The organism is Leifsonia williamsii (genome assembly GCF_030433685.1).
Classification (GTDB): Bacteria; Actinomycetota; Actinomycetes; order Actinomycetales; family Microbacteriaceae; genus Leifsonia; species Leifsonia williamsii.
Map to the genome: position 1 here is coordinate 1,521,337 of NZ_JAROCF010000001.1, position 230,686 is coordinate 1,752,022.

193 protein-coding genes, 3 tRNA genes, 3 rRNA genes, 1 other RNA gene, 2 pseudogenes and 1 riboswitch (2 of these 203 running past the window's edge) are annotated in these 230,686 nt (G+C 71.4%); of the genes and pseudogenes, 127 read left to right on the top strand and 75 right to left on the bottom strand.

Annotated elements, in window-relative coordinates:
* The 3 genes from P5G50_RS07195 to P5G50_RS07205 form a co-directional block, all read left to right on the top strand.
* On the top strand, nt 1-884 hold the 3' end of the coding sequence (locus P5G50_RS07195; protein WP_301212695.1) for an ABC transporter ATP-binding protein. 1,000 nt of this gene lie to the left of the window's left edge; only the last 884 of its 1,884 coding nucleotides appear in the window; its start codon lies off the left edge, out of view; it ends in the stop codon at nt 882-884.
* Between the two features lie 36 nt (nt 885-920).
* Complete coding sequence (locus P5G50_RS07200) at nt 921-1,283, top strand: nuclear transport factor 2 family protein (RefSeq protein WP_301212686.1); 363 nt, start codon at nt 921-923, stop codon at nt 1,281-1,283.
* 84 nt (nt 1,284-1,367) lie between these two features.
* Entirely contained in the window at nt 1,368-2,606 is a 1,239-nt protein-coding gene (locus P5G50_RS07205) for an Nramp family divalent metal transporter (RefSeq protein ID WP_301212687.1), read from the top strand.
* Here P5G50_RS07205 and P5G50_RS07210 read toward each other — a convergent pair.
* A complete protein-coding gene (locus P5G50_RS07210; protein WP_301212688.1) occupies nt 2,603-3,274 on the bottom strand; it encodes a metal-dependent transcriptional regulator in 672 nt (223 codons plus the stop codon). The genes P5G50_RS07205 and P5G50_RS07210 overlap by 4 nt on opposite strands.
* 66 nt (nt 3,275-3,340) lie before the next feature.
* Between P5G50_RS07210 and P5G50_RS07215 the strand changes: the two genes are divergently transcribed.
* The 5 genes from P5G50_RS07215 to rrf all read left to right on the top strand — a co-directional run bounded on the left by P5G50_RS07215 (nt 3,341) and on the right by rrf (nt 11,769).
* Entirely contained in the window at nt 3,341-4,705 is a 1,365-nt protein-coding gene (locus P5G50_RS07215) for a cystathionine beta-synthase (RefSeq protein ID WP_301212689.1), read from the top strand.
* Between the two features lie 42 nt (nt 4,706-4,747).
* Nucleotides 4,748-5,908 (top strand): cystathionine gamma-synthase, encoded by a 1,161-nt coding sequence (locus tag P5G50_RS07220; protein ID WP_301212690.1) that lies wholly within the window; start codon nt 4,748-4,750, stop codon nt 5,906-5,908.
* Nucleotides 5,909-6,464: 556 nt separating this feature from the next.
* Nucleotides 6,465-7,988 (top strand): 16S ribosomal RNA (locus P5G50_RS07225).
* Between the two features lie 418 nt (nt 7,989-8,406).
* Nucleotides 8,407-11,521, top strand: a 23S ribosomal RNA gene (locus P5G50_RS07230).
* Between the two features lie 131 nt (nt 11,522-11,652).
* Nucleotides 11,653-11,769, top strand: a 5S ribosomal RNA gene (rrf, locus tag P5G50_RS07235).
* Together the 16S, 23S and 5S rRNA genes form the textbook arrangement of a ribosomal RNA operon.
* Nucleotides 11,770-11,836: 67 nt before the next feature.
* Here the strand turns inward: rrf and P5G50_RS07240 are convergent.
* Both P5G50_RS07240 and P5G50_RS07245 read right to left on the bottom strand, forming a co-directional pair.
* Nucleotides 11,837-13,165, bottom strand: a complete 1,329-nt coding sequence (locus P5G50_RS07240) for an NAD(P)/FAD-dependent oxidoreductase (RefSeq protein WP_301212866.1) — start codon at nt 13,163-13,165, stop codon at nt 11,837-11,839.
* Complete coding sequence (locus tag P5G50_RS07245) at nt 13,162-14,979, bottom strand: glycoside hydrolase family 15 protein (RefSeq protein WP_301212867.1); 1,818 nt, start codon at nt 14,977-14,979, stop codon at nt 13,162-13,164. The genes P5G50_RS07240 and P5G50_RS07245 overlap by 4 nt, the downstream gene beginning before the upstream one ends.
* A 71-nt stretch (nt 14,980-15,050) precedes the next feature.
* Here P5G50_RS07245 and P5G50_RS07250 point away from each other — a divergent pair, with 71 nt between their 5' ends.
* Nucleotides 15,051-15,479, top strand: a complete 429-nt coding sequence (locus tag P5G50_RS07250; protein ID WP_301212868.1) for a VOC family protein — start codon at nt 15,051-15,053, stop codon at nt 15,477-15,479.
* Here P5G50_RS07250 and P5G50_RS07255 read toward each other — a convergent pair.
* On the bottom strand, nt 15,457-16,278 hold the full coding sequence (locus tag P5G50_RS07255) for a hypothetical protein (RefSeq protein WP_301212869.1): 822 nt from the start codon (nt 16,276-16,278) through the stop codon (nt 15,457-15,459). The genes P5G50_RS07250 and P5G50_RS07255 overlap by 23 nt on opposite strands.
* Nucleotides 16,279-16,382: 104 nt before the next feature.
* On the opposite strand from P5G50_RS07255, the gene P5G50_RS07260 reads away from it, so the two are divergent.
* Nucleotides 16,383-17,495 carry a glutamate--cysteine ligase gene (locus P5G50_RS07260; protein ID WP_301212870.1) on the top strand — a complete coding sequence of 371 codons (1,113 nt, stop codon included), beginning with the start codon at nt 16,383-16,385 and terminating at the stop codon, nt 17,493-17,495.
* 98 nt (nt 17,496-17,593) lie between these two features.
* Complete coding sequence (locus P5G50_RS07265; protein WP_301212871.1) at nt 17,594-17,863, top strand: hypothetical protein; 270 nt, start codon at nt 17,594-17,596, stop codon at nt 17,861-17,863.
* A gap of 30 nt (nt 17,864-17,893) precedes the next feature.
* On the opposite strand, the gene P5G50_RS07270 is transcribed toward P5G50_RS07265, so the two are convergent.
* On the bottom strand, nt 17,894-18,100 hold the full coding sequence (locus P5G50_RS07270) for a hypothetical protein (protein ID WP_301212872.1): 207 nt from the start codon (nt 18,098-18,100) through the stop codon (nt 17,894-17,896).
* Nucleotides 18,101-18,219: 119 nt separating this feature from the next.
* Nucleotides 18,220-18,408, bottom strand: a complete 189-nt coding sequence (locus tag P5G50_RS07275) for a hypothetical protein (RefSeq protein ID WP_301212873.1) — start codon at nt 18,406-18,408, stop codon at nt 18,220-18,222.
* Between the two features lie 147 nt (nt 18,409-18,555).
* Between P5G50_RS07275 and P5G50_RS07280 the strand changes: the two genes are divergently transcribed.
* Complete coding sequence (locus P5G50_RS07280; RefSeq protein WP_301212874.1) at nt 18,556-19,962, top strand: MFS transporter; 1,407 nt, start codon at nt 18,556-18,558, stop codon at nt 19,960-19,962.
* A gap of 61 nt (nt 19,963-20,023) precedes the next feature.
* Here P5G50_RS07280 and P5G50_RS07285 read toward each other — a convergent pair whose 3' ends face one another.
* The 6 genes from P5G50_RS07285 to P5G50_RS07310 form a co-directional block, all read right to left on the bottom strand.
* The gene (locus tag P5G50_RS07285) at nt 20,024-21,466 is read right to left on the bottom strand and encodes a xylulokinase (RefSeq protein ID WP_301212875.1); all 1,443 of its coding nucleotides are present in this window, start codon (nt 21,464-21,466) and stop codon (nt 20,024-20,026) included.
* Between the two features lie 98 nt (nt 21,467-21,564).
* Entirely contained in the window at nt 21,565-22,755 is a 1,191-nt protein-coding gene (gene xylA, locus P5G50_RS07290; RefSeq protein WP_301212876.1) for a xylose isomerase, read from the bottom strand.
* A gap of 49 nt (nt 22,756-22,804) precedes the next feature.
* Nucleotides 22,805-25,126, bottom strand: coding sequence for a beta-xylosidase/alpha-l-arabinosidase (locus P5G50_RS07295; RefSeq protein WP_301212877.1), 2,322 nt, complete (start codon nt 25,124-25,126; stop codon nt 22,805-22,807).
* A 68-nt stretch (nt 25,127-25,194) separates the two neighbouring features.
* On the bottom strand, nt 25,195-26,070 hold the full coding sequence (locus tag P5G50_RS07300; protein ID WP_301212878.1) for a carbohydrate ABC transporter permease: 876 nt from the start codon (nt 26,068-26,070) through the stop codon (nt 25,195-25,197).
* Nucleotides 26,067-27,092 (bottom strand): carbohydrate ABC transporter permease, encoded by a 1,026-nt coding sequence (locus tag P5G50_RS07305; RefSeq protein WP_301212879.1) that lies wholly within the window; start codon nt 27,090-27,092, stop codon nt 26,067-26,069. The genes P5G50_RS07300 and P5G50_RS07305 overlap by 4 nt, the downstream gene beginning before the upstream one ends.
* Nucleotides 27,093-27,099: 7 nt before the next feature.
* Nucleotides 27,100-28,386, bottom strand: a complete 1,287-nt coding sequence (locus tag P5G50_RS07310; RefSeq protein ID WP_301212880.1) for an ABC transporter substrate-binding protein — start codon at nt 28,384-28,386, stop codon at nt 27,100-27,102.
* 176 nt (nt 28,387-28,562) lie between these two features.
* Between P5G50_RS07310 and P5G50_RS07315 the strand changes: the two genes are divergently transcribed.
* Together P5G50_RS07315 and P5G50_RS07320 are read left to right on the top strand one after the other, a co-directional pair.
* Complete coding sequence (locus P5G50_RS07315; protein WP_301212881.1) at nt 28,563-29,576, top strand: LacI family DNA-binding transcriptional regulator; 1,014 nt, start codon at nt 28,563-28,565, stop codon at nt 29,574-29,576.
* A 125-nt stretch (nt 29,577-29,701) separates the two neighbouring features.
* Entirely contained in the window at nt 29,702-30,367 is a 666-nt protein-coding gene (locus P5G50_RS07320) for a class I SAM-dependent methyltransferase (RefSeq protein WP_301212882.1), read from the top strand.
* A gap of 120 nt (nt 30,368-30,487) precedes the next feature.
* Here the strand turns inward: P5G50_RS07320 and P5G50_RS07325 are convergent, their stop codons facing one another.
* Nucleotides 30,488-31,459 carry an acetylxylan esterase gene (locus P5G50_RS07325; RefSeq protein WP_301212883.1) on the bottom strand — a complete coding sequence of 324 codons (972 nt, stop codon included), beginning with the start codon at nt 31,457-31,459 and terminating at the stop codon, nt 30,488-30,490.
* Nucleotides 31,460-31,511: 52 nt separating this feature from the next.
* On the opposite strand from P5G50_RS07325, the gene P5G50_RS07330 reads away from it, so the two are divergent.
* The 10 genes and pseudogenes from P5G50_RS07330 (at nt 31,512) to P5G50_RS07375 (ending at nt 43,043) form a co-directional block, all read left to right on the top strand.
* Nucleotides 31,512-32,543 carry a LacI family DNA-binding transcriptional regulator gene (locus P5G50_RS07330; RefSeq protein ID WP_301212884.1) on the top strand — a complete coding sequence of 344 codons (1,032 nt, stop codon included), beginning with the start codon at nt 31,512-31,514 and terminating at the stop codon, nt 32,541-32,543.
* Nucleotides 32,544-32,654: 111 nt separating this feature from the next.
* Nucleotides 32,655-33,839 carry a Gfo/Idh/MocA family protein gene (locus P5G50_RS07335; protein WP_301212885.1) on the top strand — a complete coding sequence of 395 codons (1,185 nt, stop codon included), beginning with the start codon at nt 32,655-32,657 and terminating at the stop codon, nt 33,837-33,839.
* A 34-nt stretch (nt 33,840-33,873) separates the two neighbouring features.
* Entirely contained in the window at nt 33,874-34,566 is a 693-nt protein-coding gene (locus tag P5G50_RS07340) for a ThuA domain-containing protein (RefSeq protein ID WP_301212887.1), read from the top strand.
* Nucleotides 34,551-35,663, top strand: coding sequence for a Gfo/Idh/MocA family protein (locus P5G50_RS07345; protein WP_301212888.1), 1,113 nt, complete (start codon nt 34,551-34,553; stop codon nt 35,661-35,663). Before P5G50_RS07340 ends, P5G50_RS07345 begins: the two co-directional genes overlap by 16 nt.
* Nucleotides 35,664-35,705: 42 nt before the next feature.
* A complete protein-coding gene (locus tag P5G50_RS07350; RefSeq protein WP_301212890.1) occupies nt 35,706-36,884 on the top strand; it encodes an ROK family transcriptional regulator in 1,179 nt (392 codons plus the stop codon).
* A gap of 202 nt (nt 36,885-37,086) precedes the next feature.
* A complete protein-coding gene (locus P5G50_RS07355; RefSeq protein WP_301212891.1) occupies nt 37,087-38,316 on the top strand; it encodes a multidrug effflux MFS transporter in 1,230 nt (409 codons plus the stop codon).
* Nucleotides 38,317-38,425: 109 nt separating this feature from the next.
* Nucleotides 38,426-39,127 (top strand): phosphatase PAP2 family protein, encoded by a 702-nt coding sequence (locus P5G50_RS07360; protein ID WP_301212892.1) that lies wholly within the window; start codon nt 38,426-38,428, stop codon nt 39,125-39,127.
* 101 nt (nt 39,128-39,228) lie between these two features.
* Nucleotides 39,229-40,506 carry a saccharopine dehydrogenase family protein gene (locus tag P5G50_RS07365; protein WP_301212893.1) on the top strand — a complete coding sequence of 426 codons (1,278 nt, stop codon included), beginning with the start codon at nt 39,229-39,231 and terminating at the stop codon, nt 40,504-40,506.
* Between the two features lie 33 nt (nt 40,507-40,539).
* Nucleotides 40,540-42,406, top strand: a pseudogene (locus P5G50_RS07370) (helicase HerA-like domain-containing protein).
* 121 nt (nt 42,407-42,527) lie between these two features.
* Entirely contained in the window at nt 42,528-43,043 is a 516-nt protein-coding gene (locus P5G50_RS07375; protein WP_301211379.1) for a GNAT family N-acetyltransferase, read from the top strand.
* A gap of 11 nt (nt 43,044-43,054) precedes the next feature.
* Here P5G50_RS07375 and P5G50_RS07380 read toward each other — a convergent pair whose 3' ends face one another.
* The 8 genes from P5G50_RS07380 to P5G50_RS07415 form a co-directional block, all read right to left on the bottom strand.
* Nucleotides 43,055-43,891 (bottom strand): aminoglycoside phosphotransferase family protein, encoded by an 837-nt coding sequence (locus P5G50_RS07380; protein WP_301211377.1) that lies wholly within the window; start codon nt 43,889-43,891, stop codon nt 43,055-43,057.
* Nucleotides 43,888-44,775, bottom strand: coding sequence for an AraC family transcriptional regulator (locus P5G50_RS07385; protein WP_301211375.1), 888 nt, complete (start codon nt 44,773-44,775; stop codon nt 43,888-43,890). Before P5G50_RS07385 ends, P5G50_RS07380 begins: the two co-directional genes overlap by 4 nt.
* Before the next feature lie 26 nt (nt 44,776-44,801).
* Nucleotides 44,802-45,332: a hypothetical protein gene (locus P5G50_RS07390; RefSeq protein WP_301211373.1), complete on the bottom strand. Its 531-nt coding sequence runs from the start codon at nt 45,330-45,332 to the stop codon at nt 44,802-44,804.
* A 141-nt stretch (nt 45,333-45,473) separates the two neighbouring features.
* Nucleotides 45,474-46,979, bottom strand: a complete 1,506-nt coding sequence (gene arfA / locus P5G50_RS07395) for an arabinosylfuranosidase ArfA (RefSeq protein ID WP_301211371.1) — start codon at nt 46,977-46,979, stop codon at nt 45,474-45,476.
* Nucleotides 46,980-47,028: 49 nt separating this feature from the next.
* Complete coding sequence (locus P5G50_RS07400) at nt 47,029-47,982, bottom strand: carbohydrate ABC transporter permease (RefSeq protein ID WP_301211369.1); 954 nt, start codon at nt 47,980-47,982, stop codon at nt 47,029-47,031.
* A complete protein-coding gene (locus P5G50_RS07405) occupies nt 47,979-48,944 on the bottom strand; it encodes a carbohydrate ABC transporter permease (RefSeq protein WP_301211368.1) in 966 nt (321 codons plus the stop codon). Before P5G50_RS07405 ends, P5G50_RS07400 begins: the two co-directional genes overlap by 4 nt.
* A gap of 31 nt (nt 48,945-48,975) precedes the next feature.
* Nucleotides 48,976-50,304 (bottom strand): ABC transporter substrate-binding protein, encoded by a 1,329-nt coding sequence (locus P5G50_RS07410; RefSeq protein WP_301211367.1) that lies wholly within the window; start codon nt 50,302-50,304, stop codon nt 48,976-48,978.
* Nucleotides 50,305-50,424: 120 nt separating this feature from the next.
* Nucleotides 50,425-51,453 (bottom strand): LacI family DNA-binding transcriptional regulator, encoded by a 1,029-nt coding sequence (locus P5G50_RS07415; RefSeq protein ID WP_301211365.1) that lies wholly within the window; start codon nt 51,451-51,453, stop codon nt 50,425-50,427.
* Nucleotides 51,454-51,548: 95 nt separating this feature from the next.
* On the opposite strand from P5G50_RS07415, the gene P5G50_RS07420 reads away from it, so the two are divergent.
* The 4 genes from P5G50_RS07420 to P5G50_RS07435 all read left to right on the top strand — a co-directional run bounded on the left by P5G50_RS07420 (nt 51,549) and on the right by P5G50_RS07435 (nt 54,516).
* Complete coding sequence (locus P5G50_RS07420) at nt 51,549-52,091, top strand: RNA polymerase sigma factor (protein ID WP_301211363.1); 543 nt, start codon at nt 51,549-51,551, stop codon at nt 52,089-52,091.
* On the top strand, nt 52,081-52,884 hold the full coding sequence (locus P5G50_RS07425; RefSeq protein ID WP_301211361.1) for an anti-sigma factor: 804 nt from the start codon (nt 52,081-52,083) through the stop codon (nt 52,882-52,884). The genes P5G50_RS07420 and P5G50_RS07425 overlap by 11 nt, the downstream gene beginning before the upstream one ends.
* A gap of 82 nt (nt 52,885-52,966) precedes the next feature.
* Nucleotides 52,967-53,818, top strand: a complete 852-nt coding sequence (locus P5G50_RS07430; protein WP_301211360.1) for a DUF4397 domain-containing protein — start codon at nt 52,967-52,969, stop codon at nt 53,816-53,818.
* The gene (locus P5G50_RS07435; protein ID WP_301211358.1) at nt 53,815-54,516 is read left to right on the top strand and encodes a class F sortase; all 702 of its coding nucleotides are present in this window, start codon (nt 53,815-53,817) and stop codon (nt 54,514-54,516) included. Before P5G50_RS07430 ends, P5G50_RS07435 begins: the two co-directional genes overlap by 4 nt.
* Nucleotides 54,517-54,522: 6 nt before the next feature.
* Here P5G50_RS07435 and P5G50_RS07440 read toward each other — a convergent pair whose 3' ends face one another.
* Nucleotides 54,523-55,812, bottom strand: coding sequence for a MinD/ParA family ATP-binding protein (locus P5G50_RS07440; protein ID WP_301211356.1), 1,290 nt, complete (start codon nt 55,810-55,812; stop codon nt 54,523-54,525).
* A 98-nt stretch (nt 55,813-55,910) separates the two neighbouring features.
* The gene (locus P5G50_RS07445) at nt 55,911-56,513 is read right to left on the bottom strand and encodes a TetR/AcrR family transcriptional regulator (RefSeq protein ID WP_301211354.1); all 603 of its coding nucleotides are present in this window, start codon (nt 56,511-56,513) and stop codon (nt 55,911-55,913) included.
* Nucleotides 56,514-56,604: 91 nt separating this feature from the next.
* Here P5G50_RS07445 and P5G50_RS07450 point away from each other — a divergent pair, with 91 nt between their 5' ends.
* The gene (locus tag P5G50_RS07450; protein ID WP_301211352.1) at nt 56,605-57,627 is read left to right on the top strand and encodes an aldo/keto reductase; all 1,023 of its coding nucleotides are present in this window, start codon (nt 56,605-56,607) and stop codon (nt 57,625-57,627) included.
* A 47-nt stretch (nt 57,628-57,674) separates the two neighbouring features.
* Here P5G50_RS07450 and P5G50_RS07455 read toward each other — a convergent pair.
* Nucleotides 57,675-57,762, bottom strand: a tRNA-Ser gene (locus P5G50_RS07455).
* A gap of 99 nt (nt 57,763-57,861) precedes the next feature.
* On the opposite strand from P5G50_RS07455, the gene ffs reads away from it, so the two are divergent.
* The 23 genes from ffs (at nt 57,862) to msuE (ending at nt 86,084) form a co-directional block, all read left to right on the top strand.
* An RNA gene (ffs, locus tag P5G50_RS07460) (signal recognition particle sRNA small type) lies at nt 57,862-57,958 on the top strand.
* 103 nt (nt 57,959-58,061) lie between these two features.
* Entirely contained in the window at nt 58,062-59,420 is a 1,359-nt protein-coding gene (locus P5G50_RS07465) for a DUF1254 domain-containing protein (protein WP_301211350.1), read from the top strand.
* Nucleotides 59,421-59,422: 2 nt separating this feature from the next.
* Entirely contained in the window at nt 59,423-61,567 is a 2,145-nt protein-coding gene (pta, locus tag P5G50_RS07470) for a phosphate acetyltransferase (protein ID WP_301211348.1), read from the top strand.
* Complete coding sequence (locus P5G50_RS07475) at nt 61,564-62,760, top strand: acetate/propionate family kinase (RefSeq protein WP_301211346.1); 1,197 nt, start codon at nt 61,564-61,566, stop codon at nt 62,758-62,760. The genes pta and P5G50_RS07475 overlap by 4 nt, the downstream gene beginning before the upstream one ends.
* 43 nt (nt 62,761-62,803) lie before the next feature.
* Nucleotides 62,804-64,207 carry an acyl-CoA thioesterase/bile acid-CoA:amino acid N-acyltransferase family protein gene (locus P5G50_RS07480; RefSeq protein ID WP_301211344.1) on the top strand — a complete coding sequence of 468 codons (1,404 nt, stop codon included), beginning with the start codon at nt 62,804-62,806 and terminating at the stop codon, nt 64,205-64,207.
* The gene (locus tag P5G50_RS07485) at nt 64,204-65,502 is read left to right on the top strand and encodes an acyl-CoA thioesterase/bile acid-CoA:amino acid N-acyltransferase family protein (RefSeq protein WP_301211342.1); all 1,299 of its coding nucleotides are present in this window, start codon (nt 64,204-64,206) and stop codon (nt 65,500-65,502) included. Before P5G50_RS07480 ends, P5G50_RS07485 begins: the two co-directional genes overlap by 4 nt.
* Nucleotides 65,499-66,752, top strand: a complete 1,254-nt coding sequence (locus P5G50_RS07490) for an acyl-CoA thioesterase/BAAT N-terminal domain-containing protein (RefSeq protein ID WP_301211340.1) — start codon at nt 65,499-65,501, stop codon at nt 66,750-66,752. Before P5G50_RS07485 ends, P5G50_RS07490 begins: the two co-directional genes overlap by 4 nt.
* 58 nt (nt 66,753-66,810) lie before the next feature.
* A complete protein-coding gene (locus P5G50_RS07495; protein WP_301211338.1) occupies nt 66,811-69,447 on the top strand; it encodes a DNA polymerase III subunit gamma and tau in 2,637 nt (878 codons plus the stop codon).
* Between the two features lie 3 nt (nt 69,448-69,450).
* On the top strand, nt 69,451-70,047 hold the full coding sequence (gene recR, locus P5G50_RS07500; protein ID WP_301211336.1) for a recombination mediator RecR: 597 nt from the start codon (nt 69,451-69,453) through the stop codon (nt 70,045-70,047).
* A 108-nt stretch (nt 70,048-70,155) separates the two neighbouring features.
* Nucleotides 70,156-71,442: an aspartate kinase gene (locus P5G50_RS07505; RefSeq protein ID WP_301211334.1), complete on the top strand. Its 1,287-nt coding sequence runs from the start codon at nt 70,156-70,158 to the stop codon at nt 71,440-71,442.
* Nucleotides 71,443-71,539: 97 nt separating this feature from the next.
* Nucleotides 71,540-72,610: an aspartate-semialdehyde dehydrogenase gene (locus P5G50_RS07510; RefSeq protein WP_301211332.1), complete on the top strand. Its 1,071-nt coding sequence runs from the start codon at nt 71,540-71,542 to the stop codon at nt 72,608-72,610.
* Between the two features lie 40 nt (nt 72,611-72,650).
* Nucleotides 72,651-73,106, top strand: coding sequence for a DUF1801 domain-containing protein (locus tag P5G50_RS07515; RefSeq protein ID WP_301211330.1), 456 nt, complete (start codon nt 72,651-72,653; stop codon nt 73,104-73,106).
* A gap of 35 nt (nt 73,107-73,141) precedes the next feature.
* A complete protein-coding gene (locus tag P5G50_RS07520) occupies nt 73,142-74,632 on the top strand; it encodes a malate:quinone oxidoreductase (RefSeq protein WP_301211329.1) in 1,491 nt (496 codons plus the stop codon).
* A gap of 225 nt (nt 74,633-74,857) precedes the next feature.
* Nucleotides 74,858-76,489, top strand: a complete 1,632-nt coding sequence (locus P5G50_RS07525; RefSeq protein WP_301211327.1) for an ABC-F family ATP-binding cassette domain-containing protein — start codon at nt 74,858-74,860, stop codon at nt 76,487-76,489.
* A 31-nt stretch (nt 76,490-76,520) separates the two neighbouring features.
* A complete protein-coding gene (locus P5G50_RS07530; protein WP_301211324.1) occupies nt 76,521-77,708 on the top strand; it encodes an Rv2578c family radical SAM protein in 1,188 nt (395 codons plus the stop codon).
* Between the two features lie 151 nt (nt 77,709-77,859).
* Nucleotides 77,860-79,128, top strand: a complete 1,269-nt coding sequence (locus P5G50_RS07535) for a sensor histidine kinase (protein WP_301211323.1) — start codon at nt 77,860-77,862, stop codon at nt 79,126-79,128.
* Complete coding sequence (locus tag P5G50_RS07540) at nt 79,125-80,345, top strand: hypothetical protein (RefSeq protein ID WP_301211321.1); 1,221 nt, start codon at nt 79,125-79,127, stop codon at nt 80,343-80,345. The genes P5G50_RS07535 and P5G50_RS07540 overlap by 4 nt, the downstream gene beginning before the upstream one ends.
* Nucleotides 80,342-81,031, top strand: coding sequence for a response regulator transcription factor (locus tag P5G50_RS07545; protein ID WP_301211319.1), 690 nt, complete (start codon nt 80,342-80,344; stop codon nt 81,029-81,031). Before P5G50_RS07540 ends, P5G50_RS07545 begins: the two co-directional genes overlap by 4 nt.
* Nucleotides 81,032-81,066: 35 nt before the next feature.
* Nucleotides 81,067-81,741: a thymidine kinase gene (locus P5G50_RS07550; protein WP_301211317.1), complete on the top strand. Its 675-nt coding sequence runs from the start codon at nt 81,067-81,069 to the stop codon at nt 81,739-81,741.
* Nucleotides 81,742-81,899: 158 nt separating this feature from the next.
* Nucleotides 81,900-83,684 carry a DUF4012 domain-containing protein gene (locus P5G50_RS07555; protein ID WP_301211316.1) on the top strand — a complete coding sequence of 595 codons (1,785 nt, stop codon included), beginning with the start codon at nt 81,900-81,902 and terminating at the stop codon, nt 83,682-83,684.
* 57 nt (nt 83,685-83,741) lie between these two features.
* Nucleotides 83,742-84,290 carry a hypothetical protein gene (locus tag P5G50_RS07560; protein ID WP_301211314.1) on the top strand — a complete coding sequence of 183 codons (549 nt, stop codon included), beginning with the start codon at nt 83,742-83,744 and terminating at the stop codon, nt 84,288-84,290.
* Nucleotides 84,291-84,357: 67 nt separating this feature from the next.
* Nucleotides 84,358-85,413, top strand: a complete 1,056-nt coding sequence (locus tag P5G50_RS07565; RefSeq protein ID WP_301211313.1) for an LLM class flavin-dependent oxidoreductase — start codon at nt 84,358-84,360, stop codon at nt 85,411-85,413.
* Nucleotides 85,414-85,490: 77 nt separating this feature from the next.
* Complete coding sequence (gene msuE / locus P5G50_RS07570; RefSeq protein WP_301211311.1) at nt 85,491-86,084, top strand: FMN reductase; 594 nt, start codon at nt 85,491-85,493, stop codon at nt 86,082-86,084.
* 28 nt (nt 86,085-86,112) lie between these two features.
* On the opposite strand, the gene P5G50_RS07575 is transcribed toward msuE, so the two are convergent.
* Complete coding sequence (locus P5G50_RS07575; protein WP_301211308.1) at nt 86,113-86,997, bottom strand: EamA family transporter; 885 nt, start codon at nt 86,995-86,997, stop codon at nt 86,113-86,115.
* A gap of 89 nt (nt 86,998-87,086) precedes the next feature.
* Between P5G50_RS07575 and P5G50_RS07580 the strand changes: the two genes are divergently transcribed.
* Nucleotides 87,087-87,989 (top strand): LysR family transcriptional regulator, encoded by a 903-nt coding sequence (locus P5G50_RS07580; protein ID WP_301230646.1) that lies wholly within the window; start codon nt 87,087-87,089, stop codon nt 87,987-87,989.
* A 56-nt stretch (nt 87,990-88,045) separates the two neighbouring features.
* On the opposite strand, the gene P5G50_RS07585 is transcribed toward P5G50_RS07580, so the two are convergent.
* From P5G50_RS07585 to P5G50_RS07595, 3 genes are all read right to left on the bottom strand, one after another.
* Nucleotides 88,046-88,122 (bottom strand) — tRNA-Pro (locus P5G50_RS07585).
* Between the two features lie 61 nt (nt 88,123-88,183).
* A complete protein-coding gene (locus tag P5G50_RS07590) occupies nt 88,184-89,164 on the bottom strand; it encodes a metallophosphoesterase (RefSeq protein WP_301211304.1) in 981 nt (326 codons plus the stop codon).
* Nucleotides 89,161-91,701, bottom strand: coding sequence for a transglycosylase domain-containing protein (locus tag P5G50_RS07595; RefSeq protein WP_301211302.1), 2,541 nt, complete (start codon nt 91,699-91,701; stop codon nt 89,161-89,163). Before P5G50_RS07595 ends, P5G50_RS07590 begins: the two co-directional genes overlap by 4 nt.
* Before the next feature lie 83 nt (nt 91,702-91,784).
* Between P5G50_RS07595 and sp36 the strand changes: the two genes are divergently transcribed.
* Together sp36 and P5G50_RS07605 are read left to right on the top strand one after the other, a co-directional pair.
* A complete protein-coding gene (gene sp36 / locus P5G50_RS07600; protein ID WP_301211300.1) occupies nt 91,785-91,952 on the top strand; it encodes a Sp36 family protein in 168 nt (55 codons plus the stop codon).
* On the top strand, nt 91,952-92,422 hold the full coding sequence (locus P5G50_RS07605; protein WP_301211298.1) for a RidA family protein: 471 nt from the start codon (nt 91,952-91,954) through the stop codon (nt 92,420-92,422). The genes sp36 and P5G50_RS07605 overlap by 1 nt, the downstream gene beginning before the upstream one ends.
* Nucleotides 92,423-92,522: 100 nt before the next feature.
* Here P5G50_RS07605 and acs read toward each other — a convergent pair whose 3' ends face one another.
* Entirely contained in the window at nt 92,523-94,472 is a 1,950-nt protein-coding gene (acs, locus tag P5G50_RS07610) for an acetate--CoA ligase (RefSeq protein WP_301211296.1), read from the bottom strand.
* Between the two features lie 365 nt (nt 94,473-94,837).
* On the opposite strand from acs, the gene P5G50_RS07615 reads away from it, so the two are divergent.
* The 5 genes and pseudogenes from P5G50_RS07615 to P5G50_RS18585 form a co-directional block, all read left to right on the top strand.
* Nucleotides 94,838-95,944 (top strand): TadA family conjugal transfer-associated ATPase, encoded by a 1,107-nt coding sequence (locus P5G50_RS07615; protein WP_301211294.1) that lies wholly within the window; start codon nt 94,838-94,840, stop codon nt 95,942-95,944.
* A complete protein-coding gene (locus P5G50_RS07620; RefSeq protein WP_301211292.1) occupies nt 95,941-96,936 on the top strand; it encodes a type II secretion system F family protein in 996 nt (331 codons plus the stop codon). The genes P5G50_RS07615 and P5G50_RS07620 overlap by 4 nt, the downstream gene beginning before the upstream one ends.
* A gap of 94 nt (nt 96,937-97,030) precedes the next feature.
* On the top strand, nt 97,031-97,291 hold the full coding sequence (locus tag P5G50_RS07625) for a DUF4244 domain-containing protein (RefSeq protein ID WP_363319460.1): 261 nt from the start codon (nt 97,031-97,033) through the stop codon (nt 97,289-97,291).
* 16 nt (nt 97,292-97,307) lie between these two features.
* Complete coding sequence (locus P5G50_RS07630; RefSeq protein ID WP_301211290.1) at nt 97,308-97,640, top strand: hypothetical protein; 333 nt, start codon at nt 97,308-97,310, stop codon at nt 97,638-97,640.
* Nucleotides 97,637-97,972, top strand: a pseudogene (locus P5G50_RS18585) (Rv3654c family TadE-like protein); the annotation flags it as partial. The gene P5G50_RS07630 and the pseudogene P5G50_RS18585, both read left to right, overlap by 4 nt.
* Before the next feature lie 75 nt (nt 97,973-98,047).
* On the opposite strand, the gene P5G50_RS07635 reads toward P5G50_RS18585, so the two are convergent.
* Nucleotides 98,048-98,299 (bottom strand): hypothetical protein, encoded by a 252-nt coding sequence (locus tag P5G50_RS07635; RefSeq protein WP_301211288.1) that lies wholly within the window; start codon nt 98,297-98,299, stop codon nt 98,048-98,050.
* Nucleotides 98,300-98,551: 252 nt separating this feature from the next.
* Here P5G50_RS07635 and topA point away from each other — a divergent pair, with 252 nt between their 5' ends.
* The 6 genes from topA (at nt 98,552) to P5G50_RS07665 (ending at nt 105,736) form a co-directional block, all read left to right on the top strand.
* On the top strand, nt 98,552-101,392 hold the full coding sequence (gene topA, locus P5G50_RS07640; RefSeq protein WP_301211286.1) for a type I DNA topoisomerase: 2,841 nt from the start codon (nt 98,552-98,554) through the stop codon (nt 101,390-101,392).
* Nucleotides 101,393-101,394: 2 nt separating this feature from the next.
* Entirely contained in the window at nt 101,395-102,024 is a 630-nt protein-coding gene (gene tmk / locus P5G50_RS07645) for a dTMP kinase (protein WP_301211284.1), read from the top strand.
* 70 nt (nt 102,025-102,094) lie between these two features.
* Nucleotides 102,095-103,270 carry a DNA polymerase III subunit delta' gene (locus P5G50_RS07650; RefSeq protein ID WP_301211282.1) on the top strand — a complete coding sequence of 392 codons (1,176 nt, stop codon included), beginning with the start codon at nt 102,095-102,097 and terminating at the stop codon, nt 103,268-103,270.
* Entirely contained in the window at nt 103,267-104,826 is a 1,560-nt protein-coding gene (locus P5G50_RS07655) for an alpha/beta hydrolase (RefSeq protein ID WP_301211280.1), read from the top strand. Before P5G50_RS07650 ends, P5G50_RS07655 begins: the two co-directional genes overlap by 4 nt.
* A 59-nt stretch (nt 104,827-104,885) precedes the next feature.
* On the top strand, nt 104,886-105,560 hold the full coding sequence (locus P5G50_RS07660; protein ID WP_301211278.1) for a TetR family transcriptional regulator: 675 nt from the start codon (nt 104,886-104,888) through the stop codon (nt 105,558-105,560).
* Between the two features lie 100 nt (nt 105,561-105,660).
* Nucleotides 105,661-105,736 (top strand) — tRNA-Thr (locus P5G50_RS07665).
* A gap of 69 nt (nt 105,737-105,805) precedes the next feature.
* On the opposite strand, the gene P5G50_RS07670 is transcribed toward P5G50_RS07665, so the two are convergent.
* A complete protein-coding gene (locus tag P5G50_RS07670) occupies nt 105,806-107,449 on the bottom strand; it encodes an outer membrane protein assembly factor BamB family protein (RefSeq protein ID WP_301211277.1) in 1,644 nt (547 codons plus the stop codon).
* Nucleotides 107,446-108,054, bottom strand: coding sequence for an RNA polymerase sigma factor (locus tag P5G50_RS07675; protein WP_301211275.1), 609 nt, complete (start codon nt 108,052-108,054; stop codon nt 107,446-107,448). Before P5G50_RS07675 ends, P5G50_RS07670 begins: the two co-directional genes overlap by 4 nt.
* A 103-nt stretch (nt 108,055-108,157) precedes the next feature.
* Here P5G50_RS07675 and P5G50_RS07680 point away from each other — a divergent pair, with 103 nt between their 5' ends.
* The 14 genes from P5G50_RS07680 (at nt 108,158) to P5G50_RS07745 (ending at nt 131,983) form a co-directional block, all read left to right on the top strand.
* The gene (locus P5G50_RS07680; protein ID WP_301211273.1) at nt 108,158-109,705 is read left to right on the top strand and encodes a D-alanyl-D-alanine carboxypeptidase/D-alanyl-D-alanine-endopeptidase; all 1,548 of its coding nucleotides are present in this window, start codon (nt 108,158-108,160) and stop codon (nt 109,703-109,705) included.
* A gap of 52 nt (nt 109,706-109,757) precedes the next feature.
* Complete coding sequence (locus tag P5G50_RS07685; protein WP_301211270.1) at nt 109,758-110,351, top strand: isochorismatase family protein; 594 nt, start codon at nt 109,758-109,760, stop codon at nt 110,349-110,351.
* A gap of 25 nt (nt 110,352-110,376) precedes the next feature.
* Nucleotides 110,377-111,393, top strand: coding sequence for a hypothetical protein (locus P5G50_RS07690; protein WP_301211267.1), 1,017 nt, complete (start codon nt 110,377-110,379; stop codon nt 111,391-111,393).
* Between the two features lie 38 nt (nt 111,394-111,431).
* A complete protein-coding gene (locus P5G50_RS07695; RefSeq protein ID WP_301211265.1) occupies nt 111,432-113,690 on the top strand; it encodes an MMPL family transporter in 2,259 nt (752 codons plus the stop codon).
* A 33-nt stretch (nt 113,691-113,723) separates the two neighbouring features.
* Nucleotides 113,724-114,488 carry an alpha/beta fold hydrolase gene (locus P5G50_RS07700; RefSeq protein WP_301211263.1) on the top strand — a complete coding sequence of 255 codons (765 nt, stop codon included), beginning with the start codon at nt 113,724-113,726 and terminating at the stop codon, nt 114,486-114,488.
* Nucleotides 114,489-114,581: 93 nt separating this feature from the next.
* Nucleotides 114,582-116,060 (top strand): NAD-dependent succinate-semialdehyde dehydrogenase, encoded by a 1,479-nt coding sequence (locus P5G50_RS07705; protein WP_301211262.1) that lies wholly within the window; start codon nt 114,582-114,584, stop codon nt 116,058-116,060.
* A 1-nt stretch (nt 116,061) separates the two neighbouring features.
* Nucleotides 116,062-117,252, top strand: a complete 1,191-nt coding sequence (locus tag P5G50_RS07710; RefSeq protein ID WP_301211259.1) for a thiolase family protein — start codon at nt 116,062-116,064, stop codon at nt 117,250-117,252.
* A gap of 34 nt (nt 117,253-117,286) precedes the next feature.
* A complete protein-coding gene (locus tag P5G50_RS07715) occupies nt 117,287-118,060 on the top strand; it encodes a 3-hydroxyacyl-CoA dehydrogenase (RefSeq protein ID WP_301211257.1) in 774 nt (257 codons plus the stop codon).
* A 110-nt stretch (nt 118,061-118,170) separates the two neighbouring features.
* Nucleotides 118,171-119,679, top strand: a complete 1,509-nt coding sequence (locus tag P5G50_RS07720) for an FHA domain-containing protein (protein WP_301211255.1) — start codon at nt 118,171-118,173, stop codon at nt 119,677-119,679.
* A complete protein-coding gene (locus tag P5G50_RS07725; protein WP_301211254.1) occupies nt 119,676-121,466 on the top strand; it encodes a serine/threonine-protein kinase in 1,791 nt (596 codons plus the stop codon). The genes P5G50_RS07720 and P5G50_RS07725 overlap by 4 nt, the downstream gene beginning before the upstream one ends.
* A complete protein-coding gene (locus P5G50_RS07730; protein ID WP_301211251.1) occupies nt 121,463-127,246 on the top strand; it encodes an Ig-like domain-containing protein in 5,784 nt (1,927 codons plus the stop codon). The genes P5G50_RS07725 and P5G50_RS07730 overlap by 4 nt, the downstream gene beginning before the upstream one ends.
* Nucleotides 127,247-127,266: 20 nt before the next feature.
* A complete protein-coding gene (locus tag P5G50_RS07735; protein WP_301211250.1) occupies nt 127,267-128,304 on the top strand; it encodes an AAA family ATPase in 1,038 nt (345 codons plus the stop codon).
* Nucleotides 128,301-129,476 carry a DUF58 domain-containing protein gene (locus tag P5G50_RS07740; protein ID WP_301211248.1) on the top strand — a complete coding sequence of 392 codons (1,176 nt, stop codon included), beginning with the start codon at nt 128,301-128,303 and terminating at the stop codon, nt 129,474-129,476. The genes P5G50_RS07735 and P5G50_RS07740 overlap by 4 nt, the downstream gene beginning before the upstream one ends.
* Entirely contained in the window at nt 129,473-131,983 is a 2,511-nt protein-coding gene (locus P5G50_RS07745) for a transglutaminase domain-containing protein (protein ID WP_301211246.1), read from the top strand. The genes P5G50_RS07740 and P5G50_RS07745 overlap by 4 nt, the downstream gene beginning before the upstream one ends.
* On the opposite strand, the gene P5G50_RS07750 is transcribed toward P5G50_RS07745, so the two are convergent.
* On the bottom strand, nt 131,978-133,426 hold the full coding sequence (locus tag P5G50_RS07750; protein WP_301211244.1) for a helix-turn-helix domain-containing protein: 1,449 nt from the start codon (nt 133,424-133,426) through the stop codon (nt 131,978-131,980). The genes P5G50_RS07745 and P5G50_RS07750 overlap by 6 nt on opposite strands.
* 113 nt (nt 133,427-133,539) lie before the next feature.
* On the opposite strand from P5G50_RS07750, the gene P5G50_RS07755 reads away from it, so the two are divergent.
* Nucleotides 133,540-135,420 (top strand): phosphoenolpyruvate carboxykinase (GTP), encoded by a 1,881-nt coding sequence (locus P5G50_RS07755; RefSeq protein WP_301211243.1) that lies wholly within the window; start codon nt 133,540-133,542, stop codon nt 135,418-135,420.
* A 91-nt stretch (nt 135,421-135,511) separates the two neighbouring features.
* Here P5G50_RS07755 and P5G50_RS07760 read toward each other — a convergent pair whose 3' ends face one another.
* Nucleotides 135,512-137,497, bottom strand: a complete 1,986-nt coding sequence (locus P5G50_RS07760) for an ABC transporter ATP-binding protein (RefSeq protein ID WP_301211241.1) — start codon at nt 137,495-137,497, stop codon at nt 135,512-135,514.
* Nucleotides 137,498-137,583: 86 nt separating this feature from the next.
* Here P5G50_RS07760 and P5G50_RS07765 point away from each other — a divergent pair, with 86 nt between their 5' ends.
* The 3 genes from P5G50_RS07765 to P5G50_RS07775 are packed head-to-tail and all read left to right on the top strand — an operon-like array spanning nt 137,584 to nt 140,185.
* Complete coding sequence (locus tag P5G50_RS07765) at nt 137,584-138,510, top strand: ABC transporter ATP-binding protein (protein ID WP_301211239.1); 927 nt, start codon at nt 137,584-137,586, stop codon at nt 138,508-138,510.
* Complete coding sequence (locus P5G50_RS07770) at nt 138,507-139,358, top strand: ABC transporter permease (RefSeq protein WP_301211238.1); 852 nt, start codon at nt 138,507-138,509, stop codon at nt 139,356-139,358. The genes P5G50_RS07765 and P5G50_RS07770 overlap by 4 nt, the downstream gene beginning before the upstream one ends.
* Nucleotides 139,355-140,185: an ABC transporter permease gene (locus P5G50_RS07775; RefSeq protein WP_301211236.1), complete on the top strand. Its 831-nt coding sequence runs from the start codon at nt 139,355-139,357 to the stop codon at nt 140,183-140,185. The genes P5G50_RS07770 and P5G50_RS07775 overlap by 4 nt, the downstream gene beginning before the upstream one ends.
* Nucleotides 140,186-140,279: 94 nt before the next feature.
* Here the strand turns inward: P5G50_RS07775 and P5G50_RS07780 are convergent, their stop codons facing one another.
* Nucleotides 140,280-141,671, bottom strand: coding sequence for an MFS transporter (locus P5G50_RS07780; protein WP_301211234.1), 1,392 nt, complete (start codon nt 141,669-141,671; stop codon nt 140,280-140,282).
* A 145-nt stretch (nt 141,672-141,816) separates the two neighbouring features.
* On the opposite strand from P5G50_RS07780, the gene P5G50_RS07785 reads away from it, so the two are divergent.
* The 6 genes from P5G50_RS07785 (at nt 141,817) to P5G50_RS07810 (ending at nt 144,598) form a co-directional block, all read left to right on the top strand.
* Nucleotides 141,817-142,245 carry a DUF2269 family protein gene (locus P5G50_RS07785; RefSeq protein WP_301211232.1) on the top strand — a complete coding sequence of 143 codons (429 nt, stop codon included), beginning with the start codon at nt 141,817-141,819 and terminating at the stop codon, nt 142,243-142,245.
* Between the two features lie 80 nt (nt 142,246-142,325).
* Entirely contained in the window at nt 142,326-142,667 is a 342-nt protein-coding gene (locus tag P5G50_RS07790) for an ArsR/SmtB family transcription factor (RefSeq protein ID WP_301211230.1), read from the top strand.
* A gap of 2 nt (nt 142,668-142,669) precedes the next feature.
* Entirely contained in the window at nt 142,670-143,149 is a 480-nt protein-coding gene (locus tag P5G50_RS07795; RefSeq protein ID WP_301211227.1) for an SRPBCC family protein, read from the top strand.
* Nucleotides 143,146-143,763, top strand: coding sequence for a dihydrofolate reductase family protein (locus P5G50_RS07800; RefSeq protein WP_301211225.1), 618 nt, complete (start codon nt 143,146-143,148; stop codon nt 143,761-143,763). Before P5G50_RS07795 ends, P5G50_RS07800 begins: the two co-directional genes overlap by 4 nt.
* 62 nt (nt 143,764-143,825) lie before the next feature.
* On the top strand, nt 143,826-144,176 hold the full coding sequence (locus P5G50_RS07805; RefSeq protein WP_301211223.1) for a hypothetical protein: 351 nt from the start codon (nt 143,826-143,828) through the stop codon (nt 144,174-144,176).
* Nucleotides 144,173-144,598 (top strand): VOC family protein, encoded by a 426-nt coding sequence (locus P5G50_RS07810; RefSeq protein ID WP_301211221.1) that lies wholly within the window; start codon nt 144,173-144,175, stop codon nt 144,596-144,598. Before P5G50_RS07805 ends, P5G50_RS07810 begins: the two co-directional genes overlap by 4 nt.
* 41 nt (nt 144,599-144,639) lie before the next feature.
* Here P5G50_RS07810 and ribH read toward each other — a convergent pair whose 3' ends face one another.
* From ribH to ribD, 4 genes are read right to left on the bottom strand one after another with little or no spacing between them, the layout of a single operon-like run.
* Nucleotides 144,640-145,116 carry a 6,7-dimethyl-8-ribityllumazine synthase gene (gene ribH, locus P5G50_RS07815; protein WP_301211219.1) on the bottom strand — a complete coding sequence of 159 codons (477 nt, stop codon included), beginning with the start codon at nt 145,114-145,116 and terminating at the stop codon, nt 144,640-144,642.
* Nucleotides 145,113-146,423, bottom strand: a complete 1,311-nt coding sequence (ribA, locus tag P5G50_RS07820) for a GTP cyclohydrolase II (protein ID WP_301211217.1) — start codon at nt 146,421-146,423, stop codon at nt 145,113-145,115. Before ribA ends, ribH begins: the two co-directional genes overlap by 4 nt.
* Complete coding sequence (locus P5G50_RS07825) at nt 146,420-147,067, bottom strand: riboflavin synthase (RefSeq protein WP_301211215.1); 648 nt, start codon at nt 147,065-147,067, stop codon at nt 146,420-146,422. The genes ribA and P5G50_RS07825 overlap by 4 nt, the downstream gene beginning before the upstream one ends.
* 2 nt (nt 147,068-147,069) lie before the next feature.
* Entirely contained in the window at nt 147,070-148,152 is a 1,083-nt protein-coding gene (ribD, locus tag P5G50_RS07830; protein ID WP_301211213.1) for a bifunctional diaminohydroxyphosphoribosylaminopyrimidine deaminase/5-amino-6-(5-phosphoribosylamino)uracil reductase RibD, read from the bottom strand.
* An 86-nt stretch (nt 148,153-148,238) separates the two neighbouring features.
* Nucleotides 148,239-148,394, bottom strand: a riboswitch (FMN riboswitch).
* 132 nt (nt 148,395-148,526) lie between these two features.
* On the opposite strand from ribD, the gene P5G50_RS07835 reads away from it, so the two are divergent.
* The gene (locus P5G50_RS07835) at nt 148,527-150,260 is read left to right on the top strand and encodes a DUF7507 domain-containing protein (protein WP_301211211.1); all 1,734 of its coding nucleotides are present in this window, start codon (nt 148,527-148,529) and stop codon (nt 150,258-150,260) included.
* Here P5G50_RS07835 and P5G50_RS07840 read toward each other — a convergent pair.
* Nucleotides 150,257-151,333, bottom strand: coding sequence for a sugar-binding transcriptional regulator (locus P5G50_RS07840; protein ID WP_301211210.1), 1,077 nt, complete (start codon nt 151,331-151,333; stop codon nt 150,257-150,259). The genes P5G50_RS07835 and P5G50_RS07840 overlap by 4 nt on opposite strands.
* A 118-nt stretch (nt 151,334-151,451) precedes the next feature.
* Between P5G50_RS07840 and P5G50_RS07845 the strand changes: the two genes are divergently transcribed.
* The 3 genes from P5G50_RS07845 to glpK all read left to right on the top strand — a co-directional run bounded on the left by P5G50_RS07845 (nt 151,452) and on the right by glpK (nt 155,709).
* A complete protein-coding gene (locus P5G50_RS07845) occupies nt 151,452-153,191 on the top strand; it encodes a glycerol-3-phosphate dehydrogenase/oxidase (protein ID WP_301211208.1) in 1,740 nt (579 codons plus the stop codon).
* A gap of 133 nt (nt 153,192-153,324) precedes the next feature.
* On the top strand, nt 153,325-154,095 hold the full coding sequence (locus P5G50_RS07850) for an MIP/aquaporin family protein (RefSeq protein WP_301211206.1): 771 nt from the start codon (nt 153,325-153,327) through the stop codon (nt 154,093-154,095).
* Between the two features lie 93 nt (nt 154,096-154,188).
* Complete coding sequence (gene glpK / locus P5G50_RS07855; RefSeq protein ID WP_301211205.1) at nt 154,189-155,709, top strand: glycerol kinase GlpK; 1,521 nt, start codon at nt 154,189-154,191, stop codon at nt 155,707-155,709.
* Nucleotides 155,710-155,808: 99 nt separating this feature from the next.
* On the opposite strand, the gene P5G50_RS07860 is transcribed toward glpK, so the two are convergent.
* The 11 genes from P5G50_RS07860 to sdhC all read right to left on the bottom strand — a co-directional run bounded on the left by P5G50_RS07860 (nt 155,809) and on the right by sdhC (nt 164,784).
* The gene (locus P5G50_RS07860) at nt 155,809-156,558 is read right to left on the bottom strand and encodes an HAD family hydrolase (RefSeq protein ID WP_301211203.1); all 750 of its coding nucleotides are present in this window, start codon (nt 156,556-156,558) and stop codon (nt 155,809-155,811) included.
* Nucleotides 156,555-157,169, bottom strand: a complete 615-nt coding sequence (locus tag P5G50_RS07865; RefSeq protein ID WP_301211200.1) for a GNAT family N-acetyltransferase — start codon at nt 157,167-157,169, stop codon at nt 156,555-156,557. The genes P5G50_RS07860 and P5G50_RS07865 overlap by 4 nt, the downstream gene beginning before the upstream one ends.
* Complete coding sequence (gene trpS / locus P5G50_RS07870) at nt 157,169-158,179, bottom strand: tryptophan--tRNA ligase (RefSeq protein WP_301211198.1); 1,011 nt, start codon at nt 158,177-158,179, stop codon at nt 157,169-157,171. The genes P5G50_RS07865 and trpS overlap by 1 nt, the downstream gene beginning before the upstream one ends.
* Nucleotides 158,180-158,212: 33 nt before the next feature.
* Nucleotides 158,213-159,049, bottom strand: a complete 837-nt coding sequence (locus tag P5G50_RS07875) for an exodeoxyribonuclease III (protein ID WP_301211196.1) — start codon at nt 159,047-159,049, stop codon at nt 158,213-158,215.
* A gap of 9 nt (nt 159,050-159,058) precedes the next feature.
* Nucleotides 159,059-160,303, bottom strand: coding sequence for a YihY/virulence factor BrkB family protein (locus P5G50_RS07880; protein ID WP_301211194.1), 1,245 nt, complete (start codon nt 160,301-160,303; stop codon nt 159,059-159,061).
* A 94-nt stretch (nt 160,304-160,397) separates the two neighbouring features.
* Complete coding sequence (locus P5G50_RS07885; RefSeq protein WP_301211193.1) at nt 160,398-160,778, bottom strand: DUF4190 domain-containing protein; 381 nt, start codon at nt 160,776-160,778, stop codon at nt 160,398-160,400.
* A 43-nt stretch (nt 160,779-160,821) separates the two neighbouring features.
* Nucleotides 160,822-161,205, bottom strand: a complete 384-nt coding sequence (locus tag P5G50_RS07890; protein WP_301211191.1) for a hypothetical protein — start codon at nt 161,203-161,205, stop codon at nt 160,822-160,824.
* Nucleotides 161,206-161,354: 149 nt separating this feature from the next.
* Nucleotides 161,355-162,116, bottom strand: coding sequence for a succinate dehydrogenase iron-sulfur subunit (locus P5G50_RS07895; RefSeq protein WP_301211189.1), 762 nt, complete (start codon nt 162,114-162,116; stop codon nt 161,355-161,357).
* Complete coding sequence (gene sdhA / locus P5G50_RS07900) at nt 162,116-163,918, bottom strand: succinate dehydrogenase flavoprotein subunit (RefSeq protein ID WP_301211187.1); 1,803 nt, start codon at nt 163,916-163,918, stop codon at nt 162,116-162,118. The genes P5G50_RS07895 and sdhA overlap by 1 nt, the downstream gene beginning before the upstream one ends.
* 28 nt (nt 163,919-163,946) lie before the next feature.
* The gene (locus P5G50_RS07905; protein ID WP_301211185.1) at nt 163,947-164,390 is read right to left on the bottom strand and encodes a succinate dehydrogenase hydrophobic membrane anchor subunit; all 444 of its coding nucleotides are present in this window, start codon (nt 164,388-164,390) and stop codon (nt 163,947-163,949) included.
* 1 nt (nt 164,391) lies between these two features.
* Nucleotides 164,392-164,784, bottom strand: coding sequence for a succinate dehydrogenase, cytochrome b556 subunit (gene sdhC, locus P5G50_RS07910; protein ID WP_435870917.1), 393 nt, complete (start codon nt 164,782-164,784; stop codon nt 164,392-164,394).
* Nucleotides 164,785-164,971: 187 nt separating this feature from the next.
* Between sdhC and P5G50_RS07915 the strand changes: the two genes are divergently transcribed.
* Nucleotides 164,972-165,172 (top strand): hypothetical protein, encoded by a 201-nt coding sequence (locus P5G50_RS07915; RefSeq protein ID WP_301211181.1) that lies wholly within the window; start codon nt 164,972-164,974, stop codon nt 165,170-165,172.
* A 12-nt stretch (nt 165,173-165,184) separates the two neighbouring features.
* Here P5G50_RS07915 and P5G50_RS07920 read toward each other — a convergent pair whose 3' ends face one another.
* The gene (locus P5G50_RS07920; RefSeq protein WP_301211178.1) at nt 165,185-166,309 is read right to left on the bottom strand and encodes a mannose-1-phosphate guanylyltransferase; all 1,125 of its coding nucleotides are present in this window, start codon (nt 166,307-166,309) and stop codon (nt 165,185-165,187) included.
* An 85-nt stretch (nt 166,310-166,394) separates the two neighbouring features.
* On the opposite strand from P5G50_RS07920, the gene P5G50_RS07925 reads away from it, so the two are divergent.
* The 11 genes from P5G50_RS07925 (at nt 166,395) to P5G50_RS07975 (ending at nt 178,049) form a co-directional block, all read left to right on the top strand.
* Nucleotides 166,395-167,558 carry a glycosyltransferase family 4 protein gene (locus tag P5G50_RS07925; protein ID WP_301211175.1) on the top strand — a complete coding sequence of 388 codons (1,164 nt, stop codon included), beginning with the start codon at nt 166,395-166,397 and terminating at the stop codon, nt 167,556-167,558.
* A gap of 77 nt (nt 167,559-167,635) precedes the next feature.
* On the top strand, nt 167,636-168,781 hold the full coding sequence (locus tag P5G50_RS07930) for a magnesium and cobalt transport protein CorA (protein ID WP_301211172.1): 1,146 nt from the start codon (nt 167,636-167,638) through the stop codon (nt 168,779-168,781).
* 193 nt (nt 168,782-168,974) lie between these two features.
* Complete coding sequence (locus P5G50_RS07935; protein WP_301211169.1) at nt 168,975-170,054, top strand: BMP family lipoprotein; 1,080 nt, start codon at nt 168,975-168,977, stop codon at nt 170,052-170,054.
* Between the two features lie 215 nt (nt 170,055-170,269).
* Complete coding sequence (locus tag P5G50_RS07940; RefSeq protein ID WP_301211166.1) at nt 170,270-171,790, top strand: ABC transporter ATP-binding protein; 1,521 nt, start codon at nt 170,270-170,272, stop codon at nt 171,788-171,790.
* A complete protein-coding gene (locus P5G50_RS07945; RefSeq protein ID WP_301211163.1) occupies nt 171,787-173,067 on the top strand; it encodes an ABC transporter permease in 1,281 nt (426 codons plus the stop codon). The genes P5G50_RS07940 and P5G50_RS07945 overlap by 4 nt, the downstream gene beginning before the upstream one ends.
* Entirely contained in the window at nt 173,064-174,353 is a 1,290-nt protein-coding gene (locus P5G50_RS07950; protein ID WP_301211161.1) for an ABC transporter permease, read from the top strand. The genes P5G50_RS07945 and P5G50_RS07950 overlap by 4 nt, the downstream gene beginning before the upstream one ends.
* 10 nt (nt 174,354-174,363) lie before the next feature.
* Complete coding sequence (locus tag P5G50_RS07955; protein WP_301211157.1) at nt 174,364-174,801, top strand: cytidine deaminase; 438 nt, start codon at nt 174,364-174,366, stop codon at nt 174,799-174,801.
* Nucleotides 174,802-174,815: 14 nt separating this feature from the next.
* Nucleotides 174,816-176,120 (top strand): thymidine phosphorylase, encoded by a 1,305-nt coding sequence (locus P5G50_RS07960; RefSeq protein ID WP_301211154.1) that lies wholly within the window; start codon nt 174,816-174,818, stop codon nt 176,118-176,120.
* A gap of 64 nt (nt 176,121-176,184) precedes the next feature.
* The gene (locus P5G50_RS07965) at nt 176,185-177,303 is read left to right on the top strand and encodes an adenosine deaminase (RefSeq protein WP_301211152.1); all 1,119 of its coding nucleotides are present in this window, start codon (nt 176,185-176,187) and stop codon (nt 177,301-177,303) included.
* A 24-nt stretch (nt 177,304-177,327) separates the two neighbouring features.
* A complete protein-coding gene (locus P5G50_RS07970) occupies nt 177,328-177,780 on the top strand; it encodes a PTS sugar transporter subunit IIA (protein WP_301211150.1) in 453 nt (150 codons plus the stop codon).
* Nucleotides 177,777-178,049 (top strand): PTS sugar transporter subunit IIB, encoded by a 273-nt coding sequence (locus tag P5G50_RS07975; protein WP_301211148.1) that lies wholly within the window; start codon nt 177,777-177,779, stop codon nt 178,047-178,049. Before P5G50_RS07970 ends, P5G50_RS07975 begins: the two co-directional genes overlap by 4 nt.
* A 13-nt stretch (nt 178,050-178,062) precedes the next feature.
* Here P5G50_RS07975 and P5G50_RS07980 read toward each other — a convergent pair whose 3' ends face one another.
* Nucleotides 178,063-178,365: an ArsR/SmtB family transcription factor gene (locus tag P5G50_RS07980; RefSeq protein ID WP_301211146.1), complete on the bottom strand. Its 303-nt coding sequence runs from the start codon at nt 178,363-178,365 to the stop codon at nt 178,063-178,065.
* Nucleotides 178,366-178,418: 53 nt separating this feature from the next.
* On the opposite strand from P5G50_RS07980, the gene P5G50_RS07985 reads away from it, so the two are divergent.
* On the top strand, nt 178,419-179,606 hold the full coding sequence (locus P5G50_RS07985; protein WP_301211143.1) for an MFS transporter: 1,188 nt from the start codon (nt 178,419-178,421) through the stop codon (nt 179,604-179,606).
* A gap of 31 nt (nt 179,607-179,637) precedes the next feature.
* Here P5G50_RS07985 and P5G50_RS07990 read toward each other — a convergent pair whose 3' ends face one another.
* Both P5G50_RS07990 and P5G50_RS07995 read right to left on the bottom strand, forming a co-directional pair.
* Nucleotides 179,638-181,359: a phospho-sugar mutase gene (locus P5G50_RS07990; RefSeq protein WP_301211140.1), complete on the bottom strand. Its 1,722-nt coding sequence runs from the start codon at nt 181,357-181,359 to the stop codon at nt 179,638-179,640.
* Nucleotides 181,356-182,189, bottom strand: a complete 834-nt coding sequence (locus tag P5G50_RS07995; RefSeq protein WP_301211137.1) for a purine-nucleoside phosphorylase — start codon at nt 182,187-182,189, stop codon at nt 181,356-181,358. Before P5G50_RS07995 ends, P5G50_RS07990 begins: the two co-directional genes overlap by 4 nt.
* 110 nt (nt 182,190-182,299) lie before the next feature.
* Here P5G50_RS07995 and P5G50_RS08000 point away from each other — a divergent pair, with 110 nt between their 5' ends.
* From P5G50_RS08000 to P5G50_RS08010, 3 genes are all read left to right on the top strand, one after another.
* Nucleotides 182,300-183,736, top strand: a complete 1,437-nt coding sequence (locus P5G50_RS08000; RefSeq protein WP_301211136.1) for an NAD(P)H-quinone dehydrogenase — start codon at nt 182,300-182,302, stop codon at nt 183,734-183,736.
* 15 nt (nt 183,737-183,751) lie between these two features.
* On the top strand, nt 183,752-185,884 hold the full coding sequence (locus P5G50_RS08005) for a cation:proton antiporter domain-containing protein (protein WP_301211134.1): 2,133 nt from the start codon (nt 183,752-183,754) through the stop codon (nt 185,882-185,884).
* Between the two features lie 196 nt (nt 185,885-186,080).
* Nucleotides 186,081-186,911 (top strand): type IV toxin-antitoxin system AbiEi family antitoxin domain-containing protein, encoded by an 831-nt coding sequence (locus tag P5G50_RS08010; RefSeq protein WP_301211132.1) that lies wholly within the window; start codon nt 186,081-186,083, stop codon nt 186,909-186,911.
* An 80-nt stretch (nt 186,912-186,991) separates the two neighbouring features.
* Here P5G50_RS08010 and P5G50_RS08015 read toward each other — a convergent pair whose 3' ends face one another.
* Together P5G50_RS08015 and P5G50_RS08020 are read right to left on the bottom strand one after the other, a co-directional pair.
* Entirely contained in the window at nt 186,992-188,758 is a 1,767-nt protein-coding gene (locus tag P5G50_RS08015; RefSeq protein WP_301211130.1) for an acetyl/propionyl/methylcrotonyl-CoA carboxylase subunit alpha, read from the bottom strand.
* Between the two features lie 139 nt (nt 188,759-188,897).
* Nucleotides 188,898-189,536, bottom strand: coding sequence for a Maf family protein (locus P5G50_RS08020; RefSeq protein ID WP_301211410.1), 639 nt, complete (start codon nt 189,534-189,536; stop codon nt 188,898-188,900).
* 24 nt (nt 189,537-189,560) lie between these two features.
* On the opposite strand from P5G50_RS08020, the gene P5G50_RS08025 reads away from it, so the two are divergent.
* Genes P5G50_RS08025 through P5G50_RS08040 form a run of 4 tightly spaced genes read left to right on the top strand, consistent with a single transcriptional unit; the run spans nt 189,561 to nt 193,819 of the window.
* Nucleotides 189,561-190,853: a class I SAM-dependent RNA methyltransferase gene (locus P5G50_RS08025; protein ID WP_301211129.1), complete on the top strand. Its 1,293-nt coding sequence runs from the start codon at nt 189,561-189,563 to the stop codon at nt 190,851-190,853.
* A gap of 23 nt (nt 190,854-190,876) precedes the next feature.
* Entirely contained in the window at nt 190,877-191,536 is a 660-nt protein-coding gene (locus P5G50_RS08030) for a response regulator transcription factor (RefSeq protein ID WP_301211127.1), read from the top strand.
* Nucleotides 191,523-192,800: an ATP-binding protein gene (locus P5G50_RS08035; RefSeq protein WP_301211125.1), complete on the top strand. Its 1,278-nt coding sequence runs from the start codon at nt 191,523-191,525 to the stop codon at nt 192,798-192,800. Before P5G50_RS08030 ends, P5G50_RS08035 begins: the two co-directional genes overlap by 14 nt.
* Nucleotides 192,797-193,819: a hypothetical protein gene (locus P5G50_RS08040; RefSeq protein ID WP_301211123.1), complete on the top strand. Its 1,023-nt coding sequence runs from the start codon at nt 192,797-192,799 to the stop codon at nt 193,817-193,819. The genes P5G50_RS08035 and P5G50_RS08040 overlap by 4 nt, the downstream gene beginning before the upstream one ends.
* A 353-nt stretch (nt 193,820-194,172) precedes the next feature.
* Here the strand turns inward: P5G50_RS08040 and P5G50_RS08045 are convergent, their stop codons facing one another.
* The gene (locus P5G50_RS08045; protein ID WP_301211121.1) at nt 194,173-194,403 is read right to left on the bottom strand and encodes an acyl-CoA carboxylase subunit epsilon; all 231 of its coding nucleotides are present in this window, start codon (nt 194,401-194,403) and stop codon (nt 194,173-194,175) included.
* Complete coding sequence (locus tag P5G50_RS08050; RefSeq protein WP_301211118.1) at nt 194,400-196,037, bottom strand: acyl-CoA carboxylase subunit beta; 1,638 nt, start codon at nt 196,035-196,037, stop codon at nt 194,400-194,402. Before P5G50_RS08050 ends, P5G50_RS08045 begins: the two co-directional genes overlap by 4 nt.
* Before the next feature lie 53 nt (nt 196,038-196,090).
* Here P5G50_RS08050 and P5G50_RS08055 point away from each other — a divergent pair, with 53 nt between their 5' ends.
* Nucleotides 196,091-196,894: a biotin--[acetyl-CoA-carboxylase] ligase gene (locus P5G50_RS08055; RefSeq protein WP_301211116.1), complete on the top strand. Its 804-nt coding sequence runs from the start codon at nt 196,091-196,093 to the stop codon at nt 196,892-196,894.
* Between the two features lie 7 nt (nt 196,895-196,901).
* Nucleotides 196,902-197,450 (top strand): PH domain-containing protein, encoded by a 549-nt coding sequence (locus P5G50_RS08060; RefSeq protein WP_301211115.1) that lies wholly within the window; start codon nt 196,902-196,904, stop codon nt 197,448-197,450.
* Here the strand turns inward: P5G50_RS08060 and P5G50_RS08065 are convergent.
* A complete protein-coding gene (locus P5G50_RS08065; RefSeq protein WP_301211112.1) occupies nt 197,412-197,951 on the bottom strand; it encodes a GtrA family protein in 540 nt (179 codons plus the stop codon). The genes P5G50_RS08060 and P5G50_RS08065 overlap by 39 nt on opposite strands.
* Nucleotides 197,952-198,080: 129 nt before the next feature.
* Here P5G50_RS08065 and P5G50_RS08070 point away from each other — a divergent pair, with 129 nt between their 5' ends.
* Complete coding sequence (locus tag P5G50_RS08070) at nt 198,081-199,220, top strand: 5-(carboxyamino)imidazole ribonucleotide synthase (protein WP_301211110.1); 1,140 nt, start codon at nt 198,081-198,083, stop codon at nt 199,218-199,220.
* A gap of 6 nt (nt 199,221-199,226) precedes the next feature.
* Here P5G50_RS08070 and P5G50_RS08075 read toward each other — a convergent pair whose 3' ends face one another.
* A complete protein-coding gene (locus P5G50_RS08075) occupies nt 199,227-199,385 on the bottom strand; it encodes a hypothetical protein (protein WP_301211108.1) in 159 nt (52 codons plus the stop codon).
* A gap of 951 nt (nt 199,386-200,336) precedes the next feature.
* Between P5G50_RS08075 and purE the strand changes: the two genes are divergently transcribed.
* The 4 genes from purE (at nt 200,337) to P5G50_RS08095 (ending at nt 204,160) form a co-directional block, all read left to right on the top strand.
* The gene (gene purE / locus P5G50_RS08080) at nt 200,337-200,870 is read left to right on the top strand and encodes a 5-(carboxyamino)imidazole ribonucleotide mutase (RefSeq protein ID WP_301211105.1); all 534 of its coding nucleotides are present in this window, start codon (nt 200,337-200,339) and stop codon (nt 200,868-200,870) included.
* A 13-nt stretch (nt 200,871-200,883) separates the two neighbouring features.
* Complete coding sequence (locus P5G50_RS08085; protein WP_301211104.1) at nt 200,884-202,245, top strand: LCP family protein; 1,362 nt, start codon at nt 200,884-200,886, stop codon at nt 202,243-202,245.
* A gap of 95 nt (nt 202,246-202,340) precedes the next feature.
* Entirely contained in the window at nt 202,341-203,627 is a 1,287-nt protein-coding gene (locus tag P5G50_RS08090) for an acyltransferase family protein (protein ID WP_301211102.1), read from the top strand.
* Nucleotides 203,624-204,160, top strand: a complete 537-nt coding sequence (locus P5G50_RS08095) for a DUF488 domain-containing protein (protein WP_301211100.1) — start codon at nt 203,624-203,626, stop codon at nt 204,158-204,160. Before P5G50_RS08090 ends, P5G50_RS08095 begins: the two co-directional genes overlap by 4 nt.
* Nucleotides 204,161-204,166: 6 nt before the next feature.
* Here the strand turns inward: P5G50_RS08095 and P5G50_RS08100 are convergent, their stop codons facing one another.
* The 4 genes from P5G50_RS08100 to rfbB all read right to left on the bottom strand — a co-directional run bounded on the left by P5G50_RS08100 (nt 204,167) and on the right by rfbB (nt 208,434).
* Nucleotides 204,167-205,363 (bottom strand): acyltransferase family protein, encoded by a 1,197-nt coding sequence (locus P5G50_RS08100; RefSeq protein ID WP_301211098.1) that lies wholly within the window; start codon nt 205,361-205,363, stop codon nt 204,167-204,169.
* A 63-nt stretch (nt 205,364-205,426) separates the two neighbouring features.
* Complete coding sequence (locus tag P5G50_RS08105) at nt 205,427-206,578, bottom strand: glycosyltransferase family 4 protein (protein WP_301211096.1); 1,152 nt, start codon at nt 206,576-206,578, stop codon at nt 205,427-205,429.
* Nucleotides 206,550-207,428: a dTDP-4-dehydrorhamnose reductase gene (rfbD, locus tag P5G50_RS08110; protein ID WP_301211094.1), complete on the bottom strand. Its 879-nt coding sequence runs from the start codon at nt 207,426-207,428 to the stop codon at nt 206,550-206,552. Before rfbD ends, P5G50_RS08105 begins: the two co-directional genes overlap by 29 nt.
* Nucleotides 207,429-207,444: 16 nt before the next feature.
* Nucleotides 207,445-208,434 (bottom strand): dTDP-glucose 4,6-dehydratase, encoded by a 990-nt coding sequence (rfbB, locus tag P5G50_RS08115; protein ID WP_301211092.1) that lies wholly within the window; start codon nt 208,432-208,434, stop codon nt 207,445-207,447.
* A 73-nt stretch (nt 208,435-208,507) separates the two neighbouring features.
* On the opposite strand from rfbB, the gene P5G50_RS08120 reads away from it, so the two are divergent.
* Genes P5G50_RS08120 through P5G50_RS08130 form a run of 3 tightly spaced genes read left to right on the top strand, consistent with a single transcriptional unit; the run spans nt 208,508 to nt 212,118 of the window.
* Complete coding sequence (locus tag P5G50_RS08120; RefSeq protein WP_301211090.1) at nt 208,508-209,113, top strand: dTDP-4-dehydrorhamnose 3,5-epimerase family protein; 606 nt, start codon at nt 208,508-208,510, stop codon at nt 209,111-209,113.
* Between the two features lie 15 nt (nt 209,114-209,128).
* Nucleotides 209,129-209,995 carry a glucose-1-phosphate thymidylyltransferase RfbA gene (gene rfbA, locus P5G50_RS08125; protein WP_301211088.1) on the top strand — a complete coding sequence of 289 codons (867 nt, stop codon included), beginning with the start codon at nt 209,129-209,131 and terminating at the stop codon, nt 209,993-209,995.
* Nucleotides 209,996-210,054: 59 nt separating this feature from the next.
* Nucleotides 210,055-212,118, top strand: a complete 2,064-nt coding sequence (locus P5G50_RS08130) for a cell wall-binding repeat-containing protein (protein WP_301211087.1) — start codon at nt 210,055-210,057, stop codon at nt 212,116-212,118.
* Nucleotides 212,119-212,133: 15 nt separating this feature from the next.
* Here P5G50_RS08130 and P5G50_RS08135 read toward each other — a convergent pair whose 3' ends face one another.
* The 6 genes from P5G50_RS08135 to P5G50_RS08160 form a co-directional block, all read right to left on the bottom strand.
* The gene (locus P5G50_RS08135; RefSeq protein WP_301211085.1) at nt 212,134-212,943 is read right to left on the bottom strand and encodes a glycosyltransferase family 2 protein; all 810 of its coding nucleotides are present in this window, start codon (nt 212,941-212,943) and stop codon (nt 212,134-212,136) included.
* Nucleotides 212,940-213,779, bottom strand: coding sequence for a glycosyltransferase family 2 protein (locus P5G50_RS08140; protein WP_301211083.1), 840 nt, complete (start codon nt 213,777-213,779; stop codon nt 212,940-212,942). The genes P5G50_RS08135 and P5G50_RS08140 overlap by 4 nt, the downstream gene beginning before the upstream one ends.
* Before the next feature lie 17 nt (nt 213,780-213,796).
* On the bottom strand, nt 213,797-215,050 hold the full coding sequence (locus P5G50_RS08145; protein ID WP_301211081.1) for an ABC transporter ATP-binding protein: 1,254 nt from the start codon (nt 215,048-215,050) through the stop codon (nt 213,797-213,799).
* A 1-nt stretch (nt 215,051) separates the two neighbouring features.
* Nucleotides 215,052-215,951, bottom strand: a complete 900-nt coding sequence (locus tag P5G50_RS08150) for an ABC transporter permease (RefSeq protein ID WP_435870855.1) — start codon at nt 215,949-215,951, stop codon at nt 215,052-215,054.
* 32 nt (nt 215,952-215,983) lie between these two features.
* Entirely contained in the window at nt 215,984-217,375 is a 1,392-nt protein-coding gene (locus tag P5G50_RS08155; RefSeq protein ID WP_301211077.1) for a glycosyltransferase family 4 protein, read from the bottom strand.
* Nucleotides 217,376-217,563: 188 nt separating this feature from the next.
* Nucleotides 217,564-218,652, bottom strand: a complete 1,089-nt coding sequence (locus P5G50_RS08160) for a glycosyltransferase family 2 protein (protein WP_301211074.1) — start codon at nt 218,650-218,652, stop codon at nt 217,564-217,566.
* A gap of 65 nt (nt 218,653-218,717) precedes the next feature.
* Between P5G50_RS08160 and P5G50_RS08165 the strand changes: the two genes are divergently transcribed.
* Nucleotides 218,718-221,660 (top strand): rhamnosyltransferase WsaF family glycosyltransferase, encoded by a 2,943-nt coding sequence (locus tag P5G50_RS08165; RefSeq protein WP_301211072.1) that lies wholly within the window; start codon nt 218,718-218,720, stop codon nt 221,658-221,660.
* Here the strand turns inward: P5G50_RS08165 and P5G50_RS08170 are convergent.
* Both P5G50_RS08170 and P5G50_RS08175 read right to left on the bottom strand, forming a co-directional pair.
* A complete protein-coding gene (locus tag P5G50_RS08170; protein WP_301211070.1) occupies nt 221,591-223,180 on the bottom strand; it encodes a DUF2142 domain-containing protein in 1,590 nt (529 codons plus the stop codon). The genes P5G50_RS08165 and P5G50_RS08170 overlap by 70 nt on opposite strands.
* A 13-nt stretch (nt 223,181-223,193) precedes the next feature.
* Entirely contained in the window at nt 223,194-224,561 is a 1,368-nt protein-coding gene (locus tag P5G50_RS08175; RefSeq protein ID WP_301211067.1) for a hypothetical protein, read from the bottom strand.
* 149 nt (nt 224,562-224,710) lie between these two features.
* Between P5G50_RS08175 and P5G50_RS08180 the strand changes: the two genes are divergently transcribed.
* Nucleotides 224,711-227,188, top strand: coding sequence for a glycosyltransferase (locus P5G50_RS08180; protein ID WP_301211065.1), 2,478 nt, complete (start codon nt 224,711-224,713; stop codon nt 227,186-227,188).
* Nucleotides 227,185-228,171, top strand: a complete 987-nt coding sequence (locus P5G50_RS08185; protein ID WP_301211064.1) for a glycosyltransferase family 2 protein — start codon at nt 227,185-227,187, stop codon at nt 228,169-228,171. The genes P5G50_RS08180 and P5G50_RS08185 overlap by 4 nt, the downstream gene beginning before the upstream one ends.
* Here the strand turns inward: P5G50_RS08185 and P5G50_RS08190 are convergent.
* Entirely contained in the window at nt 228,122-229,648 is a 1,527-nt protein-coding gene (locus P5G50_RS08190; protein ID WP_301230581.1) for a DUF2142 domain-containing protein, read from the bottom strand. The two genes, P5G50_RS08185 and P5G50_RS08190, sit on opposite strands and share 50 nt — an antisense overlap.
* Before the next feature lie 308 nt (nt 229,649-229,956).
* Nucleotides 229,957-230,686 carry the 3' portion of a DUF2142 domain-containing protein gene (locus tag P5G50_RS08195; RefSeq protein ID WP_301211061.1) on the bottom strand. The gene runs 836 nt beyond the window's last position, so 730 of the gene's 1,566 nt are visible here — the last part of the coding sequence; the start codon falls outside the window, past its right edge — the gene reads right to left on this strand; the stop codon is at nt 229,957-229,959.

Below are 230,686 nucleotides of genomic sequence, written 5' to 3' on the forward strand. Positions count from 1 at the left end.
CCCTCATGCGCGTCTCGCTCGACCTGCAGACCTCGTCGGCGCTCTTCGCCCGCATCTTCGAGTACCTCGACCTGAAGCCCGCCATCGCCGACCGGCCGGACGCGGCGCCGGTCGACCCGTCGCGCGAGCTGGGCCGCATCGAGTTCGACCATGTCGTCTTCCGCTACCCGGATGCGAGGGAGGGGGAGCGCAACACCCTCGACGACGTCTCGTTCGTCATCGAGCCGGGCGAGTTCGCCGCCTTCGTCGGCCCGAGCGGCGCCGGCAAGACCACGGTCTCGTACCTGATCCCGCGGTTCTACGACGCGACCTCCGGCCGCATCCTGTTCGGCGACGCCGACCTCCGCGACCTGCAGCAGGACTCGCTGGTCTCGCACATCGGGGTGGTCAGCCAGGAGACCTACCTCTTCCACGCCTCCATCGCCGAGAACCTGCGGTACGCCCGTCCCGACGCGACCCAGGAGGAGCTGGAGGAGGCGGCCCGCCGCGCCAACATCCACGACACGATCGCGGGCTTCCCCGACGGCTACGACACCGTCGTGGGCGAGCGCGGCTATCGGCTCTCCGGCGGCGAGAAGCAGCGCATCGCGATCGCCCGCGTGCTGCTGAAGGACCCGGAGGTGCTCATCCTCGACGAGGCGACCAGCGCCCTCGACACCATCTCGGAGCGCGTCGTGCAGCAGGCCCTCGACACGGCCTCCCGCGGCCGCACCACCATCGCGATCGCCCACCGCCTCTCCACGATCGTGGCCGCCGACATCATCTTCGTCGTCGACCACGGCCAGGTCGTCGAGCGCGGGACGCACCGCGAACTGCTCGAGGTCGGCGGCGTCTACGCGCGGCTCTACCGCGAGCAGACCGAGGGCGCGCTGCTGGAGGAGTGACCCCGGGCGTTCGCCGGCGCGCGCTAGGCTCCGCCCATGACCACCATCCCCGAGCTCCTGCACGCGAACCTCCACGACGTGTTCGGCAACCGCGACGCGGCGACCCGGCGCGCGGCGATCGACCGCATCTACGCGGAGGACGTCGTCTTCACCGATCCCGAGGGGGAGGTGCGCGGGCGCGACGCGCTCGAGCAGAAGGCGGCGGGACTGCTGGCGAGCGTCCCGGAGGCCTTCGCGTTCGCCGAGGACGGGCCGCAGTACCTCTCCGAGACCGCCGGCGTGCTGGCCTGGACCTTCGGACCGGAGGGCGCCCCGGCCGTGCGCGGGGTCGACGTCATCCGGGTGGCAGACGGGCGCATCGTGTCGCTGCTGACGGTGCTGGCGCCCTCCGAGGGCTGACGCGCTGCACGCTCCGCGGGATCCGGTTCCCCCGCCGCATCCGCAGTGTTAGCCTGGCCTAACATCTGGATCAGGGGAGGCGGAATGGCCGTCGACGTGGGCGAGCGCACCACGCGCGCACCCCTGCGCCTGCTCCTTCTGCTCGGCCCCGCGTTCGTCGCCGCCATCGCCTACGTCGACCCCGGCAACGTGGCGGCGAACCTGACGGCCGGCGCCCGTTACGGCTACCTGCTCGTGTGGGTGCTCGTCGCGGCGAACGCCATCGCGGTCTTCATCCAGTACCAGTCGGCGAAGCTGGGGCTGGTCACCGGACGCAGCCTCCCCGAGCTCCTCGGCGCCCGGCTCGGCACCGGGACGCGCCGGGCGTTCTGGGTGCAGGCCGAGCTCGTCGCCGCCGCGACCGACATCGCCGAGGTGATCGGCGGCGCCATCGCGCTGAATCTGCTGTTCGGCCTCCCGCTCCCGCTCGGCGGGCTGATCGTCGGCGTCGCCGCCATCGCGATCCTGGCCGTGCAGTCGCGCCGGGGGCAGCGGCCCTTCGAGGCGATCATCCTCGGGCTGCTCGGCGTGATCGCCGTCGGCTTCCTCGCCGGGCTCGTCGTCAGCCCGGTCGACTGGGGCGCGGCCGCGGGCGGCCTGGTCCCGCGCTTCGACGGCGCGCCCACGGTCCTGCTCGCGGCGAGCATGCTGGGTGCGACCGTGATGCCGCATGCGATCTATCTGCACTCGGCCCTCGCGCGCGACCGGCACGGCATCGCGGCGGAGCGCGGGAGGCTGCGGGAGCTGCTCCGGGCGACCCGGGTGGACGTCGTGCTCGCGCTGATCCTCGCCGGTGCCGTCAACATCGCGATGCTCCTGCTCGCCGCGTCGTCGCTGCGCGGCGTCGACGGCACCGACACGATCCAGGGCGCGCACGCCGCCATCGCCTCCGCGCTCGGACCGGCGGTCGGCGTGATCTTCGCGGTCGGCCTGCTCGCCTCGGGCCTCGCCTCCACCTCGGTCGGCAGCTACGCGGGCGCGACGATCATGGGCGGCCTGCTGCACGTCCGGGTGCCCCTGCTCGCGCGCCGCGTCATCACGCTCGTGCCGGCGATCGTCATCCTGGCGCTCGGCGTGGAGCCGACCTGGGCCCTGGTGCTGTCGCAGGTCTTCCTCAGCCTCGGCATCCCGTTCGCGATGATCCCGCTGCTGCGCCTGACCGGCTCCCGCGCCGTCATGGGCGAGCACGTGAACCCGTTGTGGGTGCGGATCGCGGGAGGTGCGGTGGCGGCGCTCGTGGTCCTCCTGAACCTCGCGCTCGTCGTGCTCACCCTGGTGGGCTAGGACGCGGTCGCCACCCACACGGCGGCGGCCGCGGTCGCGCCGAGCACGATGGTCGCGCCGTCGATCAGCACCGTGACGTCCCCGGCGAAGGCGCGGTGCTCGTCCACCTGCAGGACCGCATCGAGCCGGAGGCCGCGCTCGCCGAGATAGCGGAGCACCGCAGGGTCCGCGTCCGAGATCCGCGCGACCGTGAGCGGCACGCCCGCGGGCGCCGAGAGCAGCGCCACCGCCGCGGGCCGCCGTGGCTCGCCATCGGCCGTCGGGATCGGGTCCCCGTGCGGGTCGCGAGCCGGGTGCCCGAGCCGCCTGTCGATCCGGGCGACCAGCTCGTCCGAGACGGCGTGCTCCAGCACCTCCGCCTCGTCGTGCACCTCGTCCCAGCCGTAGCCGAGCTCGGCCACGAGGAACGTCTCGATCAGCCGGTGCCGCCGCACCATCTGCACCGCGTGCCGCCGCCCGGCTTCGGTCAGCTCGATGCCGCCGTACGGCTCGTGCGCGACCAGACCCTGCTCGGCGAGCCGGCGGATCGCGTCGGAGACGGTCGCGGCGCGCACGCCCATCCGCGAGGAGAGCTGCTTCACCGTGACCGGGTCGCCCTCCCATTCAGTGGCCGACCAGATCAGCTTGAGGTAGTCCTGCGCGACGGACGAGAGGTCGGAGACAGGCATAGGCCGATTCTAAGTGGCGCAGTAACACGGGCCCGGGCTCCAGCGCGCGCTGTTAGCGTGGGTCGGGTGAAGTACGCAGAGACCATCGTCGACCTCGTCGGCGACACGCCCCTCGTCAAGCTCAACAGGCTCACCGAGGGCATCGCGGCAACAGTGCTCGTCAAGCTCGAGTATCTGAACCCCGGAGGATCGTCCAAGGACCGCATCGCGTCGCGCATCATCGACGCGGCCGAGAAGGAGGGGCTCCTCAAGCCCGGTGGCACCATCGTGGAGCCCACCAGCGGCAACACCGGCGTCGGCCTCGCGCTCGTCGCCCAGCAGCGCGGCTACCGCTGCGTCTTCGTGCTGCCGGACAAGGTCGGCGAGGACAAGCGCAACGTGCTGACCGCGTACGGCGCCGAGATCGTGGTGACCCCGACCTCCGTGCCGCCCGAGCACCCCGACTCCTATTATTCGGTGTCCGACCGGCTCGCCGCCGAGATCCCCGGCGCCTTCAAGCCCAACCAGTACTTCAACCCCAACGGCCCGCGCAGCCACTACGAGACCACCGGCCCCGAGATCTGGCGCGACACCGAGGGCCGCATCACGCATCTCGTCGCCGGCGTCGGCACCGGAGGCACCATCTCCGGCACCGGCCGCTACCTCAAGGAAGTGTCGGAGGGGCGGGTCCGCATCGTCGGCGCCGACCCCGAGGGCTCGGTCTACTCCGGCGGGACCGGCCGGCCGTACCTGGTCGAGGGCGTCGGTGAGGACTTCTGGCCCGGCGCGTACGACGCGTCCGTCGTCGACGAGGTGATCGCGGTCAGCGACGCCGACTCCTTCCACATGACGCGCAGGCTCGCGCGCGAGGAGGGGATCCTGGTCGGCGGGTCGAGCGGCATGGCCGTCGTCGCCGCCCTGCGCGCGGCGAAGGACCTCGGCCCCGACGACGTGGTGGTCGTGATCCTGCCCGACGGCGGCCGCGGCTACCTCGGCAAGATCTTCAACGACAAGTGGATGCGCTCCTACGGCTTCAGCGAGGTGCCGGACGAGTCGACGGTGCACGACCTGATCAAGACCAAGCGCGGCGATCTGCCCGACCTCGTGCACACGCACCCGGCCGAGACCGTCCGCGACGCCATCCACATCATGAACACCTACGGCGTCTCGCAGCTCCCGGTGCTGACCGCGGAGCCGCCCGTGGTGATGGGGGAGGTCGCGGGCGCCCTCGACGAGACCTCTCTCGTCGACGCCGTGTTCAGCGGTCGCGCGCAGATGAGCGACACCGTCGGCGCGCACCTCGGCGACCCGCTGCCGCTGATCGGTGTCAACGAGCCGGTCACCGCGGCGCGTGCCGCGCTGGCAACCGCGAACGCCCTGCTGGTCACCGACGGCGGCAAGCCCGTTGCGGTGCTCACCCGGCAGGACCTCCTCAACTTCCTCAGCGAGTAGCCCCGCGCTCCTCCCTTCCGCTCCCGACACCCAAGGACAGCAATGACTGACGCCCACAACGCCGACGGCTTCGCGACCCGCGCCATCCACGTCGGACAGGAGTTCGACCCGACGACCGGCGCGATCATCCCGCCGATCTACCAGACCTCGACCTTCGTCCAGGACGGGATCGGCGGGTTGCGCGGCGGCTACGAGTACGGCCGCGCCGGCAACCCGACGCGCACCGCTCTCGAGACCCTGCTCGCCTCGCTCGAAGGCGGCGTGCGGGCGCTGTCGTTCGCCTCCGGGCTCGCCGCGGAGGATGCGCTGATCCGCGCCGCACTGACCCCGGGCGATCACATCGTGCTCGGGAACGACGTGTACGGCGGGACGCACCGGCTGATCGAGCGGATCCACGGCGCGTGGGGCATCCGCAACACCACGGTCGATCTCGCCGACCTCGATGCGGTGCGCACGGCGCTCGCCACCGAGGGCACGCGGATGCTCTGGATCGAGACGCCGAGCAACCCGCTGATGAAGGTCAGCGATCTGGCGGCGCTCGTGACGCTCGGCCACGAGGCCGGCGCCGTGGTGGTCGTGGACAACACCTTCGCCTCGCCGGCTCTGCAGCAGCCGCTGTCGTTCGGAGCCGATGTCGTGGTGCACTCCACGACGAAGTACCTCGGCGGCCACTCCGACGTGATCGGCGGCGCCCTGGTCTTCGCGGGGGAGGAGCTGGCCGAGAAGGCGCAGTTCATCCAGTTCGCCGCGGGCGCGGTCTCCGCCCCGCTCGATGCGTGGCTCACCGTCCGCGGCATCAAGACGCTGGACGTGCGGATGAAGCGGCACAGCGAGAACGCCCAGGCGATCGCCGAGGCGCTGGTGGGTCACCCGGGAGTCGACGCCGTCTACTACCCGGGCCTGCCGACGCACCCCGGTCATGAGCTCGCCGCGGCACAGATGAGCGGCTTCGGCGGGATGCTCTCCGTCGCGCTCAGCGGGGGCGCGCCGGCAGCGCGCCGGTTCGCCGAGTCGACGCGCGTCTTCCAGCTGGCGGAATCGCTCGGCGGGGTGGAGTCGCTGATCGGCTACCCCTCCGAGATGACCCACGCCTCGGTGCGCGGGACTGCGCTCGAGGTGCCCGACAACATCGTGCGCCTCTCCGTCGGCATCGAGGATGTCGCGGACCTCCTCGCCGACGTCGAACAGGCCGTGGGAGCGTGACGCAGCGGCGGTTCTCCGCGGAAGTCAAGCGCGACACGCCCGGATTGCAGTGCAGATTTGCGAGCCTTCCGGGCCTTGCGTAAAGTACTTACTTGTCACCCCAAAGGTGCGGGAGAGCCGAAGAGCTCCCCGGCCTCAAGCGGGACCATCATTCTGAGCCTGACGGCGAAACTGAACTTGTGAGAGTCGGTTCGCTGCGTTTAGGATGAACACCTCCACTTCTTGATCGGATTCGATCGGCGCGGCGCGCTGAGTTGACATCCTGGTCCGGAGTGGTAAGGTAGGGAAGTTGCCTCACGGTGAAGCCTGGAAGGGTGGAGCGTGGGTGCGTCCGATCCTTGAGAACTCAACAGCGTGCACAATGTCAAATGCCAAATTATCCTCGGCATTCGTGTGATGGTTTCGACCTGATCGTGAGTGTTTGAGATTCCTTTGGATTAGAAACAGAATGTCAGTAGATATTCGAAACTAGTCAGAACAAACTCGCAGTGTGGAGCATATTTCCTGTTTCGCCTGCACTATGTTTCCTGGTTGCTTGCAGCTAGGGCATAAACATTTTACGGAGAGTTTGATCCTGGCTCAGGACGAACGCTGGCGGCGTGCTTAACACATGCAAGTCGAACGATGAACCCGGAGCTTGCTCTGGGGGATTAGTGGCGAACGGGTGAGTAACACGTGAGTAACCTGCCCTTGACTCTGGGATAACCTCCGGAAACGGAAGCTAATACCGGATATGACGTGCGGAGGCATCTCCTGTACGTGGAAAGAATTTCGGTCAAGGATGGACTCGCGGCCTATCAGGTAGTTGGTGAGGTAATGGCTCACCAAGCCTACGACGGGTAGCCGGCCTGAGAGGGTGACCGGCCACACTGGGACTGAGACACGGCCCAGACTCCTACGGGAGGCAGCAGTGGGGAATATTGCACAATGGGCGCAAGCCTGATGCAGCAACGCCGCGTGAGGGATGACGGCCTTCGGGTTGTAAACCTCTTTTAGTAGGGAAGAAGCGAAAGTGACGGTACCTGCAGAAAAAGCACCGGCTAACTACGTGCCAGCAGCCGCGGTAATACGTAGGGTGCGAGCGTTGTCCGGAATTATTGGGCGTAAAGAGCTCGTAGGCGGTCTGTCGCGTCTGCTGTGAAAACCCGAGGCTCAACCTCGGGCCTGCAGTGGGTACGGGCAGACTAGAGTGCGGTAGGGGAGAATGGAATTCCTGGTGTAGCGGTGGAATGCGCAGATATCAGGAGGAACACCGATGGCGAAGGCAGTTCTCTGGGCCGTAACTGACGCTGAGGAGCGAAAGCGTGGGGAGCGAACAGGATTAGATACCCTGGTAGTCCACGCCGTAAACGTTGGGCGCTAGATGTGGGGACCATTCCACGGTTTCCGTGTCGCAGCTAACGCATTAAGCGCCCCGCCTGGGGAGTACGGCCGCAAGGCTAAAACTCAAAGGAATTGACGGGGGCCCGCACAAGCGGCGGAGCATGCGGATTAATTCGATGCAACGCGAAGAACCTTACCAAGGCTTGACATACACGAGAACGCTCTAGAAATAGGGAACTCTTTGGACACTCGTGAACAGGTGGTGCATGGTTGTCGTCAGCTCGTGTCGTGAGATGTTGGGTTAAGTCCCGCAACGAGCGCAACCCTCGTTCTATGTTGCCAGCGCGTTATGGCGGGAACTCATAGGAGACTGCCGGGGTCAACTCGGAGGAAGGTGGGGATGACGTCAAATCATCATGCCCCTTATGTCTTGGGCTTCACGCATGCTACAATGGCCGGTACAAAGGGCTGCAATACCGTAAGGTGGAGCGAATCCCAAAAAGCCGGTCTCAGTTCGGATTGAGGTCTGCAACTCGACCTCATGAAGTCGGAGTCGCTAGTAATCGCAGATCAGCAACGCTGCGGTGAATACGTTCCCGGGCCTTGTACACACCGCCCGTCAAGTCATGAAAGTCGGTAACACCCGAAGCCGGTGGCCCAACCCTTGTGGAGGGAGCCGTCGAAGGTGGGATCGGTGATTAGGACTAAGTCGTAACAAGGTAGCCGTACCGGAAGGTGCGGCTGGATCACCTCCTTTCTAAGGAGCAGCTGGCACCCACTGGGTGTCCATGCGCCGGATCCGAGGCGAATGTTCTCGGCCGGTTAGCTCATGGGTGGAACATTGACATTGGTGTCGGGCTGAAGGGCCCGAGCTCAGTACGCTTCTTCGGAAGTTGGAACGGTTCGGATCTGGATGGCCGGCACATGCACGCTGTTGGGTCCTGAGGGACCGGACCTCGCTCGATACGAGTGGGAGACGAATCCTCTGGACCTTTTCTTGTTGGCCATCACTCGGCCGGCGGAGAAGGTACCGCCCGTACTTTGAGAACTACACAGTGGACGCGAGCATCTTAGATTGATCCTTTATGGATCAGTCACTAGATGATCTGATTTATTAGATCATTGGTCAATCTGCTCATCTTCGGATGAGTCGATCGATTCTAAAACTCATGTGATTTCAAGTTTCTAAGAGCAAACGGTGGATGCCTTGGCATCTGGAGCCGAAGAAGGACGTAGCAATCTGCGATAAGCCTCGGGGAGTTGATAAGCGAACTTTGATCCGAGGATGTCCGAATGGGGAAACCCCGCTGGGCCCGTGAGGTGACCCAGTGACTCCCGCCTGAATATATAGGGCGGGTAGAGGGAACGTGGGGAAGTGAAACATCTCAGTACCCACAGGAAGAGAAAGCAAAAGCGATTCCGTTAGTAGTGGCGAGCGAAACCGGAAGAGGCTAAACCGATCATGTGTGATAGCCGGCAGGCGTTGCATGGTCGGGGTTGTGGGACTTTTCTGCAGCTTCTGCCGAACTGCGAGCGTTACAGAGGATCATAGGTGAATGGCTTTGAAAGGTCAGCCGTAGAGGGTGCCAGCCCCGTAACTGAAATGGTCCGATGGCGCGAAGAGTATCCCAAGTAGCACGGGGCCCGAGAAATCCCGTGTGAATCTGTCAGGACCACCTGATAAGCCTAAATACTCCCAGATGACCGATAGCGGACAAGTACCGTGAGGGAAAGGTGAAAAGTACCCCGGGAGGGGAGTGAAATAGTACCTGAAACCGTTTGCTTACAAACCGTTGGAGCCTCCGTGTTGGGGTGACAGCGTGCCTTTTGAAGAATGAGCCTGCGAGTTAGCGATATGTGGCGAGGTTAACCCGTGTGGGGTAGCCGTAGCGAAAGCGAGTCTGAATAGGGCGATTCAGTCGCATGTCCTAGACCCGAAGCGAAGTGATCTATCCATGGCCAGGCTGAAGCGACGGTAAGACGTCGTGGAGGGCCGAACCCACTTAGGTTGAAAACTGAGGGGATGAGCTGTGGATAGGGGTGAAAGGCCAATCAAACTTCGTGATAGCTGGTTCTCTCCGAAATGCATTTAGGTGCAGCGTTGCGTGTTTCTTGCCGGAGGTAGAGCTACTGGATGGCCGATGGGCCCCAAAAGGTTACTGACGTCAGCCAAACTCCGAATGCCGGTAAGTGAGAGCGCAGCAGTGAGACGGTGGGGGATAAGCTTCATCGTCGAGAGGGAAACAACCCAGACCACCAACTAAGGTCCCTAAGCGCGTGCTAAGTGGGAAAGGATGTGGAGTTGCACAGACAACCAGGAGGTTGGCTTAGAAGCAGCCACCCTTGAAAGAGTGCGTAATAGCTCACTGGTCAAGTGATTCCGCGCCGACAATGTAACGGGGCTCAAGCACGCCACCGAAGTTGTGGCATTGACATTTTTGGTAGGCCTTCGTGGTCCAGCCGTGTTGATGGGTAGGAGAGCGTCGTGTGGCGAGTGAAGCGGCGGTGGAAACCAGCCGTGGACGCTACACGAGTGAGAATGCAGGCATGAGTAGCGAAAGACGGGTGAGAAACCCGTCCTCCGAAAGACCAAGGGTTCCAGGGCCAGGCTAATCCGCCCTGGGTAAGTCGGGACCTAAGGCGAGGCCGACAGGCGTAGTCGATGGACAACGGGTTGATATTCCCGTACCGGCGAAGAACCGCCCAAGCTAATCCAGTGGTGCTAAGAGTCCTAATCCCGGATTCGGATCCCTTCGGGGTGAAGGTCCGGGCCTAACGCTCGACCCCATGCTGGTGCGGCTAGCGTATTAACAGGTGTGACGCAGGAAGGTAGCTGTACCGGGCGATGGTTGTCCCGGGGCAAGGATGTAGGGCAAGAGATAGGCAAATCCGTCTCTTATAGAGCCTGAGACCTTACGCATAGCCGTCAAGGCGAATTCAGTGATCCTATGCTGCCGAGAAAAGCATCGACGCGAGGTTCCAGCCGCCCGTACCCCAAACCGACTCAGGTGGTCAGGTAGAGAATACCAAGGAGATCGAGAGAATCGTGGTTAAGGAACTCGGCAAAATGCCCCCGTAACTTCGGGAGAAGGGGGGCCTGAGGCGTGAAGGGATTTACTCCTGGAGCGTTTGAAGGCCGCAGAGACCAGTGGGAAGCGACTGTTTACTAAAAACACAGGTCCGTGCCAAGTCGCAAGACGATGTATACGGACTGACGCCTGCCCGGTGCTGGAAGGTTAAGAGGAAGGGTTAGCTTTACGCGAAGCTCAGAATTTAAGCCCCAGTAAACGGCGGTGGTAACTATAACCATCCTAAGGTAGCGAAATTCCTTGTCGGGTAAGTTCCGACCTGCACGAATGGCGTAACGACTTCCCAGCTGTCTCAACCGCGAACTCGGCGAAATTGCATTACGAGTAAAGATGCTCGTTACGCGCAGCAGGACGGAAAGACCCCGTGACCTTTACTATAGCTTGGTATTGGTGTTCGGTGTGGCTTGTGTAGGATAGGTGGGAGACTATGAAGCCGGCACGCCAGTGTCGGTGGAGTCATTGTTGAAATACCACTCTGGTCACTCTGGATATCTAACTTAGAACCGTAATCCGGTTCAGGGACAGTGCCTGGTGGGTAGTTTAACTGGGGCGGTTGCCTCCCAAAAAGTAACGGAGGCGCCCAAAGGTTCCCTCAACCTGGTTGGCAATCAGGTGTCGAGTGTAAGTGCACAAGGGAGCTTGACTGTGAGACTGACAAGTCGAGCAGGGACGAAAGTCGGGACTAGTGATCCGGCAGTGGCTTGTGGAAGCGCTGTCGCTCAACGGATAAAAGGTACCTCGGGGATAACAGGCTGATCTTGCCCAAGAGTCCATATCGACGGCATGGTTTGGCACCTCGATGTCGGCTCGTCGCATCCTGGGGCTGGAGTAGGTCCCAAGGGTTGGGCTGTTCGCCCATTAAAGCGGTACGCGAGCTGGGTTTAGAACGTCGTGAGACAGTTCGGTCCCTATCCGCTGCGCGCGTAGGAAATTTGAGAGGATCTGACCCTAGTACGAGAGGACCGGGTTGGACGAACCTCTGGTGTGCCAGTTGTTCTGCCAAGAGCACCGCTGGTTAGCTACGTTCGGGATGGATAACCGCTGAAAGCATCTAAGCGGGAAGCCGGCCTCAAGATGAGATTTCCATACCCTTTGGGTGAGAGGCTCCCAGCTAGACTACTGGGTTGATAGGCCGGATGTGGAAGTGGGGACTAAAGACCCATGGAGCTGACCGGTACTAATAAGCCGATAACTTGATAATCACTACTCTCATACTGTTGTAAGGCTGGTATGAGAGGCCAGATTGCCCGCGTCCACTATGTGGTTCTCGATGTACGGTCGAGAACCGATTCAAGCAAAGCTTGATCGTTCACTTTGATACATCAATAGTGTTTCGGCGGCCATAGCGAGAGGGAAACGCCCGGTCACATTCCGAACCCGGAAGCTAAGACTCTCTGCGCCGATGGTACTGCAGGGGGGACCCTGTGGGAGAGTAGGACACCGCCGGACTTCTTCGTGAAATGGCCACCCAGTGATGGGTGGCCATTTTTCGTTTAACGACCGTCTTAATCGACGGTCACTTCTGCTGCATCCGTGCCGCCTCCTCGAAGCGCTGCCGCGGGTGGCGCACGGCGCTCGTGGGAGCCGTGTCCCGCGGGGTGACGGCATTCGCGATCCAGCCGAGCGCGAGGCGCAGCCGCCGAGCGGTGCTGGGCAACGCGATCGCGTGATAGACCTTGTCCACCGCCCAGGCCGGCACCCCGCGAAGCGGTACGCCGCGCAGAACAGCGGCGCCCTGCAGGCCGCTGTAGCTGGCGAGCGTGCCGAGGTTCTTGTGCCGATACTCGACGGGGGCCTCACCGCGGGCGGCTCGGCGCAAGTTCTCGGCGAGGGTCTTCGCTTGGCGGATCGCATTCTGCGCGTTCGGGGGATAGTAGGCCGGCTGCTTCTGGGCCGTCAGGTCCGGGACCTGCGCCGCGTCGCCGAGCGCCCAGAGGCCGTCGATGCGGTGGCCATCGTCGTCCACGACGTGCAGCGTGGCGTCGCACTGAACATGCCCCTTCGGCCCCAGCGGCACACCCGCGTGCTGGAGGACGGGGTGGGGCGTGACACCCGCGACCCAGACCAGCGTGTCCGTCGGAACGGAACGGCCGTTGCTCAGCTGCACGACACCTCCCTCGCAGCTCTTCGTCTCCGTCTTCAGGAGCACCTCGATGCCACGCCGGCGAAGCAGGCGCAGCGTCCACTGGGAGAGCTGGGGCGTGAGCTCCGCCGCGATGCGATCGGCCACCTCCACCAGCAGCCACCGCATCTGCTCGCCGTCGAGTTCGGGAAGGCGGTCGATCTCCGCCGAGGCCAGACGCTGGAGCTCGGCGATCGCCTCCACGCCGGTGTACCCGCCGCCGATGAAGACGAAGGTGAGGGCGCGCTCGCGAGCCTGCGGGTCGGTGGTGGCCGCGGCGAAGCGGAGGCGTTCGAGCACGTGGTCCCGGAGGTAGATCGCCTCCTCGATGCTCGAGAAGCCGATCGCGTTCTCGACGAGACCCGGGATGGGCAGGATCTTGCTCACGGCACCGAGCGCGAACACGAGGTGGTCATAGGAGAGCTGCCGCGTCGAGCCGTCGATGCCCTCGACGACGGCGATCTGCGCCTCCGGGTCGACCGACTGCACGGAGCCCGCGACCACGTCGGCGTGCCGCAGCGGTCTGCGCAGCGGCACCGCGGTGTCGCGCGGCTGGGTCTCGCCGCCGGCGACCTCAGGCAGCAGCGGTTTGTAGGTGAGGTACGGCTGCGGGTCGACGACGGTCAGCCGCAGCCGATGGGCGCCCGCCTCCCGTCTCAGGTCGCGAGCGAGGGTGAAGCCGGCGAAACCGGCCCCGAGAATGAGGACGTGCGGCTCTGTCATGAGCGTGCTCCTTCCGCGGTCTCGATGGGGATCCGCCCCTCCGTGGTCGCCGTGCCGCCGGAGAGCAGCTGGAACGCGCTCCGGACGAGGGCGAAGTGGCTGAAGGCCTGGGGCGCGTTACCGAGCTGCCGCTCGCCGCGGACGTCCCACTCCTCGCTGAGCAGGCCGACGTCGTTGCGGAGGGCGAGCAGGCGCAGGAACAGCTCCTCCGCCTCGTCGCGACGGCCGGCGCCGATCAGCGCGTCGACCATCCAGAAGGAGCAGGCGAGGAAGACGCCCTCCTGGCCGGGGAGTCCGTCGTCGCTCGCCTCCGGGCGGTAGCGGAGGACGAAGCCGTCGACCGTCAGCTCGCGCTGGATCGCGTCGATCGTGCCGATGACGCGCGGGTCGTCGCCGGGCAGGAAACCGACGCGGGGGATGAGCAGCAGGGCGGCATCCAGCTCTTTCGAGCCGTAGGACTGCACGAACGTGTTCCGGTCGGCGTCGTAGCCGTTGGCCAGGATGTCGCGGCGGATCTGCGCCCGGAGCCGCTCCCAGCGGCGGACCGGACCGGGCAGGCCGAAGCGCCGGGCGCCCTCCACCATCCGGTCGGCGGCGACCCAGCTCATGAGCTTGGAGTGCGTGAAGTGCCGGGTGGGGCCGCGCACCTCCCACAGGCCGCTGTCCTTCTCCTGCCAGATGCGGCTGAGGTGGTCGATCAGCACCTGCTGCACGGACCAGGCGTCGTCGCCCGCTCCGATCGTCGTCCTGGTCAGCGCAAGGCCGTCGAGCACCTCGCCCCACACGTCGAGCTGCAGCTGCTCGGCGGCGGCGTTGCCGATGCGCACCGGGGTCGAGCCGTCGAAGCCGGTGAGCCAGTCGAGCGACTCCTCCGGCAACCGGCGACGGCCGTCGATGCCGTACATGATGCGGAGGTCGGGCGGGTCGCCGGCCACGGCGCGCAGCAGCCAGTCGCGCCAGGCCCGCGCCTCGTCCTCGTAGCCGGCGGTGAGCAGGGACTGCAGCGCGAGCGTCGCATCCCGGAGCCAGCAGAACCGGTAGTCCCAGTTGCGCGGGCCGTCCGGCTGCTCGGGGAGGGAGGTGGTGGGGGCGGCGACGATGCCGCCGGTCGGCTCGTAGGTGAGCGCTTTGAGCGTGATCAGCGAGCGCTGGATCGCGTCACGGTAGGGGCCGTAGGCCCGGCCCTGCGCGCTCCACCTCGTCCAATACAGCTCGGTCGCCGCCAGCGCCTCCTGCGGATCGGCCGGCTCAGGTGCGGGCAGGTGGCTCGGGAACCAGGTCAGCACGAAGCTCACCCGCTCGCCCGCCGAGACCGTGAAGTCGGCGACCGTACGCAGGTCGCGGCCCGTGAGCGGGACGTCGGAGGTCACCAGCACGGCGTCGGGGCCGGCGATCGCGCGGATGCCGCGCTCGACGCTCGTCACCCAGGGGACGACGTGTCCGTAGTCGAACCGGAGCAGCAGGTCGAGCTCCATCTCCACGGATCCGGACAGCCCCTCCACGGTCCGCACCAGATCGGCGGCGCGATCGCGAACGGGCATGAAGTCGGTGACACGGACGCCGCCGTCGGGCGTCTCCCACTCGGTCTCGAGGATCAACGTGTCGCCGCGGTACCGCCGCCGCGTGCACCGGTCCGCTCCGCGCGGGGCGATGCGCCAGCGGCCGGCGCGGTCCTGGTCGAGCATGGCCGCGAAGCAGGCGGCCGAGTCGAAGTGCGGCAGGCACAGCCAGTCCACCGACCCGTTCACCGAGACCATCGCCGCGGTGTGGAGGTCGCCGATGAGCGCGTAGTCCTCGATCCGTCGCTGCGTCACACGGCCCATTCAACGCCCGCCACCGCGATCCGCAACGCCCCGTTGTCACCGGCCGGCAGTAGCCTGCCCGCATGGATCAGCGGATCACCCTCGTGACGCTCGGCGTCGACGACCTGGCCCGGGCGCGGGCGTTCTACGAAGACGGTCTCGGCTGGCGCCCCGCCGATGCGCCGGACGGCGTCGCCTTCTACCAGCTCCCCGGCATGGCGTTCGCGCTGTGGAGCAGGGAGGAGCTGGCCGCCGACGCCAGGACTCCCGTCGACGGGCGGTTCAGCGGCATCGCCCTGGCGTGCAACCAGCGCAGCCCGGAGGAGGTCGACGCCGTGCTCGCGGCCGCCGCAACCGCGGGTGCGCGCATCCTCAAGCCCGCGGAGGCCACGCCGTGGGGCGGCTACTCGGGATACTTCGCCGACCCGGACGGCCATGTGTGGGAGGTCGCGCACAACCCGGGTTGGCCGCTCGCAGCGGACGGGACGGTCACCGTCGGCGCGGGCGGCTGACGGCGGCGTCGGCGGCCTGCTGCGCGACGGCGAGGCGCTCGGCGAGCGGGCGGAGACGGGCCTTCCCGAGGTTCTGCCGGGCGATCCAGTGGGCGTCGGCGTCTTCGGCGGTCGCCAGGCGCTCCAGCAGCGGCACGCCCTCGTCGGGTGCGGCGACGGTGACGACGCTCACGGCGTAGCCGAGCGCCTGACGGAGCACGCGGACGTCGTCGTCGCGGCGCCGGGTGGGCGGCTCGACCAGGAACAGATCGACCGCGTCCTCGACGACCTCGCAGGCCGCCACGGCGTGGCGGGGATCGTGCAGGAGGGGTGGCTCGGCCACGGCGGCGACCGCGGCGCGGACCAGGAGGGGCGAGTGCGACTCCAGCCAGGTGCGGGCGAGGGCCAATCCGTCGGTCCAGTCGGCCGCGAGCATCCGCTGCGCTCCGGTGGCCGCCAGCTCGCGCACCCGCCACCGGTCGTCGCGCGCGGCGCTGGTGAGCAGTTCGCGGGCGCCGAGCGCACCGGCAGCGAGGGCGGCGCAGGCGGCGAGGAACTCGACCTGCCCGGGCGGGACAGCTGCGCTCAGCTGCGGCGGGGAGGCGAGCCAGCGGGTGAGGAGGGCGAGGGCCGCATTGCGGTCGGGGGAGCCGGCGGCGAGGTCGGCCAGCCGCCCGGCCAACTCGAGGTTCGCCCGCGGGCCGGGGAGCCGGCTGCCGGAGGCGAGGGCCGCCTCCAACTCCGCCGGGCTGCCGGACAGCGCCTTCTGCCAGAGCGAGGCGAGGGAGGGTGCGGACGGATCGGGCGAGCCTTCGGTCATGGCGCGAGTCTAGGGTTCGCCCCGGCGGGTCGTCAGCCCGGGCGCACGGCGGATTCACGGCTGAGGGTATTGCCGGTCGATGCGTCGTCCCGGATAGTGGTGGTGTGCGCACGTTCGGTGTGGAGGAGGAGCTCCTCCTGGTGGACGAGCGGGGGGTCGCTGCGCCGGTCGCTCCGCTCGCGCTCGCGGATGCGCCCGCCGTGGTCGGCGGGCCGCAGGTCAGCGCCGAGATCCAGCAGGAGATGATCGAGACGCAGACCAGTCCGCTGCTGCGCACCTCCGACCTCTTCGCCGAGATCGTGGCGGGCCGCGCCCTGGCCGACGGCCTGGCCCGCCCGCACGGCGCCCGCGCGGCTGCGGTCGCGATGTCCCCGCTGCGGCTGCGCCCGCACGTCACGGACGACCCGCGCTACGCCATGATGCTGGAGCGCTACGGCGCCACCGCACGGCACACCCTGGTCTGCGGCCTGCACGTGCACGTCGGCATCAGTTCGCGCGAGGAGGGCGTCGGCATCCTCGACCGGATCCGCAACTGGCTTCCGGTCCTGCTCGCGCTGAGCGCCAACTCCCCGTTCGCGGGCGGCGCCGACAGCGGCCACGCCAGCTACCGCTTCGTCGCCTGGCACCAGTGGCAGTCGGCGGGCCCCACCGACGTCTTCGGTTCGGTGGAGGCCTACGACCGGTTCGAACGGCTGCTGGTCGACACCGGCGTCATCCTCGACAAGGGCATGCTGTACCTCGACGCGCGGCTGTCGCACCGGCAGCCGACGGTGGAGGTGCGGGTCGCCGACGTGTGCCTCGACGCCCGCGACACGGCGGTTCTGGCCGCGCTCGTCCGCGCCCTGGTGGAGACCGCCGACGCCGAGAACCGCGTCGGCATCCCGCCCGTCGCCGTCCCGTCGGCCGCGCTCCGGCTCGCCGAGTGGCAGGCGGCGCTGACGGGCGTGACCGGGCGGCTGCCGCATCCCGTCACCGGGCTCGAAGGCAGCGCCGTGGACGCCGTGGAGGCGCTGGTCGCGCACACCATGCCGGCGCTCCAGGCCAACGGCGACGACGTCATCGTGCGGCGTGGTGTCACGCGCATCCTCGCGGCCGGCGGAGGCGCCGGACGGCAGCGCGCGGCGTACGCGAAGCGCGGTCGCCTGCGCGACGTGGTGGCCGCCGCGGTGGCGATCACGCACGAGCAGGCCACCGAGGACGACGACCTCGTCGCGTAGCGTCACCGCACCTTCCGTGGCGGTGCGAACACGCCTATTCTCCCAGTCAGATGCAGGTGCGACCGACTGCAGGTGCGACCGACGCGGAGGGGACCGGGATGACGGGCAAGGAACTCGCGCACCAGCACGCCGTCTACACCTACGGCTCGCTCCCGCTGACCCTCATGTACAGCCCCACGGCGACGGCGGCGTGGGAGGTCTACTACGGCGGCGAGTACCTCGGCCTCATCGAGGAGGTGCGCACCCCCGGCGAGCTGTGGCCGTCGTTCGTCGCCCGCCCTCCCGGTGAGGAGGAGTCGGGCGAGGGCATCCCCGCGCGCGACTGGCGCGTCGCCGTCGAGGTGCTGGCCGGGCAGGCCGGGCTCTAGCGGGCGGAGCCGCTTCCTCCGGACGATGCTCTAGAAGGCGAACTGGGCCCACTCGTCGCGCGACAGGGCGGTGCGCTCGCCTGCGGATTCCACGATCCACTCGTGCGGCGTACCCCCCAGGTACGTGCACAGGACCGTCTCGCTGCTCCAGCCGTCCGCCGAGCGGATCCAGCGGACCAGGTGGATGTCCTGCCCCGGCTTCGGAGCGTTCCCGATCGGTGTGTCATAGGTCGTCACGCGGCACCCCTCCCCATTCGTGCTGCCTGCTTGAGGCAGACCCTATCGGGGTACAGGGCCGGGGGACAAGAGAGGGAGCCGGTCCGTGGCCGGTCGGGCGGTCGAACGCCCGTTGAACGTCAGTCGAACGGGCGCTCGCCGCCGTCGGTGAGATCGTCGAACTCGTCGTCGCCGGCGGGGTCCGCCCGGTCGGGCTCGACGACGCCGTCGGCGTCGTACGGCTCGGGGCTGTCGCCCTCGGCGATGGCGTCGGTGTCGATGGGCTCGCCGGAGGGCGTCTCCGGGAACTCCTGCTTGGCGTCGCTCATGGTCGTCTCCTCTCCGAGCGCGCACCGGTGGTGCGCGCCGTGTCGCGGTGCCCGCGATCGTAGGCGCGGGAAGGGACGGCGGGAAGGGGCCGAGCCAGGGCCGTGGGGCGCTCGCCGCGGTCGGGGGTGCGGCCTAGGCTGGATGCCATGCCCTCCGACGACGTGGATGCCCGCCGCGCGCCCGGCGCCCGCCTCCCGGGCGGTTCACCCGACGGCGGTGTGCTCGGCCCGCGGTTCCGCTGGGTCAGCATCGGCATGTGCGCGCTCATCATGCTGGCGGCGTTCGAGAACCTCGCGGTCACCACGATCATGCCGACGATCAGCCGCGAGCTCGACGGCGCCGGGCTGTACGCCTTCGCGTTCGCCGGCCCGCTCGCGGTGAGCGTGGTCGGGATGGTCGTGGCCGGCTCCTGGTCGGATCGGGGCAATCCGCGCACGGCGCTGTACGGCTCGGTGGCACTTTTCGCCGCCGGCCTGCTGATCGCCGGCCTGGCGCCGACGATGCCGCTGTTCGTGGGCGGCCGGCTGGTCCACGGGCTGGGTGGAGGCGCGCTGACCGTCGCCCTGTACGTGATCGTCGCCCGGGTCTACCCGCCGGTGCTGCATCCGCGCATCTTCGCCGGCTTCGCGGCGGCCTGGGTGATCCCGTCGCTGATCGGTCCCTTCGTGGCCGGGCTGGTCGCGGACCACGTCGGCTGGCGCTGGGTGTTCCTCGGGGTGCTCGCACTGATCGTGCCCGCGATGGGGATGGTCGTGCCGGCGATGCGCGGGATGCGCGGACCGGCGCAGGGGGAGGAGCGTCCCCCGCGCGACCTCCCGCGCATCGGTTGGGCCGTGCTGCTCGCCGTCGCTGTCCTGGTGCTGACGCTCACCGCGGAGGCCACTGGGGTGCTGCAGTGGGCGGGACCGGTGGTCGCCGGGGTGGTCGCGCTGCTCGCCCTGCGGCCGCTGCTGCCGGCAGGCACACTGCTCGCGCGTCGCGGCCTCCCGAGCGTGATCCTCATGCGCGGCCTGGTCGCCGGGGCGTTCTTCGCCGCCGAGGTGTACGTGCCGCGCCTGATGGTGACGCAGTACGAGGTCTCCGCGCCGGAGGCGGGGCTGGCGTTGACGGCGGCGGGACTCACCTGGGCGGTCGCGTCGTGGCTGCAGGGACGCTTCCCCGGGCTGTCGCACCGGACGACCGCGACGCTGGGAGCGGCCGGGCTGACGATCGCGATGGGGTCGCTCATCTCGACCGTGCTGTTCGGTCTGCCGCCCGCGGTGATCGTCGCCGGCTGGGCGGTGAGCGGTGCGGGCATGGGGGTCCTGTTCCCGCGGCTGGGCGTGCTCACGCTCGAGGACTCCACGCCGGCCGACCAGGGCTTCAACAGCGCGGCGCTCAGCATCACGGACGCGATCGGGTCGTCGATCGCGCTCGCCGCGACCGCGATCGTGTTCTCGGCGCTGGGACCGCTGGGCGGCGGATGGCCGTTCGTCGGGGCCTTCGCCGTCACCTCGGTCTTCGTGGTGGGGGTGTGGCTGAACGGGCCGCGGATGCTGCGCCAGCGGGCCTGAACGTTCCCCTGCCGAGACGCGACATGATGTCACGGCTCGGCGGGGGAGAGGAGCGTGCGGATCAGGCGCGCGCGGCGGCGTACTGGGCGCGGATCTCGGGGCGGGTGTCGACGGGGAGCGGAGGTGCGGCCTCCACCGTCCAGGAGGGGCGGGTGCCGGTGAGCGCCCACGCCGCCTGGACCGCGCCGCCGTCTGCGACGTACTCGCCAGGGGCGGGCACGACGACCGCGGCATCGAAGACCTGCGCGGCGACGGCGGCGACCGCGGGGTTCTGTGCGGCTCCGCCGATCAGCAGGATGCGCCGCTCGCGCACGCCGACGGCGCGCACGGCGTCGAGGCCGTCGGCGAGGCCGCACAGCATCCCCTCGATGGCCGCGCGCGCCAGGTTGGCGGGGACCGTCGAGGCGAGGGTGAGGCCGTGAATCGAGGCCTTCGCGTCGGGCAGGTTGGGGGTGCGCTCGCCCTCGAAGTACGGCACCAGCACGACGCCGCCGGCGCCGGGCTCGGCGGAGAGCGCCAGCGACGACAGGCCGTCGTGGTCGACGCCGAGCAGGCGGGCGATGGCGTCGAGCACGCGCGCCGCGTTGAGGGTGGCGATCAGCGGCAGGGAGACGCCGCTCGCGTCGGCGAACCCGGCGACCGTGCCGCTCGGGTCGGCGACCGGTGCGTCGGTGACCGCGAACACGGTGCCGCTGGTGCCGATGGAGACGACGACGTCGCCCTCCGCGGCGCCCAGCCCGAGCGCTGCGCCCGCGTTGTCGCCGGCGCCGGGGCCGACGAGGACGCCCTCCGGGGTGCGGCCCGCGGACTCACCGGGGCCGAGGACGCGCGGGAGGACCACCGCATCGGAGGTCGTGGCATCGCCGGATGCGCCCGCCTCCCGCCCGGGCCGGCCGAGGGCCCGCTCGAACAGGTCGAGGTCGTACGTGCCGGACGCGGCGCCCCAGTACGCGGTGCCGCTCGCGTCGGAGCGGTCGGTGGTCAGCGCCTCCAGGTCGGGCCCGAGCGGGCTCTCGTCCGCCGGGCCGTAGCCTCGTAGGCGCCAGGTCAGCCAGTCGTGGGGGAGGGCCACGGCGGCCACGCGGCCGGCATTCGCCGGCTCGGCGTCGCGCAGCCAGCGCAGCTTCGTCGCGGTGAAGGAGGCCACCGGCACCACTCCGACGCGGGCCGCGTACGCGTCGGCGCCGACCTCGGCGATCAGGTCGCGGGCGGCCGCCGCGGAGCGGGTGTCGTTCCAGAGCAGCGCGTCGCGGATGACGCGGCCCTCCGCATCCAGCACCACCATGCCGTGCTGCTGCCCGGCGATGGAGACCGCGGCGACGTCGGCGAGGCCGCCGGCCGCCTCCAGGGCCGTGCGCAGCGCCTCCCACCAGACGGCGGGGTCGACCTCGGTGCCCTCGGGGTGCGCGGCCCGGCCCGAGCGCACGAGCGCACCGGTCTCGAGGTCGCGCACGACCACCTTGCAGCTCTGCGTCGAGGAGTCGACGCCGGCGACGAGTGTCACGTCTTCGTGTCCTAACGTTCGGCGAAGGGCGCCGTCGTGCCGGAATCCGAGCGGAATTCCGGCACGACGACGCCCTTCGGCGGGGTGGAGAGCGGGGGTCAGCGGGCGTTGAGGAGGTGCTCCAGGGCCAGCTGCTGCAGGCGGACGAAGCCGAAGCCCTTGCCGCCGAAGTACGCGCCGGCGTCGAACTCCTCGTACGCGCTGCGGTCGGCGAGCAGGTCGTCGTACGACTCACCATCGCCGAGGGTCGGCTGCGCGAGCTCGGTCACGCGCGCGGCCTCCAGCGCCTCCTGCACCTCGGGGTCGGCGCGGAAGGCCGCGGCCCGCTCCTTGAGCAGCAGGTAGGTGCGCATGTTGGCGGCGGCGGAGTCCCAGACGCCTGTGATGTCCTCGGTGCGCGACGGCTTGTAGTCGAAGTGGCGCGGGCCCTCGTAGGCCGGTCCGCCGTTGAGGCCACCGTTCTCGAGCAGGTCGACGAGCGCGAAGGCGTTCTGCAGGTCGCCGTGGCCGAAGACGAGGTCCTGGTCGTACTTGATGCCGCGCTGGCCGTTGAGGTCGATGTGGTAGAGCTTGCCGTGGTACAGCGCCTGGGCGATGCCGGCGGCGAAGTTGAGGCCCGCCATCTGCTCGTGGCCGACCTCCGGGTTGACGCCCACCAGCTCCGGCCGCTCCAGCGACTCGATGAAGGCGAGCGCGTGGCCGACGGTCGGCAGCAGGATGTCGCCGCGCGGCTCGTTCGGCTTCGGCTCGATCGCGAAGCGGATGTCGTAGCCCTTGTCGGTGACGTACTGGCCGAGCAGGTTGACGGCCTCGCGGTAGCGCTCGAGCGCGTTGCGGATGTCCTTGGCGGCGTCGTACTCGGCGCCCTCGCGACCGCCCCACATGACGAACGTCTTCGCGCCCAGCTCTGCGGCGAGGTCGATGTTGCGGAGCACCTTGCGCAGCGCGAAGCGGCGCACGGCGCGGTCGTTGGAGGTGAAGCCGCCGTCCTTGAAGACGGGGGCGCTGAACAGGTTCGTCGTCACCATCGGCACGATGATGCCGGTGTCGGCGAGGGCCTGCTTGAGGCGGTCGATCTGCTTCTGGCGCTCGGCGTCGGTCGAGCCGAAGGCGAACAGGTCGTCGTCGTGGAAGGTGAGGCCGTAGGCGCCCAGCTCGTTGAGCTTGGTGACCGCCTCGACCACGTCGAGCTGCGGGCGGGTCGGGCCGCCGAACGGGTCGGTGCCGTTGTACCCGATGGTCCACAGACCGAAGGAGAACTTGTCGTCGCGGGTGGGGGTGAGGCTCATGGAGAATCCTTCAGCGTCGTCGGTGATTTGTTGTCTCAATAAACTTATATCAGGAGGCGGTCGCCGCCGCGACCCCGACCGTAGCCCGATCCACGGTGCTGTCCACCAGCAGCCGATCGGCGGCGGTGATCGCGTGGTCGGGTCCGGTGATCGTGAGGGAGGCCGTGGTCTCGCGCTCCGCGCAGGACGGGCCGACCCACAGCTCCACCTCTCCGGACTCGACGATGCGGCGCAGGTCGCGGCCGCTGAACGCGAGGCGGGTGGTCGGCACGGAGAACCGCACCACGACCTCCTCGCCCGGCTGCAGGTCGACCCGGTGATAGCCCAGCAGCTGGGCGACCGGACGGGTCACGCTGGCGTGCACGTCGTGCGCGTACAGCTGGACGACGTCGGTGCCGGCGCGGTCGCCGGTGTTGGCGACCCGGACGGAGGCCTCGAACGTGCCTCCCGCCGCCACCTCGGCGTCGGCGGTCAGCTCGGACCGCACGAACGACGTGTAGGTGAGGCCGTGACCGAACGGCAGCACGGGCGTGCTGTCGGCGCTCGTGATCTCGTTCGGGCCGCCCAGGAACGGGTGGAGGTACGAGTACGGCTGGGCGCCGGCCGAGCGCGGCAGCGACACCGGCAGGTGACCGGAGGGGGAGACGCGGCCGGAGAGGACCGCTGCGATGGCGCGGCCGCCCTCCTCGCCGGGGAAGAACGCCTGCAGCACGGCCGCGGGGGCGGCGGGACCCGAGACGGCCCAGTCGATCGCGTACGGCCGACCGGAGAGGACGACCATCACGACCGGCGTGCCGGTGGCGACCACGGCCTCCACCAGCCGCCGCTGCACGCCCGGGAGCTCGAGGCTCTCGACGTCGTTGCCCTCGCCGACCGTGCCGCGGCCGAACAGCCCGGCGCGGTCGCCGACGACGACCACGGCCATCTCGGCGCCGCGCGCGGCGGCAACGGCCTCCGCGATGCCCGACTCGTCGTCGCCCTCGACCTCGCAGCCGTGGACGTGCGTGAGGGAGGCGCCGGGCAGCTCCTCGCGCAGGGCGGCCAGCACCGAGGGCAGCTCGATGCCGAGCGGGATCTCCGGGTGGTGGGCCAGCACGTGGTTGGCGAACGAGTAGCAGCCCATGAGCGCCTCGGACGAGTCGGCGTTCGGCCCGATCACGGCGATCCGACCAGGCGCGGCACCGGCGCCGCCGAGGGGCAGCAGCCCGTCGTTGGTCAGCAGCACGAGCGACTCCTCGGCCAGGCGCAGCGCGACCTCCCGGTGCTCGGCGGTGTCGAGGTCGATGGCGGCCGGAGGGGCGTCGAAGGTCTCGTCGAGCAGGCCGAGCTCCTCCTTCTGCGCCAGCACCCGCAGCACCGCCCGGTCGACCAGGCCCTCATCGGCGAGGCCCGCGCGGATCCGCTCGGCGAGCGGGGACAGGAACGCGTCTCCGGTCGGAAGCTCCACGTCGACGCCCGCGGTCAGCGCGAGCTCCGCCGCCTCGCCGAGGTCGGCCGCGACGGCGTGCGTGGTGTGCAGGAAGGCGACCGCGAAGTAGTCGGCCACGACGACGCCGTCGAAGCCCCACTCGTCTCGCAGCACACCCGTCAGGTATTCGGGGGAGGCCGCCATCGGCACGCCGTCGAGCTCGGCGTACGAGTTCATCACCGATCGCACGCCGCCCTCCCGGACGGCCAGCTCGAACGGTTGCAGGAGCACGTCGCGGACCTCGCGGGGACCGGCGTGCACCGGTGCGTGGTTGCGTCCGGACTGCGACGCTGAGTACCCGACGAAGTGCTTGAGGGTGGCGTGGACGCCGGCGCCCTGCAGCCCCTTCACATAGGACGTGCCGATGGTACCGACGACGTACGGGTCCTCGGCGATGCACTCGTCGACCCGGCCCCAGCGGGGATCGCGGATCACGTCGAGCACGGGAGCGAGGCCCTGATGGATGCCGAGCTCGCGCATCGAGCCGCCGATCAGGCCGGCCATGCGCTCCACCAGCGCGGGGTCGAACGACGCGCCCCAGGCCAGCGGCGTCGGGAAGGTCGCGGCCTTCCAGGCGGCGAGCCCGGTCAGGCACTCCTCGTGCACGAGCGCGGGGATGCCGAGGCGGGTGTCGCGGACCAGGCGGCGCTGCTCCTCCCACAGCCACTCGGCGCGGGCGGCCGGGTCGACCGGACGGGTGCCGTAGACGCGGGTGAGCTGGCCGATGCCGTGCTCCGTCGCGTCCGCGTAGGCGCCGGGATTCCCCATCTCGCCGGCCATCGGCGCGACCAGCTCGTCGCCCTTGTCGACCCAGTAGCCGACCAGCTGCGCGAGCTTCTCGTCGAGGGTCATCCGCGCGTGCAGGGCGCGCACGCGTTCGGACACGGGAACAGGTTCGGTCATGGAGGTTCTCACTTCTTTTCTGCGGCGCACGGGAGCACCGCGAGACGGCGGGCGGGCGGCCCGCGGGGTCAGCCCTTGACGGCGCCGGTCAGGCCGCCGACGATGCGGCGTTCGAACAGGCTGAAGAAGATCAGCGCCGGGATCATCGAGAGCGACGTGAACGCCAGCACCTTCGCCGTGTCGACGGAGTACTGCGACGAGAACGCCTGCACGCCGAGCGGCAGGGTGAACGTCGCCTCGTTGTTGAGGATGAACAGCGGCAGCAGGTAGCTGTTCCAGCTGCCGATGAAGGCGAGGATGCCGGTCGTGATGACGCCCGGGAGCGACAGCCGCAGCACCATCCGGAAGAAGAAGCCCAGCCGGCTGCAGCCGTCGATGAAGGCCGCCTCCTGGATCTCGTCCGGGATCGCGCGCAGGAACGGCACCAGGATGATGATGGTCGTCGGCAGCGCGAACGCGATCTGCGGCAGGATGACGCCGCCGAGCGAGTTCATCAGGCCCAGGTTGCGCACCACGATGTACAGCGGGGTGATCGCGACGGTGATGGGGAACATCAGGCCGGCGGCGAACAGCGCGTACAGCACACCGCGACCGCGGAACTGGTACCGCGCCAACACGTAACTCGCCATCAGGCCGAGCCCGACCGCGCCGATCGTGGTCGCGAGCGCGACGATCGTGGAGTTGAGCACCTGGCGCCAGAAGACGCCGCCGGTGAGCACGTTGAGGTAGTTGGCGACGTTCCAGGGGTCGGGGAAGCCGGCCGGGTCAGTGGTGATCTGCGCGTTGGTGCGGAAGCCGCCGAGGACGATGTACACGATGGGCGCCAGCATCAGCGCGATCACGATGAGCGCGACGAAGTACACGGTGGGGGAGCCCCACGGCAGCTTCTTGGCCTCCGAGCCGCGCGTGCGGGGGCGGGGGCGGTTCGCGGTGACGGCGGTCATCGCTTCGTCCTTTCGGTGAGCGCCCCCGCGGTGTCGCGACGCAGCACGAACCGCTGGTAGACGAGCGCGACGACGAGGGAGAAGAGGAAGATCACGACCGCGACGGCGTTGCCGTAGCCGAAGTTGCCGGCGTTGCGGCCGTTGGCGACCATGTATGTCGCCATCGTGGAGGTGCCGGCGGTCGACGCGACGTATTGGCCCCAGATGATGTAGACGAGGTCGAACAGCTGGAGGGCGCCGATGATCGACAGGAACGCCCAGATGCGGAACGTCGGCCCGAGCAGCGGCAGGGCGATGCGGCGCTGGATCTGCCAGTACGACGCGCCGTCGAGCGCAGCAGCCTCGTACAGCTCCTCGGGGATGCCCTGCAGGCCGGCGAGGAAGAGGATGACCGCGAACCCGATGTACTTCCAGGTCAGGATGATCATCAGCGTCCAGATGGCGATGTCCGGGTCGGACAGCCAGTCCTGCTGCCAGGCGCCCAGGCCGATGTTCTCCAGCAGCCCGTTGACGGCGCCCTGGGTCTGGAGCATGAGGCTCCAGCCGGTGCCGACCACGACCTCCGCGATCACGTACGGCACGAAGATGAGGACGCGGATCAGCGACTGTCCGCGCATCCGCCGGTTCAGCAGCAGCGCCAGGAGGATCGCCGCGGGACCCTGCAGCACCAGCGACATCACCACGATGAACGCGTTGTGGGCGAGCGCCTGCTGGAAGGCAGGGTCGGTGAGGATGACGACGTAGTTCTGGAAGCCGACGAAGTCGGTCGGCGGGCCGTAGCCGCCCCAGCGGTAGAAGCCGTAGAAGGCGGCCATCGCGACCGGGAAGATCACGAAGCCGATGAAGACGATGACGGCAGGACCGACCAGGAGGGCGATCTCGAAGCGGCCGGGCCGGCCGGGCCCCCGTCGGGCCCGGCGCGGCCGGGACGGGAGCGACGCCGAGGCGCCGCTCCCGCCCTGCTGCGCGAGACCCGTCTGCGACGGGCGGCCGATGGCCGTGTTCTCGCGGGTGGTGCTCACGACCTGATCAGCCCTTCTTCGCTGCGTCGTTGGCCGCCTGGATCATCTGCTTCGGGTCGCTCTTGCCCGCGAGCATGTCGACCACGGCCACGTTCAGCGCGTTGCCGACGTTCTGACCCAGCACGGTGTCGAGCCACTGCGAGACGAACGGCGCCGCGTTGTACGCCTTGAGCACCTCCTTCAGGTAGGGCTCGGTGACCTTCGCCTGCGCCTCGGTGTTGACCGGCGGGGCGTTGAAGGCCTTGTAGTAGGCCTCCTGCTGCGGGGTGGTGGCGAGGAAGTTGAGGAAGTCCACGCACTCCTTCGGGGCCTGGGCCGAGCAGGAGTAGCCGTCGACGCCGCCCATGATGGAGCCGGGCTCACCCTTGCCGCCCGAGATCTCGGGGAAGGGGAAGAAGCCCAGGTCGGGCAGCGGCTTCTGGTCGGGGGTCAGCGAGCCGATCACGCCCGGGTCCCACGCGCCCATGAGCTCCATCGCCGCCTTGTGGTTGGCGACGAGGCCGGCCGAGCTGCCGGCGCCCTGCTGGGCGGAGGTGGTGAGGAAGCCGTCGTTGAACGGCTTGGTCGCGGCGAACTCCTGGAGGTCCTGCGCCGCCTTCAGCCAGCAGCCGTCCGAGAAGTCCTTGGAGTCGGCGGTCTTCTCCATCGTCGACGGCGAGCACTCGCGGAGCGCGAACCAGTAGAACCAGTGCGCGGCGGGCCAGGCGTCCTTGGCGCCGAGGGCGATCGGGGCGACCCCGGTGGCCTTCAGCTTCTCGGTCGCGGCCTTCAGCTCGTCGACCGTCGTCGGGTTCTCGGTGATGCCGGCCTGCTTGAACAGGTCCTGGCTGTAGAAGAACCCGCCGGGGAGCACTGCGATCGGCATCGCCCAGACCTTGTCCTGGTAGGTCTCGGCCTTGAACGAGCCCTCGGAGATGACCTTCTTGGTGTCGGCGCTCGCCTTGCCCGTGAGGTCCATGAGCTGGCCCGCGTTGACCATCGCCGCCATCTTGCCGCCGCCTCGCTGGAGGAAGATGTCGGGAGCGTCGCCGGAGTTCAGCGCCGTCTGCAGCTTGCCGTCCAGGTCTTCGTTCTGGATGGTCTGGATCTTGATGGTGACGTTCGAGTTCTCCTTCTCGAAGTCGGCCACGGCCTGCTTCCAGAAGTCCTGGCCGGGACCCGTTGTCGAGTTCTGCCAGAGCGTCATGGAGACCTTGCCGTCGCTCGAGCCGTCGCCCGAGCCGCTACACCCGCTCAGAGCGAGCGTGCCGATGGCCAGGGCAGCGACCCCGGTCAGGAGCTTGGTGGCTTTCATGTGATTTCCAACCGTTTCTCTTCGTTGAGGGTGCGCCGGTCAGCCGTGCGGCTGCGCTGGCGCCAGGGTTCAGGACGCAACAACTATCTCCGGGCGACCAGGGAGTGTCAAACGTTTTCGATATCGTTTTCGACAACGGTTTCGAAACGGCCGTTTCTGCACTAGGCTCGGCCGACATGGGACGGCGGCCGACGATCAACGATGTGGCGCTCGCAGCGGGTGTCTCGGTCGCGACCGTGTCCAAAGCGGTCAACGGACGGTACGGCGTCGCGGTCGAGACGGTCGAGCGCGTGCTGCAGGTGGTGCAGGAGCTCGGCTACGAGTCGAGCCTCGTGGCGAGCAGCATGCGCGCCAGGCAGACAGGCGTCATCGGCGTGCTCGTGGCGGACTTCGAGCCGTTCAGCGCCGAGATCCTGAAGGGCGTCGGCGCGGCCCTGCACGAGTCGCGCTACGACCTCCTCGCCTACAGCGGCTCGCGGCAGCTCTCGCCGGAGGGGTGGGAGCGGCGCTCGCTGAGCCGGCTGAGCGGCACCCTGATCGACGGCGTCATCATGGTCACCCCGACGGTCGTGAACGTGTCGGCCGAGGTGCCGATCGTCGCGATCGACCCGCACACCGGGCCGGCCGACCTGCCGACGGTGGAGTCGGACAGCTTCGGCGGCGCCAAGCTCGCCACCGAGCACCTCCTCTCGCTCGGGCACCGGCGGATCGCGTTCGTCGCCGGCCGGCCCGACCTCCGTTCGTCCAGCCTGCGCGACGCCGGGTACCGGCGGGCGCTCGCCGAGGCGGGCATCCCGTTCGACCCGTCGCTGGTGGCGGTGGGGCGCTATGAGCAGGACACGGTGCGGGAGGCGGCACACCGCCTCCTGATCCGGTCCGACCGGCCGACCGCGGTGTTCGCGGCCAACGACCTCTCGGCGATCGCCGTGATCGAGGTCGCGACGGAGCTGGGGCTGGACGTGCCTGGCGAGCTGTCGGTGGTCGGCTTCGACGACGTGCCGGAGGCGACCCAGTCGACGCCGCCGCTCACGACCGTGCGGCAGCCGATGCAACGGCTGGGATCGGCGGCCGCGGAGCTGGTGGTCTCGCTGCTGAACGGCGGGACGCCCGAGAAGACGCACCTGCGCCTCCCGACCCGGCTGGTCCGCCGCGGGACGACGGCGCCGCCGGCCGTGCCTCCTTCCGTCTGACGCCGCTCGTCGAGTTGGCACGACGCGCCGTCCCGGCGCGGCGCCCGACGGCGTGTTGCGACAACTCGATCAGGGGAAGAGGGACGGGGGTGTCATCGGAGCGACGGCGCGCCTAGGCTGCCGCTGTGTCAGAGAAGCCCACCGCCGACGAGGCCCGTGCCGAGATCCGTCGCCGCTTCGACGACCGGGCGCCGACGTACGACGAGAGCCCGATGCACCGCGGGCTCGCCGACGCCGTCGCCGACTTCATCGTGCGCGAGCTGCCGCGCGGCGACGACGGCCTCCCGCAGCCTCTGGAGGTGCTCGACGTCGCGACGGGAACAGGGCTCGTCCTGCGTGCCATGCACGCCCGCGGGGTCCGCGGTCGCATGATCGGCGTCGACCTCGCTCCGCGGATGGTGGAGGAGGCGCGCACGCACCTGCCCGACGCCGAGTTCTACACGGCAGACGCAGCGCGCCTCCCGGTCTCCGACGCGTCGGTCGACCTCGTCACGTGCGTGACGGGCCTCCAGCTGTTCCCCGACGCCGCCGCGGCGATCGCCGAGTTCCGGCGCGTGTTGCGGCCAGGCGGGCGGGTGGTCACGGGGTCGTTCGTGGCGTTCGAGGCCGGGCGGCACCGCGCCGCGCCTCCGCCCGCGATGCTGCACCACGAGCCGTTCCGGAGCGTGGAGGCGCTGAACGACACCTTCGCCGCGGTCGGGCTGCGGGTCGGGCGGCACGAGGAGTGGACGGACGGCGCGGAGGTGCTGCTGATCGCCGAGCTGTGGCCGGTGGCGACTCCGGAGCGTTGAGGCGACACGCCGGGAGCGGGCGTGCAACTCCGGAGGACGCGGGCGGGCCGGGCGCGCATTCCGGAGTTGCACGCGGCTGAGGCGTGGCGTCGGCGCGAACTCCGGAGTTGCTACGGCGGGTCAGGCGAAGCGCTCCGCGAGCCAGGCCGCCTGCTTGTGCCACTGCGCGGTCGAGCCGCCCTCGTGGTCGTTGAAGGGGTAGACCTCGATGGCGCGGTCCTCGGCGGCGAGGTGGTTGTATGCGGCGAACGTGGTCGACGGCGGCACGATCCGGTCCATCAGGGCGACGGAGAACAGCGACGGCGCGTGGATGCGGCGGGCGAAGTTCACGCCGTCGAAGTACGACAGCGTTTCGAACACGCGATCGATGCGGTCGCGGTGCACCGACAGGTAGGTCGCCAGCTCCACGAACGGACCACCCATCGCGACCTCGGCTCCGCGCCGGTACGCGCAGAGGAAGGCGACGTCGGGCAGCACAGCAGCCACGCCCGTCGCCAGCGCGCCGGCCGCGAGGGCGATGCCTCCGCCCTGGCTGCCCCCGGTCACCGCCACGCGGTCGGCGTCGACGAACGCGAGATCGCGGACGGCGTCGACCAGCCGCACGGCGTCGGTGAACACGCGGCGGTAGAAGTGCTCGCGCGGGTCGTCGATGCCGCGGGTCATGAAGCCGGAGGTCGCGGGGCCCGAGCCATGCGGGTCGGGGGTGTCGCCGCCGGAGCCCCAGCCTCCGCCCTGGCCCCGCGTGTCCATGAACACGTGCACGTACCCCGCCAGCGCCCAGTTGACGTACTCGCCCGCGAGGCCGCGGCTGCCGTTGTAGCCCTGGAACTGGACCACCGTCGGCAGCGGCCCCGTCGCGCCTTTCGGCCGGGAGACCCAGGCGCGCACGGGCTCCCCGCCGAAACCGGGGAAGGTGAGGTCCTCCACGACGAGCTGGTTCACGGGCGTGTCCGCCGGCGTGAGCACCGCCTCCCCGCCCGCCGCCTGCGCCTCGGCGATGGTGTCCGCCCAGAAGGCGTCGAAGTCCGCGGGTTCCGCCACCTCGGGGCGGAACGCCTCCAGCTCGGCGAGGGTGAGGTCGGTGAAGGGCATGGGTCGCTCCAGGATCGTCGTCGGTCGGGATCGGGCATGACATGGTTGCTGCATGTCCGAACGCACGCTACCGGTTCCCGGTCGCCCGACGCTGGAGGCGATCGCGCGCGCGGCGAACGTCTCGCTGTCGACGGTCTCCAAGGTGCTCAACGGCCGGCCCGGCGTGTCCGACGCGACGAGGCGGCGGGTGGAGGAGCTGCTCCTCGACTCCGGGTACGCCCGCCGCGGCGGCGACCTCGAGCGCGGCGGGATCGTCGAGCTGGTGGTCGCCGAGCTGAGCACCGAGTGGGCGGTCGAGCTGATCCGCGGGGTGGAGCGGGTGACGCGGGAGGCGGGGCTGGTACTGGCTCTCTCGGTCCTGGGTGACCACCTCCAGCCGACCGCCGAGTGGCTGCCGGGGGTGCTCTCGCGCAAGCCGGTCGCGGTGGTGCTCACCTTCTCCGACCTCTCGGCGGAGCAGCGGCGGCAGCTGCGGGCGCGCAACATCCCGTTCGTCGTGCTTGACCCGGCGGGGGACCCGCCGCCGGACGCACCGGCCATCGGCGCCACCAACTGGGCCGGGGGGAGGTCGGCTACGCGGCACCTGCTGGAACTGGGCCATCGCCGGATCGCCGTCATCTCAGGGCCTGCGGACCTACTGTGCTCGCGGGCGCGCTCGGCCGGCTTCCACTCGGCGATGGCGGAGGCGGGTGTGGAGGTCGACCCCGCCCTCGTGGGCTCCGGCGGGTTCAGCCGCTCGGCGGGCGAGCGCGAGGGGAGGCGGCTGCTGGCGCTCGACGAGCCGCCGACCGCGATCGTCGCCGGCAACGACCTCCAGGCGCTCGGGGTGCTCGATGCCGCCTACGGGCTCGGGCTGGAGGTGCCGGCCGACCTGTCGGTCGTCGGCTTCGACGACGTGGCGCCCGCCGGCTGGGCGCGTCCGGCCCTGACGACGGTGCGGCAGCCGTTGCGCGAGATGGCCGAGGAGGCGGCGCGGCTGGCCCTCCGGCTGCGGGCGGGGACGGCCGACACCACGCGCCTCGAACTCGCGACATCGCTGGTCGTGCGGGAGTCGACGGCGGCGCCGCGCGCGAAAGTTTTCTGACTGCCGCGAGAAACTTGCGAGCCTCCCCGGCGCCCGCATAGCGTCGCAACGCGGCCGTGGTGCCGCGCCGGGCGCCTGCGCCCGCACGACGTACGCGAAGGAGCGAGAAGCATGTCCGATTCGCCGCAGCTGCGGGTCGCGATGGTCGGCTACGGGTTCATGGGCGCCGCCCACTCGCAGGGCTGGCGCGTCGCTCCGCGGTTCTTCGACCTGGGCGCGGAGCCCGTCATGCAGACGATCGTCGGCCGCGACGGCTCCCGGGTGGAGGCCGCCCGCCAGAAGTTCGGCTGGCAGCACGCGGAGACCGACTGGCGCCGCGTGATCGACGACCCCGCCATCGACGTGATCGACATCTGCTCCCCGGGCTCCTCGCACGCCGAGATCGCGATCGCCGCCCTCGACGCGGGCAAGCACGTGCTGTGCGAGAAGCCCCTGGCCAACACGGTCGCGGGGGCGGAGGCGATGGTGGCCGCGGCCGAGCGCGCCGCCGCCCGCGGGGTGAAGGCGATGGTCGGCTTCAGCTACCGCCGCGTGCCCGCGATCGGCTTCGCGCGGCGGCTGGTGCAGGAGGGCAGGCTCGGCGCGATCCGCCAGGTGCGCGCGCTGTACCTCCAGGACTGGCTCGTCGACGAGAACGGCCCGATGACCTGGCGGCTCGACAAGGACGCCGCAGGGTCCGGCTCGCTGGGCGACATCGGCGCCCACGCGATCGACCTGGTCGAGCACCTCACCGGGTCGCGGCTGCAGAGCGTGTCGGGCACCCTGGCGACCTTCGTGGAGGAGCGGCCGCTGCTGGGCGAGTCGGTCGGGCTCTCCGGCACCGCCTCCGACCGCCGCGGCACGGTCACCGTGGACGACGCCGCCTGGTTCACCGCGCGGCTGGAGGGCGGAGAGGCGTCCGGCGCGATCGGCGCCTTCGAGGCCACCCGGTACGCGACGGGACGCAAGAACGCCCTGCGGATCGAGCTGAGCGGCTCCCGCGGCGCCATCGCCTTCGACCTGGAGGCGATGAACGAGCTGCAGTTCTACGACGCGACGGCGCCGGCGGGGGAGCAGGGCTTCACCCGGATCATCGTGACCGAGCCCGAGCATCCCTACATGGCCAACTGGTGGCCGACCGGGCACGCGATCGGCTACGAGCACGCGTTCAGCCACCAGATCAAGGACTTCGTCGACGCCATCACCGGCGGAGGCGACCCCGAGCCGTCGTTCGCCGACGGCCTGCACGTGCAGCGCGTGCTCGCAGCGGTCGAGCGCAGCGCCGCCGCCGGCAGCGCCTGGACCACGACCGACTGACGCGTCGACCCCTCTCACACCACCGGAAGGAAGCATGACCAAGCAGGCCCTCGTCGTCCGCGGCGGCTGGGACGGGCACATGCCCGTCGAGACCACGAATTTCTTCATCCCGTTCCTCGAGGAGAACGGATTCGACGTGCGGGTGGAGGAGGGGACGCCGGTGTACGCCGACACCGCCTTCATGGACACCGTCGACCTCATCGTGCAGATCAACACGATGAACACCATCGAGAACGACGAGTTCCAGGGCCTGCAGCGGGCCGTCCTCGGCGGGGCGGGACTGGCCGGCTGGCACGGCGGCATCGCCGACTCGTACCGGAACAACGCCGACTACCTGCACATGATCGGCGGCCAGTTCGCCCACCACGCCGGCAAGGACCCGGCCGAGCGCACCGGCGAGCAGTCGGACAACTACATCCCGTACACCGTGCACATCACCGAGTACGGGAAGACCCATCCCATCACCGCGGGCATCGACGACTTCGACCTCGTCACCGAGCAGTACTGGGTGCTGAGCGACGAGTACAACGACGTGCTGGCGACCACGACGCAGGAGGTGCGGCCGTGGGATGCGTGGCACCGCCCGGTCACCGCGCCCGCGATCTGGACCCGGCAGTGGGGCGAGGGCCGCATCTTCGTCTCCGCCCCCGGCCACCGGCTGGAGATCGTGGAGTCGCAGCCCGTCCGCACCATCATCGAGCGGGGGCTGCTGTGGGCCGCCCGCTGAACGTCGGCGTCGTCGGCGTCGGCGTCATCAGCACGCAGTACTTCGCCGAATTCCCGAAGCTGCCGAACCTGAACCTCGTCGCCGTGGCCGACCTCGACATCGAGCGTGCCGCCTCCGTCGCCGCCGAACAGAGCAGCGACGGCCGGAGCGTGGAGGCGCTCGGCGTCGACGCGCTGCTGGAGCACCCGGGCGTCGATGTCGTGCTGAACCTCACCATCCCGAAGGCGCACGCCGAGGTGGCCCTGCGGGCGCTCGACGCCGGCAAGCACGTGTACGGCGAGAAGCCGCTCGCGCTGACCACGGCCGAGGCCCGGCCGATCCTCGAGCGGGCCTCGGCGCTCGGCCTGCGCGTGGGCAGCGCGCCCGACACCGTGCTCGGCACGGGCATCCAGACCGCGCGGGCGCTGCTCGACGAGGGCCGCATCGGCACCCCGGTCGCCGCGGCGGCGTCGTGGAGCGCGCCGGGGCACGAGCTCTGGCACCCGGCCCCCGCGTTCTACTACCAGCCGGGCGCTGGTCCGCTCTTCGACATGGGGCCGTACTACCTGACGAGCCTCGTCACGTTCTTCGGGCCCGTCGTGCGGGTGTCGGGCGCGACCCGCCGCTCGGCGCGCGAGCGCACGGTCGGCACCGGCCCGCTCGCGGGCACGGCGGTGCCGGTGGGCGTGGAGACGCACGTCACCGCCCTGCTCGAGCACGCGTCCGGCGTGGTGTCGACCGTCACCATGTCGTTCGACGTCTGGGCCACGCGGGTGCCGCTCTTCGAGGTGTACGGGACCGACGGGACGATCGCGGTGCCCGACCCGAACCAGTTCTCGCTGCCGGTCTCGGTCGCGACCGCCGCCGACCGGGAGTTCCGGGAGGTGCCGGTCGCCGCGGGCTACGTCGACGCAGGGCGCGGGTACGGCCTGGCCGACATGGCGCGCGGCATCGAGACCGATCGACCGCATCGCGCCTCCGGCGAGCTGGCGTTCCACGTGCTGGAGATCATGGAGGCGGTGCTGCGGGCGGGCGCCGAGCACGAGGTCGTGACCCTGACCTCCACTCTCGAGCGGCCCGAGGTGGTGCCGCTGGGCGCGCGGCCCGAGAGCTGGTGAGAGCCGTCGGCCACCGCCGCGCGGGATAGGGTGGCGGGGACCATGAACGGCACGACGGCGGGCACCAACCTCGACACGGTGCGGCGGCACAACCTCGCTACCGTGCTCGGGATGGTGCACCGCGACGGGCCCCTCGCGCGGTCGGCGCTCACCCGCGCGACCGGGCTCAACCGCAGCACGGTCGGTGCGCTGGTCGCCGAGCTGGTGCAGCAGGGGCTCGTGCTGGAGCGGGAGCCGCGCGTCGGCAACCGGGTCGGCCGCCCCTCGCCGGAGGTCGTCGCCGACGGGCGGGTGGTGGCGTTCGCGGTGAACCCCGAGATCGACGCCGTCACCGTCGGCGTCGTCGGGCTCGACGGGACGGTGCACCGGAGGCTGCGACGACCGACCGGGCACGTTCCGTCGGCGCGTGAGGCGGTCGCCATGGCCGCCGGGATGATCGACGGGCTGCGGCAGGAGCCGGGGCGCACCTCCCGCGTGGCCGGCATCGGCGTCGCCGTGCCGGGCCTGGTGCGCGAGGCCGACGGCGTCGTGCGTCTCGCGCCGCACCTGGGCTGGACGGACGAGCCGTTCGCGGCCGAGCTGGCGACGGCGACCGGACTGCCCGCGCTGGCCGCCAACGACGCGCGCCTGGGCGCCGACGCCGAGCGGTTGTTCGGTGCCGGGCGCGGCGCCTCCGACCTCGTGTACCTCAACGGCGGCGCCTCTGGCATCGGCGCCGGTGTCGTCGTCGGGGGAGCGCCGCTCACCGGCGTCAACGGATACGCGGGCGAGCTGGGGCATACCCTCGTGAACTCCTCCGGCGTCCGCTGCCACTGCGGTGCTGTGGGATGTCTCGAGACGGAGGTCAGCCAGCAGGCGCTGCTCGACGTGCTGGGCCTCGCCTCGGCCGACGCGGAAGAGTTGGAGGCTGCGCTCACGGCCGCCGTCGCCTCCGGTGATCCCCGGGTGATCGCCGAGGTCGACCGGCAACGGGGCTGGCTGGCGACCGCGCTGCGCACCGCGGCGAACGTGTTCGACCCCGAGCTGATCGTGCTCGGCGGCTTCCTCGGTGTGCTGCACGGGCTGGCGCCGGAGCGGCTGCCCGAGCTCGTCGCCGGGCAGGCGCTCGCCGCGTCGGCCGAGACGCTGCGGATCGAGCGCTCGGCGCTCGGCGCCGACATCCTCATGATCGGGGCGGCGGAGATCGCCTTCCGTCCGCTGCTGGCCGCACCCGCGGGTTGACCTGTTCGCAGCGCGACAGCGGCCTGCGGCGTCCGTGGGAACGGTCACATCGTGGGGGCCGCGTGCGATAGGATCGATTCCAGCTTCCGAGTCGAATCGATTCGATGCTCTACCCGACAGCACCGCGCCCGCCGCGGTGCTGTTGTTTTGCGCTCGACGGTGTGCGCGACCACTATCCACCTCCACCAAGAAGGACTTCTCCGTGACCACCGTCGTGCACCCCGGCGACTCGCTCTCCGGCCGCCAGCGCCTGGCTTACATCCTGATCCTCGGGGCACTGACCGCACTCGGGCCGTTCACGATCGACACCTACCTCCCGGCTCTGCCGACGCTGCAGGGGGACTTCGACGTCTCCACCGCGGCGATCCAGCTGACGCTCACCGCCACCACCATCGGGTTCGGCGTCGGCCAGCTGCTGGTCGGCCCGTGGTCGGACAAGATCGGCCGCCGCACGCCGCTGATCGCGGCGACGGCCGTCCACATCCTGTCCTGCCTCGCGGCCGCTGTCGCCCCCAATGTCGAGCTGCTCGGCGTCGCCCGCGCGCTGCAGGGCATCGGCGCCGCGGCCGGCGGTGTCGTCGCCATGGCGATGGTCCGTGATCTGTTCGGCGGGCGTCCGCTCGTCCGGATGCTCAGCCGGCTGGCGCTCGTCAACGGCCTCGCCCCGGTGCTCGCGCCCGTGCTCGGCTCCTGGCTGCTGCTCGTGATGCCGTGGCGCGGCATCTTCGTCGTACTCGCCTGCTACGGCGCGTTCGTGATCATCTGCGTCTCGCTCTGGATCGTGGAGACGCTGCCCAAGGCGCGCCGCCACGACGCCGGCCACTCCACGGTGCGGCAGCGCTACAAGAACGTGCTGTCGGACCGCGTCTTCGTCGGCATCGCCATCGTCGGCGCCGCGAACTTCACCGGGCTGTTCTCGTACCTCTCGTCGAGCTCGTTCATCTTCCAGGAGATCTACAAGTTCAACGCCCAGGAGTACGGCCTCCTCTTCGCCGTCAACTCCATCGGCATCATCATCGGCGTGCAGTCCGCCTCCCGCCTGACCAAGTACGTCGGGCCGCAGTGGATCCTGGCGTGCACGACCATCGTCATGCTCGCCGCGTCCCTGACGATCGTGGTGCTCGACCAGGCGCACGTCGGGCTCTGGGGCGTCGCGATCCCGCTGTGGTTCTTCATCTGCGCCTGCGGCTTCGGCTTCCCGTGCGTGCAGGTGCTCGCGCTCAACGGGCACGGCCACGAGGCGGGCACGGCGGCGAGCCTCCTCGGCGCCCTGAACTTCGGCATCGCGGGCATCGTGTCGCCGATCGTCGGCATCCTCGGCGTCGGCAGCGCGGCCCCGATGGGCGCGGTCATGGCCATCTGCGCGCTCGTCTCGATCTGCTCGCTGTGGCTCGTGGTGCGTCCGCGCACAGTGCCGGCGCTCGCGCACTGACCCGCGCCCTCGGGGCGAGTGGTGACAAGATGTCACGACTCGGCGCGAGTGCCGACATGATGTCACGACTCGCAGAGAGGGTCGCCGGATGCGCGGGTACGGTGTGGGCATGAGCGACACCGGACACGACATCCCGAAGGCGGCGAAGGTCACCCACCGGTGGCCCGTGATCTCTGCGTCGGTGGCGGTCGTGCTCGTTGTCGGGCTGGGCGTGATCATCGCGTTCCGGCGCACCCGCGCGTTCGGGATCGACCAGGAGTGGATGGGCGAGATCGTCGAGCACCGCTCGCCGCTCTGGCTCGGGCCGGCGCTGTTCTTCAACTACGCCGGAGGGACGCTGCTCGGGTCGGTGTTCGTGCCGCTCGTGATCTTCCTCCTGCTGCTGGCGTTCCGGAGGCCGTGGGGCGCCGTGTACTTCGCGCTCGCGAGCCTCATCTCGCTGGGCGCGGTGCAGCTGCTCAAGCACACGGTGGGGCGCGCGCGGCCCACGGAGATCCTGGTGCACGTCGACACCGGTTCATTCCCCTCGGGGCATACCGCGAACGCGGCGACGATGGTGGTCGTGCTCGGCATCCTCTTCCCGCGGGTGTGGGTGTGGTGCGTCGGCGGCGCATGGGCGGTGCTGATGGCGGTCAGCCGCACCTACCTCGGTGCGCACTGGCTGAGCGACACGCTCGGCGGGCTGCTGCTGGGAGCCGCGATCGCGGTGATCGTCTGGGCACCGCTCGCGCACCGGATCGCGCTGGAGAGCGCGGCTCCGCATCCGTTCTTCCTGGCAAGAGGGAGGAATGCGGCCGCGACCCGCCGGTGACGCGCCGTGATCGGAGTGGGATCAGGCCAGTTGGCGCGCGGACTCCTCCGTTTCGGGCGAGCGCTTCGTTCGTGCGGCCCCGGACCGCTACGGTGTGGCCCATGAGGATTCTCCTGGTGGGTGCGGGCGGTGTCGGCGACGCCATCGCCAAGATCGCCGCGCGTCGCGCGTTCTACGAGACCATCGTCGTCAGCGACTACGACCCGGCGCGCGCCGAGCGCACGGTGGCGTGGATCCGCGAGCGGCACGGCGAGGAGGTCGCCGCGCGGTTCCGCACGGCGGCGATCGACGCCTCCGACCCCGACGTCGTCGCCGCGGTCGCGCGCGAGCACGGCGCGACCCACGTGATGAACGCCGTGGAGCCCTCCTTCGTCCCGACGGTGTTCGCCGGGGCGCTCGCGGCGGGCGCCGACTACCTCGACATGGCGATGAGCCTCTCGGAGCCGCATCCGACCGACCCGTACGCGCAGACCGGCGTCAAGCTCGGCGACGACCAGTTCGCGCAGCGCGGCGACTGGGAGGCGGCGGGCCGGCTGGCCCTCGTCGGCATGGGCGTCGAGCCCGGGCTGAGCGATGTCTTCGCCCGCTACGCCGCCGACCACCTGTTCTCATCGATCGACGAGCTCGGCACCCGCGACGGCGCGAACCTCGTGGTGCGCGACGAGGCCGGGAACGAGATCTTCGCTCCCTCGTTCAGCATCTGGACCACCATCGAGGAGTGCCTGAACCCGCCGGTGATCTTCGAGAAGGGCACCGGCTGGCGCACCACGGAGCCGTTCAGCGAGCCGGAGGTGTTCGACTTCCCCGAGGGCATCGGGCCGGTCGAGTGCGTCAACGTGGAGCATGAGGAGGTGCTGCTCATGCCCCGCTGGCTCGACGCCCGCCGGGTGACCTTCAAGTACGGCCTCGGCGCCGAGTTCATCGGGGTGCTGAAGACGCTGCACCTGCTCGGGCTCGACTCCACGACTCCCCTCCGCGTGCGCAGCAAGAACGGTCCCGTCGAGGTGGCCCCGCGCGACGTCGTCGCCGCCGCGCTGCCGGACCCTGCCACGATCGGCCCACGGATGACCGGCAAGACCTGCGCCGGTGTCAACGTCACCGGCCTCGGCACGGATGGGCGGCCGCGCGAGGTGTACCTGTACCACGTGAGCGACAACGAGTGGACGATGCGCGAGTACGACGCACAGTGCGTCGTGTGGCAGACCGCGCTCAACCCGGTCATCGCGCTCGAGCTGCTCGCGACGGCCGCATGGACGGGCACCGGCGTGCTCGGGCCCGAAGCGTTCGACGCGCAACCGTTCCTCGACCTGATGGCCCGGCCCGAGGCCGAGGGCGGCTACGGGCAGGCCTGGGGGATGCGGGAGGCCGCGCGAGCCTAGGCCGCCGCGTCTGCCGTCGGTACAGTGACCCGCATGAGCGACGCGGAGGCGCTGGAGAAGGCACAGGCGGAGGCGCTGGCCGCGGCGGCGGAGGCCGAGCGGCTCCAGGCGGAGGCGGCGGAGGCGGTGCGACGCGCGCAGGAGGCATCGGCGCGCGCCGAGGCGCAGGTGGCGGCGGCGAAGGAGGCGGCAGCGGCTGCCGCGGCGGCCCCGGCGGCCCCGGCTGCCCCAGCGCCCGACGCCGCCGCCAGCGCCCGACGCCCCGCTCACCCCCGACGAGGTCGCCGCCGTGCGGGCGGGGTACGCCTTCGACGGCGCCGCGCTCGAGCTGGGCGCCCTGGTCAACGGCGTACCCCTCGCCGACGTGCCGGTCCGCATCCCGCTCGCGATGACGAACCGGCACGGCCTGATCGCGGGCGCGACGGGTACGGGCAAGACGAAGACGCTCCAGGTGCTGGCCGAGCAGCTCTCCGCTGCCGGCGTGCCCGTGTTCGCGGCCGACATCAAGGGCGACCTGTCCGGGATCTCGGTGCCCGGAGACGGCGGTGACGCCCTGCTGGAGCGCACCCGTGCGATCGGTCAGGATTGGACCCCGCGCGCCGCGACCACCGAGTTCTACTCGCTCGGCGGCGTCGGGCGCGGCGTCCCGATCCGCGCCACGGTGGCCGGCTTCGGGCCGCTGCTGCTGTCGAAGGTGCTCGGGCTCAACGCGACGCAGGAGTCGAGCCTCGGCCTCGTGTTCCACTACGCCGACAGCGCCGGCCTGCCGCTGCTCGACCTGGCCGACCTCCGCGCGGTGCTCACGTACCTGACGAGCGACGAGGGCAAGGGCGAGCTCGCCGGCCTCGGCGGGCTGTCGAGCGCGACGGTGGGCGTCATCCTGCGCGAACTGATCGCGTTCGCCGACCAGGGCGCCGACGCGTTCTTCGGCGAGCCCGAGATCGACACGGCCGAGTTCCTGCGGGTCGCGCCCGACGGGACCGGGGTTGTCAGCCTCCTCGAAGTCCCCGGTGTGCAGGACAAGCCCGCGGTGTTCTCCACCTTCCTCATGTGGCTGCTCGCCGACCTGTTCAACGACCTGCCGGAGGTGGGCGACCTCGACAAGCCCAAGCTGGTGTTCTTCTTCGACGAGGCGCACCTGCTGTTCCGCGACGCGTCCAAGGACTTCCTCGCGTCCATCGCGCAGACCGTCCGGCTGATCCGGTCGAAGGGCGTCGGCATCTTCTTCGTCACGCAGACGCCGAAGGACGTGCCGGGCGACGTGCTCGCCCAGCTCGGCTCGCGGGTGCAGCACCAGCTCCGTGCCTTCACCCCCGACGACGCGAAGGCGCTGAAGGCGACGGTCTCGACGTACCCGACCTCCGGCTACGACCTCGCGGCGGTGCTCCAGTCCCTCGGCATCGGCGAGGCCGTTGTCACGGTGATGAACGAGAAGGGCGCGCCGAGCCCGGTGGCGTGGACGCGTCTCCGGGCGCCCCAGGGGGCGATGTCGCCGGCGCCGGAGGAGCGGGTGGAGGCCGCGGTCGCCGCATCGCCGCTGCAGGCGACGTACGGCACCGCCGTCGACCGCGACTCGGCGCGCGAGCAGCTGGCCAGGCGCCTCGATGCTGCGGCGGCCGAGGCGGCGGCCGCCGAGCAGCGCGAGCAGGCCGACAAGGCGGCGGCCCAGCAGCAGAAGGAGGCCGAGCGCGCCGCGAAGGAGGCGGCGAAGGAGGAAGCGCGCCGCCAGGACGCCGCGCAGCGCGAGTACGACCGCATCCTCAAGCAGACCTCGCCCCGCCGCCGCACCTCCACGAAACCGCAGGACAGCGTGCTGGAGCAGGTGCTCGGCTCGAAGGCGACCCGCGACATCCTCACCGGGGTGGTGGAGGGCATCTTCGGGACGCGCCGCCGCCGCTGAGCCGCCGCGCGGCCACCCCGCCGAGTCGTGACATGATGTCACTCCCGGCGCCGAGTGGTGACCACATGTCACGAGTCGGCGGAGGGCCGGGCCGGCACTCAGGGCAGCACCGAGGAGCAGCATGCGCATCACCGACGCGGACGACTCGCACGTCGCCGGCATCGCGGCCATCTACAACGACGCCGTCGAGCACACGACGGCGATCTGGAACGACAATCCGGTCGACCTCGCGAACCGCGTCGCGTGGCTCGCCGACCGGCGGCGGGCGGGCTATCCGGTGCTCGTGGCGCTCGACGACGCCGGCGAGGTCGTGGGGTACGCGTCGTTCGGCGACTGGCGTCCGTTCGACGGCTTCCGGCACACCGTCGAGCACTCCGTGTACGTACGCGGAGACCAGCGCGGCGCGGGGCTCGGCCGGAGGCTGATGGAGACGCTGATCGAGCGGGCCCGCGCGCTCGGCAAGCACGTGATGGTCGCCGCGGTCGAGGCCGGCAACACCGGGTCCATCCGCCTGCACGAGAAGCTCGGGTTCGAGCGCGTCGGACTGATGCCGCAGGTCGGTGCGAAGTTCGGCGGCTGGCTCGACCTGGCGTTCCTGCAGCTGATCCTCGACGAGGCGCCCGCACCGCGCGACTGAGGGACGGCCCGCTAAGCATCGAGCAGAGCGCGGGCTCGCCTCCCTACACCCACCGCCACCGTCGCATCCCCGCCGCTGCGCTCGGACCAGGCCGCGGACAAGCCGGCCCAGGCGAGCGCCCAGCGGAGCACGAGCCGCTCGTCCATCCCGGTCTCCGCCGCGATCACGCCTGCCGTCCGTTCCAGGCGCCCTGGCCGCAGCGCGACCTCCGGACCCGGGTTGCACAGGATGTTCGCGACGTCGAAGCCGGGATCGCCGTGCACCGGCTTGGGGTCGATGGCGAGCCAGCCGCGCTCGCCGAAGTCGAGCACGTTGCCGTGGTGCAGGTCGGCGTGCAGTACGACGTCGCCGGACGGATGCGCCAGCAGCGCCGCCGCCTCGGCCGCCGCGCGCGGGTACAGGCCGCCATGAGCCTCCGGCGCCTCCGCGGCGTGGAGGGGCAGCTCGCGGAACCAGCGCGGCAGGTCGGCCAGCCCCGCCGGCCGCGCGGGGCGGTCGCTCGCGTGCAGCCGCCGGCCGACCCGGCACAGGATCCGGGTGGCCTCGTCGTCGCCCTCAGGCCCCGAGGCCGCGAGGCGGGCGAGGTCGCGCTCGCCGGTGGCGCGTTCGAGCAGCAGCGCGTCGCCCTCCGCCGCGAGCACGGGTGCGGCGCCACGGCCCCGCCACCAGCGCAGCACCCGTCCGCCTGCGCGCTCCTCGTCCTCGGTCGCGAGCTTGAGGAACGCCTTACAGCCCTGCCATACCACCGGTTGCAGCACGCTGGTGGCCGTCGCGAAGGCGTCGCCGTCGGGTGCGAGGTGCCAGCGCTCGCGAGCGGGAGCGAGGAGGTCGTCGATGGCGGTGCTCACCGGCGCCCCGACGGGAGAGCCGCTGGCGGGTCCGCGCGGAGCGTCCGCGCTGAGGTCGCGGCCGCTTGCGCTGCGTAGCCGCCCGGCGTCGCCCCGATCACCGCTTTGAACTCGCGACTGAAATGCGCCTGGTCGGCGTAGCCGAGGTCGGCGGCGAGCAGGGCGAGCGGGGGAGGGGCGTCCGAGCGCAGCGCTGCCGCCGCCTCCTGCAGGCGGTACCGCTGGATCAGCCACTTCGGCCCGAACCCCAGGTGTCCGGCGATGAGGCGCTGGAGGCTGCGCACGCCGATCCCGAACCGCTCGGCCAGCTGCTCCACCCTCCGCAGCTCGCGGTCCTCCTCGACGGCGGCGACGATCGCGTCGACCAGGCGGGCCTCCTCGCCGGGAGAGGGCAGCGTCGCGAGCGCGGACTCGAAGGCGGTGATCGCCGCATCGCCGTCGCCGGCGGCCATCGCCGCGCGGACGGCGGGGACGCACGCCGCGAGCGCTGCCGCGGCCTCCCCGTTCCCCAGGGCGCCGAGCGGGACCACCAGCGGTTGGGACCGCAGCGAACCGCCGGTCCAGCCGAGTGCGACGCCGGGCCGCAGCAGCGCTCCGAACGCCCACCCGGTACCGGTGAGCGTGCGCGTGCTGAGTCCCCGGTTCGCCCGGTGGAGAGCGGCGAGCCGGGGCTCGATCGCGACGTTGGCCGACGGGTACTCGAGCACGGCCTCCCGGCGCACCCGGCCCTCGGGGAGGCTCCACCGGGGCAGCCAGTAGTGCCGCACGAAGACGGCGGCGGAGTCCGACGGGAACCGCCGCTCCATCGCCACGTCGGCGGACGGCGTCAGCTGCCCGTTGCTGCGGGGCATCGCGCTCTGCTGCGGTGCGGAGGACGCTCTCACGTCCGCCATCCTGGCACGGACCTCCGCTATCCCAGCCGCGGAAGCCGTTCGTACCAGGGCAGCATGCGCGGGCAGCGCCGCCGGAGCTGGGCGAAGGTCATCGACTCCTCCGGCCGGCTGATCGGCGCCTCCAGCTGCTCCGCGACCCGCTCCAGGTCGCGGGGCGCCCAGAACTGGCCGCGCATGCGCAGGAGCGTGCGTCCCTCCGCATCGGTCGCGAACAGCTGCGGGAGGGTGTCGAGCGTGCTGCCGTCGTAGAGCTGCACGATGTGGGTGGTGGCGACGTCGGAGCTGCGCACCTCGCGCGTGCGGCCGAGGCCGTCGCGCACCCGGACGCCGCTCTCGGTCAGCTCGACCGCGGTCGCCAGGAACGACTGCACGCCCAGGATGGTCGCGGCGAGGACGAGGAGCTGCCCGGCGAGCACCGACGGCCAGGGCCCGTTGGGGATTGTCAGCCAGTACAGCACCGCGAACACCGGGGTGGTGAGCGCCACGACCGCCAGGATGCCGCGCAGGAAGAGGTGCCGGTGCGGTCGCAGAGTCGTCTCCTGCGTCACGCCCGTATCCTGTCCGACCTGTTGCTGATGCCCACCCATCCCTCACAGCCTGACGCACGAGGGCCGGCGTCCGGTAGCGGCATTTTGGGGGACACGCCCCGCCGCTTCCGGGCCGCCGGCCCGTCGTTCCTCGCGGTCGGCTCAGCCGAGTGCGACCGCCGTCCACGACACGGGAGGCAGCTCCACCGTCAGCACGCCGCCGTCGAGCGCCGCGGTGGAGTTCGGGCGCAGGCCGACCCGATCCTGCTGCTGCAGCGTGTTCTTGGCGTAGACGTCCTCGTCCCAGAGCGAGACGGCCTCCCGCACGGACGAGACCCCCAGGTCGCGCACGTCGATGCGCACGGTCTCCGTCTCGGTCTGGCTGCGGTTCACCAGGAACACCGCCGCCGAGCCGTCCTCGGCGTCGTAGCTGGCGACCGCGTCGACCAGTCCGGCCTCGCCGTGCACGGCGGTCTCGTAGGTGCCGGTCGTGATCGTGGGCCGCAGGATCTCGCCGCGCGTCAGGCGCGACATCACCGAGAACGGGTAGAAGGTCGTCTGCCGCCAGGCCGCGCCGCCCGGCTCTGTCATGATCGGCGCGATCACGTTGACCAGTTGGGCGAGGGAGGCGGAGGTCACCCGGTCGCTGTTCTTCAGCAGGGTGATCAGGAGGTTGCCGAGCACGACCGCGTCGGCGACCGAGTAGACGTCCTCCAGCTGGCGCGGGGCGAAACGCCACTCGTCGTTGACCTCCTCTGACTCCTTGTGCTCGTCGAGGTACCAGATGTTCCACTCGTCGAAGGAGATGTTGATCTTCTTCGTGCTCTTGAGTTTGTAGCCGACGTGGTCGGCGGTCGCGACGACCGTGTCGATGAAGTACTGCATGTCGATCGAGGAGGCGAGGAACGAGCCGAGGTCGCCGCCCCGCTCCTGGTAGTAGGCGTGGGCCGAGATGAAGTCGACGTGCTCGTAGGAGTGCTCCAGCACGATCCGCTCCCACTCGCCGAAGGTCGGCATCCCGGAGCCGGACGACCCGCAGACGACGAGCTCGAGGTCCTTGTCGGCCATCTTCATCGCGGCGGCCGTGCGCGCGGCCAGCTTGCCGTAGTCGTCGGCCGTCATGTACCCGGTCTGCCAGGGGCCGTCCATCTCGTTGCCGAGACACCACATCCGGATGTCGTGCGGCTCCGGAGTGCCGTTCGCGATGCGCCAGTCGCTCAGCGCGGTGCCGGACGGGTGGTTGGCGTACTCGAGCAGGTCGAGCGCCGACTCGATGCCCCGCGTACCGAGGTTCACCGCGAGCATCAGCTCCGAGCCGGTCAGCTTCAGCCAGCGCGAGAACTCGTCGAGGCCGACCTGGTTCGACTCCAGCGAGTGCCAGGCGAGGTCGCGCCGGACGGGGCGCTTCTCGCGCGGGCCGACCGAGTCCTCCCAGCGGAAGCCCGAGACGAAGTTGCCGCCGGGGTAGCGGATGGTGGTCGAGCCGAGCTCGCGGACGAGGTCCACGACGTCGAGCCGGAAGCCGTCCTCGTTCGCGGTCGGGTGCCCCGGCTCGTAGATGCCGTCGTACACGCAGCGGCCGAGGTGCTCGACGAACGAGCCGAACAGCCGGCGGTTGGCGGGGGCGACGCGCGCGGAGCGGTCGAGGGCGATGCGGGTCTCTGGCATGGGGTTCCTAGTGTTCCTTCTGGATGGGTGGGTCGGGCGCACGCGCCCGCTACTTGACGCTGCCGATCGAGAGCCCGCCCTGCCAGTATCGCTGCAGGGTCAGGAACGAGACGATCAGCGGGATGATCGAGATGAGGGCGCCGGTGATGACCAGGTTCCACAGCGACTGGCCGCCGGTGTTCACCTGGGCCTGCGACTGCAGCGCGCCGAGGCCGACGGTGACGGGGAAGAGCTGCGGGTTCGAGAACATCACGAGCGGCAGGAAGAAGTTGTTCCACGTGCCGACGATCGACAGCAGCAGCACCGTGACGACCGCCGGCCGCATCAGCGGCAGGGCGACCCTGGCGAAGATGCGCACCTCGCCGGCGCCGTCGACGCGGGCGGCGTCGACCATCTCGGGCGGGATCGCCTCGTCGGTGTACACCTTCATCAGGTAGACCGCGAACGGGTTCAGCATCGACGGGAGGATGACCGCCCACACCGTGTTGGTCAGGTGCGCGTTGCTCATCATCACGAACAGCGGGATGACCAGCACCGTCGCGGGGACCATGACCGAGCCCAGCACGACGGCGAAGAACAGCCTCCTGCCGCGGAACCCGTACATCGAGAACCCGTACCCGGCGAGCACGGACAGCACGGTGGCGCCGACCCCGCCCGCGATCGCGTACAGGAACGAGTTGCCGAGCCAGTGCCCGTACAGCCCGCCCGAGTACGAGAACAGCGAGCCGATGTTGCTGAACAGGTCGAAGCCTCCGCCGAACCACAGCGGACTCGTCTTGCCGTCGAACAGCGTCTGCTGGCTCTTCGTGCTGGCCACGATCAGCCACCAGAACGGCAGCGCGAAGTAGACGATGAAGGCGGCGAGCACGATGTGCGGCACGACCACGCGGCCGCGGCCGCGGCGCTGCGGAGGACGCTGCGCCGCCAGGCGGGACCGGCGCGTGCCCGCGGCGTGCGCGCTCTGCTGGTCTGCGCTCTGCTGATCGGTGACGATGGCGGTCATTTCATCAGTCCACTTCTCTTGCGGGTCGCGAACATGAAGGCGTACGACCCGACGAAGACGACGAGGCCGAGGGCGAACGCGATCGCCGAGGCGTAGTTCACCTGGTGGTACGAGAACGCGACCGTGTACGCGTAGATGTTCGGCGTATAGTTGGAGGTGATGGAGCCCGACGCCATCCCGCGCAGCATCTGCGGCTCGTTGAAGAACTGCAGCGTGCCGATGAGGGCGAACACGAGCACGAGCAGGAGGGAGGAGGCGACCATCGGGATCTTGATCCGCAACGCGATCTGCCAGCCGGTGGCGCCGTCGACGCGCGCCGCCTCGTAGATCGACGGGTCGACGCCCTGCAGCGCCGCGTAGATGATGATCATGTAGTAGCCGGCCCACTGCCAGGTGACGATGTTCACCAGCGAGCCGAAGACGTTCTGGTCGGAGAAGAAGTTCGGCGCCTCGAGCCCGAGCCAGCCGAACACCTCCTGCGCCGGCCCGAAGCTGGGGCTGTACAGGAATCCCCACATCAGCGCGCCGATGACGACCGGCACCGCGTACGGCACGAAGATCAGCAGCCGCGAGATGCGCGCGAACCGCGTGGTCAGCGCGTCGATCAGCAGCGCGGCGATCAGGGCGACGATCATCTGCGCCGGGATCATCACCACGGCGAAGAGCAGGACGCGCCAGACGCCGTCGAGGAACAGCGGGTCGGTGAACGCGCGGGCGTAGTTGGCGAAGCCGACCCAGCTCGTTCCGCCCGCGAGCGTCGAGTTCTGCAGGCTGAGCACGAACGCGTACACGAGCGGGATGAGGAGGAACAGCAGGAGGAACACCGCGAACGGTGCGGTGAAGGCCCAGCCCCAGCGGGCGCGGCGGAGACTGACGATGTCACGGCGGGGCCGCCCCGCCCCGCGCCGGTCGGCGCGGGGACGGGACGGCCGCTGCGGCGCGGCGACGGCGGATTCGGTCATCGGAGGATCCTTCCGGGCAGGTGGGCGCCCGTTACTTCGTGACGGTGTAGCCCTGCTGCTTGGCGTAGCTGGTGACCGCGTCCTGGTAGGTCTTCAGCGCCTCCTCGGGGGTCGCCTTGCCCTTGTTGATCGCGTTGATCGCGACGGTCAGCTTGTCGTAGGCGAGGTTCTGGAAGGGGCTGAACTGGAAGCCCTTGTAGTCGGTCGCCGCGGTCAGGAAGACGTCCTTGTTGATCTGCTGGCCGCCGAAGAAGTCGTACTCCTTGTCGGTGAAGTAGCTCGACTCGAGGATCGGCTTCCAGAGCGGGAACAGGGCGGCCTTCTCGATGCCGAGCTTCCACGCCTCCTCGGTGCCGAAGATCTCCTGCGCGACCGTCGCCGCCGCCTTCTGGTCCTGCGCCTGCTTGCTCACGGCGAAGGCCGAGCCGCCGATGTTGATCTGCACCGGGTTCGCGGTGTCCCACTGGGGCACGGGGGCCACGGCCCACTTGGCGTTCTTGTCGGCGCCGGTGAAGCCCTGCAGGTAGCCGGGCAGCCAGGCGGCGGCGATCGCGGACGCGTAGGTGCCGTTCACGAGGTGGGTGTTGTAGTCGGTGGTGGAGGAGTCCTCGGTGCCGACGAGCTTCTTCTTCACCAGGTCGTCCCAGTAGCCGAGCACCTTGGTGCTGGCCTCGTCGTTCAGGTCGACCTTGATGCCCTGCTTGCCGGTGAGCTCGAACGGCTTGTTGCCCGCCTGGGCGAACAGCGCGGTCTGGAAGGCGCGGCCGTTGCCCGGGAAGTCGGTCAGCTTGGTCTTGCCGCCGGTGGCGTCGAAGATCTTTTGCGCGGCGGCTGCGTACTCGTCCCACGTTGTCGGGACCGCGATGCCGTACTTGTCGAACAGGTCCTTGCGGTACAGGAGGCCGACCGGGCCGCCGTCGACCGGGATCGCGTACGCGTCGCCGTCGAGCGACTCGTCGCTCCAGGCGCCCTCGGAGTAGTTGTCCTTGACCTTGTCGGCGCCGAGCTTGCTGAGGTTCACGATCGAGCCGTCGGCGATGTAGCTGGGCACGACCTCCGTCTCGAGCATGACGACGTCGGGCGCGCCGGAGCCCGCCTGGATCGCGGTGGAGAACTTCGTGTACTCGTCGTTGCCGGCGCCCGCGTTGGTCCAGCAGATCTGGACGTCTTTGTGGGTCTTGTTGAACAGGTCGACCACCGGCTCGAAGTTGGGGTACCAGGCCCACATGGTGACCTGCTTCGCGTCCGACTCGACGATCTTGTTCTGGCAGCTGGCCGCGGCGCTGCCGCCAGCGGAACACCCGGTGAGGGCCGCGACCGCCAGCGCGACGACGCCTCCCACGGCAAGGAGCTTCTTCATTGGATTCCCTTCGCGGTGATCTGACACCCTTGTCTACAACGTTGTACTACAACGTTGTAGACATGATGCCCTCCGCGATGTGACCGTGTCAAACACTTTCTGCCGTGACCTGTGCGAGGGTCAGGAGGCGGGCACGTTCACGGCCGTGGACTCGCGCTCGACCAGCCGGAACGGCACCGCGATCTCGCGCGGGGTGAAGGCGGTGGAGCCTCCCTCGATCCGCTCGATCAGGAGGTCGACGGCGGTCCGGGCGATCTGCTCCCGGCCCGGGTCGATGGTCGACAGCGCCGGCATGGAGTACTGCGTCTCGTCGATGTCGTCGTAGCCGATCACCGAGACGTCCTCCGGCACACGCAGCCCGGCCTCCTGCAGCACGCGCAACGCTCCGAGGGCCAGCGTGTCGTTGAAGGCGACCACGCCGTCGAACGGGAGGCCCAGCGCCAGGAACGCGCGCATCGCCTCCGCGCCGTCGCGCCGGTGCCAGGTGCCGACCGGGATCGCCAGCCGCTCGTCGTACGCGACGCCATGCGCCGCAAGAGCCTCCCGATACCCGGCCAGACGCAACCCTGCCGAGCCGATCACCTCGCCAGGATGCGCGCCGAGCGCGACGATGCGCCGCCGCCCTCCGGAGAGGAGGTGGTCCGTCGCGGCGCGGGCGCCCTCCGCGTTCTGCATGGTGACGTGATCCTTGGGCCCGTTGAAGATCCGGTCGCCGAGCAGCACCATCGGGGTCGGGATGCCGGCGATGGTGTCCCGGTCGGCCTCGTCGAGCGCCAGCACGCTGTAGAGCACGCCGTCGACCATCTGGCCCCGCGGCTTCTGCAGCACGCTCAACTCGCTCTCGCGCTCGTTGCCGAACTGCTCGATCAGCACCGACAGCCCGCGGGAGGCGGCGGCCTTCATCACGGCGTCGGCGAGCTCGGCGAAGTACGCGTTGCGCAACTCCGGGATGATGAGCGAGATGACATTGGTGCGCCCCGAGCGGAGGCTGCGCGCCGACAGATTCGGCGTATAGCCGAGCGCGGCGATGGCGTCGAGCACCCGCTGCCGCGTCTCGTCGCGCACGTACGGGTAGTCGTTGATGACGTTGGACACCGTCTTGATCGACACCCCGGCGAGCCGGCTGACATCGTGCATCGTCGCGGACATCCAAGCCTCCCCGCCCTCGTCCTGGGTATGACCCTACATCGTTGTAGAGGGGGCGTGGGCTCGTGGTTCGCGCCCGGGTGAGCGACAATGACCCCGTGGATGACACCGAGCGTTCACTGATCGCCGGGCTGCAGTCCGGCGAGGTGGATGCGGTCGAGCGGCTGTACCAGCGCTGGGGGCGGCTGGTCTTCACGCTCGCGCTGCGCTCGCTGGGCGACGTCGGTGACGCCGAGGACGTCACGCAGCAGGTGTTCGTCGCCGCGTGGCAGGGGCGGAACGGCTTCGACCCGGAGAGGGCGAAGCTCAGCACGTGGCTCATGGCCATCACGCGGCACAAGATCGTCGACGCGCACGAGGCGCGCGCGAAGCGGCAGCGGGAGCTGCAGGCGCTGATGGAGAGCGTGTACCTGCAGTCGCTCACCTGGACCGACCAGATCGCCGACAGCGTCACGATGACCCAGGAGCTGGAGCAGCTGGATCCGCTTCCGCAGCGGATCATGCGGCTCGCGTTCTACGATCGGCTGAGCCACACGCAGATCGCGGAACAGCTCGGCCTGCCGCTCGGCACGGTGAAGAGCCATATCCGGCGCAGCCTGCTGCGGCTGCGAGCACGGCTGGAGGACGCGGATGACGCATAGCGATCCCGACGCGCTCGCCATGCTGGCGCTCGGCGACCCCGAGGTCGACGAGGCCGATGTCGAGCACGTCATGGGCTGCCCCGAGTGCCGTGCCGAGCTCGACCGGCTGATGCGTGTCACCCGCGCCGCCCGCGAGAACGGGCCGGTCGACTTCGAGCTGCTGGAGCCGTCTCCCGCGGTGTGGGAGGGCATCCGCGCGCAGATCGCGGCGGAGGCGACGGCCGGCGCGGACGACCCGGCGCCGGCCGAGCCGGTCGCACCGGTGCAGACTCTGCCGCACACGCCCGGCCGTCGACCAGCGCCCGGGTCGGCCCCCTCCCGCCCCGCCGGTCGCCCCGCACGCTCCCGGCGCCGCTGGGTCGCCGCTCTCTCCGGCGCGGCCGTCCTGCTCGTCGCAGTCGTGGTCGCCGCCACCGTGTTCCTCCGGCCCGGCCAGCAGTCGACGGTGGAGGCGCAGGCGACGCTCGCGGGACTCCCCGCCTGGTCCACCTCCAGCGGCACGGCGACGATGGAGCGGGAGCCCGACGGGACCACGGTGCTGCAGGTGGCGCTGGAGTCGCCGGCGGTGGAGGCGGGAGGCTCGGACTATCGCGAGGTCTGGCTGATGAACAGCGACCTCACGAAGTCGATCAGCGTCGGCCTGCTCGACGGGGGCTCCGGGCGTTTCGTCATGCCGCCCAACATCGCGGCCGCCGACTATCCGGTGGTCGACATCTCGCAGCAGCCGCTCAACGGCGACCCCGGCCACTCGGGCGACAGCATCGTGCGGGGAACGCTCACCGCCTCCGGTTAGCCGAGAGTGCATCCGTTCGGCCCTCCTTCCGGAATGTATGGGCATGAGGCGCGATCAGCGCCCGACATCCCAAGGAGGATCGATGAAGATCAGAGCAGTCTCCGCAGCCGCCGTCGCGGTCGCGGCCCTCGCGCTCGTGGCCGGTGCCGCGCCCGCGACGGCCGCCGAATCCGACGCGCAGCTCTCCGTCATCCACGGCGTGCCGGGCACCCCGGTCGACGTGTGGGTGAACGGGACCGACACGGTGAAGAACTTCCAGCCGGGCACCATGGCCGGTCCGCTGGCGCTGCCCGCCGGCACCTACAGCGTCGCGATCACGAAGGTGGGCGCCGCCTCGGCGGACGACAGCCCGGTGATCGGCCCCGTCGATCTGAAACTCGACGCCGGCGGCAACTACTCGGCGGTCGCGCATCTGGACGCATCGGGCAAGCCGACGGCGACGCTGTTCACCAACGACACCTCCGCCACCGCCGCCGGTCAGGGCCGGCTGACGGTCCGCCATGTCGCGGCCGCACCCGCGGTCGACGTGGTGGTGGGTGGCAAGGCGGTCGTGAGCAACCTCACCAACCCGAACGAGCAGAAGCTGGACCTGCCCGCGGGGACGGTGTCGGCATCGGTGACCGCGACCGGCACCACCGAGCCTGCGCTGATCGGGCCGGCCGACGTGACGGTGAAGGACGGCACGAACACGATCGTCTACGCCTGGGGCAGTGCGAACGACAAGAACCTCGCGCTGATGATCCAGGACGTCGACGGTCTCGGGACGCCGCCGAACGGTGTGCAGGCCGGCACCACCGGTGCCGCCTACCGCGCCGAGCAGGCGGCGCAGACGCAGCAGCTCGCGGTCGGCGCGGGTGCGCTCGCCCTGCTGGTCGCGGCCGGGGCGATCGTCCTGGTGGCGGTCAGGAGGCGCGCGGCGTCCGTGCGCGGATGACCCGTCCTCCGCGGAGCGGCGCGGGGGCGGCGGCTGCGGTCGCCGCCTCCGTGCTGATCGCGCTGGCGGGGATGGCGGCCCTGGGCGGCTGCGCGGGCGGGGGAGGTGCGCCCACGCCGGCTGCATCGTCGCCGGTGGCAACGCCAGCGTCGCCCGCCACGACGGCACCCGCTCCCGTCATCACCGGTCCGTCCCTCCCGCCCATCCCGCGCACCGACATCGACAGCCGCGCGGACCCACAGGGCCCGGCGCCGGTCGCGCCCGAGCGGGTGCGGGTGCCGTCGCTCGACATCGACATGCCGGTCGTGCCGGTGGGCCTCGACGAGACCGGCGACGTGAGCATCCCCTCCGCCTCCCACACCGCAGGCTGGTACCGGTTCTCCTCGGGCCTGCGCACCGACAGCGGCACGATCGTCGTGGTCGCCCACATCGATGCGTGGGACGGCATCGGTCCGTTCAGCCGCTTGAAGGACGCGCCGGCCGGCACCGAGGTGACGCTGACCGGTGCGGACGCGAGCCGCTCGTTTCGCGTCGACGGGGTCGCCCAGCCCGCGAAGGCGCCCGGGTCGCTCGCGTCGTACTTCGTCAGCACAGGCCCCGTGAAGCTGGTGCTGATCACCTGCGGGGGAGTGTTCGACGACGCCACCGGCCACTACCGCGAGAACGTGATCGCGACCGCTGCGCCGGTGGGAGGGTGATCCCGGCTAGAGCCCTTCGGCCACCGCTGCTGCGGCGTGCAGCCAGGCGCGCCGGGTGCGCGGCGCGAGCGACTCGAACGACAGCCGGCCGCCGTGCATCTCCGGATCGAACGGGATGGTGACCGCGCGCCGGGCGAGCGGCTCGAAGCCGGCGGCCACCCGTCGCACCTCGGAGGCCGGTCCGGTGCGCTCGGACTGCGAGACGATCACGACGGCGTCGCGCGCCAGCCGGGCGGCGTTCGCATCGCGCTGCTGCAGCGCCTCCAGGAGCAGGGCGCCGGCCTCGGCGTGCTCGCCGAGCGCGGTGGTCGCGATGACGAGCTGGTCGGTGTGGTCGATCATCCGGAGCCAGCGCTCGGCTGACTCATCGTTGCCGCTGTCGATGATGACCAGCCGGTAGAACTTGGTCGCCATCGCGTGCAGCCGATCGAAGTCGGCGCTCGAGATGCGCTGCTCGGTGGCGAGCATGGTCGGGTTCGAGCGCAGCACGTCGTACTTGTCGGCGTTCTGGTGGTGCACGAAGTGGCCGATGTCGGCCGTCCGCGCCTCCGCCGACATGAGCTGGTCCGTCGCGGGGAGGAGGGACTGCACGGTGGCGTCGTGCTCGCCCTTCTCGGTCCGCCAGCCGAGGGTGCCGCGCGTCTCGTTGTTGTCCCACGCGAGCACGCCGGAGCCGCCGTTGCGGCCGAACACCGCCGAGAGCAGCGCCGTGGTCGGCGTCTTGTTGGCGCCGCCCTTGCCGTTGACGATCGCGATGGTGCGCGGACCGGCCCAGTGCCTGCTCACGGCGTCGAGCTCGGCGCGCTCCTGCTGCTCCGCCGCCGACGGCCCGATCGGGACGCCGACGCGGGCGAAGGCGCCGCGCACGCCCCGCCGCGCACGGTCGGGACGGGAGGGCCGCTCCGACTGCAGGAACGACTCGCGGGCGACGGTGGTCCGGGTGAGCGGCTCGCCCGGCGTCAGGAGGGGCGGGGCGGAGATACCCGCCGAGGGGAGGCCCGGTGCAGACAGGCTGGACACCGGCTGGTGGTCGGCCGATACCGCCTCCTCGCCCCCGATGGTGCCGTCGGGCTGGACGGCGAGCAGCCAGTCCCCCTCCTCGTCCGACACCGTGAGCTGCACAGCCCGGCCCGCCTGGGCCGCGATCTCGGTGACGCGGCCGAGGACCGCCTCCCGCACCCGCTCGGTGCTCTCCTCCACGAACTCCTCACGGGTGCCGTCGACGAGCAGCTCGCCGGTCGCGTCGGGGGAGAACCGCGCGCTGAGTTGCGGGGCTGGGGGCAGATCGAGGACCACTTTCATTCCTTCCGCGGTCGGCGCAGAGGACGCAGCGCAGACCGACGACGAACGGTAGACCCGTTCCGCCACCGGGGCGAGGCGCGCTCAGGGAGTTGTCAGGAGGACGCCGGCCGCTGCGTCGCGGCGTCCGCTTCCCGGGTGCGCAGCCCGTCCAGCAGCAGCCGCACCATCGCATTCGGCGACCCGTCGGCCGATGGAGCCCGGTGGCTGAGGTCGCCGACCGCCTGCAGGAGGTCGAGTGGGTCGACGCCGGGGCGCACGTCCCCGGACGCCTCGGCCGCATCGAGCAACGAGCGCATGGCCGGCCCGAGCTTCTCGGCGAAGTAGCCCGGGAGCGCGTCGAAGGCCGGGTCGCCGGAGCGCAGCGCCGCCGACAGCCCCTGCTTGGTCGCCACGAAGCGGGTGAAGCGCGCGATCCAGTGCTCGAGCGCGGCGCCGGGGGCCTCCGTCGCGAGGAATTCCGCCGCGGCAGCCGCGGTGGCGTCGATCTCGGTCGTGAAGACGGCGGCCACGAGGTCGGAGCGGGTCGGGAAGTTCCGGTACAGCGTCCCTACTCCCACGCCCCCCTCCGCGGCGATCTCGCGCGCGGGGGCGTCGACGCCGGAGCGCGCGAAGACGGTACGGGCGGCGGCCAGCAGCGCGTCCTGGTTCTTGCGGGCGTCGGCCCGGGCGGGGCGACCGGCGGCAGGGGAGGGCACGGCACTCCTTGCGTAAGCGGAACATTGTTCCGTATAGTGATCGACGTTAGCGGAACGTTGTTCCGTCTTTCCAGACTACAGGAGGAACCCCATGCAGTATCGCTCTCTCGGCCGCACCGGCATCCAGGTGACGCCCTACGCCCTCGGCGCCATGATGCTCGGCTCGTTCGGCAACCCCGACCGGCAGGAGGGCGTGCGGATCATCCACCGCGCGCTCGACGCCGGGATCAACTTCGTCGACACCGCTGACCGCTACGGAGACTCGGAGGAGGTCGTCGGCGAGGCCATCGCCGGCCGCCGCGACGAGGTCGTGCTCGCCACCAAGTTCTGGGGGCCGGTGGACGACGACATCAACCACCGCGGCGCCTCCCGCCGCTGGATCATGCAGGCCGTCGAGCGCTCGCTCCGCAACCTGCGCACCGACCACATCGACCTCTACCAGCTGCACCGCCCCGACCCGGACACCGACATCGAGGAGACGCTCTCGGCGCTCACCGACCTGGTCCGTCAGGGCAAGGTGCGGGCGATCGGGAGCTCGTCGATGCGCGGGTCGGAGATCGTGGAGGCGCAGTGGGCGTCCGAGCGCCGCGGCTTCGAGCGCTTCCGGACCGAGCAGCCGAACTACTCGATCCTCGACCGCGAGATCGAGCGCGAGATCCTCCCGGTGGCGCAGCGCTACGGCATGGGAACGCTCGTCTACAGCCCGCTGGCCGGCGGCGCGCTGACCGGCAAGTACCGCGCGGGAGCGGCGAACGACAACTTCCGTGCCGGCACCGGCATGCGCCACTTCCGGGACGAGCGCCGGCTCGCCGCGATCGAGCAGCTGCTCGCGCTCGCCGACGAGGTCGGCATCCCGCTCACCCACCTGGCGATGGCCTTCACGATCGCGCACCCGGGCGTCACCTCGGCCATCGCGGGCCCCCGAACGATGGAGCAGTTGGAGGACACCCTGGCCGGGATGGAGGTGTCGCTGACGGACGACATCCTCGACCGCATCGACGCGATCGTCCCGCCGGGCGAGAGCATCGGCGCGATGGACATGGTCTACCGGGGGCCGGAGGTCGCGGACGCGGGGCTGCGGCGGCGGCCGGTGGGGGAGCGGGCGGCGGCGTAGCGCCGGACGAAGAAAGGCGGGTGCTCGCGCACCCGCCTTACAGACTGTGGCGGAGAATGGGGGATTCGAACCCCCGAGGGCTTGCACCCAACACGCTTTCCAAGCGTGCGCCATAGGCCACTAGGCGAATTCTCCTGGGTCGCCATCCCCCTGCGGGAGACGGCTTGAAGTATCTTACCGGACGCCGGGAGCGCTCGCTGCACCACGCTCCCAGCGTCACCCGCTACACTTGTTCTCGGCTCCTCACGTGGCGCCATCCAGGCCAACTCCCCCAGGGCGGAGACGCAGCAAGGGTAACCGGGCTCTGGCGGGTGCGTGAGGGGTCTTTTCTTTTAAGCAGCGCGTCAGTCCCACCCCGTAGAGTGTGCCCCAGTGACACCGCTCTTCTACGTTCTGTAGAATGAGAGTCCCGCATCGTGGAGCGAGGTGGTGGAGTGACCGAGCACGGGTTGACCGAGCAGTGGGCCGAGCTGGCCTCCGAGGCGTACGTCGTCGGGTTCCCGCTGGTGTTCGACCTGGAGCAGGTCGATCGCTTCACGCGGCTGGGCATCGGCTCCGTCCCGCCCACGTCGCTCAACTCGTTCGGTCATGCGCGCACCCTGGCCGGCCCTGCTGACGCCTTCGTGTCGATCAACAACGACACCCTGTACTCGATCGCGCAGATCGACCTCGGCGTCGGGCCGGTGCTGCTGTCAGTGCCGGAGGCGGGGGAGCGGTACTACGTGCTGCAATTCGTCGACGCCTGGACGAACAACTTCGCCTACGTGGGCACCCGCGCGACCGGCGGGGGAGCGGGCGAGTTCCTGCTCGTCCCTCCGGGGTGGGAGGCCCCTGCCGACGTGCCCGAGACCGCCGAGAGCCCCACGGTCATCCGCTTCCCGACCAGGGTCGGCACGATCGTCGGCCGCTGGGCGGTCGCGGGGGAGGCCGACCTCTCCGCCGTCCACGCCCTCCAGGACGCCCTGAGCCTGGTGCCGCTGCGCCGCTCGCTGACCCCGCCGGACGGCATCCCTCCGGTTCCGCCCGCGGCCACCGAGGCGCTGACGTTCTTCGAGCGGATGCGGGTGTGGTCGCAGGCGTTCCCGCCGGCCCAGCGCGATCTCGCGGCGCTCGCCTCGTACGCCGAGCTCGGCCTGACCGGCGACGTGCCGGTGCCCGACCTCCCGGAGCAGCTCATGCAGGCGCTCGAGACGGGCTACGCCGTCGGCAAGGAGGCGCTGCAGGGCGGCCTGCGCTCGTCCGCCGGCGTCGTCGACCACTGGCAGCTCAACCTCCACGCGTTCGACTACAACCTCGACTTCTTCGAGGTGGGCGCGCTCGACGAGCCCGAGTGGAGGCTGGACGACCAGAAGACGCGCTACGCCACCCGCGCCGCGGCCGCGCTGGGCGGCCTCTGGGGCAACCACGCCTACGAGGCGGCATACGCCTCCACCTACGAGGACGCCGACGGCGCACCGCTCAGCGGTGAGCACGTGTACCGGCTGCGTCTGTCGCCGACCCCGCCGGTCGGCGCCTTCTGGTCCCTGACGATGTACGACCTGCCGGAGTACTTCCTGGTCGAGAACCCGATCGGGCGGTACTCCATCGGCGACCGGACGGAGGGGATCGTGTACGACGACGACGGAGGACTGACCATCACGATGAGCGCCACCCGACCCACCGACCCGACGGCCGCGGCCAACTGGCTGCCGGCGCCGGAGGGCGAGTTCCGACCGCTGCTGCGGATGTACGCGCCCGGCGACGACGTGCTCACCGGCGCGTACCGGCTGCCCGCGATCGAGCGGATCGGCTGACCGTGGCGCGTTCGCTGTACATCACCTCCGCGGAGGGGCACACCGGCAAGTCGACGGTCGCCCTCGGCGTGCTCGAGGCGCTGCGCCACTCGGTGGAGCGGGTCGGCGTCTTCCGGCCGATCGCCCGCTCCACCGTCGAGCGGGACTACGTGCTGGAGCTGCTGCTCGGCCGCGTCACCACCGACATCTCCTACGAGGAGGCGATCGGGGTCACCTACGAGGACGTGCACGCCGACGCCGACGCGGCGCTCGCCGAGATCGTGCACCGGTTCCGGGCCGTGGAGGCGCGCTGCGACGCGGTCGTCATCCTCGGCTCCGACTACACCGACGTCGGCAGCCCCACCGAGCTGGCCTACAACGCCCGCATCGCCGCCAACCTGGGCGCGCCCGTGCTGCTCGTGCTGGGCGGGCGCATCGGCCAGGGCTTCGGGGAGCGGCTGGGCCAGGCGGATCCCCGCTCGGCGGAGGAGCTGCGGCAGCTCGCCGAGCTGGCCGTCGCCGAGCTCCGCGAGGAGCACGCCGGCCTGCTCGCTGTGATCGCGAACCGCGCGGACGCCGAGCACCTCGACGAGATCGTGGCGGCGGTCGGCAGCGCGGTCGAGGCGGCCACCCCGGTCGGGAGGCGCGCCGCCTCCACCGATCCGACGCCGGTGTGGGCGATCCCGGAGGACCCCTTCCTCGTCGCCCCCAGCATCCGGTCGATCATGGAGGCCACGGGCGCGACCCTGCTCGCCGGCGACGAGGCGCTGCTGGCGCGTGAGGCGCTCGGCGTCGTCGTCGCGGGCATGTCGATGAACAACGTGCTGCCGCGGCTGGTGGAGGGCGCGGTCGTCGTCGTCCCTGGCGACCGGACGGAGGTGCTCCTCGCCGTGCTGATGGCGAACGCCTCCGGCACCTTCCCGTCGATCGCGGGCATCGTGCTGAACGGCGGCTTCGACCTCCCGGAGCCGATCGAGCGCCTCCTCGCCGGGCTCCGCTCGCCGCTGCCGATCGTGCGCAGCAGCCTCGACACGTACGAGACGGTGGTGCGGATCACGCACGCCCGCGGCCGCCTCGCCGCCGACTCGCAGCGCAAGTACGACACGGCGCTCGCGCTGTTCGAGCGGCACGTGGACGCCGGCGCGCTGCTCGCCCGGCTGGACGTCAGCCGTCACGAGGTCGTCACGCCGCTCATGTTCGAGTACGACCTGCTGGAGCGGGCGCGCGCGGCCGACAAGCACATCGTGCTCCCCGAGGGCGAGGACGACCGCGTGCTGCGCGCCGCCGCCACATTGCTGGCGCGCGGTGTCGCGCGGCTGACCATCCTGGGCGAGCCGTTCGAGGTGCGCTCCCGCGCGATCGAGCTGGGCCTCGACCTGTCGCAGGCGGAGGTGCTGAGCCCGTTCGACGACGTGCTGCGCCTCCGGTTCGCCGAGGAGTACGCGAAGCTGCGCGCCCACAAGGGGATCACCGTCGACCAGGCGTCGGACACGGTGACCGACTCCTCCTACTTCGGCACGATGATGGTGCACCTGGGGCTCGCCGACGGCATGGTCTCCGGTGCGGCGCACACGACGGCGCACACCATCCGCCCGGCCTTCGAGATCATCAAGACCCGGCCGGGCGTCTCCGTCGTGTCGAGCGTCTTCCTGATGGCGCTCGCCGACCGGGTCCTCGTCTATGGCGACTGCGCGGTCATCCCCGACCCGACCAGCGAGCAGCTCGCCGACATCGCGGTCTCGTCCGCGCGCACGGCCGAGCAGTTCGGCATCGAGCCGCGGGTCGCCATGCTGTCGTACTCCACCGGTGACTCGGGCACGGGGGAGGATGTGGACAAGGTCCGCAGCGCCACCGCGCTGGTGCGCGAGCGGGCCCCGCAGCTCGCCGTCGCCGGTCCGATCCAGTACGACGCCGCAGCGGATGCCGCCGTCGGCGCGGCCAAGATGCCGGGGTCGGAGGTGGCGGGCCGCGCGACGGTGTTCATCTTCCCGGACCTCAACACCGGCAACAACACGTATAAGGCGGTGCAGCGCAGCGCGGGCGCCGTCGCCATCGGGCCGGTGCTGCAGGGTCTGCGCAAGCCGATCAACGACCTCTCGCGGGGGGCGACCGTGGACGACATCGTCAACACCGTGGCCATCACGGCGATCCAGGCGGAGCTCGGATGAGCACCGTCCTCGTCGTCAACAGCGGCTCGTCGTCGCTCAAGTACCAGCTGATCGACGCGGAGAGCGAGGAGTCGCTCGCCACCGGTCTGGTGGAGCGGATCGGCGAGCCGAGCGGGCACATCCGGCACCGCGGGCCCGACGGCACGAGCGAGCGCTCGCTGCCGATCCCGGACCACACCGCCGCGTTCCGGGCCATGCTCGACGCCTTCGCCGAGAGCGGCCCGAGCCTCGAGGACGATCCGGTCGTCGCGGTCGGGCACCGGGTGGTGCACGGCGGCAAGCGGTTCTTCGAGCCGACGATCGTGACTCCGCTGGTCGAGATCAACATCGAGGACCTCGCTGACCTCGCGCCCCTCCACAACCCCGCGAACCTGCAGGGCATCCGGGCCGCGAAGACGGCGTTCCCCGACGTGCCGCACGTGGCGGTCTTCGATACGGCCTTCCATCAGACCCTGCCGCCCGAGGCGTACACGTACGCGATCGACGCGCAGCTGGCCGAGAGGCACCGCGTGCGGCGCTACGGCTTCCACGGCACGTCGCACAAGTACGTGTCGGAGGCGGCAGCAGCCTTCCTCGGCCGCCCGCTCGGCGAGCTGAAGCAGATCGTCCTGCACCTCGGCAACGGCGCGTCCGCCTGCGCGGTCGACGGCGGCCGCTCGGTGGACACCTCGATGGGGATGACGCCGCTGGAGGGCCTGGTCATGGGCACCCGCTCGGGCGACCTCGACCCGGCGGTGCTCCTCCACCTCGCCCGACGCGCGCAGCTGGGCACCGACGACCTCGACGAGCTGCTCAACCGCCGCAGCGGCCTGCTCGGCCTGACGGGGCACGGCGACATGCGCGACGTGCGGCGGGCCGCGCGCGAGGGCGACGAGAACGCGCGCAGGGCGCTCGACACCGTGGTCCACCGGCTCAAGCACTACATCGGCGCGTACACCGCGCAGCTCGGCGGGCTCGACGTGCTCGTCTTCACCGCCGGCGTGGGCGAGAACGACGCCGCGCTGCGGGCGGAGGCCGTGGCCGGGCTGGAGGTGCTCGGCATCCGGCTGGACGAGGAGCGCAACACCGCCTCCTCCGGCGACACCCGGGTGATCTCGACCGACGACTCGCCGGTCACCGTGCTCGTGGTGCCGACCAACGAGGAGCTGGAGATCGCGCGCCAGTCCCTGCAGGCGGTGGGCGCGGCGGGGTGAGCGGAGCGGCGCACCACCGGTGCGCCAGACGGAGACGGCGACGATGCGGCGAGGGAGCGGCGGAGGAGCGGAGCGGCGGAGGCCGCCCCGCGGGGGCCGGCCGCGGCGCGCGCGGCTCGTCCGCCTGGTCGTGGCGGTCGCCGTCGCCCTCGGCCTGACGGCGCTCGCGGGCTGCGCACCGACCGACTCCGGCGGCTTCGGGCCCCGCTTCGTCACTCCACCGCTCATCCGGTACAGCTCGGTGCTGTGGCCCGTCCCGCTGCAGCTCGTCGGCGCGGAGCCGGGGAGCAGACTCCGCCTCTCCGCGTCCGTGACGACCGACCGCGGGACGTGGGGCTCGTCCGCGACCTACACGGTCCCCGCCAACGGGACGCTCGACCTCGCCACGGCGCGGCCGCAGCTGGCGCCGTTCCGCGAGCCGGACTCCATCGGCCTGTACTGGTCGCTGCGCGGCCCCGAGCTCAGCGGCAGGGACCTCGCCCGGCAGTGGATGCGCGAGACGCTTCCCGTGCGCCTGACCGCCTCCGCCGGCGACCGGGTGGTGGCGGAGCGGACGTTCCGGCTGCAGGGGCTCGCGGCGGACCTCCGCCCCCGCACGGTCTACACGCGCGACCTCGTGGCGGCGGAGGTGCAGGCGGATGGGGGCGACGCGGCACCCGGATCGCCGGGCTCCACGCCGCCGGTCCTCCCGCGGCAGACGCACGAGGACCAGCCCATCGGCCGCTACTGGGGAGCGGCCACGCTGGAGCGCCCGGTCACCCCGGCGGTGCTGATGTTCGACGACACGTCGCCTGGCGCCTCCGGCTCCTTCGTGGCGCCCGTGCTCGCGCAGCTGGGGGCCTCGGTGTTCGTGCTGCCGGTCACCGGCGACGGCGACGGCGTGCTGCTCTCGAGCGTGGTGGACGCGGGCACGGTGGACGCCGTGCTCGACTGGCTCGGGCAGCGCGCCGACGTCGACCCGCGCAAGCTGTTCGTCTACGGCACCGGCGCCTCCGAGCAGCTCGCGCTGTGGGCGGCCAACCGGTTCGGGTCGCGGTTCGAGGGCGTCTTCGCAGCCGGAGGCGTTCCCGCGCTGGTGTGCACGCCCTCCGGCGCGTCGCCGGTGGTGGAGCAGGGGACCGACTGGCCGTGCCGCGTGGCGCCGGCGCCGGTGACGCCCGCGTCGATGTTCCGGCTCGATCACGTGCCTGGCGCGGTCGTGCTGGCGTGCGCCGAGCACGACGAGGTGCTGCCGGAGGCGTGCTCCTGGCAGCAGGCGCTGGCGACGGGCCGGGTGTCGGCGAACGGCTCTACCAGCCTGGTCGCCGACGCGGCGCACGCGATCACCGTCCCGCCCGGGCTGCCGATCGCCCTCCCGGAGGGCGCGCTCGCGCAGCCCACCGAGCAGGCGCGGATCGCCTTCTGGGACGCCGTCGGCCGGGTCGTGCTGAGGGCGGCGCGATCGTGAGCAGGAGGCCGGCTCGGCTCGCGGCGCTGGTCGCCACCGCGGTCTGCGCGGTGATGCTCGCCGGCTGCGGCGTTCCGACGGCGGGAGGGCCGCACCTCGTCGTGCGCGAGTTCGGCACGACCGTCACGAGCGAGGTCGGCATCACGCTCCAGGGCCTGCGACCGGGGGAGCCGGTCGTGCTCACCGCCACGGCGCGGACCTCCGCCGGCACCTGGCGTTCGCGGAGCGTCTTCCCGGTCCCGCCCGACGGCACGGTGTCGCTCGCGGCGCAGCAGCCCGCCCTCGGCGCCTACGCGGGCGCCGACCCCGGCGGGCCGCTCTGGAGCATGTCCGGTCCGCCCACCAGCCAGGACGAGCTGGAGCGGGCGTGGGCGTACGGCGGCGTCGATGTGGTCGTCGCGGCCGATCAGGGCGGCAGGAGGGTCGCCACCACGACGCTGCGCCGCCAGGGCCTCGCCGAGGTCACCGCGCAGCGCTTCGTCGAGCCGTCGGAGCTGGTGCCGGAGGGGGTGCCGCCCGACGCCACCGGCACGCCGTCGGCCGCGACCGCCGGCTGGGTGGTGGTGCCGTTCCCGCTGCCGAGCGGCAGCCCGCGGCCGGGTGTGCTGCTCATCGACGGCGACGAGGGCGGTGCGTCGGCGGTGTTCGCGGCGCGGGTGATCGCCGCCGCCGGGTTCCCCGTGTTCGTGCTGCCCGCCTTCGGCCCGCCCGGACAGCTGCCGGGCTCGGCAGCGCTGTCCGTCGAGGCGTTCGACGCGGCGCTGAGCTGGTTCGCCGGCCGCCGCCTGGTCGACCAGGACCGCGTCCTCGTCTACGGCACAGGGGCGGCCTCCGGCATGGCGCTCTGGTTCGCCTCCCACCGCCCCGACCGGGTGCGCGGCGCCATCGCGGCGGGCGGCCCGACGGCGCTGCTGTGCGCGGCGAGGGGAGGCTCGCCGACGCTGACCGACCACGGCGAGCCGGTCCCGTGCGAGGACGGCACGCGCGCCGTCGCCGACACCGCGCTCCCACCGGTCCGGCTCATCAGCGGCCCGGTGGTGCTGGCCTGCGGCCTCGCCGACGAGACGCTGCCGTCCACCTGCGAATGGGCGGACGCCGTGCACACCGCACGCGGCCGGCGCGTCGGCGACGTGGTCATGCGCACACACGGGGCCGCTCACGACGTGGTCACCGCGCCGCTCCTGCCGATCGGGCTCGACGACCTCCCTCCCGCCACCGCCCAGGCGACGGAGCAGGGGAGGCGCACCTTCTGGGCCGCCGTGATCGGCACGCTGGAGCAGGAGGCGCGGCGGTGACCGGGCGGGCGCTCGCGCGCGTGCTGCGGGTCGTCGCCGCGCTCGCCGTGGTGCTGCTCCTCCCGGTGCTGGCCGGGTGCGCACCCGCGCGCACGGGCACGGGCCCGCGCTTCCAGGTCGCGCAGAACCCGAGCCCGGCGTGGGAGGCGGTGCACCTGCGCCTGGTCGCCCTGCCGCCGGGCGAGCGCGTCACGATCACTGCTGCCGTCGGCCGGCTGTGGACCTCCCGCGCCGTCTACGCCGTCCCGGCCACCGGCGTCGTGGACCTCGACAAGGAGGCGCCGCTCGAGGCGCCGTTCACCGGGGTCGACGGGATGGGGCTGTTCTGGTCGCTGCGCAGCGCAGCCGGTGCCGCGGCCACGGCCGACGAGGGCTGGGGCATCAGCACCCAGTCCGTCGACCTCCGCGCGGCGATCGCGGGCAGGAGGGTGGCCGAGACCCGGGTGCAGCGGGTCGGGCTGGCCGCCGCCGCTCCGTCGCGCGCGGTGTTCGACGCCGGGATCAGCGGCGACTACTTCCGCCCCGTCGCGTCGGGGGAGGCGCTGCGGCCGGGCGTGCTCGTGCTCGACGGCACCGACCCTGGCGCGCAGACGGGCGTGCTCGCGGCCTCCACACTGTCGGCGATGGGCTATCCGGCCCTCGCGCTCTCGACGTTCGGGCCCGCCGGGCAGCTCGACCCGCGCCGGGTCTTCACGGCCGAGCGGCTGCTCTCGGCGGTCGCCTGGCTGCGCTCGCAGCCCGGCGTCGACGACCAGCGCATCTTCGTGTTCGGCACCTCGCGCGGGGCGCAGCTCGCGCTGTGGTCCGCCGTCGCCTTCCCCGGCACGGTCTACGGGGCCATCGCACCGGGAGGGACGACCGGGCTGGTCTGCCCGTCGCCCGTCCCGTCGCCCGCCGTCACCGTCGGCGGATCGTGGGTGCCTTGCGTGAGCGGAACGCGCGAGCCGTCGCCCGCGGCGGTGCTCGACCTCGGGCGCATCCCGGGGCCGGTCGTGCTCGGCTGCGCCGGGGCGGACGAGCAGCTGGAGACGGGCTGCGCCTGGCTCGACGCGGCCGCGAAGATCCGGCCGCCGGAGAGCTTCGACGTGTACCTGCGGGCGCCGGGCGCCACGCACTACTTCTACCTGCCCCCGTACTCGCCGCTGCTGCTGCCTCCCGCTCCGCACGCCCAGGCGACGGAGGACGCGCGGGTCGCCTTCTGGGGGGCCGTGGAGTCCGCGCTCTCCGCTCCGTCGAGCCTTTCGCGCTGAGAGCGATCGCCGCGCTCCCGCCCGGGCGGATGTCGGCGGCGGCAAGTAGCATGTGTGGGTGGTAACCGCTCTCTATCGCCGCTACCGGCCCGACACCTTCGCCGACATGATCGGACAGTCGCAGGTGACCGAGCCGCTGATGACGGCGCTCCGCTCCGACCGGGTGAACCACGCCTACCTGTTCTCGGGTCCGCGCGGCTGCGGCAAGACCACCTCCGCCCGCATCCTGGCCCGCTGCCTCAACTGCGCGGAGGGCCCCACGGACACTCCGTGCGGCAAATGCTCCTCATGCATCGAGCTCAGCCGCGACGGCGCCGGCTCGCTCGACGTGGTCGAGATCGATGCCGCGAGCCACAACGGCGTCGACGACGCCCGTGACATCCGCGAGCGGGCGATCTTCGCCCCGGCCCGCGACCGCTACAAGATCTTCATCCTCGACGAGGCGCACATGGTCACGCCGCAGGGCTTCAACGCCCTGCTGAAGATCGTGGAGGAGCCGCCGGAGCACGTGAAGTTCATCTTCGCGACCACCGAGCCCGAGAAGGTCATCGGCACCATCCGCTCGCGCACCCACCACTACCCGTTCCGGCTCGTGCCGCCTGCGCAGATGCTCGCCTACGTGCAGAGCCTCTGCGACAGCGAGGGCATGACCGTCGCGCCCGGCGTGCTGCCGCTGGTGGTGCGGGCCGGTGGAGGCTCGCCGCGCGACACCCTCTCGCTGCTCGACCAGCTCATGGCCGGCTCCGAGGGCGACGCGATCGAGTACGAGCGCGCGGTCGCGCTGCTCGGCTACACGCACGCGGCCCTGCTCGACGACGTGATCGACGCGATCTCGGCGCGGGATGCCGCCGGCGCCTTCGCCGCGGTCGACCGGGTCATCCAGACCGGCCAGGACCCGCGCCGCTTCGTCGAAGACCTGCTGGAGCGTCTCCGCGACCTCATCGTCGTCGCCGCGACCAGCGTCGAGGGCGCTGCGGCCGTGCTCCGCGGCGTGCCGCAGGACGAGCTCGACCGGATGGGCGTGCAGGCCATGAAGTTCGGCGCCGCCGAGTTGAGCCGCTCCGCCGACATCGTCAACGCCGCGCTCACCGAGATGACCGGGGCGACCTCCCCGCGCCTCCACCTGGAGCTCATGATCGCGCGCGTCCTCGTGCCGTCGGCCGACGAGAGCGAGCGCGGCGCGCTGGCCCGCGTCGAACGGCTGGAGCGCCGCGTCGGCGTGAGCGACGCTGCGGGCGCGCCCGCGCCCGCCGCTGCGCCGCGCGCTGCTGCTCCTGCTGCGCGACCGGAACCGGTCGTGGTGGAGTCGGTGGTCGCCGTCGAGGCGGCCGAGGCTCCGGCGGCGTCGGCGGCTGTGTCGGTGCCTGCTGCTGCTCCTGCTACGCCTGCCGCCTCTGCGCCCGCTCCTGCATCGCCTGCCGCGTCTGCGCCTGCCGCGTCTGCGCCTGCCGCGTCTGCGCCTGCTTCGGGTGCGCCCGCCTCGGCTGCGCCTGCTGCTGCGTCGCCCTCCGCGCCTGCGCCCGCGGTGTCGGCGCCCGCTGACGCCCCGGCTCCGGCCGCTGCCTCTGCACCCGCTGCGGATGCCGCCGCCGCGCCCGCCGCGGTCGGCCCGGTGACGACGCAGCAGGTGAAGGACGCCTGGCCGCAGATCCTCGAGGCGGTCCAGCGCGCGAAGCGCAGCGCCTGGATGGTCGTCTTCACCGCGCAGGTGCGCTCTCTCAACGGCGACGTGCTGACCCTGTCGTTCCCGAGCGACAACGACGTGCAGAGCTTCCGCCAGCCGCAGGCCCCCGGCACCCAGGGCGTCAGCGAGTTCCTGCGCCAGGCGATCGTCGACGTGCTCGGCATCCGGGTCAAGTTCATCGCCCGCGCCGACGGCTCCCCGGCCGGAGGCGGCGCCGCCCGCCCCGGCGGCGGCGCCCCGTCCGCTCCCGAGGCCGAGACCTGGCCGGGAGCGGCGGACGCCGCAGCTGAGGAGCCTTCCCCAGCGCGCTCCACGACCGCCGCAGCTCCCGCAGCCCCTGCTGCCGCGGCGCCCGCGGACGCAGCGCGCGCCACCACCTCCGCTCGTACGGCCACCACCTCCGCTCGCGCGGACGCAGTCTCCGCAGCGCCCGCCGCCGCTGGCTCCACGCCTCCCGCCGCCGCAGCCGCGGCTGTCTCGGCCCCGGCCACGCCCTCCGGCCCGGTGACCGAGTGGGCGGTCGTCGCGATCCCGAGCGCGGCGGAGGCCGCCCCCGCCCCGGCCGCCGTCGCCACCATCGAGCGCGACGGCTCCGCCTCCGTCGCCGCCGCAGTGGTCGCCCCTCCGGCTCCCGCGGCGCGAACAGCTCCGCCCGCCCCCGCCTCCACCCCGGCAGCCGACGACCCGCCCTACGACGACGTCCCACCGCCGGAGACGGAGCCGCCGTTCGAGCCCCCGGTCCCCGAGGAGCCCGCGGGCGACTGGCGCGTCGACAACGCTCCTGCGCCCGCCGACGCGACGGCCGCCCCTGCGAGCCGGACCACCGGGACTCCTGCCGCTGCGACCGCGCCCGCGTCGAGCGCCGCCCCGCAGCGCAGCGCCTCCGCCGCGGGCGCCCGCACGCCGACCTTCCAGCAGCCGCAGCGCTACGGCGAGGCGGTGGTGCGCGAGATCCTGGGCGCCACCTTCCTCGAGGAGCAGCCGGCTCCGCAGAACCCGGGGATGAGGTAGGCCGTGTACGAGGGCATCGTCCAGGAGCTGATCGACGAGCTCGGCCGCCTCCCCGGCATCGGGCCGAAGTCGGCACAGCGGATCGCGTTCCACATCCTCCAGACCGAGAGCTTCGACGTCACCCGGCTCGCCGAGGTGCTGCTCGAGGTGCGTGACAAGGTCCGCTTCTGCGAGATCTGCGGCAACGTCTCCGAGCAGGCGACCTGCTCCATCTGCCGCGACCCGCGCCGCAACCCCGCGCTGATCTGCGTCGTGGAGGAGGCGAAGGACGTCGTCGCGATCGAGCGCACCCGCGAGTTCCGCGGCCTCTACCACGTGCTCGGCGGCGCGATCAGCCCGATCGACGGCGTCGGCCCCGACGACCTCCGCATCCGCCAGCTGATGCAGCGCCTCGCCGACGGCACGGTGCAGGAGGTCATCATCGCGACCGATCCCAACCTCGAGGGGGAGGCGACCGCCACCTACCTGAGCCGTCTGCTCACGACGCTCGAGATCCGCGTCACCCGGCTCGCCTCCGGCCTGCCCGTCGGCGGCGACCTGGAGTACGCCGACGAGGTCACGCTCGGGCGCGCGTTCGAGGGACGCCGGCAGGTCTCCTAGCCTCCGCCTCCCGCCGTCCCGGCCCCGTCACCACGGCCCCGCCGTCACATGGAAGGGGCGGCATATGGGCGCCCGGTAGGATGGGGGTTCCGTGACCGAGGAGTGCGAGTGGCCCTGATCGTGCAGAAGTTCGGCGGTTCGTCCGTCGCCGACGCAGAGAGCATCAAGCGCGTCGCGAAGCGCATCGTCGAGACCCGCAAGGCCGGCAACGAGGTCGTCGTGGCCGTCTCGGCGATGGGCGACACGACCGACGAGCTGGTCGACCTGGCGCACGAGGTCACGCCCATCCCCGAGCCCCGCGAGCTCGACATGCTGCTCACCGCGGGCGAGCGCATCTCCATGGCGCTCCTCGCGATGGCCATCAAGAGCATGGGCTACGACGCCCGCTCCTTCACCGGCAGCCAGGCGGGCATGATCACCGACGCCCAGCACGGCGCCGCCCGCATCGTCGACGTGACGCCGGGCCGCATCCAGGACGCCCTCACCGGGGGCGCCATCGCCATCGTCGCCGGGTTCCAGGGCTTCAGCCGCGACACCCGCGACATCACCACGCTCGGCCGCGGCGGCTCCGACACCACCGCCGTCGCCCTCGCCGCCGCCCTCGGCGCCGAGGTGTGCGAGATCTACACCGACGTCGACGGCGTCTTCACCTCCGACCCGCGCCAGGTGCCCCTCGCTCGCAAGATCGACAGGATCACCAGCGAAGAGATGCTGGAGCTCGCCGCCGCGGGCGCGAAGGTGCTCCACATCCGCGCGGTGGAGTACGCCCGCCGCCACAACGTGACCCTGCACGTGCGCTCCTCGTTCTCGAACCGGGAGGGCACGTACGTCCTCAACGAAGCAGCTGCGGCCGAGGCCGCGAAGAAGGATGGAACCGTGGAAGAGCCGATCATCTCCGGAGTCGCCACCGACCTGAGCGAGGCCAAGATCACCGTCGTCGGCGTGCCCGACGTGCCGGGCAAGGCCGCGCAGATCTTCAAGATCGTCGCGAAGGCCAACGCCAACGTCGACATGATCGTGCAGAACGTGTCGGCCGCCGCCACCAGCCTCACCGACATCTCGTTCACCCTCCCGAAGTCCGAGGGGCAGCGCGTGCTGACCGCCCTGACCTCCGAGCGCGACGAGGTCGGCTACCAGTCCCTCCAGTACGACGACCAGATCGGCAAGCTCGCCCTGGTCGGCGCCGGGATGCGCACCAACACGGGCGTGTCGGCCAAGCTCTTCGAGGCGCTGTACGACGCGGGCATCAACATCGAGATGATCTCGACCAGCGAGATCCGCATCTCGGTCGTGACCCGCGCCGACACCGTGGCCGAGGCCGCGCGCGTCGTGCACACCGCGTTCGGGCTCGACGGCGACCAGAAAGCCGTCGTCTACGCCGGCACCGGACGCTAGCCGCCTCCACCCGCGGGCATCCGACCCGCCCGTCGGGAATTCCGGCCGCCCGGCCGCCGTTCGACCTCTCAACACTTTCGACCCGAAGGGGCCAGCCATGACCGAGAACACCGGACTGAACATCGCCGTCGTCGGCGCGACCGGCCAGGTCGGCGGCGTGATGCGCCGCCTCCTCGACGAGCGCGACTTCCCGGTGAAGAGCATCCGCTTCTTCGCCTCCTCCCGCTCGGCGGGCACGACCCTCCCGTTCCGCGGTGAGGAGATCACCGTCGAGGACGTCGCCACCGCCGACGTCTCCGGCATCGACATCGCGCTGTTCTCCGCCGGCGCGACCGGCTCGAAGGCGCACGCCCCGCGCTTCGCCGAGGCGGGCGCCGTCGTCATCGACAACTCCAGCGGCTGGCGGATGGACCCGGAGGTCCCGCTGGTCGTCTCCGAGGTGAACCCGGAGGCCATCGCGGAGGCCAAGAAGGGCATCATCGCGAACCCCAACTGCACCACCATGGCCGCGATGCCGGTGCTGAAGGTCCTGCACGAGGAGGCCGGCCTCCAGCGCCTCGTCGTCAGCACCTACCAGGCGGTGTCGGGCTCGGGCCTCGCGGGCGCCGAGGAGCTCGCCACGCAGGCGCGCGCCGCGGTCGCCGACGAGCACCTGCTCGACCTCGTGCACGACGGCTCGGCCGTCGCGCTGCCCGAGCCGGTGAAGTACGTGCGCCCGATCGCGTTCGACGTCATCCCGCTCGCCGGCTCGATCGTCGACGACGGCTTCAACGAGACCGACGAGGAGAAGAAGCTCCGCAACGAGAGCCGCAAGATCCTCGGCCTGCCGGAGCTGCTGGTCAGCGGCACCTGCGTGCGCGTCCCCGTCTTCACCGGCCACTCGCTGTCGATCAACGCCGAGTTCGCGAGCCCGATCACGCCGGAGCGCGCGCAGGAGCTGCTCGCGTCCGCGCCGGGCGTGCAGCTGACCGACGTCCCGACCCCGCTCGAGGCCGCAGGCAAGGACCCGAGCTTCGTCGGCCGCATCCGCCAGGACGAGGGCGCCCCCGAGGGCCGCGGCCTCGCCCTGTTCGTGAGCAACGACAACCTCCGCAAGGGCGCCGCCCTCAACGCCGTGCAGATCGCGGAGCTCGTCGCCGAGCGCCTGAGCGCCCGCGTCGACGCCTGACCCCGTCGCCCTGCCGGGCACGGCGCGCTAGCCTGACCGCATGACCGCCGCCGTGCCCTCGGAGGTCGCCGCCTACATCGAGGCGGTGCCGGAGCGCCACCGTGAGGTCTTCCTGCCCGTGTTCGACACCGTCGCCGCGGCCATGCCGGACGGCTATCGCCTCGGCCTGCACTGGCGCATGCCAGGCTGGGTCGTGCCCCTGGATACGTACCCCGACACGTACAACGGGCAGCCGCTCGCCTACGTGAGCATCGCCGCACAGAAGAATTACGTCTCCCTGTACCTGATGGCCCTCTACAGCGACTCGGCCGAGGAGCAGGAGTTCCGGCGCGCTTGGGAGGCCGGCGGCCGGCGTCTCGACATGGGCAAGAGTTGCCTGCGTCTGCGCCGCCCGGAGGACGCCGATCTGCCACTGATCGCGAGCACGATCGCCGCCTTCCCCGTCGACCGCTTCCTCGCGGTGCACGAGCGGATCCGGGCAGGAGGGACCGCCTGAGAACACCCCTCCCGCACCCCGATTAGGATTGACGGGTGAGCACTTCTCCCATCGACGTCGTCCTGATCGGCGGCGGCATCATGAGCGCGACGCTGGGGTCGCTGATCCAGCGCGTGCAGCCCGACTGGAGCATCCGGATCTACGAGCGTCTGGGCGCCGTCGCCCAGGAGAGCTCGAACCCCTGGAACAACGCCGGTACCGGGCACGCCGCCCTCTGCGAGCTGAACTACATGCCCGAGGCCTCCGACGGGTCCGTCGACCCGGCCAAGGCCATCAGCATCAACGAGCAGTTCCAGCTGAGCCGCCAGTATTGGGCGAGCCTCGTCGCCGCCGGTGACCTCCCGGAGCCGAACAGCTTCATCAACCCGACCCCACACATGACGTTCGTGCGCGGCCGCGACAACGTCCGCTACCTGCGCAAGCGCTTCGAGGCGCTCAAGGAGCAGCCGCTGTTCGAGGACATGGAGTACTCGGAGGACCCGGCCGTCATCGGCGAGTGGACCCCGCTGCTGACCAAGAAGCGCAACGCCAAGCAGCGCATCGCGGCCACCCGCTCCACGTCGGGCACCGACGTCGACTTCGGCGCGCTGACCCGCTCGCTCGTCGACAACCTCGTGGAGCGCGGCGCCGAGCTGGCGCTCAACCACCAGGTGCGCAGCATCAAGCGCACCAAGGACGGCCTGTGGCGGCTCAAGGTCATGCACGAGGTCGGCAAGAACCAGTCCGAGGTCACGGCCCGGTTCGTGTTCGTCGGAGCGGGTGGAGGCGCGCTGCACCTGCTGCAGAAGTCCGGTATCCCCGAGATCAACGGCTTCGGCGGCTTCCCGATCTCCGGCCAGTTCCTCCGCACCACGAACCCGAAGATCGTCGCGCAGCACCAGGCGAAGGTTTATGGCAAGGCCGCCGTCGGCGCGCCTCCGATGTCCGTCCCGCACCTCGACACCCGCGTCGTCGACGGCGAGACCTCGCTGCTGTTCGGCCCGTACGCCGGGTTCAGCCCGAAGTTCCTCAAGACCGGCTCGTGGTTCGACCTGCCGGGCTCCGTGCGCGCGGGCAACCTGGGTCCGATGCTCGCGGTCGCACGCGACAACTTCGACCTGATCAAGTACCTGGTGGGCGAGCTGCTCGCCAACCGCGCCAAGAAGCTCCGGGCGCTGCAGGAGTTCATGCCGACGGCGAAGAGCGAGGACTGGGAGCTCATCACCGCCGGCCAGCGCGTCCAGGTCATGAAGAAGGACGCCAAGAAGGGCGGCGTGCTGCAGTTCGGCACCGAGGTCGTCGCGGCGGAGGACGGCTCGATCGCGGGTCTGCTCGGCGCGTCACCAGGCGCCTCCACCGCCGTGCCGATCATGCTCGATCTGCTCAAGCGCTGCTTCCCCGACCGTTATGACGGCTGGGTGCCGACGCTCAAGGGGCTGATCCCGACCATGGGTACGACGCTGAACGACCGGCCGGAGGAGGCGCGGCGCGTGCTGGCCGAGACCGCCGACACGCTCGGCCTGGCGCAGAAGGCGCTGACCGAGTAATCGCACCGGATCGCAGGATCCGCTGGACAGGCCCGGCGACCGGCTGTTATGGTCGTCGGGCTATGAAGTGAGAACCTCCACTCGTCCCGCGCCTGAGGCGCCGTCGACCCGAGTGACGTGGTCGCTTCGAGCGATCATCGCGTTCACAGCGCTCCAGCGCAGCTCGGTGACGGCATGTGCCCGGCGGGAGTCGGCTCCATCCGGAGCGCCCGGAAGGCGGTTCTCATGCCCACGACCACTACTCTCTCCCCTCTGCGCGCCGACGGCGTCTCGCTGTCGTACGGCGACCGCCGCGTGCTCACCGACGTCTCGCTCACGGTCGGCCCCGGCACCCGGCTGGGTCTGATCGGCGAGAACGGCGTCGGCAAGTCCACCCTGCTGCGCGTGCTCGCCGGCGTCGAGACCCCGGACTCCGGCGTCGTCTCGCGGCCGCAGCGCCTCGGCTTCCTCTGGCAGGAGGTCCGGTTCGCGCCCGAGGAGACCCTCGGCGCGCTGATCGAGGACGCCCTCGCCGAGGTGCGCGCCATCGAGCGGGAGCTGGAGGAGGCCGCGGCGGCGCTCGCGGACGACGCGACAGTCTCCACCGGGGCCTCCACCCGTTATGACGACGCCCTGGCCGCTGCCGAGCGCGCGGAGGTGTGGAGCATCGACGCGCGCCGCGACGAGCTGCTCGCCGGCCTCGGCGTCGGCGCGATCCCATTCGACCGCCGCGTCGGCGAGGTGTCCGGCGGCCAGCGGTCGCGGTTCGCGCTCGCCGCGCTGCTGCTCGCCCGCCCCGACGCCCTGCTGCTCGACGAGCCGACGAACCACCTCGACGACCAGGCGGCCGCGTTCCTCGAGCGGCAGCTGCTCGGCTGGAGCGGGCCCGTCGTGTTCGCCAGCCACGACCGCGCCTTCCTCGACGCGGTCGCCAGCGGGCTGCTCGACCTCGACCCGGCGCGCTCCGGCACGACGGTTTTCGGGGGAGGCTACAGCGACTACCTGGCCGCGAAGGCGGCGGAGCGGGCGCGCTGGGAGAAGCAGTTCGCCGACGAGCAGGACGAGCTGAGGGCGCTCCAGCACGCCGTCGACGTCACTGCGCGCTCCATCGCCTGGTCGGGCAAGGTGCGCGACAACGACAAGTTCGTGAAGTCGGTGAAGGGCAACGCGCTCGACCGTCAGATCAGCAGGCGCATCAAGAACGCCTCCGGGCGGCGCGAGGAGCTGGAGCGCACCCAGGTGCGCAAGCCGCCTGCCGTGCTCAGCTTCGCGGGCATCCCGTCCGGCTTCCAGCCGCTCGGCGACGAGACGGGACTGCTGGTGCAGGCCCGCGACGTGCGGGTGCCAGGGCGGCTGGCGGTCGACGCGTTCTCCGTCGAGCCGCAGTCGCGTCTCCTCGTCACCGGTGCGAACGGCGCCGGCAAGTCGACGCTGCTCGCCGCGGTGGCGGGGAGGCTGGAGCCGGCCGCCGGCAGCATCCAGCGGCGGCGCGGGCTGCGGGTGGGGCTGCTGGAGCAGGACGTCCGCTTCCCGGACCCCGCGGCGTCCCCGCGGCGGATCTACGCAGAGACGCTCGGAGAGCGGAGGGCGGAGGCTGTGCCGCTGACCTCCCTCGGCCTGATCGCTCCCCGCGACCTGGACCGCCCGGTGGGAGCGCTGTCGGTCGGCCAGCAGCGCCGCCTCGCGCTCGCGCTGATCCTCGCCCGGCCGCCGCACCTGTTCCTGCTCGACGAGCCGACCAACCACCTGTCGCTGAACCTCGCCACCGAGCTCGAGGAGGCCCTGGGCGCCTACCCGGGAGCGGTCGTCGTCGCCAGCCACGACCGCTGGCTGCGCTCGAGGTGGAGCGGGGAGGAGGTGGCGCTGCGCGCCGCTTGACGGTTCTTCGAACATATGTTCGAATAGCTGCATGAGATGGAGCGGGCAGGAGCTGACGGCCGAGGCGCCGTCCACATTGCCCGGGCTCGCGCGGCTCAACAACCTCGTGCGCTCGGTGCGCACGCCCGACTTCGCGGGCATCACGTTCCACGAGGTGCTCGCGAAGTCGGCGCTCAACAAGATCCCCGGCGGGGGAGGGCCGATGCCGTTCGGCTGGACGATCAACCCGTACCGCGGCTGCTCGCACGCCTGCGTGTACTGCTTCGCCCGGCCGACCCACTCCTACCTCGAACTCGACCAGGGCAAGGACTTCGACAACGAGATCATCGTCAAGGTCAACGTCGCCGAGGTGCTCCGCAAGGAGCTTGCAAAGCCCAGCTGGGCGCGGCACCCGGTCGCGCTCGGCACCAACACCGACCCGTACCAGCGGGCGGAGGGGCGCTACGCGCTGATGCCGGGCATCATCGACGCGCTGGCCGACTCGGCCACGCCGTTCAGCATCCTCACCAAGGGGTCGCTGCTGCGGCGCGACCTCGATCATCTGGCGGAGGCGGCGAAGCGCGTGCCCGTCGACCTCGCCATGTCGATCGCGGTCTACGACGACGAGCTGCAGCAGTCGGTCGAGCCGGGTACGCCCACCACGAAGGCACGGCTCGCCACGGTCACGGCGGTGCGCGAGCACGGGCTCGACTGCTCGGTGTTCCTCATGCCGATCCTCCCGTACCTCACCGACACGCGCGCCCACCTCGACGAGGCGCTGCGCCAGGCGAAGGAGGCCGGGGCGACCTCGGTGCTGTACACCGCCCTCCACCTCAAGCCGGGGGTCAAGGAGTGGTACTACCTCTGGCTCGGCCGCGAGCACCCCGATCTGCTGCCGAAGTACCGGCAGATGTACGGGCGCGGCACCTACGCGCCCAAGGAGTACCGGCAGTGGCTGGCTGCGCGCATGAAGCCGCTGATCCGCGCGCACGGTCTGCAGCGCGGCGAGGAGGACCCGCTGACCGGCGGGGTGAAGTCCTCGGCGGGTGTGACGGCGTCGACGGATGCCGTGAAGGCGTTCCCGGAGGTGCGCGCCTCCGCCCTCGGGATGCTGCGCGACGGTGATGGGGAGCGCCGGGTCCTCGCCAACCGTGCGAACGGCGGCGACGAGGCGCCCGACGAGGCCGCGCTGATCGGCGCGTCGCTCGTGAACCTCGGCGTGCAGCCGACGCTGTTCTGACGGCACCCTCCCGGCCGGTCGTTCTCGCGGGGTACATCCCCCCATACCCGGGGTACACATCGACCGGAGCCGGTGCCATAATCCCCAGGGGCGCCCGGAGGCGGCGTCCCGCCGGCGCCGCCGGCCCGTCCACGCCCTCGAGGGAGGCCGCGTGTCGCTCGGCCTTCCGAGTCACCTGTCACGCAGTGCGAACGCGCGCGCCATCGCGACGGCAGCCCGCTGGGCCGGGCTGGTCTGCCTGGGCGCCGCGGTGTTCAACATCGCCGTGGCCGCTCTGCGCGGGGGAGGCGGCGCCTCCTCCTGGATCACGCTGCTCACGCTCGTGCCGATGGTCGCCCTGCTCGCCCTCCTCGCCCGCGGACGGACGACCGGGCTGACGGTCGCGTACCTCCTCGTCGGCGCGGTGTGCACCTACTTCTACACGGTCGCCTTGCTGGCCGCGAACCCGTCGTACCGGGATACCCAGTTGTTCGTGGTCGCGCTGCCTGTCGTCGCGATGACGCTCGTCGGCGGCACCGGCGCGGGGACGCTCGCCGGAATCCTGTGGGCCACGCTCGGCTTCGCACTCGCCGAAGCCGCCGTGGTGCTCGCGGCACAGACGAGCGGTCGCACCTTCGTGCCGGAGGCCGCGTCGCTGGGCGCCTACCTGCTGCTGGTGGGTGTGCTCGCGTACGACGGCCTCACACGCGGGGTGCGTGCACGGCCCCAGTCGGCCCTCCACCGCGCCGTCCGCGACGCGCGGCTGGTGGACCTGCGCAGGGAGGCGATCGCCGACCTCGCCGCCGACACCCATGACACCGTGCTCAGCGACCTTCTGGCCGTCGCGGCCACACAGGAGGGCCCCCTTCCCGACCGGCTCCGGCAGCGGATCGACACCGACCTGCACGGGCTCGGAGCCCTGGCGGCCGCGGAGGTGCTTCCGGAGGAGCGGGCGCCCGGCGCGGAGTCGACGAGCGGGCCCACCAGCCCGGCCGGTGCCGACGGGCCGCACACCGCTGACGGCCCCTGGTACGACAGCGAGCTCCACCGCGCCATCGAGGCCGCCCGCGACGAGGGCCTCGCGGTCGACGTCTCCGGTGACCGCCGCGTGATCGGCCGGCTGGATGCCGCGGCGCAGCGGGCGGTCGGGCTCGCCGTCCGGCAGTGCCTCGTCAACGTGCTGCGGCACTCCGGCAGCGCCACGGCCGAGGTCGCGCTCTCGGCCGACGGCGACGCGGTCTCGGTGATGGTCGTGGACGCCGGCCGCGGCTTCCCCTCCGGCGGCACGGGGGCGGACAGGCTCGGGCTGCGCCAGTCGGTGGACGACCGCATCGCGCGCGTGGGCGGCTCGGTGACCATCTACTCCAGCGAGGATGTCGGGACGACCGTCATCATGATCGTGCCCTGCCCGCCGCCCGAGCGTGCAGGAGGGGCCGCATGACGGCGGCACGGACGACAGGGCTGGCGCCGGAGACGCTGGTGCGCCTCCGCTCCGCCCCCGTCGAGCGCACACCGCAGCGGCTCGACCCGCTCGGCGCGCAGTCGGCGTGGCTGTTGCTGCCGCTCGTCGGCCTCCTGGCCGTCGGGTACGCCCTCTTCTCGACGCTGACCCACCGCGACCAGTTGCGCGACCCGGCGCTCGCCGGGGCGGCGGTCGTGCTGCTTGTCCTCGGGGTGACGGCGGCGGCCGTCCGCGCGCGCCCAGGCGCCCCACTGTTCGGCCGATGGACGCATGCCGCGGTGCTCGCCGTCGTCCTGGGTGGCGCCTGCCTTTTCGACGCAGCGGTGTGGGGGCGCAACGAGCGCATCCAGGACGACTGGGGCCAGGTCGCGGTCGCCCTCCTGCTCGCCATCATGCCGCTGTACCGGCCGGTGCTGGAGGTGCTGGGCGCGGCCGTGCTGAGCGCGGCGGTCCTCGGGACGCTCGCGGCCCTCCAAGCGCCGTCGCTGATCATCGCCACGGACCGGCTCGTCTACGCCTCCGTCGCCGCGACGCCGGTCATCGCGCTCGCCTGCGCCGGCGCCGGATACGCGTGGACGATGACGGGCGAGACCCTGCGCTGGCGCCAGCTCGCCCGCGCCGGCCAGGCCCGGCTGGAGGCCGAGCAGCGTCAGACCGCGCGCCGCATGATCGAGCAGGAGCGGATCACCGCGCTCAACGTCGCAGCCGTCCCCTTCCTCGCCGGGCTGCTCGCCGCCGGTGAGGTGACCGCCGCCGACCGGGCCACCGCCGGGCGCCTGGCGGAGGTCGTCCGCACGGTCTCCGTCGCCGCCGTCGAGCGCACCTGGCTGGACGACACGATCATGCTGGCGCTGGCCGCGCGCCGGGGAGCGCCGCCGACCGTCGGTTCGCGGGTCGACGACCCCGACCGGCTCGACCGGGCGCTGACCGAGGAGCAGCGGGCGATCGTCGGCGCGCTCGTGGCCACCGTCGCGGCGCTGCCGGGGCTCGACACCGGAAGCCTGCGCGTCGCGGTCTCGCGCCCCGAGCAGCCGCAGTTCGTGCTGACGGCGCGCGTCGAGCAGCCGTCGCGGGAGGTGCGTCGGGAGCTCGTCCCGTTCGTCGGTGCGCTGCGCTCGGTGTCGTTCGACGCACGCCTCGCCCAGCGCGGCGACGACCTGGTGGTCCGCTTCGCCTACGCTGGGAGCACACCATGAGCAGCACCAGCGACACGAGCCTCACGACGACAGAGCCTTCCGCGCCGGCCATCCGGCTGGCCATCCTCGACGATCACGAGATCCTGCTCGACAGCCTGGCGTCGTGGATCGAGCGGAACGCCCCCGAGTTCGACCTCGTGCTGCGAGCCGGCAGCTGGTTGGAGCTGGTGCACAGCGACGCGTTCCCGACCGATCTCGTGATCATGGATCTCCAGCTGCGCGAATCCGTCAGCATCGGCGCGCGCGTGCGCACCTGCCGCGCGGCCGGCGCGAAGGTGGTGGTGCTGAGCGCGGTCGACACGCAGGAGGACCGCGACGCGGCGATGGCCGCCGGCGCCGTCGCCTACGTCACCAAGGCCCAGCCGATGACCGAGCTGATCGCCGCCGCCCATGCGGCGATGGGACAGACCTCGGCCCGCACGCCGGCTCCAGCGCCCGTATGGCGCCCGCGTCCGGCCGTGCCGGAGACCACGCGGCCCCGGCTCAGCGACGGCGAGCGGCAGGCGCTGGTGCTCTACGCGGACGGACGCACGACCTCGGAGGTCGCGCAGGCGATGAACGTGCAGTACGAGACGGCCAAGACGTACCTGCGCCGGGTGCGCGAGAAGTACGGCAAGGCGGGGCGCCCGACGAGTTCGCGCGCCGACCTGATCCGCCGGGCCGCCGAAGACGGCTACCTGACCTGAGCCGCGCAGCGCCGCCGCCCGCATAGGATCGTTGCGTGGCAAAACTGTATTTCCGCTATGGGGCGATGAACAGCGGCAAGAGCACGGCCATGCTGCAGGCGGCCTACAACTACGAGGAGCGCGGCCACCGGGTGCTGCTCGCGAAGCCGTCGATCGACACCAAGGGCGACCTCGGCATCCTCTCCCGGCTGGGCGTGCAGCGGCAGGTCGACTTCCTGATCTCGCCGGAGACCGATGCGTACGGCAGGTTCCAGCAGCACCGTGAGCGGACGATCAAGCGCTTCGGCACCGACGTCAGCGCCCTCCTGGTGGACGAGGCCCAGTTCCTGACCGAGGCCCAGGTCGACGACCTGCTGCGGATCGCGCTGCTCGAGGGCATCCCGGTGCTCGCCTACGGCATCCGCACCGACTTCCAGACGGTCGCCTTCCCGGGCAGCCGCCGGCTGCTGGAGGTCGCGCACAGCCTCGAAGAGCTCAAGACCATCTGCCGCTGCGGCCGCAAGGCGATCTTCAACGCGCGCAAGATCGACGACGTCTTCGTCTTCGACGGCGACCAGGTCGCCATCGACGGCGCCTCGGTGAGCTACGAGTCGCTGTGCGGCACCTGCTACCTGCAGGAGAGCCGCGGCGTGCTCAACAACGGCCGCCGACGCTGGCCCGTGGAGGCCGCCGCGGTCTACGAGAGCGAGCCCGACCCCGACTTCACCTGAGGCGCGGCCTGCCCTGACCCCCGCGCGGGGGAGGGCGTCAAAAGTGAGGATTTGTTACCTTTGTCCTCATGGCGATCGGTCTCACCCAGGAAGATGCGCCCGCGCCGGCGCGGGAACCCGAGCCTCCCCGCCGTCGCCGGCAACGCTGGGGGACGCTCGTGGCGGTCCTCCTGGTGCTCGCCGTGGCCGCGATCGTGGGCTGGATCGGCCTGCGCGGCGTGCTCGCGCGCGGTGAGCTGACCGCCGCCCTCCCCGCGGCACAGGCCGTCAAGGCCGCGGTGCTCGACGGCGACATCGGGCGCGCGCAGGCTGCGGCCGCCGACCTGCGCCGGCACACCGATGCCGCGGCCTCCCTGACCGGCGACCCCGTCTGGCGTGCGGCGGAGGTCGTGCCCTGGGCGGGCCCCAACCTCGCGGCCGTGCGGGTCGCGGCGGAGGCGGCGCAGACCGTCTCCGCGCAGGTCGTCCAACCGCTGCTCGGCGTCGCCCGCTCGGCCGACCCGCGCACCCTGTCGATCACGGGCGGCAAGGTCGACCTGGCACCGCTCATCGCGGCCCAGCCGGCGGCCGAGAAGGCGCAGCGCGCCTTCGCCGACGCCGAGCGCAGCGTCCGCGGCGTCGACACGGGTGCGACGCTGGAGCCCGTCGCCTCCGGCGTCACGCGGCTGCGCGACTTCTTCACGCAGACGCGGCCGGCGATCGATGCTGTCGCCACGAGTGCGCGCCTCCTGCCGCCGATGCTCGGCGCGGACGGCCCACGGCAGTACCTCCTCGTCGCGCAGAACCCCGCCGAGCTGCGTTCGACCGGCGGGCTGATCGGCTCGATCGCGCTCGTGCGCGCCGACGCGGGAGCCGTCTCGCTGGTCGCCCAGGCCTCCGGCTCGTCGATCGGTCCGTGGCCGGAACCGGTGTCTGCCGTGCCGGACGCGACGCAGGGGCTGTTCGGGCCGCTGATCGGCCGCTACCTGCAGGATGCCAACCTCACGCCCGACTTCCCGCTCGCGGCATCGACCGTCTCGGCGATGTGGACGCGCTCGCACGGCGGCACGGTCGACGGCGTGGTCGCCCTCGACCCGGTCGTGCTCAGCGCGGTGCTGGGCGCCACCGGCCCGGTGATGCTGCCGACGGGGGAGAAGCTGGAGGCCGGAACGGCCGTCCCGCTCCTGCTCAGCAGCGTGTACGCGCACTACGCCGAGCCCGCCCAGCAGGACGCCTTCTTCGCCTCCGCCGCCGCGGCGGTCTTCGCGCGGATGACGGGACAGGGTGCGGCCGGAGAAGCCGTCGACGGCGCGGGTCTCGTCCGCGCGCTCGCCGCCTCCGGCGCCTCCGGTCGCCTGCTGCTGTGGAGCGCCCACCCCGCGGAGCAGGCCCGGCTCGCGGCCACCTCCCTCGCGGGCGGGCTGCCCACCTCCACCGCGTCGACGGCCGGGGTGGGCGTCTACTTCAACGACGCCACCGGCGCCAAGATGGACTACTACCTCGCCACGAGCGTCTCCGCCGGAGCCGCCGTGTGCCGGGCGGACGGCACGCCGACGATCCAGGTGCGCGTGACACTCACCAATCGCGCTCCGGCGGATGCCGGCGCCACCCTGCCGGCCTACGTCACCGGCGGCGGCTGGAACGGCGTCGCCCCCGGGTCCATCGTGACCCGCGTCGCCGTCTACGGTCCGGAGGGCGGGCTGCTGGCCTCGACACTGAGCGATGGGAGGCTGTCCGGCTCGGTCGTGTCCGGCACGGATCGCTCGCGGCCTGTCTCGCTGGTCACGTCGCTGCTCGCGCCCGGGCAGTCCAAGACGTTCGACATCTTCTTCCTCGGCGTTGGCCAGAAGGGCACCGGCGTGACGGTGCAGACCACGCCGACCCTGCCCGGCGACGGCTCGACCCCCGATGTGGGGGTGGCTCCTCCTGTAGGGGCGATTGCCGTCGACTGCTCCAAGGGATAAAATGAGGATTAGTCAATAACGGACGGCGGGAGGCCCCCGATGTTCACGAAGCTCCTGGTGACCAAGAAAGTCCTGGCGGCGATGGCCGTGACCGCGGCCTTGCTCGTCGCAGCGCCCGCCGCCGCCAACGCCGAGAACTACACGGACGGCACTCCGTGCAAGCTCGACCTGAGCGTCGTGCAGTCCGGGGACACCGCTCGGGTGATCTGCAGGCCAGGAACCTGGGCGTCGAGCGAGGAGGTCGCCTGGACGGCCACCGGAGAGGACGGCGCGAGCATCCGGCTCGCAGCGACGAGCACTGTCACGTTCACCAAGCAGGCCGAGAGCGACGGCAGCGACGTGCTGGCGGTGACGCTTCCCGCCGACGCGACCGGCGTGTATTCGATCGTCGGTCACGGCCAGGCGAGCGGTCACACCTGCGCGGTCTCTCTCACCGTGCTGCCCGACGACGCGGCCGTCCCCGCCTCGGACGTCGGGTCGCAGGGCCTCGCGGCCACCGGCTCGACGATCGCCGCGTGGGCCGCCTGGGTGGGCGGCGGGCTGCTCGCACTGGGCGGGCTGACGGTCGCGATCGCCGCGTGGGTGCGCAGGATGCGAGCCTCCTGAACCAGCGCCGCGTGGGCCGGGGCGTCCGCGCGGGAATCCGCCGCGTGGTCACCCGGTTGGCCTCTGTGTGAGCTCCTCCCGCATCCCCCTCAACGTCCTCGATCTCGCCTCCCGCCCCGCAGGGGGCAGCAACGCCGATGCCGTCCAGGGCACGGTCCGCCTGGCCCAGGCCGCCGAGGCGCTCGGTTACCAGCGTTTCTGGGTGGCCGAGCACCACGGGATGCCGGGCATCGCCTCCAGCGCGCCCGCCGTGCTCATCGCGGGTGTGGCCGCAGCGACCGAGCGCATCCGGGTCGGGTCCGGCGGCGTGATGCTGCCGAACCACGCCCCGCTCGTCGTGGCGGAGCAGTTCGGCACCCTGCGCGCCCTCTACGGCGACCGCATCGACCTCGGCATAGGGCGGGCCCCCGGCACCGACGGGGCGACCGCGATGGCGCTCCGGCGCAGCGAGGAGGGGCTCGGCGTCGAGGACTTCCCGCAGCAGCTGCTCGACCTGTTCGGCTTCTTCTACGGCGGCATGAGCGACGCCAACCCGATGCACAGCATCACCGCCGTCCCCGGTCTCGGCGACCCGCCGCAGATCTGGCTGCTCGGCTCGAGCGGCTACAGCGCGCAGGTGGCGGCGGCGCTCGGCATCCCGTTCGCGTTCGCCCACCACTTCGCCGGAGACAACACGGAGGCCGCCCTCCGGCTGTACCGCGAGCGCTTCGAGCCGAGCGACCTGCTGGCCGAGCCGCACACCATGATCGCCGTCAACGTCGTCTCGGACGACGACCCGGAGGTCGTGCGTGCCCAGTCCCTCCCCGGCCAGCTGTCGTTCCTGCGCATGCGGCGCGGCCTCAAGCCCGAGCCGGTCAGCGTGGAGGAGGCCCTCGCCTACGAGTTCACCCCGCTCGAGGAGGAGTTCATCGCCGCCCGCAACGCGCGGCAGGCGATCGGCACCCCGCAGGAGGTGGAGCGCCGGCTCGACGCCCTGCTCGCCTCCACCGAGGTCGACGAGCTGATGATCTCCTCCGGTGCGGCGACGGTCGAGGGCCGCATCCGCTCGCTGGAGGTCGTCGCCGACCTGTTCGGAGCGGGGGAGGGGGAGGTCGCGCCCGAGCGGGCGCATGACGGCGTGTGACGCCGGCAGGGGCGGTGCGCGAGGCGCGCGGGTAGCGTAGCCGCAATCCCAGCCCCGTGAGTGAAGGCGGTCCCCGCATGGCATACGCACCCTCGGTCGTCGGCGTGAGCGGCAGCCCGACGCGGCCGTCGCGCACGACGGTCCTCGTCGACGAGGTCACGCGCACGTTCGCGGACGCGACGGGCGGCACGGCCCGCACCATCGAGCTCGCGCCGCTGCTCTCCGACCTGGGCGCCGCGCCGTTCCGCTCGCAGCTCAGCCCGCAGGTGGTGGAGGCGCTGGAGGCGGTGGAGAGCGCCGACATCGTCATCGTCGGGTCGCCCGCCTACCGCGCGACCTACACCGGCCTGTTCAAGCTGTTCTTCGACCAGATCGGGCAGTACGCCCTCATCGACAAGCCGATCGTGCTCACCGCGACCGGCGGCAGCGACCGGCACGCCCTGCTGGTGGAGCACCAGATGCGGCCGCTGTTCGGCTTCTTCCAGTCGCTGACCCTGCCGCTCGGCATCTACGCCAGCGAGGGCGACTTCGCCGACTACGCGATCTCCTCCGACGACCTGCGGCTGCGCATCGACACCGCTGTCCAGCGGACGCTCCCGCTCGTCCGCGCCCACATCGACCCGGAGTCGCGCTACGCGACGGCGGAGTTCGCGCGGCCCGACGCCTTTTGAGCGCTGCGCGTTCTGAGCGCGAGGGGTTCTAGACGACCGCCTTCTCGGGCTCCCGTGGCGCGGCCTCCCGCGTCCTCGTCGCCGCCGTGACCGTCGAGCCGATGCTCGCCGCGATCACCAGCGCGATCGCGGCGAGGCGCAGCCAGCCGCTGGTCTGGCCGAGGAGCAACCAGCCCGCGAGCGTTGCCACGGCCGGCTCCAGTGCCAGCAGCACGCCGAACACGCGCTCCGGCAGGCGGCGCAGCGCGCTCAGCTCGAGCGTGTACGGGATCACGGAGGCGAGCACCGCCATGGCAGCGGCCGGGAGCAGCAGCTCCGGCCGCGTGACCACCGTGAGCGCGCCCTCCAGTCCGATCGGCAGGAGCACCACCGCGGACACGGCCATCCCGACCGCGAGTCCGCCGATGCCGTCCACCGCCCGTCCCACCCGGGCGCCCGTGAGCACATAGAGCGCCCAGAACGCGCCGGCGACGAGGGCGAACACGACCCCGAGCGGATCGAGCGCGTCTCCTGCTCCGGCGAAGCCCAGCAGCCCGACGCCGACCAGCGCGAGGCCGACCCACACCAGGTCGCGTCCGCGCCGCGACAGGATCGCCGCCAGCCCGAGCGGTCCGAGGAATTCGATGGCGACCGCCGGCCCCAGCGGGATGTGCGCGATCGACGCGTAGAAGAACCCGTTCATCCCGGCGAACGCGATGCCGAACGGGACCACCTCCCGCCACTGCCCGCGCCGCCAGCGCCACGACCGGGGCCGGGCGATGGCGATCAGGATGACGGCCGCGAGCGCCAGCCGCAGCAGGGTGACACCCCATGACCCCAGCTCCGCGAACAGCGGCGTCGCGAGGGCGGCGCCGAACTGCACGGACACGCACGAGCCGAGCACGGCGAGGACGGGAGGGAGGAGGCGGGGCATGCTTCCAGCCTGACGGCGCGTTATCATTCAGTCCAGTTACAGTCTTCAATCAGAACCCATCAGCACATCTGATGAAACGACAGGTGCACATGCTCTCCGTCTCGCGGCTCCGCATCCTGCGCGAGCTCCATCGGCTCGGCACACTGGCCGCCGTCGCCCGCGCGCTCTCGTACACGCCCTCCGCCATCTCGCAGCAACTCGCGCAGCTCGAACGCGAGGCCGGTGTGACGCTGCTGGAGCACGTCGGCCGCGGCGTCCGCCTCACCGCCGAGGCGCAGCGCCTGGTGGAGCACACGGAGGCCGTTCTCGCGCGGCTGGAGCTGGCCGAGTCCGAGCTCGCCGGCGCGCATCCGGCGACGCAGGGCGTGCTGCGGGTGGCATCCTTCCCGTCGGTGGTGCTCTCGCTGATCCCGCGCGCCCTCACGATGCTGGCCGCCTCGCATCCCGAGCTCGTGGTCGAGGTGACCCAGCGGGAGGTCGAGCCCGCCTACGCCGGGCTGCTCGCGCACGACTTCGACGTGATCCTCGGCGAGGAGTATCCCGGCTTCCCCGATGCCATCGTCGACGGCGTCGACCGCGCGGACCTCGTCGAGGACACGCTGCGGCTCGCGCATCCCTCATCCGGCCCGTTCGCGGACGCCACGCGCCTGGAGCAGCTGGCCGACGCCCCGTGGACGCTCGACCCGATCGACACCGCACTGGGCCGGTGGGCGCTCGCGGTCTGCCGTGCGGCCGGCTTCGAGCCGCGGGTGCGGTTCGAGAGCCCGGACCCGCTGCTGCACGCCCACCTCGTGCGCACGGGCCACGCGGTCGCGTTCCTGCCCGAGTTGATCGCCGCGCAGCACCTCGGTGACGCCCGCCTGCTGCCGCTGCCCGGGGCGCCGACCCGCACGCTCTACACGGCGGTCAGGACCGGCCGCCTGCGGCATCCCGCGATCGTCGCCTTCCGCGATGCGCTCGCCGAGGCGGCGCGGCAGGAGAAGGCCGGCTGAGGAGACCGTACAGAAACGACGAATGCCGGAGCAGTTCTGCTCCGGCATTCATCACGTGGTCGGGGTGACAGGATTTGAACCTGCGGCCTCTTCGTCCCGAACGAAGCGCGCTACCAAGCTGCGCCACACCCCGAAGGCCATCGGCCCGAAGGCCTCAGCCAGTCTACACGAGCCGCGAGCTGCTCATGACCATCTCAGGCCGCCGTCAGCGTCACCAGCGTCGCCTCCGGCCGGCACGCGAAGCGCACCGGTGCGTAGATCGACGTGCCCAGGCCGGCCGAGACGTTGAGGTACGCCGAGCGGAACGCGTGCCGCCAGACGCTCAGCCCCTTCACCTGCTTGCGCGGGATGTCGCAATTCGTGACCAGGGCGCCGTAGCCCGGCACGCAGACCTGGCCGCCATGCGTGTGACCGGCGAAGATCATGGCGGCGCCGTACGTGACGAACGCGTCGAGCACACGTCGGTAGGGGGCGTGCACGACGCCCAGCGTGACCGTCGGCCGCTCGGGGCGGGCCTTGTCCGTCGGCCAGGTCGAGTCGTCGCTGTACGGGTCGTCCTCGCGCAGCTCGTCGAGCGCGCCGGGGATGGCGGAGACGCGGTCGTAGTGGATGTGCGGGTCGTTGACGCCGAACAGCTCCAGGTGGGTGCCGTTGATCTCCAGCGCGCCCGCCGCGTTGTTGAGGTCGAGCCAGCCCAGCTCTCTCAGGTACGCCGTGAGCGCGGCGTTGTCGAGTCGGGGAGCGGTGGACGCCTTCTTGGTCGACGGTCCCGAGAAGTACTTCAGCGGGTTCTTCAGTTGCGGTCCGAAGTAGTCGTTCGAGCCGTGCACGAAGACGCCCGGGACCCCGCAGAAGACGTCGAGCGCCGCCCGGATGCCCTCCAGCCCGTTCTCATGGCTCAGGTTGTCACCGGTGTCGACGACGAGGTCGGGCCGGAGCCGGGCCAGACTGCGCACCCACTCCTGCTTGTCGCGCTGCCAGGGCGCCATGTGCAGATCGGAGAGGTGCAGCACCCGGATGGGCGCCGATCCGGCGGGGAGCACCGGCGCGGTCACGCGGCGCAGCGTGAACGCACGCCGCTCGATCAGCGAGCCCCAGGCGAACGCCGCCGCGCCCGCCCCGGCGAGCACCGCGAGAGCGGCGCCCACCGGGCGGAGGCCGGAGCCGCGTGTCACTTGCCGTTGTCTTTCGCGCCCGGCGTGGGCTTGGCCGACGGGTCGGTGACCGTGAGCGTCACCTGCGTGCCCGCCTTGGCGGGCGTGCCGCCGGCCGGATCCTGGGCGGTCACGGTCGACGTCGGGCCGCCTCCACCGTTCACCTTCACGCCGAAGCCGGCCGCGGTCAGCGCCTTCTGCGCCTCCGACAGCTTCTGGTTCACCACGTTCGGCACGGCGACGAGCGAGCCGTTGCTGGTGAACACGGTGACGACGGCGCCCTTGCCCACCGAGGTGCCGGGAGCCGGATCGGTCCCGGAGACGGTGCCTGCGGGGGCGGTGGAGTCCTGCTGACCGCCGTCCGCCATCTGCAGGCCGACGCCCTTGAGGATGGACTGCGCCTCGGCCGGCGTCTTGCCGGTGAGGTCCGGGATCGCCACCTGGACGCCGCGGACCAGCTTGTCGGGTGCGGCCGGGAAGTCGTCGCCGCCGTACTTGCCGACCGCGGACGACATCATCGTCTGCATGACCGCCTTGCGGGCGATCGCCGGCGTGGTGCCGTGCGTCGGCCAGATGCGACGCATGTCCTGGTGACCGGTGATGTTGCCGACCCAGTATGCGCCCGCGACCTTCGTCGTCGCGGCGACGAGCCAGAGCTGCTCGTTGTTGTCGGTGGTGCCGGTCTTTCCGAGCATGTCGACGCCGGTGGTGTTCATTCCCTGTGCGGTGCCGTTCTCGACCGGTCCCTGGAGCGCCTTCGCCATCGTGTTCGCCACGGCCGGGTCGATGGCCTGCGTGCACTTGGAGGCGGGAGCCGGCACCTCCTTGCCGTCCGCACCGACGATCTTGTCGATGGCGATCGGCGTGCAGGTCATGCCGTTGTTGGCGATGCCCGCGAAGGCGGTGGCCATCGTCAGGGGCGCGATGTTGTTGGTGCCGAGGATCGCGGCCGGGTTCGTGGCGAGCGGGTCGCCGTTCGCGGAGTGCACGCCGAACGCCTCGGCGTCCTTCTTGATCTCGCACAGGTCGAGCTCCGACGCCATCGCGACGAACGCCGTGTTGATGGAGTTCGTGGTCGCATTCTGGGCGGATCGCCAGCCCTCCTCGCCCGGGGAGTCGTTGGTCGGCCGCCACGGGGCGCCCTCGTGGGGTCCGTTGCAGGAGTCCGTGAAGGTGGACTGGTTGTACGTGCGCACGTTCGCGTTGACCGACTCGTACAGCGAGTGGCCCTGCTTCAGCCACTCGGCCAGCGTGAACACCTTGTAGGTCGAGCCGACCTGGAAGCCGTTCGAGCCGCCGTAGTCCTGGTCCGTCGCGTAATTGACCGACGTGTACTCGTTGCTCGTGTTCAGGACGTCCGGATCGTCGCTGAAGTTCTTGTTCTGTGCCATGTAGAGCACCCGGCCGGTTCCCGGCTGCACGCCAACGAGGACGCCACCGATGTCGACCGAGTAGGTCTTGGGCACGTAGGAGCTGATCGTGTCCTCGGCGACCTTCTGCAGGTCGAGGTCGAGGGTCGTGTAGATCTTGTAGCCGCCGCGGTTGAAGGCGGCCGTGCGGGAGTCCTTGTCCTTGCCGAACGACGGGTCGTTCTGGATGATCCTCTGCACGTAGTCGCAGAAGTAGGCCGCGCCTCCGGCCGTGGTGCACCCGCGCGTGGAGGGAGTGATCACCGGCTGGATCGGGGTCTTGATCGCCTCGTCGTACTGAGCCTTGGTGAGCTTCTTGTACTGGTACATCTTCTGCAGGATGTAGTCGCGGCGCTCCTTGTTCTTGGCGTAGCCGTTGGCGGCGCCGTTCGTCTCGGAGTCCGGGTTGTCGATCTTGAGGGTCGTCGGCTCGTTCACGATCGCGAGGAGGCTCGCGGCCTGGGCCGGGGTGAGAGCGGCGGCCGTGGTGTTGTAGTAGTACTTCGCCGCCGCCTCGATGCCGTAGACCGAGCCGCCGAACCCGGCGATGTTGAGGTACCCCTGGAGGATCTCGTCCTTGGTGTACTTCTTCTCGATGCCGATGGCGTACTTCATCTCCTTGACCTTGCGGTCGGGGGTGACGCCGGTCGAGTCGTCGACGCAGGTCTGGTACGCCTTCTTCTGCTCGTCGGACTTGACGGGCATGGCCTCGCACTTCTGCAGCAGCACGTTCTTCACGTACTGCTGGGTGATCGAGGAGCCGCCCTGCACCCCGCCGCCGGACACGGTCGACAGGACACCGCGCAGCGTGCCCTGGATGTCGACGCCTCCGTGGCTGTAGAAACGCGGGTCCTCACCGGCGATGGCCGCGTCCTTGGCGGCCTGCGAGATCTGCGAGAAGCCGACGGGGAGGCGGTTCTGCGAGTAGAAGGTCGCCATCGCGTAGTCGCCGCCATCGGCGGTCTTCGCGTAGATCGTGGTCGGCTGGGCGAGCTGGCCCACCTCGAGGTACTCGGGGAGACCCTCGAACACGCCGATGCTGTTGTTGGCGGCCATCCCGGTCGCCGCGATGGCGGGGGTGACGGCGGCGGTGACCAGAAGACCGGCCACGGCGGACATGCCGACGAAAGCGCCGACCGCACCGAGCACACCTCTAGCCTGTGGTTTTTGCGCAGACATAGGATCAAGGTAGCCGACGAACCTGTAAAACCCCCCGAACCACAAGGAGCACGATGCCGCGCTGGGAGTACCTGACCACCCCGCTGATGATCCACAACACCGCCGCGATCCTCAACAACTGGGGCTCGGAGGGGTGGGAGCTGGTCCAGGTGGTGACCGGTCCGGAGGGTGGGCTGGTGGCCTACCTCAAGCGTCAGATCGTCGACGGGGACGACGCCTGATGGCCGCCATCGAGCAGCGCCTCGCCGAGCTCGGCATCGACCTGCCCGACGTCGTGCCTCCCGTCGCCGCGTACACGCCGGCGGTCGTCGAGGGAAACCTGGTCTACACCTCCGGTCAGCTCCCGATGGTCTCCGGTGCGCTGCCGGCGACGGGCAAGGTGGGGGAGGGGCACGGCCTCATCCCCGCCGGCGACGCCAAGCAGTACGCCCGCACGTCCGCGCTCAACGCGCTGGCCGCCGCCAAGAGCGTGATCGGCTCGCTCGACCGCGTCACCCGGGTCGTGAAGGTCGTCGGCTTCGTCGCCTCCGACCCGTCGTTCACCGGCCAGCCCGGCGTCATCAACGGCGCCTCGGAGGTGCTCGGCGAGATCTTCGGCGACGCGGGCGTCCACGCACGCTCGGCGGTCGGCGTCGCGGTGCTGCCGCTCGACTCCCCGGTCGAGGTGGAGCTGATCCTCGCGTTCACCTGACCCTCCCTGGCTCGGCAACAGCCGAGTACGCGAAAAATGCCACGAATCGCTCGGATTCGTGGCATTTTTCGCGTACTCGACTGTTGCCGTCGCGGCTGCGCTACGAGAGTTTGCTCTGGATGCTGCTCATCACCGCGGTGTCGGCGAGCGTGGTGGTGTCGCCGACCTCCCGGCCCTCCGCAACATCCCGCAGCAGGCGCCGCATGATCTTGCCCGAGCGCGTCTTCGGCAGCTCGTTCACGATGAAGATCTCGCGCGGCCGGGCGATCGCGCCGATCTGCTCGGAGACGTGCTTGCGCAGCTCCGCGGCGACGTCGATCGACTCGGCGTACTCGAGCTGGTTCTGCTTGATGATGACGAACGCCACCACGGCCTGGCCGGTCGTCTCGTCCGCCGCGCCCACCACCGCCGCCTCCGCGGTGAGCGGGTGCGCGACGAGCGCGGACTCGATCTCGGCCGTCGAGAGCCGGTGGCCGGAGACGTTCATCACGTCGTCCACGCGGCCGAGCAGCCAGATCTCGCCGTCCTTGTCGTAGCGGGCCCCGTCGCCGGCGAAGTACTTGTCGCCGAACTTCGACCAGTAGGTCTCCTTGAACCGCTCCGGGTCGCCCCAGATTCCGCGCAGCATGCTGGGCCACGGCTCGGTGACGACGAGGAGGCCGCCCTGATCCTTGCCGACGGGCACGCCGGCCTCGTCGAGGATGTCGATCGAGATGCCGGGCAGCGGCACCTGCGCGCTCCCGGGCTTCAGCGTCGTCACGCCGGGGAGCGCCGAAACCATGATCGCGCCCGTCTCGGTCTGCCACCACGTGTCGACGATCGGGGTCTCGCCGCCGCCGATGACCTCCCGGTACCACATCCACGCCTCGGGGTTGATCGGCTCACCCACCGAGCCGAGCACGCGCAGGCTCGACAGGTCGAACTTCTGCGGGTGCTGCCGCCCGAGCTTCATGAACGAGCGGATGGCGGTCGGCGCCGTGTAGAAGATCGAGACCTTGTACTTCTCGATCAGCTCCCACCAGCGGCCGGGGTGCGGGGTCTCCGGGGTGCCCTCGTAGAGCACCTGGGTGGCGCCATTGGCGAGCGGCCCGTACACCACGTAGGTGTGGCCGGTGATCCAGCCCACGTCAGCGCTGCACCAGTACACGTCGGACTCCGGGCGCAGGTCGAACACGTTCTTGTGCGTGAACGCGGCCTGCGTCAGGTAGCCGCCGGAGGTGTGGAGGATGCCCTTCGGCTTCCCGGTCGTGCCCGAGGTGTAGAGGATGAACAGCGGGTTCTCCGCCGGGAACGCGGCGGCCACGTGGTCGGCGTCGACCAGCGCGATCTCGTCGTGCCACCACAGGTCGCGGCCTTCGGTCCAGGCGACCTCGTTCTCGCCGCGTTTGACGACGAGCACGTGCTCGACCGTCGTGTCCCCGCCCTGGAGCGCGGCGTCGACAGCGTCCTTGAGCGGGAAGACGCGGCCCTTGCGCCAGCCGCCGTCCGCGGTGATGACGAGCTTCGCCTCCGCGTCGTCGATGCGGGAGCGGAGGCTCTCGGCGCTGAACCCGCCGAAGACGACCGAGTGCACCGCGCCGAGCCGGGCCACCGCGAGCATCGCGATCACGGCCTCCGGGATCATCGGCAGGTAGATGGCGACGCGGTCGCCCGCCCGGACGCCGAGCGCGGTGAGGAGGTTCGCCGCCTTCTTCACCTCGGCGGTGAGCTCGGCGTAGGTGATGGTGCGGGTGTCGCCGGGCTCGCCCTCCCAGTGGATCGCGACCCGGTCGCCGTTGCCGGCGAGCACGTGCCGATCGAGGCAGTTGTACGCCACGTTGAGCGCGCCGTCGTCGAACCACGTGGCGAATGGAGGGTTCGACCAGTCGAGCGTCGAGGTGAAGGGGGTGTGCCAGTGCAGCAGCTCCCGGGCCTGGTCGGCCCAGAAACCGAGACGGTCGGCGGACGCGCGCTCGTACAGGTCGGCCGTCGCGACGGCGTTCGCCGCGAACTGCTCGCTCGGCGCGAACCGGCGGGCTTCATGGAGCAGGTTGTCGATGGTGTTGCTCATAGGGAGTCTGTTCGCTCCTTTGCGATGCGGTGGATTCCGGTTGTCTTCCCAGTCGTGGCGCGACAGTTCCTGACTCTACAACCTGCCTGCGACGCGTCCCACAGAGACTTGCGTTTGCATTGATTCCGCGTAAACTGTCCCTCGGCCGAATGTTTATTCTGGCGTGCGGCGCAACCGATTCCCCCCAATCCTGCGCCGCAGTGGCCGCACCTGTTCCCCCCAATAGGTGCGGCCCCCCTTTGTTTAACGGGTCTGTTTTTCAGCGGGTCTGTTCGTTCTCTCCACAGGGAGCGGGCACCCCGACGGTTCTCCACGGATCCATGTCGGCCTGACCGCGCCACGTCGCCGGCCGTTTCGCTGGGCGTATGAATCCACTGTCACGGCATCGTGCCGGCGACGCTCCCTTCGACAGGGACGGTCTGCCGGGTGACCTCGACGCCACGATCCCGCGTGGTTCGGTCCTCGACACGGTCCGTCGGGAGGCGGAGGGAGAAGCGCCGCCGATACCTCCTCCTGTCGCCATCCCCGCTCCCGGGCTGTGGAGCACCTTCGGCCCGCTCACGCCGTACCTCATGCGCGAGGGCGTCACCGACCTGTTCATCACCGGGGACGGCTCGCTGTGGTCCGACGGCCGCGCGGGCCTGCATCGCATCCCGGAGTGGCATGCGGACGAGCCCGAGACGCGCCGCCTCGCCGTCGACCTGATCGCCCGCGGCGGCCGGCACATCGACGAGGCGACGCCGTTCGTCGACGTCCGCCTCCACGACGGCGTGCGCGTGCACGCCGTCCTGCCGCCGATCTCGACCGGTGGCACGCTGCTGTCCATCCGGATCCCGGGCCGCACCACCCTCCGGCTGACCGACCTCGCACGGCTCAGGACGATCACGGCGGCGCAGTGCGCGGCGCTGGAGCGGGCGGTGGAGGCCCGGACCAACATCCTCGTCACGGGCGCGAGCGGCGCCGGCAAGACCACCCTGCTGGCCGCCATGCTCGCCCACGCGCCGCCGGGTGAGCGCCTCGTCATCATCGAGGACGTGGCGGAGCTCCGCGTCCCGCATCCCCACGTCGTCGGACTCCAGGCGCGCCAGGCGAACGTCGAGGGTCGCGGCGGTGTGGCTCTCCGGCGACTGGTGCGGGAGGCGCTGCGGATGCGACCCGACCGGCTCGTGCTCGGCGAATGCCGAGGGGAGGAGGTGAGCGACCTGCTCGCGGCGCTCAACACCGGTCACGACGGCGGCGCCGGCACTCTGCACGCGAACACGCTCGACGACGTACCCGCCCGGCTCGAGGCTCTCGGCGCGCTCGCGGGCATGTCCGACCGCTCGCTGGCACGACAGGCGGTGAGCGCGATCGGACTCGTCGTGCACGTCGAACGGACCGGGGCGGGTCGCCGGGTGGAGGGATTCGCCCGGCTCACGACGGGTGCCGATGGGCGGTTGGAAGTGGCGCGGGTGGAGGTGAGGTCGCCATGAGTCTCCATCGGGCGTTGAGCCCCGCGACGCCTCCTGGAGGCTCGGGCCGCCGGGGGAGCGGCGGCTCCCGTCGCGCGGACGGCCTGTCCGCACGCGCGGCCATCGCCGACGTGCTCGCAGAGACCGCCGAAGGGCTGGCGGTGCTCCTCGACGCCGGCGTGGGGCCGGCATCCTCGTGGCGCCTGGTGCTGGAGGACGCGCACCTCCCCGCCCTGCGTCGGGTGGCCGCGCGGATCGCGGACGGCTCGCAGCCCGCGTCGGCGCTCGCCGCGGCGCAGGGGCCTGATGCGCGGCTGCTCGCGCCGCTCGCCGCCGTGTGGCTGGTGGCGATCGAGGCAGGCGCGGCGCTCGCTCCTTCGCTTCACGGCGTGGCCTCCGCCCTGCACGATCGCGCGGATGCCCTGCGGGAGGTCGAGGTCGCGCTGAGCAATCCCCGATCGACCGCGCGCCTTGTCGGCTGGCTTCCCGCGGTCGGCCTTGCGATGGGTTCCGCTCTCGGGGTCGACGTGCTCGGCGCTCTCACGCGGTCGCCGCTCGGGGTGGTCGTGCTGCTCGTCGGCGTCGGGCTCACCGCCGCGGGGCGGCTCTGGACCCGCGCCCTGGTCGGGCGGTCGTCCCGCGACGTGCGGCTGCCGGGGGAGGTGCCTGACCTCGTCGCCATCGGCCTCGGCGCCGGACTCTCGGTCTCCGCCTCGCGCCGCCTGGCCGTGGAGTCGCTGCGTCGTCTGGGCAGGCCCGAGCCGGACGACCCGTCGATCGACCGCGTCCTCCACCTCGCCGAACGTGCGGGCGCGCCCGCAGCCGACCTGCTCCGATCCGCCGCGCGGCGCGAGCGGCGGACGGCACGTGCACGTGCTCGGGCTGAGGCGGCGACGTTGGGGGTCCGGCTGATGATGCCGCTCGCGGTGTGCGTGCTCCCGGCGTTCCTCCTGCTGGGGGTGGCGCCCGTCGTTCTGGCGCTCCTCTCCTCCACAGGGGGCCTGATCACCTGACTTCTCCACGGATCCGCCCCGCCCCGACCGCCGTCGGCGTCCTCCTTCCAGCATGGAATGGAGCCGCACGGAGCGGCTCGAGAAGGGGAGTCCGATGACGATCAGAACAGCCGGAGTGCACCGAGGCGCGGCAGATTGCGACAGCCCTGGCGCCCTGCGGGAGCGGGTCGCCGGCTCAGGCCAAGCGTTGCGGACCCTGATCGGCGACGAACGCGGCGCCGCCACGGCGGAGTACGCGATGACGACGATGGCGGCCGTCGGCTTCGCGGCGGTGCTGGTCGCGCTGCTGCGGGGCGACGAGGTGCGCGGCATCCTGACCGATCTGGTGCATCGTGCGCTCAGCGTGGCCGGTTGACCGGGAGCGGGGGAGCGTGACGGCGGAGTTCGCCGCTGCGCTCCCCGCGGCCCTCCTGTGCCTGGTCCTCTGCCTGGGCGCCGTGCAGGCTGTCGCCCAGCAGAGCCGGCTGGTGGGGGAGGCGTCGCATCAGGCACGGCAGCTCGGGCGGGGAGAAGCCGTGCCCGGCCCGTCCGTCGACGCCTCGGACCGCTCCATCCGACAAGACGTGCAGCACGAAGGCGGAATGGTGTGCGTGACGCTCACGGCGCGTAGTGAGGCGCCCGGCGTGGGTGCGCTCGGCCTCGCGGTCAGCGCGCGCCAGTGCGCGATCGACGAAGAGGCCGAGGAAGGAGGTGGCGCCGGATGAGCGCTTCCCCGAATGAACGACACGCCTCCGACCGCGGATCCGGAAGCGTTCTCGTGATGACGGTGGTCGGACTGCTGCTGTGCGTGACCGGCGCCGCGGTCGTCGTCGCCGGCGCCTCCCTGCAGGTGCGCCGGGCGGAGGCCGCTTCGGACCTCGCGGCGCTCGCGGCGGCCGACGCGGCGAGCGGACGCATCCCGGGTATCCCGTGCCCGGTCGCGGAGGAGGTGGCGACGGCGAACGCCGCCGCCGTCGAGCGCTGCACCGCCGACGGAGTGACCGTGACCGTCACCGTGTCGCTCCCGTACCTCGGGCTGCGCGCGGCGTCGTCGGCACGCGCAGGTCCGCCGGGAGCGGTCGGGACAGGGCGCTCCGCCGGGAGCGCAGCAGGCCCAGCCGGACGGCGCAGATCAGTCGAACACGGTCTCCAGGTAGCGGTAGCCCACCGCGCTGGGGCGCTCGGCTCCCGGTCCCTCGGACGCGAACTCGCGCTCGAGGCCGGAGGCGCGCACGTAGAGGTACTTCTTGCCGCCGGACGGGGCGGGGAGCTCGAGGCGGGGGCGCGGGTCGCCCGAGTCGAGGAAGGCGATCGAGATGGTCTTGCCCTCCAGGGGCCCGTCGATCAGCTTGGCGGTGTACGTCGTCATCGAAGTCGTTGCCATACGACCATTGTCCTCGCGCCCCTCACTGTGACAAGGGCGTGCAGGCTCGGCCGGAGCACTGCGCCGCGCGCGAACAACCCCCATCGATTAGGCACTCCAACGGCTGAGGTGTGTATGGTTTGCCTGTCGGGCCGGTTCGGCCCGCGCTCGCCGCTGATCGGAAGCGGCACTCGGGGGAGCGCACGACCACGATCGGTCGGCCGACATCGTCGTACCTTCATCCCGACACTGCGTACATATAAGAGGAGTCAGGTGCCTGACACGAAGAAGCTCGTCATCGTCGAGTCTCCGAACAAGGTCAAGTCGATCGCCCAGTACCTGGGCGACGGCTACGAGGTGATGGCCTCGGTCGGGCACATCCGCGACCTGATCGAGCCGAAGAATCTGCCGCCGGAGCTCAAGAAGGGCTCGCTCGGCAAGTTCTCCGTCGATGTCGAGAACGGCTTCGAGCCGTACTACGTGGTCTCCGACCAGAAGAAGAAGACGGTCGCCGACCTGCGCCGGGCGCTCAAGAACGCGGACGAGCTCCTGCTCGCCACTGATGAGGACCGCGAGGGCGAGGCCATCGCGTGGCACCTGGTCAAGGAGCTGAAGCCGAAGATCCCGGTCAAGCGCATGGTCTTCCACGAGATCACCCGCGAGGCCATCGAGAAGGCGCGCGACAACACGCGCGACATCGACACGGCACTCGTCGACGCGCAGGAGACGCGCCGCATCCTCGACCGCCTCTACGGCTACGAGGTCTCGCCCGTCCTGTGGCGCAAGGTCGGCCCCGGGCTGTCGGCCGGCCGCGTGCAGTCGGCGGCGACCCGCCTGGTCGTGGACCGCGAGCGCGAGCGGCTCGCCTTCGTCGCGGCGTCCTACTGGGGGCTCACCGCGCAGTTGAAGCCGGAGGAGGCGTCAGCGTTCCAGGCGCGCCTCGCGCGCGTCGACGGTGACCGCGTCGCCACCGGCCGCGACTTCGACGACCACGGCCGGCTCACCTCCGGCGCGCGCATCCTCGACGAGGAGGCCGCCCAGGCCCTCGCGGCGGCGATCAGCCTCCCGAGCACCGTCGTGACGGTCGCCAAGGTCGACTCGAAGCCGTACTCGCGCCGTCCTGCCGCGCCGTTCACCACCTCCACGCTGCAGCAGGAGGCCGCGCGCAAGCTGCGGTTCTCCGCCCGGCAGACGATGAGCGTCGCCCAGTCGCTGTACGAGAACGGGTACATCACCTATATGCGTACCGACTCCGCCTCGCTCTCGCAGCAGGCGACGAAGGCGGCGCGGTCGCAGGCGGCGAAGCTGTACGGTCCCGAGACCGTGCCCGAGAAGCCCCGCACCTACGCGTCCAAGAGCAAGAACGCGCAGGAGGCGCACGAGGCGATCCGTCCCGCCGGCGAGGTGTTCCGCACGCCGGGCGAGCTGGAGCGCTCGTTGCGCGGGCCCGAGTTCAAGCTGTACGAGCTGATCTGGAAGCGCACGGTCGCCTCGCAGATGGCCGACGCCAAGGGCCAGACGGCCTCCGTCACGGTCGAGGCGCGCATCGCCGAGGGGCCGCTCGACGGCACCGTCGCCGAGTTCACCGCCAGCGGCACGGTCATCACCTTCCGCGGCTTCCTCAACGCCTACGAGGAGGGCAAGGACGAGGAGCGCAACGCGGCCGACGCGTCGGACGCCAAGCTGCCGCCGCTCGAGCCGAAGCAGTCCCTCCAGGTCGCCGCGGTCGACGCCGACGGCCACGAGACCACCCCGCCGCCCCGCTACACCGAGGCCAGCCTCGTGAAGGCGCTGGAGGAGCTGGGCATCGGCCGCCCCTCCACCTTCGCGAGCATCATCTCGACGATCATCGACCGCAAGTACGTCACGCAGCGCGGACAGGCGCTCGTGCCGAGCTGGGTCGCGTTCTCGGTCGTGCGCCTGCTGGAGGACTACTTCGGCGACCTCGTCCAGTACGACTTCACCGCCGAGATGGAGGAGGACCTCGACCGCATCGCGAACGGCGAGGCCGAGCGCGTCGACTGGCTGAACAGCTTCTACTTCGGCAACGACAAGCACCGCGGTCTGCGCACGGTCATCGACAACCTCGGCGACATCGACGCCCGCAGCATCAACTCCATCGCGATCGACGACGGCGTGACCCTCCGCATCGGCAAGTACGGCCCCTACCTGGAGGTCGCCGCCGAAGGCTCGGAGGAGGGCGCAGCGGAGGATGCGCAGCCCCGCCGCGTCAACCTGCCGCCGGACCTCGCGCCCGACGAGCTCACCCCCGCGAAGGCGCGCGAGCTGATCGAGGCCCCGGTCCAGACCGACCGCGTCCTCGGCTCCAACCCCGCCAACGGCAAGGTGGTGCTCGCCAAGGACGGCCGGTTCGGCCCGTACGTGACCGAGGCCGACCCGGAGGAGGAGCAGGTCGACCAGCAGACCGGCGAGGTCACCGGGGCCAAGAAGCCCGCGAAGAAGGCGGCGGCCGCGAAGCCCCGCACCGCCTCCCTGTTCAAGTCGATGGACCTCGCGACGATCGACCTCGACACCGCCCTCAAGCTGCTCGACCTGCCGCGCGTCGTCGGCGTCGACCCCGAGAGCGGCGAGGAGATCCAGGCGGCGAACGGACGCTACGGCCCCTACCTCAAGAAGGGCGCGGACACCCGGTCGCTGACCAGCGAGGACGACCTGTTCACCGTCGACCTGGCCGGCGCCCTCGAGCTCTTCGCGCAGCCGAAGTACGGCAACCGCCGTGCCTCCAGCGCGCTCAAGGAGTTCGACGCCGACCCGGTGAGCGGCAAGCCGATCAAGATCAAGGACGGCCGCTTCGGCGCATACGTGACCGACGGCGAGACCAACGCGACCATCCCGCGCGGGGAGACCGTGGAGGAGGTCGACTTCGACCGCGCCGTGCAGCTGCTCGCCGACAAGCGGGCCAAGGGGCCGGCGAAGAAGACGACCACGCGCAAGGCCCCCGCCAAGAAGGCGCCGGCCAAGACCACGGCGGCCAAGACCACGGCGGCCAAGACCACGGCGGCCAAGACCACGGCGGCCAAGACCACGGCGGCCAAGAAGACGACCACCGCCAAGAAGCCCGCCACGCGCGCCGCGAAGCCGGCGGCCGAGTGAGCGTGGAGGCAGCAGGCCGCGGGCTCTTCATCACCCTCGAGGGCGGCGACGGCGTCGGCAAGTCGACGCAGGCGGCGCTCCTCGAGGAGTGGCTGACCTCCCGCGGCCGACGGGTCGTGCGTACGCGCGAGCCCGGTGGCACGGAGGCCGGGGTCGAGATCCGCGAGATCGTCCTGCACCACCGCGGCGACATCGCGCCGCGGGCAGAGGCGCTGCTCTACGCCGCCGACCGCGCGCACCACGTGGCCACCTTGGTGCGGCCGGCGCTCGACCGCGGCGACATCGTCCTCCAGGACCGCTACATCGACTCCTCGGTCGCCTACCAGGGCGCCGGGCGCGTGCTCGACCCGGTGGAGGTGCGCGACCTGTCGCTGTGGGCGGCGGAGGGGCTCCTGCCCGACCTGACGATCCTCCTCGACCTCGATGAGACGACCGCGCGGGCCCGGCTCGACGGTGCGCGCACGCGGTACGACCGGCTGGAGGCGGAGCGCTCCGACTTCCACGCCCGCGTCCGCGCCGCCTACCTCGAACTGGCCGCCGCGGAGCCCGAGCGGTTCCTCGTCGTCGACGCATCGCGGCCGGTCGACGAGATCGCCGCCGAGATCCGCGCCCGCCTCGACGACCGCGTCTGAGTCGCGCGAGCGACCTCCCCCCATCCGACCCGCGCATCCCGTGTCCGCCGTGCCCGTTAGCCTGGAGAGCATGACGGTGTGGGACGACCTGACGGGTCAGGACGAGGCCATCGCCGTCATGCGCGCCGCCGCGTCGGGCCGTGACAACGTCGCCGACCGCGGCATGACGCACTCCTGGCTCATCACCGGCCCACCCGGGTCCGGGCGCTCGAACCTGGCCTACGCCTTCGCGACCGCGCTGCTCAGCCCCGGCACGCCGGACGGCGACCGCGCCACGCAGCGGCAGGTGGAGGCGCGCACGCACCCCGACCTCGCCGTGCTCAGCACCGAGCGCGTCATCATCTCCATCGACGAGGTGCGCGCGCTGGTGTCGAGCTCGCAGTTCTCGCCGTCGGTCGGCCGCTACCGGGTGATGGTGATCGAGGACGCCGACCGCATGACCGAGCGCACCTCCAACGTCCTGCTGAAGGCCCTGGAGGAGCCGCCGGAGCGCACCGTGTGGATCCTGTGCGCGCCCAGTGAGGCCGACCTCCTGCCGACCATCCGCTCCCGCGTCCGCACGGTCCGGCTCAAGGTGCCGAGCGTCGCCGACGTCGCCGCGCTGATCGAGCGCCGCGACGGTGTCGACCCCCAGACCGCCGAGCGCGCCGCGCGCCACGCGCAGAGCCACATCGGCATGGCGCACCGCCTCGCGACCAACGAGGAGGCGCGCCGCCGCCGCGAGGGCACCCTCGAGCTCGCCCTCGGCATCCGCACCGTCTCCGACGCCGTGCTCGCCGCGGCGTCCCTGCTGGAGGTGGCGGGCGCCGACGCGAAGGCGATCACCGAGGAGCGCGACGCCGAGGAGCGCGAGAGCGCCCTCCGCTCGCTCGGGGTCGAGCCGGGCGGCACGATCCCGCCGGCCCTGCGCTCCCAGCTGCGCCAGCTGGAGGAGGACCAGAAGCGCCGCGCGACCCGCAGCCTCCGCGACGGCATCGACCGCATCCTCGTCGACCTGCTCTCGCTCTATCGCGACGTGATGATGCTGCAGCTCGGCAGCGCCAGCGAGCTCGTCAACGTGGAGCTGCGCGGCAGGCTGGAGGCTCTCAGCGCCCACTCGACTCCCGCCGCTACGCTCTCGGCGATGGACGCGATCGCGACCGCGCGCGAGCGGATCGACGGCAACGTCGCCCCGGCACTCGCCCTCGAGGCCATGCTCACCACCATCCTTCGCGGCACCGCCGCGCGAAAGGGGACCGACCTGTGACCACCCGATCGGGCCGGCCGGCCCTGCGCCGGCACGCCGTGCGCACCGCGGCGGCGGCCGTCGTCGCCGTCGTCGCGCTCACGCTGACCGGATGCGTCACCTGGTTCATCCCACCCAAGGCGGCCACGACCTCCACCCCCGTGAAGGAGCAGGTCGCCGAGGACCTGCAGCCGTTCTACAGCCAGGTGCTCACCTGGAAGAGCTGCTCGGGCGGCATGCAGTGCACGACCGCGAAGGCGCCGCGCGACTGGGCCGACCCCTCCGCAGGCGAAGTCGAGCTGGCGCTCGTCCGGCAGCCGGCCAAGGGCACGAAGCAGGGCTCCCTGCTGGTGAACCCGGGCGGCCCCGGCGGCTCCGGCTTCGATTTCGTCGCCGACTCGGTGGACTACGCGACCGACAGCACGCTGCAGGACCACTTCGACATCGTCGGCTTCGACCCCCGCGGCGTCGGCCGCTCGAGCGCGGTGAAGTGCTACGACGCGAAGCAGATGGACGACTACCTCTACGGGATCACGCCCGGTGTGCGCGGCTCCGACGCGTGGATCGCCGAGAACACGAAGATCTCGAAGGACTTCGGCGCCGCCTGCGACACGAACACGGGCGCCCTGCTGGGCAAGGTCGACACGGTGAGCGCCGCGCATGACCTCGACCTGCTGCGCGCCGTGCTCGGCGACACCAAGCTGAACTACCTCGGCTACTCGTACGGCACCTACCTCGGCGCCGTCTACGCCGAGCTCTACCCGGACAAGACCGGCCGACTGGTGCTCGATGGCGCGCTCGACCCCGCCGCCAGCAACTTCGACGTGACGAAGGTGCAGGCCCAGGGCTTCGAGAGCGCGCTGCGCGCCTACCTGGGCGACTGCCTGCAGCAGAAGGACTGCCCGTTCGACGGGACGGTGGAGAACGGGATGGCGACCATCTCGTCGCTGCTGGCCTCGGTCGAGAAGAGCCCGATCCGCAACTCCGACGGCCGGGAGCTGGGTGCGAACACCCTGGTGACAGCGATCATCTACCCGCTCTACGACGCGACCGCGTGGTCGTACCTGAGCGACATGTTCAGCTCGGTCATGAAGGGCAGCGCGGCCACCGCGTTCACGCTGGCCGACGCGTACAACAACCGCAAGAGCGACGGCACCTACGGCGACAACTCGACGGAGGCGTTCCTCGCGATCAACTGCCTCGACTACACGTACGACGACGCACCGGCGGTCATGCGCCAGCAGGCGGCGGAGCTCGCCAAGGCGGCGCCCGTGATCGGCCCGTACATGTCGTACGGCGACATCGGCTGCGCCAACTGGCCGTTCACCTCCACGGTGAAGCGCGGTCCGATCGCCGCGGAGGGTTCTGCCCCGATCCTCGTGGTCGGCACCACCAACGACCCGGCGACGCCGTACGTCTGGGCGAAGAACCTCTCCAGCGAACTGCAGAACGGCCACCTCCTCACCTACAAGGGGGAGGGGCACACCGCGTACAACAAGTCGAACTCCTGCGTGAACAACGCCGTCGACGACTTCCTCGTCAGTGCGAAGCTGCCCGCAGAGGGCAAGACCTGCTGAGCGAACATCCGCGCGCCGCCGTAGTGGTGCAATTTTGCAGACGATGAAATAATCGGGACGTGACGGTGGTGGAGGGCGAACTCGGTCTGCGCGAGCGCAAGCGGATCGCGACGCGGCGGGCGATCCAGCTGGCGGCGCTGCAGCTGGCGACCGAGCGCGGCTTCGACCGCGTGACGATCGACGAGATCAGTCACGCCGCGAACGTGTCGCCGCGCACCTTCTTCAACTACTTCCCGTCGAAGGAGTCGGCCATCATCGGTGAGCTGCCGGAGCTCCCCGACGAGGCGAGCATCGAGCGCTTCATCGACGCCGGGCCGGAGGAGCCGATCCTCGACGGCCTGAGCACCCTGCTCATCGCGGCCATCGACGGCGGCGAGCTGGGGGACGCCTCGCCGCCCGAGCAGCAGTCCGCGACGATGCAGGAGATGCACCTCCTGCGCCGTGCCCTGCTCAAGGACAACCCCGAGCTCTTCGCGCAGCGCATGGCGACGATGCACAAATTCGAGGACGCCCTGAGTGCCGTGGTGCAGCGCCGCCTCGCCCACGACGACCCGGCGCTCGCCTCCGACCAGGAGACCCTGCACCAGCGCGCCCGCCTGGTCACCTACGTGGCCTTCGCCGGGATGCGCCACGCCTGGTCGTGCTGGGCCGACCACGGCGGGGTGGAGTCGCTCGCGGAGCGGCTGCGCAGCTCGTTCGACCAGCTGCAGGCCCTCGGCGCCCACGTACGCTGACGCCGCAAGGCACGCAGGTGTGTTCGTGACGCCGCTCGGTGTTCGTGACAGGCCTGGGGATCGGGTAAGCTATCTGACTGTGCGCCGGCCACCGGCCCACGCCGCCCTAGCTCAGTCGGCAGAGCATCTCACTCGTAATGAGAAGGTCAAGGGTTCGATTCCCTTGGGCGGCTCCACCACACGAAAGGCCCGCTCCCCCCGGAGCGGGCCTTTCGCTTTCCCCCTTCTTCCCCCGGGTCCTGCGGTCAGCCGAGCGGCTCGATGTGGCGGCCGCGCTCGCGGATGAGCACGCCTCCGGCGAAGTACCAGCGCTCCTGCTTCTCGGTGGGCGTCTGCCAGAGCCGCGCGCCGGTCGCGCGGTCGTAGGCGGCCCCTGTCCCGTCCGCCGTCCAGTCCGGCACGGCGTAGTCCTCGGACCATCCGCGAAGCGGCATCGGACCGTCTGCGGACATCGGCGTGTCGGGAACGGGAGCCGGGGCGCCGGAGGCCGCGTCGAAGCTGCAGGTCCGGCCGCCCCCGTAGCCGAGAACGATCGCGTTCCGCTGCTCGTCGAGGAACACGTCCGGGTAGGACTGCCCGGCCGTCGCCGGTGCGCAGCGATCCAGAGCGACGTTCCAGCGCAGTCGGCCGTCGAGCGCGTCGAAGACCAGGAGTCCACCGCCTGAGACGGCGGCCACCAGGTCGGATCCGACCGTGGTCCCGACCGGGCTCCCTGGCCGCGCCGACAGGGTGCGGATCTCGCGGATGTCCGATCCGGCCGGGAGGACGTCCGTCCACAGCGCCGAGCCCGCCCGGTCGATCCCGGACAGCTGCACCGTGCCGTTCGGGTCCGGTTGCGAGGTGCGCAGCGCGGCGTTCTCGGTGAGCCAGGCGGAGTCGTATGCCGCCCCCTGGACCACCGCGCCGGTATCGACGTCCAGGACGCCGTTGAAGTGGCCGGCGTCGCCCTCGGCCGTGCGCCAGCTGATCGGGACGACCCCGGTGGCGTTGTACCGGGGGCTCTGGAGCCACGCGGACAGGCCGAGGGACCGCGTCCAGACCGCGTGCGACGCATCCCGCGGGTCCGCGCGAAGCAGCCGCGCTTCCGGGAAGCCGGCACCAGGGTCCGGGGGAAGGGCGACCAGCACGTCACCGGAGTCCCCTCCGACGGGGACCACCTGTTGCGCCGGCAGGCCGGCCGTTCCGAACGCCGCGGATGCGATGGTGCTGCCGGTGCTCAGGTCGATCACGTCGTGCGGTCCGCTCGAGGAGCGCGGCGACACGATCAGTGCGCGCCCGGTGGTGCCGAGAAGCGCCACGTGGGTGTCGGTCCCACCCGGCACATCGGACTCCCACCTCCATTCGCGCGTCCACAGCACCGTGCCGGTGTGCGTGTCGACCATCGTCAGCGCCAGATGGTCGTCAGGGAGGGTGCAGTCGTCCGCCCGATCCCCGATCACCTTGGAGCCGATCTGGAACAGGGCGTAGCCGTCCGCGATGTCGTACGCGGTGCGCTGTTCGCAGCTCTCGTCGGTGCCAGGGAGGTCGATCCCCCATCCCGGATCCGTCGCGACCGTGGTCACGTCGTGCGGGCGGATCGGGTCCGTTGTGACCCGCAACGGACGTGCATCGCGCGTCGGCGTGGGGGACGGTGTCGGCGTCGGCGCCCCTGTCGACGTCTGCGTCGGCGTCGGCAGAGGAGCGGGTCCCGGCTCGGGTGCGCCGAAGTGCAGCACACCGGTCAGGGCCAGCGCGGCCGTTCCTCCGGCGATGGCGAGCGCGGCGCCCGTGAGCGCCCCGATGATCGCGAAGCGGGTGCGGCGCTCCCGCCGCGGGGCCTCGGCGACGGTGTCGAGCAGCAGCTGCCTGATGGCTGCGCTGCGGGTGGGGTCGAATTCCGCGGTGCTCATCGTGCACCTCCTTCGAGGATCGCCTGGTCGGTATCGGAGTCGGGGGCGGCGGCCGGGCCGGTGAGGGCGGCCAGCCGCTGCTTGGCGCGCGAGAGGCGGGACTTGACGGTCCCTTCCGGCACGCCGAGCGCCTCCGCCGCCTGTGCCGTGCTGAGCTCCTCCAGCACGCAGAGGGTGATGACGTCCTGGTCGCGCTGCGGGAGCCGGGCGAAGGCGTCGCGGACGACGCGCGACCTCCCTTCGTCGTCGAGGGCGGCGTCGACGCGGGGAGCGTGGTCGTCCTGCGGCGCAGGCTGCGGCAGCCGGCCGAGCGCCGCGCGGTAGCGGCGGCGGCTGCGCGTGTGGTTGCGGATCGTGTAGTTGGTCGTCACCAGCAGCCAGCCGATGATCGAGCCGTCGACCACCCGCACGGTCTCGCGCCTGCGCCACGCCTCGAGGAACACGACCGCGGTCACGTCCTCGGCGTCGTGCGGCTCGCGCAGCAGTCTCAGCGCGTGGCCGAAGACGCGGTCGCGGTGGAGGTCGAACAGCGACGCGAACGCGGGCCCGTCCCCGCCGCGTGCCGCCGACCAGGCCGCGGCCTCGTCGAACTCATCCCTGTCCATACCCACTACTGTCCGGTCGCCGGATTCGGTTCCCGTCCTGCAGCCGTGGATCGGCGCGCACCCCGGACTGGGGCCGTTCAGCAACAGCGGTTACCATACCGGAATGCACGAATCGGACCTGCCCGACTCCGGCGCGCCTGCGGACCCGACCCCGACCCGGTCGAGCCGCCGCGTCGACGCCCGCGCCGGCAGCCGCTTCTCCGTGGCCGGCGCGATGGCCGCCATCCGCTCGCACCCCAAGGCGTGGATCGCGGCCGGGGCCGCCGCCGCGTTCGTCGTGCTCGGCTCGGGCACGGTCGCCCTGGGCGCCACGGTCGGCGCCCCGGCGGCCTCCGCCGCGGGCGCTCCGACCTCCTCCGCCACCGCCTCGGCCTCCCCGAAGGCGAGCCCGACTCCCACACCGACGCCTACCACCGCGCCCGCGCGCCCGGTGCCTGCTGCTCAGCCGGCCGCCACGCGCATCCGCACCTGTTCGGTGGCGGGGCTCGCGCAGGACGGCCGTCTCGGCTCGCTGCACGCCCAGGTCCTGAACGCCAAGACGGGCGAGGTGCTGTTCGACCGCAACGGCACCGCGGCCGGCGCCACCGCCTCCGTGCTCAAGACGCTGACCTCGGCCGCCGCGCTGGCGACCCTCGGCGGCGACCACCGCGTGCAGACCACAGTGGTCGCCGGCAGCACGCCGGGCCAGATCGTGCTCGTCGGCGGCGGCGACGTGACGCTGTCGCGGCTGCCGGGCGGCCAGGGCGCGTTCTACACGGGCGCCCCCTCCATCCAGGATCTCGCCACCCAGGCGAAGCAGGCGATGGGCGGCCAGCCGATCACCTCCATCGTGGTCGACACCTCGCTGTTCGGCGGCCCGGTCTGGCAGCCGAGCTGGGACGAGCGCGAGGAGCGCGTGGTCGAGGGCTCGACCCCCTACATGACCGCCCTGATGGTCGACGGCGACCGCGACGACCCGGGCGCCGTGGAATCGCCGCGCAGCACCGACCCGGTGGCGCGCGCCGTGCAGTACTTCCAGCAGTACCTCGGGACGAACGTTCCGGTCACCCAGGGCACCGCTCCCGCCGGGGCGAAGCCGCTCGCGTCGGTGCAATCGCAGCCGGTCAGCACGCTCATCGAGCAGGCGATGAAGTACTCCGACAACACGATCATGGAGGAGCTGGCCCGCCTGGTCGCGATCAAGGGCGGCGCCGGCAACACCTTCGACGCCGAGAACGCGGGTGTGCTCGCCGGTCTCGCGGCGTACGGCATCGACACCACCGGGATTCACATCGCCGACGGCTCAGGCCTGAGCGGCGACAACGCCGTGCCGCCGTCGTACCTGACGCGGCTGTTCGTCAAGGTGCTCAACCGCGAGAACGGGCTCGGCATCGTCTACGACGGCCTCCCCGTCTCCGGCCAGTCCGGCACGCTCGCGTCGGGGTACAACCGCTTCACCGGCGACAACTCCGTCGCGCGCGGGGCCGTCCACGCGAAGACCGGCTGGATCAACAACGGCTACACGCTGTCGGGGATCGTCGACGCGGCCGACGGCACCCCGCTGACCTTCGCCGTCTTCGCCCTCGGCGACGTCAGCGACAACGCCAAGCAGGCGATCGACACGCTCGTCACCGGCTTCTACAAGTGCGGCGACAACCTGACCAACGGCTGACAGCGGCGACGCCGCGCGGCGGAGAAGGCGGAGAAGGCCGAGGAGGAGCACCGTGACCAGGGCACTGTTCATCATCGACGTGCAGAACGACTTCACCGAGGGAGGCGCGCTCGGGGTCGACGGGGGAGCGGCGGTCGCCGCAGCGATCTCCGCCTTCCTGGGCGCGCATGCCGCCGACTACTCGGTGATCCTCGCGAGCCGGGACTGGCACGACGCCGACAACGACAACGGCGGCCACTTCGCCGCCGAGCCGGACTACATCGACTCCTGGCCGGCCCACTGCGTCGCCGGAACCCCGGGCGCCGACTATCACCCGGCGCTCGACACCTCTCGTGTGACCTACCACGTGCGGAAGGGCCAGGGCGTGCCCGCCTACTCGATCTTCGAGGGGCGTACGGACGCGGGGTCGACCGTGCACAACCTCCTGGACGAGCACGGTATCGACGCGGTGGATGTCGTCGGCATCGCGACCGACCACTGCGTGCGCGCATCGGCCCTGGACGCCCTGGAGCATGGGCAGCGGGTGCGGGTGCTTACCGATCTGGTCGCGGGTGTGGCGCCGACCACGTCCGAGGCGGCGCTCGCCGAACTGGCGCATGCCGGTGCGGAGCTCGCACTCAGCGACGGCTCCGCCACTGAAATCTGACATAGCGCGTCGCTAGAGTGGGAGGATGCTCCTCCCTGCGTGGTCCCGCTCGCGCCACGGACGCGCCGTCGCGCTATCGGCCGTGCTGGTTCTGGCGTGCGGAGGCGCACTGGGGTCCGGTGTGGCCGTCGGGCGTGCGCAGGTGGTGGAGGCGGATCGGCCCGCCCTCGTCGCCCGGCAGTATGCGCAGGCCATCGCGGCGGGCGACGCGGCCACTGCGAACCGGCTCGCACGCGTGCCGGCAGACCAGGCGGGCCTGAGGACGGACGGGGTGCTCCGGCATGCCGAGCGCATCCGCATCACGAGCATCCGCGCCGAGGCCGCCGCTGCCGGAGCCGAGCGGAGGGGCAGGGTGGCAGCCTCCTTCTCGGTCTCCTACCTGCTCGGCGGGACGCGCCATCGCGGCCGGGTCGGCGTCGCCGAGGATGGCCGCGGCTGGCACATCTCCCGTGGCCTCGCGGTGGCGGTGCCGTCCCTGCCCCGAAGCGGCAGCGGCGTGGGGGTGGAGGGAGCGGCGGCGCCGCTCGCCGACGGCGCCCTGGCGTATCCGGGCCGCTACTCCCTGACCGCGGGCAAGCGCCTCTTCGTGTCGACGGGGGAGGCCGCCCTCACGGTCGCCGACGGGCATGCGTCCTTCGGGGCAGGGTTCGGCATCCATCCCAGCCCGGCGTTCGCCGCCGAGGTGCAGCATGCGGTGGAGGCGCGCCTCGCCCAGTGCGCCGCCCTCACCTCCTTCGACGCGGTGACGTCCTGCGGCATCGCGCTCGACGAGCCGAGCCGCGCCGACCCCGCCCGTGCCGAGGTCGCCGTGACGGAGCGCGAGGCGCCTCGGGTGGAGGTGGCGGCCGACGGCGGTCCGACCGACTTCGTGCTGACCGGCGGGCGGTTCACCGCGCGGGTGCGTGGGCCGGGCCCCGGTGGGAGGGTCGTCGAGACGGTCGCGGGGTACGTCGGCGACCTCCGCCCGCGCATCGGGCTCGACGGCGACCGGGTACGCGTGGACTTCGACGGCCCCCTGGCAGAGCCGGATAATACGCGCTAGGCTGATTACTAACTTATCTAGCTAAATCGGGAGGCGCCATGACCGGGACCAGCACGACGCAGTCGTCCGCCCCGCCGCGCTGGCTGCGCATCGTGGTGCCGACGGTACTGCTGCTGGTCTGGCTGGCCGTAGCGGGAATCGGCGGCCCGACGTTCGGCAAGCTGTCCGGGGTGTCGAGCAACGACCAGGCGTCGTTCCTCCCTGCGAGCGCCGAGTCGACCGAGGTGCAGGAGTGGCAGAAGCGCTTCACCGACGCCGAAGCCGTCCCCGCCATCGTCGTCGTGGAGTCCGACGACACCATCCCGACGTCCTCCCTCCGCGACTACGCGGCGCTCGGTGAGAAGCTCGGGCAGGTGGAGGGTGTCCAGGCAGCACCGAGCGGCGAGAGCACCAGCGTGGCCGGCCCCATCCCCTCCGAGGACGGCAAAGCACTCGAGTTCATCGTGCCGGTGGCCGACACCGAGAACGCGAAGACCGTCGTCGCCGACCTCCGCACTGTGGTCGCGGACGAGCTGCCCGACGGCACGACAGGGTGGGTCACCGGTCTGGCGGGCCTCACCGCCGATCTGGTCAACGCGTTCGGCGGCATCGACGGCATCCTGCTGCTGGTGGCGGTCGCCGCGGTGTTCGTCATCCTCCTGCTCGTCTACCGCGCGCTGCTGCTGCCGTTCCTGGTGCTCATCACCTCGATCTTCGCCCTGTGCGCGGCCATCCTGTTCGTCTACCTGTTCGCGCTGTGGGGCTGGATCAGCCTGAGCGGGCAGAGCCAGGGCATCCTGTCGATCCTCGTGATCGGGGCCGCGACCGACTACTCCCTGCTGCTCGTCGCCCGCTACCGGGAGGCGCTGGAGCAGGTGGAGTCGCGCTGGACCGCCGTTCTGCGGGCCTGGCGCTCGGCGTTCGAGCCGATCGTCGCTTCGGGCGCGACCGTCATCCTGGCGTTGCTGTGCCTGCTGTTCTCCGACCTCAACTCCAACAAGAGCCTCGGGCCCATCGCGGCCATCGGGATCGTGTTCTCGCTGCTGGCGGCCCTCACGCTCCTGCCCGCGCTGCTCGCGGTGTTCGGCCGGGCGGCCTTCTGGCCGTTCCGCCCGCTCTACCAGGCCGATCACACGCGCCGGCACTCGCACGAGAATGGCCAGCGCCTGGCCGGGCTGGAGGGGGTGCGCGGCATCTGGCTGCGCGTCGGCCGGTTGATCGCCTCCCGGCCCCGCATCACGTGGCTCGTGTCGTTCGTCCTGCTGGCGGCGTGCGCCCTCGGCCTCACCCAGTTGAAGGCCAACGGCGTGGCGCAGACCGACGTCATCCTGTCGCAGTCCGACGCCGTCGACGGCCAGGCGGTGCTCGCGAAGCACTTCGACGCCGGGTCCGGCTCGCCCGTGCTCATCGTGGCACGCGAGTCCGACGGTCAGGAGGTGCTCGACCGCGCCGAGCAGACCGACGGCATCGCAACGGCCTCCTTCTACAGCGGCGACGCGCGCCCGCAGCAGGGCGGCCCGGCGCCGGAGCCCGTGGTGAGGGACGGCAAGGTGCTGATCCAGGCGACCCTGGAGGCAGAGCCCGATTCCGAAGCGGCCGAGAAGGTGGTCCGCGAGCTGCGTGCGACCCTCCCGAGCACCGATCCCGACGTCCTCGTCGGAGGCGTGACCGCCGTCGCCCTCGACACCAACGACACCGCGCAGAGCGACCTGCTCAAGATCATCCCGATCGTGCTCGCGGTCATCCTGCTGATCCTGATGCTGCTGCTGCGCTCGATCGTCGCGCCCGTGCTGCTGATCGGCAGCGTCGTGCTGTCGTACGCCGCTGCGCTGGGCGTGTCCGCGCTCGTCTTCAACGGGATCTTCCACTTCCCGGGCGCCGACGCGTCCGTCCCGCTGTTCGGGTTCGTGTTCCTCGTCGCGCTCGGGGTCGACTACAACATCTTCCTGATGACGAGGGTGCGCGAGGAGTCGCTGCGCATCGGCACGCGACCGGGCATCCTGCGCGGGCTCGGCCTCACCGGAAGCGTGATCACCTCGGCCGGCATCGTGCTCGCCGCGACGTTCGCGGCGCTCGCGGTCATCCCGATCCTGTTCCTCGTGCAGATCGCGTTCATCGTCGCCTTCGGCGTACTCCTCGACACCGTCCTGGTGCGCTCGCTGCTGGTGCCGGCACTGTCGTACGACATCGGGCGGGCGATCTGGTGGCCGTCGAAGCTGTGGCGGACCGATGCCCATCGCGGGCGCGCCGAGGTCGCGGAGCGCCCCGAGGAGCCGGCCCCTCCGACGGCGGTGCAGCACGCGGAGGTCGCGGACTAGCTGCCCGGCGCACCACGGCCCAAGATGGGAGGCATGGCGCTCAGCGAGACGAACGACGGCCGGGCCGTGCACCTCCATCGCGATCGTCACCCCGGCGCGGACCCCGTCCTGCTGGTGCACGGCTTCGCCACGACCGGAGCCCTCACCTGGGAGGCGACCGGCTGGGTGGAGGCGCTCGCAGCGGGAGGCCGAGGGGCACTCGTCCCCGACCTCCGCGGCCATGGACGCAGCGACAAGCCGCACGACCCCGCCGCGTACTCGCCGGACCTGCTCGCCGCAGACCTGCTCGCGATGCTCGACGAGGAGGGGCTCGCCGCCGTCGACGTGATCGCCTACTCCATGGGGAGCTGGGTCGCGCTGGCGCTCGCACGGCTCGCTCCCGACCGGGTGCGCCGGCTCGTCGTCGGCGGCATCGGCACCGTCGAGCAGTTCGGCCGCTGGGGCGTCTCGGCCGTGCAGGCGTCGGTCCGCGGCGACGTCGTCATGCCGGAGGCCGAGTCCCCGATCGCCCCGCTCGTCGCGTCGCTCCGCCGGGCCCCCGACGTCGACAGGGAGGCGCTGGCGGCGTGCGTCGCCGGCATGGCGACGCACCCGCTCCCGCTCGGCCCGACGGTGCCCGCCCTGCTGGTGGCCGGAGACGCGGACCCGGTCGCCGAGGACGCCGACGTCGCCGCCGGCATCCTCGGCGCCGAGCTCGTGCTGCTGCCGCGGCGCAACCACGTCACGGCGCTCAGCGCGCGGGGGTTCAAGCAGGCGGCGCTCCCGTTCCTCGGCATTCCGGCTGCCGGTAGCCGATAGCGCACCCGGGCAGGAGTCGTACGATGTGCGGGGCAGGGCGGCTCAGAAGGCGGCCCGCCGACGAAGCCGGTCCGACCGAAGGAGACAGAACCGATGGCTGCAGCGACCATTGACGAGGGCGCACTGCTCGACCGCGTCCCGGACGGCCTCTACATCGGCGGGGAGTGGACGCGCGGCTCGGCCGGCACCCTCACCGTCTACGACCCGGCGACCGGGCGCGTGATCAAGGAGATCGCCGACGCCTCGCCCGAAGACGGCGGGCGCGCGCTCGACGCGGCGGTCGCGGCCGCTGACGCATGGGCGGCCACGGCCCCGCGCGTGCGCGGCGAGATCCTGCGGAAGGCGTGGGAGCTGCTGCAGGAGCGCCGCGACGACTTCGCCCTGCTCATGACGCTCGAGATGGGCAAGCCGCTCGCGGAGGCGAATGGCGAGGTGACCTACGGCGGCGAGTTCCTGCGCTGGTTCTCCGAGGAGGCCGTTCGCATCTCCGGCCGCTACGGCACCAACCCCGAAGGCACCGGCCGGATGATCGTCTCGCAGCATCCCGTCGGCCCCTGCTTCCTCATCACGCCGTGGAACTTCCCGCTCGCGATGGCCACCCGCAAGATCGCGCCGGCGCTCGCCGCGGGCTGCACGGTCGTCGTCAAGCCGGCGGAGCTGACCCCGCTCACCACGCTGTACTTCGCTCAGCTGCTCGCCGACGCGGGCCTCCCGGCGGGCGTGCTGAACGTGATCACGACCTCCACCTCGGGAAAGGTGTCGGCGCCGATCATCGCCGACCCGCGCCTGCGCAAGCTGTCGTTCACCGGCTCGACGGAGGTCGGCCGCACGCTGCTCCAGCAGGCGTCGGAGAACGTGCTGCGCACCTCCATGGAGCTGGGGGGCAACGCTCCGTTCGTCGTGTTCGACGACGCCGATCTCGACCGCGCCGTCGACGGCGCCATGCTCGCGAAGTTCCGCAACATCGGCGAGGCCTGCACGGCCGCGAACCGGTTCATCGTCCACGAGGACGTCGCGGAGGAGTTCGCGCTGCGCGTCACCGAGCGCGTGAAGGCGATGAAGATCGGCCGTGGCACCGAGGAGGGCGTCACGATCGGCCCGCTCATCAACGAGGGCGCCGTCGACAAGGCGAGCGAGCTGCTCCAGGACGCCGTCACGCGCGGGGCCTCCGTGCTCACCGGCGGGTCGCGCGTCGACGGGGCCGGTACGTTCTTCGAGCCGACCGTCGTGACCGACGTGCGGCCCGGCAGCGAGATCCTCCGGCAGGAGATCTTCGGGCCCGTGCTCTCGATCGTGCGCTTCCGCGACGAGGACGAAGCGGTCAGGATCGCGAACGACACCGAATACGGCCTCGTCTCCTACGTCTTCACGAAGGACCTCGCGCGCGGCCAGCGGATGATCGAGCGCCTGCAGACGGGCATGATGGGCCTCAACGTCGGCGTCGTCTCCAACGCGGCGGCGCCGTTCGGCGGCGTGAAGCAGTCCGGTCTCGGCCGGGAGGGAGGACTCGAGGGCATCCACGAGTACCTGTCGACGAAGTACACGCTCACCCCCGACCCGTTCGGAGCCTGACATGGCGCGCAGCGAAGCCGTCATCGTCGACGTCGTCCGCACTCCGTCGGGCCGCGGAAAGCCGGACGGCGAGCTCTCCGACATCCACCCTGCCGACCTGCTCGCCGGCGTGCTGATCGAGCTGACCACCCGCAACGGCCTCGACCCCGCGCTCGTCGACGACGTGATCGGCGGATGCGTGACGCAATCGGGCGAGCAGGCAGGCAACGTCATCAGGACGGCGGTGCTCAGCGCCGGCTTCCCCGAGAGCGTGCCCGCCGTGACCGTCGACCGGCAGTGCGGCTCCAGCCAGCAGGCGGCCGCGTTCGCCGCGCAGGGCGTCATCGCCGGCGCGTACGACATCGCCATCGCGTGCGGGGTGGAGTCGATGAGCCGTGTCCCGATGGGCTCGAACGCGGGAGGGGCGGCACTCGGCGGAGCGCTGCTGCACGCCCGCTACCCCGAGGGGCTGGTGAACCAGGGCGTCGCGGCCGAGCTGATCGCGGACCGCTGGGGGTTCTCGCGGGCCGAGCTCGACGACTATGCCGCGCGGTCGCAGGCGCGCGCGGCGGAGGCCGCGGCCGGCGGGGCCTTCGAGCCCGAGCTGGTCGCGGTGCCGACACCCGACAGCGGCAGCGTCGTCGCGGACGAAACGATCCGGCCGGGCACCACGGCCGAGCGGCTGGCATCGCTGCCGCCCGCGTTCCGCACGGACCGGTTGGCGCAGCGCTTCCCGCAGCTGGAGTGGCGCATCACCGCCGGCAATTCGTCGCCCCTGACCGACGGCGCGTCAGCCGCCCTGATCATGAGCCGCGAGACGGCCGACCGGCTGGGCCTGCGCCCGCGCGCCCGCTTCCACTCGTTCGCGGTCGCCGGCAGCGACCCGCTGCTCATGCTCACCGGCATCCTCCCCGCAACGCGCAAGCTCCTGGAGCGCAGCGGCGTCGGGCTGGACGAGATCGACGCCTACGAGGTCAACGAGGCGTTCGCGCCCGTCCCGCTGCTCTGGCAGCGCGAGTTCGGCGCGGAGCCGGGCCGGCTCAACCCGCACGGCGGCGCGATCGCCCTCGGCCACGCGCTCGGCTCCTCCGGCACCCGTCTGCTCGCCACGCTGGTGAACGAGCTGGAGGCGACGGGCGGCCGGTACGGCCTGCAGACCATGTGCGAGGGCGGCGGGACCGCCAACGCCACCCTCATCGAAGTGCTGCGCTGAGCCGCGCTTCGCCACCTGCGACGGAAGGACCACCATGCGGATCGACGGATGCTCGGCGCTCGTGACCGGAGGGGCCAGCGGGCTCGGCAACGCGACGGCGCGCGCTCTCACCGAGGCGGGCGCGCACGTCGTGCTGGTCGACCTCCCCACGTCGGAGGGCGAGAAGGCGGCGATCGCCCTCGGCCCGACCGCGCGCTTCGTCCCCGCCGACGTCACCGACGAGGCGGGCGTGCAGGAGGCGGTGGCGACAGCCTCGGCGCTGGCGCCGCTCCGGATCACGGTCAACTGCGCGGGGATCGCGACAGCGGCGAAGGTGCTCGGGCGCGACGGCGTCCTCCCGCTCGCCGACTTCGAGCGGGTGGTCAGGGTGAATCTCGTCGGCACGTTCAACGTGGTGCGCCTCGCCGCGGCCGCGATGGCCGAGACCGAGCCGGTCGCGGGGGAGTACGGGGAGGAGCGCGGCGTCATCGTGAACACCGCCTCCGTCGCCGCGTTCGACGGCCAGATCGGCCAGCCGGCCTATGCGGCGTCGAAGGGCGGGGTCGCGTCCCTGACGCTGCCGCTGGCCCGCGAGCTCGCCCGGCAGCTGATCCGCGTGGTCACCATCGCGCCCGGCATCTTCGAGACGCCGATGATGGCGGGGCTCCCCCAGGCGGCGCAGGAGTCGCTGGCCGCCCAGGTGCCGCATCCGTCCCGGCTGGGCAAGCCCGCCGAGTACGCGGCGCTCGTGCGCCACATCGTCGAGAACGCCATGCTGAACGGCGAGACCATCCGCCTCGACGGAGGCATCCGCATGCAGCCGCGCTGATCCCCTCGGATTGTTTGTGCTGATATTTGCAATGAGGTATCCTTGCCCGAGTCCGGGTAAGTGCGCGCCGACCCGAGAGCGCGCGCCCGGCGGATGTGGAGATCTATGCGATGCCGGCGATCGAGTACCTGAGGGGCGACCACTACGTCATCGCCTCCGGCGACATGGTGGCTCTCTGCGACGCCCGAACGCCCAGCGCGATCGTCGCCCAGCTCTACGCGGCCGTGAACGACGGCGGCCTCGACGCGACCCGCGTCATGCAGTCCGTCCTCGACATCGACATGTCGGAGGTCTCCTCGCTCGCTGTCGTGACGGAGGGGGAGAAGCACTGGCATCTGCTGGTGCGTGGTGACGCGCACGTCGACGTCCTGACCCTCGACGGCACGTGGACGGTCGACGCGCCGGGCGTGCTCACCTGGTCCGAGAGCACCATCGAAGAGGCCGACGGCTTCATCCTCCGGTTCGCCGCCGCGGTGCCGGAGCAGGGCGACGTGTACCCGTTGGAGGGCGGCATCGTCGCAGGCGATTGCGCCTTCCTCCCGGTCACCGAGCACGCGCGCGCCGCGATGGCCGCGGCGGAGGCCGCCGCCGCGGCTCCCGCGGTCTCGGCGACCCAGTCCGTCTCCGCTCAGGAGGCCCGCATGCGGCAGGGCGTGCCCGGCCCCGCGATGCCGGCTCCCTCCCTGCAGCCGGCGATGCCCGGGCAGGCGGCGATGCCGTCGCCGGCCGTCGGAGTGCCGACCGGCCCCGGCCAGGCGATGCCCGTCGCCATCGACGAGCGCTCCGGTCCTCCCTACAACGAGGAATACGTCGACGCCGGCAGCCGCTGGGTGGCGGAGCAGGCGGCCATGCCGCAGCCGTCGCCGTGGAACGAGGCGGCCGTCCCCACGGCCTTCGGAACGTCGAGCCCGCAGCCCGGTGGCATCGCGCCGGACGCGCACCTGCCGCAGCCCATCGTGCCCGCGACCGGGTACGCCCGCGGCTACGGCCAGGTCGCCGCTCCCGTCATGCCGGACCAGCCGATGGGGCTCTCGCAGCCGATGGGGCTCTCGCAGCCGATGGTGCTCTCGCAGCCGATGGGCTTCGCGCAGCCGATGGGGCTCTCGCAGCCGTACGGCGCTCCGGCTCCGGCAGCCCTTCCCGGCGCCCACTCCCAGCCGCAGCCGCACCTCCAGCCGCAATCGCACTCGCAACCGCACTCGCACTCCCCGCACGCGTCCGCTCCCGTGGCGCAGCCGGCCGCCCCCTCGCACCCGCAGGGCGACTCCGGCGGGTTCGACACCATGACGCTGGTGCTCTCCAGCGGCAGTGTCGTGACCCTCGACCGGCCCGTCGTGCTCGGCCGTGCACCGCAGCAATCGGCTGTCCCCGACGTGATCAATCCGCGGCTGGTGCCCTTCATCCGGGCGTCCGACGAGGTCTCGCGCACCCACCTGCTGATCGAGCGGGCGGCCGGCGAGGTGTACGCGACCGACCTCGGCTCGCGCAACGGCACGATGGTCGTCCCGGCCGGCGCGCAGCCGTACCGGCTGGGGGCGGGGGAGCGAGCGCGCGTCGCGCTCGGCACCCGCCTCGACCTGGGCGACGGCTCCATCGCGACGCTCGAGGCCGCGAGGTGACTCCGCCTCGCAGCACGACGCCGCCGCCCGCGCTCGACGGCTACGAGTACCGGGGCGTTCTCGGCTCCGGCGGTTTCGCCGAGGTGTTCCTCTACGAGCAGCGGCTCCCGCAGCGCATGGTCGCCGTGAAGGTCCTCAACGACGGCACGCTCGCCCCCGGCGTGCGCGAGCAGTTCGAGATGGAGGCGAACGTGATGGCGCGGCTGTCGCAGCATCCCTCGATCGTCACCATCCACCAGGCCGGCGTCGCGGGCGACGGCCGGCCGTACATCGTGATGGAGTACTGCCCGCGCGAAGGCTACGGAGCACGGTTCCGCCAGGTCCGCATCCCGCTCGACGAGGTGCTGCGCGTGGGCGTCCGGCTCGCCGGCGCGCTGGAGACGGCGCACCGCGCGGGCATCCTGCACCGCGACATCAAGCCCGCCAACATCCTGGTCACCAACTTCGGCTGGCCGGCACTGACCGACTTCGGCATCGCGACCGTCGCGGGCAGCGAGCCGAGCTCCGGCGGGCTCAGCGTGCCGTGGGCGCCGCCGGAGCTGTTCACCGACGACGCCCCGTTCGACGTGCGCAGCGACGTCTTCTCGCTCGGCGCGACCCTGTACTCCCTGCTCGCGGGCCGGTCGCCGTTCGAGGTGGTCGGCGGTTCGAACTCCTCCGCGGAACTGATGGCGCGCATCGAGTCCGCGCCGCTCGCTCCGACCGGTCGGCGCGACATCCCGGACCGGCTGGAGGCGCTCCTCCACGCGACCATGGCCAAGAGCCCCCACGAGCGGCCGAACTCCGCCATGGCCGTCGGTCGCGCCCTGCAGCGCATCGAGACCGCCTGCGGATTCCAGCAGACCGCGATGGAGGTCTCCGACCTCTCCTCCGTGCAGCCGTCGCCGGCGGCGCCGGTCACGCCGGCCGCCTCCGGTGGCGCGTTGCACGAGGGCCGCATCCGCCCTGTGGTGCAGATCCGTCCGGAGGACGGCGAGCAGCATCCCCCGACCGCCGTCACGCCCACGGTGAGCCCGGTCGACGAGGCGACGCGCGCCGCTGTCCGGCCCGGCTCGAATGCGTCGGCGGCCCGCCCCTCCGCGTCGCCGGTCGATGAGGTCACGCGTGTCGCGGTACGGCCGAGCAGCGGCTCCGGCACTGCTGCCTCCAGCGGCCCTGCGGCACCCGCCGGACGAGCGAAGAAAGCGGGCCGGAAGCGCGGCCGCTCCCGCGACCGCGCTGCAGCGACGCGCGACGCGGCGGCCTCCGCTGCGCCCGGCTCCGCCGATGGCGGCTTCGCCGCTCGGGGCTCCGCCGCTCGCGAGGCGACGGACCCGGACAGCAGCATCGGCAAGCGCCGGCCGCTGCGCCTCGTGATCATGAGCGCGGCAGCCGCGGTCCTGCTCGTCGCCGGGGGCCTGGTCGCTTACAACGCGATCGCCTCCTCGCTCGGCGGACCGGCCGCCGCGTCCGACGGTTCCGACGGCTCCGGCGACACGCCATCGACGGAGGCGACGGACGCCTCCCTGTCCGCCGACGCGGTGCCCAGCCCCAAGGGGCTGACCGGCAAGAAGATGGCGGACGGCTCCGCGGTGTTCTCGTGGAGCAACCCCGACCCCGAGGACGGCGATCAGTACCTCTGGGGCATCTCCGGCACCGGCGTCGCGGCGGGCTTCCAGCTCGTCGGCCAGCCGTCGCTCACCATCCCCGCCGATCAGGCCACCGAGGGCCAGATCTGCGTCGACGTCTCCATCGTGCGCAAGGATCGACGGGCCTCCGTCGAGCCGGCCAGGGCCTGCGCGGAATGAGGGAGACGGTCCGTCGCCGCGTCCGCCGCTCCGTCGGCGCCGGCGTGGTGGTCGTCGTGGTCTCGGCGCTGACGGCGTTCGCGATCGTGAACCCCGGCGCGCCGGTGGCCCAGATCGACTCGAACGACGCCGGCGTGTGGCTCACCGACACCGGCGCGATGAAGGTCGGACGCTACAACCACCTCGTGGAGGAGCTCGACGGCGGTGTCGTCGCCACGGGCACGCCCTTCGACGTCATCCAGGACGGCTCGATGGTCCTCGTGACGCAGGCGAACACCGTGGCGGTGCTCGATCCGGCGACCGTCTCGGCGGCGGCTCCCGTCCTCCTTCCCGCCGCGGCACGCGTGAGCGCAGCGGCGGGCGTGGCCTCGGTCCTCGATGCCGACTCGGGCTCGCTGTGGGCGCGCCCCGCCTCCGCGCTGGGCGGGCTCGACACGCGCAGCGAGCGTCCGGACCTCCGGCTCGGCAGGGGAGCGGTCGCCGTGACCGCCCGCAGCGGCGCGGTCCTCGCCGCGGATGCGAAGGGGAGGGTCTCCCGCGTCGACGTCACGGCCGAGGGCGTCTCGCATCGCACCCTCGGGACGCTGGCGACGGCCGCCGGACGCAAGCCGGCCGGCGCCGCCACCGCGACGACGGTCGGCGACGACCTGTACGTGCTCCGCGGCTCCACGCTGGCCGGGATGACCGGGGCGGTCGACCTCTCCGCCTACGGTCACGACTTCGTGCTCCAGCAGCCCGGCCCCGCGCGCGACACCGTGGTCGTGGCGACGCCGACGGCGCTGCTCGAGGTCGCGGTCGCCTCCCGCCGGGTGACCACCGTCGAGCCGCGCGGAGTCGGTGTGCCCGCCGCTCCCGTGGTGGTCGGCGAGTGCGTCTTCGGCGCCTGGGCGACCACCGCCTCCAACAGCCTCATCGCGTGCGGCTCGCACCGTCCCGTCCGGCAGACCCTCAAGGAGGTGGCCGAGGGCACGCCCCTGGTCTTCCGGGTCAACCACGACGCCGTCATCCTCAACGACACCGCCTCGGGGAGGCTGTGGGAGCCGCAGCAGGACACCGAGGTCCGCCGACCGGACTGGGGCGGCATCGCGAACAACGACGACAAGGGCGACGAGAAGCGCGACGACCAGACCGAGCAGACCGACGACGGCGCGCCGCGCTGCGACGAGGAGCCGGCACCGCCCACCGTCGCCGCGGACGAGTTCGGCGTGCGCCCGGGGCGCTCGCGCATCCTTCCGGTGCTCGGCAACGACCACGCCTCGGGGTGCGGCGTGCTGGCCGTCGCCGACGTGGAGCAGCCTCCCGCCTCCTTCGGCAGCGTCACTCCGGTCTACGGCGGTCGCGCGCTCCAGGTCACCGTCGATCCCGCGGCGGTCGGCACCGTCACCGTCGGCTACACCGTCTCCGACGGACGACCCGGGGTCGAGCCCGTCCGTTCGACGCTCACGCTGACCGCTCATGCGGACGACCGCAACGCCGCCCCCGAGCAGACCGAAGCCTCCCCAGTGCCGGTCGGAGCGGACGCGGCCGTCGGCCTCGACGCGCTGGCGCGCTTCTCCGACCCGGACGGCGACGACCTCGTGCTCGTCGGCGCGCGCAGCGAGGACGGGACGGGCACGGTCGAGACCACGCCCGCGGGGACGCTGACGTACCGCGCGGCCGGAGCGCCGGTCGGCCGGCATCGGCTCGACCTCACGGTGTCCGACGGTCGCGAGACGATGACCGGGACGCTCGACGTCGACGTGCGCGCCGCCGGGTCCGTCGCCCCGACGATCCTGCCGAGCCTCATCACCGCCGACGCCGGACAGCAGGTGCGCGTCGCTCCGCTGGACTCCGTGCGCTCGGTGAGCGCGACTCCCGTACGGCTCGCGGGGGTCGAACCCGTGGACGGCGCCACCGTCACGCCGGATCTCGACGGCGGCACCTTCACCTTCTCGGCCCAGCAGCCCGGCTCGTATTACGTGCCGATCACCGTCGTGGCGGCGCCCCAGCAGGCGACCGGCGTCGTCCGCGTCGACGTGCGCGAGGCCCCGACCGACGCCACGCCCCGCACCGCCGTCGACGTGGTCGTGCTGCCGCGCGACGGCGGCACGGTGGTCGATCCGCTCGCGAACGACGACGACCCCGCCGGGTCCGTGCTCGTGCTGCAGTCCGTCGAGGCGGAGGACGGCGCGAGGGTGGCGGCCGTCATCGAAGACGGCGCACGGGTGCGCCTGTCGGCTGATCGCGCTCTCACCGCTCCGGCGACCCTCCGCTACACCGTCTCGGACGGCGCCGGATCGGCGGTGGGCGAGATCCATGTGCTGCCATACCCCTCCGGGACGGAGGCGCGCCCGCCGATCGTCCCCGACGTCACGGCCACGGTCGCGGCCGGAGGCATCGTCACCATCCCCGCGCTCGCGGGAGCACGGTCTCCGTCCGGCGGGGAGCTGCAGCTCGACGACACGCTCGTGGAGGCGCCCCCCGCCGACCAGGGGCTCCTGTTCGTCTCCGGCGACGTGCTGCGCTACCAGGCGCCGCAGCATCCCATGACGGTGACGGCGGTGTTCGCGGTGACGGACGGCGACGGCAACTCGGCCTCGGGGCGCGTCACGATCGACGTCCACGACGCGGATCCGGCGACCGACGCCGCACCCCTCCCGCGCGACGTGATCGCCCGGGTCCAGCAGGGCGGGAGCACGAGCATCGCCATCCCGCTGACGGGGATCGATCGCGACGGCGACGAGGTCACCCTCGTCGGCGCCGACACCGCGCCCGCCAAGGGCCGGATCACCGCCGTCGGCCCCGACAGCCTCCGCTACGAGGCCCTGCCGGGCGAGACCGGGACCGACGTCTTCCGCTACCTCGTGGAGGACGCCGCCGGCCACCGGGCGACCGCCTCGATCCGCGTGGGCATCGTGCCGGCCGTCGCCGCCTCGCACGTCGTCGCGGTCGACGACACGATCGCGGTCCGGCCCGGCACGACCGTGGCCGTGCCGGTCCTCGAGAACGACTCCGCCGGGCCGGGCACCTCCCTCGTGCTCGCCGATCGGCTCACCGCCGACGACGGACTGCGCGCTCGCGTCGTGGGCGACCGCATCCGTTTCACGGCCCCCGCCGAGGAGGGCGATCACCTGATCGGCTACACGGTCGGCGACCGGGTCGGCGGCACGGCCTCGGCCACCCTCGCCGTGCACGTGGCGTCGGACGCCCCGATCCTGCCGCCCGTCGTGCGCGACGTGGTGATCACCGCCGTGCAGGCGGCCGGCCGCAGCAGCGTGGTCGCCGACGTGCTCGCCGCGGCGGAGAACCCGGTCGGACCGGCGAGCGACCTCCGCGTCGCCGTGCACCCCTCAGCGCTCGCGTTCGCAACGCCATCCCGCGACGGGAAGGTGACGGTCACGCTCGGAGACCGCCCGCGGGTGGCCGCGGTCGCCGTCTCGAACAGGACCGCCCCCGATGGGGAGGCCACCGCGTACGCGTTCGTTCTCGTGCCGGCGAAGGACGGCGCCGTCCCGTCGGTGAAGACGGGCGCGAAGGCGCTGTCGGTGCTCTCGGGGGAGCGTCTGACGATTCCGCTGGAGAAGTACGTGTCCGTCCGGCAGGGCAGGACGCCGCGGGTCTTCGACCCCGCGACGGTGTCCGCGACCAAGGCGGACGGGTCCTCGCTCGTGCAGGACGACGGCACGCTCGTCTACCGGTCGGCCACGGGCTATGCGGGCCCCGCCTCCATCACCTTCCTCGTGAGCGACGGCTCGAGCGCCGCCGACCCCACGGCCGCGACCCGGCTGCTGACCCTCCCCATCACCGTGCGCCCGTCGGGTGTCGTGGAGCCGAGCTTCACGCCGGGCAGCGTGCGCGTCGCGCCGGCGGAGGCTCCGGCGCAGGTCGACCTCGGTGCGCTCACCGAGACCGCGGGCCCCCGGAGCGCGCTGAGCTACCGGCTCTCCGGGCAGGTGCCGTCCGGCATCACGGCCTCCGTCTCCGGTCGGACGCTCTCCATCGCCGCCGACGCCGACGCACGCCCCGGCACCTCCGCGACGCTGCGCGTGGAGGTGGGCTACGGCGGGGAGCGCCCGGTCGAGGGCACCGTCGAGGTCACCGTCGTGAAGAGCACCGCGCGTCTCGCCTCGGTGCGCGACGTCGAGCTGGACGGCGCCGAGGGCGAGTCGTACACGGTGAACGTGCTCGACGGCGCCCTGAACCCCTTCCCGTCCACGGCGCTGCGCGTGACGGGAGCGACCGTCGAGACCCCCGGCGGTGGCCGCGCCACGGTGGACGGCAGCCGGGTGACGGTCGCCACTGCCTCCGGGTTCACGGGGAGACTCGTCGTCGCCTTCACCGTTCGTGACGCCACCGGCGACGCCGACCGCGACGTGCGCGGCGCGATCCGCATCACCGTCCGCGGCAAGCCGTCCACGCCGGCCGCCCCGACGCTGGAGTCCGCCGCGACCGGCGCGCTCACCGTGCGCTGGTCGGCGCCCGCGAACAACGGCTCCCCGATCGAGGAGTACCGGCTCACCGGCACCGGCGGCATCACACGGAGCGTGGACGGCCGGGCCACCCAGGCCACGCTGACCGACCTTCCGCTCGGGCGCGACTACGCGTTCACCGTGCAGGCGCGCAACGCCGCCGGCTGGTCGGCGGTCAGCGCATCCTCCGCGCCGGTCACCCTCGACGCCGCGCCCGGGGCCGTGCCATCGGTCTCCCTGAGCGCCGGCGACGGGTCCGCCGTCGCCCGCTGGGGAGCGCCGTCGAACCCGGGCACGCCGCTCACCGGCTTCGACCTGCTCGTCTCGCCGGCGCCCGCGGGCACCGCGAACGGACGGATCACGGTCGACGGGTGGGCGACCTCCTATGCGATCGGCGGGCTCCAGAACGGTGTCGCGTACACGGTCATGGTCTCCGCGCGGAACCGCTCGGGGACGCCGGGGCCGTGGAGCGCCGCCTCCGCGCCGGCGACGCCCGCCGGAATGCCGGGCAAGCCGACCCTCTCGGTCGCGCGGGTCGAGCAGCCCTCGGGAGGCGCCTTCCGGGTCGACTGGGCGCCTGGCCGCTACAACGGGGCGCCGGAGACGTATGCGCTCCTCGTGAACGGCGCCCAGAGCGGCGTCGCGCTCGGCGGCTCCGGCGGCTCGGTGGTGGTGGGATCGCTGCAGAACGGCGCCCGCTACAGCTTCACTGTCGTCGCGACGAACCGGGTCGGCTCCACCAGCTCCGACGCACAGACGGCGAGCACCTGGGGCACACCCGGCAAGGTGACGCTTTTCGCCGCGGCGGCGGGCGCGCCGAACGCCGCGCCCGGCCAGGGGTCGATCACGGCGAGCTGGCGTCAGCCGACCGACACCGGAGGGGTCGCCCTCGAGAGCTACCGGCTGGACGTCTCCGGTCAGAACGGCGTGCAGCGCAGCCAGCGCGCTGGAGGCTCGGCCGTTTCGGCGACCGTCGCCGGTCTGCCGGCGGGCACCTACAGCGTGAGCATCGCCGCATGCAATGCCGGCGACGCCTGCGGTCCCGCCTCCACCATCGGGTCGGTGACCGTGGTCACGCTGCCCGACGCCGTCACCGGCGCGCAGTGGGTGTACGACGCGGGCCTCGGCGCCTACCACGTCTCGGTCGACCAGCCGTCGTGGAACGGCGGGACGAGCGGCACGATCCAGTACCGCGTCGGATCGGGCGCGTGGCTGAACGCGGTGGGCACGCGTTTCGACGTCCCCGCCGCCCCCGGCGTCCCGATCACGCTCACCCTGCGCGCCGTGACCTCCGCCGGCACCGGCCCGACCTCCACCTCCGTCCTCCCGTGAACCCGAAAGGCCCGACCGCCATGAACCCCGAAGACCTGATCGCCGCCGAGCCGAGTGCCGACCTGCCCGGCGTCCCCGATCTCGGCGCGTCGCCCGTCTCCGACGACCGGGAGTGGTTCTCGGCCGCGTTCCGCCGGCTCGTCGACAGCATCGGCGGGGTCGTGCTCGGCAAGGAGCAGGAGATCGCGCTCGTGGTGACGGCGATGATCGCGGAGGGTCACATCCTCCTGGAGGACACCCCCGGAACCGGTAAGACCTCGCTCGCGAAGAGCATGGCGGCGAGCATCGCGGGCGAGCATCAGCGCATCCAGTTCACCCCCGACCTGCTGCCTGCCGACGTCGTCGGCGTCACGATCTTCGACCAGCGCGAGCAGCAGTTCGTCTTCCATCCCGGTCCGGTGTTCGCCAACGTGCTGCTCGCCGACGAGATCAACCGGGCGTCGCCGAAGACCCAGGCCGCCCTCCTCGAGGTCATGGAGGAGGGGCAGGTCACGGTCGACGGCGAGACCTACGCCGCGCCGGCGCCCTTCGTCGTCATCGCCACCCAGAACCCGGTGGAGCAGGCGGGCACCTATCGCCTGCCGGAGGCGCAGCTCGACCGCTTCCTGATGAAGCTGTCGCTCGGCCACCCCGACCGGACGGCCGCGCTCGCCATCCTGAACGGCTCGGCGTCCCGGGGCCGCCCGACGACCGTGACCGAGCCCGTGCTGCGCGTGGACGAGGTGTCGCGGATGATCGCCGTCGCGGCCGCCGTGCACGTCGACGAGGCGGTGCTCGAGTACATCCTCACCATCTGCGACGCGACCCGGGAGGACCCGCGGGTGCGGCTCGGCGTCAGCATGCGTGGGGCGCTCGCCCTGGTGCGGTCCGCGAAGGCGATGGCGGCTTCGCGCGGGCGCGGCCACGTGCTGCCGGACGACGTGAAGGCGCTCGCCGGCCCGGTGCTCGCCCACCGCCTCATCCTCGATCCCGATGCGGAGTTCTCGGGTGCGACGGCCGCCGCGGTCGTGCGCGACATCGTCGAGGGCGCCGTGCCCCCCGCAGAGCGGGCGGCGTGACGGCGCGGGCCCGCGGCCCCGAGCGCAGCCGGCCGATCGGCGCGCCCGGCGCGGCGACGCTCGCCGTCGCCGTCGTGCTCGTCGCAGGCGGCCTCGTCGCCGGCTGGCTGGAGCTGGTCGTCCCCGGGCTCGCGCTGCTCGCGCTGCTCGTCACCGGCGCGCTGATGACGATCGGGCGGTCGGCGTACGACGTGCGGGTGGATCTGACCCGCTCGAAGGTCCGTGTCGGCGAGCGGGCCATCGGCCGCATCGTCGTGCTGGCCACCGGATCCCGGCGGTCGGCCCCCTCCCTCCTCACGCTCCCCGTCGGTGCGAACGCGGCCGACTTCGAGCTGCCGGGCCTGTCGCCGGGTCAGGAGTTCGACGAGTCGTTCATCGTGCCGACGGCGCGCCGCGGCGTGGTGCGGGTCGGACCGGTCGTGTCGCGGCGCGGCGACCCGCTCGGTCTGCTGCGGCGCACGGTGACATGGACGGAGCAGGAGACCATCCACGTCCATCCACGGACCGTGCGGCTGCCGCTGCTCGAGAGCGGCCGGCTGCGCGACCTGGAGGGCGACGCCAGCGGCGACATCGCCGACAGCGGCCTGAGCTTCCACGCGTTGCGCGAGTACGTCCCCGGTGACGACCGCCGCAGCGTGCACTGGCGCGCGAGCGCCCGCCTCGGCAACCTGATGGTCCGGCAGTACGACGACCTCCGGCGCACGCGGCTCGCCATCGGGCTCGCGCTCGACGAGTGGGAGTACGCGTCGGCTGCCGAGTTCGAGCTCGCGGTCTCGGCCTTCGCCTCGCTCGGCGTGGCGGCGGTCCGCGGGGGCACGCTCGACGGCGTCTTCGCGGGGACGACCACCCTGGGGCGCCCCGGGGAGGAGCGGCTGCTCGACGCCGGTGCGGCGGTGGCATGGGGCGACGGTGGCGGCCTGTCCGACGTGCTTCGCGGCATCCGCGACCGCGCGGCGACGGCGACCGCTATCGTGGTGATCACCGGCAGCCGCGTGGAGCGGCGGACGGTGTTCTCGCTCGCCTCCCGCTTCGGTCATCCGGCGCCGGTGACCGTGCTGGCCTGCGAGGAGGGCGTCGCCGTGCGCGCAGCCGCGCAGGGTGCGACGGCGTATCGCACGCTGGGTCGTCTCACGGACCTCCCGCTCGCGCTCGCGTCAGGAGGTGCGCGGTGAGCCGTCGTGCAGAGTCCGGCGGTCGTGCCAAGCGGCGCGGCCGTCGCGCGCCCGGGTACACCGCCGCCGGTGAGCGGCAGACCGTGCTGCGCGTCGTGGATGCCGCCGTGCTCGCGCTCGCCGTCATGGCGGCGTGCGCGCCGCTCGTTCCCGTCTACGGCGGGCTCGCGGCGGTGCCGGCCACCGTCGGTGGTGCGCTGCTCGGGGCGGCGGCTGCGGCCTCCAGCCGGCGCCTGCCGTTGCTCGTGTCGCTGGTCGGCCCGGTCGTCGCGTACGTGGTCGCCGGTACCGCGCTGTGCCGGGTCGACGGGTCCGTCGCCGGGGTGGTGCCCACCGCCTCGACGCTGGCCGTGCTCGCCCGAGGACCCGTGACCACGTGGAGCCGGGTGCTGACACTGCCCGCCCCGCTCGGTGACGACGCCGAGGCACTGATCGCCGCCCTCCTCATCGCGCTGGTGGGCGCGTTCGCGGCCTGCTCCGTGGCGGCCAGAGCGGCCGACGGGAGGCGCGCCCAGGCGGCCGCGCTGGTGCCGGTCGCCGTCATGGCCGTCTCCATGGTGTTCGCCTCGGACCGGTCGCTGGCCGCCGTGGGCGTCGGGGTGGGGATGGCCGCGCTCCTCGCCTTCTGGGCTGCGTGGCGCGCGGGGAGGCTGCGGACCCGGCGTCCGCTCGCCCTGATCCTCGCCGTGGCGGCGCTCGCCGGGGGTGGGGCGGTGGCGCCGGTCGTCGTGCGCGCCGAGCGACTGCAGGTGCGCGAGCAGGTGCAGCCTCCCATCGACCTCTCCGACCTGGCCAGCCCGCTGAGTGCGTTCCGGCGCTTCGTCAAGGACGGCGACCAGGCCATGCTGACCGTGTCCGGCCTTCCTGCGGGCGCACCTGTGCGGCTGGCGACGATGGACGCGTACGACGGGCTGGTGTGGAACGTGTCGGCGGGGCCGGCGGCTGGTGGTGCGCCGTCGGGCGACGCCTCGTCGGGTAGCGGGTCGGGCGGGGCCGGCGGGTCGAACGGCACGACCGGCGCCGGGACCCCCGATGCCGGATCGCCGACGAGCGGCTTCCGGCGCGTCTCCAGCGACGGTCGTGTGCCTGGGGCCTCGGGGACCGGCGACTCGACACCGTCCGCCGCTGGACGCCACGCGGAGGTCTCGGTGACCATCGGCGCGCTCGGAGGCGTGTGGGTGCCCACCGTCGGCGACCCCGCGGCCATCCGTGGCGGTGAGGGTACCTCGCTCGCCGGTCTGCAGGCCGACAGCGCGTCGGAGACGGCCATCCTGCCGCGCGGGCTCGAGCGCGGGATGCAGTACACGCTGGACACGCGATGGACCCCGCGGCCGAGCGACAAGGAGATCGCCGCCGCACTCGCGCAGGACGCGCCGCTCGCCGCGGTGAACGGCGCACCGCCTTCGGTCGCCGAGGCCGCCGCCGCGATGGGGCAGCCGGGAAGCGCTGACACGGGAGGGAAGGGCGCCGGGAAGAGTGCCGCTAAGCCCGCCGGCGGCGCGCTGGCCCAGCGGATCGCCGGCGAGCTCGGCAGCCGCGGCTACTTCAGCCACGGGCTCGTCGGCGACGGGGACTTCCCCTCGCTGTCGGGTCACGGCGCGGAGCGGATGACCGCCTTCCTCACCGGTGAGGTGATGGTCGGCGACGACGAGCAGTACGCCTCGGCGATGGCGCTGATCGCGCATCAGCTCGGGCTGCCCGCACGCGTGGTGATGGGATTCCGCACGCCGGAGGCCGACGGCGCGAAGACCGGCGACACCGCGACGACCGGCGCGGCCGCCACCACGACGACCTTCACCGGTCGCGACATCTCCGCCTGGGTGGAGGTCGACCTGCGCGGGTACGGGTGGGTGCCGTTCTCTCCGACCCCGCCCGAGAGCAAGCGGCCCGACAGCGCCGCGCCGCAGCCCACACCCGAGCCGACGAACCGGTCGCAGCAGGTGCCGCCGCGGCAGCCGGAGCCCTCCCAGGCTCCGGTGACGCGGGCGCAGGCCCCACCGGTGGACGACGCCAAGGCGCCGCGCGAGCAGGCCGACTGGCGGCCGGCCGTGCTGGTCGCGGGCGGCTCGGCTCTGGCGCTGCTCCTGCTGGCGGCGCCCTTCGCCGCCATCGTCATCGCGAAGGCGACGCGGAGGCGCCGACGGCGGCGCGCTGCGGAACCGCTGCAACGGGTCACCGGCGGGTGGGACGAGGTGCTCGCCCTCGCGACCGACCACGGCGTCGTGCTCGCCCGGACCGCGACGCGCACCGAGAAGGCGGAAGCGCTGGCGGAGCGCTGGCCGCAGGCCGGGCCGGTGCGGATCGAGGCGCTCGCCCACCACGCGGACACCGCGGTGTTCGGCGACGGCCGGACGGAGTCGGAGGAGGCGGAGCGGTTCTGGGCGCTCGTCGACGAGCTGCGGGCCGAGGTCCGTGCCGGCTCCGGGTGGCGGCGCCGACTGCGTGCGCGGTTCTCGCTGCGGTCGCTGCGGCGGGCGCGCAGGAAGCCTCCCGGCCGCTCCTCATGACGCCGAGTGCGCCTCCAGGAAGGCGTAGACCTCGGTGTCGTCCACCCCGGGGAACGAGCCCGATGGGAGCGGTGACAGGATGTGCGCGTGCAGCCGGGCGCTCGGCCAGGCGCGGCCGGCCCAGCGGCCGGAGAGGTCCGCTGCCGGGCGCTTGCAGCACGACTCGTCGGGGCAGCGCGACTCGGCGCGTGCCGTCGTCTCGCGACCGCGGAACCACTTCGCCTGGTCGAACGGCACGCCAACGGTGATCGAGAAGCCGCCCTCGGCGGTCGAGCCGGTCTGCGTGGCGCACCAGTAGGTACCGGCCGGGGTGTCGGTGTACTGGTACAGCTCCGTGGTCCGGTTGGTGTGCGTGAAGGCGCTCCGCGCGCCCCACTTGCGGCAGACGATCTGCCCCTCGATCGAGCCGGTGACGTCGGTCGGCAGGGGCAGGTCGTCGTTCTCGTAGCCCTTGTAGAGGGCACCGTCGTCACCGACGCGGAGGAAGTGCAGCGTCATGTCCAGGTGACTCGTCGCCAGGTTGGTCAGCCGCAGGGCCGCCGCTTCGTGGGTGACGCCGAAGGCGTCGCGGAAGTCCTCGACGGCGATGTCCTTGTCGCGCTTCGCCTGCTGCAGGAAGGCGACCGCGGCCTCCCGCGGCATCAGGCAGCATGCCGCGTAGTAGTTGATCTCGAGCCGCTGCCGCAGGAAGTCGGCGTAACTGTCGGGGCGCTGGTGGCCGAGCAGGCGGTGCGCCATCGCCTGCAGCGCCATCGAGCGGAGGCCGTGTCCGCCGGGGATGGATGCCGGGGGCAGGTAGATGCGGCCGTTCGCGAGGTCGGTGATCGAGCGGGTCGAGCGCGGCAGGTCGCCCGCGTAGATCAGCTCGAAGCCGAGCTGCTCGGCCATCACGCTCACCTCGCGGTGGGTGAGGGCGCCGCGGACGTGGCCGGAGGCGCGCACCCGCTCCTCGGCCAGCTGCTCGATCTCGGGCATGTAGTTGTTCTGCGCGCGCATCCGCTCGCGCAGCTCCGTGTTGGCGCGGCGAGCCTCCTCCGGGGTGGCGATCGCCTCTGTCGCACGGCGGGCGAGCTCCCGGTGGAGGCCGACCAGCGCCTCCAGCGTCTCCGTCGGCGTTCCCTTGGTGGGCTTCACGGCGGGCAGGCCGAGCGAGCTGTAGAGCGGGCCGCGCTGGATGCGGGTGAGCTCCAGCTCGAGCGCTGACCGCTCGTCCGGCGGTTCGGCGGAGAGCAGGTCGGCCAGGGTGACGCCGAGCTCGCGCGCGAGCGTCGTCAGGAGGGTGACGCGCGGCTCCCGCTTGCCGTTCTCGATCAGGGAGAGCTGGCTCGGCGCGACGCCGGCGGCGGCGCCCAGCTCGTCGAGGGTGAGTCCGCGACGGGTGCGGAAATGGCGGAGGCGGTGCCCGAGGGTGGCGGCGTCGGCGACAGCGGTGTCGGGGTCCATGGCTTTCACGATAGCGAAAGAATCGCGATTCTTTCACGCAGATTTCTGGTTTCGGACGGCCAAACCTCGCAGATGCTGGGTTCATCACCGATTCTTGACGAGAGGACCCCGGAATGACGATCGCCGACCTCCGCCCCGCCGACCCCGCCGACCTTGACGACCACGTCGACCACGACCCCGTGGACGGCGCTCACGACCGTGCGGACGGCACCGACGCGTTGCACGCCTGGGTGGACGACATCGCCGCCCTCACCCGACCGGACGAGGTCGTCTGGTACGACGGCTCGCCCGCCGAGACCGACCGGCTCACCAAGCTGCTCGTCGCCGAGGGCAAGCTGATCAGGCTCAACCCCGAGTGGCGGCCGAACAGCTTCCTCGCGCGCACGGACCCCGGAGACGTCGCCCGGGTCGAGGACCGCACCTTCATCTGCTCCGAGGACGCCGACGACGCCGGCCCGACCAACAACTGGCGCGAGCCGGAGGGGATGCGCGCGGAGCTGCGCGACGTCTTCGCGGGCAGCATGCGCGGCCGCACGATGTACGTCGTCCCGTTCTCGATGGGGCCGCTCGGCGGTCCGCTGTCGCAGCTGGGCGTACAGGTCACCGACTCCGCCTACGTCGCGGTGAGCCTCGGGATGATGACCAGGGTCTCCCCGGCGGTCGTCTCCCTGATCGAGGCGGGCGCGCCGTGGGTGCGCACCGTGCACAGCGTGGGCGCTCCGCTCGTCGGCGCGGACGGCGTGCGCAGCGAGGACGTCGCGTGGCCGTGCAACGAGACGAAGTACATCGTGCAGTTCCCGGAGACGCGCGAGATCTGGTCCTACGGCTCCGGGTACGGCGGCAACGCCATCCTGGCCAAGAAGTGCTTCGCGCTGCGGATCGCGTCGGTGATGGCGCGCGACGAGGGCTGGCTGGCCGAGCACATGCTCATCGTCAAGGTGACCTCGCCGGAGGGGCGCGTCTTCCACTTCGCGGCGGCGTTCCCGTCGGCGTGCGGCAAGACCAACCTGGCGATGCTGAGCCCGAGCATCCCCGGCTGGACGGTCGAGACCGTCGGCGACGACATCGCCTGGCTGCGGCAGGGACCAGACGGACGGCTCCGGGCGATCAACCCCGAGGCGGGCTTCTTCGGCGTAGCGCCGGGGACCGGCGAGAAGACCAACGCGACGGCGGTCAGCACGCTCTGGGGCAACACCATCTTCACCAACGTGGCACTGCGCGACGACGGCGACGTCTGGTGGGAGGGGCTCACCGACGAACCGCCCGCCCACCTGGTCGACTGGGAGGGGAAGGACTGGACGCCCGGCTGCGGGCGCCCGGCAGCGCACCCCAACTCCCGCTTCACCGTGAGCGCCGCGCAGTGCCCCACCATCGCCGACGACTGGGACGCCTTCGACGGCGTGCCGATCGACGCCATCCTGTTCGGCGGTCGGCGTGCCACCAACGTGCCGCTCGTGGCGCAGGCCCGCGACTGGCGGCACGGCGTCTTCATCGGCGCCACGGTCTCGTCGGAGCAGACCGCTGCGGCCGAGGGGACGGTCGGGGAGCTGCGCCGCGACCCGTTCGCGATGCTGCCCTTCTGCGGGTACAACATGGCCGACTACTGGGCGCACTGGCTGAGGGTGGGGGAGCGGCTGGGCGAGCACGCGCCGGCGGTGTTCCAGGTGAACTGGTTCCGCAAGGGCGACGACGGCCGGTTCCTGTGGCCCGGATTCGGTGAGAACGCCCGCGTGATCGAGTGGATCGCGCGGCGGGTCGAGGGGAGTGCCGGCGCGGTCTCGACACCGATCGGACGCCTCCCGGTCGTCGATGAGCTCGACCTCGACGGGCTCGACCTGCCGGAGGAGGACGTCGCCGAGCTGTTCGAGGTCGACCGCGCGAGCTGGCTGGCCGAGTGCGACCTCACCGAGGAGTTCTTCGACCGCTTCGGCTCACGGGTGCCGCCGGCGCTGCGCGCCGAGCTCGCCTCCCTGCGGTACCACCTCCGCGGCTGACCCGCCGGGTAACCGCCGAGTACGCGCGAATTACAGCGAAAACCGCCGAGTACGCAGAGTTTCTGCGTACTCGGCGGTTGCACGCCGGGGGTCAGACGAGGAGCTGGTGCTTCGCGAGGTCGCGGTAGAGGGGCGTGGAGGCGACCAGTTCCGAGTGCGTGCCCACGCCGACGACGCGGCCGTGGTCGAGCACCACGATCTGGTCGGAGTCGACGACGGTGGAGAGCCGGTGGGCGATGACCAGCAGAGTGCGGTCCTCCGCGACGGCGTCGATGGCCTCCCGCATCAGCTGCTCGTTGCGGCCGTCGAGGCTCGACGTCGACTCGTCGAGCAGCAGCACCGGCGGCGCGGCGAGCAGCGCGCGGGCGATGGCGAGGCGCTGGCGCTCGCCGCCGGAGAGCATGATGCCGTCCTCGCCGACCGGGGCGTCGAGACCCTGGTCGCTGCGCTCCAGCACCTCGGTGAGGTTGACCGCGTGGAGCACGTCGACGCACTGCGCGTCGGTCGCGTCGGGCGCGGCCAGCGTGAGGTTGTCGCGTAGCGAGCCCGCGAGCACCGGCGCGTCCTGCTCGACGTAGCCGAGCTGGGAGCGGAGGGCGACGCGGTCCAGGCTGCGCACGTCCAGGCCGCCGAAGCGCACCTCCCCGGAGGTCGGGTCGTAGAAGCGCTCGATCAGCGCCAGGATGGTCGACTTGCCCGCGCCGGACGGCCCCACCAGCGCCGTGCGCTTGCCGCGCGGGACGGTGAAGCTGACGCCGTGGAGCACGCCGGAGGGGCGCGCGTCGTCGCTGTCGCGGCCGAGCCCGGCCGCCGCCTCCGCCTCGGCCACGACGTCGCTGCCCGTGAGCGCCTCGAACGCGAGACGCTCGGCGGTGGGCTCTGCGGGGGGAGCGGCGGGCGCGGATCGCGCCTCGTCGGCGGCCTCCTCGTCCGGCGCGGCGTGCTCCGGGTAGGCGAAGTGCACATCGGCGAACTCGATCGCGGGCGCCTCGGGAGCGAGGCTCTCGTTGGCCGCGCCGACCGTCATGCCGAGCGGGGCGATCTCGCGGTCGCGCTGGTCCTCGGTCGGCAGGTCGAGGATCTCCTGGATGCGGCCCAGCGCGCCGAGCGCCGAGTTGACCGCGGCGATGGCGCCGAACGCCTGACCGAGCGGCAGGATCATCATGAACAGGAACAGGATGAAGGCGACCAGGTTCGCGACCGTGATGTCGCCCGCCGCCACGCGGAAGCCGCCGACGCCGAGCACGACCAGGAACGACACCTGCATCGCGATGCCGGCGACGGGCACGACCAGCGCGGAGATCTTCGCGACCCGGATGCCCATGCGGTAGGCGCCGGTCGCGTCCTCGTCGACCGCCGCGATCTCGCGCTCGGTCGCGTTCGCGGCGCGGATCGTGCGCACCGAGCTGATGGCCCGCTCCACCGCCGCCGCCAGGTCGCCGACCTTGGTCTGCGCCTTCTGGCTGGCGACGCGGATGCGGCCCGAGAGGAGGGTGACGACCACGATCGAGACGGCCACGACGAGCACGGTCAGGCCGAGCAGGACCGGGTCGATGATGAGCATCGCGATCAGCGCGCCGACGAACGTCAGTGCGCCGCCGATCGCCTCCACGAGACCCTGGGTGAGCACCGCGCGCAGCAGCGTGGTGTCCGAGCCGACGCGGGAGACGAGGTCGCCGGTGCGGCGGGTGTCGAACTCGCTGATCGGGAGGCGGAGCATGCGCCCGACGAGCCGCCGCCGTGACGACAGCACCACGCCCTCCCCGGTGCGCTGCAGCAGGTAGTGCTGATAGCCGGAGATCAGGCCGCTCACGACGACGAGCGCGACCAGCCCCCAGACCAGCGCGCCCAGCGGCTCGCCCTTGCCGACGATGTCGATGACCTGGCTCACCAGCAGCGGCTGCGCGAGGCTCGCGGCGGCGCCCAGGACGCTGAGCACGACGACGACTGCGAGCACGCCGCGATGCTCGAACAGGTAGGGGAGGAGCTGGCTGAACCGGGCGCGGGGACCGGCGTCGTCGGTGCGCCGGGAGAAGGGAGAGCGGCGCCGGGCGGGCGCGGAGTGCGTGGTGCTCATGCATCGACCGTACGTCCTCCGTGCTGCCGGTTCGCTGGAAGATCCGCCCTGGAGCGTGTCGGAGGTCGCGGCTACGCTTGCGAACTATGCCGACGCCCGTCATCGCCGCCTCCGCCCTGGTCAAGAAGTACAAGGACTTCCCGGCGGTCGACGGCATCAGCTTCGAGGTGGAGCCGGGGGAGTCGTTCGGGCTCCTCGGGCCGAACGGGGCCGGCAAGTCGACGACGATGCGGATGATCGGGGCGGTCTCCACCCGCACCTCCGGCGAGCTCAGCATCCTCGGGCTCGACCCCGACCGGTACGGGCCCGAGATCCGGTCGCAGCTCGGCGTCGTGCCCCAGGCCGACAACCTCGACACCGAGCTGCGCGTGCGCGAGAACCTGATCGTCTACGGCCGCTACTTCGGCCTCCCCGGGGCGCGTGTGCGGGCGCGCGCCGACGAGCTGCTGGCGTTCGCCCAGCTCGAGGACAAGGCCAAGGCGAAGGTCGACGACCTCTCCGGCGGCATGAAGCGGCGCCTCACCATCGCACGCGCGCTCATCAACGACCCGCGCATCCTGCTGCTCGACGAGCCGACCACCGGGCTCGACCCGCAGGCCAGGCACATCCTCTGGGACCGCCTCTTCCGGCTCAAAGAGCAGGGCACGACCCTCGTGCTCACCACGCACTACATGGACGAGGCCGAGCAGCTCTGCGACCGGCTCGTCGTGGTCGACAAGGGCACGATCATGGCCGAGGGGTCGCCCGCGGCGCTGATCCGCGAGTACTCCACCCGCGAGGTGCTGGAGGTGCGGTTCGGCTCCGAGCGCAACGCCGAGGTCGCCGGGCGGCTCGACGGCATCGGCGAGCGGGTGGAGGTGCTGCCCGACCGCATCCTCGTCTACAGCGACGACGGCGAGGCCGAGCTCGCGCGCATCACGGACCGCGGCCTCCACCCGCTCACCAGCCTCGTGCGCCGGTCGAGCCTGGAGGACGTGTTCCTGCGCCTCACCGGACGGAGCCTCATCGAATGACCGCCGCAGAACCGACCACGCAACGGGAGGACGCGCGGGCGGCGCTCGCCGCGGCCGTGCGGCCGCGCCGGTTCGGCGCCTGGTATGTGGCGGAGCACCGCTTCCGGGTGATGCGGTCGTACCTCCAGACGCTGCTCTTCACCGGTTTCGGCAACCCGCTGGTGTACCTGTTCGCGATGGGCGTCGGGCTCGGCAGCCTGGTGAGCGGCAACCTCGGCCCGAACGCGGTCGACGGCGTGAGCTATCTGACCTTCGTCGCCCCTGCCCTGCTGTGCACGGCGGCCGTGACGGTGGCCAGCGAGGAGTTCACGTATCCGATCATGCTCGGGTTCAAGTGGAACCCGACCTTCACCGGCATCAACGCGGCGCCGATCGCGCCCGGCCAGATCATCGATGGCGTCGTCATCGCGGTGATCGCGCGGCTGCTCGGTACGAGCATCGTCTACTACGCCTTCATGCTGCTGTTCGGGGCTGTGCCAGGGCCGTGGGGCTGGGCGGGCGTGCTCGCGGCGACGCTCGGGGGGCTGGCGTTCGGCGCGCCGATCATGGCGTACGTCGCCACCCTCGAGCAGGACACCGGCCAGATCGCGATGCTGATGCGCTTCGTGCTGCTGCCGATGACGCTGTTCTCCGGCACGTTCTTCCCGCTGGAATCGATGCCGTGGTTCCTGCAGTGGATCGGCTGGCTGTCGCCACTGTGGCACTCCACCCAGCTCGCGCGCGTGGCGTCGTACGGCGCCGCGGAGCCCGCCTGGCTGATCGCGCTGCACGTCGTCTACCTGGCCGCGCTCGCCGCCGTCTTCTGGCTGTGGACCCGCCGCATCGCCGCGAGGAGGCTGAACAAGTGACCGCGACCGACGACCGCCTGGTGGCCACGGTCACCCACGGCCGCCCTCTGCGCGCCCTCTACGCGGGCAACGCGCGCTCGGTGATGCAGCGCGGCTGGTTCGCGACCCGCAGCACGACCTGGGCCGTGATCGCCTCCGGTTTCTTCGAGCCGATCTTCTACCTCCTCTCGCTCGGCATCGGCTTCGGTGCGCTCGTCGGCACGGTGACGACCGAGAGCGGGCAGCAGGTGCCGTATGCGGCCTTCATCGCGCCCGCGCTGCTCGCGACGGCCGCGATGAACGGCGCGGTCTACGACTCCACCTGGAACGTCTTCTTCAAGATGCACTTCGCGAAGCTGTACGAGGGGATGCTCGCCACCTCTCTCGGGCCGCTCGACGTGGCGCTGGGGGAGATCCTGCTGGCGCTCGCCCGCGGCGCCCTCTATGCGCTGGGCTTCATGCTGGTGATGCAGGCGCTGGGGCTGAACCTGTCGTGGTGGGCGCTGCTGGCCCTGCCGGCGGTGCTGCTGATCGCGTTCGGCTTCGCGAGCTTCGGGATGGGCATCACGAGCTACATGAAGACGTTCCAGCAGATGGATTGGATCAACTTCATCCTGCTGCCGATGTTCCTGCTGTCGGCGACCTTCTACCCGATCACGGTGTACCCGGAGCCGATCCAGTGGATCATCCGCGCCCTCCCGCTGTGGCACGGTGTGGAGCTGGTGCGCGGGCTGACGACCGGCGCGGTCGACCTGGGGATGCTGTGGCACGTGCTCTACTACGTGGTCATGATCACGCTGGGCCTGATCCTGACGACCCGCCGCCTCCGCGCCCTCTTCCTCGACTGAACTCGCGTCGCTGAAAGCAACGAGGGGCGCCGTTCGACCGGAATTCCTGCGGAATGACGACCGAACGACGCCCCTCGACGCCGGGTGGGACGCGTTACGAGACGTTGTCGGTGAACTCCACGTCGCGTGTCTCCTTCGACAGCAGCAGCGCGATCAGCGTCAGCACACCGGCGATCGACAGGTAGATGCCGACCCAGACGGTCGAGCCGTGCGCGAGCGTCCACAGCCAGACCGCGATGGTCGGCGCGACGGCCGCGCCCAGCACGCTGGAGAGGTTGTAGGCGATCGCCGAGCCGGTGTAGCGCACGTTGGTCGGGAACAGCTCCGGCAGCTCCGCGCCCATCGGGCCGAAGGTGAGGCCCATCAGCGTGAAGCCGATGATGAGCAGCGCCATCGTGCCGACGAAGCCGCCGCCGAACAGCGGGACGAACAGGAGGCCGAACACGATGATCCCGAGCGTCACCCAGATCAGCGTCTTGCGGCGGCCGAAGCGCTCGGCGAGCGGGCCGGCGACCAGCGTGAAGATGCCGAAGAACACGACGCCGACGATCAGCATGAGCAGGAAGTCGTTGCGGCTGTAGCCGAGGCCGGGCACGAACGCCGCCGGGTCGAACGGCTTGCCTGCCTTCTCCGCCGCCGCCTGGGCGACGTCGACCTTCGCGGCCGTGGTGCCGTAGGTCAGCGTGAACGCGGTCATCAGGTAGAACAGCACGTAGGTGGCCAGCATGATGAACGTGCCGAGGACGATCTGGTACCAGCTGGTCTTGAAGACGCGCGCGAGCGGCAGCTTGGCGACCTCGCCGGTGTCGACGACCTTCTGGAACGCCGGGGTCTCGACCAGCTTGAGCCGCACGTACAGCCCCACGATGACGAGCACGGCGCTCAGCAGGAACGGGATGCGCCAGCCCCAGGCGGCGAAGTCCTCGGGCGAGATGGTCAGGCTGAGGACGAGGAACAGCAGGTTCGCGACGATGAAGCCGATCGGCGCGCCGAGCTGCGGGAAGGTGCCGTAGATGGCGCGCTTGCCGGCCGGGGCGTTCTCGGTGGCGAGGAGGGCCGCGCCGCTCCATTCGCCGCCGAGGCCGAGGCCCTGGCAGAAGCGCATCACGACGAGGAGGAACGGGGCCCAGAACTCCCAGCCGGGGACCTGCGCGGTCGGCAGGCAGCCGATCAGCACGGTCGCGATGCCCATGGTGAGCAGGGAGCCGACGAGCGTGCCCTTGCGGCCGATGCGGTCGCCGAAGTGGCCGAACAGGATCGATCCGACCGGGCGGGCGATGAAGGCCACGCCGAAGACGGCGAACGACGCGAGGAGCGCGGTGGTCGGGTCGTCGTTGGTGAAGAACAGGGCGGGGAAGACGAGGACCGCCGCGGTGGCGTAGACGTAGAAGTCGTAGAACTCGATCGAGGTGCCGATGAGGCTGGCGAGGATGACGCGGCCGCGCGTGTTTGCGGGGGCGGGGGTGACGGAGGCCGTCGTAGACATGCGTGTGGGACTTCCGGTGAGCGGATGGGAACGTTCCGCGCGGCGCCGGCGTCGGTCGGGCGTGCGGGCGCGGGGCGGTGAGAAGTGGATGGGCGCTTGTGGCGCACCCTCCAGCCTAAGCGATCCTGCTGGCTAGGCTGACCCCATGGATACTCTCTTCTCGGTCCTGCATGTGGTGTCCGCCGTGTTCATCGTCGGACCGATGGCGATCCTGCCGATGACCGCGATGCGCGCGGTGCGGGCGGGCAACGCCGATCAGGTGGGGGTGCTGGCGAAGTCGACCAACCTCACCTCCCTGCTGTCGCTGCTCGTGATCGTGTTCGGTTTCGGCGCCATGAGCCTGGCCGACAAGAAGTACGACCTCAGCATCACGACGCCGTGGATCCTGTGGTCGCTGATCCTCTACGCGGTCGCCCTCGCGCTGACCCTGTTCCTCGTGGTGCCGACGATGCGCCGCGCGGCCGAGGCGCTGCGCGAGGGCACCGCCTCCCGCTACCCGGCGATCGCCGCCGGCTCGGGAGTGGCGACGCTGCTCCTGGTGGCGGTCGTCGTGCTCATGGTCTGGAAGCCGTAGCCGGATCCGCTCTTGACGGATGCGGCGCACGCTCGTACCGTTGTATTCAACAATCTGGTTGATCAAGGAAGTGGTTGACAATGGTGGACGAGGAGGCGCTCGACAGAGCGTTCTCGGCACTGGCCGATCCGGTGCGACGGGCGATGGTCGCCCGCCTGAGCCGGGGCCCCGCGACGGTGAACGAGCTGGCCGGGCCGTTCGACATCACGCTGCAGGCGGTCTCCCGCCACATCGGCGTGCTGGAGGCGGCAGGGCTGGTCACCCGCACCCGCGAGGGGCAGCGTCGGCCCGTCCACCTGGAGGCGGCGGCGCTCGAGCGCCTCACCTCCTGGATCGACCGCTACCGGCTGGAGGCGGAGTCGCGCTATCGGCGGCTCGACGCCCTGCTGGCGGAGGATCGGCCACCGAACAAGGAGAAGTGATCATGAGCAACGCCGTCGTCATCGATGCCGTCCCCGGCACCTCCTACGCCGACATCACGCGCGAGTTCGACGCCCCTGTCGAGGCCGTCTTCCGCGCCCACGCCGACCGCGAGCTGTTCGCCCGCTGGATCGGCCCCCGCGACCTCGCCACGAGAGTGACGGAGTGGGACTTCCGCACCGGCGGCGACTACGCCTACGAGCAGCGCGACGCCGACGGCGTGTACGCCTTCCGGGGCGTCATCCACTCCGTGGTCGAGAACGAGCTGATCATCCAGACCTTCGAGTGGCTGGGGGCGCCGGGGGAGGTCAGCCTCGACCGGATGCGGTTCGAGGCGCTGCCGGACGGCCGCTCGCGGCTGGTCAGCCGGTCGGTCATGACCTCTCGCGAAGCGCTGGAGGCGATGATCTCCTCCGGCATGGAGGTCGGCGTGACAGAGGGCTACGACAAGCTGGACGAGCTGCTGCGCGGGGAGTTGTCGTGACCCGCGTGGTCGCGGACATCACCGTCTCGCTCGACGGGTATGTCACCGGGCCGGGCGCCGGTCCCGGCAACGGTCTCGGGGACGGCGGGGAGCCCCTCCACGAGTGGGTGTTCTCCGACGATCCCGCGGACCAGCAGCTGTTGGCCGAGGGCAACGCGCGTTCCGGCGCCGTGCTCATGGGCCGGCACCTGTTCGACGTCATCGACGCCCCGGACGGCTGGAGCGACGAGCTCGGCTACGGCGCCCGCGAGGTCGGAAGACCGCCGTTCGTCGTGGTGACGGGTGCGCCCCCGGAGCACGTGCGCCTGACGGAGCTCGACTGGACCTTCGTCACCACGGGTCTCGCCGACGCCGTCGCGGTCGCGCGGGAACGTGTGGCCGCGGCGTCGGCCGAGAGCGGCCGCGACCTCGACGTCGTCCTGATGGGCGGCGGCGCCCTCGTCGGCTCGGCGGTCGCCGCCGGGCTGGTCGAGACGCTGAGCCTGCACCTGGCCCCCGTCATCCTCGGCTCCGGCACGCCTCTGTTCACGGAGGGGGCGCCGCTGCGACGATTGCGGCAGCGCTCGGTGCTCGTCACCTCCACGGCGACGCACCTGACCTACGACGTGCTCTGAGCGACGTGCTCTGAGCGACGTGCTCTGAGCGACGTGCTCCGAGCCCGTCGGAGAGGGGGATCATGGCGGACGAATCCGAGATCGAACGCATCCTGGCGGCCAACCGGTACCTGGTGCTGGCGACGACGGGAGGCGCGGGCGACCCGTGGGCGACCCCGGTGTTCTTCGCGCCGCTGCGCTCGGAGGGAGGGAGCGTGGATCGCCTCTGCTGGGTCTCGTCGCCGGAGAGCGACGGCGAGGTGCTCGCGGCTCTCGACGCGCGACTCCCCGCCGCGAAGCGCCTGGACGCGGACGATCTGCACCCCGGCGTGCTCGCCGCCTATGCGGCCCGCATCCGCCGCCGCTACGTGCTCGTTCGCGGCGGCGACCCCGAGTACGGCAACGAGATCGATACGACGATGGAGGTCCGATGACGGACGACGACAGGCCCGAGAACCCCACGCCTCCGATTCCGGCCGGCGCCATGCTGCTCGAACTGGTGATGCTGCCGGTCAGCGACATCGATCGGTCGAAGGCGTTCTATCGCGATCGTGTCGGCTTCACCGTCGACGTGGATGTCACGCCGGCGGAGGGCGTCCGGATCGTGCAGCTGACGCCTCCCGGCTCCTTCTGCTCGGTGACCATGACCGCCGGGATGGGCGACACCGGCATGGCCCCCGGGTCGCTGCGCGGCCTCCATCTGGTGGTGCCGGACATGGACGCCGCCCGCGAGCGGCTGCTCGCGGGCGGCGTCGAGGTGGGTGCGGTCCAGGACATGGGCGGCGTGCTGTACGCGTGGTTCAGCGACCCGGACGGCAACACCTGGACGCTCCAGCACATGCCGTGGCGGGCGTGAGCCGGCCGGCCTGAACCGCCCGGCCTGAACCGTGGGAGGCGTCAGCCGCGCAGCTCGCGCAGCGTCAGGGCGGTCGTCAGAGCGGCGTGCGCCGCCTCCTCGCCCTTGTCCTCCTTGGAGCCGGGGAGGCCGGCCCGGTCGAGGCCCTGCTGCTCGTCGTCGAGGGTGAGCACGCCGAACCCGACCGGCTTGCCCGTGTCGAGGGCGACGCGGGTCAGGCCGTCGGTCGCGGCCGCCGACACGTACTCGAAGTGCGGGGTGCCGCCGCGGATGATGACGCCGAGCGCCACGACCGCGTCGGCCCCGGCCTCCAGCGCCGCCTTGCTGACGACCGGCAGCTCGAAGCTGCCCGGGACGCGCACCAGGCTGTAGGAGGCGCCGGACGCGTCGAGCGTGCGCTGGGCGCCCGCGATCAGGCCGTTCGTGATCTCCTCGTGCCAGGTTCCGGCGACGATGACGACGCGCAGGCCGCTCCCGTCGATCGTCTCCGCTGCGTTCGGGGCTCCCGCTCCGCTCATCGTGTCGTCCTCTCCGCGGCGATCGCGTCCGCTGTGTCGGTGGTGTCTGTGGTCTCGGTGTTCGGGTCGATCGCGCCGATGGCGTGGCCCATCCGGTCGCGCTTGGTCTCGAGGTAGCCCTCGTTGAAGGCCCCGACGCCGACGACGAGCGGAACGCGCTCCTCGACCTCCACGCCGTGCTCCTCCAGCTGGCGGACCTTCTCGGGGTTGTTCGTGAGCAGACGCACGGAGCGGATGCCGAGATCCTGCAGGATGGCCGTCGCCGCGCCGTAGTCGCGGGCGTCGATCGGCAGGCCCAGCGCCAGGTTGGCGTCGAGCGTGTCGAGGCCGTCCTCCTGGAGCTTGTACGCGCGCAGCTTGTTGATGAGGCCGATACCGCGGCCCTCGTGCCCGCGCAGGTAGACGACGACGCCGCCCTCCCGCTGGATCGTGTCGAGCGCCGCGTCGAGCTGCGGGCCGCACTCGCACTTGAGCGAGCCGAACGCCTCGCCGGTCAGGCACTCGGAGTGCACCCGCACGAGCGTCCCGGTCGGACCGGGCGTGCCGGAGACGATCGCGACGTGGTCGGCGCCGGTCATGCGGTCGCGGTACGCGCGCATCCGGAAGGCGCCGTGGCCGGTCGGGACCGTCGTCTCGACCTCGAAGATCACGCGGGAGGTCTCGGGGATGGGGGCCACCGTCTCCAGCTGCTGGTCGCAGTGGAACTCCTGCAGGTACGCGATCAGGGCCTCGATCGTGATGACGAGCACGCCCTCCCGCGCCCCCAGCTCGATCAGGCCGGGCAGGCGCATCATCTCGCCGTCGTCGGCCACGATCTCGGCGATGGCGCCGACGGGCGTCATGCCGGCGAGCTTCAGGAGGTCGACGGCGGCCTCGGTGTGGCCGTCGCGCTCGCGCACGCCGCCCTCCACGGCCCGGAGCGGGAGGATGTGGCCGGGCCGGTGCAGGCTCGCGGGCGTCGACTCCAGGTTCGCGAGGACGCGCAGGGTGTGCGCGCGGTCGGCGGCGCTGATGCCCGTCGAGAGGCGGTCGGCCGCATCGACGCTGATCGTGTAGTTCGTGCCGCGGGAGTCCTCGTTGTTGACGACCATGACCGGCAGCTCGAGGCGGTCGGCGATCTCGTTGGTCATCGGCGCGCAGATGAAGCCGGAGGAGTGCTTCACCGTCCAGGCGATCCACTCCTGGCTGGCGAGCTCGGCGGCGAGGATGACGTCGCCCTCGTTCTCGCGGCTCTCGTTGTCGACGACGATCACCGGGCGGCCGGCGCGCAGCTCGGCGAGGGCCTCGGGGATGGTGGCCAGGCTCATGACGCACTCCGTTCTGTCAGCGTCTGCGGTTCGGTGAGGTTCGGCTCGAGCGCGAGCATCCGCTCCACGTGGCGGGCCAGGATGTCGGTCTCGATGTTCACGCGGTCGCCCGGCACGCGGTCGCCGAGGGTGGTGGCGGCGAGGGTCTCGGGGATGAGGGAGACCTCGAACCAGCCGTCCTCACGTCCGCCGCCGACCTCGCTGACGGTCAGCGAGACGCCGTCGATCGCGATGGAGCCCTTGCGCGCCACAAGCGGCGCGTGCTCCGGGTCGAGGCTCAGCCGGACGACCCGCCAGGCGCTGCCGTCCTCGATCGAGAGGACGGTCGCGGTGCCGTCGATGTGGCCCTGCACGATGTGCCCGCCGAGCCGGTCGCCGACCTGGGCCGCGCGCTCGAGGTTCACCCGGCGGCCGGGCGCCACGTCGTCGAGGGTGCTCATGGCGAGGGTCTCCGCCATCACGTCCGCCGTGAAGTGCTCGGCGTCCTTGTCGATCACGGTCAGGCAGACGCCGCTGACCGAGATGGAGTCGCCGTGCCGGGCGTCGCTGACCGCCAGCGGCCCGCGGACCGTGACGCGCGCGGCGTCGGCCGTGCGGTCGACGGCGGTGATCTCGCCCAGCTCTTCGATGATTCCGGTGAACATGCTCAGCTCTCCTTCGCCGGCGCGGTGCCGGGTTCTGCTGCGGGGACTTCTGGTGCGGGGACTTGTGGTGCGGGGACTTCCGCCGCGGGGACGGCCCGGATGTACAGGTCCTGGCCCAGTCGTTCGATGTCGAGGATGCGCAGCCGGCGCTGCTCCGCGATGGTCGTGACGCCGATGTCGCCGATGGCGTGCTGCGGGCCGCCCAGGAGGGTCGGCGCCACGTAGATGGCGTACTCGTCGACGAGGCCGGCGGCGACGAACGCGGTCGCGAGCGTCGGGCCGCCCTCCACGTAGACCCGGCGGAAGCCGCGTTGGTGGAGGTCGGCGACCACCGCCTCCAGGTCGTGCGTCCCCTCGAAGATCACGGGGTTCGGGTGCCGGAAGACGGCGGCGTCGTTGGGGACGGCGCGCGTGCCGACCACGACGGGGGTCGGCTGCGTCCCCATGAGCTCTCCCGCGTCGCCGCGGGCCGTGAGGCTCGGGTCGTCGGTGAGGACGGTGCCGGTGCCGACGACGATCGCGTCGGACGCCTCCCGCTGCTCGTGCACACGCTGCCGCGCCGCGGCGCCGGTGATCCAGCGGCTCGTGCCGTCGGCGGCGGCGGTGCGCCCGTCGAGGCTGGCGGCCCACTTCACGGTGATGTGCGGGCGGCCGAGCCGCGCGGCGGTCAGCCAGTCGTCGAGGAAGTGCTCGACCTCGTCCGCGAGGACGCCGGGCACGACCTCGACGCCCGCCTCCCGCAGGCGGTCGGCGCCGCCGCTGGAGTGCTGCCCGGGATCGGCGACCGCGTACACGACGCGTGCGACGCCGGCTGTGATGAGCGCCTCCGAGCACGGCCCGGTGTGGCCCCAGTGGTTGCACGGCTCGAGCGTGACCACCGCGGTCGCCCCGCGCGCGCCTCCCTCCGGCAGCCGGCTGAGCGCGTCGACCTCGGCGTGCGGGGTGCCGACGCCGCGGTGCCAGCCCTCGGACAGGACGCGGCCGTCGTCGGCGACGATCACGCAGCCGACGCGGGGGTTGACGCCGGTCGCCGGGCCGTTGGCGGCCAGCTCGAGCGCCGTGCGCATGTGGGCTTCCCACGTCATCCGGTGCGTCCTTCCGTCTCTCGCTGCTGATAGCGGGCGGACGTGCACCGGGGGTCGTGGAGGCGGCGGCCGACGACGGCCGCTGCCACGTGCTTCCTCCCATCCGGACTGATCGCATCGGCTCTCGCCGTGCGCATTACCGTCGGTGCCGGAATTCCACCGGCTCAGCGGGGGCGCTGGCGCGCCGCTCGCTCGCGGACTATGACCGCCGGTTCGGACTCTCACCGACCCCGGAGCACGTTCTTCTGTTGTCGAGTCTAGGACAACGCGTCGGAGCCGGTCCTATTCCCGTCGATTCGTGACGGCCGGGAGGCTGGGAACGTTGTCACCCATATGGGTTGCAGAAATATTACATGTATCAGTAGGGTGGCGGAATGCTACGCACCACCCGATCCAGATCCCTCGTCCGAACGGGCGCCGCCGGCGCCTCCGCGCTCCTGATGGCCGGAGCCGCCCTGCTCGCCGGAGCGCCCGCCGGGGCCGCGGCGGGCTCCGCAGGGATCGCAGAGTACGCGCCGCCCGCGTCGACGACGCTGACGGTGCCGAAGCCGTATGACGATCTGTCGTTCTATGTCTGCGGCGCAACGCCGAATGGCACGGCGCGGATCTACTCCGCAGACACAGGGCGGGACATCTACTCCTTGTCGGGAGACGCGATGGAGTTCGTGGGCCGGGCCAAGGGCTGCCAGGTGCCGTACGCGCCGACCGACGTGGCGGAGTTCGGATTCCTCGGAAGCGAGCTGCACTGGTCGCTCGCGGCCGCCGGTGATTCCACTCAGGATCTGGGCAGCGGCGAGGTCCTGCAGGACGGGCGCAATATCATCCCCACGACCAGCCGCATCGAACGGACGATGACGGCCGGCGACGACGGCGCCAAACTCAGCTACGGCACCGTGAACCAGGTCCAGACCCCCAATTCGTTGGACTGGGTCGGCGGCGGGTACACGGTCATCCTCCACGTCATCGACCCGCACCTCCAGCTCACCAAGCAGGTCTGCCTCGCCGGCACCGGTTGCGACGCGGCCGACGACGCCCAGTGGGGGACTACGACGACGGTCGCCACCGGCTCCGACGTGCAGTGGCGGCTGACGGCGAAGAACACGGGCAACATCGCGCTCGCCGATGTGCGGGTGTCGGACGATGTGCTCACCGGCGGCACCGCCACCGGAAACGACTGCGCGGGCGCCTCCGTCGTGGCGTCGCTCGCCCCGGGCGCCTCGGCGGCGGTCACCTGCAGCACCGCGGGTGTGAAGGGCGCCGGCGACGTCGTGAACTCCGCCAAGCTGACGAGCACGTTCACCGACCCGAGCGGCGGACGGATCCTCTCGCGCTTCACCGACGGCGTCGGCTCGAACATCGACTCGGCCTCGGTCCGCACCGTCGCGCCCGCCATCGCACTCGTGAAGCAGGTCTGCGCCACCGGCACCGGGTGCGACGTCGCCGACGACGCGCAGTGGACCGACCGCGTGACCGTCCCGTTCGGCACGGACGCTCAGTGGCGCCTGACGGTGACCAACACCGGCAACACCACGCTTCTCGACGTCGTGCCGACGCAGGAGAACCTCACCGGAGGGGTGGAGGGGCCGAGCAAGGAGTGCGAGTCGCTCGCCTTCGGCACCCTCGCAGCGGGGCAGAAGAAGTCCCTCGACTGCACGACGACCGGGATCGTCGACACCACGCAGGACGCCGTGAACCACGCCGTCGTCCGCGGCATGCCCGCCGACGACGCCGGCACCCCGTACGACACGCTCTACCCGGCCGGCGTGAGCACGCCCGAGGCGACGGCCGCCGTCGCCACGTCCGTGCTCGTCCTCGAGCCGGAGCCGGGTGTCACCGGTCCGCCGATCACCCCGGCGCCGGGCGACGAGACGACGCCGGAGCCTCCCGCCACCGGCGTGGTGGTCTCCGACGGGCTGCCTCCTGCTCCTGCGGGCAACGGCGTGAAGGCGGTGCCCTCGGCGACGCACGCTGAGGCATTGGCCTCCACAGGGCTTGACGCGACGCTGGGAGGCGCAGCCGCCCTGCTGCTCCTGTCCACCGGTGCTGCGGTGCTGGTCGTGCGGCGCCGAGCCGTGCGCGGAACGGTGCGCCAGGCCGCGCGCGGCTAGGCGCCGGCCGGTACGACGGCGGGCGGCGTCGCAGAGTCCTGCACGGACTCCGGCGCCGCTTCGCCGTCCGCGGGGACCAGCGCCTCCGCCTCGAGGGCGTCGTCGAGGGAGACGAGCGCCCTGGCCGTTCCCTCGTCCACGATCAGGTCGGTGATCAGGCCGGCCGCGAGCGCGCCCCGCAGGCTGTGCACCTTCGAGGGACCCGACACGATGCACACCCGGCGGGGCACGCGCTTGATCAGCTCGATGTCGGGGCCGCTGGCCCGCTCGTTCAACGCGATGCCGTCGTGCGTGCCGTCCTCGCGGAAGAACACGGTGGCGACGTCGCCGACCACCCCCGCCGCGTCGAGCGACGCGTAGTCCTCCGCGTCGAGGTAGCCGCCCGCGTACACGTGCGAGCGCACCTCGGAGAACGGGGAGCCGAGGCCGAACAGCGCCACATCCATCCGCTCCTGGATGTCGAGGATGCGCCGGGTGCTGCGCTCGCGCCACATGGCGACCTTCGTCTGCGGGTCGTCGAACAGGGCGGGTACGGGGAACTCCTGGATCGTCCCCGAGTACGTGTCGCCGAACCGGCGCAGGATCTCCGACGCGTACAGCACGCCGGTCGTGTAGGTGTTGCCCGCGCCGTTGAGCTGCACGAACTCGACGTTGTGCAGCTCCTTCGGGATGAGGTGGCGGCTGAGCGCACTCATGGTCGAGCCCCACGCGATGCCGACGGTCTGGTTGGAGTCGATGAAGCGGTCGAGAATCCGTGCAGCCGAGATGGCCACCCGCTCCAACCGATCGACGTCGCTGATCGCGCTCGGCATCGGGACGATGTGCGCCGCGACCCCGTGCCGGGCGTGGATGGACTGCTGGATGCGCGTCGCACCTTCGTGCGGTTGGGCGATCTGGATGGTGACGAGCCCCGACGCCCTGGCGAAGCTCAGCAGGCGGGAGACGCTGGAGCGCGACGTGTGCATCTCATGCGCGATCGCCTCCATCGTGAGGTCCTGCATGTAGTAGAGGTGCCCGGCCTTGAGCGCGTCGCGCACCTTGTCGGGCAGATTCTCGGTCTCGGGCTGAGCCATGGTGAGCCTTCTCGCTCGGGGAGGCGATGCACGTATGTGCAGCGCCCTTGATCAGAGTTGTGGCGCGACCAAGACTATAGCCAGTCCCACCACATTCTTCGAGATTCAGGAGTCCGACGTGGCCACGAATTCGACCATCCGCAGCGAGGTCCAGCGCCTCGCCGACCGCCCGACCGCACAGGTGCTGATCGTCGGCGGCGGCATCAACGGCCTCGGCACCTTCCGCGACCTGGCGCTGCAGGGCGTCGACGTCGTGCTCGTCGAGCGCAACGACTTCGTCTCCGGCGCCTCCGCCGCATCCAGCCACATGATCCACGGCGGCATCCGCTACCTCGAGAACGGCGAGTTCCGCCTGGTGAAGGAGTCGGTGACCGAGCGCAACGGCCTGCTGCGGATCGCCCCGCACTACGTCAAGCCGCTGCAGACGACCATCCCGATCTTCTCGACGTTCTCCGGCATCCTCGCCGCGCCGCTGCGGTTCCTCACCCACAAGCAGGGCAAGCCGAAGGAGCGCGGCGCGTTCCTGATCAAGACCGGCCTGACGATCTACGACTCCTTCTCGCGCGACGGCGGCTCCGTGCCCCGGCACTCCTTCAAGGGGCGCACGAAGGCGCTCGCCGAACTGCCGAAGCTCAACCCCAGCCTCAAGTACACGGCGACCTACTTCGACGCCTCCGTCCACGACCCCGAGCGCCTCGCGCTCGACGTGCTCGCCGACGGCCTGGCCAGCGGCCCGCACGCTCGGGCGGTCAACTACGTCGAGGCGATCGGCATCCGCGACGGCGGAGTGCTGGTCCGCGACCGCGAGAGCGGCCAGGAGTTCGTCATCACCGCCGACGTCGTGGTCAACGCCTCCGGCCCCTGGACCGACCTGACGAACGCCGCCCTCGGCGACGGCACCCGGTACATGGGCGGCACGAAGGGCTCGCACATCGTCCTCGACAACCCGGAGCTGCTCGAGGCCTGCCAGGGCCGCGAGATGTTCTTCGAGAACAACGACGGCCGGATCGTCCTGATCTACCCGCTCAAGGGCCGCGTCATGGTCGGCACCACCGACATCGATGCGGACATGTCGGAGCGCGCGGTGATCACCGAGGACGAGATCGACTACTTCATCGAACTGGTCTCGCACGTTTTCCCAACGATCCCGGTCACCCGCGAGCAGATCGTCTACACCTTCTCCGGCGTGCGTCCGCTGCCGCACCACGACGACACGGCGCCCGGCTTCGTCTCCCGTGACTACCGCATCGTGCCCGGCACGGTCGAGGGCCTCGGCGACACGACGGTCCTCAGCCTGGTCGGCGGCAAGTGGACCACGTTCCGCGCGCTGAGCGAGCACCTCGCGAACGAGACGCTCGCCGCTCTCGGGACGACCAGGACCGTCTCGACGCTGGGCCTGCCGATCGGCGGCGGCGCCGGCTTCCCGACGACCGCTCAGGCCGAGCGCGACTGGATCGCCCGCTACGGCGCCGACGTCGGCGCCGAGCGCGCCGCCCAGCTGCTGCACCGGTATGGCACCAAGGCGAGCTTCGTCATCGACGCGATCACCGGCTGGGACGGCGACGACACCCCGTTGGAGGCCGCCCCCGACTACTCGCGCGCCGAGATCGACTACCTCGTGCGCACCGAGCACGTCGCGCACCTGGAGGACGTCTTCCTGCGCCGCACGAGCCTCGCCTTCACCGGCTCCGTCACCCCCGCACTGGTACGCGAGATCGGCGAAATCGCGGCAAACGCCCTCAGATGGTCGCCAATCCGGCGTGATCAGGAGCAAGATGCGTTCAAGGCGGACCTCGCCGACGCTCACCGCGTGTTCCTCGCGTCGGAGGACGGGAGCGAGGCCCCGGCACTCCGATAATGCACGAACGTGCATTATCCGGTCCTTGCCCGGGTGCGCTGAGCGGCAATAGCGTTCAGATGCATCCTGGCGAGGCCCACTCACCAGAACGCACGACAGGGTGCGCGGTCAACTGAACAACTGGAAGGTCAACGTGGACAATTTGGGTGTAGATTTCCTGTCCGAACTGGTGGGCACAGCCATGCTGGTCCTCCTCGGTACCGGTGTCGTGGCGAACGTCGCCCTCATCAAGAACAAGGGCTTCAACGGCGGGTTCCTGATGGTGAACATCGGCTGGGGCATCGCCGTGTTCGCCGGTGTCGTCGTCGCGTACAACTCCGGTGCGCACCTCAACCCGGCAGTGACGCTGGGTCTGGTCGCCAACGGCGCGAAGACGTTCGGCGCCGGCAATGCGACGGTCGACGTGAACTTCGTCACGGTGGTCGTGTTCATCCTGGCCCAGCTCATCGGCGCCATCATCGGCGCCGTGCTCACCTGGCTGGCGTACAAGCAGCACTTCGACGAGGAGCCGGAGCCCGCCAACAAGCTCGGCGTGTTCTCCACCGGCCCGGCGATCCGCAGCTACGCGTGGAACCTCGTCACCGAGATCATCGGCACCTTCGTGCTGGTGTTCGTGGTGATCGCCTTCGGCCACCAGCCCGGCCAGGCCGTCGGCCTCGCCGCCCTCGGCGCACTGCCCGTCGCCCTCCTCGTGATCGGCATCGGCGCGAGCCTCGGTGGTCCGACCGGATACGCCATCAACCCCGCCCGTGACCTCGGTCCGCGCATCGCGCACGCGATCCTGCCGATCCGCGGCAAGGGCACGAGCGACTGGTCGTACTCCTGGGTCCCGGTCGTGGGCCCGATCATCGGCGGTCTGCTGGCCGGTTGGCTGGCGCTCCTGCTGCTCCCGATCATCAAGTAGCTCCCGCTCCACCGCATCACCCCGGGGCCGGTCCGAGCCTCTCGGACCGGCCCCACCCCTTCAGCCCCACCCCAGAGAACAAAGGAGTCACCTATGGCCGACTACGTCGTCGCCATCGATCAGGGCACGACCAGCACCCGGGCGATCATCTTCGACAAGTCCGGGTCGATTGTCTCGACCGGACAGCTGGAGCACGAGCAGATCTTCCCGCGGGCCGGCTGGGTCGAGCACAACCCGGTCGAGATCTGGAACAACACCCGCGAGGTCATCGGCCAGGCGCTCTCCAAGGCCGACCTCACCCGCCACGACATCGCCGCCGTGGGCATCACCAACCAGCGCGAGACCGCGGTGGTCTGGGACAAGAACACCGGCGAGCCGGTGTACAACGCCATCGTCTGGCAGGACACCCGCACCCAGCCGATCGTCGACCGCCTGGCGGCGGACGGCGGCACCGAGCGCTTCAAGGACATCGTCGGCCTCCCGCTGGCGACGTACTTCTCCGGCACCAAGATCGTCTGGATCCTGGAGAACGTCGAGGGCGCCCGCGAGCGCGCCGAGGCGGGCGACCTGCTGTTCGGCACGACCGACAGCTGGGTGCTCTGGAACCTGACCGGCGGCCCGGACGGCGGCGTGCACGCGACCGACGTCACCAACGCCTCCCGCACGCTCTTCATGGACCTGGAGACGCTGAGCTGGCGCGACGACATCCTCGAGGTGTTCGGCGTGCCGCGGTCGATGCTCCCGGAGATCAAGAGCTCCTCCGAGGTGTACGGCCAGGTGGAGTCGTCGAGCCTGCTGCGCGAGGTCCCCGTCGCGGGCATCCTCGGCGACCAGCAGGCCGCGACCTTCGGCCAGGCGGCGTTCGATCCGGGCGAGTCGAAGAACACCTACGGCACCGGCAACTTCCTCATCTTCAACACGGGTGAGGAGATCGTCCACTCCAAGAACGGTCTGCTGACGACGCTCGGCTACAAGCTGGGCGACGCCAAGCCTCACTACGCCCTGGAGGGCTCGATCGCCGTCACCGGTTCGCTGGTGCAGTGGCTGCGCGACAACCTCGGCATCATCTCCAGCGCCCCGGAGATCGAGGAGCTCGCCAAGACGGTCGAGGACAACGGCGGCGCGTACTTCGTGCCGGCGTTCTCGGGCCTCTTCGCCCCGTACTGGCGGGCGGACGCGCGCGGCGCGCTCGTCGGCCTGACCCGCTACGTCAACAAGGGCCACATCGCCCGCGCGGTCCTGGAGGCCACGGCCTTCCAGACCCGCGAGGTGCTGGACGCGGTCAACGCCGACTCCGGCGTGGACCTGACGGAGCTGAAGGTCGACGGCGGCATGATCGCCAACAACCTGCTGATGCAGTTCCAGGCGGACATCATCGGCGTGCCGGTGGTCCGCCCGGTCGTCGCCGAGACGACCGCCCTGGGCGCCGCCTACGCGGCCGGTCTCGCGACGGGCTTCTGGGAGAACCTGGACGACCTGCGCAAGAACTGGCAGGAGGACCGCCGCTGGGAGCCGAAGATGGACGCCGAGGAGCGCGAGCGCCAGCTCCGCCTGTGGAAGAAGGCCGTCACCAAGACCTTCGACTGGGTGGACGACGACGTGCGCAACGCGTAACGACGCCTCTCACCGAGCGCCGTCCGGCCCTGGCCGGGCGGCGCTCGTGCGTTCCAGCGTCGTGCGGATGGGGCCCGACACGCCGCCCGCCGACGGCGCTCACGGCGTGTCGGGACCCCGCTGCAGGACCGCCGTCAGCTCGGCGAGCCCGCCGATCTCCCGCACGCCCGCCTCCTGCGCCTCCGCGGCCTCGTCGTCGGGCGCCACGACCCCTCGCCTGTTCAGCCACACCCCGACCAGCCCGGCCCGGGCCGCGCCGATCGCGTCGGTGCGCAGCCGGTCGCCGATGTAGGCAGCCTCGGCGGGCGTCACGCCGAACTGGGCGCAGGCGTGCTCGAAGATGCGGGCATCGGGTTTCGGGACGCCGACCTCGCCTGACGCGATCAGCACCGGCACGCGTGTGTCGAGCCCGACCGCCTCCACCTTGCGGCGCTGGAACGCCAGGTCGCCGTTGGTGATCAGGCCGAACCGGACGCCGGGAATCGCGGCCTCCAGCGCGTCGAGGCAGGGGAGGGCGTCGTCGTGCAAGGTCCAGCCGGCGACGTAGTGCTCGAAGTAGGCCGCGAACCAGGCGCTCGCCTGCTGCGGGGTCAGCGTCACGCCGTGGCGGGCGGCGAAGTCGCGGGCGCGCGCCTGGCGCTGGCCCTCGAAGTCGAGCCGGCCGGCGAGGTAGGAGTGGTAGTGCTCCTCCTCGAGGTCGTGCCAGAGCGCGGTCAGCTCGTCGGCCTCCAGCGCGCCGTACGGCTCGCCCAGCGTCTCGGCGTAGCGGCGGATGCCGGTCTCGACGGCCGAGCGGTGCGCGAAGAGCGTGTCGTCGAGGTCGAACATCACGACGCGGGGAGGTGTCACCGCTCGGCGCCCGTCTCGGCCGGCCAGCCGTCGGCGGGCGTGCGCGGATCGTCGCGCAGCAGCCCCGCCTGCCAGTCGTCGCGGCGCGTGCCGCGCTGTACGGCGCCGAGCCGGCTCGCGCCCTCGAAGCGGAACCCGCTGCGGCGGGCGACGGCCGCGCTCGCGGTGTTCCCTGCGAAGGCATGCCATTCGACGCGCTGCAGGCCGAGTCCGGCCGGCGGCTCGGCGAAGGCGAAGTCGAGCACGAGCGCGACCGCCTCGGTCATCAGGCCGAGCCCCCGCGCCTCGGGCGCCAGCCAGAAGCCGATCTCAGCCTGGCCGTCGGCGATCGCGTCGAGCCCGACCATGCCGACGAGCGCCTCCGGCCCGTCGACGCCGTCACGGCGGATCGCCCAGGTGCACGACCTGCCGCTCACCCAGCCGTCGGCCACCACGACGCCGATGAACCCCTCGGCGTCCGTCCGGCCGTAGGGCCGGGGGACGGTCGTCCACTCGGCGATGGCCGGGTCCTGGCAGAGCTCGGTCACCCGGTCGATGTCGGCCTCGACCGGCGCGGACAGCGCCACCCGCGAGCCGGTGAGCGTCACGGGCCCGGCGGGTGGCAGCACCATCAGCGGGTCCGCCGCAGGAAGCCGACGCGCTCGTACGCCTTCGCGAGCGTCACCTCGGCGACCTCGCTCGCGCGGTCGGCGTTGACGGCCAGGATGCGGTCGAGCTCGGCCGGGTCGGCGAGCAGCTCGAGCGCGCGCTCGCGGACCGGGCCGAAGGTGTCGACCACGACCTCCACGAGGCCCTTCTTGAGGTCGCCGTAGCCCTTGCCCTCGTACTCGACCTCGATGCTCTCGATCGTGCGGCCGCTCAGCGCCGAGTAGATGCTGAGGAGGTTGGAGACGCCCGGCTTGCCCGCCCGGTCGTACGCGACGACGCCGTCGGTGTCGGTGACCGCCCGCATGATCTTCTTGCGGGTGACCGACGGCTCGTCGAGCAGCCAGACGATGCCGGCGCCGGACTCCGCCGACTTCGACATCTTCGACTCCGGGTTCTGGAGGTCGTAGATGCGCGCGCTGTCCTTGAGGATCATCGCCTGCGGCACGACGAAGGTCTGGCCGAAGCGGCTGTTGAACCGCTCCGCGAGATCGCGGGTGAGCTCGACGTGTTGCCGCTGGTCGTCGCCGACCGGCACCACCTCGGCGTCGTAGAGCAGGATGTCGGCCGCCATGAGCACGGGGTACGCGAACAGGCCGACGGAGGTGGCCTCGGCCCCCTGCTTGGCCGACTTGTCCTTGAACTGCGTCATGCGCGACGCCTCGCCGAAACCGGTGATCGTGTTGAGCACCCAGGCCAGCTGGGCGTGCGCGGGCACGTGCGACTGCACGTACAGGGTGGAGGCGGAGGGGTCGATGCCGGCCGCGATGTACTGCGCGGCGGTGCGGCGGGTCTTCTCGCGCAGCTCGGCCGGGTCCTGCGCGACGGTGATCGCGTGCAGGTCGACGACGGAGAAGAACGCGTCGTGGGTGCTCTGCAGCTCCTTCCACTGCAGCAGCGCGCCGACGTAGTTGCCCAGGTGCAGCGAGTCGGCCGACGGCTGCATGCCGGAGTAGAGACGGGGGAGTGAAGTCATGGTTTCGTTGTCCTCGGATGAAGGGGTGCTGGTTCAGACGGCGTAGTCGACGACCACGGGAGCGTGGTCGGACCATCGCTCGTCGTAGGCGTCGGCGCGGTCCACCGCGTAGTCCTTCACCCGCTCGGCGAGGGCCGGGGTGACCAGCTGGTAGTCGATACGCCATCCGGAGTCGTTGTCGAACGCCTTGCCGCGCCACGACCACCACGTGTACGGGCCCTCGGTCTCGCCGGCGTGGCGACGGCCGACATCGACCCAGCCGAGCCCGGCGCCCGCGTTGTACCGCGAATCGCCCTCTGCGCCGAGGAACCGGTCGAAGTAGGCGCGCTCCTCGGGGAGGAAGCCGGCCTTCTTGACGTTGCCCTTCCAGTTCTTGATGTCGAGGGTGCGGTGGCCGACATTGAGGTCGCCGAGCACCACCGCGAGCTCGCTGTGCTTCTGCAGCTGCGGGAGGCGCGCCTCCATCGCGTCGAGGAAGCGGTACTTCTCGACCTGCTTGTCGGTCCCTGCCTCACCCGAGTGGACGTAGGTGCTCACCACCGTGACGACGGTGCCGTTGACCTCGTAGTCGGCCTCGAGCCAGCGGCCGGCGCTGTCGAACTCCGTCGGCCCGAGCTCCACCCGGTGGATGGCGGCGCGGTGCCGGCTGGCGATGGCCACGCCCGCGCGGCCCTTCGCCGTGGCGGGGTCGTGGACGATGTCCCACTCGTCGCCGAAGAGCTGCTGCAGGTCGTCGGTCGAGGCCCGCACCTCCTGGATGGCGAGGATGTCGACGTCGCGCCCGTCGAGCCAGGCGCCCATGCCCTTGCGGAAGGCGGCGCGGATGCCGTTGGCGTTGATCGTGGCGATGCGCAAGGGCTTCGAGGGCATGCCTCCAGCCTACCGGGGACCGCCGACGGCGCTCTTCGGCAGCCGGCCCTCGTCGAGCAGGTCGTCGAGCCGGTGCGCGGCGTGCTCGGCCCGTCGTTGCGCGCGCAGCCGGGAGAACCAGCGCGCCTCCGCCAGGTCGCGCTTCGCGGAGTCGAGCTCGGCGCGCGCGACCAGCACGCGTGCCTCGTGCTCGGCGGCGGCCTTCTCGGCCGCGGCCTGCTCCGCAGTGACCATCCGGGGCGACAACCCGGAGTCGAACATCCCCACCGCGATCCAGGAGGCCGAGAGCAGGATCACGCGCGAGATCAGGTTGAACCAGAGCAGGAGGCCGACGAAGACGGCGAAGGTCGCCAGCAGCGGGTTCTTGGTCGCGCCGGTGAGCAGCAGGCCGCCGAGGGCGCTCAGCCCGGCGAGCACCAGGGACCCGAGCAGAACGCCGAAGAACAGGTTGCGCCACGGGATGGCCACTCGCGACATGACCCGGAACATCGCCCCGAGCGTGAAGATGTTGAGCGCCACCGACACGATGAGCCCGGAGAACCGGGTCGCCGCCGTCGTCCAGAACGAGTCGGAGCTCAGCCCCAGCGTGTCGAGCAGGAACGTGAGCGTCTGCGTGCTCGCGATCGTGAGCAGCGCCGACACGATCAGCACGATCCCGAACGCGAGCGACAGCACGAGGTCGCGCAGCTTCTGCACGACGTAGTTCGTGGTGTCGCGGCTCAGGCCGAAGACGGCGCGCACCGCCTGGCGCGTGTAGTACAGCCAGCCGATGGCGGTCCAGAGCAGGCTGACACCGGCGACGATGCCGGCCCAGCCGAACGCGGTCGCCTGCTGGAGCTGCTGGGGACTGATGACACCGGGAGTGGTGTCGGTGGCGATCAGCCCGGGCACCGCTCGGTTGATGATGATGACCAGCCCCTGGAAGATGTCGGGGTTGCTCGCCAGCCAGTAGCTGGCCACCGAGAAGCCCAGCCAGACCGCGGCGAACACCGCGAACAGCGACTGGAAGCCCATCCCGGCGGCGCGCAGATTGCCGTCGGAATGGGAGTAGTTGATGTAGACCCGGTACGGCCGCCACGCCCGCACCCACTTGGTCCAGCCGGAGACGCGGGCCACCGGCTTCTCGAGCCGTTCCTTCAGGGGCTCGGCCGCGTCGAGGATGCGCGCCTTGAGGGTCTCGCTCGGCTCGACCGTGCCCTCGGCGCGCTGCACCACCGGATCCGGATCGATGGGTGCGCGCGACTTGGTGGACACGTGGTCAGGATAGCGACCGCATCGGCGGCCCCGGCAGCAGGAAGCCCCGGCGACCGCGCGTCGGGCGCGGTCGCCGGGGCTCCCCGGTCGCTCGTCAGTACGAGTAGCTGGACCCGGTCGACGCGGCGATCAGACCGCCCACGATCGCGAGGATGATCAGCAGCACGATGAACGCGATGTAGATGTAGCCGATGATCAGGCCGGCGACGGCGAGGCCGCGGCCGCTCTCACCGGTGCGCTTGATCTGGCCGAGGGCGATGTGGCCGCAGATCACGCCGGCGAGCGGGAACACGAAGGCCCCGATCAGCGCGATGATCGCGAGCACGTTGGTGCCGCTCTTCTGCTCGGGGTACGGCGTGTACGCGGGCTGGCCGTAGGCGGGCTGCTGGCCGTACGCCGGCTGCTGCTGGTATCCGGGCTGCTGGTAGCCGGGCTGCGGGGCGGGCGGGTAGGAGTTCGGGTTCTGGTCGGTCATGGTGAGGTGTGCTCCGATCTGCGGGGTGGTCGGGGTGGTCGGTTCAGTTCTGCGAGATGCTCTCGGCCAGCACGCCGGCCTGGTGGGCCGCTGCGGCGATCGCGTTGGCGGTCTCCTGGAACGCCGTGTCGGTCTTGGCGGCGCCGATGACGCCGCCCTTCAGCGCGCCGCCGGCCATGTTGCGGTTGAGGCGGGCGACGAGACGGCCCTCCTGGTCGACCATGAAGTCGACGGTGAAGGAGACGTGGAAGTTCTTGCCCGCCATCGCGCCGAGCCACACGGTCGCGGCGGTGCTGCCGCGCTTGGCGAGCAGGCCGCCGCTCGGGGTGGAGGTGACGGTGAAGCCGTTGCTCTGCAGCGTGCCGGCGACGAGGTGCTTGGCCGCCTCGTGGTCGCCGAGCAGGAAGAAATCGTGAGCGGAAGCCATTCGGGATCCTCGGATTCGTGGTCGGGTCCGTGCCCGGCCGGGCACGATCCGTCACTCTACCGGCGCATGACGAACTCCGCCATCCCGCTGGGCCAGCGGGATGGCGGAGTCAGAAGTCGAGCGGGAGGGCGCTTACGGCTTCGCGCGCATCACGGCTTACCGCGCATGATGGCCTGCTTGACCTCGGCGATCGCCTGCGTCACCTGGATGCCGCGCGGGCACGCGTCGGTGCAGTTGAAGGTCGTGCGGCAGCGCCACACGCCCTCCTTGTCGTTGAGGATGTCGAGGCGCACCTGCGCGTTGTCGTCGCGCGAGTCGAAGATGAAGCGGTGCGCGTTCACGATCGCGGCCGGGCCGAAGTACTGGCCGTCGGTCCAGAAGACCGGGCAGGACGACGTGCACGCGGCGCACAGGATGCACTTGGTGGTGTCGTCGAAGCGGGCGCGGTCGGCGACCGACTGGATGCGCTCCTTGCCCTTCTCGGGCTTCGAGTTGGCGACGAGGAAGGGCTGCACCTCGCGGTAGGAGGCGAAGAACGGCTCCATGTCGACGATGAGGTCCTTCTCGAGCGGCAGGCCCTTGATCGCCTCGACGTAGATCGGCTTCGAGATGTCGAGGTCCTTGATCAGCGTCTTGCAGGCGAGGCGGTTGCGGCCGTTGATGCGCATGGCGTCGGAGCCGCAGATGCCGTGGGCGCACGAGCGGCGGAACGTCAGCGAGCCGTCCTGCTCCCACTTGATCTTGTGCAGCGCGTCGAGGATGCGGTCGGTCGGGTACATCTCGACGTCGAAGTCCTGCCAGCGCGGCTCCGTGTCCACATCCGGGTCGAAGCGGCGGATGATCAGGGTGACGGTGAACGACTGGATCGGGGCCTCGGGGGCCGGCGGAGTCTCGAGGACGGCGGTCGACATCAGTACTTCCTCTCCATCGGCTGGTAGCGGGTCACGACGACGGGCTTCCAATCGAGCGTGATGTGGTCTGCGGCATCGGACGAGTGCGGGTCGCCGGTGAGGTAGGCCATCGTGTGCTGCATGTAGTTCTCGTCGTCGCGCTTCGGGAAGTCGTCGCGCATGTGGCCGCCGCGGGACTCCTTGCGGTTGCGGGCCGAGTAGACGACGACCTCGGCGAGGTCGAGCAGGAAGCCCAGCTCGACGGCCTCCAGCAGGTCGGTGTTGTAGCGCTTGCCCTTGTCCTGCACGACGACGTTGCGGTAGCGCTCGCGGAGGCCGTGGATGGTCTCGGTGACCTGGGCCAGCGACTCGTCGGTGCGGAACACCTGCGCGTTGCGGTCCATCTCGTCCTGCAGCTCCTTGCGGATCGCGGCGATGCGCTCGGTGCCGGTGGAGGAGCGGAGGCCGTCGATCAGCTCGCGGACGCCGCGCGCCGGGTCCTCCGGCAGCGGGACGAACTCGGCGGTCTTGACGTACTCGACGGCGTTGTTGCCGGCGCGCTTGCCGAAGACGTTGATGTCGAGGAGGGAGTTGGTGCCCAGGCGGTTGGAGCCGTGCACCGACACGCACGCGCACTCGCCGGCGGCGTAGAGGCCGGGGACGACGGTCGTGTTGTCGCGCAGCACCTCGGCCGCGGTGTTGGTCGGGATGCCGCCCATCGCGTAGTGCGCGGTCGGCATGACCGGCACCGGCTCGACGACCGGGTCGACGCCCAGGTACGTGCGGGCGAATTCCGTGATGTCCGGCAGCTTGGTCTCGAGGACCTCGGCGCCGAGGTGCGTGCAGTCGAGCAGCACGTAGTCCTTGTTGGGGCCGGCGCCGCGGCCCTCCGCCACCTCCTGGACCATGCAGCGCGCGACGATGTCGCGCGGCGCGAGGTCTTTGATGGTGGGGGCGTAGCGCTCCATGAACCGCTCGCCGCTGGCGTTGCGGAGGATCGCGCCCTCGCCGCGGGCGCCCTCGGTGAGGAGGATGCCGAGGCCGGCGAGCCCGGTCGGGTGGAACTGGAAGAACTCCATGTCCTCGAGCGGGAGGCGCTTGCGCCAGACGATGCCGACGCCGTCACCGGTCAGGGTGTGGGCGTTGGAGGTCGTCTTGAAGATCTTGCCGAAGCCGCCGGTCGCGAAGATCACGGCCTTCGAGTGGAAGACGTGCAGCTCACCGGTCGCGAGCTCGTACGCGACGACGCCGGACGGCTGGGGGGTGCCGTCCACGTCGGTCATGATCAGGTCGAGCACGTAGAACTCGTTGAAGAAGTTGATGCCGAGCTTGACGCAGTTCTGGAACAGCGTCTGCAGGATCATGTGGCCCGTGCGGTCGGCCGCGTAGCAGGCGCGACGCACCGGCGCCTTGCCGTGGTCGCGGGTGTGACCGCCGAACCGGCGCTGGTCGATCTTGCCGTCGGGCGTGCGGTTGAACGGCAGGCCCATGTTCTCGAGGTCGATGACGGCGTCGATCGCCTCCTTGGCGAGGATCTCGGCCGCGTCCTGGTCGACGAGGTAGTCGCCGCCCTTGACGGTGTCGAAGGTGTGCCACTCCCAGCTGTCCTCCTCCACGTTGGCGAGCGCCGCGGCCATGCCGCCCTGCGCCGCGCCGGTGTGGGAGCGGGTGGGGTAGAGCTTCGAGATGACCGCGGTCCTCGCGTGCGGTCCGGCCTCGATGGCCGCGCGCATCCCGGCGCCGCCGGCGCCGACGATGACGATGTCGAACTCGTGGTAGTGGACGCCGTCGATGACGGTCGATTCAGTCGTTGCGGTTGTCACAGGTGCCTTTACGTCGGTGCCGGCCGCGTCAGCGCGCCGGGCAGAAGGACGGCAGCTGGTCGGCCGCCGCGCCCGCCGGACAGGGGTCGAAGGTGAAGATCACGAGCGTGCCGAGCACGATCAGCACGATGACGGCGGCGTAGATCGCCCACCGCAGGATGCGGTTGACCGTGCGGTTGTGCGCGTAGTCGTTCACCAGCGTGCGCATGCCGTTGCCGCCGTGGATGAGCGCCAGCCAGAGCATGAGCAGGTCCCAGACCTGCCAGAACGGCGTGGCGTACTTGCCGGCGACGAAGGCGAAGTCGATCTGCTTCACGCCCTCGCCGAGCACGAGGTTGATCAGCAGGTGGCCGAAGATCAGGACGATCAGCACGAGGCCGGAGGCCCGCATGTAGATCCAGCCCCACTTCTCCCAGTTGACGCCCTTGCGCGCCGGACGGGCGGGGGTGCGCGGTGCTTCGATGGTCGTCACGTCAGTTCCCCTCCGCGAAGATGTGCATCAGCTGCACCGGGACGAAGCCGGCCATCAGCACGACCCAGAGGCCGATGACGATCCAGAACATCGCCTTCTGGTACTTGACGCCCTTGCTCCAGAAGTCGATCAGGATGATCCGGATGCCGTTGAAGGCGTGGAACACGATCGCGGCGACCAGGGCGACCTCGCCGAGACCCATGATCGGGTTCTTGTAGGTGCCGATCACCGCGTTGTACGCCTCGGGGCTGACGCGGATGAGCGAGGTGTCCAGGATGTGGACGAGCAGGAAGAAGAAGATCGCGACGCCGGTGATGCGGTGCAGCACCCACGACCACATCCCCTCCCTGCCGCGGTACAGTGTGCCGCCCGGCCGGTTCGACGCCGGCTTCAGGGTGCCAACCGCTTGGTCTGACACGGACAACCCTCCCTGGTTGCATGCTGGATGGGAGCGCCAGAAGCGCAATGCAAGTCTATGCCGCCACCCGGTGGACCGCTTCTTAGGCTCGCCTTGGTTATCTCGACATCGAGACATCTCCCGCGCCGGTTGACCCGGCGCGGTGCGGGCGTAGCGTCGTGGCATGACGCAGGACGAACCGATCATGGACGGCAGCACAGAAGCCACCCACGAGGACCGGCTCGCCGGCGTGGTGCAGCAGGTGCGCGCCGATCTGCAGCTGCGCCCGGAGGAGGACCGCGAGGAGCTGCTGCGCCAGCGGCTCACCGACGTCGGGATCGAGCTCGACGACGCCGAGTTCGCCCGGATCGTCGGCGAGCTCTAGCGGCCCGACCCGCTAGAGCACGTCCGTCGACCCGGTCACCTTCAGCGCGTCGACCACGGACTTCACCCGCTGGGCGTTCTCGCTCGTCGTCACGAGCAGCGCGTCGGGCGTGTCGACCACGACGATGTCCTTGACGCCGATGAGGCTGATGACCCGCTTGGTCTGGCTGACCACGATGCCGCTCGACGAGTCGGCGAGCACGCGCGCGTTCTCGCCGAGGATCGCGAGGTCGGACTTGCGGCCGCCCGAGTTGAGCTTGGCGAGCGAGGCGAAGTCGCCGACGTCGTCCCAGTCGAAGTAGCCGGGCACGACGGCGAGCCGGCCCGCCGCGGCCGCGGGCTCGGCGACCGAGTAGTCGATCGCGATCTTCTCGAGGTTCGGCCAGATCCGGTCGACCGCCGGACCGCGGGTCGCCGGGTCGTCCCAGGCCTCGGCGAGCTCCTGCAGCCCCTCCAGCAGGCGCGGCTTGGTGCGGCCGATCTCTTCGAGGAGGCGGTCCGCGCGCGCGATGAACATGCCCGCGTTCCACAGGTGGTCGCCGCCGGCGAGGTACTTCTCTGCGGTGGCCAGGTCGGGCTTCTCGACGAAGGAGCGGACCAGCAGCGCGCTCGGCGCTCCCGCCACCGTGAGCGGCTCGCCGGCGTGGATGTAGCCGAAGCCGACCGCGGGCTCCGTGGGTTTGATGCCGATCGTGGTGATGAAGCCGGCGTCGGCGGCGGCCACGGCCTCCCGCACCGCGACCGTGAAGAGCGGGACGTTCTTGATGACGTGGTCGGCGGCGAACGAGCCGATGATCACGCCGGGCTCGCGCCGCTCCAGGATCGCCGCGGCGAGGCCGATCGCGGCCGTGGAGTCGCGCGGCTCCGACTCGAGCACGACGTTGGGATCGGTCAGCGCCGGCAGCTGCTCCTCGACCGCGGCCCGGTGGGCGCGGCCGGTGACCACCATCACGCGCTGCTCGCCGGAGATCGGGGCCAGGCGGTCCCAGGTGTCGCGGAGGAGCGTCTGCCCCGAACCGGTGAGGTCGTGCAGGAACTTCGGCGCCTCCGCCCGCGAGAGCGGCCACAGCCGCGACCCGATCCCTCCCGCGGGGATCACGCTGTAGAACCGGTCGAGGGGCAGGGTCCGCTGACTCATGCCGAAAGGATACCGACGGGCGCTGCTCACCGGCCGTTCACGGAGGGGCAACACCCGGTCAACCCCCGGCCGGGAGCATGAGGTCATGCGGGTCGCCGTCGTGAGCGAGAGCTTCCTCCCCACCGTCAACGGAGTGACGACCAGCGTCCTCCGCGTCCTGGACCACCTCGCCGACCAGGGCCACGAGGCCATCGTCATCTGTCCGGACGCCGGTGCGCCCGCGGAGTACCGCGGCTTCCCGATCCACCAGGTGCCGTCGATCGCCTACCGGCAGTTCCCGGTCGGGCTGCCGAGCCCGCAGGTGCAGCGCATCCTGGCGCGGTTCCAGCCCGATGTGCTGCACGCGGCCTCCCCGTTCTTCCTCGGCGCTCAAGCCATCGCGGCGTGCAACCGGCTCGGCGTGCCGTCGGTCGCGATCTACCAGACCGACGTCGCCGGCTTCGCGCGCCGCAACGGGCTCGGCATGACCTCCTCCATCGCCTGGAAGTACGTGCGCTGGGTGCACGACGGCGCCGACCTGACGCTGGCGCCCTCGTCGGCGTCGGAGGACGACCTCCGCCAGGCGGGCGTCGGCCGCGTGCAGCGTTGGGGCCGCGGCGTCGACCTCGAGCGCTACCACCCGAACCACCGCCGCACGCCGGAGGCCGCCGCACTGCGCGAGCGGTTGTCGCCCGACGGCGAGGTCGTCGTCGGCTACGTCGGCCGCGTCGCCCCCGAGAAGCAGGTGGAGCGGCTGCGCGCCCTCCGCGGCCTGCCCGGGGTCTCGGTGGCGATCGTCGGCGACGGCCCGTCGCGCGACCTGGTCGCCCGCGAGCTCCGCGGCATGCCCGTGACCTGGCTCGGCCGGCTCGGGGGAGCGGAGCTCGGCACGGCGTACGCCGCGTTCGACCTCTTCGTGCACACCGGCTCGGAGGAGACCTTCGGCCAGACCGTGCAGGAGGCGCACGCCTCCGGCCTCCCCGTCGTGGCGCCGGCTGCCGGCGGCCCGATCGACCTCGTCGAGCACGGCGTCGACGGCTTCCTGTACCCGCCCGCGGACGAGCGCGCCCTCCGCGCCGCGGTGCACACCATCGTCGGCGACACCCCGCTGCGGCTGCGGATGGGGGAGGCGGGGAGGCGCGCGGTGCTGGGCCGTGACTGGGCGGGCGTGTGCGGCGAGCTCGTCCGCCACTACGAGCGCGTCATCGTCGCCGCCTGCGAACAGGCCGACGCGGAGGCGGCAGGCCGCATCCCCAGCCTGCGCGCGTAAAGTGAGGTGGCCGCTCCGGCGGCCGTGATCCTGTACAGGCGCACCACTCTCTCTGCGCACGACCCTGGAGGTGAACGATGGCGAACCTGAACCGACGCGGCATTCCGATGCCCTTCGTGTCCCGAGCGCGACGGGTCGACCCTCCATCCGCCTCCTCGTCCGCCGTCGCCACCGCCGATGACCGGCCCGCCGTGCGCGAGCGCGACAGCATGGTCGACAGCGCGGTGTACGCCGACGGCGTGCGCGTCGCCTCCCCGCGGACCCTGGCCGACACCTACCGCGCGCTCGACGAGACGCGCGGCGGCATGGCGTGGATCGGGCTGTACCGGCCGAGCGAGCAGGAGCTGATGTCGCTCGCGGACGAGTTCAACCTCCACCCGCTCGCCATCGAGGACGCGATCGTCGCCCACCAGCGGCCCAAGCTGGAGCGGTACGACACCGTGCTGTTCGTCGTGCTCAAGGCGGCGAACTATTTGGACGTGCCCGAGGAGGTCGACTTCGGCGAGCTGCACCTCTTCGTCGGCCCGAACTTCGTGATCACGGTCCGGCACAGCGAGTCGCCCGACCTCTCCACCGTCCGGCAGCGGATGGAGGCGGAGCCCGACCTCCTCGCCCTCGGTCCGCAGGCCGTGCTCTACGCGATCATCGACGCGGTGGTCGACGCCTACAGCCCGGTCGTCGCCGGCCTCGCGAACGACATCGACGAGATCGAGACCCAGGTGTTCGGCGGCGACGCCCTCGTCTCCCGCCGCATCTACGAGCTGTCGCGGGAGGTCATCGACTTCCAGCGCGCGACGCACCCGCTCTCGGCGGTCATGCTCGCGCTCGAACGCGGCACCGCGAAGTACGGCGTGACGCAGGAGCTGGAACGCCGCCTGCGCGACGTCGCCGACCACCTCACGCAGGTGAACGAGCGGGTGGACGCGTTCCGCTACCTCCTGCGCGACATCCTCACGGTGAACTCGACCCTGGTCGCCGAACGCCAGAACGAGGAGATGACCCGCCTCGCGCACTCCAGCAACACGCAGGGGGAGGAGGTGAAGAAGATCTCGTCCTGGGCGGCGATCCTCTTCGCACCCTCGCTGATCGCCGGCATCTACGGCATGAACTTCACCCATATGCCCGAGCTGGACTGGCCCTTCGGCTACCCGCTCGCAGTGGTGGCGATGTTCGGGCTGAGCGGGCTGCTGTACGCGGTGTTCAAGCGGCGGGGGTGGCTGTAGCCGAGTCCCGGGCTGGGTGTCCCCAGCACGGGTGACACCCCGCTCGAATGAGCAGTCGCCAACGGCGCGCGCGTTTGTAACGCTTGCATGAAGAAGCCGGATTCGAGGACGGTGCGGTCCGACACATTCGGTAACGTGAATCGCATCTGGCCCCGTTGTACCCGCGGCGGCCACGCATCTTGGAGGACAAACCTTGACAATCACAGCCCGTAAGGCCGGCCTCGTCGGCCTGGCGGCGACCGGCGTCATCGCGCTGCTCGCCGCGTGCTCGGCTGCCCCGTCGGACAACTCGACCGGCGCGGCGAAGAGCGACTTCCTGCCCTGCATGGTCTCCGACTCCGGCGGCTTCGACGACCACTCGTTCAACCAGCTCGGCTACGAGGGCATGGTGCAGGCGGCCGGCAAGCTCGGCGTCGAGTACAAGAAGGCCGAGTCGAAGAGCGAGAACGACTTCGACCCGAACATCCAGTCGATGGTCGACGCGAACTGCAACCTGATCACGACCGTCGGCTTCCTGCTCGCCGACGCGACGAAGAAGGCCGCGACCGCGAACCCCGACGTCAACTTCGCCATCATCGACGACAACTCGATCAAGGCGGACAACGTCAAGCCGATCATCTTCGACACCGCCCAGGCGGCGTTCCTCGCCGGCTACGCGGCCGCGAGCTACTCGAAGACCGGCATCGTCGGCACCTTCGGCGGCATGCAGATCCCGACCGTGACCATCTTCATGGACGGCTACGCGGACGGCGTGAAGTACTTCAACGAGCAGAAGGGCAAGTCCGTGAAGGTCGTCGGCTGGGACGTCGACGCGCAGAACGGCTCCTTCACCGGTGGCTTCGACGCCAACGAGACCGCGAAGAACACGGCGCAGGGCATCATCGACCAGAACGCCGACGTCATCATGCCGGTCGGCGGCCCGATCTACCAGTCGGCCGCGCAGGCGATCAAGGACTCCGGCAAGCAGATCGCGATGATCGGCGTCGACGCCGACGTCTTCGAGTCCGACCCGGCCGTCAAGGACCTCCTGCTGACCTCGGTCATGAAGGGCATGAAGCCCGCCGTGAACGACGTCGTCACCCAGGCGGCCGACGGCAAGTTCTCGAGCGAGCCGTACGTCGGCACGCTGAAGAACGACGGCGTGGGCATCGCCCCGTTCCACGACTTCGAGTCGAAGGTGGACCCGGGCCTGCAGGGCGAGCTCGACAAGATCAAGGCCGGCATCATCGACGGCTCGATCAAGGTCACCTCGCCGGCGTCGCCCAAGCAGTAACGACACCGCACTCGACGGGGAGGTCAGCAGCGCTGGCCTCCCCGTTGTCGTGCCCCTGCCTCCGCATCCGGGCCCGCCGCACTTGCTCGGCCCGCTCGTTTGAGCACACACTGACATTTGTGCAGGAAGGTAGGGTTGTGGATGCGCATCGAGGCCACCAGCCGTTCCGCGCGTCCTCACTCACCCCGGGCGAGTAGAGAAGGAAACCCACCCGAATGAAGCTCGAGCTCCGCGGCATCACCAAACGGTTCGGTGCCCTGGTCGCGAACGACCACATCGACCTCACGGTCGAACCCGGAGAGATCCACTGCCTGCTCGGCGAGAACGGCGCAGGCAAGTCGACTCTGATGAACGTCCTGTACGGCCTCTACCAGGCCGAGGAGGGCGAGATCCTGCTGGACGACGAGGTGCAGCGGTTCGCCGGCCCCGGCGATGCGATGAAGGCCGGCATCGGCATGGTGCACCAGCACTTCATGCTCATCCCCGTCTTCACCGTCGCTGAGAACGTGATGCTCGGCCACGAGCAGACGAGGTTCGGCGGTCGTCTCGACCTGGCCGCGGCCCGCGCGAAGGTGCGCGAGATCTCGGACCGGTTCGGCTTCGACGTCGACCCGGACGCGGTCGTGGAGGACCTCCCGGTCGGTGTGCAGCAGCGCGTGGAGATCATCAAGGCGCTCTCCCGCGACGCGAAGGTGCTCGTGTTCGACGAGCCGACCGCGGTGCTGACCCCGCAGGAGACCGACGAGCTGATGGCGATCATGCGCCAGCTCAAGGAGCAGGGCACAGCGATCATCTTCATCACCCACAAGCTCCGGGAGGTGCGGGAGGTCGCCGACCGCATCACCGTGATCCGCCTGGGCAAGGTGATCGGGGAGGCGGAGCCGACCGCGACGAACACCGAGCTGGCCTCGATGATGGTCGGCCGTGCGGTGTCGCTGACGGTCGCGAAGGAGCCCGCGACACCGGGGGAGCCGGCGCTCGTGGTCCGCGACCTTTCGGTCATCGACCCGATCGGCCAGCTGGTCGTCAACCGTGTCAGCTTCGAGGTGCGCGCGGGGGAGATCCTCGCGATCGCCGGCGTCCAGGGCAACGGGCAGACCGAGCTGACCGAGGCGATCCTGGGCCTGCAGCCGCGGGTGGAGGGCGAGATCCTGCTCGACGGGACGCCGATCCAGGGCCGCAGCGTGCGCAAGGTGCTCGACGCGGGCGTCGGGTTCGTGCCGGAGGACCGCAACGAGGACGGTCTCGTTGGCGAGTTCAGCATCCAGGAGAACCTGATGCTGGACCGGTCGACGGGAGCGCCGTTCGTCAAGGGCGGCAACATCCAGTTCTCCTACTTGAAGGACTTCGCTGAAGAGAAGGTGCGCGAGTTCGACGTGCGCACCCAGTCGATCGACACCGCGGTGGGCCGCCTCTCCGGCGGCAACGCGCAGAAGGTCGTGCTGGCGCGCGAGCTGAGCCGCGAGCTGCGACTGTTCGTCGCCGCGCAGCCGACCCGCGGCCTGGATGTCGGCTCGATCGAGTTCGTGCACAAGCGGATCGTCGAGACCCGCGACTCCGGCGTGCCGGTGATCGTGGTCTCGACCGAGCTGGACGAGGTGGCTGCGCTGGCCGACCGCATCGCGGTGATGTACCGCGGCGGGATCGTAGGAATCGTGCCGGGCAACACGTCGCGCGACGTGCTCGGCCTCATGATGGCCGGCGAGACGCCGGAGCAGGCGGGAGCTGCAGCATGACCGGGACCGAGACGACGACGGCGCAGCCGGCGGACGGCCGCCCGGCGCCGCAGCCGGAGCAGCAGGAGGAGCCGCGCTTCAACCGCGCGCTGCGCGAGATCATGGCGGGCCCGGTGGTCATCTCCATCCTCGCCGTGGTGCTCGCCCTGATCGTCGGCGCGATCCTCATCGCGGTGACCGACCCCCAGGTGCAGAAGGCGGCCGGATACTTCTTCGCCCGCCCCGGCGACACCTTCTCGGCGATCTGGGACTCCGTCTCCAGCGCCTACGTGTCGATGTTCCAAGGCGCGATCTACAACTTCCGGCGACCGACGTTCGTCGCGGGCATCCGCCCGCTGACCGAGACGCTGACCTTCGCGACTCCGCTGATCGTCTCCGGTCTCGGCGTCGCGCTGGCGTTCCGCGTCGGCCTGTTCAACATCGGTGGCCAGGGGCAGATCCTGATCGCGGCCGCCGCCTCCGCGTGGGTCGGCTTCTCGTGGAACCTGCCGCCGGTCATCCACCTGGTGCTCGCCGTCGTCGCGGGCATCGTCGGCGGTGCGATCTGGGCCGGCATCGTGGGCCTTCTGAAGGCGCGCACGGGCGCGCACGAGGTGATCGTCACGATCATGCTCAACTACATCGCCTTCTACCTGATCTCGTACATGCTCCGTACGCAGGGCCTCCTGCAGGCGCCGGGGTCGAACAACCCGAAGGCGCCGCCGATCCACGAGAACGCGGTGTTCCCGGCGCTGTTCGGGCCGCGGTTCAACCTCACCTGGGCCTTCGTCGTGGTCATCGCCGCGACCGTCTTCGTGTGGTGGCTGATCAACCGGTCGAGCCTCGGCTTCCGCTTCCGCGCGGTCGGCGAGAACCCGAACGCCGCACGCGTGGCCGGCATCAACGTGAAGAACGTCTACCTCTACGCGATGCTGATCGCGGGTGGTCTGGTGGGCATCGCGGGTGCGAGCCAGGCGTTGGGCGTGTTCCCGCAGGGCATCAGCTCGGGTGTGGATGCGGGGATCGGCTTCGACGCGATCACCGTGGCGCTGCTCGGCCGGTCGCGGCCGTGGGGCGTGTTCGTCGCCGGGCTCCTGTTCGGTGCGTTGAAGGCCGGCGGGTACACCATCCAGGCGGCCAACGACATCCCGATCGACATCGTGCTGGTCGTGCAGTCGCTCATCGTCCTGTTCGTCGCCGCGCCGCCGCTGGTGCGGGCGATCTTCCGCCTGCCCGCGCCCGGGAGCACGCCCCGGAGACAGCGTCCCATCGTCTCGAAGGAGGTGGCGGCCAAGTGAGCACCACCGCCCCCGTCGTTCCCGACTCCTCGCCCATCGTCCTGGAGAAGGCGCAGATCCGGTCCTGGAAGGCGCCGATCGCGTTCGCCGTGTTCGTGGTGATCAGCCTCCTGCTGTTCCTCGGCTTCCAGCGTCACGGCCAGTCCACGTTCCGGTTCTCGGAGACCTCCGACGCGGTCAAGATCGCGAACCTGACCGTCGACACGTTCTCGACCACGATCGTGGTCATCGTGCTGCTGGCGATCATCACCGCCGTCAGCGCGTGGCTGTCGTGGCAGGCGCGCAAGACGCCGATCTGGCTCGTGATCGTCTTCGCGCTGATCTTCATGTTCGGCTTCCTGGCCTGGGCGGGATCCGGCGAGCTGCCGGTGCCGGTCACGGGTCTCCTGCTGGGCACGATCAGCCTCTCGGTGCCGCTCGTCTTCGGCGCCCTCGGCGGCGTCATCTCCGAGCGCGGCGGCGTCGTCAACGTCGCGATCGAGGGCCAGCTGCTGGCCGGCGCGTTCGTCTCGGCGATGACCGCGACCCTCACCGGGTCGTGGGTGGTCGGCCTGCTGGCCGCGCTGATCGCGGGTGTGCTGGTGTCGTTCGTGCTCGCCGCGTTCTCGATCAAGTACCTGGTCGACCAGGTCATCGTCGGCGTCGTGCTGAACGTGCTCGTGACCGGTCTGACCAGCTTCCTGTACTCGAAGGTGCTGGCCGCCGACCCGTCGCTGCTGAACCGTCCGCCGCGCCTGCCGGAGTGGCCCATCCCGGTCCTGTCCGAGATCCCGATCATCGGGCCGGTGCTGTTCCGCCAGACGATCATCGAGTACCTGATGTACATCGCGATCTTCGCGGTCTGGTTCGGTCTGTTCAAGACCCGCTGGGGCCTGCGCCTGCGCTCGGTCGGCGAGCACCCCGAGGCCGCGGACACCGTCGGCATCAACGTCAACGGCACCCGGTTCTGGAACGTGTCCCTCGCCGGCGCGGTCGCCGGGCTCGGCGGCGCGTACTTCACGCTCGGATCGGTCGGCGCGTTCAGCAAGGAGATGACCGCCGGTCAGGGCTTCATCGCCCTCGCCGCCGTGATCTTCGGCCGCTGGGACCCGATCAAGGCGACTCTCGCCGCCCTGCTGTTCGGCTTCGCCTCCAATCTTCAGAACGTGCTCGGCATCATCGGCTCGCCCGTGCCGAGCGAGTTCATGCTGATGCTGCCGTACGTCGTGACGATCTTCGCCGTCGCCGGCCTGGTCGGCATGTCCCGGGCGCCCGCCGCCGACGGCAAGCCGTACATCAAGTCATAGGCGGAGGAGCATGACCACCGAGATCGACTGGGAGGCGCTGCGCGCCTCCGCCCGCGAGGCGATGACCCACGCCTACGTGCCGTACTCGAACTTCCCCGTCGGCGCCGCCGCCCTGGTCGACGACGGCCGGATCGTCAGCGGCTGCAACGTGGAGAACGCCAGCTACGGCGTCACCCTGTGCGCCGAGTGCGGCCTGGTGTCGTCGCTCGCGATGACCGGAGGCGGCCACCTCGTGGCCTTCGCGTGCGTCGACGGCGACGGGAACACCCTCATGCCGTGCGGCCGCTGCCGGCAACTGCTGTACGAGCACTCCGCCGAGGGGATGCTGCTGGAGACCGTCTCGGGCATCCGCACCATCGACGAGGTGCTGCCCGACGCCTTCGGCCCGCGCCAGCTGGTGGAGTACCGCCGCGGCCACGCCGGCGGCGGCGACATCGACAACGACTAAGGAACCTTCTCGCAGTGACTCAGACCCCAGCGGTCGAGGCGTTCGACGCCGTCGACCTGATCCGGACCAAGCGCGACAGCGGCGAGCTCTCGACCGCCGAGATCGACTGGCTGATCGACGCCTACACACGCGGCTACGTGGCCGACGAGCAGATGTCGGCCATGACCATGGCGATCTTCCTGAACGGGATGACGCGGCGCGAGATCAAGGACCTCACGCTCGCGATGATCCGCTCGGGCGAGCGGATGGACTTCTCCGGCCTCGGCAAGCCGACCGCCGACAAGCACTCGACCGGCGGCGTGGGCGACAAGATCACGCTGCCGCTGATGCCGCTCGTGGCCTCCTTCGGCGTCGCCGTGCCGCAGCTCTCCGGCCGCGGCCTCGGCCACACCGGCGGCACGCTCGACAAGCTCGAGAGCATCCCCGGGTGGAGGGCCAACCTCTCCAACGAGGAGATGTTCGCGCAGCTCCGCGAGCTGAGCGGCGTCATCTGCGCCGCCGGCTCCGGGCTCGCACCCGCCGACGGCAAGCTGTACGCACTGCGCGACATCACCGGGACGGTCGAGGCCATCCCGCTCATCGCCTCCTCGATCATGTCCAAGAAGATCGCCGAGGGCACGGGCGCGCTGGTGCTCGACGTGAAGTTCGGCTCCGGCGCCTTCCTCAAGGACATCGACCGCTCGCGCGAGCTGGCGCGCACGATGGTGGAGCTGGGCCGGGATGCGGGAGTCGCGACCTCCGCCCTCCTGACCGACATGAACGTCCCGCTCGGTCTCGCGATCGGCAACGCCAACGAGGTCCGCGAGTCGGTCGAGGTGCTCGCCGGAGGCGGGCCCGCCGACGTCGTGGAGCTCACCGTCGCGCTGGCCCGCGAGATGCTGGCGCTCGCCGGCCGCCCCGACGAGGACGTGGAGGCCGCGCTGAAGGACGGCCGCGCCATGGACTCCTGGCGCAAGACGGTCCGCGCCCAGGGCGGCGACCCCGACGCCGCGCTCCCGGCCGCCCGCGAGACGCACACCGTGGTCGCGGAGGCGGACGGCGTCCTGGTCGAGCAGCAGGCCCTCCCGTTCGGCATCGCCGCCTGGCGCCTCGGCGCCGGCCGCGCCCGCAAGCAGGACCCGGTGCAGCACGCGGCGGGCATCGACCTGCACGCGAAGCCCGGCGACGAGGTGAAGGCGGGACAGCCCCTCTTCACGCTGGCGGCGGACGAGCCCGCCCGCTTCGAGCGCGCCCTGGAGGCGCTGGAGGGCGCGTACCGGATCGCGCCTCCCGGGACCGCGTTCGAGCGCGGGCCGCTGGTGGCGGAGCGGATCGGCTGAGCGACTCCGACGAGCGGCTTCCTCGGGCCTGCCGGGCCCACGACCGAACGCATAGGGTGAGAGCATGACCGACGCGACGAACGAGTACCACCTGCCCGACGGGACCGACATCCGCAGCCTGCCGAAGGTGTCGCTGCACGATCACCTCGACGGCGGTCTGCGGCCGGCGACCGTGCTGGAGCTGGGCGGCGAGATCGGGCTGGAGCTGCCGGCCGACGATCCCGAGACGCTCGCGGCGTGGTTCGCCGAGAAGTCCAACTCGGGCTCGCTCGTCGAGTACCTGAAGACGTTCGACCTGACCACGGCGGTCATGCAGACCCGCGAGGGCCTCGAGCGCGTGGCCCGCGAATTCGTGCAGGACCTCGGCGCCGACGGCGTCGTCTACGGCGAGATCCGTTGGGCGCCGGAGCAGCACTTGTCGCGCGGGCTGAGACTGGACGAGACCGTGGAGGCGGTGCAGGCCGGCATCGAGCAGGGCATCGCCGACGTGCGCGGCGCGGGCGGCAGCATCCGCATCGGCCAGCTGGTCACCGCCATGCGCCACAACGACCGCGGCCTCGAGATCGCGGAGCTCGCGGTGCGGCACCGCGATCGCGGCGTGGTCGGCTTCGACATCGCGGGGCCGGAGGCCGGCTTCCCGCCCTCGAACCACCGGGCGGCGTTCGACTACCTGGCCTCGGAGTTCTTCCCGGCGACCGTGCACGCGGGGGAGGCCGACGGTCTCGACAGCATCCGCAGCGCCCTGCTCGACGGCCGCGCCCTGCGGCTGGGCCACGGCGTGCGCCTGGCCGAGGACATCACGGTCGAGCGGCAGGACGACGAGAACACCTACGTCACGCTCGGCACGCTCTCGCAGTGGGTGAAGGACCGCGAGATCGCGCTCGAGACGAGCCCGACCTCCAACCTGCAGACCGGGGCCATCGCCGCGTGGGGGACCGAGCTGCTCGACCACCCGTTCGACCTGCTGTACCAGCTCGGGTTCCGCGTGACGGTCAACACCGACAACCGCCTCATGAGCGGCACCACGTTGACCCGCGAGCTGAGCATCCTCGCCGACGCGTTCGCCTACGACCGCACCGACCTGGAGATCTTCCAGCTCAACGCGGCCGCCGGTGCGTTCCTGTCGTTCGAGGAGCGTGAGGAGTTGGCGGACATCATCACAGCAGGTTTCGAGGGTTCCTGACCCGCCGACAGCTACGCTGAGACCATGCCATTGCCGCCGCTGCCCGATTCCGCCGTCACCGTCGGGGCCCACGCCGCCGACTGGCGCGAGGCGGTGCAGCTGGCCGGTGAGGCGCTCGCGCGCTCCGGGGCGACCGAGCAGGGGTACGCGGCCCGGATGATCCAGGTGATCGAGGAGTTCGGCGCCTACATCGTGATCGCGCCGGGGCTGGCGCTCGCGCACGCGCGGCCGGGGCCCGACGTCAACACGGACGGGCTGTCCGTCGTCATCCTCGACGAGCCTGTCGTGTTCGGGCACCCGCACAACGACCCCGTCTCCGTCGTGCTCGGCCTCGCCGTGTCGACGCCGGAGGCGCACGTCACCAGCGTCGCCGAGCTCGCCAACGTCTTCAACGAGCCGGAGGCCATCCCGGCGCTCGCGGCCGCGACCAGCGTCGACGAGGTGCAGCGCATCCTGAAGGCGGAGGCCGTGCAGTGAAGATCGTCGCCATCTGCGGTGTCGGCGTCGGCACCTCCGGCATCCTCAAGGTCAACGCCGAGCGCGTGCTCGACCGGCTCGGGATCGACGCCGACGTCACGGCGTCGGACCTCGCCCACGTCGACGAGGCGGCGGCTGACGCGCAGGTGATCCTGGCCTCCCCGGAGCTGGTCGACCGGATCGGCCGCACCAACGCCGACGTGGTCGTCGTGCAGAACTACTTCGACCTCGAGGAGCTGGAGCAGAAGCTCGACGAGGCGCTCGGCTAGAGCGCCTGCGCCCTCAGTCGCGCAGCAGCGCCTCCACCAGCCCGGGGAAGCGCTCGTCGAGCTCGTCGCGCCGGAGCTGGATCTCGTGCGTGCGGCCGCTGACGATGGTCCGGGTCAGGCCGGCCTCGCGCAGCGTCTTGAAGTGGTGCGCCATGGTCGACTTCTGCACATCGACGCCCCACTCCGTCATCGACTTCGGGTGCGGCCGCCCGTCGGCGAGGACCCGCACGATCTGCAGCCGGATGGGGTCGGCCACGGCCCGCAGCACCTCCACGAGTTCCACGTCGTCCATGGCGGGAATGGGGTAGTCGGTCATCGCTCATCCATAATTGTTTGACAATCATCGAACTATTGCCGTACCGTAACGGTATGACGTTCGTCGAACAATCTTATCGCAGGACCACCCCTGCGTTGCTGGTGCTCGCCCTCGGGCTCTTCGTGGTCGGCGCCAACGCCTTCGTGATCGCGGGGCTCCTGCCGCAGGTCGCCGCCGGGCTCGGCGCGACCGCCGAGCAGGTCAGCTGGTCGATCACCAGCTACTCCCTGCTCGTCGCCGTCGCCGCCCCCGCCGTGTCGATCCTGCTGCCCCGCGTGCCGCGGGCCACGCTGATGTCCGCAGGGCTGGCGGTGTTCGCGGTCGGGACGGCGGTCTCCGCGCTCGCACCCGACCTCGGCGTGTTCATCGCCGGCCGCACCTTCTCGGGCCTGGGCGGCGCCGCGCTGGTGCCGACCGCGACCGCGGCGGCCGCCTCCCTCGCCCGTCCGGAGAAGCGCGGTCAGGCGCTGGCGATCGTCGGCGCGGGGTTCACGCTCGCGACCGCTGTCGGCTCGCCGCTCGGCACGGCGCTCGGCGGTGTGGCGGGCTGGCGCTTCTCGCTGTGGTGCGTGGTGGCCATCGCGGCCGTGCTCGTCGCGGCCATCCCGCTCGCCGTGCGCGGTGTGCTCGTGCCGGCAGCCGTCTCCGTGCGCCGCCGGCTCGCACCGCTCGGGAACCCCCGGGTGCTGGCGCCGCTCCTCGCCACGCTGCTCATGGTCGCCGGCTTCAACATCGTGTACATCTTCTCCGCGGCGGTGACCCATGCGTCGACGGGAGGCTCCGGCGGCCTGCTGGCGGTGCTGCTGCTCGCGTACGGCGCGGCGGGCGTCGCCGGCAACACGATCGCGGGTCCGCTCACGGACCGGCTCGGCAACCGGCGCGTCGCGGCCGTGGCGCTCATCGCCCAGACCCTCGCGCTGGTGGTCCTCGCGTTCGTCGAGCGGTCGTTCGCGGCGTCGGTCGTGGTGTTCGCGCTGTGGGGCGTCGCCGCGTTCGCGATCGCCATCCCCGTGCAGCACCGGCTCGTGAACGTCGACCCCGAGAGCGCGGCGCTCGCCCTCTCGTGGTACTCGACCGCGATGTACATCGGCATCGCGATCGCCCCGCTCGTCGGCGCGGCTGCGCTCGGAGCAGGGGGAGCGGTCGCCGTCCCGCTCGCTGGCGCGGCGGTCACCGCGCTCGCACTGGTGGCCTTCCTGCTCGGTTACCTGCAGAAGACGCGGAGGCCGGTCGCCGCCTGAGCGGCGCCGGCCTCCGGCGTGACGCGGGGTGCTACGCGGTCAGCTCCCGCATCGCCGCGGCCAGTGCCGCGACCCGCGCGGTCGCCGTCTCCCGCCGCTGCGCCAGGTCGCCCTGGTCGCTGGAGGCGTCGATGTAGATCTTGAGCTTCGGCTCGGTGCCGCTCGGGCGCACCATCACCCGGGAGCCGTCCTCGAGGCGGATGCGCAGCACGTCGCTCGGCGGCAGCCCCTCGAAGCCGTCGCGCAGGTCGTCGATCTGCGCGACCCGCACCTCCCCGAGGCTGCTCGGCGGGGTGGCGCGCAGGGAGGCCATGATCTCGCCGATGCGGGACAGATCCGTGACGCGGATCGAGATCTGGTCGCTGGCGAAGAAGCCGAACCGCTCGGCGAACTCGTTCAGCCGGTCGCCGATGCTGCGGCCGGAGGCGGCGAGCTCGTTGGCGAGGTCGAGGAACGCGGTCGCCGCCGAGATGCCGTCCTTGTCGCGGACGGTGTCGGGGTTGACCAGATAGCCCAGCGCCTCCTCGTAGCCGAAGATCAGCCCCGGCGCGCGCGAGACCCACTTGAAGCCGGTGAGGGTGTCGGCGAAGTCGAGCCGGTAGGCGTCGGCCACGGCGGCGAGGGCGGGGGAGGAGACGATCGAGCAGGCGAGGGAGCCGAAAGCGGCGCCTCCTGCCGCCCGCGACGCCAGCTCGGCGGCGCGCCAGCCGAGCAGCGCGCCGACCTCGTTGCCCGACAGGCGCCGGTAGCCGCTGTCGCTCGACGGGTCGGGGATGGCGACCGCGAGCCTGTCGGCGTCGGGGTCGTTGGCGATGACCAGGTCGACGCCGGCCTCCCGGGCCGTGGCGAACGAGAGGTCCATCGCTCCCGGCTCCTCGGGGTTGGGGAACGCCACGGTCGGGAACGCGGGGTCGGGGTCGGCCTGCGCCTCCACGAGGGCCGGAGTCGCGAAGCCGGCGCGCTCGAACACCGCGCGGGCCGTGCGCCAGCCGACGCCGTGCATCGCGGTGTAGGCGAACGAGACGGCGTCACGCGGGGCGTCGGTGCTCGCGACCGCCGCGGTGGCGGCGATGTACGCCTCCTCGACGTCGTCGGGTGCGACCTCGTAGCGCTCGGAGCGCGGGAGGTCCGCGACGCTGCCCTGCGCCACCTCGAGGATGTGCGCCGCGATCTCGGCGTCGGTCGGAGACACGATCTGCGAACCGTGGTCCTCGCCGCCGAGGTAGACCTTGTAGCCGTTGTCGTTCGGCGGGTTGTGGCTGGCGGTGACCATCACGCCCGCGCTCACGTCGAGGTGGCGCACGGCGAATGCGAGGACCGGTGTCGGCAGGAGGCGCGGCAGCAGCACCGCGCGCACCCCGGCTCCCGCCATCAGCTCGGCGGTGTCGCGCGCGAACACGTCGGAGTTCTTGCGGCCGTCGTAGCCGATGACCACGGACGGCGTGCCGCCCTCGGCATGCTCCAGGAGCCAGCGCGCGAAGCCGGCCGCCGCCTGGGCGACGAGCACCCGGTTCATCCGGTTGGGGCCGGCCGCGATTGCGCCGCGAAGCCCGGCGGTGCCGAAGGCGAGGCGGGTGTCGAACCGCGAGTGGAGGTCGGCCAGCGCCTCCGCGGAGCCCGCCTCGACCGCGACGACCAGGTCGTCGAGCTCCTGGCGGGTCTCGGGGTCGGGGTCCTGCGCCAGCCAGGCGCGGGCGGCCTCCAGCAGGGCCGGGGTGTCGAGCGGGCCGGAGGTCTCGGGCGCCGCGTTCACAACGCCTCCACGATCTGGGCGAGCAGGGCGCTGATCACGGGCTCGGCCGCGCGGCCGGCGTCGACGACCTCCTGGTGGCTGAGCGGGGTCTTCTGGATGCCCGCCGCGAGGTTGGTGATCAGGGACATGCCGAGGATCTCCATGCCGGCCTGGCGGGCGGCGATGGCCTCCAGCGCGGTCGACATGCCGACGATGTGGCCGCCGACGGCCTTCGCCATCTGCACCTCGGCGGGGGTCTCGTAGTGCGGGCCGCGGAACTGCGTGTACACGCCCTCGTCGAGCGACGGCTCGATCGTGCGGGCGAGGTCGCGCAGCCGGCGCGAGTACAGGTCGGTGAGGTCGATGAAGGTGGCGCCCTCGAGCGGGGAGTCCGCCGTCAGGTTGATGTGGTCGCTGATCAGCACGGGTGTGCCCGGCTTCCAGTGCTCCTTGATGCCTCCGGCGCCGTTGGTGAGCACCATCGTCGTCGCGCCGGCCGCCGCCGCGGTGCGGACGCTGTGCACGACCCGGCGGACGCCGTGGCCCTCGTAGTAGTGCGTGCGGGCGCCGATCACGAGGGCGCGCTTGCCGCTCGGGAGCAGGACGGAGCGGAGGGTGCCGACGTGCCCCTCCAGCGCCGGCTTGCTGAAGCCGACGATCTCGGTGGCGGGGATGGTCGCGGTGGTCTCGCCGATGAGGTCGGCGGCCCTGCCCCAGCCGCTGCCCAGCGTGAGGGCGATGTCGTGCTTGGCGACGCCGGTCTTCTCGGCGAGCTGCTCGGCGGCCTGCCGGGCGACCTCGAACGGGTCGGTCGCGCGGTCGTCGAGCGGATTGGTGATGGATTCCAGCATGAGGCAACTCTACTGAGCGGGTCGGAGGCGCGAAGGGGCCGCCGGGATGCGCATCGGAGCGGCTGTGCAGCGCGCGCCGTGCCGTGCGGCGATACGGAAGAATGGTGCGCATGGCCTATGAGTTCGAGCGCAAACAGCGGATCGCCGTCGTCGGCGGCGGCCCCGGCGGGTACGAGGCGGCGCTGGCGGGCGCGCAGCTCGGCGGCGAGGTGACGCTGGTCGAGCGTGCCGGCGTGGGCGGCTCCGCCGTGATCACCGACGTCGTCCCCTCCAAGAGCCTGATCGCGACCGCGGAGGCGACCAACGCCATCGCGGAGGCGGCCGACCTGGGCGTGCAGTTCTTCACCCGCGGCGAGAGCGGCAAGCCGGTGCGCCCCGAGCTCGCCGTCAACCTGGCGGCGGTCAACAAGCGGCTGATGGGTCTCTCGCGGCAGCAGTCCGAGGACATGCGGGCCGAGCTCGTGCGGGCCGGCGTGCGCATCATCAGCGGCGAGGGGAGGCTCGACGGCCCCAGCGCGGTCATCGTCTCGACCGGCCGCGGCGGCTCGGGGACCGACTTCGACCGGGTGGAGGCCGACACCATCGTCCTGGCGACGGGTGCGTCGCCGCGTGTCCTGCCGTCCGCGGTGCCGGATGGGGAGCGCATCCTCACCTGGACGCAGCTCTACGACCTCGACTCCACCCCCGAGCACCTGATCGTGGTCGGGTCGGGCGTGACCGGCGCGGAGTTCGCCTCCGCCTACACCGCGCTCGGCTCGAAGGTGACGCTGATCTCCTCCCGCGACCAGGTGCTCCCGGGCGAGGATGCCGACGCGGCCCGCCTGATCGAGAACGTCTTCAAGCGCAACGGCATGCAGGTCCTGTCGAAGTCGCGCGCGGAGTCGGTCGTGCGCACCGAGAACGGCGTCGTGGCCACGCTGACGGACGGCCGGACCGTCGAGGGCTCGCACTGTCTGATGGCGGTGGGCGCCATCCCGAACACCTCCGGCATCGGACTCGAGGAGGCCGGCGTCCAGCTCACCCCGTCGGGCCACATCCGCGTCAACCGCGTGGCGCGCACCTCCATCCCCAACATCTACGCCGCCGGCGACTGCTCGGAGTCGCTGCCGCTCGCCTCGGTCGCCTCGATGCAGGGCCGCACCGCCGTCTTCCACGCGATGGGAGACGCGGTCAACCCGATCGAGATGCGCAACGTGACCTCGAACATCTTCACCCAGCCCGAGATCGCGACGGTCGGCTGGAACCAGAAGCAGATCGAGGAGGGCATCGCTCAGGGCGACATCTACAAGCTGCCGCTCAAGTCGAACCCGCGCGCGAAGATGCTCGGGCTGCGCGACGGCTTCGTCAAGCTGTTCGCCCGCACGGGGTCGGGCACGGTGATCGGCGGTGTGATCGTCGCGCCGCGCGCCTCGGAGCTGATCTTCCCGCTCGCGCTCGCGGTCGAGCATCGGCTCACCGTCGACCAGGTCGCGCGGGCCTTCACCGTGTACCCGTCACTGTCCGGCTCGATCACCGACGCCGCGCGCGCCATGCACATCGTGCTCTGAACGGAGGGGCGGGGGATGGAGGAGCTGCTCGTCATCGGCGTGCTCGCCGTGCTCACCATCGCCGCCGCCACCACGCTCGGACCGAAGTTCGGGGTGGCGTCGCCGCTGATCCTCGTCGTCGTCGGGATCCTGGTCAGCCTGCTGCCCTTCGTTCCCGCGGTCACCATCGAGCCGGAGTGGGTGCTCGCCGGGGTGCTCCCGCCCCTGTTGTACTCGGCCTCCGTCTCGATGCCGTCGATGAACTTCCGGCGCGAGTTCGGGGCGATCGGCGGCCTCTCGGTGCTGCTCGTCATCGTCAGCTCGGTGCTGCTCGGGCTGTTCTTCGCGTGGGCGATCCCGGGCCTCGGACTCGGCTGGGGCGTCGCGCTCGGCGCCATCGTCAGCCCCACGGACGCGGTCGCGACGGGGATCGTCAAGCGGGCCGGCGTCTCGCCGCGGGTCGTCGCGATCCTCGAAGGGGAGAGCCTCCTCAACGACGCCACGGCGCTCGTGCTGCTGCGCGCGGCGGTGGCGGCGGCCGCCGTCGCGACGTTCACCCTCGGCGCGGTCACGCTGTCGTTCGTCTACTCGGTGGTGATCGCCGTCGCGCTCGGGTGGGCCGTCGGCAGGCTCAACCTGATCGTGCGGGCCCGGGTGACGGACGCCACCGTCAACACGGTGCTGTCGTTCACGGTGCCGTTCCTCGCCTCCATCCCGGCGGAGGCGCTGGGCGCGTCGGGGCTGGTGGCCGCCGTCGTCGCAGGGCTGGTCACCGGCAGCCGGGCGCCGCGCGTGCTGTCACCCGAGCACCGGCTCTCCGACGCGCAGAACTGGCGCACGGTGGAGCTCGTGCTCGAGGGCCTGATCTTCCTCACGATGGGGCTCGAGCTGTTCGGGATCCTGCAGCAGGTCGAGAAGGATCATTCCGGCCTCCTTCCCGCGGTCGGCGTGGCCGCGGGCGCGCTCCTGCTGACGATCGTCGTGCGCGCGGCCTTCGTGGCGCCGCTGCTCGCGCTGCTGGCCCGGCGCCGCCGCAGGGGCGAGCGGATGCGACCGCGGCTGCAGCAGCTCCAGGAGCACCTGGCCGACCCGGAGGCGACGCGCCGGCGGCTGGAGCAGCGGGTGCGCGGGGCGCTGCCGGTGGGCGGTGCGGGGGATGCGGCGGGCGTCGCGGCGGGTGACGCTGTGGGCGCGGGGTCGGGTGACACGGAGCACGCCTCGGCACGCGAGGCGTCGGGCGGCCCAGTGGGTGAGGTGTCGGGCGACGCGGTGGTCGACGTGTCGGGCGCTTCGGCACGCGACGTGTCGGGCGGCCCGGCGGGCGACGTGTCGGGCGACCCGGCGATCGACGTGTCGGGCGCCTCGGCACGCGAGGTGTCGGGCGGCCAAGTGGGTGAGGTGCCGGGTGACCCGGCGGTCGACGCCGCGGAGGCGTGGGCGGCGGAGGCGTGGGCCGAGGGCGCGGGGGCTGACGGGGCCCAGGCAGCGCGGATCTCCATCGTGCCCGACCCCCGGCGCGGGCCGGGCGTGAGCGGTGTCGCCGCGGCGCAGGACAGTCGGGGGCGCGGTCGACGCGGGCAGGGCCGGCAGCGCCGCGGGCGCCGCGTGCCTACGGTCGAGAACCTCGCACGATTCGGGACGCGGCTGCGACGCGTTCTCGCCGACATCGACTACTTCGCCGGCGCTCCGCTCGGCTGGCGCGAGGGATCGATCGTGGTCTGGGCGGGCATGCGCGGCGCCGTGACCGTCGCGGCCGCGCAGACCCTCCCGCACGACGCCCCAGGCCGCTCCGCCCTGGTGCTGGTCGCGTTCCTGGTGGCGGCGGGTTCGCTGCTGCTGCAAGGCGGAACGCTCGGTCTCGTGCTCCGTCTGGTGAAGCCGGCAGGAACCGACCCCGAGGCCGAGCGCGACGAGCGGCAGCGGTTGATGGAGCTGCTCCGCACCGCGGCGCAGGCCGTGCCCCTGCCCGACGTCGGCGAGCGGACACCGGAGGCGTTCGGCCGGTTCAAGGCGGCGCGGCTCGAGCAGCTGCGGGCGCAGCGCTCCGCCCTGCTGGACGCCCGCGACGACGGCACTTTCAGCGCCGACGTGCTCGCCGCCGCCCTCAGCAACCTCGACGCCGACGAGATCAGCATCGACCTGAAGGGCGACCCCGCCCCACCCGCGTGACTCTCGCCCCGCGTCCCCGCAACTCCGGAGATCCACTCCACACCGCGCCCAACCTCCGGAGTTGGTCTCGATCGCCCGGTGTGTCGCGCCCGGCCTCCGGAGTTGCGAACCCTCCACACCACGCCTCCGGCGGCGACGTGTCCACAGATCGCCCCGTTGCCGACACGGCCAGGATCATCCGCGCTGAACTGGCTCCATGGTGTGCACCCAGGTTCTCGAACGCTACGGCGGTATCGCCACCGCAGCGCAGCTCGCGGCGGCGGGCGCCACTCCGCGCGCACTGACCGCCCTCGTGCGCGAGGGGCATGCCATTCGACTTCGTCGCGGCGTCTATGCGCTACCCGGCGCCCTGCCGTCCGCTGTGGAGGCGGCACGAGCGGGAGGGAGGCTGTCGTGCGTCTCCGCCGCACGAAGCTTCGGCTTGTGGGGCGGAACGGATGCGCGCCTCCACCTGCGGGTGCCGGCGCATGCCACGCGACTTCCTGCGAGCGAGGCGGTGAGGCACTGGGTCGATGACGAGGGGAGCGATGAGTGCTGGCGCGTGTCGTTCGACGAATGCCTGCGCTCGGTCGTGAGGTGTGCCGACGAAGAGACCGCGGTGGCCGTCCTCGACACCGCGCTGTCGTCGGGCGCGGCGACCCTCGTGGGGCTCCGACGTGTCTTCGCGTCCGAGCCGGCGAGGTCGCGGCACGTCGCCTCGCTCGCTCGCCCCGGATCGGACTCGGGTGTGGAGTCGCTTGTGCGCCAGCGGCTGGAGGCGGCGGGACACATCGTGGCGCAGCAGGTCCACGTCCCCGGCGTCGGCCGCGTCGACATGCTCGTCGACGGGGTGCTCTTCCTCGAACTCGACGGCTTCGCCTATCACGGCGACCGGCGCGCGTTCGAGCGGGATCGCGCACGCGATGTCGGGCTCGCACTGAGTGGTCGGCGGCGATTGCGGCTCTCGGCCGCTCAGGTGATGAACGAGTGGGAGTCCGCGCTCGCCGCGATCGAGGGTGTGCTGGCTGCTCCGGAGGTTCGGGCGTGAGAGGCCCGATTAAGCACAGAACTCCGGAAGTCCGGCCCGGGGCGGGGAGGACTTCCGGAGTTGCTGTGGCGGGATTGGCGTCAGACGATCGTGAGGAGGAGGTGGCCGGAGGAGACCGTCTCGCCCACGGCGGCGTTGATGCCGGAGATGGTGCCGTCCTTGTGGGCGGTGAGCGGCTGCTCCATCTTCATGGCCTCGAGCACGAGCACCAGGTCGCCCTTGACGACCTCGTCGCCGTCGGCGACCGCGACCTTGACGACGGTCGCCTGCATCGGCGCGGTGATCGAGTCGCCGGTGGCGGTGTCGACGTTGTGCGCTGCGCCGCGGCGGCGCGGGGCCGGAGCGGAGGAGGCGTCGGAGGCCGAACCGCCGGAGAGCAGCTTCGCGGGCAGCGAGACCTCGATGCGCTTGCCCTCGACCTCGACCACGACGCTGCTGCGGCGCTCGGCAGGGGCCTGGTCGCCGAGCTCGCCCGACCAGGGCTGGATCTCGTTGTTCCACTCGGTCTCGATCCAGCGCGTGTAGATCGAGAACGGCTCGCCGTCCTGCGGCGCGAAGGCGGGGTCGCGCACGATCGCGCGGTGGAACGGCAGCACGGTCGGCAGGCCGGCCACCTCGAACTCGTCGAGGGCGCGGCGGGAGCGCTCCAGCGCCTCCTCGCGGCTGCTGCCGGTCACGATGAGCTTCGCGAGCATGGAGTCGAAGGCGCCGCTCACGACGTCGCCGGCCTGGATGCCGGTGTCGACGCGCACGCCGGGGCCTCCTGCGGGCTTGAAGACGTGCACCGGGCCGGGGGAGGGGATGAAGTTGCGGCCGGCGTCCTCGCCGTTGATGCGGAACTCGAACGAGTGCCCGCGCGGCGCGGGGTCGTCGTAGTCGAGCTCGCCGCCCTCGGCGATGCGGAACTGCTCGCGGACGAGGTCGATGCCGGTGACCTCCTCCGAGACCGGGTGCTCGACCTGGAGGCGGGTGTTCACCTCGAGGAACGACACCGTCCCGTCCTTGCCGATGAGGAACTCGCAGGTACCCGCTCCCTGGTAGCCGACCTCCTTGAGGATGGCCTTCGACGAGCTGTACAGCTTCTCGGTCTGCTCGGCGGTGAGGAAGGGGGCGGGCGCCTCCTCCACGAGCTTCTGGTGGCGGCGCTGCAGCGAGCAGTCGCGCGTGGAGACGATGACCACGTTGCCGTATGCGTCGGCGAGGCACTGGGTCTCGACGTGGCGGGGCTGGTCGAGGTACTTCTCGACGAAGCACTCGCCGCGACCGAACGCGGCGATGGCCTCGCGGGTGGCCGACTCGAACAGCTCGGCGACCTCGTCGCGCTCGCGTGCGACCTTGAGACCGCGGCCACCACCGCCGAACGCGGCCTTGATGGCGACGGGGAGGCCGTACTGGTCGACGAAGTCGAGGACCTCGGAGGCGTCGGCGACGGGGTTCAGGGTGCCGGGGGCGAGCGGGGCGCCGACCTTCTCGGCGACGTGGCGCGCGGAGACCTTGTCGCCGAGGCGCTCGATCGCCTCGGGCGACGGGCCGATCCAGGTCAGGCCGGCCGCGATGACGGCGCGGGCGAAGTCCGCGTTCTCGGCGAGGAAGCCGTAGCCGGGGTGCACGGCGTCGGCGCCGGAGCGGCGGGCGACGGAGAGCAGCTTGTCGATGACCAGGTACGTCTCGGCACTCGTGGTGCCCTCGAGCGCGTACGCCTCGTCGGCGAGGCGCACGTGCAGGGCGTCGCGGTCCTGGTCGGCGTAGACGGCGACGGAGCCGATCCCGCTGTCCTTGGCGGCGCGGATGACCCGGACGGCGATCTCGCCCCGGTTGGCGATGAGAACCTTGCTGATACGTGGCACAGTCCCCTAGCCTATTGCGCTCGATCCCGGCTGTTTTGGACGGCCTCCACAAAAATGCATGCCCTGGCTGTGGGAGGCGCCACAAAGCGCGGCACGAAGCGCGCCACAGAACGGGACGTCAGGCGCGCGCCCGCGGGGCTCAGCCCGCGCGGTTCCAGAGCGACGTCCACTCCACCCCGAGCTCGCGGACCAGGTCGCGCAGCGTCGAGAGGGAGAGGCCCACCACGGTGCTGGGGTCGCCCTCCACGCGCGTGATGAAGGGGCCGCCGAGGCTGTCGATCGTGAAGGCGCCCGCGACCTCCAGAGGCTCACCCCTGGCCACGTATGCGTCGATCTCGGCGTCGGTGACGTCGGCGAAGGTCACCGAGGCGACCGCGGTCGCTCCGGCCGCGGCGTTCTCGCGGCCGTCGCGGTGGTCGATCAGCCAGTGGCCCGAATGGAGGCGGCCGGTGCGTCCCCGCTGGGAGCGCCAGCGCTCGCGGGCGACCTCGGGCAGGTGCGGCTTGCCGTGGATGGCGTCGTCGATCGCGAACGCCGAGTCGCCGCCGAGGATGAGCCCGTCGATCGGCTCGCCGTCGAGGGTGCCGCGCACTGCCTCCGCCTTGAGCCGTGCGAGCAGCTGCACCATCGCGTCGGCGTCGAGCGGGCCGTGCTCGGCCTCGGCCGCGGCGACGGCCGCCGGTTCGTCGACGTGCGACGGCACGACGATCGGCTCGATGCCCGCGGCGCGCAGCAGCGCGAGGCGGGCAGGGGAGGTGGAGGCGAGGTAGAGGCGCATGGTCACCTGTGGGATGCTCGACGGATGCCCCAGAAGGATGAGGTCGACCTCGACATTACCAACGTCGCCCACGGCGGCGTCTTCGTCGCCCGTCACGAGGGCAGGGTCGTCTTCGTCCCTGACACGATGCCCGGTGAGCGGGTGCGGGCGCGCGTCGCCGACACCAGCCACGACCGGTTCTGGCGGGCCGAGGCGGTGGAGGTGCTGGAGGCGGCGCCCGAGCGGCAGGATCACGTCTGGGAGGCTGCGTCGATCACGCATGCTCCTGGCCGGCGCGCGGGCGGTGCGGACCTCGGCCACATCCGGCTCGACCACCAGCGCGAGCTCAAGCGCCGGGTGATCGTCGACGCGTTGCAGCGCACCGGCCGGCTCGACGAGGCGCGCATCGCCACGCTGAGCCCCGCCGGCGGTCCCGTCAGCGTGGAGCCCGTCGTCGGCGAGACCGCGGACGGCACCGGCTGGCGTACGCGCGTGCGTCTCCAGGTCGCACAGGACGGCTCGATCGGCCCCTACGCGGCCAGGACCCACACCGTCGTGCCCGTGCGCGACCTCCCGCTCGCCACGGACCTGGTGCAGGCGAACGTCCCGTTCGGCCAGCGGTTCCCCGGGGCTGAGTCGGTGGACGTCGTCGCGACCGGCGACGGAACCGCGCACGTCCTCGTCAACGACGCGCCGGTGCGCCGCGGCAAGAAGCTCGTGCGGCCGCACCGCCGCCCTGTGCCCATCCGGGAGCGCGTCGGCGATCGGGAGTTCCGGCTCGACGCGCGCGGCTTCTGGCAGGTGCACCGTGGGGCGGCCGCGACGCTGACCGCCGCCGTGCAGGACGCGGTGGACGAGGCGCTGTTCGACCCGCGGGCTGCGAACCTCGACCTCTACGGGGGAGTGGGCCTGCTGGCCGCAGCGCTCGGCGACCGGTTCGGCTCCACCCTCCGCATCACCTCCGTCGAGAGCGACGAGAACGCCACCGACGACGCCGCCGAGAACCTCGCCGACTGGGTGGGCGCGACGGCTGTCACCGAACGCGTCGAGCGGTTCGCCGCGCGGCTCGCCGCGGACGCCACCGCCGCCGAGCGCGCCCGCCTCCGCGCGGCGACCGTCATCCTCGACCCGCCGCGGTCGGGAGCCGGTCGCGCCGTCGTCGACGCCATCGCCTCCGTCCGCCCCGCCCAGATCGTCTACGTCGCCTGCGATCCGGTCGCCCTCGCCCGCGATCTGGCCTTCTTCGCCGGGCACGGCTACCCCGTGCGATCGCTCCGCGCCTTCGACCTCTTCCCCAACACGCACCACGTGGAGGCCGTGGCGACCCTCGCGCCGTGATGTCCACCACTACGATGGTCAGCATGGTGCGGGTGGCAATCGTCGACGATCACGAGTCCGTGCGGCTGGGCATCAAGGCCGCCTGCCAGGACGCGGGCTACGAGGTGGTCGCGACCGCGGCCACGGTCGACGAGTTCGTCGCCGCCCTCGGCTCGCGTGAGTGCGACGTCGTGGTGCTCGACCTGTCGCTCGGCGACGGGTCGAAGGTCACCGACAACGTCAAGCGCGCGCAGGCGACCGGCGCCGCCGTGCTGGTGCACAGCATCGCGGACCGGGTGGCCAGCGTCCGCGAGGCGCTCGCCGCCGGAGCCGCCGGCGTCATCCCGAAGTCGTCTCCGACCACGACGGTCATGAACGCGATCTCGACCGTCGCCAGGGGCGACGTGCTGAACAACCTCGAATGGGCCACCGCGATCGACGCCGACAGTGACTTCGCGAAGGCGCAGCTGGGGCGGCGCGAGCGCGATGTGCTCCATCTCTACGCGTCGGGCCTGCCGCTCAAGGCGGTCGCGGCGCAGCTGGGCATCGCGAACTCCACGGCCCGCGAGTACCTGGACCGCATCCGGGTGAAGTACGTGGAGGTCGGCCGTCCGGCGCCGACGAAGGTCGATCTGCTGCGGCGCGCGGTGGAGGACGGCATCCTGCCCGGGCTCGACCCCGACACGGGCAATGAGCGCGTCTAGCGACCTCCGGCCGGGGCCGGAGGCCCCCCGGGAGAGCGCGAAGCCGCGCAACCCGCTCAGCCGTGCGCGCATCGAGCGGATCGCCGACCGGACCGTGTCCGCGTTCGGCCTCGTCTTCGGGCTGCAGACGTTCCCGACGGCGCTGAGCCAGCTGGGCCTGCTGCGGGAGCCGGCGGGCGTCGTCGTCGCCACGCTCATCTTCGGCGGCATCCTCGTCACGGTCCTGCTCGCCGTCGTCCAGCGCGGCGTCAAGATCGCGATGGGCGTCCTCGCCATCGTCTACCTGCTCGCGATCGTCACCTGGCCGCTGCTGATCAGGGACCCGTCGCCGTTCACCGCCGAGAAGCCGTGGGTGTGGTTCCTCTGCTCGGTCTTCACCGCGTTCGCCGCGGTCGCGTATCCGCTGTGGCTCGCGCTGGCGTACACCGTGGTGACGCCGATCGCGTACGGCATCATCCGCGCCCTGCCCGCCGGCGGCGGCGTCGGGCCCGAGCTGGCCGGCCTCGACACCGTGTACGCGATCATCCTCGGCGGCGTCATCCTCGCCATCATCGCGATGATGCGGCAGGCGTCGTCGGCGGTCGACACGGCGCAGAGCCAGGCGCTCGCCCGGTACGCGACCGCGGTGCGCCAGCACGCCACCGAGGTCGAGCGCGTGCAGGTCGACGCCATCGTGCACGACAGCGTGCTCACCACCCTGCTCTCGGCCGCAGCGGCCCGCACGCCGGAGGCGCAGGAGCTCGCGGCGACCATGGCCGCGGACGCGATCGGCCACCTCCACGCCGCCGAGGCGTCCGGCCCGGAGGACCAGTCGCTCGTCGGCCTCGAGCAGCTCAGCAATCGGCTGGTGACGGCCGCCAACGCCTTCGCGTCGCCGTTCGAGGTCGAGGTGCGCGACGTGGAGGTGCACAGCCTCCCCGTGAACGTGGCGGAGGCCGTGTACTCGGCCAGCGTGCAGGCGATGGTGAACAGCACGCAGCACGCCGGGGGCCCGGAGGTGCGGCGCCGCATCTTCATCCGCGGCGGCAGCCCGGCCGCAACTGTCCACATCGTCGTCGAGGACGACGGCCGCGGCTTCGAGGTGGAGGAGGTGCCCGCCGAGCGCCTCGGCCTGCGGGTGAGCATCCGCGAACGCCTGGCGAAGGTCGGCGGCCGCGCCCAGATCCGCACCGCGCCCGGCGAGGGGACCGTCGTCACCATCCTCTGGCCGTCGTCGGAGCGCGACCGCCCACTGGCCGTGCGCGAGCAGGAGGGCGTCGCGTGATCACCCTCAACCGCGTCCTCTTCCTCAGCCTGGGCGCGCTGTTCTCGGCCTACCACCTGTTCCTCGGGCTGTCGTCGCTGTCGACCCCCGTGAATCCCTGGCCGCCCCTGGTGGCGATGGCCATCTACGCCGTCGCGGCCGTGGCCAGCCTGTGGCCGACGAGCCCCACCAAGATGCCGCTGTGGCTCGCCGCGTTCGATCTCGCCGTGTGCGTGGTCGTCCCCATCCTCGTGACGAGTCAGCTCGACCCGGCCCGCGACAACGGCTACGCGACCTGGTACGTGGCCGCCGTCGGGACGATCATGACCATCTGCGCCGTCCGGAGGCAGGCGATCATCGCGTGGGTCGGCGTCGGCTACCTCGCGGTGCAGACGGTGTTCTGGGCCGGCCCCGGCGCGCTGGCGGGGCTGGGCGTCATCGGCTCCGTCGTGTGGGTCGGCGTCGCCGTGGTCATCTCGGGTTCGCTCGCGAAGGCCGGGCGTGACGCGCTGCAGTTCGCCCGCGCCGAGCGCGAGGCCACGGAGTGGCAGGCGGCGCAGGAGGCGCACGTCATGGAGCGCCAGCTGCGCCTGCGACAGACCTACCGCGTGGCCGCGCCGATGCTGGCCGAGATCGTGCGGCGAGGCGGCGACCTGACCGAGGCCGAGCGGCGCGAGTGCCGGTACCTCGAGGGCGCGATCCGCGACGAGATCCGCGGCCGGCGCCTCCTCAACGACGATGTGCGGCGGGAGGTCATGGACGCGCGCCGCCGCGGCGTCGTGGTCAGCCTCCTCGACGAGGGCGGGATCGACGACCTCGACTCCCGCGGCCTGGACACGGTGCTCGGGCGGCTCGCGGAGGCGATCCGGGGCACGACGACCGACAAGCTCATCATCCGCACCGTGCCGCGCTCGTCGAAGACGGCGGTCACGGTCGTGGGCCTGCGCATGTCGGACGACGGCGCGGCGAACGCGCTCGGTGCCGACTCCGACGACGACGAAGTGGACCTCTGGCTGGAGATCCCGCGCCCGGTGGCCTGAAGCGGCGCAGAACCTCACGACGTCACGAGCGTTAAAGGAGAAAGGGGCCGACACCCGAATTGTCGGCCCCTTTTCAAACCCCGAGTCAGGGCGACAACCCGAATATCGCCCTGACTCGCCCCCAAAGCACTCGCCCGCTTACCCTAGTCGGCGAGTGATTGGCGGTGTGACTCACGAGGAGAGACACCTAGCAATAACCATATTGACGGTGCTCCCACAAAATACATAGTCGTCATTTTGGAGGACACCAGGGGGACACCCCGAAACCGGCTGGATACGCCGTTTCGCGGAATCCCGCCTGCCCCACATCCGGGGGACGCCCCGATCGGGGTACAACCCGTCGACGGTACGGTTCAGGCCGAGAACGAGCGCCAGGCTCCCGGCCCCGGGGTGAGCGGCTGCCGCAGCTGACGCTGGCTGCGCGCCCACGCATCCTGGCCGTGCTGGGGGCGGGCAGCGCGCGCTGCGGCGGCGGCCTCGGCGGCTGCCGCCGTCAGCACAGCGGTGACCGCGGCGATCTCCTCCGGGGTCACGCCGCGCGTGAGGAACCGGAGCTGCGACGGGTCGAGCGGCGCGTCGCTCACAGCGGGATGTTCCCGTGCTTCTTGGGCGGCAGGGAGGAGCGCTTGGTGCGCAGCGCCCGCAGCGCCTTGATCACCGAAACGCGCGTCGCCGACGGCTCGATCACGCCGTCGAGCTCGCCACGCTCGGCCGCGAGGAACGGGCTGGCGACGTTGTACGTGTACTCGTTCGCGAGCTTGGTGCGCACGGCGGCCACATCCTCCCCGGCCTCCTCCGCGCGCTTGATCTCGCCGCGGTACAGGATGTTGACCGCGCCCTGACCGCCCATGACGGCGATCTCGGCGGTCGGCCAGGCGAGGTTGATGTCGGCGCCGAGCTGCTTGGAGCCCATGACGATGTACGCGCCGCCGTACGCCTTGCGGGTGATGATCGTGACCAGCGGCACGGTCGCCTCCGCGTACGCGTACAGCAGCTTGGCGCCGCGGCGGATGACGCCCGTCCACTCCTGGTCGGTGCCGGGCAGGTAGCCGGGCACGTCGACGAGGGTGAGGATCGGGATGCTGAAGGCGTCGCAGAACCGCACGAAGCGCGACGCCTTCTCGCCGGCGTCGATGTTGAGCGTCCCGGCCATGGAGCTGGGCTGGTTGGCGACGATTCCCACCGAGCGGCCCTCCACCCGGGCGAAGCCGATCACGATGTTGGGCGCGAAGAGCGGCTGCACCTCGAGGAACTCGCCGTCGTCGACGATGCCCTCGATGATCGTCTTCACGTCGTAGGGCTGGTTGGGGGAGTCGGGGATGACCGTGTCGAGGCGGCGGTCGGCGTCGGTGATCTCGAGCTCGGGCTCCGCCTCGTACACGGGGAGCTCGGCGAGGTTGTTCTGCGGCAGGTAGCTGAGCAGCGAGCGCGCGTAGTCGAGGGCGTCCTCCTCGTCGCTGGCGAGGTAGTGCGAGACGCCGGAGACCTTGTTGTGGGTGAGCGCGCCGCCGAGCTCCTCGAAGCCGACGTCCTCTCCGGTCACCGTCTTGATGACGTCGGGGCCGGTGACGAACATGTGGCTCGACTTGTCGACCATGATCACGAAGTCGGTGAGCGCGGGGGAGTACACCGCGCCTCCGGCCGCCGGGCCCATGACGATGGAGATCTGCGGGATGACGCCCGACGCGGCGGTGTTGCGGCGGAAGATCTCGCCGTACTTGCCGAGCGCGACCACGCCCTCCTGGATGCGCGCGCCGCCGGAGTCGAGGATGCCGATCATCGGCACACCGGTCTTCAGCGCGTGGTCCATGACCTTGATGATCTTCTCGCCGGCGACCTCGCCGAGGGAGCCGCCGAAGATGGTGAAGTCCTGGCTGAAGACGGCGACGTTGCGGCCGTGGATGGTGCCGACGCCGGTGACCACCGCGTCGCCGTACGGGCGCTTCGCCTCCATGCCGAAGGCGTGGGTGCGGTGGCGGACGAACTCGTCGAACTCGACGAACGAGCCCTGGTCGAGCAGCAGCTCGATGCGCTCGCGGGCGGTGAGCTTGCCCTTGGCGTGCTGCTTCTCGATGGCGGCCTGCCCGCTCGCGGTCACGGCCTCGTGGAACCGCTCCCGGAGGTCCGCCAGCTTGCCGGCGGTGGTGGAGAGATCGGGGGTCTGACGTGCTTCGGTGTCGGTCACGCCGTTCACTCTACCGGCCAGTCGTTGGGGCATGTCGTTGAGGAAACCCTACAAATCGCGGGGTCTGCGCTGGCAGACTGGGCCAGGTGAACGACACCACCGCGGCGGACTTCCCGCGCAGCAGAGCCATCGTCCCCGTCCTCGAGGCGCTGCCGGAGGCGGGCTCGACCAACGACGTCCTCTCCGCCCGCGCCGGCGACCTCCCCGACCTGTCCGTGGTGGTCACGCGCAGCCAGACCGGAGGCAGGGGGAGGCTCGGCCGCGTCTGGGTGTCCCCGCCCGGCAAGGCGCTCGCGATCTCGGTGCTGCTGAAGCCGCACGGACTCGCGCCGGAGTCGCTGGGCTGGTTCCCCCTCCTTGCCGGTCTCGCGATGAGCAGGGCGCTGGGAGGGCTCGTCGAGCAGGAGGGCGGCCGCCGGGTCGCGGTGAAGTGGCCGAACGACGTGCACATCGACGGGCTGAAGGTGTGCGGCATCCTCACCGAGCTGCTGCCGTCGTCCGCCGGCGGCATCGACGGCATCGTGGTCGGCGCGGGGGTCAACCTCACGCTCGACCGCGAGGAGCTGCCGACCGGCACCTCCACCTCCCTCGCCCTCTCCGGGGCGACGACCACCGACCCGGACACCGTGCTGAGCGCGTACCTGGTGGAGCTGACCACCCTGTACCGCGAGTTCGGCGCGGCCGGCGGCGACCCCGACCGCAGCGCGCTGCGCGACCAGGTGACCGAGGCCTGCGAGACCATCGGCCGCGCGGTGCGTGTGGAGCTGCCGGGCGGCGACGTCCTGCTCGGCACCGCGGCCGGTCTCGACCGGGACGGCCGGCTGCTCGTGGACGCGGATGCGGGGCGCACCGCCGTCGCAGCCGGTGACGTGACGCACCTGCGGTATTAATGAAGTCATGAGCAACACGCCGGAGGGTGCGCCCGCCCAGCCCCCGGAGAAGGTCGTGGCGCGCCTCCGGGCCCACGCCCGTGTGCTGTTCTGGCCGAGCCTCGCGCTGATCGTCGCCAGCGGCGCGGTCGGCTACTTCGCCGGACGGCTCGACGAGGTGTGGGAGATCGTGCTGCTGTGGTCGGCCGCGGCCGCCGTGCTCCTCCTGCTCTTCCTGCTGCCGCTGGCGGCCTGGTTGAGCCGCCGCTACACGATCACGACGCGGCGCATCGTCATCCGGCACGGCTTCTTCGTGCGGGTGCGGCAGGAGCTGCTGCACAGCCGCGGCTACGACGTCAGCGTGCGCCGCAGCTGGCTGCAGAGCATGTTCCGGTCGGGGGACGTGCGCATCAACTCGGCGCTCGAGCATCCCGTCGTGCTGAAGGACGTGCCGAAGGCCGACCAGGTTCAGCGGGCGCTGAGCGAACTGATGGATCACGGGCAGAACGTGGTCGGGTTCCGCCGGCAGCAGTCGGAGTCAGTCTCCGACGAGACCACCGTCTGGGGCTCCCGCTAGCTGCGTCGGCCGCTCGACCGGAGCCGGCTGCCGCGCGGCCCGTGCACGCTGGGCACGCGCGGGCGAGAAGACCCACCAGCGGTAGAACGCGAACCGGAACAGCGTGCCGAGCGCGAGTCCGACGATGTTGTTGGCGATGTTGTCCGCCAGCAGCGACGTGAAGCCGAGCAGGTAGTGCGACACCCAGACGCACACGAGCGGGATGACCATGCCGGCGAGGCTGACCGCGAAGAACTCCACGCCCTCCCGGACCGTGTCCTGCTGCCGCTGCGCGGAGAACGCCCAGTACCGGTTGCCCACCCAGTTGGTGGCGATGGCCACGACCGTCGCGATGCCCGTCGCCCACAGGCTGCGGTGCGGCACGTGCGCGAGCACGGTGATCATCAGGGCGTTGAAGACCACCAGGTTGACGACGAATCCCAGCGCCCCCACCGCGCCGAACTTCATCAGCTGCGGGAGGAGCCGCGCCGTGCGCGAGGGGACGGGACTCTCTGTCGACATGCTCCAGCCAGAGGAATGGGGAAAGATGGGTGATGCGCTCGTCACACTACGCGAGCGGGGTTTCCGGTGGCTGGGAGTTGCCCACGCACACCATGAAGAGTTGAAGAGCATCGAGGAGACGAGCGGCGGATGGCGCGGACGACTGTGGGAGTGATCGGCGGCGGGCAGCTGGCCAGGATGATGATCCCTCCGGCGATCGAGCTCGGCATCGATATCAAGGTGCTCGAGGAGGCCGAGGGCATGAGCGCCGAGATCGCGGCGACCGGCGTCGGCGACTACCGCGACCTCGACACCGTGCTCGCCTTCGCCGAGACCGTCGACGTGGTCACCTTCGACCACGAGCACGTGCCGCCGGCGATCCTGCGCGAGCTGGTCGCCCGCGGCGTCGCCGTGCACCCCGGCCCCGACGCGCTGCTCTACGCCCAGGACAAGCTGCAGATGCGGGCGAAGCTCACCGAGCTCGGCCTCCCCGTGCCCGATTGGGCCGCGGTGGAGGATGCGGACCAGCTCGCCGCGTTCCTCGCCGACCACGGCGGCCGCGCGGTCGTGAAGACGGCGCGCGGCGGCTACGACGGCAAGGGCGTCCGCGTGGTGAGCGAGCCGGCCGAGGCCGACGACTGGTTCCTGGCGCTCGCCGAGGACGGCCGCGGCGGCGCACTGCTGGTGGAGGAGCTGGTGCCGTTCCGCCGCGAGCTCGCGCAGCTGGTGGCCCGCCGCCCCTCCGGCGAGATCGCGGCGTGGCCGGTGGTGGAGACGATCCAGCGCGACGGCGTCTGCGCGGAGGTCATCGCGCCCGCCCCCGGCTCGACGGGCCGCGTGGCGGAGGTCGCCGCCGACATCGCGCGCCGCGTCGCGGACGGGCTCGGCGTCACCGGCGTGCTGGCCGTGGAGATGTTCGAGACCGACGACGGCCGCGTGCTGATCAACGAGCTCGCGATGCGCCCCCACAACAGCGGCCACTGGTCGATCGAGGGAGCCGTGACGAGCCAGTTCGAGCAGCACCTCCGTGCCGTCCTCGACCTCCCGCTCGGCGCGACGGAGCCCCGCGCGGACTGGTCGGTCATGGTCAACGTGCTCGGCGGCCCGGCCGAGGGCACCCTGCAGGACCGCTACCCGGCCGCGCTCGCCGCGCATCCCGAGGCCAAGTTCCACGGCTACGGGAAGGCCCCGCGCCCCGGCCGCAAGGTCGGGCACGTCACCGTCGCGGGGGCGGACCTCGACGACGTCGTGTACCGGGCGCGGGCGGCGGCGGCGTTCTTCGAGGGGTGAGGGGCGTCAGTCTCGCGAGCCGATCGGGAGGTCGGCTCGCTCGACGAGCGGTGCCAGGAAGAACATGACGAGGGAGGCCCCGATCAGGGCCGCGCCCACCGGCGCGACGAGCAGGCGGACCAGCCGGGCCGCCAGATCGAGGGCGAGCAGAAGATCCTGATCCATCGCGCTGGACGGCCTAGCGGTCGCGATCGCGGCACCGATCGCGGGCAGCAGGACTTCGAGGGCGACGCCTCCGAGTATGAGTGCGATTCCCCACGTCAGGACCAGGCGGGGTCGGAGCGGACGCCGGACATCGATCACGCTCCTCATCGTCATGCCCGCCACAGGTATGCTGCCCCGGTCGCCCACGAGGACGACATGCCCTGCATCTGCGTGTACGCGAGGACATTGCCCCACGGGACGCGGTATGCATCGCCGTTACCGCATCCGGTGGAGTGCCACACGGCCGCTTGGCTCGCGTTGAAGCCCTTCCCCTTCGTGCACAGCGTCACGTCCGAAGCGTTCTCCCAGTAGTACTCGCGCTGGTATCCCGGGTACCCGAATACCGCGCACCCCTGGACGCTGGTGAACCACGTCCCACCGATACCCGCCACTTAGCGGACCTTGACACCGCAGCCTGCGGCACGAGTTTGTACAACATGACGGGACAGGTCGCCAGCCGCATCGGCAGCCCTGATCTCCGCTGCGACGGATGCTGCCTCTCCGGCTGCGACGACGGCCATCACTTCGGAACCCGAGGGAAGCGCCACGAGGAGCGGACCCTCGAAGGTCGCCGGGTCCAGCGATCCGTCCGGCATGAGACCTGGCGCGGACGTTGCGCTGTCCGCGTGCGCCGACTCGCCCGACGCGATGGTCGCAGGAATCAGCGTGAGCAGAACGGCGATCAGAAGTAGGCTTCGGTGGCGGACGACTCTCATATTTCCTCCCTATATGAAGAATTTCACGTATGAGAGAATGTACAGAAGTGTCCGGCGAGGGGGGAACCCGCAAGCCGGCCCGGCCGGCACCCAAAAAGACGCACAAACCACCTAAACCGATCACTGGCGAGACCGTGCACCACCCCCGGGCGTGCCTTCCCCGCCCGCGGCGTGTCGCGCCCCTAGCATGGTGCACATGCCCGCCAGTACCGCCTCCGACAGCTCATCCATCGGCACTGCGTCGCCGCTCGTCTCCGTCGTCATGGGGTCGGACTCCGACTGGTCGGTGATGGAGGAGGCGTCGCGGGTGCTCAGCGAGTTCGGCGTCGCGCACGAGGTGGAGGTCGTGTCGGCGCACCGCACGCCCGAGAAGATGATCGCGTTCGGGCAGGAGGCCGCCGGCCGCGGTGTCCGGGTGATCATCGCCGGAGCCGGGGGAGCCGCGCACCTGCCCGGCATGCTCGCGGCGGTCACCACCCTCCCCGTCATCGGCGTTCCCGTGCCGCTCGCGCGGCTCGACGGGCTCGACTCGCTGCTGTCGATCGTGCAGATGCCGGCTGGTGTGCCGGTCGCGACCGTGTCGATCGGCGGGGCGCGCAACGCCGGGCTGCTCGCCGTCAAGATCCTCGCCACCGCCGACCCGGCCCTCTCCGCCGCCCTCGAGCGTTTCGCCGCCGATCTGGCCGCGAGCGTCGAGGAGAAGAACCGGGCCCTGCACGCCAAGCTGTGAGCGACGACAGACTATGAGCACCGCTGCCACACCGCTCCGCCACCCCGACGCGTCCTCCGCACCGCTGATGACGCGGCGCGGCTGGTGGCTCGTCGCGCTCAACATCCTGCTGCCAGGTTCGGCACAGCTCGTCGCGGGCAACCGCCGGCTCGGCCGCATCGGGCTGGTCGCCACACTGCTGCTGTGGCTGCTCGCGATCGTCGCCCTGCTCACCTACCTCGTCGCGCCGTCGGCGATCTACACGTTCTTCACCCAGGCCGGCAGCCTCACCGCGGTGCAGGTGCTGCTGACGCTGTACGTGGTGCTCTGGATCGTGCTCACGCTCGACACGCTCCGGCTCGTCCGCCTCGTGAAGGCGCGGCCGAACGCCCGGGGCTGGATCGCCGCCTTCGCGGTGCTCGTGCTCGTCGGGATCACCGGCACGGCAGGATACGCGTCGGTCGTCGCCGGGTCGGCGCGCGGCGCGCTCGGCGACATCTTCTCGGCGGGGCCGTCCGAGCCTCCCGTCGACGGCCGGTACAACATCATGCTGCTCGGCGGAGACGCGGGCCCCGATCGGGAGGGTCTGCGACCCGACAGCATGTCGGTCGTCAGCATCGACGCCTCCACCGGCAAGGCCGTCACCATCGGCCTGCCCCGCGACCTCGACCCGGTGCCGTTCAGCGCGAAGTCGCCGATGCACGAGCTGTACCCGGACGGCTACGGCTACGAGGACCGCTGCGACGTCGACGTGTGCCAGCTCAACTCCATCTACACCGAGGTGCAGCTCTACAAGGGCGACCTCTACCCGAACGCCGAGAAGAAGGGCAGCGAGCCCGGCATCGAGGCCATGCGGGACGCGCTGGAGGGCGCCACCGGCCTGACCATCCAGTACTACGTCCTCATCGACATGCAGGGCTTCGCCGACCTGATCGACGCGCTCGGCGGCGTCGACATCACGGTCAGCGACCGGATCCCGATCGGCGGCGACGAGAACCTCAACGGCGTCGTGGAGTGGATCGAGCCCGGTCAGCGCCACCTCGACGGCTACCACGCCCAGTGGTACGCCCGCGCCCGGCACGGCTCCAGCGACTACGACCGGATGGCACGCCAGCGCCAGCTGCAGGACGCGATCCTCAAGCAGGTCAACCCGGTGAACGTCGTCTCCAAGTTCCAGGACATCGCCAAGGCGGGCGCCCAGGTGATGAAGACGGACATCCCGCAGTCGATGCTCGGCTACTTCGTCGACCTCGGCATGAAGACCCGCAAACTGCCCGTCGGACAGCTGGAGCTGGTGCCGCCGACGATCGACCCGACCGACCCCGACTACACGCAGATCCACCAGCTCGTGAAGCAGGCGCTCGCCCCCGCGACACCCACGCCGACCTCGAAGTAGGCGGCAGCACGCCCAGGTGACCCTCTAATAGGTCACAGGAGGCTGGGAGGTCAACCCCGTATTCTGCCGGACCTATGACGGGTACAGGTGGAACCGTGGCAGAGAAGACGACGAGTACGCGCACAGGCGGAACCCGGCTGGCGGCGCTCGACGGCCTCCGCGGACTCGCCGCCGTGGTCGTCCTGTTCCACCACGCCCTCTACACGAATCCGGCGTTCCCCGGCGCCCCGGGCGGCGGCGACGCCCCCTTCGGCTCGGCGATGTGGTGGATCAGCTACACGCCCCTCAAGCTCGCGAGCGCCGGCGTGGAGTCGGTGATCGTGTTCTTCGTGCTCTCCGGCCTGGTCGTGACGCTGCCGGTGATCCGGCACCGCGGCTTCGACTGGGTCGCCTACTTCCCGCGCCGCGTCGTGCGGCTCATGGTGCCGGTGATCGCGTCCGTGCTGCTCGCGGCGGTGTGGGTCGCCGCGATCCCGCAGCGCTCGATGCAGCCCGACGGCACCTGGCTCAGCAACTCGTCCACGCCGAACTTCGGCTGGGAGAAGATCGTCACCGCGATAGACCTGCTCGGCGGCGACGGCCAGATCAACAACCCGCTGTGGTCGCTGCGCTGGGAGCTCGTCTTCTCGCTCCTGCTCCCCGTCTTCGCGGTGGCCGCGCTCGCCGTCCGCAAGTGGTGGATCGGCGGCCTCCTCGCCGCCTGCGCGATCACCTGGCTGGGCGCGCGCGCCGGGTCGGGCGAGCTGGAGTACCTGCCCGCCTTCTTCGTCGGCGCTGTCATCGCGGTCCGTCTGGAGGCCGTGCGCAACGTGGCGGAACGGATCAACGCCCGCTGGTACCGCCACCTGCTCTGGGGCACGGTGGCGCTCGGCAGCGCCATGCTCCTGATCGCGCCGTGGCTGGTCGGCCCGTCGATCGCGGACATGAAGGAGCTGCACTTCGCCCTCCGGGGCCTGGTCCCGCTCGCCGCCGGCGGCCTGGTGCTCTCGGCCCTCGGCTGGAGCCCGCTGCGTAAGGTGCTCGAGACGCGGCCGGTGCAGTTCACCGGAACCATCTCGTTCAGCCTGTACCTCGTGCACGTGCCGATCCTGATCTTCAGCGTCTACCTGTTCGCCGGGCAGCCGTGGATCGCCGGAATCCTGTTCGGCATGGCGCTCGCGGTGCTCGTCTCGATCGCGTTCACGAAGCTGATCGAGCAGCGCAGCCATGGCTGGTCGAAGCGGGTCGGCGCCTGGGCGTCGAAGCGCTACGCCACCTGGTTCGGCCCGAAGGAGGACGCGGAGGCCGGCGAGCAGCAGGCCGAGCGTCCCGGCCGCGCCGAGCACCCCGCCCGCGCCGAGCACAGTGCCCGCCGCGAGGAGCAGCCGGCCGCGCAGCGGTGACGACCGTCCACACCATCGGGCACTCCACCCGGACCGTGGCAGAGGTCGCCGACCTGCTGCGCGAGAACGGCGTCACGCGGCTGGTCGACGTCCGCCGCTTCCCCGGCTCCCGTCGGCTTCCGCAGTGGGGGAGGGAGGCGGTGGAGGCCGCCCTCCCTGCCGACATCGACTACCGCTGGCTGCCGGCCCTCGGCGGACGCCGGCACACGCCGGCCGGAACGCCGACGGTCAACGAGGGCTGGCGGGTCAAGGCGTTCCGCGACTACGCGGACTACATGGCCACCCACGCGTTCCGCGACGGGCTGGACGAGCTGTGGCGGCTCGCCGAGGAGCGCCCGGCGGCGATCATGTGCAGCGAGGCGCTGCCGTGGCGCTGCCACCGTCGGCTGATCACGGACGCGCTGATCGTGCGCGGCGCCGAGGTGGTGGACATCCTCGGCCCGCACTCCACGCGTCCGGCCGAACTGACCACGTTCGCACGGCAGGAGGGCGGGACCCTGACGTATCCGGCCGCCGCCGTCGCTCAGGGCTGACGATGCTCAGGGCTGACGGTCGAGCGCCGGCTCCTGCACGCCGGAGCGTGCGGCGAACACGCGCGTGACCAGGTCGCCGACGCGCTTCGACAGCGTGTGCGCCCGCTTCTCCACCAGCGTGTAGAACAGCGGCGCGACGACGAGCGCGAGCACCACGGACACCGCGGCGACGACCGGCAGCGGCAGCCCGCGCAGCAGGTAGCTCATCGTGAGGATGATCGGCACGTGCACGAGGTACAGGCTGAACGAGACCTTGCCGGCCCACGCGAACGGCTGCCGCGACAGCAGGTTCGACAACGGCGCCCACTCCAGGCACACCAGGACGATGCCGAGCGCGGCCACCGGCTGGAAGCCCGCCAGGACCACCCGGAACGGCTGGTACGCGGTGGGGAACAGCCATGGGCCGATCAGCAGCAGGAGGGACACCACGAGCACCGCGATCCACAGCAGCCACCCGGCGCGCCAGCCGTTGATGCGCTCGCCGAGGCCGTGGATGCGCCCGAGCAGCACCGCTGCCAGCGCGCCGACGAAGAACGCGGGGAGGTAGTGGAAGCCGCCCGCCACCGCGTTCAGGCCGATCGCGACCGAGGCCACGGCGGCGGCGAGGCCCAGCGGCCACCAGCGCTTCAGCAGGAGCGCGAGGCCGATGAACAGCGGCAGCGTCACCGAGAAGATCATCTCGTAGTACAGCGACCACAACGGGTTGTTGAGCCCGAAGTCGAACACGGTCGGATCGAGCACGGACATGAACCGCTCGAACGTCACCGGGTTCACGCTCGTGGAGGCGACCCAGGCGCTCACCGCGAGCCGCGGGATCTGTGGGACCAGGAGGGCCAGAGCGGTCGCGAACAGGATGGACGCGACCACCGGCAGGCCGATGCGCACCAGCCGGCGCGGGAAGTACGCCATCCAATCGAACGGCCGGGGTCGCAGCACCGGCAGCGTGAGCACGAGGCCGCTCAGCACGAAGAACACCATGACCGCCTCCGGGCCCGCGGTGAACAGCTTCAGCGGCGTGTAGCTCAGCCACCACGACACCGAGCCCGCGTGCGGCGTCGGCCCGCTGCCCCAGATGTAGGTGGAGGCGATCGGGGCGTAGAGCAGCGAGACGTGGTGCGCCAGCACCACGAGGGCGGCGACGCCGCGCACCCCGTCGAGCGAGGTGAGGCGGCCGGTGGGGCGCAGGAGGGCGGGAGAGGTCATGAGAGCGCGTGGGAGGTCGTCGGACGGATGGAGGTCGGTGTGGGTCGGTGTCGGTAGCGGTGGTCAGAGATCGGCGTGCAGCTGCCAGACCCGCTCGGCCGAGTCCCGCCACGAGAACGCGCGGGCGCGGTCGGCGGCGAGGACGCTGAGCCGGGTACGCAGCTCCGAATCGTCGAGCACGCGTCCGATCGCGGCGGCCAGGCGCTCGGTGTAGCCCTCGTCGTCCGCCGGCTCGGAGTCGCTCGGTCGCGGAACCACGAGCGAGGCGCCCGCAGCCACCTCCACCAGCGCGGGGTCGTCGGAGTGGATGACCGGGAGGCCGAACTTGAACGCCTCGACGATCGGCAGGCCGAACCCCTCGACGAGGCTCGGGAAGACGAACAGCGTCGCCCGGTCGAGCACGACCGCGAGATCGGCGTCGTCGAGCTGGCCGAGAGCGCGCACCCGGTCTTCGGGGAGCCCGGTGGCCGCGGCGACGCCGGTCGCGCTCCCGTCGCCGTAGCGGTCGGGCCCGGCGATGAGCAGCGGGATCCCGTGCACCTCCGGGCGGGCCATCGCCCGGATCAACGGCGCCAGCCCCTTGCGCGGCATGATCGAGCCGAGCGTGAGCGCGTACTCCTCGGGCAGCTCGAGCCGTTCGGCGCGCTCGTCCGCGTCGGGCGGCAGGCGCAGCGCGGTGGCGGGGGCGCCGCCGATGACGCGGATGCGGTCGCCGAAGTCGAGCACCTCCGAGAGCCGGTCGGCGACCGCGTGGGTCGGCACGACCACGGCGTCGGCGTGCTTGCGGGCGCGCTTGGCCATGGACTTCGTCCACAGGGCGACCGGGGTGCCGAGGCTCTCCGGGTGGCTCCAGGCGATGGTGTCGTGGAGGGTGACCGCGTACTGGTCGCCCTCGGCGCGGTCGTGCTTGCGCAGCGGGGCGAGCAGGGTCGGCGAGTGGACCATGCCGCGGAGGCCGCCCAGCGCCAGGCCGGACTGCCATGCGACCATGAGCTCCCGCCGGGCCACCGGCAGGCGGTGCAGCGCCGACAGGCCGGGAAGGCGGCCGTGCAGCTCCGCGAGCTGGTCGTCGGAGACGTTGGAGACGTAGCCCTGGACCTCGCAGCCCGGGGGAGCGGTCGCGATCAGCTGTCGGGTGAGCTCCTCGGTGTAGCGGCGGTGGCCGCCGGGAGCGTCGCCGATCAGCTCATCGACCACCACTCTGAGCGTTGTCATCCGTCTCCAATACTCCGTGTCGCGCCGCGTCGGCGAGTGCGTCCTGCCATGCCCGCATGGGCTCGAGCCCGGCGGACGCCCAGGCCCCGTGACCGAGCACCGAGTACGACGGCCGCTTGGCGGGCCGGACGAACGAGGAGCTGTCGGTCGGCGTGACCCTATCAGGGTCTAATCCGGCCTGGCTGAAGACGGCCTTGGCGAACTCGAACCAGCTGGCCGTGCCGGAGTTGGTGCCGTGATAGATGCCGGCGGGCGCCTCGGCGTCGAGCAGCTTGACGAGCTGGGCCGCGAGGTCGCCGGTCCAGGTGGGCTGGCCGACCTGGTCGGCGACGACGCTCACGGTCTCGTGGCTGCCGGCGAGCTTCACCATCGTCTTGGCGAAATTGGGGCCTCCGGCGCCGTACAGCCACGCGGTGCGCACGACGTAGGTGCCGTCGGGATGGGCGGCCAGCGCGAGCTCCTCGCCCGCGGCCTTGGTGCGTCCGTAGGCGTTCAGCGGGTCACGCGGGGTCTCCTCGGCGTAGGGCTCGCTCGCCTCGCCGTCGAACACGTAGTCGGTCGAGATCGTCACGAACCGTGCGCCGTGCTGCGCGGCCGCGACGGCGAGGTTCTCGGTGCCGAGCGCGTTGATCGCGTACGCCTGCTCTTCGTGCGTCTCGGCGTCGTCGACCTTGGTGTACGCGGAGGCGTTGATCACCACGTCGTGCCCGGCGACCGCCGCGATCACGGCGTCGCGGTCGGTCACGTCGAGCTCGGCGCGCGAGAGGGCGGTCACGTCACGGCCGGCCAGCGCCTTCTGGAGGTCCTGGCCGAGCATGCCGGCAGCGCCGGCGATGAGGTAGCGCGTCATGGTCGCGTCGCCCCGCTCAGTTGTCGAGCGCGGCACGGGCCTTCAGCGGCTCCCACCAGTCGCGGTTGTCGCGGTACCACTGCACGACGTCGGCCAGACCCTGCTGGAACGGCACCTGCGGCTCGTAGCCCAGCTCGCTCTGGATCTTGGAGATGTCGACCGAGTAGCGCAGGTCGTGGCCGAGCCGGTCGGCGACGCGGTCGACGTACGACCAGTCCTTGCCGGTGGCGTCGAGCAGCAGCTGGGTGAGCTCCTTGTTGGTCAGCTCGGTGCCGCCGCCGATGTTGTAGACCTCGCCGGCGCGGCCGTTCACGAGCACCATCGCGATGCCGCGGGTGTGGTCGTCGACGTGCAGCCAGTCGCGGATGTTGTTTCCCTCGCCGTACAGCGGCACGTGCTTGTCGTCGATGAGGTTCGTGACGAACAGCGGGATGACCTTCTCGGGGAAGTGGTACGGCCCGTAGTTGTTCGAGCAGCGCGTGATCGACAGGTTGAGGCCGTGGGTGCGGAAGTAGCTGCGGGCGAGGAGGTCGCTGCCGGCCTTCGACGCCGAGTACGGCGAGTTCGGCTCGAGCGGGCGGTCCTCGGCCCACGAGCCCTCGGCGATGGAGCCGTAGACCTCGTCGGTGGAGACGTGGACGAAGCGCTTGATGTCGTTGCGCAGCGCGGCGTCGAGCAGCTGCTGCGTGCCGAGCACGTTGGTCTCGACGAAGATCGACGCGTCGCGGACGGAGCGGTCGACGTGCGACTCGGCGGCGAAGTGGACCACGGCGTCGACGCTCGGGAACAGCTCGTCGAGCAGGCCGCCGTCGCGGATGTCGCCCTTCACGAAGGTGTAGCGCGGTGAGTCGGCGACCGGCGCGAGGTTGGCGAGGTTGCCCGAGTAGGTCAGCGCGTCGAGCACGACGACCTCTGCGCCTTCGAGACCGGGGTACGCGTCCTGCAGGGTGCGGCGGACGAAGTTGGAGCCGATGAACCCGGCGCCGCCGGTGACGAGAATCTTCATGGAGGTATGGGTGCTTTCTGTCGATGGACCGCCGACGAGTCTACCGTGAAGGCCTCATTGGTAGACTCCCGGGGTGCAGATCCGAGAACTTTCGATCCCCGACGCCTACGAGGTCACCCCCAAGCAGCACGCGGACGACCGCGGCCTGTTCACCGAGTGGTACCGCTTCGACCGGCTGGAGGAGGCGGTGGGCCACCGGCTCGACCTCCGTCAGGGCAACCTCTCGGTGTCGCGGCGCGGCTCCGTGCGCGGCATCCACTTCGCCGACATCCCGCCGAGCCAGGCCAAGTACGTCATGGCCCCGTACGGCGCCGTGCTCGACTTCGTGATCGACATCCGCGTCGGCTCGCCGACCTTCGGCCAGTGGGACAGCGTGCTGCTCGACGACAAGGACCGTCGCGCGATCTACGTCGCCGAGGGCCTCGGCCACTGCTTCGTGGCGCTGACCGACGACGCGACGGTCAGCTACCTCGTGACGGACACCTACAACCCGACCCGCGAGCACGGCATCAACCCGCTCGACGCCGACATCGCGCTGGAGTTCCCCGTGTCGGCCGACGAGCTGCTCCTCTCGCCCAAGGACACGGACGCCCCCGGGCTCGCGCAGGCGCGCGACGAGGGCCTCCTGCCGACCTGGGAGGCGGCGCGCGCCTTCTACGCCTCGCTCGACGACAAGTAAGGAACGACTCTCCCCATGCGCGGAATCATCCTGGCCGGCGGATCCGGCACCCGGCTGTGGCCCATCACCAAGGGCATCTCGAAGCAGCTCATGCCGATCTACGACAAGCCGATGATCTACTACCCGCTGTCGACGCTGATGATGGCCGGGATCGACGAGATCCTCATCATCACGACGCCGGAGTACAACGATCAGTTCCGCGCGCTGCTCGGCGACGGCTCCCACCTCGGCATCCGGATCGAGTACGCGGTGCAGCCGTCGCCCGACGGGCTGGCGCAGGCGTTCATCATCGGCGAGGAGTTCATCGGCGACGAGTCGGTCGCGCTGGTGCTGGGCGACAACATCTTCCACGGCACCGGGCTCGGCTCGAACCTGCGCACCCACACGGACGTGGACGGCGCGGTGATCTTCGCCTATCAGGTGAGCAACCCGAAGGCCTACGGCGTCGTCGAGTTCGACGACGATTTCAAGGCCATCTCCATCGAGGAGAAGCCTGCGCAGCCGAAGAGCAAGTACGCCGTCCCCGGCCTCTACTTCTACGACAACAGCGTGGTGCAGATCGCCAAGACCATCGAGCCCAGCGCCCGTGGCGAGCTGGAGATCTCCACGGTCAACGAGCGCTACCTGGAGGCGGGCACGCTGCAGGTCCAGGTGCTCGACCGCGGCACCGCCTGGCTCGACACCGGGACGTTCGAGTCGATGATGCAGGCGTCGGAGTACGTGCGCGTCATCGAGGACCGGCAGGGCTTCAAGGTCGGCTGCATCGAGGAGATCGCGTGGCGGGCCGGCTGGATCGACGACGCGCGGCTCGCGGAGCTCGCGGCGCCGCTGGTCAAGAGCGGCTACGGCACCTACCTGAACCACCTGCTCGAGCAGGAGTGATCGACCGGGCCGGGGCCAAATACCTGTAATGCATGTATCGGCTCAGTAGGCTCGATCGTGTGTTGACGCTCCGGACCCGTTCGCGCCTCGGCGCCGCACTCCTGACGATCGCCGCGCTGGTGCTCGCCGGCGGTCTCGCCGTGAAGCCGGAGGTTGCCGTTGCGGCGTCCGCCGCGGACTTCGAGCCCGGCTACATCATCAGCGACGCCAACTTCTACAACGGCTCGGCGCTGACGGCCGCCTCCATCCAGTCGTTCCTCAACGCCAAGGTGGCGACGTGCAGGGCCGGGTACACCTGCCTCAAGGACTACCGGCAGACGACGACCAACCGCGCCGCCGACGCCATGTGCGCCGCATACACCGGCGCGGCGAACGAGACGGCGGCGACCATCATCGCCAAGGTGGGCTCGGCCTGCGGGATCAGCCAGAAGGTGCTGCTCGTGCTGCTGCAGAAGGAGCAGGGGCTGGTGACCGACACCTGGCCCACCACCGGGCAGTACCAGAAGGCGACCGGCTTCGCCTGCCCGGACACCGCCGCCTGCGACCCGTCGACCCTCGGGTTCTACAACCAGGTGTACAAGGCCGCCTGGCAGTTCAAGCGCTACGGCAACCCGCCCGGCACCTCCCAGAGCTTCACCTGGATCCCGGTCGGCAAGGTCAGCGCGATCATGTGGAACGAGCCCAAGACCGGCTGCGGGGCGGGGAACGTGCTGGTTCAGAACAAGGCGACCGCTGCGCTGTACTACTACACGCCCTACCAGCCGAATGCCGCCGCGCTCGCCAACCTCTACGGCACCGGCGACGCCTGCTCGGCGTACGGGAACCGGAACTTCTGGGCGTTCTACTCCGACTGGTTCGGCTCGCCGACGAGCAACTCCGCGCCGATCGGGAACTACGAGTCGGCGACGCTGAGCACCACCGCCTTCACCGTCTCGGGCTGGACGATCGACCCGAGCCTGGTGAACGCCTCCATCAACGTCCAGATCAGCTGGAACACCCCGTCGGGGACCTCGACCACGACGGTCGCGGCCAACAGGAGCCGGCCCGACGTGGGCAACGCCTACCCGAACGCCGGAGCCGCGCACGGCTTCACCGCCAGCGTCCCGCTGAAGGGCGACGGGCAGTACTCGGCCTGCATCACCGCGATCGCCATCGCCGGCAACCCGTCGGGCAACACGTCGCTCGGCTGCAAGACGCTGCTCCACTCGTCCGCCCTCAACGGGTCGCCGACGAGCAGCCGCGTGCAAGGCGCCGACCGGTTCGACACGTCGGTGGCCGTCTCGAAGGCGGCGTACCCGACCGCGGGCGTCGCCGCGGTCTACATCGCCTCCGGCGTCGTCTTCGCCGACGCGATCGCCGCAGGGCCGGCGGCCGCGAAGGAGAAGGGGCCGCTGCTGCTCACGCTGCCCACCGGCATCCCGGCGAGCGTGACGGCCGAGATCAAACGGCTGAAGCCGCAGAAGATCGTCATCGTCGGCGGAACCAGCGCCATCTCGGCGAATGTGCAGAAGACGCTCGCCGGCATCCAGAAGAACGTCGTCCGCATCGCCGGGGCCGACCGGTTCGACACGTCACGGAAGCTGGCCCGCTACGCGTTCCCGACGGCGGTCAGCGCCTCCTTCGCCTCGGGGTTGAGCTTCCCGGACGCGCTGTCGGCCGCGTCGGCATCCGGCGTGAAGGGGCGGCCCGTGGTCCTCGTGACAGGGTGGGGCGCTCCGGATGCGGCGACGGCGTCGTTCATCCGCACGGCGAAGCTGAGCGCGGCGCTTGTAGTCGGCGGCGCCTCCGCGATCGCGCCGTCGTTCGACAAGTCCCTCAAGGACTCCGGCATCACGGTCACGCGTATCGGCGGCTCCGACCGATTCGAGACCGGCCACCTCGTCAACTCGAACCAGTTCACGACGGCCTCGACCGCGTACGTCGCCTCGGGCATCGACTTCCCCGACGCGCTCTCCGGCTCGGTGCTGGCAGCGAAGAACAAGGCGCCGCTGTTCGTCGCGCCGTCGTGGTGCCTGCCGCGTTCGGTGGGCAACGACATCGCCCGGATGAAGGTGTCGAAGGTCGTCCTCATCGGCGGCCCAGCGTCGCTCACGCCCGACGTGGCGGCCTTCCGCCCCTGCTGACGCCGCGGCTGCGGGTCAGGCGGAGGCGTCGTCGAGCTGCAGGTAGCGGTAGAACTCGGCCTTGCGCTCGGCGAGGGTGTGGTGCTGGTTGGTCTCTTCGAGGACGAACTCGATGGGGGTGTCGACCTTGCGCAGCACCCAGCCGCGCTTGCGGGCGTACCCGCACATCCAGATGTCCTCGAGGAACGCGAAGTAGCGCGGCAGCTCGGTGAAGAAGGCGAGGTCGGCGACGATGTCGATGTCGCACGCGCAGCCCCCCGTGCCCACATAGCTGACCCGGTCGCCGGGCTCTGCGGGGGTGCGTGCCCAGTAGTCGCCCTGCATCGTCCACGCCCAGTAGCCGGCGATGGTGCGCGGGCCGGAGGCGGCGAGCAGGTCGGTGAGGAGGTGGTCGCTGACGTCCTGGTCGTCGTCGAGCATGACGAACGGGCCGCGGTAGCCGCTCAGCCACAGCCTCCGCGCGACGAAGAACCGCCCGAGGCCGCCGACGTTCTCGCGGCTGCTGATCAGCGTGACCTCGGCGAGGGCGCCGTGCGCCCGGTAGGCGGCGATCCGCTCGCGGTACCAGGCGTCGTCCGAGGGCCGGTTGTTCCAGAGGAACAGCCGGACGCGCGGGCCCTGCTGCGCGTCGAGCTGGGTGAGCACGGCGTCGATGCGCTCGCGCCGGTTCCAGAGGCACATGACGACCGCGAGCTCGCCCGGCTCCCCGTGCCGCAGCAGCGTGCGCGACGCGAACCGCCCGGCGCGATACTGCCGCATGGCGACGCGCCAGCGGACCGCGGAGACCGCACGGCGGACGAACGCCACCGGGCCGGAGGAGGTCATCGCGACACCCACCACAGCCGGCCCCACAGGCCCAGCTGGATGGCGAGCCGCAGCGGCGCGAAGTACCAGGCGGAGTAGCGCCGCGAGAGGTAGCGGTAGGCGCTGTCGTGGTGCGCCTTCTCCATCGCGCGCCGGGCGCGGGAGGTGGAGTGCGCGCCGGTGTGGGTGACCACGGCCTCCGGCACGTAGACGTTGCGCCAGCCCGCGCGGCCGAGACGGTCGCCGAGGTCGACGTCCTCGAAGTACATGAAGTAGCCGGTGTCAAACCCGTCGACGTCGCGGTAGGCGGAGGCGCGCAGCAGCAGGCAGGCGCCGGAGAGCCAGCCGGCGTCGCGCCGGGTCTCGGTCTCGCGCTCGGCGCGGTACTTCACGGTCCACGGGTTGCCGGGCCAGATGCGGCCGAACAGCGCGTGGGCGACGCCGGTGCGGAGCGAGGGGAGGCGGCGGGCCGACGGGTAGATGCGGCCGTCGGCCTCCAGGATCTTCGGTCCGAGCGAGCCGGCGCCCGGCTCCTGCTCACCCGCTGCGACCAGTGCGTCGAGCGCGCCGGGGGCGAACACGACGTCGGGGTTGGCGACGAGGATGTAGTCGGGCGCCGTGGAGGCCGCCTCGACCGCCGCGCGCACGCCGCCGCCGTAGCCCGCGTTGCGGTCCAGCTCGACGAAGCGGTGCCCGGCCGCGCGGACGAGCTCGCCGACTTCCTCCGCCTCGGTCGACGCGTTGTCGACGGCGATGACCTCGTCGGCGTGCCCGGCCTCGGCGAGCGAGTCGAGGAAGGGCCGGATGGTGTCGGCCGAGTTGTAGGTGACCGTGACGACGAGGACGGAGGGGCTCATGCGCGCGTCCACCCCGTTCAGGCCGACGCCTCGACGACCTCGGGGACCGCGTGCACCATCCCGACGGCCAGCGGGTAGTACGGCACGTCGAACGAGCACGCCTGCGGCATGTCGGACAGGTGCCGCCCGGCGTTGTCCATCAGTGAGGCGTTCACGAAGTACTTGCCGGCGCCGAAGCGGGCGTCGCGCAGCAGGAAGCCGACCGTCCGGCGCTCGCGCAGACGGCCCAGGTCGGAGCCGATGCGCGCGGTCGTGGTGCCGTACACGGGCTGGCCGAGCGTGTTGTCGATCTGGATGGCGCACATCCAGTCGTCGATGCCCTCGTCGTGCTCCAGGGTGACCTCGATGCGCAGGTCGTCGCCCGGCTGCACCGGCTCGCCCTGCTCGCGGCCGTCGGCCCAGGCGCGCGCCTCGATGACGCGGCCGTGCTCGATGTGGGCGTCGCCGCCCTTGGCGGCCTGCACGGCGGCCTCGGCCTCCGCCTCGACCACCCGGCGGCCCTCGAGGATGTTGCGGAACTCGGTGACGGCGTCGCCCGGCTCGCCGTCGAAGACGACGACGCCGCGGTTGAGCAGGATGGCCCGGTCGGCGAGCTCGGTGACCTGGCTGAGGTTGTGGGTCACCAGGATGATCGTGCGCCCCTCCTGCTGGAAGGAGCGGATCTTGTCGAGGCACTTGCGCTGGAACGCCTCGTCGCCGACCGCGAGCACCTCGTCGACGAGCAGGAGGTCGGGGTCGGTGTGCACGGCGACCGCGAACGCGAGCCGCACGTACATGCCCGACGAGTAGAACTTCACCTGCGTGTCGATGAAGTCGCCGATGCCCGAGAAGCTGAGGATCTCGTCGAACCGCTCCTCCGTCTCCTCCCGGCTGAGGCCGAGGATGGAGGCGTTGAGATAGACGTTCTCGCGGCCGGTGAGGTCGGGGTGGAAGCCGGCGCCCAGCTCCAGCAGGGCGGCGATGCGGCCGCGGCGCGCGACGCTGCCCTTGGTGGGCTCGATGATGCCGCCGATGACCTTGAGCAGCGTGCTCTTGCCGGAGCCGTTGTGGCCGATCAGCGCGACGGTGTGACCCGCCTGGATGCTGAGGTCGACGTGGTCGAGCGCCCAGAACTCCTCGCGGTGCTGGCGGCCGCGGCCGAACGCCACCAGCCGCTCCTTGAGCGAGTTGTCCTTGCGGATGACGAAGCGCTTGGAGACGTCGGTGACCCGCACGATCTCGGGGGTCTCGTCGGTCCCGCGCGCGAGCGAGCCTGTCGTCGTGGAAGTCATGTCACACCACCTGAGCGAAGTTGCCCTGCAGGCGCGCGAACACCCGCTGGAAGCCGAGGAGCAGCAGGATGCCGATCACGAACGCGATGCCCATGCGCAGCAGCAGCTGATCGGGGTACACGGCGGTGCCCTGGCCGCCGACCCACATCGCCTTCTGGAAGCCGAGCACCGCCAGGGTGACCGGGTTGTCGGTGTAGATGTCGAGCCAGATGCCGTGGCCCAGGGCGTCGCGGACCATCTTCCAGGAGTAGACGATCGGGGAGGCCCAGAGCAGGAGAAGGAGCACGACCTCCACGAGGTACTGCACGTCGCGCAGATACACGTTGATCGCGGCCAGCAGCAGACCGAACGCGGTGCCGTAGACCAGCAGCAGCAGCACGGACGGGATCAGGTACCAGGTCTCGTCGTGCAGCGGCGGCTTGCCGATGACGATCGTGGCCACGAGCAGGATGGCGAACTGGATCAGGAAGTTGAAGCCCGCCGAGCCGACGCTCGCGAGCGGGAAGATCTCGCGCGGCAGGTAGATCTTCTTGATCAGGCCGGCGTTGTTGACGATGGAGGCGGTCGTCCCGCTGATGATGTCGCTGAACAGGCCGTAGGCGGTGAGCCCGGTGAACACGTAGATCGCGAAGTCGGGGATGCCGCGCGCCGCGCCGAGCACCTGGCCGATCACGATCGCGTAGATCAGCAGCTGGGTGAGCGGGCGGACCAGGGTCCAGACGAAGCCCAGCACGCTGTCCTTGTAGCGCGACTTGAGGTCACGGCGGACCAGCAGCGAGAGCAGCTCGCGATGGCCGAAGATGTCGCGGAGCGCCGCCCACGAGCCGCCGGTCTTGTCGTCGCCGCCGACCGTCACCATGCGTTCTGCGGACAGCGCACGGTATCGATCCTGTGCAGTCATTCAGTCGTCAATCTTGTCGGGGGCTCGATGGATTATAGCTTGCGGCCTCGCGCGGCCACCCATTCGGAGACCGCGCGCATCGGCCGGGTGAGGCGCCAGGACGAGCTGGACTCGAGCCCGTGGACCCGCTTGAGCAGGTCGTTGGTGATGCGGGTGCGCTCGGACTCGATCCCGGCGACGCGGTCGGGCGCGGGGGAGGGGTCCTTGCAGAAGTCGACGAGGTCGCGCAGGGTGTGCTCCCAGGTGTGGTCGCGCGCGTACGCGGCGACGTTGGCCGCGATGCTCCGGCGCGCCTCGTCGTCGTACAGCAGCTCCTCGATCGCCGCGGCCAGCGCCTCCACGTCCTCCGGGGGGACGACGCGGCCGAGGTCGTTGCCGCGGATGATGCCGGCGAAGGTGTCGCCGTCGGTGCTGATGATCGGCAGCGACGCCCACAGGTAGTCGAGGATGCGCGTGCGGAAGCTGAACGCCGTCTCGAGGTGCTCGTAGTGCGTGCTGACGCCGAGGTCGGCGTCGAGCAGGTAGTCGGCGCGGTCGTTGTACGGCACCCACGACTCGTTGAAGAACACGGCCTCGCCGGTGAGCCCGAGCTCCTCGGCCCGGCGACGCGCCTCCACGGCCATCGCCATCGCGGGGATGTCGGGGTTGGGGTGCGCCGCTCCCATGAAGAACAGGCGCAGGTCCGGGTGGTTGCGGCGCGCGACGGCGACGGCCTCGATCAGGGTCAGCGGGTCGAACCAGTTGTAGATGCCGCCGCCCCAGATGATCACCTTGTCGTCGGGCCCGATGCCGGGGACGGTGCCCTTGATGCCGTGCGTCTTCTGCACGGGCGGCTCGTTCTGCACGCCGAACGGCGCGACGCCGAGCAGCGAGCGGAGGCTGGGGTCGCGGTCGTAGGTCGCCGGGTTGATGCGTGCGAGGCCCGCGAGCTGGCCGAGCCAGAAGTCGCGCTGCTTCTCGGAGGCGCACACCATGAAGTCGGCGCGCTCGAGCTGGTCGTTGAGCACCTCGACCGTGTCGACGGCGACGGCGATGCGGGTCTCCGGATCGAAGTCCTTGCCCTGCTCCAGCTGCTCCAGGTGCATCGGGTCGTAGATGTCGGCGACGATGATCGTGTCGGTCTGCTTGATCCACGGGTGGCTGCGGAGGGTGTGGCCCTGGAAGACGAGCACCTCGGCCCAGTCGACGTGGGTGCGCAGACGCTGGTCGTCCGCGAAAGCGACGTGGAAGCGCTCGCTGCTGACGCCCTCCGCCTTGTTGGTCGAGATCAGGCGCACATCGGCGAACTCCGAGAGCGCGGTCGCGATCTCCCAGGCGCGGATCGCCGGGCCGGCCATGCGGACGCCGAGCGTGTCCGGGGTGACGACGAGGATGCGGCGGCGGTCGGTCGCGGCCGGCTGGTCGAGCGGCTCGATGGACGGCATGGGCTCCCCTGTGTCTGGCGACGCGGCGCCGGATGACGGCGCGTCTGGATGGCGGCGGCGGCAGCACGTTCTGCCATCACGGACGGGACTCTCGCCCGCGTTTCCGGCAGAGCGCGAAAGCCGCTGGGCAGGCTACCACCGCAACCGGCGAGACGGCTGGATGCGCGCGACCCTGCGTGAGCGCGCGTTCAGCGCCCGCGGCGCAGCAGCCGGGCCGCGCCGTCGACGGCGCGGACCACGCGGCGGGACAGCACCCGGTCGAGCTGGGCGTGCAGAGCGCGCAGCTCCTCCGTGGTGCGGCCGAGCTCGGCACGTGCCGCGGCGGCGTCCGCCTCGGCCCGGGCGGCGCGGTCGTCGGCGAGCGACAGCCGGCGGTCCAGGTCGGCGATCGCGAGCCCGACCGCGCGCTCGGCCGGCTCGGTCACGTGGTCGACCGGCTCGTCGGCCACGGGCGAGGCGACCGTGTCGGCGATCCGGCGGTCGAGCACGTACTCGCCGGAGGCGATGCCGGCGGCCAGCTCCTCCTCGCCGGGGTGACGGCAGAGATACAGGGGGTAGAGCACGCCGTCCTGCAGGCGGCGGTAGTCGCGCATGCCGTGGTGGTTGGGGCTCGGCGTGAGCTCGGAGTTCTCGTACGCGGAGCCGGCGTTGCGCACCTTGCGGCTGTACTGCGACCACGACCGCCACGGGAAGTGCAGCACCTCCACCTCGAAGCCGTCGGGGACGGGGCCGCGGTTCTCGAGGCTCACGAAGTGGTTGCCCTGCACGACCTCGACCTCGGGGTCGCCGATGTGCACGGCGTCGTGGGTGGCGTGCGCCTTGAGGCCCACCCGCTGGAGCGCCTCCACGCTCCGGAGGTCGCGGTACAGCAGGCGCTGCAGGCCCGTGCCGGCGAGGGCGGCCGGGCCGATCATGTCGTGCACAGGCACGTCGAAGGCCTGGATGCTCGTCGGGATGCCGGAGAAGGCCTTCTTGAGCGTCATGCCGCCGGCCCGCGGGAGCCAGAACTCGTCGGCGTCGGCGTTGATCACCCAGTCGGCGCCGTGCTCGGTCGCCGCCTCGCGCGCCATGCGGGTCACGGTCGGCGCCTGCTGCTTGCGGTGCTCGGGGTCGTGGTGCAGGACCAGCAGGCCGCGGGCCGCGTAGTCCTCGAGGAGCTCCTTCGTGCCGTCCACCGAGCCGTTGTCGGTGACGATCAGGGTGTCGACGCCCTGGGCCAGATGATGGTCGATCATGGCGCCGACGATGTCGGCCTCGTCGCGCACCATCAGGGTCATCGCAAGTCTCACGTGCCGCCTCCCGCAGGACAGTCTAAGCAGAGGGCCTGATTAGACTGGGCCGGATGAACGCCTGGATGAGCGGCCCCCGGCGTGCGCTCGGCCGCCTGCTCCCGACCGGATCGGCTCCGAGGAAGGCGCTGCACGCGGGCAAGGAAGCCGCGAAGACCTTCCGCGCCGAGCTGCAGCCGCCCGCCCCCGAGATCGTCCGCGAGGGCCCCGGCCTGACCGACTACGCCGAGTGGCGCGCGCAGCAGCCGCCGCTCGAGCCGCTGCCGGAGGGCGCCCAGCACACCAGCTTCCTCGTGATCGTGGAGCGGGGGCCGGAGCTCGACGAGGAGACCGTCCTGGCCGTCGCGGCGACGGTGGACAGCGTCAACGCGCAGTCCTCGATCGTCGCGCGGACGCTCGTCGCCCCCATCGGGACGCCGCTGCGCGACCTGCTGCCGGGTGCGGAGGAGGACTTCACGCTCTTCCTGCGGGCTGGATCGGTGCTCGACCCGAACGCGCTGGAGCAGATCGCGAAGGAGCACCGGGTCGACCCCGTGCGCCGGGTGATCGCGTTCGACTCCGACCGCATCGACGGGGAGGGGGAGCGGGTGTCGCCGCGGTTCCGCCCCTCCTGGTCTCCGGAGACGATGCTCGGCGCGAACTACCTCGGCCGGGCCTTCGCGATCCGCACCTCCGACGCCCTGCAGCGGAACGGCCTCGCGCTCGACGACCACGGCGTCTGGCGCTTGCTGCTCGGCGCCGAGCTGTCGGAGGCGACCGTCGGGCGGGTGCCGCACGTGCTGCTGAGCGAGCCGGGCGCAGAGCGGCTCACCGCCTCCCACCACGACGCCGCCATGGTCGCCGCCGCGCTGCGCGACCGGGGCGAGGAGGCTCAGGCCCGCGTCGTCGACGGCGTCGTGCGGGTGCAGCTCGTCCCGCACACCTGGCCGACCGTCTCGATCGTCATCCCGACCCGGCACTCGCGCGAGAACCTCGACCGCCTGCTGCCGAGCCTCGCCACCACCGACTACCCGGCGTTCGACGTCACCGTCGTCGACAACGGCGGCGAGACGGAGGAGCGCGAGGCCTGGTACGCCGAGCTCGACCTCGGGCTGCCGCTGCGGCACGTCTGGTGGACGGAGGAGCCGTTCAACTACTCCCGGGTCAACAACGTCACCGCGCGCGGCACCGACGGCGAGGTGCTCGTCTTCCTCAACGACGACACCGAGATCGTGGACGCGGGCTGGCTGCGCGAGCTCGTGGGGATGCTGTCGCGGGAGGGCGTCGGTACCGTCGGCTTCCAGCTCCGGACGGGCGACGGGCTGGTGCAGCACGGCGGCGTGACGCTCGGCCCCGGCGGCTTCGCTGCCAACCTCTTCGCCGGGATGGCGCCGGAGGACGACAGTCTGCTCGGCCCCCTGCGCTGGTACCGCGACTCGCTGGCGGTGACCGCGGCCTGCGTCGGCATCCGGCGGGAGCTGTTCGAGGAGATCGGCGGCTTCGACGAGCGCTTCCAGCTCACCGGCAGCGATGTCGTGCTGGGCCTCGACCAGGTGATCCGCGGACGGCGCAACGTCGTCATCCCGTTCGACGCGGTCCGTCACTTCGAGTCGCTGACCCGCGGTGCGCACGCGCCCCGGGCCGACTCGTTCGCGAGCTACTGGCGCTACCAGCCGTGGCTCGCCGGGGGAGACCCGTACAGCTCCCCGAACCTGTGCCGGCTCACCGAGGTGCCGCGATTCGCCGCCGCCGACGACCCCACCCCGCTGGAGCTGGCCATGGCCGGGCTCGGCCGCCCCTTCCGCTCGTCTGCGCAGCAGTCGACCATCTCGGAGGACGCGACCGCGCTGCTCACCCTCGCCACCATCACGGCGGAGGAGGTGGACGCGGTCGTCGCGTCGCACCGCGCCACGACGGGCCGCCGCGAGGTGCGCACGATCAACTGGCTGCTGCCCGGCTTCGACCTGCCGTTCTTCGGCGGCGTCAACACGACCCTGCGGCTGGCGGACAAGCTCGCCCGCGACCACGGCGTGCACAACCGGTTCCTCGTCAACGGCGACCCGGCGAACGAGTTCTACGAGTCGGCCATCGTCGCCGCCTTCCCCGGCCTCGCCGGGTCGGAGGTGGGCAACTACTACGGCACCGACGAAGGACTCGCTGCGGTGCCTCCCGCCGACGCCGCCATCGCGACGTTCTGGCTGACCGCCCGCGATGTGGCGAAGACGCCGGGGACCCCGCGCAAGTTCTACCTCATCCAGGACTACGAGCCGTCGTTCTACCCGGCGAGCACGATGTTCGCGATGACCGAGCAGACGTACCGGCTGGGCCTGTACGGCATCTGCAACACCCGCAGCATGCACGACATCTACGCCGGAGGCTACGGCGGTACGGCCACCTGGTTCTCACCGGCGGTCGACCGCGAGCTGTTCAATGCCGAGGGGCGGAGGGAGCGCGCGGAGGGCGAGCCGGTCACGATCTTCGCGTACGCGCGCGACCACTTCCGCAACTGCTGGGAGCTGGTGTTCGCGGCTTTGAGCGAGATCAAGCGCCGCTACGGCGACGGCGTGCGGATCATCGCCGCCGGTGCCAAGTACCTCCCGCCGAGCGCCGACTTCATCGACCTCGGGCTGCTGGACTACCGGGCCACCGGGCGGCTGTACCGCGAGACCGACATCGGCATCACGCTGCAGATCTCGCGCCACCCCTCCTACCTGCCGCTGGAGCTCATGGCGAGCGGCGTGGGGATGGTCGTGCCGGACTCGCCGTGGTTCCGCTGGCTGTTCGAGCCGGGCGAGAACGCGCGCACGACGATGATGACCTACGAGGAGGTCGTGGCCGGGCTGGACGAGCTCGTCAGGGACGCCGCGACCCGCGAGCGCATCCAGCGGGGCGGGCTCGCCACGATCGACGCGGCGCACTCGGACTGGGACGCCGCCCTCGACGGGATCTACGACTTCTTGTGCGACCCGGAGGCGAACGCGCTGCCGACCGCGGCGCCGCCGTGGGTGTCGCCCTGATCGGGCGACGGAGCGAACAGCGCCGGCAGTGACCTCCACACGGCGACGACCGCGCACACCAGCATGAGGGCGACGATCGCGGTCAGTGCGACGGTCCCGGCCGGCGGCTGCCACTGCGGGTGCAGCAGGAAGTCGACCCACGAGCTGTTGGTGACGGCGTAGCGGCGCAGGGTGTACACGAACGCTGCCAGGTGGCCGACCGCCAGCAGCACGAGCAGTGTGCGCAGCACGGCGATCACGCCGGGAGAAGCCGCTGCGGTCCCGGAGCCGGCGACCTCGCTGCGCGGCCGCGCGTCGAGCGCCAGCCCGCCCGCGATGGCGGTGAGCAGCAGCACGGCGAGCATGTACCGGCCCTGCCACACGTCGCCGACCTGCCGCCACAGGGCGACCTGCACGACGACCGGCACGAGCACCCAGACCGCCGTGAAGCCGGCTGTCACCCACCGCTCTCGGCCGCGGCCGAGCACGAGCGGGAGGATGACCAGGGCGAGGAACAGCGCGGTCCAGAAGGTCTGCACGCCCTCGGGCGCCGGCACGTCCATCGTGCCGAACTGCCCGGTCAGCTGCCGGAGGTACACGAACGTGTTCTCGAGCATGTTCTGCGCGACGGTCAGCCGGCTCCCCGGCGTCGGCTGGAGCTGCGCCTGCACGCCGTTGCCGGGTCGCGTGAACCAGAACAGCTGGCCCGCGCACACGACCGCAAGCAGTCCGAGCACCACCCAGGTGGAGGTGCGGCGCACCAGCGCGTGCCAGTCCGCGCGACGCAGCAGCACGATCACCCCGACCGCCGCGACCAGCACCCACAGCATCCCGAGGCTGCGCCCGCCGGTGACGAAGGCTGCAGCGACCACCGCGGTGACCGAGCCGAAGCCGAGCAGCCAGCCGGAGGGCCGCCTCCTGGCCAGCACGAGGAGTGCGGCGAAGAGCGCGCCGGCCGCCGCTGCCTCCACCGCATTCGGATTGATCGCGCCGCCCAGGAACGCGAGCTCGGGGGTGACGGCGGCGAGCGGGATGACGAGGGCCCAGCGTGCCCGGTAGGCCCGCAGCAGCACGGCGGTGGCGGCGAGCAGGGTGGCCACCAGAGCGGCCGAGAAGAGCCGCATGGCCAGGATGGCGGGCTCGCCGGTCAGCACGAGCGACGGCAGGCCGGTCCAGACGTAGTAGACGGGGCTGTTGGTGCCGGCCGTGCTGAGGGTGCGGCGCAGCTCGCCGCCGTACGGCGACTCCCCGACGCACGCCGGCGTCTGGTCGAGCTTGCCCCAGTAGCAGGAGCCGGCCCCCGGGATGTAGAGGTAGCCGGGCGCCTGGAAGTACTTGCCGTCGCCGACGAGCTGCCCGTGGGCGGCGGCGGTCGCGCGGACCGTGTGCGACGGCTCGTCGGGGACCGCGTAGATCGGCGTCGCCACCGACCAGGCGCCGAGCAGCACGAAGAGCGCGGCGAAGACGCCCGCGAACAGCCGCCACGGGAACCTCGGGCGCGCGGCCGTACTGCCATCCGTCGACGCGATGTCCCCCTTCATGCGCGTCACCGTCTCACCCCTGGGGCATGAACAGGGAGGCGATGAACACGAACGCGCCGACGCCGCCCATGATCCAGCGCGGCCAGGGGCGCTTCGCCAGCAGCAGGGCCGCGCAGGCGAGGAAGAACGGCACCATCGAGATCCCGTAGCGCGCGGGCGGCGGGTCGACGTAGGTGCCGAGGGTCACGTAGGTGACCGCCGAGAGCAGCGGCGCGGACACCACGGCCGCGACGAAGGTGGCGACCGCGAGCGCGTTGCGGCGGGTGCCCCAGCGCGAGGCCATGAGCAGGCCGATCGCCCCGGCGACCGCGATGAACGACACGGCGTAGTTGGAGATCAGGCCGGGCCCGCGCAGGAAGGTGGTGATGTCGCCGACGCCCTTGGTGGCGCCGTCGAGGAACAGGCCGGACTGCAGGATGATCTGCGTCAGGCCCAGCGGGCGCACCTTCACGCCCATGTCGGGAGCAGGACCGATCGCGATCGCGCTGGAGATGGCGAGCCACACCAGCTGCCCGGCGAAGGCCGCCGCGAGCGCGATGATCGAGGTGATCACGCGCCGGTCGGCGAAGGTGCGGCCGACCCAGCCCGCACGGGAGCCCCGCGTCCGGTAGGCCAGCACGGCCGCGCGCAGCACGAGGAACAGGATCGCGGCGGCGACCGCGGCCAGGTTCTGCACCTTGAGCAGGGTGACGAAGGCCGCGCCGAGGATGAACCACAGCCTCCCGCGCCCCTCGTCCACCCGGGCGGCGAGGTAGAGCATGAGACCGCCGGCGAACAGGGCCGTCGCATCGGTCGAGATGTAGGTGTTGGACCAGTAGGCGGGCAGCGAGCCGATCATCAGCAGCCCGATGCCGGTCGCCGCGACCGGGTGCACCTTCAGCCGCCGCAGCGCCAGGTAGAGGAACAGCGCGGCGGCGGCGAGCCAGATGGCGCCGACGAAGCGCCCGGCGTCGACCAGGCCGACGCCGGCCCAGATCAGCGGCTGCGCGAGGATGCGCGTGATCCCGAAGTACAGCGGCGTGTAGATATACGCCGAGCTCGCGCCGTCGAACGGGAAGAGGGAGTCGTTCTTCGCGTTCTTCAGCTCGCAGCGGGCGTCGGGCGATGGCTGCAGCAGCCGGAGGCCGCGGCAGCCGAGCTCCTGGCGTGCGGTGATGCCGGTCTCCTCGCCGCGGTGCACGACCAGCTGGCTGGAGACCTTGGCGAAGTAGTCGATGTAGACGTACTCGTCGACGGGGGAGACGCCCTTGTGCCCCGGCACGTGCACGATGCCCATCAGCAGCGAGGCGATGATGAGGATCACCGGACCGATCGAGGCCCGCGACAGCAGCCGGGCCGCGAATCCTCGGCGCTCGGCCGGGGCGGCGGTCTCTGGCTCCATGCGGGTACCTCGGTGCTCTGGTCGGGGGCGGGGACTGCGCCAGCTTAGCAATCGGCCGCTGACGATCCCGGGCGCCGCGCAGCCGTTCCGGGCCGCGTCCAGGGCCCGGTTGGTAGGCTGACCTGCTGACACGCCCGCGAAAGGACCGCATGCCCACCACGCGCCCCGGAGTCGTCTCTGTCGTCCTCGTGAACTTCCGCGGGACCGACGACACGCTGACCGCCATCGACCACCTCGGCCGCCTCGACTGGCCCGCCGACCGGCTGGAGATCGTCGTCGTCGAGAACGCCTCCGGCGACGACAGCGCGGAGCGCCTGCGCCGGGAGGCCCCGCACGTCGTCCTCGTCGAGTCCAAGGAGAACCTGGGCTTCGCCGGCGGCTGCAACCTGGGCGTGCGCAACGCGTCCGGCGAGTACATCGCGTTCCTCAACAACGACGCGAAGCCCGACGCGGCCTGGGTGTCGGCCGCCGTCGCCCGGTTCGAGTCGAGCGACCGCGTCGGCGCCGTCGCCAGCCGCGTCCTCGACTGGGACGGTGAGAAGGTCGACTACATCGGCTCGGCGATGACCTGGTTCGGCCAGGGCTACAAGCCGCTGACCGCGCAGCCCGTCCCGACCACGCCCGACGTGCCGAAGGACGTGCTCTTCGGCACCGGCTCCGCCATGTTCGTGCGCCGGTCGGTCTACGAGCAGCTCGGCGGCTTCGACGAGCGCTACTTCATGTTCTTCGAGGACGTGGACCTCGGCTGGCGGCTCAACCTGCTCGGCCACCGCTACGTGTACGAGCCCGCGTCGCTGGCGTACCACAAGCACCACGCCTCCATGTCGTCCTTCGGCTCGTTCAAGGAGAGCTACCTCCTCGAGCGCAACGCCCTCTTCACCCAGTACAAGAACCTCGGTGACGAGGCGCTCGCCGTCGCGCTGCCCGCCACGCTCGCCCTCACGGTGCGCCGCGGCGTCGCGAAGGGCGGCCTCGACTCCACCGAGTACGACCTCCGCAAGGGTGCCTCCAACGACCCCACCGCCGAGATCTCGAAGGAGACGGTCGCCGCCGTCTACGCGATCGACCAGTTCGTCGAGAACCTGCCCGGCCTGGTGGAGGAGCGCGAGCGCATCCAGTCCACCCGCGTCGTCACCGACGCCCGCATCTGGTCGCTGTTCGGCGAGACCGACGCCCCGTCGTACACGGACGAGCACTACCTCGAGGGCTACGACAAGCTCGCCACCGCCTTCCCGGTCACCGAGAGCCCGGCCGTGACCCGCGTGCTGATCGTCACCGGAGACCCGATCGGCGCCAAGATGGCCGGCCCCGCGATCCGCGCGTGGAGCATGGCGGAGGCGCTGGCCGAGCACAACCTCGTCACGCTCGTCTCGCTCGCGGGTGTCGAGCCGGTCTCCGCACCGTTCGACGTCGTGCACGTGCGCCCGGGCGACGACCGCGCGATGCGCCCGTACGAGCGCGAGGCCGACGTGATCGTGTTCCAGGGGCTGGCGATGGCGCTGTTCGACAGCCTCCGCAAGACGGACAAGATCATCGTCGCCGACGTCTACGACCCGATGCACCTGGAGCAGCTGGAGCAGGGCCGCGAGCTCGGGCGCCAGCAGTGGGACAAGCAGGTGGGCGACGCCACCGACGTGCTCAACGAGCAGCTGGAGCGCGGCGACTTCTTCCTCTGCGCCTCCGAGCGGCAGCGCCACTTCTACCTCGGGCAGCTCGCCGGCCTCGGCCGGATCAACCCCGCCAACTATGCGGACGACCCCGACCTCGAGGGCCTCATCGACGTCGTGCCGTTCGGCCTCTCCGAGACGCCGCCCGCCCACGAGCGCGCGGTGCTCAAGGGCGTGCTGCCCGGCATCTCCGAGACCGACAAGCTGCTGCTCTGGAGCGGCGGCCTCTACAACTGGTTCGACCCGAAGTCGCTGATCGAGGCCGTCGCGCGGCTCTCGGAGACGCACGACGACGTCCGGCTGTTCTTCCAGGGCACCAAGCACCCGCACCCCGGCGTGCCCGAGATGGGGATCGTCGCGGAGTCGCGGCAGCTCGCGAGCGACCTCGGCGTGCTCGACCGCTCGGTGTTCTTCAACAGCTCGTGGGTCGACTACGCCGACCGGCAGAACTACCTGACCGAGGCCGACGCGGGCGTCTCGACGCACTTCTCGCACGTGGAGACGACGTTCTCGTTCCGCACCCGCATCCTCGACTACCTCTGGGCCGGGCTGCCGATGGTCGTCACCGAGGGCGACCACTTCGCCCAGCTCGTGGAGGAGGAGAAGCTCGGCGTCGTCGTGCCGTCGGGCGACGTCGCGGCCCTCGCCGCCGCGCTCGAGAAGGTGCTCTACGACGAGAAGTTCATCGCGGCGGCCAAGCGCAACGTCGCCCGGGTGCGGCAGCGCTACTTCTGGAGCGTCGTGCTACGACCGCTCGTCGACTTCGTCGCCGACCCGCGGCACGCCGCCGACCTGGTCGCACGTGGCGTCGTGGGCACCGGCCAGCCGGTCAAGCGCGCGTCGACGCGGCGCAAGAAGCACGGCCTCCGGCACGACGTCGGGCTGTTCTTCCACTACATGCGCAACGGCGGCCCTGCTGTCGTCGTCAAGAAGGTGCGGAGCAGGCTGGGGCGGCGGTGACCACCCTCTCGGTCGCCCTCTGCACCTACAACGGCGCGCGGTTCGTCCGGCGGCAGGTCGCGAGCATCCTCGCGCAGACGCGGCCGGCGGACCAGCTCGTCGTCTCGGACGACGGCTCGACCGACGCGACGCTGGCGATCGTGGAGGAGGAGGTGCGGGCGCACCGGGCGACCGGCGCCCCCACCCCTGAGCTGGTCGTGCTGCGCAACGCCCAGCCGCTCGGCGTGACCGGCAACTTCGAGCAGGCGCTGCAGGCGTGCTCGGGTGACCTGATCGCGCTGAGCGACCAGGACGACGAGTGGGAGGCCGACAAGCTCGAGCGCATGGCCGCCTTCTTCGCCTCCCGGCCCGGGCTCGCCCTGCTGCACACCGACGCGCTGCTCATCGACGACGCGGGGATGCCGGTCGGCGGGACACTGTTCGGCGTGCTCGAGGTCAGCGACGCGGAGCGGGCTGCGGTGCACTCCGGCCGCGCGTTCGAGGCGTTCGTCCGGCGCAACCTCGTCACGGGCGCGACCGCGATGATCGACCGGGGGCTGCTGGAGCTCGCCCTCCCGTTCCCGCGCGAGTGGGTGCACGACGAGTGGCTGGCCGTGCAGGCCGCCGCGCGCGAGCGGCTCGACCTCAGCGAGCGGCCGCTGACCCGCTACCGCCGCCACGACGAGAACCAGATCGGCGCGGGCGACCCGACGCTCGGGCACAAGATCTCGCGCGTGCTGGGGCGCCGCGGCGACCGCAACCGGCAGCTCGCCGTGCGGTCGCGGCTGCTGGCCGACCGGCTGGCGCAGGGGGAGGGCGTCTCGACCGAGTACCGCGCGCTCGCCGAGCGCAAGGCGGAGTTCGAGGAGACGCGGGCTGCGTTCCCCGAGAACCGGCTGCGCCGCGCGGTCCCGGTGTTGCGGCTGGCACTCGCCGGCGGGTATCCGCGGTTCGCTAGCCGGGGATGGCTCGACGTGCTGCGCGATCTGCTGCAGCCGGTCTGACGGCAGGGGCGACAGCCGGGTCGATGACCAGGGCATCGGCCTCGCGGTCGGTGGCCCGCAGCAGCAGGAGGGCCGCCACCACGATCACGGCCGTCGTCGCGAGGAGCACCGGCAGCACGCCGCCGACGGGCGCCCACGCCGCATCGCCGAACAGGAAGGTGTGCAGCGAGCCGGCCGACCCGACCGCATAGCGCCGCAGCGCCGCGGCGAACGCCCACAGCTGTCCGCCCGCCGCACCGATCAGCACGAGCACTCGCAGTCGTCGCCACGCCGCGCCGTCGGCGAACGGCTGGTCGGCGAGCAGGGCGGCGACGCCGATGACGAGGCAGAGGAACAGCGGGAGGGCGTAGCGGCCCTGCCAGATCATCCCGCCGCCGTGGATGTACGCGGCCTGCACCAGCGGCGGCAGCAGCACGAAGGCGGCGATCAGCGCGATCGCGGCCGCCAGCCGCCGGCCGCGCAGCACGAGCAGGGCACCGACCGCGATGGCGCCGACCGCCAGACCCCAGCCGTACAGCACGATGCCGGGAGCGGGTGTGTCGAGCCAGCCGAAGAGGCCGATCAGGCCGTGCGCGTACTCGACGGTGTCGAACAGCACGTTCGAGAAGCCGGTGAGCGGAGGTGCGCCGACGAGGGGGAAGGCCTGCGCCTCCTCCGGGTGCGCGATCGCGTTGGCGAGCGAGTTGGTCGCGAGCGTCCAGGCGACGGCCGCCAGGGTGCCGGCGCCGATGAGGCCCGCGGTGAGCAGCACCGCCGGGCGACGGAACAGGGCGCGCAGGGTACTGCGGTCGGCGAGCAGCAGCGGCACCGCCAGCGCGACGAGCACCCACAGGGGGGAGAGGCCGCGCGCGTTGACCGCCAGCACAGCGGCGACAGCCACGATGGCCGCGCGACCGCGGAGCCGGGCGGGATCGGGGGAGAGGACGATCGCGAGCATGCCGCAGAACACCGCGAGGGTGGCGGTCGCCTCCACGGCGTTCGGGTTCACGGAGCCCGAGAGGAACAGCAGCATCGGCGTCACCGCCACGGCGAACGCGAGCAGCGGCACGCGGCGTGAGCGCATGGTCCACACCACGGCGAAGGCGAGTGCCGCGAACAGCGAGGAGAGGAGCGCGCTGACGAGTCGCATCCCCACGATGCCGGACGCGTCGTGCGCGATCAGCGTGGGCCAGCCGACGAGCGCGTAGTACAGCGGGTTGTACAGCCCGGCCGTGGTCGGCGCGAGCACCGTGTCGTCCGGGGAGCCGGCGGCGGGGAGGGGGCACGCGGCCGAGAGCTCGGGGTGGAAGGCCGAGCAGGTGAGGCGGTGGGCGTCACCGACGTAGCGCGGTACGGCGACGATGTGGCCGTCCTTCGACGGCTCGCCGAACAGCTCGCCGCGGACGACGCTCGCGGCGCGCACGATGTGCGCGGGCTCGTCGGGCGAGGCCGAGGGCGGCGTGGCCCACGCCCAGAGCGCCGAGAGGAGCGCGAGCACGGCCCACGCCGCGAAGAAGGCGGGGAGCGGGCGGCGCGGGCGCCGGACCAGCGCGATGGCGCGCCGAGGAGCGGGAGCAGCCGCGGGTGCGGGAGCGGGCGCAGGCGCAGGCGCAGGCGCGGCGACCGCTGCGGCGTCGGGGGGGCCGGCGCGGTCGCCGACTCGTCGACGGCCGTCACCGGAGCAGCCGTGCAGGGGCCGGCGACACCGCGGTCAGGGGCCTCGAGCCGCGCTCACAGCGGGCACAAACGTCGTGCATAGCCGCAACCCTAGTGGGTCGAGGGAAAAATGCATGTAATTCGGACCCGTCAGGGCTGTTGTGTCTGCGCCTTCGGTGGTACGTCCCCGACCGCGGTCTCCGGCGCAGGAGCCGCGACCGTCGCCTCCGACCTCCGCAGCGCCCTGATCGCCAGCCAGGCGCCGGCGGCTGTCGTCGCGGCCGCGAGCGCGAGCCAGAGCAGGGTCCCGCCGGGAGGGCTCCACGGCGGGGCGCCGAGCAGGAAGACCTTGAGCGAGCCGTCCTCGCCGACCGCGTAGCGGCGCAGCGTGTTCTCGAAGGAGTAGAACTGCGACGCCGCGATCGCGACGACCACGATGGCCGTGAGCCGCCGCCACCACGATGCGGCCGCGTCGGGGCGCACCACCTCGCCCAGCACGACGGCGAGGCCGATGACGAGGCAGAGGAACAGCGGCATCGCGTACCGGCCCTGCCAGATGATGCCGCCGCCGGTGATGTAGGCGGCCTGCAGCACGGGCGGCAGCACGACGAACAGTCCCAGCACGGCGGCGGCGAAAGCGAGGCGGCGCCCGCGCAGCAGCGTGAAGGCGGCGAGCAGCAGCGCGCCGACGAGCGCCGCCCAGACGAAGAACACCTCGGGCGGTGCGGGCGTGTCGAGCCAGCCGAACAGGCCGACCACGCCGTGCGCGTACTCGATCGTCCGGACGAGCGTCACCCAGAAGCCGCTCAGCGGGTTGGTGCCCGTCCCCGGGTAGCTCTGCGGCGTCGACTCCGGGTTCTCGACGGAGTTGAGGAGCGAG

Excerpts from the sequence above, each read along its gene's own strand:
- P5G50_RS07200 (WP_301212686.1), top strand. The coding sequence starts at position 921 with ATGACCACCATCCCCGAGCTCCTGCACGCGAACCTCCACGACGTGTTC.
- P5G50_RS07205 (WP_301212687.1), top strand. The coding sequence starts at position 1,368 with ATGGCCGTCGACGTGGGCGAGCGCACCACGCGCGCACCCCTGCGCCTG.
- P5G50_RS07210 (WP_301212688.1), bottom strand. The coding sequence starts at position 3,274 with ATGCCTGTCTCCGACCTCTCGTCCGTCGCGCAGGACTACCTCAAGCTG.
- P5G50_RS07220 (WP_301212690.1), top strand. The coding sequence starts at position 4,748 with ATGACTGACGCCCACAACGCCGACGGCTTCGCGACCCGCGCCATCCAC.
- P5G50_RS07240 (WP_301212866.1), bottom strand. The coding sequence starts at position 13,165 with ATGACAGAGCCGCACGTCCTCATTCTCGGGGCCGGTTTCGCCGGCTTC.
- P5G50_RS07250 (WP_301212868.1), top strand. The coding sequence starts at position 15,051 with ATGGATCAGCGGATCACCCTCGTGACGCTCGGCGTCGACGACCTGGCC.
- P5G50_RS07255 (WP_301212869.1), bottom strand. The coding sequence starts at position 16,278 with ATGACCGAAGGCTCGCCCGATCCGTCCGCACCCTCCCTCGCCTCGCTC.
- P5G50_RS07265 (WP_301212871.1), top strand. The coding sequence starts at position 17,594 with ATGACGGGCAAGGAACTCGCGCACCAGCACGCCGTCTACACCTACGGC.
- P5G50_RS07275 (WP_301212873.1), bottom strand. The coding sequence starts at position 18,408 with ATGAGCGACGCCAAGCAGGAGTTCCCGGAGACGCCCTCCGGCGAGCCC.
- P5G50_RS07280 (WP_301212874.1), top strand. The coding sequence starts at position 18,556 with ATGCCCTCCGACGACGTGGATGCCCGCCGCGCGCCCGGCGCCCGCCTC.
- xylA (WP_301212876.1), bottom strand. The coding sequence starts at position 22,755 with ATGAGCCTCACCCCCACCCGCGACGACAAGTTCTCCTTCGGTCTGTGG.
- P5G50_RS07295 (WP_301212877.1), bottom strand. The coding sequence starts at position 25,126 with ATGACCGAACCTGTTCCCGTGTCCGAACGCGTGCGCGCCCTGCACGCG.
- P5G50_RS07300 (WP_301212878.1), bottom strand. The coding sequence starts at position 26,070 with ATGACCGCCGTCACCGCGAACCGCCCCCGCCCCCGCACGCGCGGCTCG.
- P5G50_RS07310 (WP_301212880.1), bottom strand. The coding sequence starts at position 28,386 with ATGAAAGCCACCAAGCTCCTGACCGGGGTCGCTGCCCTGGCCATCGGC.
- P5G50_RS07315 (WP_301212881.1), top strand. The coding sequence starts at position 28,563 with ATGGGACGGCGGCCGACGATCAACGATGTGGCGCTCGCAGCGGGTGTC.
- P5G50_RS07325 (WP_301212883.1), bottom strand. The coding sequence starts at position 31,459 with ATGCCCTTCACCGACCTCACCCTCGCCGAGCTGGAGGCGTTCCGCCCC.
- P5G50_RS07330 (WP_301212884.1), top strand. The coding sequence starts at position 31,512 with ATGTCCGAACGCACGCTACCGGTTCCCGGTCGCCCGACGCTGGAGGCG.
- P5G50_RS07335 (WP_301212885.1), top strand. The coding sequence starts at position 32,655 with ATGTCCGATTCGCCGCAGCTGCGGGTCGCGATGGTCGGCTACGGGTTC.
- P5G50_RS07340 (WP_301212887.1), top strand. The coding sequence starts at position 33,874 with ATGACCAAGCAGGCCCTCGTCGTCCGCGGCGGCTGGGACGGGCACATG.
- P5G50_RS07350 (WP_301212890.1), top strand. The coding sequence starts at position 35,706 with ATGAACGGCACGACGGCGGGCACCAACCTCGACACGGTGCGGCGGCAC.
- P5G50_RS07360 (WP_301212892.1), top strand. The coding sequence starts at position 38,426 with ATGAGCGACACCGGACACGACATCCCGAAGGCGGCGAAGGTCACCCAC.
- P5G50_RS07365 (WP_301212893.1), top strand. The coding sequence starts at position 39,229 with ATGAGGATTCTCCTGGTGGGTGCGGGCGGTGTCGGCGACGCCATCGCC.
- P5G50_RS07375 (WP_301211379.1), top strand. The coding sequence starts at position 42,528 with ATGCGCATCACCGACGCGGACGACTCGCACGTCGCCGGCATCGCGGCC.
- arfA (WP_301211371.1), bottom strand. The coding sequence starts at position 46,979 with ATGCCAGAGACCCGCATCGCCCTCGACCGCTCCGCGCGCGTCGCCCCC.
- P5G50_RS07400 (WP_301211369.1), bottom strand. The coding sequence starts at position 47,982 with ATGACCGCCATCGTCACCGATCAGCAGAGCGCAGACCAGCAGAGCGCG.
- P5G50_RS07405 (WP_301211368.1), bottom strand. The coding sequence starts at position 48,944 with ATGACCGAATCCGCCGTCGCCGCGCCGCAGCGGCCGTCCCGTCCCCGC.
- P5G50_RS07410 (WP_301211367.1), bottom strand. The coding sequence starts at position 50,304 with ATGAAGAAGCTCCTTGCCGTGGGAGGCGTCGTCGCGCTGGCGGTCGCG.
- P5G50_RS07415 (WP_301211365.1), bottom strand. The coding sequence starts at position 51,453 with ATGTCCGCGACGATGCACGATGTCAGCCGGCTCGCCGGGGTGTCGATC.
- P5G50_RS07425 (WP_301211361.1), top strand. The coding sequence starts at position 52,081 with ATGACGCATAGCGATCCCGACGCGCTCGCCATGCTGGCGCTCGGCGAC.
- P5G50_RS07430 (WP_301211360.1), top strand. The coding sequence starts at position 52,967 with ATGAAGATCAGAGCAGTCTCCGCAGCCGCCGTCGCGGTCGCGGCCCTC.
- P5G50_RS07435 (WP_301211358.1), top strand. The coding sequence starts at position 53,815 with ATGACCCGTCCTCCGCGGAGCGGCGCGGGGGCGGCGGCTGCGGTCGCC.
- P5G50_RS07450 (WP_301211352.1), top strand. The coding sequence starts at position 56,605 with ATGCAGTATCGCTCTCTCGGCCGCACCGGCATCCAGGTGACGCCCTAC.
- P5G50_RS07475 (WP_301211346.1), top strand. The coding sequence starts at position 61,564 with ATGAGCACCGTCCTCGTCGTCAACAGCGGCTCGTCGTCGCTCAAGTAC.
- P5G50_RS07480 (WP_301211344.1), top strand. The coding sequence starts at position 62,804 with ATGCGGCGAGGGAGCGGCGGAGGAGCGGAGCGGCGGAGGCCGCCCCGC.
- P5G50_RS07510 (WP_301211332.1), top strand. The coding sequence starts at position 71,540 with ATGACCGAGAACACCGGACTGAACATCGCCGTCGTCGGCGCGACCGGC.
- P5G50_RS07515 (WP_301211330.1), top strand. The coding sequence starts at position 72,651 with ATGACCGCCGCCGTGCCCTCGGAGGTCGCCGCCTACATCGAGGCGGTG.
- P5G50_RS07525 (WP_301211327.1), top strand. The coding sequence starts at position 74,858 with ATGCCCACGACCACTACTCTCTCCCCTCTGCGCGCCGACGGCGTCTCG.
- P5G50_RS07530 (WP_301211324.1), top strand. The coding sequence starts at position 76,521 with ATGAGATGGAGCGGGCAGGAGCTGACGGCCGAGGCGCCGTCCACATTG.
- P5G50_RS07540 (WP_301211321.1), top strand. The coding sequence starts at position 79,125 with ATGACGGCGGCACGGACGACAGGGCTGGCGCCGGAGACGCTGGTGCGC.
- P5G50_RS07545 (WP_301211319.1), top strand. The coding sequence starts at position 80,342 with ATGAGCAGCACCAGCGACACGAGCCTCACGACGACAGAGCCTTCCGCG.
- msuE (WP_301211311.1), top strand. The coding sequence starts at position 85,491 with ATGGCATACGCACCCTCGGTCGTCGGCGTGAGCGGCAGCCCGACGCGG.
- P5G50_RS07575 (WP_301211308.1), bottom strand. The coding sequence starts at position 86,997 with ATGCCCCGCCTCCTCCCTCCCGTCCTCGCCGTGCTCGGCTCGTGCGTG.
- P5G50_RS07580 (WP_301230646.1), top strand. The coding sequence starts at position 87,087 with ATGCTCTCCGTCTCGCGGCTCCGCATCCTGCGCGAGCTCCATCGGCTC.
- sp36 (WP_301211300.1), top strand. The coding sequence starts at position 91,785 with ATGCCGCGCTGGGAGTACCTGACCACCCCGCTGATGATCCACAACACC.
- P5G50_RS07605 (WP_301211298.1), top strand. The coding sequence starts at position 91,952 with ATGGCCGCCATCGAGCAGCGCCTCGCCGAGCTCGGCATCGACCTGCCC.
- acs (WP_301211296.1), bottom strand. The coding sequence starts at position 94,472 with ATGAGCAACACCATCGACAACCTGCTCCATGAAGCCCGCCGGTTCGCG.
- P5G50_RS07615 (WP_301211294.1), top strand. The coding sequence starts at position 94,838 with ATGAATCCACTGTCACGGCATCGTGCCGGCGACGCTCCCTTCGACAGG.
- P5G50_RS07620 (WP_301211292.1), top strand. The coding sequence starts at position 95,941 with ATGAGTCTCCATCGGGCGTTGAGCCCCGCGACGCCTCCTGGAGGCTCG.
- P5G50_RS07625 (WP_363319460.1), top strand. The coding sequence starts at position 97,031 with ATGACGATCAGAACAGCCGGAGTGCACCGAGGCGCGGCAGATTGCGAC.
- P5G50_RS07635 (WP_301211288.1), bottom strand. The coding sequence starts at position 98,299 with ATGGCAACGACTTCGATGACGACGTACACCGCCAAGCTGATCGACGGG.
- P5G50_RS07650 (WP_301211282.1), top strand. The coding sequence starts at position 102,095 with ATGACGGTGTGGGACGACCTGACGGGTCAGGACGAGGCCATCGCCGTC.
- P5G50_RS07670 (WP_301211277.1), bottom strand. The coding sequence starts at position 107,449 with ATGAGCACCGCGGAATTCGACCCCACCCGCAGCGCAGCCATCAGGCAG.
- P5G50_RS07675 (WP_301211275.1), bottom strand. The coding sequence starts at position 108,054 with ATGGACAGGGATGAGTTCGACGAGGCCGCGGCCTGGTCGGCGGCACGC.
- P5G50_RS07680 (WP_301211273.1), top strand. The coding sequence starts at position 108,158 with ATGCACGAATCGGACCTGCCCGACTCCGGCGCGCCTGCGGACCCGACC.
- P5G50_RS07690 (WP_301211267.1), top strand. The coding sequence starts at position 110,377 with ATGCTCCTCCCTGCGTGGTCCCGCTCGCGCCACGGACGCGCCGTCGCG.
- P5G50_RS07695 (WP_301211265.1), top strand. The coding sequence starts at position 111,432 with ATGACCGGGACCAGCACGACGCAGTCGTCCGCCCCGCCGCGCTGGCTG.
- P5G50_RS07700 (WP_301211263.1), top strand. The coding sequence starts at position 113,724 with ATGGCGCTCAGCGAGACGAACGACGGCCGGGCCGTGCACCTCCATCGC.
- P5G50_RS07705 (WP_301211262.1), top strand. The coding sequence starts at position 114,582 with ATGGCTGCAGCGACCATTGACGAGGGCGCACTGCTCGACCGCGTCCCG.
- P5G50_RS07710 (WP_301211259.1), top strand. The coding sequence starts at position 116,062 with ATGGCGCGCAGCGAAGCCGTCATCGTCGACGTCGTCCGCACTCCGTCG.
- P5G50_RS07715 (WP_301211257.1), top strand. The coding sequence starts at position 117,287 with ATGCGGATCGACGGATGCTCGGCGCTCGTGACCGGAGGGGCCAGCGGG.
- P5G50_RS07720 (WP_301211255.1), top strand. The coding sequence starts at position 118,171 with ATGCCGGCGATCGAGTACCTGAGGGGCGACCACTACGTCATCGCCTCC.
- P5G50_RS07730 (WP_301211251.1), top strand. The coding sequence starts at position 121,463 with ATGAGGGAGACGGTCCGTCGCCGCGTCCGCCGCTCCGTCGGCGCCGGC.
- P5G50_RS07735 (WP_301211250.1), top strand. The coding sequence starts at position 127,267 with ATGAACCCCGAAGACCTGATCGCCGCCGAGCCGAGTGCCGACCTGCCC.
- P5G50_RS07750 (WP_301211244.1), bottom strand. The coding sequence starts at position 133,426 with ATGGACCCCGACACCGCTGTCGCCGACGCCGCCACCCTCGGGCACCGC.
- P5G50_RS07755 (WP_301211243.1), top strand. The coding sequence starts at position 133,540 with ATGACGATCGCCGACCTCCGCCCCGCCGACCCCGCCGACCTTGACGAC.
- P5G50_RS07760 (WP_301211241.1), bottom strand. The coding sequence starts at position 137,497 with ATGAGCACCACGCACTCCGCGCCCGCCCGGCGCCGCTCTCCCTTCTCC.
- P5G50_RS07765 (WP_301211239.1), top strand. The coding sequence starts at position 137,584 with ATGCCGACGCCCGTCATCGCCGCCTCCGCCCTGGTCAAGAAGTACAAG.
- P5G50_RS07770 (WP_301211238.1), top strand. The coding sequence starts at position 138,507 with ATGACCGCCGCAGAACCGACCACGCAACGGGAGGACGCGCGGGCGGCG.
- P5G50_RS07780 (WP_301211234.1), bottom strand. The coding sequence starts at position 141,671 with ATGTCTACGACGGCCTCCGTCACCCCCGCCCCCGCAAACACGCGCGGC.
- P5G50_RS07785 (WP_301211232.1), top strand. The coding sequence starts at position 141,817 with ATGGATACTCTCTTCTCGGTCCTGCATGTGGTGTCCGCCGTGTTCATC.
- P5G50_RS07790 (WP_301211230.1), top strand. The coding sequence starts at position 142,326 with ATGGTGGACGAGGAGGCGCTCGACAGAGCGTTCTCGGCACTGGCCGAT.
- P5G50_RS07795 (WP_301211227.1), top strand. The coding sequence starts at position 142,670 with ATGAGCAACGCCGTCGTCATCGATGCCGTCCCCGGCACCTCCTACGCC.
- P5G50_RS07805 (WP_301211223.1), top strand. The coding sequence starts at position 143,826 with ATGGCGGACGAATCCGAGATCGAACGCATCCTGGCGGCCAACCGGTAC.
- P5G50_RS07810 (WP_301211221.1), top strand. The coding sequence starts at position 144,173 with ATGACGGACGACGACAGGCCCGAGAACCCCACGCCTCCGATTCCGGCC.
- ribH (WP_301211219.1), bottom strand. The coding sequence starts at position 145,116 with ATGAGCGGAGCGGGAGCCCCGAACGCAGCGGAGACGATCGACGGGAGC.
- ribA (WP_301211217.1), bottom strand. The coding sequence starts at position 146,423 with ATGAGCCTGGCCACCATCCCCGAGGCCCTCGCCGAGCTGCGCGCCGGC.
- P5G50_RS07825 (WP_301211215.1), bottom strand. The coding sequence starts at position 147,067 with ATGTTCACCGGAATCATCGAAGAGCTGGGCGAGATCACCGCCGTCGAC.
- ribD (WP_301211213.1), bottom strand. The coding sequence starts at position 148,152 with ATGACGTGGGAAGCCCACATGCGCACGGCGCTCGAGCTGGCCGCCAAC.
- P5G50_RS07835 (WP_301211211.1), top strand. The coding sequence starts at position 148,527 with ATGCTACGCACCACCCGATCCAGATCCCTCGTCCGAACGGGCGCCGCC.
- P5G50_RS07840 (WP_301211210.1), bottom strand. The coding sequence starts at position 151,333 with ATGGCTCAGCCCGAGACCGAGAATCTGCCCGACAAGGTGCGCGACGCG.
- glpK (WP_301211205.1), top strand. The coding sequence starts at position 154,189 with ATGGCCGACTACGTCGTCGCCATCGATCAGGGCACGACCAGCACCCGG.
- P5G50_RS07865 (WP_301211200.1), bottom strand. The coding sequence starts at position 157,169 with ATGGTGCTGCCACCCGCCGGGCCCGTGACGCTCACCGGCTCGCGGGTG.
- trpS (WP_301211198.1), bottom strand. The coding sequence starts at position 158,179 with ATGACTTCACTCCCCCGTCTCTACTCCGGCATGCAGCCGTCGGCCGAC.
- P5G50_RS07875 (WP_301211196.1), bottom strand. The coding sequence starts at position 159,049 with ATGCCCTCGAAGCCCTTGCGCATCGCCACGATCAACGCCAACGGCATC.
- P5G50_RS07885 (WP_301211193.1), bottom strand. The coding sequence starts at position 160,778 with ATGACCGACCAGAACCCGAACTCCTACCCGCCCGCCCCGCAGCCCGGC.
- P5G50_RS07890 (WP_301211191.1), bottom strand. The coding sequence starts at position 161,205 with ATGGCTTCCGCTCACGATTTCTTCCTGCTCGGCGACCACGAGGCGGCC.
- P5G50_RS07895 (WP_301211189.1), bottom strand. The coding sequence starts at position 162,116 with ATGTCGACCGCCGTCCTCGAGACTCCGCCGGCCCCCGAGGCCCCGATC.
- P5G50_RS07915 (WP_301211181.1), top strand. The coding sequence starts at position 164,972 with ATGACGCAGGACGAACCGATCATGGACGGCAGCACAGAAGCCACCCAC.
- P5G50_RS07920 (WP_301211178.1), bottom strand. The coding sequence starts at position 166,309 with ATGAGTCAGCGGACCCTGCCCCTCGACCGGTTCTACAGCGTGATCCCC.
- P5G50_RS07925 (WP_301211175.1), top strand. The coding sequence starts at position 166,395 with ATGCGGGTCGCCGTCGTGAGCGAGAGCTTCCTCCCCACCGTCAACGGA.
- P5G50_RS07930 (WP_301211172.1), top strand. The coding sequence starts at position 167,636 with ATGGCGAACCTGAACCGACGCGGCATTCCGATGCCCTTCGTGTCCCGA.
- P5G50_RS07940 (WP_301211166.1), top strand. The coding sequence starts at position 170,270 with ATGAAGCTCGAGCTCCGCGGCATCACCAAACGGTTCGGTGCCCTGGTC.
- P5G50_RS07945 (WP_301211163.1), top strand. The coding sequence starts at position 171,787 with ATGACCGGGACCGAGACGACGACGGCGCAGCCGGCGGACGGCCGCCCG.
- P5G50_RS07955 (WP_301211157.1), top strand. The coding sequence starts at position 174,364 with ATGACCACCGAGATCGACTGGGAGGCGCTGCGCGCCTCCGCCCGCGAG.
- P5G50_RS07965 (WP_301211152.1), top strand. The coding sequence starts at position 176,185 with ATGACCGACGCGACGAACGAGTACCACCTGCCCGACGGGACCGACATC.
- P5G50_RS07970 (WP_301211150.1), top strand. The coding sequence starts at position 177,328 with ATGCCATTGCCGCCGCTGCCCGATTCCGCCGTCACCGTCGGGGCCCAC.
- P5G50_RS07980 (WP_301211146.1), bottom strand. The coding sequence starts at position 178,365 with ATGACCGACTACCCCATTCCCGCCATGGACGACGTGGAACTCGTGGAG.
- P5G50_RS07985 (WP_301211143.1), top strand. The coding sequence starts at position 178,419 with ATGACGTTCGTCGAACAATCTTATCGCAGGACCACCCCTGCGTTGCTG.
- P5G50_RS07995 (WP_301211137.1), bottom strand. The coding sequence starts at position 182,189 with ATGCTGGAATCCATCACCAATCCGCTCGACGACCGCGCGACCGACCCG.
- P5G50_RS08000 (WP_301211136.1), top strand. The coding sequence starts at position 182,300 with ATGGCCTATGAGTTCGAGCGCAAACAGCGGATCGCCGTCGTCGGCGGC.
- P5G50_RS08005 (WP_301211134.1), top strand. The coding sequence starts at position 183,752 with ATGGAGGAGCTGCTCGTCATCGGCGTGCTCGCCGTGCTCACCATCGCC.
- P5G50_RS08010 (WP_301211132.1), top strand. The coding sequence starts at position 186,081 with ATGGTGTGCACCCAGGTTCTCGAACGCTACGGCGGTATCGCCACCGCA.
- P5G50_RS08020 (WP_301211410.1), bottom strand. The coding sequence starts at position 189,536 with ATGCGCCTCTACCTCGCCTCCACCTCCCCTGCCCGCCTCGCGCTGCTG.
- P5G50_RS08025 (WP_301211129.1), top strand. The coding sequence starts at position 189,561 with ATGCCCCAGAAGGATGAGGTCGACCTCGACATTACCAACGTCGCCCAC.
- P5G50_RS08030 (WP_301211127.1), top strand. The coding sequence starts at position 190,877 with ATGGTGCGGGTGGCAATCGTCGACGATCACGAGTCCGTGCGGCTGGGC.
- P5G50_RS08035 (WP_301211125.1), top strand. The coding sequence starts at position 191,523 with ATGAGCGCGTCTAGCGACCTCCGGCCGGGGCCGGAGGCCCCCCGGGAG.
- P5G50_RS08050 (WP_301211118.1), bottom strand. The coding sequence starts at position 196,037 with ATGCCCCAACGACTGGCCGGTAGAGTGAACGGCGTGACCGACACCGAA.
- P5G50_RS08060 (WP_301211115.1), top strand. The coding sequence starts at position 196,902 with ATGAGCAACACGCCGGAGGGTGCGCCCGCCCAGCCCCCGGAGAAGGTC.
- P5G50_RS08065 (WP_301211112.1), bottom strand. The coding sequence starts at position 197,951 with ATGTCGACAGAGAGTCCCGTCCCCTCGCGCACGGCGCGGCTCCTCCCG.
- P5G50_RS08070 (WP_301211110.1), top strand. The coding sequence starts at position 198,081 with ATGGCGCGGACGACTGTGGGAGTGATCGGCGGCGGGCAGCTGGCCAGG.
- P5G50_RS08075 (WP_301211108.1), bottom strand. The coding sequence starts at position 199,385 with ATGGATCAGGATCTTCTGCTCGCCCTCGATCTGGCGGCCCGGCTGGTC.
- purE (WP_301211105.1), top strand. The coding sequence starts at position 200,337 with ATGCCCGCCAGTACCGCCTCCGACAGCTCATCCATCGGCACTGCGTCG.
- P5G50_RS08085 (WP_301211104.1), top strand. The coding sequence starts at position 200,884 with ATGAGCACCGCTGCCACACCGCTCCGCCACCCCGACGCGTCCTCCGCA.
- P5G50_RS08100 (WP_301211098.1), bottom strand. The coding sequence starts at position 205,363 with ATGACCTCTCCCGCCCTCCTGCGCCCCACCGGCCGCCTCACCTCGCTC.
- P5G50_RS08105 (WP_301211096.1), bottom strand. The coding sequence starts at position 206,578 with ATGACAACGCTCAGAGTGGTGGTCGATGAGCTGATCGGCGACGCTCCC.
- rfbD (WP_301211094.1), bottom strand. The coding sequence starts at position 207,428 with ATGACGCGCTACCTCATCGCCGGCGCTGCCGGCATGCTCGGCCAGGAC.
- rfbB (WP_301211092.1), bottom strand. The coding sequence starts at position 208,434 with ATGAAGATTCTCGTCACCGGCGGCGCCGGGTTCATCGGCTCCAACTTC.
- rfbA (WP_301211088.1), top strand. The coding sequence starts at position 209,129 with ATGCGCGGAATCATCCTGGCCGGCGGATCCGGCACCCGGCTGTGGCCC.
- P5G50_RS08135 (WP_301211085.1), bottom strand. The coding sequence starts at position 212,943 with ATGACCTCCTCCGGCCCGGTGGCGTTCGTCCGCCGTGCGGTCTCCGCG.
- P5G50_RS08140 (WP_301211083.1), bottom strand. The coding sequence starts at position 213,779 with ATGAGCCCCTCCGTCCTCGTCGTCACGGTCACCTACAACTCGGCCGAC.
- P5G50_RS08145 (WP_301211081.1), bottom strand. The coding sequence starts at position 215,050 with ATGACTTCCACGACGACAGGCTCGCTCGCGCGCGGGACCGACGAGACC.
- P5G50_RS08150 (WP_435870855.1), bottom strand. The coding sequence starts at position 215,951 with ATGACTGCACAGGATCGATACCGTGCGCTGTCCGCAGAACGCATGGTG.
- P5G50_RS08155 (WP_301211077.1), bottom strand. The coding sequence starts at position 217,375 with ATGCCGTCCATCGAGCCGCTCGACCAGCCGGCCGCGACCGACCGCCGC.
- P5G50_RS08160 (WP_301211074.1), bottom strand. The coding sequence starts at position 218,652 with ATGACCCTGATGGTGCGCGACGAGGCCGACATCGTCGGCGCCATGATC.
- P5G50_RS08165 (WP_301211072.1), top strand. The coding sequence starts at position 218,718 with ATGAACGCCTGGATGAGCGGCCCCCGGCGTGCGCTCGGCCGCCTGCTC.
- P5G50_RS08170 (WP_301211070.1), bottom strand. The coding sequence starts at position 223,180 with ATGAAGGGGGACATCGCGTCGACGGATGGCAGTACGGCCGCGCGCCCG.
- P5G50_RS08175 (WP_301211067.1), bottom strand. The coding sequence starts at position 224,561 with ATGGAGCCAGAGACCGCCGCCCCGGCCGAGCGCCGAGGATTCGCGGCC.
- P5G50_RS08180 (WP_301211065.1), top strand. The coding sequence starts at position 224,711 with ATGCCCACCACGCGCCCCGGAGTCGTCTCTGTCGTCCTCGTGAACTTC.